200 protein-coding genes, 1 tRNA gene and 3 pseudogenes (2 of these 204 cut by a window edge) are annotated in these 230,686 nt (G+C 60.5%); 95 read left to right on the top strand and 109 right to left on the bottom strand.

The genetic code is table 11. From position 1 onward, the window contains the following. The 4 genes in view from glgC to glgX are tightly spaced (each overlapping or abutting the next) and all read left to right on the top strand, a layout consistent with a single transcriptional unit that may run on beyond the window. Positions 1-125 carry the 3' portion of a glucose-1-phosphate adenylyltransferase gene (gene glgC / locus ACZ1JW_RS14010; protein ID WP_465141016.1) on the top strand. The gene continues 1,135 nt to the left of window position 1, outside the view, so only the last 125 of its 1,260 coding nucleotides appear in the window; the start codon falls outside the window, past its left edge; its stop codon occupies positions 123-125. After that, positions 122-1,600 carry a glycogen synthase GlgA gene (gene glgA, locus ACZ1JW_RS14005; protein ID WP_465141015.1) on the top strand — a complete coding sequence of 493 codons (1,479 nt, stop codon included), beginning with the start codon at positions 122-124 and terminating at the stop codon, positions 1,598-1,600. The genes glgC and glgA overlap by 4 nt, the downstream gene beginning before the upstream one ends. After that, on the top strand, positions 1,597-3,225 hold the full coding sequence (locus ACZ1JW_RS14000) for an alpha-D-glucose phosphate-specific phosphoglucomutase (RefSeq protein WP_465141014.1): 1,629 nt from the start codon (positions 1,597-1,599) through the stop codon (positions 3,223-3,225). Before glgA ends, ACZ1JW_RS14000 begins: the two co-directional genes overlap by 4 nt. Beyond that, positions 3,222-5,039, top strand: a complete 1,818-nt coding sequence (gene glgX / locus ACZ1JW_RS13995) for a glycogen debranching protein GlgX (protein ID WP_465141013.1) — start codon at positions 3,222-3,224, stop codon at positions 5,037-5,039. Before ACZ1JW_RS14000 ends, glgX begins: the two co-directional genes overlap by 4 nt. Here the strand turns inward: glgX and ACZ1JW_RS13990 are convergent. Together ACZ1JW_RS13990 and ACZ1JW_RS13985 are read right to left on the bottom strand one after the other, a co-directional pair. Beyond that, a complete protein-coding gene (locus ACZ1JW_RS13990) occupies positions 4,992-5,642 on the bottom strand; it encodes an RBBP9/YdeN family alpha/beta hydrolase (RefSeq protein WP_465141012.1) in 651 nt (216 codons plus the stop codon). The two genes, glgX and ACZ1JW_RS13990, sit on opposite strands and share 48 nt — an antisense overlap. A gap of 115 nt (positions 5,643-5,757) precedes the next feature. Then, complete coding sequence (locus ACZ1JW_RS13985) at positions 5,758-6,654, bottom strand: helix-turn-helix domain-containing protein (protein WP_465141011.1); 897 nt, start codon at positions 6,652-6,654, stop codon at positions 5,758-5,760. 108 nt (positions 6,655-6,762) lie between these two features. Between ACZ1JW_RS13985 and ACZ1JW_RS13980 the strand changes: the two genes are divergently transcribed. Both ACZ1JW_RS13980 and ACZ1JW_RS13975 read left to right on the top strand, forming a co-directional pair. Then, positions 6,763-7,953, top strand: coding sequence for a cytochrome P450 (locus tag ACZ1JW_RS13980; RefSeq protein WP_465141010.1), 1,191 nt, complete (start codon positions 6,763-6,765; stop codon positions 7,951-7,953). 127 nt (positions 7,954-8,080) lie between these two features. Beyond that, positions 8,081-8,716 (top strand): murein L,D-transpeptidase catalytic domain family protein, encoded by a 636-nt coding sequence (locus tag ACZ1JW_RS13975; RefSeq protein WP_465141009.1) that lies wholly within the window; start codon positions 8,081-8,083, stop codon positions 8,714-8,716. Here the strand turns inward: ACZ1JW_RS13975 and ACZ1JW_RS13970 are convergent. After that, entirely contained in the window at positions 8,709-9,569 is an 861-nt protein-coding gene (locus ACZ1JW_RS13970) for a LysR family transcriptional regulator (RefSeq protein WP_465141008.1), read from the bottom strand. The two genes, ACZ1JW_RS13975 and ACZ1JW_RS13970, sit on opposite strands and share 8 nt — an antisense overlap. 97 nt (positions 9,570-9,666) lie before the next feature. On the opposite strand from ACZ1JW_RS13970, the gene ACZ1JW_RS13965 reads away from it, so the two are divergent. From ACZ1JW_RS13965 to ACZ1JW_RS13935, 7 genes are all read left to right on the top strand, one after another. Then, complete coding sequence (locus ACZ1JW_RS13965; RefSeq protein WP_465142782.1) at positions 9,667-10,830, top strand: isovaleryl-CoA dehydrogenase; 1,164 nt, start codon at positions 9,667-9,669, stop codon at positions 10,828-10,830. Between the two features lie 33 nt (positions 10,831-10,863). After that, positions 10,864-11,862, top strand: coding sequence for an alpha/beta hydrolase (locus ACZ1JW_RS13960; protein WP_465141007.1), 999 nt, complete (start codon positions 10,864-10,866; stop codon positions 11,860-11,862). Beyond that, a complete protein-coding gene (locus ACZ1JW_RS13955; RefSeq protein ID WP_465141006.1) occupies positions 11,859-13,460 on the top strand; it encodes a carboxyl transferase domain-containing protein in 1,602 nt (533 codons plus the stop codon). Before ACZ1JW_RS13960 ends, ACZ1JW_RS13955 begins: the two co-directional genes overlap by 4 nt. Continuing rightward, positions 13,460-13,936 carry a nuclear transport factor 2 family protein gene (locus ACZ1JW_RS13950; protein WP_465141005.1) on the top strand — a complete coding sequence of 159 codons (477 nt, stop codon included), beginning with the start codon at positions 13,460-13,462 and terminating at the stop codon, positions 13,934-13,936. Before ACZ1JW_RS13955 ends, ACZ1JW_RS13950 begins: the two co-directional genes overlap by 1 nt. Continuing rightward, positions 13,933-15,804, top strand: a complete 1,872-nt coding sequence (locus ACZ1JW_RS13945; RefSeq protein ID WP_465141004.1) for an acetyl/propionyl/methylcrotonyl-CoA carboxylase subunit alpha — start codon at positions 13,933-13,935, stop codon at positions 15,802-15,804. The genes ACZ1JW_RS13950 and ACZ1JW_RS13945 overlap by 4 nt, the downstream gene beginning before the upstream one ends. After that, positions 15,804-16,268 carry a MaoC family dehydratase gene (locus tag ACZ1JW_RS13940; RefSeq protein ID WP_465126198.1) on the top strand — a complete coding sequence of 155 codons (465 nt, stop codon included), beginning with the start codon at positions 15,804-15,806 and terminating at the stop codon, positions 16,266-16,268. Before ACZ1JW_RS13945 ends, ACZ1JW_RS13940 begins: the two co-directional genes overlap by 1 nt. 150 nt (positions 16,269-16,418) lie before the next feature. Next, positions 16,419-16,646, top strand: coding sequence for a hypothetical protein (locus ACZ1JW_RS13935; RefSeq protein ID WP_465141003.1), 228 nt, complete (start codon positions 16,419-16,421; stop codon positions 16,644-16,646). A gap of 31 nt (positions 16,647-16,677) precedes the next feature. Here ACZ1JW_RS13935 and ACZ1JW_RS13930 read toward each other — a convergent pair whose 3' ends face one another. Next, positions 16,678-17,607, bottom strand: a complete 930-nt coding sequence (locus tag ACZ1JW_RS13930; RefSeq protein WP_465126200.1) for a LysR family transcriptional regulator — start codon at positions 17,605-17,607, stop codon at positions 16,678-16,680. A 123-nt stretch (positions 17,608-17,730) separates the two neighbouring features. On the opposite strand from ACZ1JW_RS13930, the gene ACZ1JW_RS13925 reads away from it, so the two are divergent. From ACZ1JW_RS13925 to ACZ1JW_RS13905, 5 genes are all read left to right on the top strand, one after another. Further along, positions 17,731-18,453: a pirin family protein gene (locus tag ACZ1JW_RS13925; protein WP_465126201.1), complete on the top strand. Its 723-nt coding sequence runs from the start codon at positions 17,731-17,733 to the stop codon at positions 18,451-18,453. A gap of 59 nt (positions 18,454-18,512) precedes the next feature. Then, positions 18,513-18,929 carry a DoxX family protein gene (locus tag ACZ1JW_RS13920; protein ID WP_465126202.1) on the top strand — a complete coding sequence of 139 codons (417 nt, stop codon included), beginning with the start codon at positions 18,513-18,515 and terminating at the stop codon, positions 18,927-18,929. Between the two features lie 91 nt (positions 18,930-19,020). Then, a complete protein-coding gene (locus tag ACZ1JW_RS13915) occupies positions 19,021-19,599 on the top strand; it encodes a nitroreductase family protein (protein ID WP_465141002.1) in 579 nt (192 codons plus the stop codon). A gap of 43 nt (positions 19,600-19,642) precedes the next feature. Beyond that, a complete protein-coding gene (locus ACZ1JW_RS13910; protein WP_465141001.1) occupies positions 19,643-21,262 on the top strand; it encodes an NAD(P)/FAD-dependent oxidoreductase in 1,620 nt (539 codons plus the stop codon). Positions 21,263-21,309: 47 nt separating this feature from the next. Then, on the top strand, positions 21,310-22,434 hold the full coding sequence (locus tag ACZ1JW_RS13905; protein ID WP_465142781.1) for a BaiN/RdsA family NAD(P)/FAD-dependent oxidoreductase: 1,125 nt from the start codon (positions 21,310-21,312) through the stop codon (positions 22,432-22,434). Between the two features lie 9 nt (positions 22,435-22,443). On the opposite strand, the gene ACZ1JW_RS13900 is transcribed toward ACZ1JW_RS13905, so the two are convergent. Continuing rightward, positions 22,444-22,647 (bottom strand): hypothetical protein, encoded by a 204-nt coding sequence (locus ACZ1JW_RS13900; RefSeq protein ID WP_465126206.1) that lies wholly within the window; start codon positions 22,645-22,647, stop codon positions 22,444-22,446. Positions 22,648-22,971: 324 nt separating this feature from the next. Here ACZ1JW_RS13900 and ACZ1JW_RS13895 point away from each other — a divergent pair, with 324 nt between their 5' ends. Further along, positions 22,972-24,507: a sensor histidine kinase gene (locus ACZ1JW_RS13895; RefSeq protein WP_465141000.1), complete on the top strand. Its 1,536-nt coding sequence runs from the start codon at positions 22,972-22,974 to the stop codon at positions 24,505-24,507. 5 nt (positions 24,508-24,512) lie between these two features. Further along, positions 24,513-25,196 (top strand): response regulator transcription factor, encoded by a 684-nt coding sequence (locus tag ACZ1JW_RS13890; protein WP_465140999.1) that lies wholly within the window; start codon positions 24,513-24,515, stop codon positions 25,194-25,196. Between the two features lie 540 nt (positions 25,197-25,736). Here ACZ1JW_RS13890 and ACZ1JW_RS13885 read toward each other — a convergent pair. From ACZ1JW_RS13885 to ACZ1JW_RS13850, 8 genes and pseudogenes are all read right to left on the bottom strand, one after another. Next, positions 25,737-26,063 (bottom strand): annotated as a pseudogene (locus ACZ1JW_RS13885) (transposase); the annotation flags it as partial. A gap of 45 nt (positions 26,064-26,108) precedes the next feature. Further along, positions 26,109-26,866, bottom strand: a protein-coding gene (locus ACZ1JW_RS13880; RefSeq protein WP_465140710.1) for an IS5 family transposase whose coding sequence is annotated in 2 segments (ribosomal slippage) — positions 26,109-26,533 and positions 26,533-26,866 — 759 coding nt in all. Because the reading frame shifts where the segments join, the coding sequence is not laid out codon by codon here. 286 nt (positions 26,867-27,152) lie between these two features. Next, complete coding sequence (locus ACZ1JW_RS13875; RefSeq protein WP_465140998.1) at positions 27,153-27,764, bottom strand: hypothetical protein; 612 nt, start codon at positions 27,762-27,764, stop codon at positions 27,153-27,155. Positions 27,765-28,001: 237 nt separating this feature from the next. Continuing rightward, positions 28,002-28,319 (bottom strand): DUF3768 domain-containing protein, encoded by a 318-nt coding sequence (locus tag ACZ1JW_RS13870; RefSeq protein ID WP_465140997.1) that lies wholly within the window; start codon positions 28,317-28,319, stop codon positions 28,002-28,004. Next, positions 28,319-28,465: a hypothetical protein gene (locus ACZ1JW_RS13865; protein WP_465140996.1), complete on the bottom strand. Its 147-nt coding sequence runs from the start codon at positions 28,463-28,465 to the stop codon at positions 28,319-28,321. Before ACZ1JW_RS13865 ends, ACZ1JW_RS13870 begins: the two co-directional genes overlap by 1 nt. A gap of 5 nt (positions 28,466-28,470) precedes the next feature. Beyond that, positions 28,471-28,863 (bottom strand): hypothetical protein, encoded by a 393-nt coding sequence (locus tag ACZ1JW_RS13860; RefSeq protein WP_465140995.1) that lies wholly within the window; start codon positions 28,861-28,863, stop codon positions 28,471-28,473. 232 nt (positions 28,864-29,095) lie between these two features. Next, positions 29,096-29,317, bottom strand: coding sequence for a hypothetical protein (locus ACZ1JW_RS13855; protein WP_465140994.1), 222 nt, complete (start codon positions 29,315-29,317; stop codon positions 29,096-29,098). Continuing rightward, positions 29,317-30,372, bottom strand: a complete 1,056-nt coding sequence (locus ACZ1JW_RS13850; RefSeq protein WP_465140993.1) for a tyrosine-type recombinase/integrase — start codon at positions 30,370-30,372, stop codon at positions 29,317-29,319. The genes ACZ1JW_RS13855 and ACZ1JW_RS13850 overlap by 1 nt, the downstream gene beginning before the upstream one ends. Before the next feature lie 326 nt (positions 30,373-30,698). On the opposite strand from ACZ1JW_RS13850, the gene ACZ1JW_RS13845 reads away from it, so the two are divergent. From ACZ1JW_RS13845 to ACZ1JW_RS13835, 3 genes are all read left to right on the top strand, one after another. Next, the gene (locus tag ACZ1JW_RS13845) at positions 30,699-32,084 is read left to right on the top strand and encodes a hypothetical protein (RefSeq protein ID WP_465140992.1); all 1,386 of its coding nucleotides are present in this window, start codon (positions 30,699-30,701) and stop codon (positions 32,082-32,084) included. Beyond that, a complete protein-coding gene (locus tag ACZ1JW_RS13840) occupies positions 32,084-32,728 on the top strand; it encodes a hypothetical protein (RefSeq protein ID WP_465140991.1) in 645 nt (214 codons plus the stop codon). Before ACZ1JW_RS13845 ends, ACZ1JW_RS13840 begins: the two co-directional genes overlap by 1 nt. Positions 32,729-32,993: 265 nt before the next feature. Next, positions 32,994-33,302, top strand: a complete 309-nt coding sequence (locus tag ACZ1JW_RS13835) for a hypothetical protein (protein WP_465140990.1) — start codon at positions 32,994-32,996, stop codon at positions 33,300-33,302. Between the two features lie 828 nt (positions 33,303-34,130). On the opposite strand, the gene ACZ1JW_RS13830 is transcribed toward ACZ1JW_RS13835, so the two are convergent. Both ACZ1JW_RS13830 and ACZ1JW_RS13825 read right to left on the bottom strand, forming a co-directional pair. Continuing rightward, positions 34,131-34,790, bottom strand: coding sequence for a TetR/AcrR family transcriptional regulator (locus tag ACZ1JW_RS13830; RefSeq protein WP_465140989.1), 660 nt, complete (start codon positions 34,788-34,790; stop codon positions 34,131-34,133). Between the two features lie 83 nt (positions 34,791-34,873). Then, positions 34,874-36,205, bottom strand: a complete 1,332-nt coding sequence (locus tag ACZ1JW_RS13825; RefSeq protein WP_465140988.1) for a hypothetical protein — start codon at positions 36,203-36,205, stop codon at positions 34,874-34,876. Between the two features lie 584 nt (positions 36,206-36,789). Here ACZ1JW_RS13825 and ACZ1JW_RS13820 point away from each other — a divergent pair. From ACZ1JW_RS13820 to ACZ1JW_RS13800, 5 genes are all read left to right on the top strand, one after another. Next, on the top strand, positions 36,790-37,659 hold the full coding sequence (locus ACZ1JW_RS13820; RefSeq protein ID WP_465140987.1) for an alpha/beta fold hydrolase: 870 nt from the start codon (positions 36,790-36,792) through the stop codon (positions 37,657-37,659). 38 nt (positions 37,660-37,697) lie between these two features. Continuing rightward, on the top strand, positions 37,698-39,152 hold the full coding sequence (locus tag ACZ1JW_RS13815; RefSeq protein ID WP_465140986.1) for an aldehyde dehydrogenase: 1,455 nt from the start codon (positions 37,698-37,700) through the stop codon (positions 39,150-39,152). Between the two features lie 67 nt (positions 39,153-39,219). Then, complete coding sequence (locus tag ACZ1JW_RS13810; protein ID WP_465140985.1) at positions 39,220-39,522, top strand: EthD family reductase; 303 nt, start codon at positions 39,220-39,222, stop codon at positions 39,520-39,522. Between the two features lie 251 nt (positions 39,523-39,773). Beyond that, positions 39,774-41,186, top strand: a complete 1,413-nt coding sequence (locus ACZ1JW_RS13805; protein ID WP_465140984.1) for a malonyl-CoA decarboxylase — start codon at positions 39,774-39,776, stop codon at positions 41,184-41,186. Positions 41,187-41,191: 5 nt separating this feature from the next. Then, the gene (locus tag ACZ1JW_RS13800; protein WP_465140983.1) at positions 41,192-42,742 is read left to right on the top strand and encodes a malonate--CoA ligase; all 1,551 of its coding nucleotides are present in this window, start codon (positions 41,192-41,194) and stop codon (positions 42,740-42,742) included. A 131-nt stretch (positions 42,743-42,873) separates the two neighbouring features. Here the strand turns inward: ACZ1JW_RS13800 and ACZ1JW_RS13795 are convergent, their stop codons facing one another. Then, the gene (locus ACZ1JW_RS13795; protein WP_465140982.1) at positions 42,874-43,767 is read right to left on the bottom strand and encodes an alcohol dehydrogenase catalytic domain-containing protein; all 894 of its coding nucleotides are present in this window, start codon (positions 43,765-43,767) and stop codon (positions 42,874-42,876) included. Between the two features lie 408 nt (positions 43,768-44,175). On the opposite strand from ACZ1JW_RS13795, the gene ACZ1JW_RS13790 reads away from it, so the two are divergent. Continuing rightward, the gene (locus tag ACZ1JW_RS13790) at positions 44,176-45,309 is read left to right on the top strand and encodes an FAD-dependent oxidoreductase (protein ID WP_465140981.1); all 1,134 of its coding nucleotides are present in this window, start codon (positions 44,176-44,178) and stop codon (positions 45,307-45,309) included. A gap of 81 nt (positions 45,310-45,390) precedes the next feature. Here the strand turns inward: ACZ1JW_RS13790 and ACZ1JW_RS13785 are convergent, their stop codons facing one another. Together ACZ1JW_RS13785 and ACZ1JW_RS13780 are read right to left on the bottom strand one after the other, a co-directional pair. Further along, positions 45,391-46,623, bottom strand: coding sequence for an MFS transporter (locus ACZ1JW_RS13785; RefSeq protein ID WP_465140980.1), 1,233 nt, complete (start codon positions 46,621-46,623; stop codon positions 45,391-45,393). A 163-nt stretch (positions 46,624-46,786) separates the two neighbouring features. Further along, positions 46,787-47,701 carry a VOC family protein gene (locus ACZ1JW_RS13780; protein WP_465140979.1) on the bottom strand — a complete coding sequence of 305 codons (915 nt, stop codon included), beginning with the start codon at positions 47,699-47,701 and terminating at the stop codon, positions 46,787-46,789. Positions 47,702-48,052: 351 nt separating this feature from the next. Here ACZ1JW_RS13780 and hpaE point away from each other — a divergent pair, with 351 nt between their 5' ends. Beyond that, positions 48,053-49,567, top strand: coding sequence for a 5-carboxymethyl-2-hydroxymuconate semialdehyde dehydrogenase (hpaE, locus tag ACZ1JW_RS13775; RefSeq protein WP_465140978.1), 1,515 nt, complete (start codon positions 48,053-48,055; stop codon positions 49,565-49,567). A gap of 29 nt (positions 49,568-49,596) precedes the next feature. Here the strand turns inward: hpaE and ACZ1JW_RS13770 are convergent, their stop codons facing one another. Next, positions 49,597-50,055, bottom strand: a complete 459-nt coding sequence (locus ACZ1JW_RS13770; protein ID WP_465140977.1) for a MarR family transcriptional regulator — start codon at positions 50,053-50,055, stop codon at positions 49,597-49,599. A gap of 101 nt (positions 50,056-50,156) precedes the next feature. Here ACZ1JW_RS13770 and ACZ1JW_RS13765 point away from each other — a divergent pair, with 101 nt between their 5' ends. The 7 genes from ACZ1JW_RS13765 to ACZ1JW_RS13735 are packed head-to-tail and all read left to right on the top strand — an operon-like array spanning position 50,157 to position 54,608. Continuing rightward, complete coding sequence (locus ACZ1JW_RS13765) at positions 50,157-50,774, top strand: fumarylacetoacetate hydrolase family protein (protein WP_465140976.1); 618 nt, start codon at positions 50,157-50,159, stop codon at positions 50,772-50,774. Continuing rightward, complete coding sequence (locus ACZ1JW_RS13760; RefSeq protein WP_465140975.1) at positions 50,771-51,523, top strand: fumarylacetoacetate hydrolase family protein; 753 nt, start codon at positions 50,771-50,773, stop codon at positions 51,521-51,523. The genes ACZ1JW_RS13765 and ACZ1JW_RS13760 overlap by 4 nt, the downstream gene beginning before the upstream one ends. Beyond that, complete coding sequence (locus tag ACZ1JW_RS13755; protein ID WP_465140974.1) at positions 51,520-51,846, top strand: aromatic ring-opening dioxygenase subunit LigA; 327 nt, start codon at positions 51,520-51,522, stop codon at positions 51,844-51,846. The genes ACZ1JW_RS13760 and ACZ1JW_RS13755 overlap by 4 nt, the downstream gene beginning before the upstream one ends. Beyond that, positions 51,843-52,661, top strand: coding sequence for a DODA-type extradiol aromatic ring-opening family dioxygenase (locus tag ACZ1JW_RS13750; RefSeq protein ID WP_465140973.1), 819 nt, complete (start codon positions 51,843-51,845; stop codon positions 52,659-52,661). Before ACZ1JW_RS13755 ends, ACZ1JW_RS13750 begins: the two co-directional genes overlap by 4 nt. Next, positions 52,661-53,044: a 5-carboxymethyl-2-hydroxymuconate Delta-isomerase gene (locus tag ACZ1JW_RS13745; protein WP_465140972.1), complete on the top strand. Its 384-nt coding sequence runs from the start codon at positions 52,661-52,663 to the stop codon at positions 53,042-53,044. Before ACZ1JW_RS13750 ends, ACZ1JW_RS13745 begins: the two co-directional genes overlap by 1 nt. Positions 53,045-53,049: 5 nt before the next feature. Beyond that, a complete protein-coding gene (gene hpaH, locus ACZ1JW_RS13740; RefSeq protein ID WP_465142780.1) occupies positions 53,050-53,856 on the top strand; it encodes a 2-oxo-hept-4-ene-1,7-dioate hydratase in 807 nt (268 codons plus the stop codon). Continuing rightward, a complete protein-coding gene (locus ACZ1JW_RS13735) occupies positions 53,853-54,608 on the top strand; it encodes an HpcH/HpaI aldolase family protein (RefSeq protein ID WP_465140971.1) in 756 nt (251 codons plus the stop codon). Before hpaH ends, ACZ1JW_RS13735 begins: the two co-directional genes overlap by 4 nt. Here ACZ1JW_RS13735 and ACZ1JW_RS13730 read toward each other — a convergent pair. Continuing rightward, positions 54,591-55,526 carry an AraC family transcriptional regulator gene (locus ACZ1JW_RS13730; protein ID WP_465140970.1) on the bottom strand — a complete coding sequence of 312 codons (936 nt, stop codon included), beginning with the start codon at positions 55,524-55,526 and terminating at the stop codon, positions 54,591-54,593. The genes ACZ1JW_RS13735 and ACZ1JW_RS13730 overlap by 18 nt on opposite strands. 101 nt (positions 55,527-55,627) lie before the next feature. On the opposite strand from ACZ1JW_RS13730, the gene ACZ1JW_RS13725 reads away from it, so the two are divergent. After that, the gene (locus ACZ1JW_RS13725) at positions 55,628-56,662 is read left to right on the top strand and encodes a Rieske 2Fe-2S domain-containing protein (RefSeq protein WP_465140969.1); all 1,035 of its coding nucleotides are present in this window, start codon (positions 55,628-55,630) and stop codon (positions 56,660-56,662) included. A gap of 212 nt (positions 56,663-56,874) precedes the next feature. On the opposite strand, the gene ACZ1JW_RS13720 is transcribed toward ACZ1JW_RS13725, so the two are convergent. From ACZ1JW_RS13720 to ACZ1JW_RS13695, 6 genes are all read right to left on the bottom strand, one after another. Further along, a complete protein-coding gene (locus ACZ1JW_RS13720; RefSeq protein ID WP_465140968.1) occupies positions 56,875-57,141 on the bottom strand; it encodes a hypothetical protein in 267 nt (88 codons plus the stop codon). A gap of 202 nt (positions 57,142-57,343) precedes the next feature. Further along, the gene (locus ACZ1JW_RS13715) at positions 57,344-57,802 is read right to left on the bottom strand and encodes a hypothetical protein (RefSeq protein WP_465140967.1); all 459 of its coding nucleotides are present in this window, start codon (positions 57,800-57,802) and stop codon (positions 57,344-57,346) included. Between the two features lie 93 nt (positions 57,803-57,895). Beyond that, positions 57,896-59,371 (bottom strand): NAD-dependent succinate-semialdehyde dehydrogenase, encoded by a 1,476-nt coding sequence (locus ACZ1JW_RS13710; RefSeq protein ID WP_465140966.1) that lies wholly within the window; start codon positions 59,369-59,371, stop codon positions 57,896-57,898. A gap of 75 nt (positions 59,372-59,446) precedes the next feature. Next, positions 59,447-60,457 carry a dihydrodipicolinate synthase family protein gene (locus ACZ1JW_RS13705; RefSeq protein WP_465140965.1) on the bottom strand — a complete coding sequence of 337 codons (1,011 nt, stop codon included), beginning with the start codon at positions 60,455-60,457 and terminating at the stop codon, positions 59,447-59,449. A gap of 25 nt (positions 60,458-60,482) precedes the next feature. After that, entirely contained in the window at positions 60,483-61,478 is a 996-nt protein-coding gene (locus ACZ1JW_RS13700) for an ornithine cyclodeaminase family protein (RefSeq protein WP_465140964.1), read from the bottom strand. Positions 61,479-62,165: 687 nt separating this feature from the next. Continuing rightward, positions 62,166-62,996, bottom strand: coding sequence for an SDR family NAD(P)-dependent oxidoreductase (locus tag ACZ1JW_RS13695; RefSeq protein ID WP_465140963.1), 831 nt, complete (start codon positions 62,994-62,996; stop codon positions 62,166-62,168). Between the two features lie 605 nt (positions 62,997-63,601). Between ACZ1JW_RS13695 and ACZ1JW_RS13690 the strand changes: the two genes are divergently transcribed. The 3 genes from ACZ1JW_RS13690 to ACZ1JW_RS13680 all read left to right on the top strand — a co-directional run bounded on the left by ACZ1JW_RS13690 (position 63,602) and on the right by ACZ1JW_RS13680 (position 66,063). Beyond that, the gene (locus ACZ1JW_RS13690) at positions 63,602-64,117 is read left to right on the top strand and encodes a cupin domain-containing protein (protein ID WP_465142779.1); all 516 of its coding nucleotides are present in this window, start codon (positions 63,602-63,604) and stop codon (positions 64,115-64,117) included. A gap of 114 nt (positions 64,118-64,231) precedes the next feature. Then, a complete protein-coding gene (locus ACZ1JW_RS13685; protein ID WP_465140962.1) occupies positions 64,232-65,038 on the top strand; it encodes an ABC transporter substrate-binding protein in 807 nt (268 codons plus the stop codon). A 29-nt stretch (positions 65,039-65,067) separates the two neighbouring features. Next, positions 65,068-66,063 (top strand): fumarylacetoacetate hydrolase family protein, encoded by a 996-nt coding sequence (locus tag ACZ1JW_RS13680; protein WP_465140961.1) that lies wholly within the window; start codon positions 65,068-65,070, stop codon positions 66,061-66,063. A 106-nt stretch (positions 66,064-66,169) separates the two neighbouring features. Here the strand turns inward: ACZ1JW_RS13680 and ACZ1JW_RS13675 are convergent, their stop codons facing one another. Beyond that, the gene (locus tag ACZ1JW_RS13675; RefSeq protein WP_465140960.1) at positions 66,170-67,294 is read right to left on the bottom strand and encodes an FAD-dependent oxidoreductase; all 1,125 of its coding nucleotides are present in this window, start codon (positions 67,292-67,294) and stop codon (positions 66,170-66,172) included. A gap of 15 nt (positions 67,295-67,309) precedes the next feature. Beyond that, the gene (locus tag ACZ1JW_RS13670) at positions 67,310-68,353 is read right to left on the bottom strand and encodes a VOC family protein (RefSeq protein WP_465140959.1); all 1,044 of its coding nucleotides are present in this window, start codon (positions 68,351-68,353) and stop codon (positions 67,310-67,312) included. Positions 68,354-68,566: 213 nt separating this feature from the next. On the opposite strand from ACZ1JW_RS13670, the gene ACZ1JW_RS13665 reads away from it, so the two are divergent. Together ACZ1JW_RS13665 and ACZ1JW_RS13660 are read left to right on the top strand one after the other, a co-directional pair. Beyond that, positions 68,567-69,346 carry an SDR family NAD(P)-dependent oxidoreductase gene (locus tag ACZ1JW_RS13665; protein ID WP_465140958.1) on the top strand — a complete coding sequence of 260 codons (780 nt, stop codon included), beginning with the start codon at positions 68,567-68,569 and terminating at the stop codon, positions 69,344-69,346. Positions 69,347-69,607: 261 nt separating this feature from the next. Then, on the top strand, positions 69,608-70,258 hold the full coding sequence (locus tag ACZ1JW_RS13660) for a TetR/AcrR family transcriptional regulator (protein WP_465140957.1): 651 nt from the start codon (positions 69,608-69,610) through the stop codon (positions 70,256-70,258). Positions 70,259-70,591: 333 nt separating this feature from the next. On the opposite strand, the gene ACZ1JW_RS13655 is transcribed toward ACZ1JW_RS13660, so the two are convergent. Next, a complete protein-coding gene (locus ACZ1JW_RS13655) occupies positions 70,592-71,965 on the bottom strand; it encodes a hypothetical protein (protein ID WP_465140956.1) in 1,374 nt (457 codons plus the stop codon). A 117-nt stretch (positions 71,966-72,082) separates the two neighbouring features. Further along, positions 72,083-72,457: an NIPSNAP family protein gene (locus tag ACZ1JW_RS13650; protein WP_465140955.1), complete on the bottom strand. Its 375-nt coding sequence runs from the start codon at positions 72,455-72,457 to the stop codon at positions 72,083-72,085. Positions 72,458-72,807: 350 nt separating this feature from the next. On the opposite strand from ACZ1JW_RS13650, the gene ACZ1JW_RS13645 reads away from it, so the two are divergent. The 4 genes from ACZ1JW_RS13645 to hpaD all read left to right on the top strand — a co-directional run bounded on the left by ACZ1JW_RS13645 (position 72,808) and on the right by hpaD (position 76,833). After that, positions 72,808-73,377 carry an NADPH-dependent FMN reductase gene (locus ACZ1JW_RS13645; protein WP_465140954.1) on the top strand — a complete coding sequence of 190 codons (570 nt, stop codon included), beginning with the start codon at positions 72,808-72,810 and terminating at the stop codon, positions 73,375-73,377. 49 nt (positions 73,378-73,426) lie between these two features. Continuing rightward, positions 73,427-74,371: a helix-turn-helix domain-containing protein gene (locus ACZ1JW_RS13640; protein ID WP_465140953.1), complete on the top strand. Its 945-nt coding sequence runs from the start codon at positions 73,427-73,429 to the stop codon at positions 74,369-74,371. A 123-nt stretch (positions 74,372-74,494) separates the two neighbouring features. Further along, positions 74,495-75,946 (top strand): 4-hydroxyphenylacetate 3-hydroxylase N-terminal domain-containing protein, encoded by a 1,452-nt coding sequence (locus ACZ1JW_RS13635; protein WP_465140952.1) that lies wholly within the window; start codon positions 74,495-74,497, stop codon positions 75,944-75,946. Positions 75,947-75,987: 41 nt separating this feature from the next. Beyond that, positions 75,988-76,833 (top strand): 3,4-dihydroxyphenylacetate 2,3-dioxygenase, encoded by an 846-nt coding sequence (hpaD, locus tag ACZ1JW_RS13630; protein WP_465140951.1) that lies wholly within the window; start codon positions 75,988-75,990, stop codon positions 76,831-76,833. Between the two features lie 146 nt (positions 76,834-76,979). On the opposite strand, the gene ACZ1JW_RS13625 is transcribed toward hpaD, so the two are convergent. Further along, entirely contained in the window at positions 76,980-77,924 is a 945-nt protein-coding gene (locus ACZ1JW_RS13625; protein ID WP_465140950.1) for a cytochrome P450, read from the bottom strand. Positions 77,925-78,333: 409 nt separating this feature from the next. Between ACZ1JW_RS13625 and ACZ1JW_RS13620 the strand changes: the two genes are divergently transcribed. Beyond that, the gene (locus tag ACZ1JW_RS13620; RefSeq protein WP_465140949.1) at positions 78,334-78,846 is read left to right on the top strand and encodes a MarR family winged helix-turn-helix transcriptional regulator; all 513 of its coding nucleotides are present in this window, start codon (positions 78,334-78,336) and stop codon (positions 78,844-78,846) included. A gap of 45 nt (positions 78,847-78,891) precedes the next feature. On the opposite strand, the gene ACZ1JW_RS13615 is transcribed toward ACZ1JW_RS13620, so the two are convergent. The 4 genes from ACZ1JW_RS13615 to ACZ1JW_RS13600 all read right to left on the bottom strand — a co-directional run bounded on the left by ACZ1JW_RS13615 (position 78,892) and on the right by ACZ1JW_RS13600 (position 86,335). After that, positions 78,892-79,941: a Rieske 2Fe-2S domain-containing protein gene (locus tag ACZ1JW_RS13615; protein WP_465140948.1), complete on the bottom strand. Its 1,050-nt coding sequence runs from the start codon at positions 79,939-79,941 to the stop codon at positions 78,892-78,894. A 148-nt stretch (positions 79,942-80,089) separates the two neighbouring features. Next, positions 80,090-82,111 (bottom strand): MFS transporter, encoded by a 2,022-nt coding sequence (locus tag ACZ1JW_RS13610; protein WP_465140947.1) that lies wholly within the window; start codon positions 82,109-82,111, stop codon positions 80,090-80,092. 134 nt (positions 82,112-82,245) lie between these two features. Beyond that, positions 82,246-83,814, bottom strand: coding sequence for a bifunctional 3-(3-hydroxy-phenyl)propionate/3-hydroxycinnamic acid hydroxylase (locus ACZ1JW_RS13605; protein ID WP_465140946.1), 1,569 nt, complete (start codon positions 83,812-83,814; stop codon positions 82,246-82,248). Between the two features lie 148 nt (positions 83,815-83,962). Next, positions 83,963-86,335 (bottom strand): TonB-dependent receptor, encoded by a 2,373-nt coding sequence (locus ACZ1JW_RS13600; protein WP_465140945.1) that lies wholly within the window; start codon positions 86,333-86,335, stop codon positions 83,963-83,965. A 407-nt stretch (positions 86,336-86,742) separates the two neighbouring features. Here ACZ1JW_RS13600 and hmgA point away from each other — a divergent pair, with 407 nt between their 5' ends. The 7 genes from hmgA (at position 86,743) to ACZ1JW_RS13565 (ending at position 94,448) form a co-directional block, all read left to right on the top strand. After that, positions 86,743-88,047, top strand: coding sequence for a homogentisate 1,2-dioxygenase (gene hmgA / locus ACZ1JW_RS13595; protein WP_465140944.1), 1,305 nt, complete (start codon positions 86,743-86,745; stop codon positions 88,045-88,047). Beyond that, positions 88,044-89,360, top strand: a complete 1,317-nt coding sequence (fahA, locus tag ACZ1JW_RS13590) for a fumarylacetoacetase (protein WP_465140943.1) — start codon at positions 88,044-88,046, stop codon at positions 89,358-89,360. Before hmgA ends, fahA begins: the two co-directional genes overlap by 4 nt. Positions 89,361-89,471: 111 nt before the next feature. Beyond that, positions 89,472-90,272: an SDR family NAD(P)-dependent oxidoreductase gene (locus ACZ1JW_RS13585; RefSeq protein ID WP_465140942.1), complete on the top strand. Its 801-nt coding sequence runs from the start codon at positions 89,472-89,474 to the stop codon at positions 90,270-90,272. 78 nt (positions 90,273-90,350) lie between these two features. Further along, a complete protein-coding gene (locus tag ACZ1JW_RS13580; protein WP_465140941.1) occupies positions 90,351-90,947 on the top strand; it encodes a hypothetical protein in 597 nt (198 codons plus the stop codon). A gap of 4 nt (positions 90,948-90,951) precedes the next feature. Next, positions 90,952-92,625: an FAD-binding oxidoreductase gene (locus ACZ1JW_RS13575; RefSeq protein ID WP_465140940.1), complete on the top strand. Its 1,674-nt coding sequence runs from the start codon at positions 90,952-90,954 to the stop codon at positions 92,623-92,625. Beyond that, the gene (locus tag ACZ1JW_RS13570; protein WP_465140939.1) at positions 92,622-93,017 is read left to right on the top strand and encodes a c-type cytochrome; all 396 of its coding nucleotides are present in this window, start codon (positions 92,622-92,624) and stop codon (positions 93,015-93,017) included. The genes ACZ1JW_RS13575 and ACZ1JW_RS13570 overlap by 4 nt, the downstream gene beginning before the upstream one ends. A gap of 66 nt (positions 93,018-93,083) precedes the next feature. After that, positions 93,084-94,448, top strand: coding sequence for a sulfatase-like hydrolase/transferase (locus ACZ1JW_RS13565; RefSeq protein ID WP_465140938.1), 1,365 nt, complete (start codon positions 93,084-93,086; stop codon positions 94,446-94,448). 7 nt (positions 94,449-94,455) lie between these two features. Here the strand turns inward: ACZ1JW_RS13565 and ACZ1JW_RS13560 are convergent, their stop codons facing one another. Then, on the bottom strand, positions 94,456-95,565 hold the full coding sequence (locus ACZ1JW_RS13560) for a Rieske 2Fe-2S domain-containing protein (protein ID WP_465140937.1): 1,110 nt from the start codon (positions 95,563-95,565) through the stop codon (positions 94,456-94,458). Between the two features lie 278 nt (positions 95,566-95,843). Here ACZ1JW_RS13560 and ACZ1JW_RS13555 point away from each other — a divergent pair, with 278 nt between their 5' ends. Continuing rightward, positions 95,844-97,133 carry an NADH:flavin oxidoreductase gene (locus tag ACZ1JW_RS13555; protein WP_465140936.1) on the top strand — a complete coding sequence of 430 codons (1,290 nt, stop codon included), beginning with the start codon at positions 95,844-95,846 and terminating at the stop codon, positions 97,131-97,133. A gap of 100 nt (positions 97,134-97,233) precedes the next feature. Here ACZ1JW_RS13555 and ACZ1JW_RS13550 read toward each other — a convergent pair whose 3' ends face one another. The 5 genes from ACZ1JW_RS13550 to ACZ1JW_RS13530 all read right to left on the bottom strand — a co-directional run bounded on the left by ACZ1JW_RS13550 (position 97,234) and on the right by ACZ1JW_RS13530 (position 100,754). Then, positions 97,234-97,695, bottom strand: coding sequence for a hypothetical protein (locus tag ACZ1JW_RS13550; RefSeq protein ID WP_465140935.1), 462 nt, complete (start codon positions 97,693-97,695; stop codon positions 97,234-97,236). 134 nt (positions 97,696-97,829) lie between these two features. Next, a complete protein-coding gene (locus ACZ1JW_RS13545) occupies positions 97,830-98,708 on the bottom strand; it encodes an NAD(P)H-binding protein (protein WP_465140934.1) in 879 nt (292 codons plus the stop codon). Positions 98,709-98,907: 199 nt separating this feature from the next. Then, positions 98,908-99,603: an EthD domain-containing protein gene (locus ACZ1JW_RS13540; RefSeq protein WP_465140933.1), complete on the bottom strand. Its 696-nt coding sequence runs from the start codon at positions 99,601-99,603 to the stop codon at positions 98,908-98,910. 399 nt (positions 99,604-100,002) lie between these two features. Next, positions 100,003-100,260 carry an AlpA family transcriptional regulator gene (locus tag ACZ1JW_RS13535; RefSeq protein ID WP_465140932.1) on the bottom strand — a complete coding sequence of 86 codons (258 nt, stop codon included), beginning with the start codon at positions 100,258-100,260 and terminating at the stop codon, positions 100,003-100,005. Positions 100,261-100,295: 35 nt separating this feature from the next. After that, positions 100,296-100,754, bottom strand: a complete 459-nt coding sequence (locus ACZ1JW_RS13530; protein WP_465140931.1) for a helix-turn-helix domain-containing protein — start codon at positions 100,752-100,754, stop codon at positions 100,296-100,298. Positions 100,755-101,095: 341 nt separating this feature from the next. Here ACZ1JW_RS13530 and ACZ1JW_RS13525 point away from each other — a divergent pair, with 341 nt between their 5' ends. The 18 genes from ACZ1JW_RS13525 to ACZ1JW_RS13440 are packed head-to-tail and all read left to right on the top strand — an operon-like array spanning position 101,096 to position 119,175. Beyond that, the gene (locus ACZ1JW_RS13525) at positions 101,096-101,428 is read left to right on the top strand and encodes a TrbC/VirB2 family protein (RefSeq protein ID WP_465140930.1); all 333 of its coding nucleotides are present in this window, start codon (positions 101,096-101,098) and stop codon (positions 101,426-101,428) included. A 36-nt stretch (positions 101,429-101,464) separates the two neighbouring features. Then, positions 101,465-101,752 carry a type IV conjugative transfer system protein TraL gene (traL, locus tag ACZ1JW_RS13520; protein WP_465140929.1) on the top strand — a complete coding sequence of 96 codons (288 nt, stop codon included), beginning with the start codon at positions 101,465-101,467 and terminating at the stop codon, positions 101,750-101,752. A 12-nt stretch (positions 101,753-101,764) separates the two neighbouring features. Continuing rightward, complete coding sequence (locus tag ACZ1JW_RS13515) at positions 101,765-102,373, top strand: type IV conjugative transfer system protein TraE (RefSeq protein ID WP_465140928.1); 609 nt, start codon at positions 101,765-101,767, stop codon at positions 102,371-102,373. Next, on the top strand, positions 102,373-103,128 hold the full coding sequence (locus ACZ1JW_RS13510) for a type-F conjugative transfer system secretin TraK (RefSeq protein WP_465140927.1): 756 nt from the start codon (positions 102,373-102,375) through the stop codon (positions 103,126-103,128). The genes ACZ1JW_RS13515 and ACZ1JW_RS13510 overlap by 1 nt, the downstream gene beginning before the upstream one ends. Next, a complete protein-coding gene (locus ACZ1JW_RS13505) occupies positions 103,115-104,461 on the top strand; it encodes a TraB/TrbI/VirB10 family type IV secretion system protein (protein ID WP_465140926.1) in 1,347 nt (448 codons plus the stop codon). The genes ACZ1JW_RS13510 and ACZ1JW_RS13505 overlap by 14 nt, the downstream gene beginning before the upstream one ends. Next, a complete protein-coding gene (locus tag ACZ1JW_RS13500; RefSeq protein ID WP_465140925.1) occupies positions 104,458-105,345 on the top strand; it encodes a DsbC family protein in 888 nt (295 codons plus the stop codon). The genes ACZ1JW_RS13505 and ACZ1JW_RS13500 overlap by 4 nt, the downstream gene beginning before the upstream one ends. Positions 105,346-105,350: 5 nt before the next feature. After that, the gene (locus ACZ1JW_RS13495) at positions 105,351-106,103 is read left to right on the top strand and encodes a conjugal transfer protein TraV (protein WP_465140924.1); all 753 of its coding nucleotides are present in this window, start codon (positions 105,351-105,353) and stop codon (positions 106,101-106,103) included. Next, entirely contained in the window at positions 106,100-108,646 is a 2,547-nt protein-coding gene (gene traC, locus ACZ1JW_RS13490; protein ID WP_465140923.1) for a type IV secretion system protein TraC, read from the top strand. The genes ACZ1JW_RS13495 and traC overlap by 4 nt, the downstream gene beginning before the upstream one ends. 40 nt (positions 108,647-108,686) lie before the next feature. Beyond that, positions 108,687-109,112, top strand: coding sequence for a hypothetical protein (locus tag ACZ1JW_RS13485; protein ID WP_465140922.1), 426 nt, complete (start codon positions 108,687-108,689; stop codon positions 109,110-109,112). A 32-nt stretch (positions 109,113-109,144) separates the two neighbouring features. Continuing rightward, positions 109,145-109,516 carry a type-F conjugative transfer system protein TrbI gene (locus ACZ1JW_RS13480; RefSeq protein ID WP_465140921.1) on the top strand — a complete coding sequence of 124 codons (372 nt, stop codon included), beginning with the start codon at positions 109,145-109,147 and terminating at the stop codon, positions 109,514-109,516. Continuing rightward, positions 109,503-110,030: a S26 family signal peptidase gene (locus ACZ1JW_RS13475; RefSeq protein WP_465140920.1), complete on the top strand. Its 528-nt coding sequence runs from the start codon at positions 109,503-109,505 to the stop codon at positions 110,028-110,030. Before ACZ1JW_RS13480 ends, ACZ1JW_RS13475 begins: the two co-directional genes overlap by 14 nt. Further along, on the top strand, positions 110,027-110,683 hold the full coding sequence (gene traW / locus ACZ1JW_RS13470; protein WP_465140919.1) for a type-F conjugative transfer system protein TraW: 657 nt from the start codon (positions 110,027-110,029) through the stop codon (positions 110,681-110,683). Before ACZ1JW_RS13475 ends, traW begins: the two co-directional genes overlap by 4 nt. Continuing rightward, a complete protein-coding gene (traU, locus tag ACZ1JW_RS13465; RefSeq protein ID WP_465140918.1) occupies positions 110,680-111,711 on the top strand; it encodes a conjugal transfer pilus assembly protein TraU in 1,032 nt (343 codons plus the stop codon). Before traW ends, traU begins: the two co-directional genes overlap by 4 nt. Next, complete coding sequence (gene trbC / locus ACZ1JW_RS13460) at positions 111,708-112,481, top strand: type-F conjugative transfer system pilin assembly protein TrbC (RefSeq protein ID WP_465140917.1); 774 nt, start codon at positions 111,708-111,710, stop codon at positions 112,479-112,481. Before traU ends, trbC begins: the two co-directional genes overlap by 4 nt. Then, positions 112,478-114,169 (top strand): conjugal transfer protein TraN, encoded by a 1,692-nt coding sequence (locus ACZ1JW_RS13455; RefSeq protein ID WP_465140916.1) that lies wholly within the window; start codon positions 112,478-112,480, stop codon positions 114,167-114,169. The genes trbC and ACZ1JW_RS13455 overlap by 4 nt, the downstream gene beginning before the upstream one ends. Next, positions 114,156-114,977: a conjugal transfer protein TraF gene (locus tag ACZ1JW_RS13450; RefSeq protein ID WP_292927683.1), complete on the top strand. Its 822-nt coding sequence runs from the start codon at positions 114,156-114,158 to the stop codon at positions 114,975-114,977. The genes ACZ1JW_RS13455 and ACZ1JW_RS13450 overlap by 14 nt, the downstream gene beginning before the upstream one ends. Beyond that, a complete protein-coding gene (locus ACZ1JW_RS13445) occupies positions 114,967-116,415 on the top strand; it encodes a conjugal transfer protein TraH (protein ID WP_465140915.1) in 1,449 nt (482 codons plus the stop codon). The genes ACZ1JW_RS13450 and ACZ1JW_RS13445 overlap by 11 nt, the downstream gene beginning before the upstream one ends. Positions 116,416-116,472: 57 nt before the next feature. Continuing rightward, the gene (locus tag ACZ1JW_RS13440; RefSeq protein ID WP_465140914.1) at positions 116,473-119,175 is read left to right on the top strand and encodes a conjugal transfer protein TraG N-terminal domain-containing protein; all 2,703 of its coding nucleotides are present in this window, start codon (positions 116,473-116,475) and stop codon (positions 119,173-119,175) included. Here ACZ1JW_RS13440 and ACZ1JW_RS13435 read toward each other — a convergent pair. Next, positions 119,162-119,380 (bottom strand): hypothetical protein, encoded by a 219-nt coding sequence (locus ACZ1JW_RS13435; protein WP_465140913.1) that lies wholly within the window; start codon positions 119,378-119,380, stop codon positions 119,162-119,164. The genes ACZ1JW_RS13440 and ACZ1JW_RS13435 overlap by 14 nt on opposite strands. A gap of 203 nt (positions 119,381-119,583) precedes the next feature. Here ACZ1JW_RS13435 and ACZ1JW_RS13430 point away from each other — a divergent pair, with 203 nt between their 5' ends. The 4 genes and pseudogenes from ACZ1JW_RS13430 to ACZ1JW_RS13415 all read left to right on the top strand — a co-directional run bounded on the left by ACZ1JW_RS13430 (position 119,584) and on the right by ACZ1JW_RS13415 (position 130,409). Then, entirely contained in the window at positions 119,584-122,469 is a 2,886-nt protein-coding gene (locus ACZ1JW_RS13430) for a class I SAM-dependent DNA methyltransferase (protein ID WP_465140912.1), read from the top strand. After that, complete coding sequence (locus ACZ1JW_RS13425; RefSeq protein WP_465140911.1) at positions 122,466-128,234, top strand: DUF4011 domain-containing protein; 5,769 nt, start codon at positions 122,466-122,468, stop codon at positions 128,232-128,234. Before ACZ1JW_RS13430 ends, ACZ1JW_RS13425 begins: the two co-directional genes overlap by 4 nt. Positions 128,235-128,434: 200 nt before the next feature. Continuing rightward, positions 128,435-129,343, top strand: a pseudogene (locus ACZ1JW_RS13420) (tyrosine-type recombinase/integrase). A 4-nt stretch (positions 129,344-129,347) separates the two neighbouring features. Then, a complete protein-coding gene (locus ACZ1JW_RS13415) occupies positions 129,348-130,409 on the top strand; it encodes an IS91 family transposase (protein WP_465140910.1) in 1,062 nt (353 codons plus the stop codon). A 501-nt stretch (positions 130,410-130,910) separates the two neighbouring features. Here the strand turns inward: ACZ1JW_RS13415 and tnpC are convergent. From tnpC to ACZ1JW_RS13385, 6 genes are all read right to left on the bottom strand, one after another. Next, positions 130,911-132,461 carry an IS66 family transposase gene (gene tnpC / locus ACZ1JW_RS13410; RefSeq protein ID WP_465140909.1) on the bottom strand — a complete coding sequence of 517 codons (1,551 nt, stop codon included), beginning with the start codon at positions 132,459-132,461 and terminating at the stop codon, positions 130,911-130,913. 31 nt (positions 132,462-132,492) lie between these two features. After that, positions 132,493-132,849 (bottom strand): IS66 family insertion sequence element accessory protein TnpB, encoded by a 357-nt coding sequence (gene tnpB / locus ACZ1JW_RS13405; RefSeq protein ID WP_292934092.1) that lies wholly within the window; start codon positions 132,847-132,849, stop codon positions 132,493-132,495. Positions 132,850-132,862: 13 nt separating this feature from the next. Further along, positions 132,863-133,291: an IS66-like element accessory protein TnpA gene (gene tnpA, locus ACZ1JW_RS13400; RefSeq protein ID WP_465140908.1), complete on the bottom strand. Its 429-nt coding sequence runs from the start codon at positions 133,289-133,291 to the stop codon at positions 132,863-132,865. Positions 133,292-133,397: 106 nt separating this feature from the next. Continuing rightward, complete coding sequence (locus ACZ1JW_RS13395) at positions 133,398-133,571, bottom strand: transposase (protein WP_465140907.1); 174 nt, start codon at positions 133,569-133,571, stop codon at positions 133,398-133,400. 184 nt (positions 133,572-133,755) lie between these two features. Further along, the gene (locus tag ACZ1JW_RS13390; protein WP_465140906.1) at positions 133,756-134,811 is read right to left on the bottom strand and encodes a hypothetical protein; all 1,056 of its coding nucleotides are present in this window, start codon (positions 134,809-134,811) and stop codon (positions 133,756-133,758) included. 7 nt (positions 134,812-134,818) lie between these two features. Beyond that, on the bottom strand, positions 134,819-135,628 hold the full coding sequence (locus ACZ1JW_RS13385) for an AbiJ-NTD4 domain-containing protein (protein WP_465140905.1): 810 nt from the start codon (positions 135,626-135,628) through the stop codon (positions 134,819-134,821). 53 nt (positions 135,629-135,681) lie between these two features. Between ACZ1JW_RS13385 and ACZ1JW_RS13380 the strand changes: the two genes are divergently transcribed. The 4 genes from ACZ1JW_RS13380 (at position 135,682) to ACZ1JW_RS13365 (ending at position 138,103) form a co-directional block, all read left to right on the top strand. Beyond that, positions 135,682-136,425 carry a GNAT family N-acetyltransferase gene (locus ACZ1JW_RS13380; RefSeq protein WP_465140904.1) on the top strand — a complete coding sequence of 248 codons (744 nt, stop codon included), beginning with the start codon at positions 135,682-135,684 and terminating at the stop codon, positions 136,423-136,425. Between the two features lie 81 nt (positions 136,426-136,506). Further along, positions 136,507-137,094, top strand: coding sequence for a hypothetical protein (locus ACZ1JW_RS13375; protein WP_465140903.1), 588 nt, complete (start codon positions 136,507-136,509; stop codon positions 137,092-137,094). 59 nt (positions 137,095-137,153) lie between these two features. Further along, positions 137,154-137,714, top strand: a complete 561-nt coding sequence (locus ACZ1JW_RS13370) for a hypothetical protein (RefSeq protein ID WP_465140902.1) — start codon at positions 137,154-137,156, stop codon at positions 137,712-137,714. Further along, entirely contained in the window at positions 137,711-138,103 is a 393-nt protein-coding gene (locus tag ACZ1JW_RS13365; RefSeq protein WP_465140901.1) for a hypothetical protein, read from the top strand. Before ACZ1JW_RS13370 ends, ACZ1JW_RS13365 begins: the two co-directional genes overlap by 4 nt. Before the next feature lie 54 nt (positions 138,104-138,157). Here ACZ1JW_RS13365 and ACZ1JW_RS13360 read toward each other — a convergent pair whose 3' ends face one another. Together ACZ1JW_RS13360 and ACZ1JW_RS13355 are read right to left on the bottom strand one after the other, a co-directional pair. After that, the gene (locus tag ACZ1JW_RS13360) at positions 138,158-139,708 is read right to left on the bottom strand and encodes an argonaute/piwi family protein (RefSeq protein ID WP_465140900.1); all 1,551 of its coding nucleotides are present in this window, start codon (positions 139,706-139,708) and stop codon (positions 138,158-138,160) included. After that, positions 139,705-141,621, bottom strand: coding sequence for a TIR domain-containing protein (locus tag ACZ1JW_RS13355; protein WP_465140899.1), 1,917 nt, complete (start codon positions 141,619-141,621; stop codon positions 139,705-139,707). Before ACZ1JW_RS13355 ends, ACZ1JW_RS13360 begins: the two co-directional genes overlap by 4 nt. Positions 141,622-141,868: 247 nt before the next feature. Between ACZ1JW_RS13355 and ACZ1JW_RS13350 the strand changes: the two genes are divergently transcribed. Continuing rightward, complete coding sequence (locus ACZ1JW_RS13350) at positions 141,869-142,453, top strand: hypothetical protein (protein WP_465140898.1); 585 nt, start codon at positions 141,869-141,871, stop codon at positions 142,451-142,453. Further along, a complete protein-coding gene (locus tag ACZ1JW_RS13345; RefSeq protein ID WP_465140897.1) occupies positions 142,450-143,721 on the top strand; it encodes a hypothetical protein in 1,272 nt (423 codons plus the stop codon). Before ACZ1JW_RS13350 ends, ACZ1JW_RS13345 begins: the two co-directional genes overlap by 4 nt. Positions 143,722-143,757: 36 nt before the next feature. Here the strand turns inward: ACZ1JW_RS13345 and ACZ1JW_RS13340 are convergent, their stop codons facing one another. After that, positions 143,758-144,000 carry a hypothetical protein gene (locus tag ACZ1JW_RS13340; RefSeq protein ID WP_465140896.1) on the bottom strand — a complete coding sequence of 81 codons (243 nt, stop codon included), beginning with the start codon at positions 143,998-144,000 and terminating at the stop codon, positions 143,758-143,760. Between the two features lie 416 nt (positions 144,001-144,416). Between ACZ1JW_RS13340 and ACZ1JW_RS13335 the strand changes: the two genes are divergently transcribed. After that, on the top strand, positions 144,417-145,058 hold the full coding sequence (locus tag ACZ1JW_RS13335) for a S24 family peptidase (RefSeq protein ID WP_465140895.1): 642 nt from the start codon (positions 144,417-144,419) through the stop codon (positions 145,056-145,058). A gap of 9 nt (positions 145,059-145,067) precedes the next feature. Here ACZ1JW_RS13335 and mobF read toward each other — a convergent pair whose 3' ends face one another. From mobF to ACZ1JW_RS13315, 4 genes are all read right to left on the bottom strand, one after another. Continuing rightward, positions 145,068-148,013 (bottom strand): MobF family relaxase, encoded by a 2,946-nt coding sequence (gene mobF / locus ACZ1JW_RS13330; protein WP_465140894.1) that lies wholly within the window; start codon positions 148,011-148,013, stop codon positions 145,068-145,070. A 34-nt stretch (positions 148,014-148,047) separates the two neighbouring features. Beyond that, the gene (locus ACZ1JW_RS13325) at positions 148,048-150,417 is read right to left on the bottom strand and encodes a type IV secretion system DNA-binding domain-containing protein (protein WP_465140893.1); all 2,370 of its coding nucleotides are present in this window, start codon (positions 150,415-150,417) and stop codon (positions 148,048-148,050) included. Further along, entirely contained in the window at positions 150,407-150,739 is a 333-nt protein-coding gene (locus tag ACZ1JW_RS13320; protein ID WP_465140892.1) for a hypothetical protein, read from the bottom strand. The genes ACZ1JW_RS13325 and ACZ1JW_RS13320 overlap by 11 nt, the downstream gene beginning before the upstream one ends. A gap of 759 nt (positions 150,740-151,498) precedes the next feature. Beyond that, positions 151,499-151,744 carry a hypothetical protein gene (locus ACZ1JW_RS13315; RefSeq protein ID WP_465140891.1) on the bottom strand — a complete coding sequence of 82 codons (246 nt, stop codon included), beginning with the start codon at positions 151,742-151,744 and terminating at the stop codon, positions 151,499-151,501. Between the two features lie 328 nt (positions 151,745-152,072). Here ACZ1JW_RS13315 and ACZ1JW_RS13310 point away from each other — a divergent pair, with 328 nt between their 5' ends. Next, entirely contained in the window at positions 152,073-152,303 is a 231-nt protein-coding gene (locus tag ACZ1JW_RS13310; protein ID WP_465140890.1) for a DUF6437 family protein, read from the top strand. Between the two features lie 118 nt (positions 152,304-152,421). Here ACZ1JW_RS13310 and ACZ1JW_RS13305 read toward each other — a convergent pair whose 3' ends face one another. The 10 genes from ACZ1JW_RS13305 to ACZ1JW_RS13260 all read right to left on the bottom strand — a co-directional run bounded on the left by ACZ1JW_RS13305 (position 152,422) and on the right by ACZ1JW_RS13260 (position 161,273). Further along, the gene (locus ACZ1JW_RS13305) at positions 152,422-152,811 is read right to left on the bottom strand and encodes a single-stranded DNA-binding protein (RefSeq protein WP_465140889.1); all 390 of its coding nucleotides are present in this window, start codon (positions 152,809-152,811) and stop codon (positions 152,422-152,424) included. Between the two features lie 467 nt (positions 152,812-153,278). Continuing rightward, positions 153,279-153,668, bottom strand: coding sequence for a type II toxin-antitoxin system VapC family toxin (locus tag ACZ1JW_RS13300; RefSeq protein ID WP_465140888.1), 390 nt, complete (start codon positions 153,666-153,668; stop codon positions 153,279-153,281). Next, the gene (locus tag ACZ1JW_RS13295; protein ID WP_465140887.1) at positions 153,655-153,927 is read right to left on the bottom strand and encodes an AbrB/MazE/SpoVT family DNA-binding domain-containing protein; all 273 of its coding nucleotides are present in this window, start codon (positions 153,925-153,927) and stop codon (positions 153,655-153,657) included. The genes ACZ1JW_RS13300 and ACZ1JW_RS13295 overlap by 14 nt, the downstream gene beginning before the upstream one ends. A gap of 106 nt (positions 153,928-154,033) precedes the next feature. After that, complete coding sequence (locus tag ACZ1JW_RS13290) at positions 154,034-154,990, bottom strand: DUF2493 domain-containing protein (RefSeq protein ID WP_465140886.1); 957 nt, start codon at positions 154,988-154,990, stop codon at positions 154,034-154,036. A 304-nt stretch (positions 154,991-155,294) separates the two neighbouring features. Further along, complete coding sequence (locus ACZ1JW_RS13285) at positions 155,295-156,011, bottom strand: RES family NAD+ phosphorylase (RefSeq protein WP_465140885.1); 717 nt, start codon at positions 156,009-156,011, stop codon at positions 155,295-155,297. After that, a complete protein-coding gene (locus ACZ1JW_RS13280; RefSeq protein WP_465140884.1) occupies positions 155,989-156,363 on the bottom strand; it encodes an antitoxin Xre/MbcA/ParS toxin-binding domain-containing protein in 375 nt (124 codons plus the stop codon). Before ACZ1JW_RS13280 ends, ACZ1JW_RS13285 begins: the two co-directional genes overlap by 23 nt. A gap of 62 nt (positions 156,364-156,425) precedes the next feature. Then, positions 156,426-156,848: a hypothetical protein gene (locus ACZ1JW_RS13275; RefSeq protein ID WP_465140883.1), complete on the bottom strand. Its 423-nt coding sequence runs from the start codon at positions 156,846-156,848 to the stop codon at positions 156,426-156,428. 13 nt (positions 156,849-156,861) lie between these two features. After that, entirely contained in the window at positions 156,862-157,827 is a 966-nt protein-coding gene (locus ACZ1JW_RS13270) for an ArdC family protein (RefSeq protein WP_465140882.1), read from the bottom strand. Between the two features lie 156 nt (positions 157,828-157,983). Next, on the bottom strand, positions 157,984-160,002 hold the full coding sequence (locus tag ACZ1JW_RS13265) for a ParB/RepB/Spo0J family partition protein (protein WP_465140881.1): 2,019 nt from the start codon (positions 160,000-160,002) through the stop codon (positions 157,984-157,986). 155 nt (positions 160,003-160,157) lie between these two features. Then, positions 160,158-161,273: a Fic family protein gene (locus ACZ1JW_RS13260; RefSeq protein WP_465140880.1), complete on the bottom strand. Its 1,116-nt coding sequence runs from the start codon at positions 161,271-161,273 to the stop codon at positions 160,158-160,160. Between the two features lie 254 nt (positions 161,274-161,527). On the opposite strand from ACZ1JW_RS13260, the gene ACZ1JW_RS13255 reads away from it, so the two are divergent. Beyond that, entirely contained in the window at positions 161,528-161,776 is a 249-nt protein-coding gene (locus tag ACZ1JW_RS13255) for a helix-turn-helix transcriptional regulator (RefSeq protein ID WP_465140879.1), read from the top strand. Positions 161,777-161,794: 18 nt separating this feature from the next. On the opposite strand, the gene ACZ1JW_RS13250 is transcribed toward ACZ1JW_RS13255, so the two are convergent. Both ACZ1JW_RS13250 and ACZ1JW_RS13245 read right to left on the bottom strand, forming a co-directional pair. Next, positions 161,795-166,030, bottom strand: coding sequence for a strawberry notch-like NTP hydrolase domain-containing protein (locus ACZ1JW_RS13250; protein WP_465140878.1), 4,236 nt, complete (start codon positions 166,028-166,030; stop codon positions 161,795-161,797). A gap of 73 nt (positions 166,031-166,103) precedes the next feature. Next, positions 166,104-167,000, bottom strand: a complete 897-nt coding sequence (locus tag ACZ1JW_RS13245; protein WP_465140877.1) for a DUF7146 domain-containing protein — start codon at positions 166,998-167,000, stop codon at positions 166,104-166,106. A 126-nt stretch (positions 167,001-167,126) separates the two neighbouring features. Here ACZ1JW_RS13245 and ACZ1JW_RS13240 point away from each other — a divergent pair, with 126 nt between their 5' ends. Both ACZ1JW_RS13240 and ACZ1JW_RS13235 read left to right on the top strand, forming a co-directional pair. Further along, the gene (locus ACZ1JW_RS13240; protein WP_465140876.1) at positions 167,127-167,780 is read left to right on the top strand and encodes a lytic transglycosylase domain-containing protein; all 654 of its coding nucleotides are present in this window, start codon (positions 167,127-167,129) and stop codon (positions 167,778-167,780) included. A gap of 14 nt (positions 167,781-167,794) precedes the next feature. Continuing rightward, positions 167,795-167,992: a DUF5818 domain-containing protein gene (locus tag ACZ1JW_RS13235; protein WP_465140875.1), complete on the top strand. Its 198-nt coding sequence runs from the start codon at positions 167,795-167,797 to the stop codon at positions 167,990-167,992. A 9-nt stretch (positions 167,993-168,001) separates the two neighbouring features. Here the strand turns inward: ACZ1JW_RS13235 and ACZ1JW_RS13230 are convergent, their stop codons facing one another. From ACZ1JW_RS13230 to ACZ1JW_RS13165, 14 genes are all read right to left on the bottom strand, one after another. Beyond that, entirely contained in the window at positions 168,002-169,255 is a 1,254-nt protein-coding gene (locus ACZ1JW_RS13230; RefSeq protein WP_465140874.1) for a tyrosine-type recombinase/integrase, read from the bottom strand. A 178-nt stretch (positions 169,256-169,433) separates the two neighbouring features. Beyond that, positions 169,434-169,510: transfer RNA gene (locus tag ACZ1JW_RS13225), tRNA-Met, on the bottom strand. Between the two features lie 655 nt (positions 169,511-170,165). Continuing rightward, the gene (locus tag ACZ1JW_RS13220) at positions 170,166-171,116 is read right to left on the bottom strand and encodes an EpsG family protein (protein WP_465140873.1); all 951 of its coding nucleotides are present in this window, start codon (positions 171,114-171,116) and stop codon (positions 170,166-170,168) included. A 113-nt stretch (positions 171,117-171,229) separates the two neighbouring features. Continuing rightward, complete coding sequence (locus tag ACZ1JW_RS13215) at positions 171,230-172,192, bottom strand: polysaccharide deacetylase family protein (protein WP_465140872.1); 963 nt, start codon at positions 172,190-172,192, stop codon at positions 171,230-171,232. Continuing rightward, positions 172,189-173,421 (bottom strand): carboxylate--amine ligase, encoded by a 1,233-nt coding sequence (locus ACZ1JW_RS13210; RefSeq protein ID WP_465140871.1) that lies wholly within the window; start codon positions 173,419-173,421, stop codon positions 172,189-172,191. Before ACZ1JW_RS13210 ends, ACZ1JW_RS13215 begins: the two co-directional genes overlap by 4 nt. Continuing rightward, a complete protein-coding gene (locus ACZ1JW_RS13205) occupies positions 173,418-174,524 on the bottom strand; it encodes a glycosyltransferase (RefSeq protein ID WP_465140870.1) in 1,107 nt (368 codons plus the stop codon). The genes ACZ1JW_RS13210 and ACZ1JW_RS13205 overlap by 4 nt, the downstream gene beginning before the upstream one ends. After that, the gene (locus ACZ1JW_RS13200; protein ID WP_465140869.1) at positions 174,521-175,735 is read right to left on the bottom strand and encodes a glycosyltransferase; all 1,215 of its coding nucleotides are present in this window, start codon (positions 175,733-175,735) and stop codon (positions 174,521-174,523) included. Before ACZ1JW_RS13200 ends, ACZ1JW_RS13205 begins: the two co-directional genes overlap by 4 nt. 18 nt (positions 175,736-175,753) lie before the next feature. Beyond that, positions 175,754-176,860, bottom strand: a complete 1,107-nt coding sequence (locus tag ACZ1JW_RS13195) for a glycosyltransferase family 4 protein (protein ID WP_465140868.1) — start codon at positions 176,858-176,860, stop codon at positions 175,754-175,756. Further along, on the bottom strand, positions 176,857-177,432 hold the full coding sequence (locus tag ACZ1JW_RS13190; RefSeq protein WP_465140867.1) for an acyltransferase: 576 nt from the start codon (positions 177,430-177,432) through the stop codon (positions 176,857-176,859). Before ACZ1JW_RS13190 ends, ACZ1JW_RS13195 begins: the two co-directional genes overlap by 4 nt. A gap of 28 nt (positions 177,433-177,460) precedes the next feature. Beyond that, complete coding sequence (locus ACZ1JW_RS13185) at positions 177,461-178,804, bottom strand: lipopolysaccharide biosynthesis protein (RefSeq protein WP_465140866.1); 1,344 nt, start codon at positions 178,802-178,804, stop codon at positions 177,461-177,463. Positions 178,805-178,817: 13 nt separating this feature from the next. After that, on the bottom strand, positions 178,818-180,086 hold the full coding sequence (gene tviB, locus ACZ1JW_RS13180) for a Vi polysaccharide biosynthesis UDP-N-acetylglucosamine C-6 dehydrogenase TviB (protein WP_465140865.1): 1,269 nt from the start codon (positions 180,084-180,086) through the stop codon (positions 178,818-178,820). Next, the gene (locus ACZ1JW_RS13175) at positions 180,079-180,882 is read right to left on the bottom strand and encodes a glycosyltransferase family 25 protein (protein ID WP_465140864.1); all 804 of its coding nucleotides are present in this window, start codon (positions 180,880-180,882) and stop codon (positions 180,079-180,081) included. Before ACZ1JW_RS13175 ends, tviB begins: the two co-directional genes overlap by 8 nt. A gap of 66 nt (positions 180,883-180,948) precedes the next feature. After that, a complete protein-coding gene (locus ACZ1JW_RS13170; RefSeq protein WP_465140863.1) occupies positions 180,949-181,959 on the bottom strand; it encodes a GDP-mannose 4,6-dehydratase in 1,011 nt (336 codons plus the stop codon). Between the two features lie 55 nt (positions 181,960-182,014). Next, positions 182,015-183,151: a glycosyltransferase family 4 protein gene (locus ACZ1JW_RS13165; RefSeq protein WP_465140862.1), complete on the bottom strand. Its 1,137-nt coding sequence runs from the start codon at positions 183,149-183,151 to the stop codon at positions 182,015-182,017. Between the two features lie 669 nt (positions 183,152-183,820). On the opposite strand from ACZ1JW_RS13165, the gene ACZ1JW_RS13160 reads away from it, so the two are divergent. Then, a complete protein-coding gene (locus ACZ1JW_RS13160; RefSeq protein ID WP_465140861.1) occupies positions 183,821-186,340 on the top strand; it encodes a putative Ig domain-containing protein in 2,520 nt (839 codons plus the stop codon). 86 nt (positions 186,341-186,426) lie between these two features. Here ACZ1JW_RS13160 and xrtE read toward each other — a convergent pair whose 3' ends face one another. The 25 genes and pseudogenes from xrtE to ACZ1JW_RS13035 all read right to left on the bottom strand — a co-directional run. Continuing rightward, on the bottom strand, positions 186,427-188,139 hold the full coding sequence (xrtE, locus tag ACZ1JW_RS13155; RefSeq protein WP_465140860.1) for an exosortase E/protease, VPEID-CTERM system: 1,713 nt from the start codon (positions 188,137-188,139) through the stop codon (positions 186,427-186,429). Between the two features lie 72 nt (positions 188,140-188,211). Continuing rightward, entirely contained in the window at positions 188,212-189,336 is a 1,125-nt protein-coding gene (locus ACZ1JW_RS13150; RefSeq protein WP_465140859.1) for a tetratricopeptide repeat protein, read from the bottom strand. A 34-nt stretch (positions 189,337-189,370) separates the two neighbouring features. After that, positions 189,371-190,840 (bottom strand): hypothetical protein, encoded by a 1,470-nt coding sequence (locus tag ACZ1JW_RS13145; protein ID WP_465140858.1) that lies wholly within the window; start codon positions 190,838-190,840, stop codon positions 189,371-189,373. Positions 190,841-190,914: 74 nt separating this feature from the next. Continuing rightward, on the bottom strand, positions 190,915-191,553 hold the full coding sequence (locus tag ACZ1JW_RS13140) for a hypothetical protein (RefSeq protein WP_465140857.1): 639 nt from the start codon (positions 191,551-191,553) through the stop codon (positions 190,915-190,917). Positions 191,554-191,769: 216 nt separating this feature from the next. Next, the gene (locus ACZ1JW_RS13135) at positions 191,770-192,471 is read right to left on the bottom strand and encodes a M23 family metallopeptidase (protein ID WP_465140856.1); all 702 of its coding nucleotides are present in this window, start codon (positions 192,469-192,471) and stop codon (positions 191,770-191,772) included. Then, positions 192,468-193,787, bottom strand: a complete 1,320-nt coding sequence (locus tag ACZ1JW_RS13130) for an O-antigen ligase family protein (protein WP_465140855.1) — start codon at positions 193,785-193,787, stop codon at positions 192,468-192,470. The genes ACZ1JW_RS13135 and ACZ1JW_RS13130 overlap by 4 nt, the downstream gene beginning before the upstream one ends. 59 nt (positions 193,788-193,846) lie before the next feature. Continuing rightward, positions 193,847-194,476 carry a hypothetical protein gene (locus tag ACZ1JW_RS13125; protein WP_465140854.1) on the bottom strand — a complete coding sequence of 210 codons (630 nt, stop codon included), beginning with the start codon at positions 194,474-194,476 and terminating at the stop codon, positions 193,847-193,849. 43 nt (positions 194,477-194,519) lie between these two features. Beyond that, a complete protein-coding gene (locus ACZ1JW_RS13120; protein WP_465140853.1) occupies positions 194,520-196,736 on the bottom strand; it encodes a GumC family protein in 2,217 nt (738 codons plus the stop codon). Positions 196,737-196,755: 19 nt separating this feature from the next. Continuing rightward, complete coding sequence (locus tag ACZ1JW_RS13115) at positions 196,756-197,991, bottom strand: outer membrane beta-barrel protein (RefSeq protein WP_465140852.1); 1,236 nt, start codon at positions 197,989-197,991, stop codon at positions 196,756-196,758. 47 nt (positions 197,992-198,038) lie between these two features. Next, positions 198,039-198,674 (bottom strand): hypothetical protein, encoded by a 636-nt coding sequence (locus ACZ1JW_RS13110; RefSeq protein ID WP_465140851.1) that lies wholly within the window; start codon positions 198,672-198,674, stop codon positions 198,039-198,041. Between the two features lie 73 nt (positions 198,675-198,747). Beyond that, entirely contained in the window at positions 198,748-199,353 is a 606-nt protein-coding gene (locus ACZ1JW_RS13105) for a polysaccharide biosynthesis/export family protein (RefSeq protein ID WP_465126251.1), read from the bottom strand. 263 nt (positions 199,354-199,616) lie between these two features. Then, a complete protein-coding gene (locus tag ACZ1JW_RS13100) occupies positions 199,617-201,314 on the bottom strand; it encodes a TolC family protein (protein WP_465140850.1) in 1,698 nt (565 codons plus the stop codon). A 62-nt stretch (positions 201,315-201,376) separates the two neighbouring features. Continuing rightward, a complete protein-coding gene (locus tag ACZ1JW_RS13095) occupies positions 201,377-202,690 on the bottom strand; it encodes an HlyD family type I secretion periplasmic adaptor subunit (RefSeq protein WP_465140849.1) in 1,314 nt (437 codons plus the stop codon). Beyond that, a complete protein-coding gene (locus ACZ1JW_RS13090; RefSeq protein WP_465140848.1) occupies positions 202,680-204,416 on the bottom strand; it encodes a type I secretion system permease/ATPase in 1,737 nt (578 codons plus the stop codon). The genes ACZ1JW_RS13095 and ACZ1JW_RS13090 overlap by 11 nt, the downstream gene beginning before the upstream one ends. A gap of 294 nt (positions 204,417-204,710) precedes the next feature. After that, entirely contained in the window at positions 204,711-205,271 is a 561-nt protein-coding gene (locus ACZ1JW_RS13085; RefSeq protein WP_465140847.1) for a hypothetical protein, read from the bottom strand. A gap of 182 nt (positions 205,272-205,453) precedes the next feature. Next, entirely contained in the window at positions 205,454-212,206 is a 6,753-nt protein-coding gene (locus tag ACZ1JW_RS13080) for an Ig-like domain-containing protein (protein ID WP_465140846.1), read from the bottom strand. Positions 212,207-212,298: 92 nt separating this feature from the next. Beyond that, on the bottom strand, positions 212,299-212,511 hold the full coding sequence (locus ACZ1JW_RS13075; RefSeq protein WP_465140845.1) for a hypothetical protein: 213 nt from the start codon (positions 212,509-212,511) through the stop codon (positions 212,299-212,301). 550 nt (positions 212,512-213,061) lie between these two features. Further along, the gene (locus ACZ1JW_RS13070) at positions 213,062-213,550 is read right to left on the bottom strand and encodes a MucR family transcriptional regulator (RefSeq protein WP_465140844.1); all 489 of its coding nucleotides are present in this window, start codon (positions 213,548-213,550) and stop codon (positions 213,062-213,064) included. 697 nt (positions 213,551-214,247) lie between these two features. Then, entirely contained in the window at positions 214,248-216,665 is a 2,418-nt protein-coding gene (locus tag ACZ1JW_RS13065; protein ID WP_465140843.1) for a sensor histidine kinase, read from the bottom strand. After that, on the bottom strand, positions 216,665-217,066 hold the full coding sequence (locus ACZ1JW_RS13060; RefSeq protein ID WP_465126259.1) for a response regulator: 402 nt from the start codon (positions 217,064-217,066) through the stop codon (positions 216,665-216,667). Before ACZ1JW_RS13060 ends, ACZ1JW_RS13065 begins: the two co-directional genes overlap by 1 nt. Positions 217,067-217,118: 52 nt before the next feature. After that, a complete protein-coding gene (locus ACZ1JW_RS13055; protein ID WP_465140842.1) occupies positions 217,119-217,346 on the bottom strand; it encodes a hypothetical protein in 228 nt (75 codons plus the stop codon). Between the two features lie 126 nt (positions 217,347-217,472). After that, on the bottom strand, positions 217,473-218,234 hold the full coding sequence (locus tag ACZ1JW_RS13050) for a response regulator transcription factor (RefSeq protein ID WP_465140841.1): 762 nt from the start codon (positions 218,232-218,234) through the stop codon (positions 217,473-217,475). 275 nt (positions 218,235-218,509) lie between these two features. Beyond that, on the bottom strand, positions 218,510-218,953 hold the full coding sequence (locus ACZ1JW_RS13045) for a hypothetical protein (RefSeq protein WP_465126262.1): 444 nt from the start codon (positions 218,951-218,953) through the stop codon (positions 218,510-218,512). 76 nt (positions 218,954-219,029) lie between these two features. Beyond that, positions 219,030-219,911 carry a hypothetical protein gene (locus tag ACZ1JW_RS13040; protein WP_465142825.1) on the bottom strand — a complete coding sequence of 294 codons (882 nt, stop codon included), beginning with the start codon at positions 219,909-219,911 and terminating at the stop codon, positions 219,030-219,032. Positions 219,912-220,061: 150 nt separating this feature from the next. After that, positions 220,062-220,121: pseudogene (locus ACZ1JW_RS13035) on the bottom strand (hypothetical protein); the annotation flags it as partial. A gap of 516 nt (positions 220,122-220,637) precedes the next feature. Here ACZ1JW_RS13035 and ACZ1JW_RS13030 point away from each other — a divergent pair. From ACZ1JW_RS13030 to ACZ1JW_RS13020, 3 genes are all read left to right on the top strand, one after another. Beyond that, complete coding sequence (locus ACZ1JW_RS13030; protein WP_465140840.1) at positions 220,638-222,455, top strand: sensor histidine kinase; 1,818 nt, start codon at positions 220,638-220,640, stop codon at positions 222,453-222,455. 258 nt (positions 222,456-222,713) lie between these two features. Next, positions 222,714-224,864: an ATP-binding protein gene (locus ACZ1JW_RS13025; RefSeq protein ID WP_465140839.1), complete on the top strand. Its 2,151-nt coding sequence runs from the start codon at positions 222,714-222,716 to the stop codon at positions 224,862-224,864. Next, on the top strand, positions 224,854-225,240 hold the full coding sequence (locus ACZ1JW_RS13020; RefSeq protein WP_465140838.1) for a response regulator: 387 nt from the start codon (positions 224,854-224,856) through the stop codon (positions 225,238-225,240). Before ACZ1JW_RS13025 ends, ACZ1JW_RS13020 begins: the two co-directional genes overlap by 11 nt. Positions 225,241-225,253: 13 nt before the next feature. Here the strand turns inward: ACZ1JW_RS13020 and ACZ1JW_RS13015 are convergent, their stop codons facing one another. The 3 genes from ACZ1JW_RS13015 to ACZ1JW_RS13005 all read right to left on the bottom strand — a co-directional run bounded on the left by ACZ1JW_RS13015 (position 225,254) and on the right by ACZ1JW_RS13005 (position 228,781). Beyond that, complete coding sequence (locus ACZ1JW_RS13015) at positions 225,254-226,561, bottom strand: sugar transferase (RefSeq protein WP_465140837.1); 1,308 nt, start codon at positions 226,559-226,561, stop codon at positions 225,254-225,256. A 58-nt stretch (positions 226,562-226,619) separates the two neighbouring features. Then, positions 226,620-227,252 carry a transcription termination/antitermination protein NusG gene (gene nusG / locus ACZ1JW_RS13010; RefSeq protein WP_465140836.1) on the bottom strand — a complete coding sequence of 211 codons (633 nt, stop codon included), beginning with the start codon at positions 227,250-227,252 and terminating at the stop codon, positions 226,620-226,622. Between the two features lie 644 nt (positions 227,253-227,896). Further along, positions 227,897-228,781, bottom strand: coding sequence for a sterol desaturase family protein (locus tag ACZ1JW_RS13005; protein WP_465140835.1), 885 nt, complete (start codon positions 228,779-228,781; stop codon positions 227,897-227,899). Between the two features lie 216 nt (positions 228,782-228,997). Between ACZ1JW_RS13005 and ACZ1JW_RS13000 the strand changes: the two genes are divergently transcribed. Further along, positions 228,998-230,077, top strand: a complete 1,080-nt coding sequence (locus tag ACZ1JW_RS13000; protein ID WP_465142778.1) for a putative urea ABC transporter substrate-binding protein — start codon at positions 228,998-229,000, stop codon at positions 230,075-230,077. 28 nt (positions 230,078-230,105) lie between these two features. Then, positions 230,106-230,686, top strand: partial view of an ABC transporter permease gene (locus tag ACZ1JW_RS12995; protein WP_465140834.1) — the 5' portion only. The gene runs 235 nt beyond the window's last position; only the first 581 of its 816 coding nucleotides appear in the window; the start codon lies at positions 230,106-230,108; its stop codon lies beyond the right edge, outside the window.

The following is a 230,686-nucleotide window of genomic DNA, read 5'->3' as shown; positions in this document are numbered from 1 at the left end:
CCGGCGTGCGCATCCCCGAAGGCCTCGTCGTCGGCGAAGACCCGATCCTCGATGCCAAGCGCTTCCGCCGCACTGACAGCGGCGTTTGCCTGATTACCAAGCGGATGATCGACCAGCTGGCATGAGCGTGAAAGTCCTCTCCGTCGCCTCCGAGGCCGTGCCGCTGATCAAGACCGGCGGCTTGGCCGACGTGGCGGGTGCGCTGCCTTCGGCAGTGGCCCCGCACGGGGTGGAGATGACGACCATCCTCCCCGGCTATCCCGCTGTCATGAAAGCACTTTCCCGCCCCCGCGCCGTGCATGCGTGGGACAGCCTGCTGGGCGAGAAGGCACGCTTGGTGGGTGGCAAGATCGACGGGCATCCTTTGCTGGTCGTTGACGCTCCCGCCTATTTCCAGCGCGATGGCGGCCCCTATGTCGACAGCTCAGGACGCGACTGGGCGGACAACTGGCGCCGTTTCGCGGCCTTCGCCAGAGCGGCTGCCGATGTCGCTGGCGGCGCGGTAAAAGGCAAACGATTCAACGTTGTGCACGCGCATGACTGGCAAGCCGCGATGGCGCTTGCCTACCTGCGCTTCGCCCCGCCCACCGGAGGCAAGCGCATTCCTTCGGTCATGACCATCCACAACATGGCGTTCCAGGGCCACTACGGTGCCGATCTGTTCCCCGCGCTCGGCCTCCCGCCTCAGGCCTGGGCGATGGACGGGGTGGAGTATCATGGCGGCGTCGGCTTCCTGAAAGCGGGGCTCGAGGCCGCGAGCATGATCACCACGGTCAGCCCGACATATGCCCGCGAGATAAGAACGCCCGAATTTGGCATGGGACTTGAGGGACTTATCGTCAGTCGCGGAGACCGCGTGCGGGGTATCGTCAACGGGATTGACATCGCCCAGTGGAACCCTGCGACCGATCTCCAACTCTCCGAGGCATACGGGCAACTCTCGAAGGCAAACGGGCAACTCTCCCTGGGCAAACGGGTAACCAACAAGCGCGCGCTGGAGGCAGAGTTCGGACTCGACGAGGGCGACGGCCCCCTCTTCATCGCCATCACCCGCCTCACCTGGCAGAAGGGCATCGACGTCCTGCTGGAGTGCATCGATCACCTCGTCGGCCTCGGCGGACGCCTCGCCCTCCTCGGCTCGGGCGACAAGGCCATGGAGAACGCGTTCCACGCCGCCGCCCTGCGCCACCCCGGCAAAGTCGGCGTGCGCATCGGTTATGACGAGGGGCTTTCCCACCGCATGCAGGGTGGCGGAGACGCGATTCTGGTGCCTTCGCGCTTTGAGCCTTGCGGCCTCACCCAACTCTATGGCCTCGCCTATGGCTGCGTTCCGGTGGTTTCGCGCACCGGGGGCCTCGCCGACACCGTGATCGATGCCAATCTGGCGGCGGTGATGGGCGGCGTGGCGACTGGCGTGCAGTTTGATGGCGTCAATTACGCGAGCCTTGCCGACGCGATCAGTCGGACTGTAACGCTTTATGGGCAAAAGGATGTCTGGCGGGCGATACAGCGCGCCGGGATGAAGACCGATTTCTCGTGGAGCCGCTCGGGCAAGGCCTATGCGGATCTCTATGCCAGCCTGATCGCGGAGGACCAATGACCCGTACCGTTGCGTCGACACCTTATGCAGGGCAGAAGCCCGGCACTTCCGGCCTGCGCAAGAAAGTGAAAGTTTTCCAGCAGCCTAACTACGCGGAAAACTTCATCCAGGCGGTGTTTGACGTGGTGGAGCGGAGCCCCGGCAGCACGCTGGTCGTCGGCGGAGACGGACGCTACCACAACCGCACGGTGATCCAGCAGACCATCCGCATTGCCGCTGCCAATGGCTACGATAAAGTGCTGGTCGGCAAGGGTGGCATCCTTTCCACCCCCGCCGCCTCCAATGTCATCCGCAAATATGGCGCATCCGGCGGCCTGATTCTCTCGGCAAGCCACAATCCCGGCGGACCGGACGAGGACTTCGGGATCAAGTACAACATAGCCAACGGCGGCCCCGCACCCGAGGGCGTGACTGAGGCGATCTATGCCCGGACGCAGACGATCGACCGCTGGCTCACCGTCGATGCGCCCGATGTCGATCTGGACACGCTGGGGGCGACAAAGGTTGGCGACCTGACCGTCGAAGTCATCGATTCCGTTGCCGACTATGCGGATCTCATGGAATCGCTGTTCGATTTCAATGCTATTCGGGCCAATGTTCAGGCTGGTTTTACAATGGCGTTCGATGCGATGAGCGCCGTCACCGGCCCCTACGCCACCGAAATCCTCGAAAGCTGCCTCGGCTTCCCGAAGGGCACCGTGCGCAACGGGGTGCCGCTGGAGGACTTTGGCGGGCATCACCCCGATCCGAACATGGTCCACGCGCACGAACTGTTCGAGACGATGTTTGGCGAGAATGCCCCTGATTTCGGCGCGGCTTCCGATGGTGACGGCGACCGCAACCTGATCGTGGGCAAGCATCGCTTCGTCACCCCGTCCGACAGCCTCGCCATGCTGGCCGCCAACGCCCATCTTGCCCCCGGATATGCGAGCGGCCTCAAGGGCATTGCCCGCTCGATGCCAACCAGCGCCGCCGCCGACCGCGTGGCCGAGGCGCTCGACCTGCCGTGCTTCGAGACGCCCACGGGGTGGAAGTTCTTCGGCAACCTGCTCGATGCCGGGATGGCCACGATCTGCGGCGAGGAGAGCGCCGGGACCGGCAGCGACCACGTGCGCGAGAAGGATGGGCTGTGGGCCGTGCTGCTGTGGCTCAACATTCTGGCCGTGCGCAAGATCAGCGTGGACCAACTGGCGCGCGAGCATTGGGCGAAGTTCGGGCGCAACTACTATGCCCGTCATGACTATGAGGCCTTGCCCACCAACAAGGCCGATGCGCTGATGGACGAACTCAAGGGTTCGCTGGCAAGTCTGCCAGGCAAATCGTTCGGTACGTTGGAAATTGCCGAGGCAGACAACTTCTCCTACCTCGATCCGGTCGACGGTTCGACCAGCAGCAACCAGGGCGTGCGCGTGCTGTTCGTAGGCGGATCGCGCGTGGTGTTCCGCCTGTCCGGCACCGGCACCGAAGGGGCAACCTTGCGCGTCTACCTCGAACGCTATGAGCCCGTTGGCGGCGATCTTGACCGCGAGACGCCGGACATGCTGGCAGACTTAATTGCGGCGGCGGACGCGATTGCGGGGATCACCCGCCATACGGCACGCACCGCGCCCGATGTGGTGACGTGAAGCCGGGGGTTGAGATAAGGGACGGTCGAACCCGCTTCACCGTCCGCTCCCCCCGCGCCCAAGCCCTGACGCTCTGCCTGTTTGATGGCGACGCCGAGCAGCGCTTGGCGATGGCGCGGGACGGCGAGAACTGGACCATCGAAATTGCGCAAGACTTGCGCGGTGCCCGCTACGGCTATCGCGCTGAGGGTGAGTGGAATCCCGCGAACGGTCTGTGGTTCGATCCCGCAAAGTTGCTGGTCGATCCCTATGCGCTCGAACTTGACCAGCCCTTCGTGTTCGATGTGAGCTTGTCGGCCTATGGGGCTGATACGGCTGCAATTGTTCCGAAGGCTATAGTCACCACGCCTGAGCCCGTTGCGCCTGCTGCGCCGCTCTTTCGCCATGGCGGGCTGATCTACGAACTCAACGTGCGCGGCTTTACCAAGCTGCACCCCGAGGTGCCGCAAGCGATGCGGGGCACAGTTGCCGCGCTGGCCCATCCTGCGGTGGTGAAGCACCTCAAACGCCTGCATGTCTCGGCGGTGGAACTCATGCCCATCGTCGCGTGGATCGACGAGCGGCACCTGCACCCGCTCGGCCTGACGAATGCGTGGGGCTACAACCCCGTTGCCATGATGGCGCTCGATCCGCGCCTGTGCCCCGGCGGCGTGGCGGAACTGCGCGATACGGTGGCAGCGCTGCGTGCGCATGGCATCGGCGTGATTCTCGACGTGGTGCTGAACCACAGCGGGGAGTCCGACGTTCTCGGCCCGGTGATATCGCTGCGCGGGCTGGACGATGCGGCCTATACCAAGGCACCGGACGGGTCGCTGATCAATGATACCGGCTGCGGCAACACGCTGGATTTCGGAAATCCTGCGGTGCGTGAACTGGCGCTCGATACCTTGCGCCACTTCGTCAGGCACTGCGGCGTTGACGGATTCCGCTTCGATCTGGCGCCGATCCTTGCGCGAAGCCCCGGCTTTGCCGCCGATGCGCCGATCTTTGCCGAGATTGCCGGCGATCCCCTGCTGGCCGACCGGGCCATGATTGCCGAACCCTGGGACATCGGTCCTGGCGGATACCAGCTGGGAGCTTTCCCGCCCAACTGGCTGGAATGGAACGATAGATTTCGCGATGACGTTCGTCGGTTCTGGAAGGGCGAGGCTGGCGTGAATGTGCTGGCGACGCGGATCGCTGGCTCAGCCGACCTGTTCGGCAAGGCCTGTCGTTCGGTCAACTTCCTCGCCGCGCATGACGGCTTCACGCTGGCGGACATGCTCGCCTACGAGCAGCGCCACAACCACGCCAACGGCGAGGATAACCGCGACGGGCATGGCGAGAACTTCAGCTGGAACAACGGCGTGGAAGGACCGACCGATGATCCGCAAGTCCTCGCCCGCCGCACTGCCTATGCGCGCGCGATGCTGGGGACACTGTTCGTTTCGACCGGCACGATCATGCTGACAGCAGGCGACGAGTTCGGGCGCAGCCAGCGCGGTAACAACAACGCCTATGCGCAGAACAACGCGATTACCTGGATCGACTGGGAAAAGCGCGACCGAGCGCTTGAGGCCCATGCCTTTGCGCTTTCAGAATGGCGCAGCGCGCGGATCGAGCAGTTTGCCAGCTTCCCGGGCAATGGGACATGGCGCAGGCTGGACGGAGTCGGGATCCATCCCGGCGACTGGGAGTGGCCGGAAACTCCCGGATTCTCGTGGAAAGGTGAAGGCTATGGCTTCCGGGTCGACCGGACCGTGCCGCATGCAGGTCCGGTCGAAAGTTCAGGCACCGAGACGGCGCAAGGCGCGGTCGGGGTGGAAGGCGCCTAGCGGAGCGCGCTGGCTGCTTTCGAGCGCGATGGGCTTGGGCAGCAGCTGGTTGAGCAGCAGGCGGCCGAACGTCCATTCGCCAAGTCCGGATTCAGCATTGATGTGGCCGACCTCGCCCGCATCGGCAAAGCCGCTGCCCCATGCGCGCGCCAGATGGCGGGCCTGTCCGATGCCCATGTAGGGATCGTTGCGGCTGGCGACGAGGATCGACGAGAACGGGAGTTCGCCGTGCGGGAACGGCGCGAAACGGGTCAGGCGGCGGTCGATCGGGCGCACTTCTACGTCTGGGGGCGCGACCAGCAGCGCACCGAGAACCTTGCCATCAGCGGGCTTTTCGAACTCTGCCCACCACGCGACGGCGAGGCAGCCGAGGCTGTGCGCGACGAGGACGACGGGCCGTTCGGAGCGATGGACCGCAAGGTTGATCTTGTTGACCCAGGTGTTGCGGTGCGGATCGTCCCACAGGCCGAGGTCGACGCGGCGGCAGTCGGGCAGGTCCTGCTCCCACTGCGTCTGCCAGTGACCGGGGCCGCTGTTGCCGAGACCCGGGACGGTAAGGATCAGCGGGTCCTGCCCCGCTGCGAACGAGCGTTGTTGAGTCATGATGCTGTCTCCTGAAGCGGAAAGCCGGTCGACTCGGTCTACGTCCCGACAAGTCAGAAATAACTCAACTAATTTGATAGACAAGAGACCTGCGCCAGATTGCAGGCGGCTTGCGTCAAGCCGTTGACGGCATGCCCCATGCCCGCTCCTTGCGGAATGCGCCCGCCGTCTGGCCGGTGCGAGCCTTGAAGAAGCGGGCGAAGTAGGCGGGGTCAGAAAAGCCCAGCGCATAGGCGATCTGGGCGATGCTCGCGCCCGAAAACGCAAGGTTGCGGCGGGCTTCGAGGATCAGGCGGTCATGCAGGATCTCGGCCGGCGGCTTGCCGGTGAGCAGGCGGGTGGCGCGGGTCAGCGTGGAGGCCGTGGTGCCAAGCCTGGCGGCATATTCGCTGATCGGAAGGTGATCACGATAGTGCTGTTCGGCCAGCGTGCGGAAACGGGCGACCAGCGGCTCGTGCCCGCTTCCACTGCGGGTGCCGTGATCGTGCGACGCCGCCTGCGCCGCGATGGCCAGGATCAGCGCGACTTGCGCAAGCAGGGCCGGGCCGACCGCATTGCCCTGCCCGAGCTGATGCGACAGGTCTGCGAGAAGCCAGCCGAGACGTTCGATGGTCTGCGGCTGGGCACCAAGGGAAGCGGCCAATGCCGAACCGCCGATCTGCTGCAGGTCTTCCAGCAGGCCTGCCAGGCGCGGATCGTTGGCGAGGTCGGCGGCGAGCGAGAGGACCCACCCCTCGGCCCCTGCGTCGAAGCGGAAGGCGTGGACGCAGGAGGGCGGCACGATCACCTGCGCGGGGGCTGCGAGGCAATGCTCGGCCTGCTCGCCGTGGAGCGTGACGCCGCCGGATTGGAGCAAAAGGAGCTGGAGCATCTGCGGATGAGCGTGCGGTTCTATAGTCCATTCGTGAAGGGTGGCGCGATCGCGGATGCGTTCAAGGTGGACGAACTCCGGAGGCAGGGAAATGCCCTGTTCTCCGTAAAGCGTGTAGCGACTGAAGCTTTTCGCCTGCATGGACCGCACTGTCGCAGGTTGCGCGAAAAGTGCAAGAATTTGCGCGCAGGCTGCGTCGCCTCCTGCGCTTCTTCCGGGCATCCTCAGCGGCAAGAGAGGAGACTTGCCATGGCAACCGTGCTCGAGCGTGCAGCATTCCGGTTCGATCCCTATTCCCCGGCCATCGATGCCGATCCGTTTCCGGCCTACAAGACGTTGCGCGACGAATATCCGTGCTTCTGGTCCGAGGAGGCCGGGAAGTGGGTGCTTTCGCGCTATGCCGATGTGCTGGGTGCCTTGCAGGACTGGCGTACCTATTCCTCGGCCAAGGGCAATCTGGTCGACGAGTTTCCGGGCCGTGCGGGATCGACGCTCGGGTCAAGCGATCCGCCGCGGCATGACCGTCTGCGGGCGCTGATCCAGTCGGCAGTGACCAAGCGGGCGCTGGAGCACATCGTCGAACCGGCGCGCGCAGCGGCGCGGGCGCATCTGGCCGAGATTGCGGACAAGCCGGTGTTCGATCTGGTGGGGGACTACACCTCGAAGTTGACCGTCGATCTGCTGTTCTACCTGTTTGCTCTGCCGGAAGAGAATGCGGACCTGGTGCGCCACAACGCGGTGCTGATGGTCCAAACCGATCCGGTGACGCGGCAGAAGAGCCCTGAACACCTCGCCGCATTCCACTGGATGGCGGAATATGCCGAAAAGCTGGTGCAGGCGCGCAAGGCCAATCCGGGCGACGACTTGCTGTCGAACTTCATTACCGCCGAGATCGACGGCGAGAAGCTGCTCGACAAGGAAGTGCAGCTGACTGTGACCACGCTGATCATGGCGGGGATCGAGAGCCTTTCGGGCTTTATGGCGATGTTCGGACTGAACCTTGCCGACTATCCGCAAGCGCGGCAGGCGCTGGTTGCCGATCCTTCGCTGATCCCCGATGCCATCGAGGAATCGCTGCGGTTCAACACTTCGGCACAGCGCTTCAAGCGGACTCTGACGCGGGACGTGGAACTGCACGGGCAGGTGATGATGGCGGGCGATGCGGTGATCCTCGCCTATGGCTCGGCCAATCGTGACGAGCGGATGTTCGAGAACCCGGACGTCTATGACATCACCCGCAAGGCGAAGCGGCATCTGGGCTTTGGCGGGGGCGTGCACGCGTGCCTCGGATCGATGATCGGACGGCTGGCGACGCAGATTGCCTTTGAGGAACTGCTGAAGGTCGTGCCGGTGTTCAGCCGCGTCGACGAGACATTGGACTGGGTCTCGTCATCGAACTTCCGCAGCCCGAAAGTGCTGAGGCTCGTCAAAGGGGCTTGAAGGGGCGCAGGGCTCAGCAGGTGGCGGGTCATGCACGGCTCGTCGCAAGGGAGCCCTGCAGCACTTGCAGGTGTGATGCGGTGCATACAATTTGCGGACCAATGGATGATAACCGGGGTCTCGCATAATGGTTCCTGATCGGCGCCAGTTTTTGGGCGCCATGGTTGCAACGCTGGGCAGCATGGCCGTATCGGGCCAGCCTGCACTGGCAGTCACGCCTCCCAAAGAGTTGGAAGTCTCCCCTTTCGCGCAGCCGACGCCGCCGTTGCTGGTGCAGCGCGCGATTGCGGCGCTGGATGCGCACGGGGCGCATATCCGGCACCGTGACCTCGTCGGACTGGTCGATTTCGGCAAGGCTTCGCGCGAATCGCGGTTCCATCTGGTCGACATCGAGGCCGGCAAGGTCGTCTCCTCGCACCTCGTTTCGCATGGCAGCGGGTCTGACCCGGCCAACAGCGGTTGGGTGCAGCGGTTTTCGAACCGCTACGGCTCGAACGCATCGAGCCCCGGTGCTTTTCTCACTGGCGTGACCTACTACGGCAAGCATGGCCGTTCGCGTCGTCTGATCGGGCTGGAAGATGCCAACAGCGCCGCGCTCGAACGCGGCATCGTGATCCACGCGGCAAGCTATGTCAGCGAGGACATGGCGGCGACACAGGGGCGGATTGGGCGCAGCCAGGGCTGCTTCGCCTTTTCGAACAGTGACATCAACGGCGTGCTGGAGCGTCTTGGTGAGGGCCGCCTGCTCTACGCGGTCAAGTAAAAGCGGCACGCGCGGCTTCAGCCAGCGCACTTGAATCGACAACAAGATCCGGACGCTCCCGCGCAGCGATCAGCCCGATGGTGCGCCTGAAATCGTAATCAGCCAGCGGCACCGCGACGACCCCGTCCCGCGCCAGCGATTGCGGTGCGGTTGTCACACCCATCCCGGCTCTCACCATCTCGATGCAGCGATCATCGTTGGACGATCGCAGGAAGAACGGCGGGCGCACGCCGCGCTGGGTGAACCAGCGACTGGTCTCGCCCAGTATCTCGCAGGAGCGGCGGGCGATCATGGTCTCGGCGGCGACGTCGCTGGCGTCGAGCAAGGTTGCTCCGGCAAGAGCATGCCCCTCGGGCAGGAGCAGGCGGTAGCCTTCCTCCAGCAGCGGCAGCGACGGCCTGTCCGCGTCCTCGGGCCGCATGAGCGTCAGAATGGCGTCGACCTGCCCCTCCCCCAGTTTGCGGCGCAGTTCCGCATCGGTGCCTTCGGCCATGGTCAGCGGCTGCGGACCGGCATGGCTGCGTGCCAGACGGGATAGCGCAGGTGTGGCGATCGAGGGCAGGACGCCAAGCCGCAAGGGGCTGAGCGGTACAGGCGCGTCGGCAAAGGCCGCTTCGGCAGCACGAAACTCGCGCTCTATCGCCCGGGCATGGTTGACGAGGCGCGTGCCCGCCTCGGTCAGCCTCACCTGCCGCCGCTCGCGCAGGAACAGCCGCGTTCCGGCCAGCCGTTCGAGTTCGGCGATGGCGGCAGACAGGGTGGGCTGCGAAATTGCCAGCCGCTCGGCCGCGCGCGTGAAGTTGCCGGTTTCGACCACGGCCAGGAACTGCCGGAGCTGAGCGCGTTTCATCATAGGAAAAACCTATCGCAAATTGCGATGCAAATCAATTTTGAGCGATGGTTTGGCGATGATACGATCCAAGCCAGAAAACCAGTTGAGGATGCCCGAGATGCGCGCCACGCCCGATTTCGACTTCGGCCTGACCGAAAGCGCCCTGATGATCCGCGAGGCGGCGGGTCGCTTCGCCGACGAACAAATTGCTCCTCTCGCTGCCGAGATCGACCGCAACGACCGCTTCCCGCGCGAGTTGTGGGAGCCGATGGGTGCGCTTGGCCTGCACGGGATCACGGTGGAAGAAGAGTTCGGCGGTCTGGGCCTCGGTTATCTCGACCACGTCATTGCGGTGGAGGAAGTCAGCCGCGCCTCGGGTTCGGTGGGCCTGTCCTATGGCGCGCACTCCAACCTCTGCGTCAACCAGATCCGCCGCTGGGGCAATGACGAGCAGAAGGCGAAGTACCTGCCCAAGCTGATCTCGGGCGAGCACGTGGGCAGCCTTGCCATGTCTGAGGCCGGCGCTGGATCGGACGTAGTTTCGATGAAGCTGCGCGCCGAGCCTGTCGCGGGCGGATTCCGCCTTAATGGCACCAAGTTCTGGATCACCAACGGCACTTATGCCGACACGCTGGTGGTCTATGCCAAGTCCTCTCCTGATGCAGGCAGCCGGGGCATCACCGCATTCCTGATCGAGAAGGACATGGCCGGATTTTCCATCGGTCAGAAGATCGACAAGATGGGCCTGCGCGGGTCGCCCACCTGCGAACTGGTCTTCGACGATTGCTTTGTGCCGGAAGAAAACGTGATGGGGCCGCTCCACGGCGGCGTCGGCGTGCTGATGAGCGGGCTGGATTATGAGCGCGTGGTGCTGGCGGGCATGCAGATCGGTATCATGCAGGCCTGCCTCGACACGGTCATCCCCTATGTGCGCGAGCGCAAGCAGTTCGGGCAGCCGATCGGCACGTTCCAACTGATGCAGGCCAAGGTGGCCGACATGTACGTCGCGATCCAGTCGGCGCGAGCCTACGTCTATGCCGTCGCCAAGGCTTGCGATGCCGGGCAAACCACGCGCTTTGATGCGGCAGGGGCGATCCTGCTGGCCAGCGAGAACGCGTTCCGTGTCTCGGGCGAGGCGGTGCAGGCTCTGGGCGGCGCGGGCTATACCAAGGACTGGCCGGTGGAGCGCTACCTGCGCGATGCCAAGTTGCTGGACATCGGTGCCGGAACCAATGAAATCCGCAGGATGCTGATCGGCCGCGAACTTATCGGAGCGCGCTGATCGATAAACGATAATGACCTTGCGGAGAGATCGATGCGCCTGAAAGACCTTATTGCCAGTGCCGCCCTGCTCGGGCTTTCCCATCCGGCACTTGCGCGGATGGAGAAGACTACGGTCCACAGCGCATCTGTCGAAGGCAATCTGGAGGGCAACTCCGCCGAGCGCACGGTCTACGTGTTCCTGCCCGACAGCTACGACAAGGCCAAAGGCAAGCGCTATCCGGTGATCTATTTCCTGCACGGGTACAATTCGACCGCTGACCAGTATGTCGAGCGCAATGACTTCGATGCGGCGCTGAAGGCATCCGGCGTCGAGGCGATCATCGTCGTGCCCGACAGCATGACCAAGTGGGGCGGATCGATGTATTCGAACTCGCCCACCGTCGGGAATTTCGAGGATTTCGTGGCGGTCGATCTGGTGGCGTGGACGGACAAGCACTTCCGCACGATTGCGACGCGTGAGGCGCGCGGCCTCGCCGGTCATTCGATGGGCGGCTACGGCACGCTCAAGCTCGGCATGAAGCGGGCAGACGTGTTCGGTGCGCTCTATGCGATGAACCCGTGCTGCCAGATCCCGCGCCCCGCCTCTTCGGCCGATCCGAAGTACGAAGGCTGGTCAGTGGATCAGGCACTGGCGGCTGACTGGATGAGCCGGGGCAACTTTGCCGTGGCGGCAGCATGGTCGCCCAACCCCGCCAAGCCCCCGTTCTACGCCGATCTTGGTACGAGCGATGGCAAGGTCAACGAACTGGTCATCGCCAAGTGGGCGGCCAATTCGCCGGTGGCAATGGCCTCGCAATACCTGCCCTCGCTGAAAGGGATGAGCGGCATCGCCATCGATACCGGGGATAGCGATTTCGTGAGGGCGGACGACGAACTGATCCATGACACGCTGACCCGGTTCGGCATTGCGCACGACTGGGAAATCTATGTGGGCGACCACGGCAACCGGGTGAAGGAGCGGTTTCGCACGCATGTGCTGCCCTTTTTCTCCCGCCATCTTAAACCGCACCTGAAAGGCAGCACGCGTTGAGCGCTCCGGTCCTCTCGAGCAACATCGAACTCAACTCCGAACAGGCGCAGGCGCGCGCGGCGCACAACCGTGCGCTGGCTGCCGAACTGCGGGATCGGGTCGCCAAAGCCGCGCTGGGCGGTGACGAGCGCAGCCGGGAACGCCACGTCTCGCGGGGCAAACTGCTCCCGCGTGACCGGGTTGAACGGCTCCTCGATCCCGGCTCGCCGTTCCTCGAGATCGGGCAGCTCGCGGCGGGCGGCATGTATGGCGACGAGGTGCCCGGCGCTGGAATCATCACGGGCGTGGGCCGCGTTTCGGGCCGACAGTGCATGGTCTTTGCCAATGACGCGACGGTCAAGGGCGGCACCTACTTCCCGATTACGGTGAAGAAGCACCTGCGGGCGCAGGAGATTGCGCAGGAGAACCGCCTGCCCTGCGTCTATCTGGTGGACAGCGGCGGCGCGAACCTGCCCAACCAGGCCGAAGTCTTTCCCGACCGCGATCACTTCGGCCGCTTCTTCTACAACCAGGCCAACATGAGCGCGTTGGGCATCCCGCAGATCGCCAGCGTCATGGGCTCGTGCACCGCAGGCGGGGCCTATGTTCCGGCGATGAGCGATGAATCGGTGATCGTGCGCGAACAGGGCACGATCTTTCTGGCCGGGCCTCCGCTGGTTAAGGCAGCGACGGGCGAGGAGATCACCGCAGAAGCGCTTGGCGGTGGTGACCTTCATGCGCGCAAGTCTGGCGTGGTCGATCATCTGGCCGATAGTGACGAGCACGCGCTGACGATCGTGCGCGATATCGTTTCGCACATCGGCTCTGCAGGCGATGCGGGCATTGCACGGCGGGAGCCTGTCCCGCCGAAGTACGATCCCGAACAGCTCTATTCGATCATTCCCGAGGACGTGCGCGCACCCTATGACGTGCATGAGGTCATCGCGCGGATCGTCGATGGCAGTGAGTTCCACGAGTTCAAGGCGCACTACGGCACCACGTTGGTCTGCGGCTTTGCCCATATCCACGGGCTGCCGGTGGCGATCCTCGCCAACAACGGCGTCCTGTTTTCGGAAAGCGCGCAGAAGGGTGCGCACTTCATCGAACTGGCCTGCCAGCGCCGCATTCCACTGCTGTTCCTGCAGAACATCTCGGGCTTCATGGTTGGCGGCAAATATGAGGCAGAGGGCATCGCCAAGCACGGCGCCAAGCTGGTGACTGCGGTAGCGACGGCACAGGTCCCGAAGATCACCGTGCTGATCGGCGGGAGCTTCGGCGCAGGCAACTACGGCATGTGCGGCCGCGCCTATCAGCCGCGCTTCCTGTTCACATGGCCCAATGCTCGCATCTCGGTGATGGGCGGTGAGCAGGCCGCAAGCGTGCTGGCGACGGTGCATCGCGATGCAGACAAGTGGTCGCCGGAGGAAGCAGAAGCCTTCAAGGCGCCGATCCGCCAGAAGTACGAAGACGAAGGCAATCCCTATTACGCCACGGCGCGGCTGTGGGACGATGGGGTGATCGATCCGGTGCAGACAAGGGATGTGCTGGGGTTGGCCCTAGAGGTTTGCCTGCAGGAACCGATTGCGGAGGCGCCCCGCTTCGGGGTGTTCAGGATGTGATGGCAATGATCAGCATGATCCTCTCGTTCGCACTTTCAGCTGACACCGCGCTGCCGAAGGCGGCCCCGCTCGCGCAACCGGACTTTGGCGACAAAGCGATATTGCAGGTGATCGACGCCACGTTTGCCTCGCTTGAAAGCGGAGATGGCGAGGCGCTCTTGAAGCTGGTCTATCCCGAAGGCCGAGTAACCGCCCGGGGAGCAAAGCCCGACGGAGCGGCTTTCATGCGCACGCAGACTTTCGCAGAATATGCCGCAAAGATGAAATTGGGTTCGGGTTTCATAGAACGCATCAGCAACCCGGTGATCGAGCAGGATGCCGATGTCGCGATGGTATGGGCACCCTTCACGACTACCGTCGGCGGCAAGGTCGTCAGTTGCGGATATGATCATTTCGATCTGATCCGCGAGAATGGCGCGTGGAAGATTCTGAACATCACTTTTTCCACCCGCACCACGGAGTGTCCGGGGCAATGATCAAATCCCTACTCATCGCCAATCGCGGCGAGATCGCCTGCCGGGTCATTCGCACTGCGCGGCGCCTGGGCATTCGCACGGTCGCGGTTTACTCCGACGCTGACCGCAACGCGCTGCATGTGCGCTCGGCGGACGAGGCGGTACACATCGGACCTGCAGCGGCGCGCGAGAGCTATCTGGTGGGCGAGCGGATCATTGCCGCTGCACTCGCCACGGGAGCCGAGGCTATCCATCCGGGGTACGGGTTTCTTTCGGAAAACGCCGAGTTCGCGCAGGCGGTGCTGGATGCGGGACTTGTTTGGGTCGGGCCCAAGCCTGCCTCGATCACCGCCATGGGTCTGAAAGACGCGGCCAAGGCGCGGATGATTGCGGCAGGTGTACCGGTAACGCCGGGATATCTGGGCGAGGACCAAAGCCCTGAGCGATTGCAGGCCGAAGCGGATGCAATTGGCTATCCCGTGCTGATCAAGGCCGTGGCGGGTGGCGGCGGCAAGGGGATGCGGCGGGTCGAGCGCGCCGGGGACTTTGCCGAGGCCCTGGCTTCGTGCCGTCGCGAGGCTGCATCGTCGTTTGGCGATGATCGGGTGCTGATCGAGAAGTACATTCTCTCGCCCCGGCACATCGAAGTGCAGGTCTTCGGCGACAGCCATGGCAACGTCGTCCACCTGTTCGAACGTGATTGCTCGCTGCAACGGCGCCACCAGAAGGTGATCGAGGAGGCCCCTGCCCCCGGCATGGACGCGGCTACGCGCGAGGCGGTGTGCGGCGCGGCAGTGCGTGCGGCCAAGGCTGTCGATTACGAAGGCGCGGGCACCATCGAATTCATCGCCGACGGGTCGGAAGGTCTGCGCGCGGACCGCATCTGGTTCATGGAAATGAACACGCGCCTGCAGGTCGAGCACCCGGTAACCGAGGAGATCACCGGGGTCGATCTGGTGGAGTGGCAGTTGCGGGTGGCTTCGGGCGAAGCGTTGCCCAAGCGGCAGGACGAGCTGAGCATCAACGGCTGGGCGATGGAAGCGCGGCTCTATGCAGAGGACGCGACACGAGGCTTCCTGCCGAGCATCGGTCGCGTCGATGACTTCATCTTTCCGCACTATCGCGCGCGCATAGATACCGGCGTGGAAGCAGGCGCCGAGATCACGCCGTTCTACGATCCAATGATCGCCAAGGTCATCGTCCATCGCGACACCCGGTCAGAGGCCATCGCTGGCCTGCGCGAGACGCTCGAGGAAGGCGTCGTAGGACCGCTGATTACCAACAGCGGGTTCCTGTGGCGGCTGCTTGGCCACGCGGCGTTCGAAACGGGTGTGGTGGATACCGGGCTGATCGAGCGGAATCTGGAGACCCTTACAACGAGGCCCGAGCCTTCAGCCGAGGCTTTGGGGCTAGCGGCGATGCGTGTTGTTGGCACGCCCGGCCTGACGCCTTGGAGCAGCCAGAGCGGTTTCCGCATGAATGCTCCGGCGCGACGGGAGATAAGACTGTCGGACCAGTTCGGGCGAACCTTCGCCGTGGACCTCCCGCAGGAGCAGGCGGTCGACTATTGGCCCGGCGAAGACGTGACCGGCATCGACGAGGGCGGTGAGCGGTTCCTTGTCAGGATGGCCCGGGCCGAAGGTGGTGCGGGTGGATCGGCTTTGGATGGTGCGATCCTCGCGCCCATGCCCGGCAAGGTCATCTCTGTCGACGTCTCCGCAGGGCAGTCCGTCACCAAGGGACAGAAGCTCATGGTGCTTGAGGCAATGAAGATGGAGCATGCCCTCACCGCTCCGTTCGATGGAATGGTGGCTGAACTGAATGCAGTCGCTGGCGCACAGGTTCAGGTCGAGGCGGTGCTGGCGCAGATCGAGAAGGCAGAAGTCTGATGGCGGGCAAGTTCTTCGACGAATGGCAGGTGGGTGACACGATCGAGCACGAAATCCGCCGCACGGTCACCGAGACCGACAATCTGCTGTTCTCGGTCATGACCCACAACCCGCAGCCGCTCCACATCGATGCCGAATCGGCAAGGGCGAGCGAGTTCGGTCAGATCCTGGTGAACGGCACATTCACCTTCGCGCTGATGGTCGGATTGTCGGTCGGAGACACGACTTTGGGCACGCTGGTGGCAAATCTTGGCTACGACAAGCTCGTCATGCCCTTGCCGGTTTTCATCGGCGACACGATGCGTGCAAGCACCGAGGTGGTCGAAATTCGCGAGAGCCGCTCGCGCCCTGACGCCGGGATTGTCACTTTCAAACATGAACTTATCAATCAGCGAAACGAGGTCGTTTGTCGCTGTCTCCGGTCTGCGCTGCTCAAAAAACGGCAGAATTCTGCGGAAAAATAAAGTCATTTCGGACTAAATTCTTATAGTTAAATTTAACTTAATTACGAATGTTGCATTTCGGTAAACCCCGCCGGGCTGAAACTTGCTACGACGAGCGAGCACGCGGGATCAGTGCACTCGTAGTATGAGACAACCTTCGGGGGGCTAAAAATGAATGTGATGATCAAGCGGCTTGCCGCAACGCTTGCTGCTGCGAGTGTACTTTCCCCAGCCTTTGCCATGGCCGGCACGAGAGCGGCCACTGCAGTTCCAGCGTCGAAGGCGTCGAGCCCGGCGCAGGGGCCAAAGAACGGATTTCCGGCCAGCCCAGGACTCGAGATTGCCAAGATCAAGGCCAACGGCAACGCAGCCTTCAAGCGCAAGAGCGCCGGCACCTGATTGTCTTGGGCTTGAAACGTGACGCGCCCCGTCAGCCTCGCTGTCGGGGCGCTGTCGCATCAGGACACTGGGCAAGTCGCGAGCGTAGCGCATCGAGCACCCAGGCACGTGCAGGTCCGATAGGACAGTCCCGCCGCCATAACGCGTGGAAGCGATAAGGCATTCCCGGAGCCTCGGGCAGAGCCAGTTGTACGAGGCGACCGGAGGCCAGGTCCGTCTCGACAAGATGTCGGGGCATGTTACCCCAGCCGATCCCTTCCCTTAGCAAGGCATGGCGCGATCCCAGATCGCCCAGCCGCCACGTGCTTGCCGCGAACACGGAGAAATCCCGTCCTTCGGTCAGTCGGGAACGGTCTGTCAGGACAAGCTGGCGATGCTTGCGCGCTTCTCCGGGTGGAATGACGCTCATCCGCGCCAGCGCATGGTCCGGCGCTGCGACAGGGATGAGATCCACCTGGCCAATGACTTCGCGTTCAAGTTCCGGAATGGCAACAAGTTCCGGGCCGGATATGCCGAGTTCGGCCGACCCATCGAGCACGAGCGCGGCAATGGCTCCAAGCGCTTCGACATTCAGGCGCAACTGGACAGTCGGGAATATCTGCTGAAATTCGCGCAGGACTTGAGCCACAAGGTGGGTCGGGAACATCACATCGATGGCCAGGCCAAGTTCCGCTTCGAGACCCTGATTGAAGTTCCGGACGCCCGCGATCAGCGCGTCGATATCGTCAGCCACGGCCCGCGCCTGCGCCAGCATTGCCTTGCCTGCGGGGGTAAGTACCGGCTTTTTCGACCCCTCGCGATCGAACAGCGTCACCCCTAACTGCGTTTCCAGCGTCACGATGCCATAGCTGACGACCGAGATGGCGCGGCCCAACTTGCGCGCTGCGGCGTTGAAGCTGCCTTCGTCCACCACAGCGAGGAACAGGCGGAGCTGGTCGAGTGTTGGCTGTCCGACGTCCATCGACGGGCCTTTCAAGTAATTCGAATATCCTGATTGAATTTATCGGGATATTCCGAACGGATCGCAAGGCCTATCTCCGCCCCAACAGGACGGACCAGATACCGCCCATTTGGAGAAATCGCCATGACCCAGACACTTGCAAAAGCTCACATCGAACTGCGTCCCTTCGCCTCGCTCGGTGCAGCAAACCACGGTTGGCTCGATGCCCACCACCACTTCTCGTTCGGCGGCTACCATGATCCAGCGCGCGTTCACTGGGGTGCATTGCGCGTGTGGAACGACGATCGCATCGCTCCCAAGAGCGGCTTTCCCACCCACCCGCACAGCGACATGGAGATCATCACCTATGTCACCCAGGGCGCGATCACCCATCGCGACAACCTTGGCAACGAAGGCCGCACTGAAGCGGGTGACGTGCAGGTAATGTCCGCCGGCACCGGCATCGCGCATTCGGAATTCAATCTCGAAGGCGAGGAAACCCGCCTGTTCCAGATCTGGATCATCCCCGATCGCCGTGGCCACGCACCGAGCTGGGGCGCGCGTCCTTTCCCAAAAGACAGCCGTGAGGGCAGGTTCGTAGCGCTGGCCTCGGGCATCGCTGGTGACAGCGACGTGCTGACCATCAACGCCAACGCCCGCGTCCTTGGTGCAACGGTGAAGGCAGGCGAAACGGTTCGCTACGAGTTGACCGAAGACCGCCACGCCTACCTTGTTCCTGCCAAGGGCAAGATCCGCATCGGCGACGTCGAAGCCAATGCCCGCGATGGCGTGGCTATCACCGGCCTCACCGAAATCGTCATTACCGCACTTGAGGACGCCGAGCTGGTTCTCGTCGACGCGGCCTGACCGTGACCGAACTGTTCCCCCACATTCCCCAATCCAGACTTCTGCAAAGGACCGATCCCATGACCACCATTGCCCTTGATGTGCCCCGCGCATCGTCCACCACGTCAGACCTGCTGGCAGCGACCGGCCGGGTACTGCTTGCCGCAATCTTCGTGCTGAGCGGTGTTTCCAAGCTGGCCGATCCCACCGGCACCATCGCCTATATCAGCAGCGCAGGACTGCCCGCCCCGAGCGTGGCTTATGCCATCGCGGTGATCGTCGAGCTCGTAGGCGGCCTGCTGCTGATCGCAGGGTTCCGCACCCGGATCGTCGCATCGGCCATCGCATTGTTCAGCCTTGCCGCTGCCGTCGGCTTCCACGCGAACCTCGCCGACCAGAATCAGTTCATCCACTTCTTCAAGAACGTGGCGCTGGCTGGTGGCCTGCTGCAGGTCGCCGCTTTCGGCTCGGGCCGCTTCGGCTTCGACCGCCGCTGATACCCCCCGCGGGCCGGAGTGCATTGGCCTCGTGCGATTGCGCTCCGGCCCCACCCCCCTATCTTTCCCATACCTCTCCAAGGAGCATCCCATGACCCGTACCGCTTCTCCCCGCGTCCTGCCGATCATCGTCGACCGCTGGAGCCCGCGCGCGTTCGATGGATCGGCTGTGCCGCAGTCGGACCTCGACGTGATCTTCGAAGCAGCAGGCCTTGCTGCCAGCGCCTACAACTACCAGCCGTGGCGCTTTGCCTATGCGCACAAGGGCGATGCCAACTTCGACAAGTTCCTTTCGGCGCTGGTGGAGTTCAACCAGAGCTGGGCCAAGGATGCGGGCGTGCTGGTCTATGCGGTTTCGGACGAATTCATGCGCAGCGACCGTGGCAACAACCCGAACCACAGTCACAGCTTCGATACCGGTGCCGCCTGGGCCAACGCTGCCTTGCAGGCCCTGCACCTCGGTTACCACACTCATGGCATGACCGGCGTTGACTTCGCCAAGGCTGCTGAAGTGCTCAACCTGCCCGAAGGCTACCGCGTGGAAATGGCCTTCGTGATCGGCAAGCAGGGCGACAAGTCGCAGCTGCCGGACATGCTGCGCGAGCGCGAAGTGGTCAGCAGTCGCAAGCCCGTCGGCGAGATCGCGTTTGCAGGTCCGTTCACGGCATAACGCACAAGTGGCGCCGCCCGCGCGATTTCGCTAGGGCGGCGCCATGCTTCGTATCAATGAACTGAAACTGCCACTCGATCACGCCGCAGAGGACCTACCTGCGGCGATCTGCGCACGTCTGGATATCGCGCCGGCAGACCTCGAACGTTTCCAGATTTTCCGTCGCGGCAACGATGCCCGCAAGAAGCACGCAATCCTGCTGACTTATGTGGTCGATTGCGTCATTGCCAACGAGGCCGAGGTCCTGACCCGCTTCGCCGACGATCAGAACGTCAAGCCCACGCCCGATACATCCTACAAGTTCCCGGTCATGGCACCGCAAGGCTGGGATGGCGAGCGCCCGGTGGTGATCGGTGCAGGGCCATGTGGGCTTCTTGCCGCACTTATTCTCGCCCAGATGGGCCTCAAGCCGATCATCATCGAACGCGGCAAGGCGGTGCGCGAGCGGACCAAGGACACCTGGGGCCTGTGGCGGCGCTCTGTGCTGGAGCCGGAATCGAATGTGCAGTTCGGCGAAGGCGGTGCCGGTACCTTCTCCGACGGCAAGCTCTACAGTCGCATCAAGGACCCGCGCCACCTCGGGCGCAAGGTGCTCGTCGAGTTCGTGAAAGCGGGCGCGCCTGATGACATCCTGACCGAAGCCCACCCGCACATCGGCACGTTCCGCCTCGTCACCATGGTCATGTCCATGCGCGAGACGATCGAGAGCCTTGGCGGTGAGTACCGCTTCCAGACCCGTGTCGAGGACTTCGAGATCGAGACTGCTGTGGATGGCGAGCGCCGTATCGCTGGCCTGCACCTTTCGGACGGCTCGTTCCTGCCAGCACGCCACGTGATCATGGCGGTCGGCCACTCCGCGCGCGACACCTTCCAGGTACTGTTCGACCGGGGCGTGCATATCGAAGCCAAGCCCTTTGCCATAGGCGTCCGCATTGAGCATCCACAGAGCTGGATCGACATTGCCCGCTTTGGCCCAAGCGCTGGCAACAAGATCCTTGGTCCCGCTGCCTATTCGATCTCGCACAAGTGCAGCAACGGCCGCACCGTCTATTCATTCTGCATGTGCCCGGGCGGACGCGTGGTTGCCGCGACGAGCGAGGAAGGCCGCGTCGTCACCAACGGCATGAGCCAGTATTCGCGCGCGGAGTTCAACGCCAACTCCGGCCTCGTCGTTGATATCGACCCCAACCGCGATTTCCCCGGCGGACCGATGGCGGGCATGGCGTTCCAGCGTCATTGGGAAAGCCTCGCCTTCGAGGCGGGCGGGCGCAACTATATGGCGCCAGGGCAGAAGCTTGGCGATTTCCTCGCAGACCGGCCCTCGACAGAATTCGGCGACGTGATCCCCAGCTACAAGCCGGGCGTCCACCTCACTGAGCTGAAAACGTGCCTGCCGGACTACGTGATCGAATCCATCCGCGAGGCACTGCCGGTATTTGGTCGCATGGTGCCGGGATACGACCACCCCGATGTGGTCATGACAGGCGTTGAAACCCGCACCTCCTCGCCGGTGCGGATCACGCGTGGGCGTGACTGCCAGAGCCTGAATACACGCGGCCTCTACCCAGCGGGCGAAGGCGCTGGTTATGCGGGCGGCATCCTTTCGGCTGCGGTTGACGGCATCAAGGTGGCCGAAGCGCTGGCCGCCGCAGTGCTCAAGTGAGCGCAACCTACGACGCGATCATCCTCGGCGCGGGAGCGGCGGGGCTCATGGCTGCGCTCACCGCCGGGCAACGCGGGCGTCGGGTGCTGCTGGTCGACCACGCCGACGAGCCGGGGAAGAAGATCCTGATTTCAGGAGGCGGGCGCTGCAATTTCACCAACATTCACACCGCAGCCGATCGCTACATCTCGGAAAACCCGCACTTTGCGCGGTCTGCGCTGGCGCGATACACGCCTGCCGACTTCCTCGAACTGGTGAACTGCCACGGCATCGCCTGGCATGAAAAGACGCTGGGGCAGCTGTTCTGCGATAGCTCCGCGCGCCAGATCGTCGAGATGTTGATGGCCGAGTGCCGGGATGGCGGCGTGAGCTTTGCGTTTGGCCAGCCGGTCAGCGCGGTCGAGCATGTCGATGGCCAGTACCGCGTGACCATTGACGGGCGCGACCAGTCCGCCCCCGGACTCGTTCTTGCAACGGGCGGTCTTTCCATTCCCAAGATGGGGGCCACGGGCTTCGCGCTGGATATTGCGCGCAAGTTCGGCCTGCCCATCGTGCAGACCCGCCCTGCCCTCGTTCCGTTTACGCTCGGCGAGGACGAAGCGCTGTTCCGGTCGCTTTCGGGCGTTTCGGCTGACGTGATCGCACGCTGGGGCAAAACTGCCTTCCGCGAGGCTGCCCTGTTCACGCACAAGGGGCTTTCCGGCCCGGCCATGCTGCAGATTTCATCCTACTGGCAGCACCGAACGCCGATCGAAGTGGACTTCCTGCCAACGGCAGAAAGCGATTGGCTGATCGAAGAGAAGCGAGCGCGCCCGCGGTCGGCTTTCCGCACGGCCCTCGCCCGCCGCTTGCCCGAGCGGTTGGCGGAGACACTTGTCGAACGTTTAGGGCTTGAAGGCGAGTTGTCCGCAATGCGCGATGCGGCGCTGCGCAAGGCGCAGGACCAGCTTGCACGCTGGCCGTTCCACCCGAACGGCACCGAGGGCTATGCCAAGGCCGAGGTAACCGCAGGCGGCATTTCCACACGGGCCCTCTCCCAGAAGACGATGGAAGCGAGCAATGTCCCCGGCCTCCACGCCATCGGCGAGGCGGTGGACGTCACCGGATGGCTCGGCGGCTACAATTTCCAGTGGGCCTGGGCGAGTGGCCGCGCGGCGGGTGAAGCGGTTTGACTTGCGGCGTTACGGATCGATGAGGTCAAGGTAAGCCACGACATCGTTGTCGGTTGCGATGAACAGGCCATCCTGCACCGCTTCGGGCTGTTCGGCGGCTATCTGCAGGGCCCGGTACAACGGGCCATAGAAAAGCGTGTTCGCCGATCCACCGTCAGGACCATCGGCCAGATGATAGAGCCGGACGCTCACCTCGTCGTGTGTGGTACGCATTTCATGCCGTTGGCACGGTGCAATCGGCTTGTCATCCCTTTCGGTGATGGATCGAGCGTCGACACCATGGCATTAGCCGTGCTGTAGCAGTCCTGTCATTCATGGAAATTTAATCGCCCGCTTCGTTGATCGATCAGCTCTTGCAAGACAATGTAATGCGCAGGACAGGGCCTGTACGAGCGTTCTATAAGGGCGCGAGAGATGCAGGCAGGGGAACACCGTTTTTATGCGTGAGGAGAAAGTTGGCGGGCCATCGTCTGCAGCCAGTCTGGCCAACTGCCAATTGCAGCCGGTTGCGCCTACTCCGATCGGATCTGAGCGAGAATGAACGCGCTTCGCCTCAAATTCTGGGTTGCACTGGTTATGGTGATCTTCGCGATCGCCGTGCCGGGAGTCATCGCCAATCATGCCGTCAAGGTCGTGCGCGCAGAGCAAGAACGATCCGAGGCCTCGTCCCAGTCCCTGAGCTCGTTCCAGCGCCTCGCCGTGCTAGGCTACACTCTGCAGCAGGAACGCTACGTCAATCCTGAAGGCTTTGCCAAGGATCGCCAGCTCTACATCGATGGCGTGCGATCGCATGTCGTCAACGCGGAACGCTACATCAACGCCGAGATCAAGATCCTCAGCGAAACGCCGCTGCGTCGCAAGAAGCGCGCCGCGGCGGTCGAAGAGGAAGTGCATCAGCGTGAGATCCTCCACAAGATCGGCGCCAGCCTTGAACGGTCGCTCAGCGGAAGCAAGCCCGAAACCCTCTGGGAAGATCTCGTATTCGAGGCGATCAAGGTCGAGGAGCGCGAAGCGAAGGAATACCGGCGCAGTTCGGTTGAAGCCATTCAAGGCGTGATCGATACCCTGACCCTGACCCTGTCGGTTGTAGCGATCTTTGGCGTGCTCGCAGTAATCTGGGGGCAACGCCAGATCATCCGTCCGCTTGGCAATCTTTGGCGCGGTACGCAGGCCCTGGCAGCGGGGGACTACAATCAGCCGGTGCCGGTAGTCGGAACCACCGAGTTTCGCACGATCGCCGAAAGCTTCAACACCATGGCGGCACGCGTCGCCGAGGCAGCGGACAGCCTGCGGCAGACGAACGAGGAACTCGAACGCGCCGTCGCGCGCCGGACGGCAGAGCTCGCGGCGACCAACCGCTCGCTGGAACGCGCCAATCGCTTGCGCCAGCAGTTTCTGGCAGATGCAAGCCATGAGTTGCGTACGCCACTTTCGATCATGCGATCCGAGGCTGAGATCACCCTGCGTGACGGCAACGCTCAGCCTGAAGACCTTCGCGCCGGCCTGGACCGGATCGTGCGCCTGTCCGAACTCATGGGCGAAATGATCGACGACATGCTCCATCTTGCCCGCGCGGAAGAGCCGATGCTGAAGACCAGTATCGAACCGGTCGACGCAGTTGCCGCGGTGCGCCAGTCAATCGATGATTTCCACCGCGTGATCGAAGCAGACGGGGGAAGCATCGTGCTGAACGATGCACCACCTTCGCTGATTGTCGAAGGCGATGAGATGCGCCTGAAACAGGTCATTCGCATCGTTGTCGACAACGCTGTTTGCTATTCTACCGAGGCCCCGAAGGTGGACGTATCGGTTGAAGCCGAGGATGGGCATGCCTTGATCAAGATTACCGATCATGGCGATGGAATTCCAAGCGAAGACATCCCCTTCCTGTTCCAGCGCTTTCGCCGCGGAAGCAGGCAGACCGGAAGCGGTCAGGGCCTGGGACTTTCCATTGCACGATCCATCACCGAGGCCATGGGCGGCACCATCAGCCTCAAGAGCAAGCTCAACGTCGGGACAATCGTCACGATCCGACTCCCCCTCATGCCGGCCAATGCGATGGCTGACGGATAACACTCATGAAACTACTGCTCATCGAAGACGAAGTCGAACTGGCGGCTACGCTGCATCGCGGTCTCACACAGGAAGGCTGCAAGGTCACGCTGGCCACCGACGGTGCGACGGGGCTTGAGCTTGCCAGGGGCATGGCGTTCGACTTCATCCTGCTCGATGTCACCCTGCCTGACATGTCCGGGTTCGACGTCTGCGCCGAAATCCGGGAGTCAGGCGTGGTGACACCGGTCATCATGGTCACGGCGCGCGACGAGATCGCGGACCGCATTCGCGGACTGAAAGGCGGGGCCGACGATTACCTGCCCAAACCCTTTGCATTCGAAGAACTGCTCGCACGGATGGACGCCGTCAAACGCCGGATGAGCCGGCCGCAGGTGAATCCGGTACAGGCCGACGGGTCCCTCACTGTGGGCGACCTGCACTTCGATCCACGCACGATGACACTGACACGCGGCGGCGCCCCGGTACAATTGACCGTCAAGGAGATGGGCGTGTTGCGCCTGCTGATGGAATCGCCGGGCACGGTTATCTCTCGCAGTGAAATCCTGCGAACAGTGTGGGGCATCGAGGACGATCCTCTGACCAATATCGTCGAAGTGTACCTCAGCCGCCTGCGCCGCAAGCTACACGCGCTGGGACCGCCCGTCGTTGAGAACGTGCGTGGCTTCGGCTACCGCCTGAGCGCCTGAGAAGCCGCTTCAAAACCAGCCTGCACAGAACTACCGTTGCCAAGCTCGCGGGATACCTTCCCGCGCTCGGCAGCCGTGCTTGTGCCCATCGCAGCTTTGGGTAACCAGACGTGCGTAACGCCGAAGCCTCGGCAAATCGGCACGGCGACTGCTGCCAGACAGCACATCTAGGTCGTTGGGGTAATGGTAGCGGAGGAGGGATCTATAATTCCTCTACAAAATATTGATTTATTGCATTTTTATCGGCGATAAGTTTTCAATACCCCCACCAATACCCCCGACTATTTCGGCTTTGCGACTGCGTGTTTCGGCAATCGGATGAACTGAGCTTCTCCAGCTCAGCCAGCGCCCCTTCCTGATTGGATCCCTTCAGAAACAGTGGATGCTCGTGCTTTGACCGAGAAGCGGAGATCAGAGCACGCGGCCACCCTTCGGCGGCGAGGAACCAACCCCGACTTGTTTTGGTACAGGCCGTGTAAAAACGCGTTGGCAGACTAACGGCGCTGATTCCGGATTGGCGCGGAAGGTTGCCGTTCACCTTCAGGTCTGGATTGCGGTGATCATCGCCGGGACACCGAGGATGGCGACCACCCTTTTGAAGTTATAGGCCAGCATGTGGAGACTGGCTTCCGTTCTGACATTTTTTAGCGTCTTCATTTGGAAGTGGGTCGAGCCCATCCAGGATTTCAGCGTGCCGAACGGATGCTCGACCGTTTGTCGGCGGATTCGCATCGCCTCTGGCCTATGATCGAGGCGACGCTCCATTGCCTCTACGACAGCCTCATGCTCCCATCGTCTGACCCGCCGTTCCTTGCCGGTCGTGCATTGGTCATGGAGCGCGCATGTCTGGCAGTTCGAACTCCAATAACCTTCATCCCGAATTCTGGACCGCTTAGGCTCAGGACTCACTGATCACAGCCAGAAGAGCACGGTTGCGGCGAGTGCGAGGGCGGAGAAGAAGACGGTTGGACAGCGGTCGTATCGCGTTGCCACGCGTCGCCAGTCCTTGAGACGGCCGAACATGATCTCGATGCGGTTGCGCCGCTTGTATCGGCGCTTGTCGTACTTGACGGGGATGGAGCGGGATTTCCGGCCCGGAATGCAGGGCTTGATGCCCTTTTGCTCAAGCGCGTCCCTGAACCACTCGGCATCATAGCCCCGATCGGCAAGCATCCACTGTGCCTTGGGCAGGTCGTCGAGCAGGGCCGCTGCGCCGGTGTAATCGCTGATTTGGCCGGCCGTGATGAAGAAGCTCAGGGGGCGGCCGTTGGCATCGGTTATCGCGTGAAGCTTGGTGTTCATGCCACCCTTGGTCCGTCCGATCAGGCGCCCAAGATCCCCTTTTTTACCCCAAGGCTGGAAGCCGTGCGGTGAGCCTTGAGATAGGTCGCGTCGATCATGAGTGTCTGAGGTTCGGCCCTCTGGGCGGACAGGCCTTCCATCATCCGGCCAAACACGCCCATCGCGCCCCACCGTTTCCATCGGTTATACAATGTCTTGTGTGGCCCATACTCCCTTGGCGCATCCCGCCAGCGCAGGCCGTTCCGGTTGACGAAGATGATCCCACTCAGAACCCGCCGGTCGTCAACCCGCGGCTTGCCGTGGCTCTTGGGGAAATACGGCGAAAGGCGAGCCATCTGCTCGTCCGTCAGCCAGTACAGGTCGCTCATGCTCAGTCTCCTCGCGGAGCCTGAATCACATCCCCCTCAGCCAATCAATGGGTCCTGAGCCTAGGAACGCTTGGGGATGCGTTATAATGCGTGATGTTTGGTGAGTTTCAATATGGTTCAATATGGCCAATGTGTGAGTATATTATGGATCATATGAGTTCAATGTGATGTTTATGTTTTAATGATAACGAGGAGTAGCTGCGACCTCGACCGCAACTACGCCCCTCAATGTCCATGATGGTGCCAATCTCAACCCCACCGTGCGCCTCACGCATCGGCTATGTGATTAGAGCTTGTTCTTTTTTCCTATGCTTGCCTGAGTTTGTGCCAGTTGATGCTGATATGCCAAATGTGCCTGTTCCAGTGCCTTGATGGTGAGCCTGTTTTGAATTCTGAGAAGTTGCCCTGAGTTGCCTAGATTGCCGTATGCGAAGCCATCAGGATTGACATGTCCACAGGCCAAGCCCGCCGCGTCGTATCGCATATGGCGGGTGTCCTTGGTGACATATCCAGCTGTGCGCTGTCGGTCCTGTATGGGCGTAATCCAATTTTTATGCAGCGGCGCCGTATCAGCGTTGAACTGGGCCCAGATTGCATTCAGTATGCAGCAAAATAGCTCGGGCTCGCATGCCGACTTGGCCACAAAGTGCATGTGAAGGTTTTCACCGCACTCACCGAACTCGATAAAGCATAAGCGTTCAACGCCGATGCCGCGCTTAGCTGTATGGCTGCCAAAAAACAGCTTGTCGGCACGATGCCAAAAAGCCTTAAGCAATCGCTCGGCTTTGTCCCGGCTGACTTTGCGTCCGTTGATAAACTTGAGTGTGCCTGTAACGTCGTATTCGCCGTTTGCGATTGCCTCGGCCCATGCTTGCTGTGTGATTTTTGACCAGTCCATAGCTGCATCCCTTCGCAGCTATTTATCCTTTGCCTTCAAATCCGGCTTATTTTTGGCTCAGTCTGGTCTGGTAAAACCAAGGCAGATTTCGACTTTAACACATTATGGTCATTACCTTAACGAGCAACCGAAAGGACATATGCGCTGGCAAAAAACTGGCTGCGCAAAATTCACGCAGGCCGGAGAGCCGAGGCCATGGTGATCTAATCTAACCCGGTATTCGCAAACCTAAGAGGCTCAATATTCCTCGGCCAGCATCACGGTCAGCACCCTGCATGTGACGCTCGGGTCGGCTGGATCAGGCGAGTGCATGAGCAGGTCGAGGTCGTAGTAGTCGATCTTCCAGAAGACCGTCTGCCCCTCATGTTCGAAGCTGCCGAAGTCGTGCTCGCCGTGTGGGTCATTGCTGGGCGTGAAGCCGTCGTAGGACTGCACACGGCCAATGATGGCCTCCAGATCGTCCGAAGCTGCAATGCCCTGCGTGATCACAAACCGGCAATCGGTCAGCGTGGTTCTGGCGAGGTCGTTGAGCAGGGCGATGGCTGCCGCGGACATCAGCCGACCCTCGTCCAGTTCAGGACGTTGCCCTTGCCGAACATGACCTCACCAATCTGGCGAGCAGCGATGTCGTTGTCAGCGGTGACCATAGTGTGCGTGGTTTGGGTCTGCGATATGCGCACCCAGAGCCGGTATTGCCGCATCGCCGTCAGCCCTTCTTGCGATCACTGACGGCTGCAATGGCAGCATCAAGCTCACCGGCTTTGGCGGCAGCGGCGAATGCAGCGAGCACTGCTGCCACCTCTTCAAGCTTGTTGACGAACACGGCATTGCTCTTGGCATCTAGTAGCAACGGGCGAGCGCCGTACCGGCACTGCACATAATAGCCGTTGTCTTGCGCCATGAACCACAAACGCACCGCCTTGGCCGGTTTGCCTTCGACCTTGGCAGGCACGGTGAAAGTCTCGCCCTTCAATGTCGCTGCTAGCGCCAGCTTCTGCTGTTCGATGGCGGCAACGATCTTGTCGCGGCGCTTCTGGATAGGATCAGTTTGGACGGGCTTGGTGAATGTCTTGAGCGTGAATTTTGCGAGGTTTGACATTGCCTTGGTCTTTCATCGTCGTTGTCGATGCAAGGCAGCGTAATGTCGGCCGAATTGGCATTCCTACCGGAAATGGCAGAAAATCAGTCTCTCGCCTGAATTATCGTGAGTTACTCAAATTGGCGGCCCCGAAATTTGACCTGAATTCGGCGGTTTTGGCGTCAAATCGTCCACCTGCTCTGGCATATGCCGGCAACATTCTTCACCAAGCCGAGAGGCATAGCTGCAATGGTCAGCGCCGGTTCAAAGCCTTGCGCCTCTGCTCATTGTCTTTCTTGATGCGCTGATTGTCTCTCTCGCGTTTCAAAGCATCTTTAGCCTGATCGATCCGCTTTTTCCCATCTTCGATCCGGGCCTGCGCCAATGTCAGCGGCTTGCGTGGTTTGATTGTGACAAATTCAAAAGCTCTCATGCATATATTTACCAACAAAGCCGGAAATCCGGCGATTTCCATTACCGCTTTCCCGCCAGCACATCTTTCCTGAGCCGGGGCGTGAGGTGGCTGTAGTGGCGCTCGATCATCATAATTGAGGTGCCCATCTGCCGAGCCAGCGTGTGAACATCCATGCCATCGTTCAGCAGAGCCAGCGTGGCATAGGTGTGCCGCAGGCTGTACAAAGTGCGCTGCTGGCCAGTGCGCGGACATTCCAGCAATCCGATATCTTTCAGGAAAGCCTTGAAGGTCTGCCGCAGGTTCAGCGATACCGTGCCATCGTCCAAACGGAATAAGGGTACGTCCAGCTTGGCAGCAAGCAAGGCCTCGAATTTCATCCCACGAATGTCGTCACTGCGGGCTTGAATGCGACGTAGGACATCAAGGGTGCCTTCGCGGCAGATTAGATCACGCCTGCCAGTTTTGCCCGAGACTGACAGCTCGACATATTGCCTGCCAGCTTCCTCGAACACAGTGACATGCCGCCATGCGAGGTTCTGCGTCTCCGTGCCATGCCGCATTCCGGTGTTGGCCAGCATGACGACATAATCGAACAGCAGCTCGCGCATCTGCCGCGATTTACCCACCCTGCCCTGCTCGATCCAAGCGGGGAATCTGGCGAGCATGGTTTGGTATTCGGCTTGGGTGAAATCGGGCCTGCGCTGCCCGTTGCGGCCCTTGTTCATCAACACGGGCACGTCCTTGCGGGCCAGCAATCCACGCACGACAGCTTCGTCAAACACCCGGTTCAATGCGCTGTTGTGGGTATTCAACGTCGAGCTTTTTGGCTCCCTGCCCATCTTCTCACGCCGCCAAGCCCCGAACTTGAGCAGCTCCTCGTATCTGACCGACTGGATGGGCATGTTTTCGAAATAGGGGATCAGGTAGCGGTTGATGACGATTTCGTAGTCCCGAAACGACTTCTTGCCGACGCCGTTCTCAGTTTCCTCCCGCATCCTATCTATGGCCCACAGCGCCACAGTCTTGAAGCTCTTGGTCAACGTGGGCAGACCATGCTGCTCCATGTAGCGAAACTTGTAGAACAGGTCGCGGGCCGAGATGATTGCCTCGGCCATGTCGTGATGGCCCGTGCTGACACGCACCCAGCGCGATTTCAGCCTGAAGGTCGCTTGCCAGCGCCTCGTATCCGGTCGTTTGTAGAGCTTGAGGTCGCCGTCGAGTAGGAGGATCGTGCTAGTTTTTGGTCGTGCGCCCATCGCAAATCAGTCGTTTCACACGACTGTTTGCTGTCAGGCGGGCGGGCTGTCGACCGGAAATCAGGCTCACAGGTGCCGATCAATGAGCACGACTGAAATGGCTGACTTCCCAATATCACCACTTGCATCATTGCAAGCTCACCGCATAGCGTTATCCTAGGTGAAGGCGCACAATGGGGGGGGCAATGAGAGGTCTTGAAATCACACTAACTGTTATTTTCTTTGCGATTATATTAGGGCTTTTAGCTCAGGTCCCCTGGCCGGTTTGGGCTATATTAATAGCATTTTTGGTTATAAAGAGTATCGTATCTTATTCATCTGGCAGTTCGAATAAGGCTCCTAACAAAACTGACGCCAAAAAATCGATTGAAAGCTCGCATACAGCAAGCTCAGAGTCTGTCAAAAAACTATCTTATGCAGAAATTGATGAAATACGTAAATCTAATTTTAGATTGCTGGAATCATATTCCAAGGGCGATAAAAAGGGTGACGCCTTATTGAAACTAATCGTCGATTTTATAAATACGCCCATCGAAAAATCTGCCTCGGATAATGTAGGAAGATTCGAAAATCTGTACTTATCAATTAAGCGCAATAACGACAAAAACAGGTCTAAAAATCAATTGAGCCATGCAATATTTTCCTACGATAAGGTTGGATTTGATTACAGGGAACTGTATGACGATGTTGCGGATGGAATTTACAATAGAATTGTAGATGGATGTAGCGATAAGGCTGCGGATAAAATTCTCAAATCTCATATTGCACCGATAATTTTGAAAAAGCCCCCCCGTTTTCCTACGGATTTATCCTTGATCAACGTTTCAGCCGTTCCGGCCGGATCATTTCTTGAGGAAGGCCTGTTCGGTGCGCCAGAGACATGGTGGCTGGACAAACCGGTGGTAAATAGGGCGTTTTCGATTTCAGAATTACGCGAGGAATCAGGGTGCTTAGCGAAGGCAGTGGGCAAAGCTCGCTTTGAGAAATATCTCGATCTTTCAATTAAATCCCAGAGAGCCTTTTCAAGTCGTTCCTTAGATAAGGTCTTGCAGAAGCAAAGCGTCAATGCATCCGATCTCAAGAATGGTCTGAGATGGGCTGCAAGCCTCTGCTATGCAGCAGACAAGGACACCGTTGCTAAGGCGGAGGAAGCGGTTTCGACCCTTCTCGGCATGGTCGGCTCAGGCAAGAGAACGAAAGCAGTAGACACTGCTGTTTCTGACCTCGAAGCCTTTCTCGCCTATCCCAAGGGTTTCGGGACACAAGGTCAGACGGACCGACAGGAGCAACTGCTGGCTGAATTGCGGCAATCGGCCGAATTTGTTGGTTCGGGGGGTGACCTGACGGGGCGCGAGTTTTTCGACGAAGCTCTAGAATTGGCCAGAAGGGTCCTGTTGCTGCCAAGTTCAGTTTGCCAGCAAGAGCAGCTTGATGCGCTCGCTTCGGTATTGAAATTTGCTCGGCTAAATGTGGCTACGTTGGACGACGAGGCTTACGTTTCGGAAACCTCCGAGAAACTCGTCAATCAGCTCAAACTCGTAAACGAGCGACGTAAAAAGGTGAATGTATAATGGACGACAACCGGCTTGGGGATTTGGTCAAAATCATAGCGCCGATCCTGAAAAAGAACCGCGATGGCTACTTGCCTACCGTAAAAGAGGAAATCGACATCGTTGGGATGGAAGCGGCAGACAATGAAATTTATTTTCTCGCTGATATCATCCTAAGCAGTAAAGACATTGCCAGTGCTTTAGTGACACTAGCCGCACTGAATAATGCGAATATCGAGGAACGGGCCGAGAGAGAGCGGGCGCGGATCGTAGAGAACCACCAGAAAATGCAGGCAGAGGAAAAGGCCGCCGCAGATCGTCGAGTGGCAGAGGCTTCTGCTGCGAAAGAGGCGAAGCGGATCGCTGAAGAAAAGGCCGCCGAGCGTGAATTGTTGGCAAATTCCCTAGCCGACGCGATTGCAAAAAAACTTCCGTCCAAACCTTCGTACACAGAATATCAAGATTATACTGTCGTTCAACGTACCGGCATGGATGAATGGGTTCTTCGTATTCCAGTTGCGAAAGCTATGTCTCAGGGGTGGGTGCCTGTCGGTGGCGTCCACGTGCTATTTAACTCAAAGATGACTAAGGCGCTTTATAGCCAAGCGATGGCATTGCCTGCTGACAAGCCAAAATCGACCCTTGCGACTAGGGAGACCTTTTAAGCTTATGGCACTTTCTGGGGGTGAGATAGCCCATACAGCGTCGAGAACCCTCTTCAGCTTCGTGAGCTGCTCAAGACAGCATTTGGACGCTGTAGCAGGCCCAGCAGCGCAAACTTGAGCCCAACGGCAAACAGTCGTGTCGCGCGACTATTTCTCAACCGGATCAAACCGAGGCAGACCGATCAAGGGGTGATGAGTTCGGTGTTGCAAGCAGGCAGTCATCTTGCCATCAAATTGGCATGCCAGAATGATATTGGGGGATCATATGAAATTGCTGAGTTCCATCATGGCATCCACATTGCTGCTCAGCTCGTCGGCTTACGCAGCCGACAAACCCATCCCTATTGGAATTCGTGTGATTGACGCGGAAGCGGCAAAGCAGTGCCAATTCATCGATACCGTCTTTGGCAACGGACGAGAGATGGTTGCGAAAGACGCTGCGTTTGAAGCCCGCAAGGATGCAATGTTGATAGCGCAGGCAGCAGGAGCAAATGCGGTGATCCTCAAATCTGCCGCACTGACCGTCGGAATGAACGTGATCGTTGTCGCTGACGCATATCACTGCCCGACCTGACAGCGATCAGTCGTGCCACACGACCATTGGCGACCAATCCTAACCGAGCAACCCCGAAATCCAGCCCACACAGCGTCCAGAACGTCGGTCAGCTTCAAGCATAGCTCAACCCAGCACTCTCACGCTGCAACCACTGTCAAAACCCAAAATTCCAGCCAACGGCAAACAGTCGTGTGACACAACCATTCCACAACCAGCGAAACACCGCCAGGTCACCGTGTTCACACCGTCTCGCACAGCCCAAAACCGTGCGATAAACCGTGTGAATGGTTTTAGCCCCTGAAGCGAGGCATAAAACACTGACAATGCTTTTGAAAATGGTAGCGGAGGAGGGATCTTTTGATCCGGATTAACGTTCTGTATTCTATTGATAACTACAAACGCAAGCTCGCGATACCCCGAGCGGTACCCCATTGACCGAAGCCTTTGCGGTGACCTGCGCCTTCAGCAAGGTGAGCGGAGTTCTAGAAGCATCGGCGCAGCCGGCTCAACAAGCCTGCGCACTCCTTGCTTACTCGAAAACGTCTACCAGACGCATAGCTCGAAACGGCTGAGTGCAAATTGATAACAGAGTAGCCCCTAGATTTCTGCACGCCTTCCGCTCTCACAAGCAGCTGCCGTTCGAACTCTACGCGTGACCGTATCCCGTTCCCGAACTGCTTGCGCACCGTATTGTAGAACATCTCGACGTATTCGAACAAGTCCTTCCGGGCTTACTTGCTTGTTTTGTAGATACGGCGGCGGATGCGCTCACCCTTGCTTTTGCACTCTTCTATCGGCTAACTGATCGAACCATCGTTCATCGCAGTGGTGAAAAGCGCGCTTCCATCAATCGCGAAAGACTTTGGACGAATCTCCTGCTGCAGCATTTGACCAAAGGCGAAGCAACATATCGACAACGCGGGCGACATGATAGATAACCTCGTCATCATCAGGGACGGCGCGTGCGCCAGCGAGGACACGGAAGTGAGCCTCACCACGAAGGAGTGCGAAAAAGTCTTCAGCCGCTTCCTCAGCACTTCCTACATGAAGCAGGCCGGCGCGCGCATATTCGAGGAGCCGGTCAACAATAAGCGCCTTGGTGCGATCAGGACCCAACTCGAAGAAGACGCGGCCAATCTCTGGTGAACGCCCGCAGTCACCGACAACCACGCGGCTGAGCGAAATGGCATCAGCGTGGTAAATCCCTTCAAGCAAATGCAGACCGACGGAACTGAGAAACACGCGCGGCGTGGCGCCCGAAATCGCGGCACTGTGTATTTTCCCCAGGAAGGCCGCAGACCGTGCTTCAAGCACAGCTGCGAACAGCGCCGCCTTAGTCGGGAAGTATCTGTAGAGAGTTGCTTTGGATCCGCCAATGGCACGCGCGACCGTTGACATTGAGGTGGCCGCAAAGCCTTCTCCGAGAAAAAGATGGCTCGCCTTACGGACGATATCTGCACGGCGCTGGTCTGGCGTCGAACGACCGAGGCGAGCCGGTTGGGTCATGAAGCTGCCCCTCGAAGGCAATGTTGGCCTTGAAGGAGGCAAGTACAGGTTCCTTGTGTGCGGCCGGCGCAAAAATAGAGCGGTCAGCTAGGCAGTGAAGCTAGCGCAGCCTTCACATCAATGTCTTTGTTGCTGGGGAGATCCTGGTAGGGGAACCGACTTACAATCGCTCGCACTTCCTTGATTTTTCCGCCGAAGTCTCCCCAGTGGACGACGACCTCGTTCCCTTCTTCGGCCTGAGAGATGTCAATCACGCAGTGCGAGAGCAGTTCGCGGTAATAGTAGGAATAGACGCCCGCCGACGCGACGCCGACTTCTGCGCCATCCTTGGTCACGAGGTCGGCATGCCCGCCTGCCATCTTGGGCTGCACAACACAGGGAAACTCGATGAACTTGTACTCTTCGCCCTGCTCAAACTGCGACGCGAAAATTGCGGCGATGTCGTCCTTGTGCCATCGCAGCGTGACAGTCTTGCGGTGGGGTGCAGCCGCTTCTGCCTCAACGGCAGCGCGTCCGATGAAATCGTGATCAAACTTCGCCATCCATCCCCAGTTTGCTTCGAATGGCGTGCGAAATCGGGCCCTAAGATTTGCGGGATCGACGCTACCCGAAACAGGCCGCTTTGCTCGCGGTGCACCTTCGGCGAGCTCGCGGCCCTGATTGACCAGCGAGGCCCCGGTTGGCATAAAGTTTACAGCCATCTGCGGGTAGCCAGCTTCAGTATGGTTCACCGGATAGGTGCGCCAACCACAGCGCTTGATATTGAATGGTTTGCCAGCTTGGTAGACTGCATCGAACGCTGCCGGACCCAACTCCAAGGGACCGCGGAGTTCGTAAGCAAGCGTGCCTGCCATGCCGATGCGCGATACTTCAATTTCGACTTCGTGCGGCACTCCAGCGATCGCAGTGCTGGCAATGCCAAGGAATGGCAGGTCGCGCACAGATTGTCCCAGCAGGCTTTCCAGCACAGCGAGTGAAGAAGGTCCGGCGACCTGGAGAATGAAGATGGGGCTCACTTCGATCTTGACGTCTAGGCCGAGCGTGCGGTTCACGAATGCTGGCCACGGCATGCAGGCAAAGGTTCTGAACGTATCTTCGCCATCGCGCACCGCGAGCCCGTGGTTCGCAATCAGCCCATTCTCGTCAGGCATTACCAGATGTTTTGACGCACCGATCTTCCAGTTTTTGACGCTGTTGATACTCACGCGGGACAGCAATTCCAGTGCTTGGGAACCACTGTACCGGACCTGAGCAGGACCGCTCAAATTGGAAGCAACGTAAACACCGTCCTTCCATGCCATCGACTCCTCCTTCCAGCCGTCGCCATCATAGATATGCATGGCGCCGCCCTGCGTATTTATGAAGGTAACGAGATCATCGTAGAAGCCGACGTCGATGGAACAGGCAGTGGTCATATACTCTCCCGCATTCAATCTCGAGGCAACACACAGACACCGAACGGCGGCACAGGACAGCCGCCCCCCCCCGGGCGACGCCGTGAATTAATGCCCCGGTGCGGAACCGCCTTTCCCGCACTTCGCCCGGACCTGGGCTAGAGACTGCAGAGACCATTGGCCAAGACGACCGCTTAGGATCGAGATTCAATAAACCTATCCGTAGCGTATCGCAACATCGCAATCCTGAAGCTACTTTCAGAACCTCTACGAAGCCCAGTTCGATGGGGAATGCTCGTTTTAAGGGACCAAGAGTGCGATCCAAGCACAGCGATCTGCTTCCGGGCGGCGATCCGGAAGGGCCGGCGGCTATTCGGTGTTCTATGATGACGCCGCGATTCGGAGGCCGTGCAGCTGTCGATGCATCGTCCTGGATCAATATCGAAGACGAACTGGTCGCTTCCGCTTGGGGCCAAACCGGCACCTTCCACCGGTTTGAATCAGATTGACAGACTGCCGCCTGAAATATAGGCCGACATACGAAACGCATTGACTAGAAAATGACGTAGATCGCCTGGTTGGCAGCTGCCCTGAGGCACTGGCATTTGGATGACGAGGAAGTTCTGATGACGCGGGAAATGCACGAGAAGATCGTCGAGCTTCCGAACGGTCTGGTTACGCATTATTATGAGTGGCCGGGAAAAGGGCCGACGCTGCTCCTTCTGCATCCGACGACCGGCTATGGCAGGATTTGGGAATGGTTGGCCGAGGCACTGGGCGACAATTTCCATATCTTTGCCCCCGATCAACGCGGTCATGGACAATCTGGTCGCCCCGACGGCTCCTATTCGGCCGAGGAATACGCAGACGATGCCGCACTTTTTATGGAAGCTCTCGGCATCGACCGTGCTGTCGTTTTCGGACATTCACTAGGCTCCCGCGTCGGGCAGGCTTTGGCAGGGCTGTATCCGAGGCGTGTCGAGAAACTGCTGCTGACTGCAACACACCGCAGCAATTTCTACGGGACGAGGGAGGAGGCGCGGTCCGTATTGATCACCGCGGCGAGCAACCTTGAGCATCCGGAACGATTTGCATCGAAAGACGAGGCGCTTGCCTACATGCGCGCGCGGTGGCCGTGGAGCCCGGATCCGGAGCACGCTCTGGAACACCGGATCGCGCACAACTTTGAACACTACCCCGACGGCTCGCTGTCGGCACGCTACGATATCGTGCGGGTTTCGCAGGGTCTCATGCATCTTAGTGACAACATGCGCCCTCACGCTGCAGCTGTCGAATGCCCTGTGCTGATTATTCGCGCAGCGTCCGGCAAGCTCACGGCAGACGATGCGGCAGACCTTGCCCGTTTCTGGCGCGATGCGCGGGTAGTGGATGTCGAGGGAACTTACGCCGTGCAGCTCGAAAACCCCGAAGCAGTCGCAAATGCGATCCTGGCGTTTTCAGAAAATTCGAAGTGAGCGCCACGGACCTTCACGGAGCGAAGAGAGGTATACCGATGACTGTCAATTTGAAGCATCCAAACAAACTGTTCATCGGTGGCGCATGGGTTGAGCCTATTGATGGCAAGTCGATCGTCGTTGTTTCTCCCGACTCCGAGGAGGCCGTCTTCGAGGTGGCAGGCGCCGGCCCCCGCGACATGGACCGCGCGGTTGCCGCTGCACGTGAGGCGTTCGACAACGGCCCCTGGGCTGAAACCTCACCGGAGGAGCGCGTCGCGGCTGTCGAGCGGCTGGCGGATGCCTTGGATCGGCGTGCAAGCGAGATCGCGGAGGCCTGGTCGATTCAGGTAGGTGCGCTAGCGTTTCTGGCTCCGATTTTCGCCGGGATTGGTACACAAAACCTGCGCGATGCCATCTTGCACGGCCGGGCCTTCAAATTCGAACAGCAGGTCACCAGTCCGATGGCCCCCGATGCACGCATTGTCCACGAGGCTGTAGGCGTTGTTGCAGCCATCACTCCGTGGAACGTCCCTTACATGCTGATGACCAACAAGGTGGGTCCAGCTCTGGTGGCGGGATGTACGATTGTGATGAAGCCTTCGCCGGAGACGCCGATTGAGGCCTTCATCATTGCGGAATGCGCTGAAGAGGCTGGTCTCCCGGCCGGCGTCATCAACCTCGTGCCTGCCGATCGCGACGCAGCAGATCACCTGATGCGAAACCCGCTGATCGACAAGGTGGCCTTTACGGGATCGACTGCTGTGGGCAAGCAGATTGCCCAAGTATGCGCCGAGCAGGTGCGGCGCTGCAGCCTCGAACTTGGCGGCAAGTCGGCGGCCATCGTCCTCGATGACATGAGCGACACGGAAGCCGCGCAGATCCTGACGGGCGCGATCACGACCTTGAGTGGGCAGGTCTGCGCCATGTTGAGCCGCGCGCTGGTTCCGCGGCATCGTTACGATGGGATCGCAGATGCGATCGCCACGGCCATGAAGAACGTGAAGATTGGGCATTCAGACGATCCGACAACCCAGATGGGGCCGCTGGCGACCCGCCGTCAGCTTGAGCGGGTCCAGCGCTATGTCGAAATCGGCGTCGCAGAAGGCGCAACCTTAGTCACTGGCGGAAAGGCACCTTCGCAGCCCAACCGCGGTGTCTTCTTTGAGCCGACCTTGTTTACGGACGTCACAAACGACATGACCATCGCGAGGGAAGAGATCTTTGGCCCGGTGCTCTGCCTGATCCCCTATGACGATGTCGATCAGGCGATCCGGATCGCCAATGACTCGGTCTATGGCCTGAACGCCTCCGTGTTGACGAACGATGCAGGTGAAGCAGCACGGATCGGACGCAAGATGCGGGCCGGCACTTTCGCCCAGAACGGATTGCGCAGTGACTTTTCCATGCCGATGGGGGGCTTCAAGCAATCTGGTATCGGCCGTGAAGGCGGGGAACAGGGGCTGAGAGGCTACCTTGAAAGCAAGTCCATGCTGCTCGACGCAGCAAACTGAGACATTTGAACCGGTCGTTCGGTTGAATTCCAAACTGGCTGAACACCCAAGTAGACGGATACCCATTATGCAGAAGCTAGTAGTTCTCTATCCTCCGCAGCCCGACATGGAAGCCTTCAAGTCTTATTATGTCACCACCCATCTGCCGCTAGCTCGCAAGATTCCCGGCCTCAAGGCGATGCGCCACAGTTTCAGCATCGATACGCTTGCCGGTGACGGACATTACGCCTGCATCTTCGAGGCAGAATTCGAAGACGGAGCGGCATTGGGCGCAGGCATGGGATCTCCGGAGGGCCAGGCTGTGGCGGCGGACGTCCCCAATTTCGCCCAGGTGGCACCATCGCTGATTCACTACCACGTGGAAGACTGACTTGACCCGCTAAACTGGCCGCTCCGACGCCGAAAAATTCGGGTGCAGGCAATAGTCTCGTTGCCCTCTGCCGCTAGTGGAATTGGCAACTGCCTAAACTCTAGCGGCAGCAGCCAAATGCAACGGCTTCGCTGCGACGTCGAAGGTTCTTTTGGCTTGCCCTCGGGAGGGTCGTGAGGGGCATACGACCGTTCGCACCTTCGCGCACAAAGGGCGACTGGGCCGGCCTCAATCCAACGCTAGGAGCGCACATGAACGCCGCACAGCAGCAGGATGGCAAGGCAGAGCTCAGCTCCGACAACGCTGGCGTCCGCAAGACGCTCGGCGCACTTTCGAACTTGCGAAGCGGTTTTTCACTTTCCGGTCGGAAGCTCCTGCATCGAATTCTCCCATTTCTGGAGCGGGACCATCCCGCAGTTGAAGCCGTCGGCAAGTATACCGCGCTTGACCTAGCTACTGCACTGTTGTCGGTCCGTGGCGAAGCGTCAGGGGTTGCGATTGCGACCGACTTGCTCAACCTCTACGAACGATTTGACGCCGCCGACAAACGCCAGTTCTTCGTTATGCTGGCCGCCGAGTTCAATCCCGACAACGATGTCCTACGTGCATCATGGGAGCGCTACATGAGCGAGGGCTCCGCCGCCTTGTCAGCACTCTTTAATGCGGTGGAAGCGCCTCGCCAGGAGTTGTTCCGCCGCTTAAATCAAGCGCCCGGCGGAACGGCTGCGCTGGTGCGGATGCGCGCTGATCTGTTGGCTTTGACGAGAAAAATGCCCGACCTTGAACGGGTCGAGGCCGATCTGAAGCATCTCCTGCAGTCCTGGTTTAACCGCGGCTTCCTCACGATGCAGTCCATCGATTGGTCTTCGCCAGCGAGCCTTCTGGAATGCCTGATCCGTTACGAGGCAGTTCACGACATCAACAGTTGGTCGGAATTGCGCCTGCGGCTTGCCCCACCTGACCGGCGCTGTTTCGGGTTCTTTCATCCCGCGATGCCCGCAGAGCCACTGATATTCGTGGAGGTTGGACTGACAACCACGATCCCAGACAGCATTCAGGACATATTGTCTGAAAATCGAGCGCCAATCGAAGCTTCGGCGGCGACGACTGCGGTATTTTATTCCATCAACAACTGCCAGCCAGGCCTGGGCGGCATCTCATTTGGGCATTTTCTGATCAAGCAAGTGGCGGCGGACTTGAAGCGCGATCTGCCCGGGTTGAATTGCTTCGTTACGCTGTCCCCGATCCCAAGCCTCATGACATGGCTGCGCGAAGCTACGAGTTCTGCCGATGAGCGAATGATCCTTGACCGGCTGAGCAGCCCGGATGGCTTAGGCGCAACTGACCAATCGCAAGGCCGATCCTTCCTTCTCAAGCGCGCGGCCGAGTATTTCATGCAAGTCCGCGACAAGGCCGGCAGGCCTCGTGATCCCGTCGCCCGCTTTCATCTGGGCAACGGCGCGCGGCTTGAGCGCCTTAACTGGGCGGCGGATACGTCCGTCAACGGCCTACGCCAAAGCGGCGGTCTGATGGTCAACTACCTCTACGACCTTTCGAGCCTCGAGGAGAACCACGAAGCCTTCGTTGAACGGGGCAAGGTGGCGACTGGGAAACCGTTCGAGGACCTTCTGAGCACGACTGCGGGCCCTCCCGCAAAAGGATAAATTCAATGGCAAACCTCTACACCCGGCTGGCGAGCGGATTTCCCGCTGATGCAAACGCACCCTTTGCCCTGACGAGCGACGGGACCGTACTGACTTACGGCGGCCTACAAGCGCAGTCTGCGCGCTATGCTAACCTTCTTCTTTCGTTAGGCGTCGAAACGGGTGATCGCGTCGCAATCCAGGCGCCGAAAAGCCTCGACATGCTGATGCTCTATCTCGGCTGCCTCCGTGCCGGCGCGGTCTTTTTGCCGCTCAACACAGCCTACACCGCCGGCGAGCTGGACTATTTCCTGAAGGACGCAGCGCCGAAGCTGTTTGTCTGCGCTCCCGCCGACGAACCGGACCTGCGCTTGCTTGCAAGCAAAGCCGACGTTCCCCACGTTGCAACGCTCGGCAAAAATGGCGAGGGTACGCTCGCTGTCTCCGCGTCAGCGCTCCCGATTGACTTTGAGACTTGCGAAGTTAGTGACGACGATATTGCAGCCATTCTGTACACGTCAGGAACGACCGGGCGGTCCAAAGGTGCCATGCTCAGCCATGGAAACCTCGCGTCGAACTGCCTTACGCTTAGGGACTACTGGCAGTTCAGTTCTGAAGACACTCTGCTCCATGCCTTGCCCATATTCCACACCCATGGCTTGTTCGTGGCGACGAATGTGCTGTTGGCAGCTGGTGCGAAGATGATCTTTCTCGAGAGCTTCGACGCCGAACAGGTGATCGCTGCCCTCCCCCGCGCCACCGTAATGATGGGCGTGCCCACATTTTACATTCGCCTTTTGAAAGAACCGCGGTTCACACGTGAACTTGCGACTCATATGCGCCTCTTCATCTCCGGATCGGCACCGCTGTCGGCCGACATTCATCGCGCCTTTCGCGAACATACCGGGCAGGTAATCCTTGAACGGTACGGGATGACCGAAACGAACATGAACACATCCAATCCTTACGAGGGGGAACGTCGGCCCGGAACGGTGGGCTTGCCACTGCCCGGGGTTTCAGTTCGCATTGCCGACCCAGAGACTGGAAGCGCCATGTCTGAAGGTGAAGTGGGTGTCATCGAGATCCAAGGCCCCAACGTGTTCAAGGGCTATTGGAACATGCCGGAAAAGACGGCGTCCGAATTCCGGAATGGCTTTTTCATTTCCGGAGATCTCGGTGTCATCGATCAAGATGGCTACATCGCAATCGTTGGAAGAGCGAAGGATCTGATCATTGCGGGCGGTTACAACATCTACCCAGCAGAAGTCGAGGCTGCGCTCGACGAACTTCCCCAAGTTCGGGAATCAGCCGTGATTGGGGTGGCTCACCCAGATATGGGAGAAGGCGTTGTCGGCGTTGTTGTCCCCATCGCGGCCGGATATATCGACGAAGACGCAATCAAGGCTGAACTGCAGGGCCGCCTTGCCCGATTCAAGCAGCCACGACGCATTGTGTTTGTTGATGAGCTTCCAAAGAACGGCATGGGAAAAGTGCAAAAGACAGTGCTACGGGAGCAATACGCAGATGCTTTTCAAAAAAATCCTCCCTGGTCATGGTCACAACTACGGTGTCATTAGGCAAAAATCCGCTGTTGTTAATTTCGATTTGCTACGAGACCTGCGAGTAATGCTCTGTTCGCGCTGAACTGGCGTGTTTTTGCGCGCTTTTTTATCGCAGATGCTGCCTTTCATTTCCTTCAGTTTTGTCGTCAGAACACGACGACCGAACGGATCGACTTGCCCGCGTGCATCAGATCGAACGCGGTGTTGATTTCCTCAAGGCCCATGACGTGGGTGATCATCGGATCGATCTCGATCTTGCCCTGCATGTACATGTCGACGATCTTGGGCACATCGGTGCGGCCCTTGGCTCCGCCGAACGCGGTGCCGCGCCAGTTGCGGCCCGTGACGAGCTGGAACGGACGCGTGGCGATTTCCTTGCCCGCTTCGGCCACGCCGACGATCTTGTTCGCACCCGCAAGGCGCGCGCCTTGGATCACGTTGAGGCCGATGCCGCCGAGACCGAAGACCACGACGTTGTCACCCACTTGCACCTTGGCGGTGTTGATCACCGCGCCGACGCCGGTGGTCACGCCGCAGCCGATGTAGCAGCTCGACTGGAACGGCGCGTCTTCACGGATCTTGGCGAGTGCGATTTCGGGGAGCACGGTGAAGTTCGAGAAGGTGGAGCAGCCCATGTAGTGGAACACGGTCTGGCCCTTGTACGAAAAGCGGCTGGTGCCGTCCGGCATCAGGCCCTTGCCCTGCGTGGCGCGGATCGCGGTGCACAGGTTGGTCTTGCCCGAGAGGCAGCTTTTGCACTGGCGGCATTCGGGCGTGTAAAGCGGGATCACGTGATCGCCCGGCTTCACCGAGGTGACGCCCGTTCCCACTTCGCGCACGATGCCGGCGCCTTCGTGGCCGAGCACCGAGGGGAAGATGCCTTCGCTGTCGAACCCGTCGAGCGTGTAGGCATCGGTGTGGCAGACGCCGGTCGCCATGATCTCGACCAGAACTTCACCGGCCTTGGGGCCTTCCAGATCGAGCTCGACGATTTCGAGCGGCTTCTTGGCTTCAAACGCAACAGCGGCGCGGGTCTTCATGATTCACGAACTCCGGTACGGGATGGCTTTGGTCTAATTTTGATATGCCCGTACCAGAGCAGATATGGGTGAACCCATTTTATATTCGAAGCGTATCGTATTTATTTATATCCATTTAGAGCAGAGGCAGTGCACGGTGCGCAGGCAAAAATTTGCACAATCGTGCACATGGAAGGCGCGCACTTGCAAGGCCCCTTTCCATACGATACGTATCAAATTCTAGCGAGAAGCGGTAGCTGGTTTCATTGCTGGTGCCGTCTACGGCCTCGCTCCGAAATTGAGGGGTCACCAGCCCTCTGACTTACGATTGCAGTCTGGCCACTTCGTGGCTGGGTTAGGATTGACTAAAGCAACCGGATAGAAATCACGCTGTCCGGGTAAGCGACGTATTAGAGGGATCTACGGGAGATGGTTTGTTTGCAACGGGCAGTTGTAGTCGGCGGCGGCATCGGCGGCATGGTTACGGCCATTGCGATGCGGCAACGCGGGATTGAAGTCGACGTGATTGAGATATCCCGCCGTGAAGACCAACTGGGCACCGGAATCAATCTTCAGAACAATGCGCTTCGCGGCCTTCAAGAAGTGGGCCTCTTCGAAAAGTGTGCGGCGGTAGGCTTCCCGTGGAATTCGATCAGCAATCGCAGTGGTGAAACTGGGGAGATCGTCAATCAGGTCAATATGCCCTGGCCAGATTCCTACGGATTGCCTGGCGCACTTGGCATCATGCGCACCGACTTTGCAGAAATCCTTGCCGAAGAAGCGATCGCTGCCGGGGTGAATGTTTCCTACCGCACCAAAGTGACCGGGCTGACCCAGGATGATGATGGCGTAACGGTTGAACTTTCCGATGGTCGCACGCTCCGGCGCGATGTTCTGGTCGCAGCCGATGGCGTTTACTCGCAAATTCGTTCGATGGTTTTCGGACCTGAGCACACGCCGTCCTATGTCGGACAGGGGGTCTGGCGATTTACTGTGCCGCGCCCGAAATCTCTCGATGGATTCTCGCTGTTCCGGACGGAAGATGGAGCATCACTAGGCTTCCTGCCACTGTCGGACGAAATTGCGTATTATTTCTACCTCGAGACTACCCCCGAGCCCTTGCGAGTGCCGCCTGAAGATGCATCTCGAATGTTGGCAGAGCGCTTGGCGCCGTTCACCGCGCCGCAGGTCCAAGAGGTCTTGCACTGCCTCGAAGCAGGCTGGCACGTCAGCTTTCGGCCATTCGATGTTCTGTTTATGCCAGGCCCATGGCATTTGGGGCGTGTGGTCATGCTGGGTGATGTCGCCCACTCGCTGACCCCGCAGCTGACTTCCGGTGGGGGCATGGCGATTGAGGACGCCGTCGTTCTGGCTGACGAGCTTGGCCGCAAAAATTCAGTCGAAGAGGCACTGTCAGCCTATTCTGCGCGGCGCGTGGAGCGGGCACACATGGTTTTCCGGAACTCGCTGCGGATCTGCGAACTGGAGAAGGTAAGAGATCGCTCGTTTGAAGGAACGCAGGTGATGCTCGATTCTTTCAAAGTCCTGTCCGAGGCATACTGATCGCGTCAACCGGGAGCCACAAACGGGCTCCCAGTCACAGTCTTCAGGTAGAAATGAACAGCATAAGCACCGCCCGGTTGGTCAAACCCCAAGCGGCCCCGTGTTCAGTCCATCATCATAAGACTTGATGCCGCGCTCGGTCACAAGAGCGATCAGCCCGGCTGCCAGAAGCGCTATGGTCGAGCCAAACAGCCAGCTCCGATAATTACCCGTCCAATCGAAACTAGCGCCAGCGATCAAGCCACCAAGCCCGCCACCGAGCGCATGGACCCCAAATATCATACCGTAGACGCGCCCGAACTCCCGCGTCGAAAAGCGGCGCCCAAGAAGGAAGGCCAACAGGTCTCCCTCTGTCCCGACTCCGAAACCGATCAATATCGCCCCGACAACGTTCAGCGAAGGGTGACCGGTCCAAAGCGCCAAGGTGCCAAGCGAGGCTAGCGAGAACAAAGCGCAGGTCACAATGCCGGCATCGCAGCGATCGAGCAGGAAACCGGTTAGAAGCCGCCCACAAATCACCGAAAAGCCTAGCATTGAGGCAACGCCGGCGGCTTCTGGTATCGTCAGGCCCTGATCGGTCAGTAGCGGCACAATATGCGTGGTTGACCCCAGGACCGCAGTAGATGCCAAAAAGATCATCAGGCTGATCGGCAAGAAGGCAGGGTGACGGCTGATCTCTCTCCATCCCGTTACGGACGAAGCTTCGGCGCCTCTGGCAGCGGCACGCTCCGAGAATGGCCTCAACAGAGCGACGGCGAGCAGAAGCATTGTCAAGCTGATCAGGGAGAGTGCGAAATAGCCCTGCCGCCAGCCATGAGTCGCTATGTAAGGTGCCAGCGCCGGCCCGACGATAGCAGATCCGACCGCCGTTCCGGTTAGTGCCAATCCCAAGGCAGTCCCGCGTTGGGCGACGAAATGCCTTACGATAATTCGGTTGTACGCGATGGAAATCGAACCGGACGCGGCAACAGTGAGCAGCACGATCAACAGCACATAACTGATCAGACCTTGGATGAACCATCCAAGCACGGCGAACGACAACGCCAAGGCGATCCCCGAGATGAAGGCAACTCGCACCTCTCCGAAGCGGTCTATGAGACGCCCCGCCATCGGGAATGCTATGACCCCGACCAGAGTGGCCATCGAGCCGAGAGAAGCTTCGCCTCTAGTCCATCCAAATTCGGCCGCCAGCGGCTTTATGAAAACGCCCGCGGTGTAAAAATACAGCGAGGCGAAGCCACTGCCGATGCCGACGAATGCTCCCAGCACGATCCGCCAGCCGTCAATGAGCTCGCTTCTCCCAGCAGTCGGCATACTTATCCCCCCTAGCCAGATCGATCGTGCAAGGCTCGCAATATGCCTGCCTTCCCGCCACCCCTTCACAAGGCATCCGGGCATATACTTTCTTATCCGTCATGTAGCCGCACGCTTGCCCGATGCGAGTGCCGGGACGCATCGGGGCTGGACGCAGCGATCATTAGCGCTGGCGTGACCACTGATCGCTGAAGTTGAAGTGCCAACCGCCCGTTACGCCGGGGTGCTCGAACTCCCCGGCGACCCAATTGTCATCGATCCGGTCCATGTCGGCGCCGAGTTCGAATGCACCGCCCATCGGTGATTTCAAATACCAGAACCAATTCGATCCCAGCTCAAATCGACCTGGTCCAAATGCAGTCTCGTATCCCGCCTTGTGCAGCTTATAGCCGCCTGCCATGACATCTTGTGCATCACCAAATGTGAACTCGGCGTGCTGGAAACCGGGCGCGAGGGCTTCATTCTTCATCAGGAAAAGGCTGTGGTGGTCGAAGTGATCCTTCGACCGCGCAAAGACGCCTGCATTGTTGAGGAAAGAATCCGTGATGCGAAAGCCAAGGCGGTCGCGGTAGAACTTGATGGCCTCATGGGGATCCCGCGTCCAATAAACTACGTGCCCCATCTGCCGCGCGGGGCCGTGCTCATCGAAGTTGACTCGAGTGTTGAAGCGAGGCTGCGAGTGCCCTGCAACATTTCGCACGGCCGCCGGTGCTTCATATGCGCGGCGCTGACTGACCCTGAACAACAGGGCGTTGCCGTCATTGTCTGCAGATTGAACTAAGCCATTTTCACGCAAAACCTTGCGATCACGCCCGAGTTCCTCAGCAATCGCGTCAAGGCTCGCCTCGTCCTGCACACCCCAAATGGAAGCGCGCAAGGTTGGAGCATTGGTATTGGCTGGAGGAAGTGACGGATCACCCAGCAGGCGCAGTTCGACACCGCTCCCATCGAGCGCTTCGTAAGAAGCTCCCTTCGCGTTAAAATCCAATTCCTTCAGGCCATAGAGCGTCAGGAAGCGCCTGCACTCAGCAAGGTCATCGACGCCCATGAGAAGGCCCTCGGGTCCGGTGATGTTCATGCGGATAGCTCCAAGTTCGTGTTGGCAAAGCCTCAAGCCGGCTTCTTACGTGAAACGTAGCGTATCGTAAATAGCGCCAAACGCAACATGCAGCCCGGTGCAGAAACCCAGCTGCAGAACGGTGGGGCCATAATGGCCGACGCCAATCATGTGCTGAACTGTAGCCATGCAGGCATGGCACAAGCGCCGGCTCAGAAGGCGATCTCAAGCAGGACTGAAATATTTTATTTATCATCATAACAAACTTGAATCACTTATCATGTTAAGCTATATCAGCCCGGCGGAGCGATGATGCCCCTGCCCCATCACATCGATGCGGCCTCTATGAACAAACGCCCGGAGAGTCAGAGCATGAGCGAAATGCGGAAATTGGCGATAGACTCGGTTGCCACGCTGCTTGGATCGCATGCCAACCAGGACCTTGGGCATTTCATCGCGGGCCGCCCTGTTGAAGGGCTCGGAAAGTCTTTCGAAATTCTGGATCCTTCAACCGGCAACGCGATCGGGCAGGGCCGAGATGCAACGCAAGCCGAACTGGAGGACGCCGTTTCCGCTGCGCGCGATGCCTTTGCCGAGTGGAGCAGCACCGCGCCAGAAACGCGGCGGAAGATCCTGAACAAGGTCGCCGACCTCATCGTGGCGCGAGCGGATGAAATCGCGGCAGTGGAATGCCTCGACTCAGGTCAGTGCTGGCGCTTCATGTCGAAGGCTGCACTGCGCGGCGCCGAAAATTTCCGCTTCTTCGCAGATCGCGCGCCTGGGGCGGCCGATGGCATTGCTCTGCCCACGGCAGATCATCTCAACGTAACAACCCGCAAAGCAATTGGTCCCGTGGCTGTCATCACGCCTTGGAACACCCCATTCATGCTTTCGACCTGGAAGATTGCCCCCGCGCTGGCAGCTGGCTGCACTGTGGTACACAAGCCTGCGGAGTGGTCCCCCTACTCGGCCCGGCTGCTCGTCGAAATCGCCCATGAGGCGGGCCTTCCGGCTGGGGTGTTCAACTCGGTAAATGGTTTGGGCGAAACCACGGGCAAGCGCCTTACAGAACATCCGGACATCAAGGCCATTGCTTTTGTTGGCGAATCGTCGACCGGTTCGGCGATCATGCGCCAAGGTTCAGACACACTGAAGCGCGTGCATTTCGAGCTTGGCGGCAAGAACCCCGTCATCGTCTTCGATGATGCCGACCTCGACCTGGCGGTCGACGCGGCCGTGTTCATGATCTATTCGCTGAATGGACAGCGTTGCACGTCTTCGTCGCGGCTACTCGTGCAGCGGCCTATCTATGACAGCTTCGTGGAAAAGGTCGCGCAGCGCGCTGCGAACCTTAAAGTTGGCGATCCGTTTGATCCGGCAACCGAAGTCGGCCCCTTGATACATCCTCGCCACTTCGGCAAAGTTCAGAGCTTCATGGAGATTGCCCGCGAGGAAGGGGCAACAATCGCTGCCGGCGGGGCCCCCGTAGAAGGCACAACTGGCTTCTACTTCCAGCCAACTTTGTTCGCCAATGCCGAGCAGACGATGCGGATTGCCCGCGAAGAGATCTTTGGCCCAGTGCTGACCGCTATCCCGTTTGACGATGAAGCCGATGCAATCGCGAAGGCCAATGATGTCGAATACGGCCTCGCAGGATACCTCTGGACTCGGGATATGGGCCGTGCCCTCAGAGTTTCTGATGCCCTCGATGCTGGGATGATCTGGGTAAACAGTGAAAACGTCAGGCACCTGCCCACACCGTTTGGTGGGACAAAGGCCAGCGGAATCGGTCGTGATGGCGGCGATTGGAGCTTCGACTTCTACATGGAAACCAAAAATATCGCTCTGGCAAGGGGCACTCATAAGATCCAGCGCCTCGGAGCCTGAGGCGGGATCCCATGGACCTCATGGATCGATCAATCCCCCGGACGAAAGGGTTCCAGGGCAGCAATCAGCGCGGTCGCCTCGGCTGTAAAAGCCTTGAGGCGATCGGCTCCGAATGTTGCTGCATATTGATCCAACAGAACCCGCGTGTGCCGCGAGGTGTTCACGACCAATTCGCGGCCAAGGTGCGTTATGGAGATGACCGAACGCCTACCATCGTTCGGGTCGGCGGAGCGGGTGATCAAATTGCGCTCGGTGAGTTCCTTGACGATGCGGGTCACGCTTGGCGGATACAGAAGCGCACGCTCAGCAATGCCCTTGGAGTCCAGAAATTCCGCGTCTGCCAGAACCCGCAAAATGCGCCATTGCTGGTCGGTCAGTCCTGCACTGCGCAAATGCTCACGGAGCGGTGCCATCACAGCTTCACGAGCGGCCAGAAGCACACCGGCCAGCGAAGAAGGATAAGGCGGAAGCGGGGCACCTTTGGTCATGAGTGGATCATGGCACGATCCTCTCCCCAAGACAAACTTAACATGATAACTTATAGTCAGTCTACTGGCAGGTCGGTCCATTCACAGAGGCACTTTGAAGCATGATCGCAGGAAACATCTACGGGGTAGTGCTCAATGACAGCAATGAACTGGACTGGCTAGCGGCCACCCTCGCGCAAAAGCCGTACCTCGCGCCGCCGTCCGCGGCGGTCGTATACCAGAAACCGCTATCGAGTATTGCACGCGGACCAGTTGCAGTGCCGCCAGAAGGATTGGTAGCGGCAGCGACGGTGGCGTTGCTGTTCTCGCGGGATGCCGCCTTGCTGAAACGCGAAGAGGTTGCTGCCTGTATTGGTGCCAGTGCGCTGGCTGTCGATCTGTATACGCCCAATCCCAGCTACTACAGGCCTGCGATCGCCAACCGAAATGCAGATGGCAGGTTGATCCTCGGCGACTTCGTTCACCCCGAATTGCCTGAGAAGATCACGATCAGTAGCGATAGTATGAAAATCCACGAATGGCACCTTTCGCGCCTTGTGCGCGGCGCCCATCAGTTGGTTGCAGACCTGTCGCAATACCTAGGTTTCAAGGCTGGAGACGTACTCATGGTCGGACTTCCCGGCGACGCCCCGCTGATCCACGCTGGTCCAGAACTACGGATCGACGGCGCCCCTCTGCCCGCGATAACCGCACGCACTGTTCAAGGAGAGAGCACGTGAAGCGTGCAAGGATCTACCACCGCGGACGAGACGTGTGGGCAAAGGTTGTCGCTGGTGATACCCGGCTCAGTCTGCCGGATGGCACCCTTCTGGATGCAAACGAGGCGTGCTGGCTACCGCCTATCCAGCGAGGGGCTGCGGTCTATGCGCTCGGCCTGAACTATGCCGATCACAACAAGGAACTGGGCTTCGCGCCGAAGCTGGAAACGCCCTTGGTGTTCATGAAGGGGGACAATTGCTTTGTCGGCCACAACGGCGATTCGCCGCGACCGGGCGATGCGAACCAAATGCACCCGGAGTGTGAATTGGTGGCTGTGATCGGTTCGCCGGTGCGATGCCTCGCGGCGGACGAAGCACTCGCTTGTGTGGGCGGTTACACTGTCGCCAATGACTACGCCATTCGCGAGTACCTCGAGAACTACTACCGGCCCAACGCCCGTGTGAAAAACCGGGATGGCACAACGCCGCTTGGTCCCTGGATTGTCGATGCAGTCGATGTGGCCGATCCACAAGCCCTGCCCCTGCGCACCTGGGTCAACGACGAGCTGGTGCAAGATGGCAGTACGGCTGACATGATCATGTCCGTAGCAGAGCTGGTTTCCTATCTTTCGCACCAGACCACTCTCATGCCAGGCGACATGATCCTAACTGGCACACCGCAAGGCGTGCACTTCTGCGCTGCGGGCGACACGGTGACGTGCGAGATCGAAGGAGTTGGTCGCCTGACCAACCATCTGGTGACGTCATGAGTCTCTATCAGCTGTCCAAGTTGATCTACGTGCTCAACCGCGACGACGATGCCAAGCATCTTTGGCGCACAGCTCCAGATCAGTTTGTCGGCCAGTTCGCACTCGGCCCTGATGAACGAGAGGCTGTGCTCTCCCATGATATCGGACTGATTTATGTCATGGGGGTGAATGGCCAGCTGCTCATGCATTTCGCAGCACTCTGCGGAATTGCGTGGGCCGATTATCTGCGCCTGATGCGTGAAGGCGTTCAGACTTATGGTCCGGTTCGTGCCGGACTGTACGCAATGACAACTGAAATTGCCGAAAAGGTGGCCGGGATATGAGCCTCGTTTACACTGGCATCTGCAGTCACGCCCCGGGCATCACCGCCCGTGCCGAGCTGGCTGACCCGGACATGAAGGACGCGTTCTATGCGGCGCTGGAGCGGATGCGCCAGGACATCCTCGATACTCAGCCGGACGTCTTGATGATTGTGGCGGCGGAGCATTTCGCGAATTTCTTCATGAACAATATGCCCGCTTATGCAGTGGGCATGGGAGAAACCTACCGTGGCCCCATCGAGGATCCGGACTGGTTGAAGATTCCCCTGCGTTCGCAGCAAGGGGATCCCGATCTCGGTCGGCGCCTGGTAGCGGAAATGCTCAACACCGTTGATGTCGCGTATTGCGAGGAATGGCAGTTTGATCACGGCATCATCGTGCCGCTGCACTTCCTCGACCCCGGCAACGAGATGAAAGTCATCCCCGTCAACATCAATTGCCAAGGCCCCCCATTGACGCCTCTGCACCGGGCGTGGGCATTTGGCGAGGCCATACGCCGCGCGGCCGACAAGGTTCCGGAGCGGATCGCGCTGGTGGCGACGGGGGGCATCTCGCACTGGCCGGCGACACCGGACAGCGGCAAGATCAATGAGGCCTGGGACAGGGATTTTCTGGATCGGTGGGCCGCAAACGATCGCGACAGGCTCCTCGCCTACGACGATATCGAAACCTATCGCGACGCTGGACAAGGCGGATTTGAGATCCGTACCTTTATCGCCGCCGCAGCCGCGGCAGGCGGCAAAGGCAATGTACAGTTCTTCGCGCCGATCCCCATTTTCGCCGTCGGATGCACGGTAGCCAGCATGGAGATCGTCTGATGGCTCATGCAACAATCGAGTGGACTCGCAATCTCGAAAGTGAACTGGACCTCCGCGGCCTGCTGCAACTGGTTGCTGACGAAATGCGCCTTCATTCTGATGGGACCTTTCCCGTCGGCGGGATTCGCGTGCGTGCCTTTCGCGTAGAGGACTACATCATCGCCGATGGCACCTGCCCGGACGATGCCTTCATCAACATCGACATCAAGATGGGCGTCGGCCGCAGCGCAGAATTCCGCCAGGCCTTTTTCAGCGCAATGTTCGAGCGCGTGCGCACGTTTCTTGGCGACATGTTCGATCGTCGCCCACTGGCCCTGTCCCTCTATGTCGAGGAAGCCGAAGGCTGGAAACACAACTCGATCCATCACCGGCTGAAAGGTTGAACCGCATGTCGCTGTCCCCACAAACTGTCGAAATGCTCGCAGCCCGGTTGGATGAAGCAGAGCAGACCCGTACACAAATCAGCCAATTCTCCCTCGAGTTCCCCGAGATGAACCTCGAGGATGGCTATGCCGTCAGCCGCGCATGGGTAAACCGGAAGCTTGCCGGCGGGCGCAAGGTCATCGGCCACAAGATCGGCCTCACCAGCCGCGCCATGCAGCGTTCCTCGAATGTCACGGAACCCGATTTCGGCACCCTGCTCGACGACATGCTGTTTGTTGACGGAAGTGACATTCCGATCGAGCGCTTCATTGAGCCGCGCGTCGAGGTTGAGCTGGCCTTCATTCTCAAGGACCCGCTGAAGGGGCCGGGCTGCACGCTTTTTGATGTGTTGAATGCAACAGCTTACGTCACGCCTGCCATCGAGATCATAGATGCGCGGATCGAACGCATTGACAAGGCGACCGGCGTGACCCGCAAAGTCTTCGACACAATATCCGATAACGCAGCGAACGCGGGCATAGTGCTGGGAGGACGTCCGGTCAGGCCAGACGCCGTGGACCTCCGCTGGGTTTCGGCACTGCTTCATCGCAACGGCGTTATCGAAGAGTCCGGTGTGGCCGCAGCAGTCCTCAACCATCCCGCCAATGGCCCGGCATGGCTTGCCAACAAGCTTGCCCCCCATGACGAGTGGCTAGAACCCGGACAGATCGTGCTCGGGGGAAGCTTTACGGCCCCCGTCTTCGCCAAACCAGGAGACAGCTTCCACGTGGATTACGGAGCGATGGGTTCCATTTCGGTGCGCTTCGCATGAGCGCCTTTCGCGAAATGCTCGCAGCCGGGCGCCCGCTGCTGGGGCTATGGCAGGCTCTTGCCAATCCCTACACTGCCGAGATTTGCGCGCGTGCGGGCTTCGACTGGCTGCTCTTCGATGGTGAACATGCGCCGAACACGGCGCAAACCTTGCTGGCGCAATTGCAGGCGGTATCTGCGTTCCCGGTGGCGCCCATCGCCCGCGTACCATCGGGCGAACCAGTCACCATTAAGCAGTATCTCGACCTTGGCTTCGCGACCTTGCTGGTCCCGATGGTCGACAACGCCGAGCAAGCATGTTCGATCGTAGCAGCCAGCCGGTTTCCGCCGCGCGGCATTCGCGGTGTTGCCAGTGCTACCAGCAGGGCATCGGGTTTCGGTGCAATGTCCGACTATCTCGCCAAAGCGCACGAGCGGGTGATGATCATTGCCCAGATTGAAAGCGCTGCTGCGCTGGAGAATATCGACGCAATCGCAGCAACAGAAGGTATCGATGCGTTGTTCATTGGCCCAGCGGACCTCGCGGCGTCGCTCGGACACTTGGGCAATCCGCACCACGATGAAGTACAATCCGCTATAACACGCGCCAAGTCTGCGATTGATCGCGCTGGCAAGCCAGCGGGAATCTTTGCGCTTTCCGCCGATGATGCGAAGCAGCGGATTGTTGAGGGATTTTCCTTCGTTTCGATCGGAACCGACATCGGCCTTCTTGCGCGCGGTTCAGCCACCCTTCTGTCAGGCATTCGCGAATAGCTTTCGCGGCTGACCTGGACTTTGCATCCGCTCCGCCCGCCAGTCCCGTGGTGATTGACTGGTGGCTTGGCGGAAACTGCGGGCAAAGTGCGCAGGGTCATCGTAGCCAAGGAGCAAGCCGATTTCAGCGACACTTAGCGAACTGAACAATAACAGGCGCTTCGCCTCCTGAACATGACGTGCGCGAACCAGATGCGATGCGCGCATCCCGAGTGCCGCACGGCAGACCCGGTTCAGCAGATAAGGCGTTGACCCAAGTTCAGCCGCAATTGCTTCGATCCGCGGACGCGTCCCGAGCTTTGCTTCGACGGCCTCCATGAAGCGGATCAGCAATGTTGCGTCGACATTGCCTAAGCTCTGTTCGGCTGGTGAATTGGTGATGCGCAGCATTTCAACAAGAACCAGACGCGCTATTGCACCGATGCCATGGGGCATCCCGGTGAGCTGATTGCGGTATTCGTACTCCATGCGCGAGAAGAGCTGCCGTACCCACCCGTCCTGCAGTCCCGTCTCATCAAGCCCCGTGACCCGATGGTCATGCAGCAAATGCAAGCGGCTCTGCGACGAGATGCCCATAAGTTGCTCGCGCGCAAAGTCGTCAGACATGGAGAGTACGATCGCATCGGCCCCCTCCTCGGCCCTAAAGCCATGAATGACCCCAGACGGCATCCAACAGAGTGTGCCTGGCCGGATTGGCGAAGTCGCATCGTTCGCAAAGTATTGGCCGGTACCGTGGAGCCAAAGACTGAGCTGGTGGAGATGCGGATGGCTATGCCGCTCCACCCGTCCCCCGTGCAGACGCCAGCGGTCCGAAATGCGCTCCACATGGCAAAAACGAGGCTCAATAAGGCCTGCTGTCTGACCAAAGAGGGCATAGGCCGGAATGCCAACGGTCACATTGCTGCGCATGCCGAGCATTTATCAAGTTTTGAGGAAATGGCCAGTTATTTTGAACGCTACGTATCGTATTGCCGCTGCGACGCTGATATGCAGACCCGAACGAAATCGGGAGACGGAACATGTTCATTCAAAATGCCTGGTACGCTAGTGCCTGGGACCACGAACTCAGTGGCGATAACATGCTTGCCAGGAAAATTCTGGGCAAAGGTCTGGTATTCCTGCGCACGTCCGACAACAAGATCACCGTTCTGCGGGACCGCTGCAGCCATCGCTTCGCGCCTCTGTCCCTCGGACGCCGCGAGGGCGACTGTGTCCGCTGCATGTATCATGGCTTGGTGTTTGATGCAGACGGCAAGTGCGTCTGGGAACCCGGCCGCAAAGGTGTCAGCCCCAACACGGATGTGCAGACCTTCCCGGCAGAAGAGCGGCATCGGCTCATTTGGGTATGGATGGGAGACCCAGAAAAAGCAGATCCTGATCTGATCCCGGATTGCTTCCACCATACAAGCCCCGAATGGGCAAGCGTACCGCGCCTTGCGCATTTCAAGGCTAACTACAAGCTGGTGCTGGACAACCTTCTCGACTTCTCGCACCTATCCTATGTTCACGAAAAGACTCTTGGCGGATCAGCGACGATCGCCGACACGCGGCCGAAGGTCGAACAAACGCCTACTGGCGTACGACTGGTTCGCTGGTATCTCAACGAGCAGGAGTTCGCACCGTACCTGCGCGGCTATGAGCGTTTCAGCGGTCCCATTGACCGCTGGAACATCTATCACCTTTCGACGCTCGGCAACCACTTCTCGATGGCGTCGGGCTCTGCACCCGCAGGTACTGGAGCGCAGGAAGGACACATGGCACCCGATGCTATGATCTTCCATTCGCATCAGCTGATTACGCCTGAGGACGAGCACAACACCCACTACTTCTGGACATACGGGCACAATTTCGCGCTCGATGACAGGCAGTTGACCGAGGCTCTGGCGGAGCGCGTGGGGGCCGGCTTCGTTGAAGACAGGGCGATGATTGAAGCGCAACAGCAGATCGTCAACGAGAGCGAGGATGATACAATGGCGTTCATCCTGCTCGACAACGCACTGACACTCGGTCGCCGCCTGATCGACGAGAAGATAGCAGAAGAAGCGGCCGCGTAATCGCTGTTTGGGGTGGAAACGTCGGGATGCCGTTTCCACCATTCTCTAAAGATCTTGGCATCAAGCTGCTAAGAGCATTCGACAAATCTCAGCCAGCCTCGCCCAACGCAGCCCCAGTCGAATAATAACATCTATGTAATTTTCAGAACGCTATCAGAAAGGGCTGTGTCCAACACAGATTATTGGCGCAAAATTATCGTGGTTTCAGAATATCAATTCCACAGTACAAGGTAGCGGCTCTCGACGCTTGATCGAGGCAGAACATTGTCAGCTGGATTGTCGACTGCGCCATGTATATAGTTGTTACCATTCGGGTTGGCCGAGTCATACCCTTTGAAAACGAGGACCTCAGCCAGCTGAATATCCGAAAAATAGTACCAGCGGTGATCAGGGTTATAACGCGCGAGACGTGCTTCAAAATTGTCCCAAACCGTGCCGCTCGTACCAAAATAGCAGTCGTTAAACACAAAAATCGGCATCTTTAACCGTACGGCTATCAACGAAGGCGAGCATGCTGTCGTGTGGCGGAGGAGAAATGACCTGCCAGGTCTGATACACGGCCATGCGGCTGTACGCCGGAACAGGACGCCCCAAAGCCCTCATCGTCTCCGCTAGGAAAGCTTCAGCGGATGTCTTCGTGACGTCGGCATGCGCCAGCCCGACTTGCGGATCCCAGCCTGGTTAGCGCGACATGGCGCTGCGCCTGGTGGTCAGACCACCAGGCATAGGCAAAGCCTCGTCCGCGCCCGAGAGGGAAACGAGCATGGGAAGCAGCTCCTCCCAATACGCGGTGTTGATGGGGGGCACGTCGAACTGGCGTAAGCGGTTCGCTTCCATAAGCTCGGGATTGAAGGCCACGCGGCTTGGGCTTTTCCGCCGCTGGATCGTGAACCCCTCAACCTCAAGAGACAGCTTGTGCGCAATTGGCCGCGCATCATATATCCGAATCGCATGTTCTTCAGTTGGCGTTATGGTGTTTGAAAAATCGACAAGATCAGTGTTAGCGCGTTCTACAGTTGGCAACAGATAGTTCATTGCCGCATGAAAAGATGGCAGATCCGAAAGGGTCCTCGCAAAATCCGCAGAATTACATGTGTTGTTTGACGCAACATCAACCGCAGCCATATCCATGGCTTTCATTTGTGCCGATTTTCAACAAGCCAATCTTGTGGGCACTCAAGTAAACAGTCTTTTTCAACTCAAGTGCCCATTGAACCCAAGGAGTGCCTCCGCTCAGGATAGAAGCCCACCGAGTGCGACGTATTTGATCTCGAGGTAATCCTCGATGCCATACTTCGAGCCCTCTCGACCAAGGCCAGATGTCTTTACGCCTCCGAACGGCGCAACCTCGGTGGAAATCAGGCCTTCATTGACGCCGACCATCCCGAATTCGAGTCCTTCAACGACGCGGAAGATGCGTCCCACATCGCGTGCGTACAAATAGGACGCCAGACCAAAGGGCGTATCGTTCGCCATCTCGATGGCTTCTTCTTCGGTCTCGAAACGAAAAAGCGGGGCAACCGGACCGAAAATTTCCTCGGAGAATGCACTCGCTTCGCGCGGTACATCGATCAGCACAGTCGGCTCATAGAAGGTGCCGCCCAGGGCGTGGCGCTGCCCGCCAGCAACGACCTTGGCTCCGCGTCCGACTGCATCGGCGATAAGCTCTTCAACCTTGGCAATGGCGTTGGCATCTATGAGCGGACCAGCGGCGACGCCGCTCTCCATGCCATTGCCGACTTTGAGCTTGCGGCTTTCTTCGGCCAAGCGGGCAGCGAAAGCGTCGTAGATGCCAGACTGAACCAGCACCCGGTTGGCCGCGATGCACGCCTGCCCGCAATTGCGATACTTTGCCGCCATCACGCCAGCTACCGCTGCATCGAGATCCGCATCATCGAAGACGATAAACGGAGCATTGCCGCCCAGTTCCATACTGGTCTTCTTGACGGTGGGTGCACACTGTTGCAGCAGAAGCGATCCGACCTCGGTCGATCCGGTAAAGGAAAGCTTCCGGACCAACGAATTGGACGTCAGCTCGCCGCCAATCGCGCGTGCCGATCCCGTGACAATGTTGCAGAGACCAGCGGGCAGTCCGGCCCGTTCTGCAAGCACGCCAAGTGCCAGCGCCGAAAGCGGAGTCTGGCTTGCCGGCTTGATCACACCACCACAACCGACAGCCCAAGCGGGACCGGCTTTCCGCGTAATCATCGCCGAGGGGAAATTCCAGGGCGTGATAGCGGCGAATACACCCACAGGCGACTTTTGGACGAGGATGCGGCGGCCATCCGCGTTGTGCGGGATTATGTCGCCATAAACACGCTTGGCTTCTTCCGAAAACCATTCGATGAAACCTGCTGCGTACAGGATCTCGCCTTTGGCTTCGGCGTGCGGCTTGCCCTGCTCCGACGTGAGGATCGTCGCAAGATCATCGATGTGCTCGATCATCAGGTCAAACAGCTTCCGCAGCACTTTCGCCCGGTCTTTTGGCAGCGCCTTTCGCCAGCTCTTCATTGCCTTGTCGGCAGCGGAAATTGCCCGCGAGGTTTCGGCTGCTCCTCCATCCGGCACGCGCGCAATAAGTTCGCCCGTAGCCGGATTGCGGACATCAATGGTCTTGCCGCTGTCCGCCTGGACCCACTTTCCATCGATCAGCATTGCATTCCGAAGCAACTCCGCATCGCTCAGCGGGAGTGCAACCACCTTGTCCATAGTAACCTCGAAACTTGAGTAACGTTGGAAAGCGAGCCCCAAATTTCCGAGGGGCCCCTTTTCGGTTAAAGGCTGTTATTCCGGGTTGCGCCCGACGAAGAACGCCTCGTCCGGATCAGCCATGGGATTGAGCCCGGCTTTGATCATGCCCTGGCGCAGTGCCTTCATGCTATGGGAATGCACCCGCATCGTCGGATGCGGCATTGGGCCACCGTTGTAGCCTTGGAGCCAGCCCTCGTATTTCCACATCATGCGGTTGATCAAGCCGTGTGCGGCCACACCCTGTTTCAGGAATGCGTCACGCGCAGGTTCGATCTGATACCAGATGCGCGTCGCCTCGTCGTATTCCCCGGCCGCAAGCAGCTTGTGGATGTGCGGAATGGTCGGGCCGTAAAGCGAGGTATAATTCGTGCCCGAGAACTGGATCGGCATGACCTGGGCCAGCGGCACATACTCGAAGTCGAGCGGGCAGGAAACAACGACCTCCTTGTGGAAATGCCGATGAACCTCGATCATCGACATGAAGTGCGGGGTTCCACCCTCCGCCTTGATCCCAGCAACGTTCGGACAATCATCGACCAGCCGGCGCAGCACGGAGACCGGGATATCCGAAGGATGAAGGCGCTGGAAACCCCATGCCGGCAACTGGAACAGCATGACGGCCAGATCGGTCGCGTCGCACAGGGTCTTCGTATACTGATAGACCTCTTCGTAATCAGCCGGATAGAAGTAAGGCGGATAGCTCAGTAGAACCAATTCCGCACCGCCTTCTTCGGCCAACTTCAAAGCCTTGAGATTCTGCTCAAGGCTGTTGAACACCGCATGGTGAACGATAATACTGCGGCCCGCAGCCTGATCATTCATGACCGACAGGAAATGCCCGTACTGGTCCAGAGTGATCGCCACTTCCGAGCAGGCAAGTGATCCGATGAAGCCGTGCTCGATCGAGAGTTCGACGTCGTGGCGGATCGCCTTCTCGTTCAAAGTCTCGAAATCGGACTTCAAGGTGGGGATCGTGACGTTCGCGACGCCATTGAGCATTTCGCGGCCCCACTCGCGGGCCTCGCTGCGCTTGTACCTTGCCATTGCGAATTTCCTCTTTTGGTCTGAACTAGATGGCCTTGCCCACGAATTTGACTGGCAGGGGAACGGCCAGGCCGGCAGCGATCGCGCGGTCCAGAATTGCGCCGCCGACGACGACATCCTGAATTCCGCCACCCACTGATTTGAACATCGGGCGGCGCGCGCTTGCCACTTTCGCTGCGGCCGAGCCGTTCATAAGATCATTCAGGGAGATGGTCCGGGAATCCAGATCCACGCCGGCGGCCTTGGCAGCAAGCATGTCACCCGTCTCGTGGAGAACTTCCTCGATCATGTCGCACACGATGAGGTCCGCGCGTTCGACCACAGACACATCGATCTCGCGCTGCTCCGGGACGGTAGAGCCGATCGATACGACGGCCGCATGGTCCTGAAGCCAGTTCCCGAAGAGAATGGGCTTTTCGTCATGCGAGCGGGCGGCGGTCAGCACAATATCCGCCGCACCGACAGCTGCTTCCGGTGTTTCCGCCGCGACCACCGACATGCCAAGTTCATCGCTCATCGATTGGGCGAAAGCCTCGCGGCGAGCAGGATTGGTGCTGTAAACGGCAATCTCGGCAAAGTGGCGAATGGCCGCAAAAGCGCGGATATGCATGGACGCTTCAAGGCCGCTGCCAATGACGCCCAGACGGAAGGGGCCCTGCCCCACAAGCTTGTCCAGCGCTGCCGCAGACGTTGCTGCAGTTCTGTAGCCGGTGATCAGGTTCGCATCGAGGAAGCCTGCAATTCGGCCGGATTCCCGGTCGAAAAGCACAATGACATAATCGACCACGCGCCCGCTGGGCGCCATCGATGCGCCCATGAGCTTGGCACCGAAGTATCTGGAACCGGGTGGGTTCGAGGGCAACGCGCGCATCCAAGTTGGCCCTTCGGCCGCAACAACCCGCGGAGGACACGCCCCCGGCCCGAACGGATTCGCGTAGACATGCTGCAAAGCGTCAACCGCGTCTTGCCAATCAAACACCTCGCGAGCAACATCGCTCGAAATGAAGAGAGGACTATCCATTCTGCTTCACACTCAGGCCTTTCAAAAATCATCAAGCGAACCGCTGCCATTTTCGCAGCACGCCCGTTTCTGCGGGTACCTCGCCGACCGGAATCAACCGACGACCGAATACCTAGTCCATTAAGAGCCGTAGCGTTTTGTATAACTGATCGCAACAGGCTTCTCAAAACGACCGGAAGATCGATCTGCAGGATTGAACGGGTGGTTCACCTTGAGTTCGAAGACACCGCAATGCAGCCACCCCAATGCGCCTCCTCACCCAGCACTTTGCTCGAAAACTTCTATATATCCAGCCAAATAAGATGCTCGGGCCAATCGCATTGCGCCACTCAATCTGAGCCACGCCAAGTGGCTTGTGGCGTGCAGACCGCAAGATACGGAATTTGCAATACGGTTCGTTTTTATATAGGCGTCAGCCTACACTGAACCGGAATTGCAGAGCATGACTTTGCCTCAAATCGAACCGCCGTAGACCACGCGTCGATTCATAACGGGAGCGAACGAATCTGGCTGGCGGACCGCATGGGCGATTGCTGCAGCTCGAACCCGCAGTGAGGTTCTGCTGCAGCAATTATCAGATATTTTCCAGCACCGTGTAGTCTGCAGAGGCAGTCGACTGCGGCGACATGCCTTGACGAGCACCGTCAAACAGTTGTGATCCGTTTGCCATCGCGCACATTGCCAAAATCACGCTGTCCTGAGACGCGAAGCCAGCGCGCCGACCTTGTTCACCCCTCCTCCGTCGACCGGGATGTTCACGCCAGTGATGAATTGGGACTCGTCCGAGGCCAGAAAAATGCCGAGGAAGGCGATATCGGCCGGAAATCCATGGCGATTGAGCATTGGCGAGCTGTCAAACAGTTCACGAAAGCTTTCGCTTGCATCATAGAGGGTCTGAAGGTGGGGGCCAATGATCGGTCCGGGCGAAATGCAGTTCACACGGATCCAATGCGGCGCGCCCTCCAACGCCAATTGTCGCGTCACGGCAATCACTCCGCCCTTGCCTGCGCTGTGCGCAGTGGCTCCGATCCCTTCTGCGGCGAGCATGCCTGCACACGATGCAATATTGATGATTGAGCCGCCTTGCTGGGCCGTCATGATCGGCCAAACTGCCTTGGTCGGCATGAAAATCACGTCGAGTTCCAGGCGGATGGTCTCATGCCACTGATCGACTGTCATATCGGAGAACGGAGCCATATGGACATGGGCGCCGTTGTTGTAGAGCACATCGACCCTGCCATGCGCTGCCATTGCCTCATCAACCCAGGCCTGGGCCTGCTCAGGCGATGACGCATCCACGACGCTCGTCGTGATGGACAGACCACGCGCGGCAGCGGCTTGCGCAGTTATCGCCAGAGTCTCAGCATTGATATCACTGGCGAACACATGCGCTCCGGCCTCGGCAAACTTTAGCGCGACGACATGCCCCTGCCCTCCGCCAGCACCCGTGATGAGCGCAACCTTACCACCAAGCCTACCGTCGCAGACCCCGCGACTGATGCGGTGTTCATCGATCATTTCTGTTCCTCTCCCTTTTCGGACCGCAATCGGAATACAAAGCTCAAGCCTCGTGCTTGCGGGTTCCGACGCAATCGCCTCCCTTGCAACCAATTCGAGTCACCTTGCGGGCCGGCAATCGCATGCGGCCCCAAACTAATATCTTCCGAGCGAATTACTCTGGACCAGATGCAACTCATCACTGACCTGTGCACCGATTTCTCTGCCCCAGCTTCCATACGAGCTGATGCCTCGGACGACAAAGTTCGCACGAAAACTTAACCGCCACGTTTTGGCCCATATTAGCATCCGACGCGTTTTGTAATGGCTTGCCGATCGCATTGTCAAGGTTGTGACGGAGGACCGCGCCGTATCACCACGCTTAGCTTGGCATCCAGCGTTCGACTTGCAGCCGCCGAACCCAGCGGTCCACGGCAGGGGCCTTCTGCATGAAACAAGCGGTTGAAACAGGCAGCCTGAGGGTTTCAGCAGCTAGCGTTCCGGCAGGCCAGTCGGCCTCGAACCCAAAGCCGGACCTCCGAAAAGAAACTTTACAATACGGCTCGTATCTTTATGAAAGAGCCATTCGAGACACATCCACTTCAGGGAGACGAAGCTTGGCTGATATGAACGGACCTAAGCGGTCACGCCGGATCGTGACAGGAGAGCATGCGGACGGGCGCTCCTATTTTGTGTCCGACGGTCCTGCCCCCAACCACTTTCAGGCAGAATACGCTCCTTCGTTCGTGCAAGTCCTGTGGGCCACCGGCGAGGGTGCAGCGAAGGGCGACGAGCCGGCTCCGCAGGGACACGCGTTCGGCTTTCACTCAGAGGGCGGCTCTATCCTCCGGATCGTCGATTTTCCGCCTGACAGTGAATACGATCTGGCGTCCATGGCGGAGTTTCTCGATGAACATCAGGTGGCGGCCGAAGGTGACACCCGTCACTTTTGGTTCCACAAGACTGCGTCGCTGGACTACGCAATCTGCCTCGAAGGCGAGATTTACGCCATGATGGATGAGGGCGAAACGCTTATGCGACCAGGCGATATCTTGATCCAGCGAGCCACGAACCACGCATGGTCCAACCGCTCGGACAAGCCCTGCCGGATGATTTTCGTGCTTCTGGCACTGGAGCATTAATAGGCCGCCCGAGCGGTTTGCGCCTGACTATCTTGGCAAATCGCGCAAGGAATTTTGGTATTGTCACCCTCCCCGCGCCTTCGCATTCTGTGGTTCGGACCTCTTCCAGCAGCATTGCTTGCGGAGGCCCGAGGCGCGCACCCCGGGCTGGATGTTGAATACCTGCGCACGAAATCATCGGATCAACAGTTCGAGCAACTTGCCGATCACTCGGTGGATGCCGTGGTCACTGCCATCGACAATGTCGTGGAATGGAACCGCCGCGCGCCCGATGCAGATTTTCGGGTCTTCGCGCAAATGGAGAAGACGACCGAACTAACCCTGTTCGGTCGTCGCGGACTGGCTGATATCGAATCCCTTGGTGGCTGCAACCTGCTCGTCGATGCCCCGGCAAATGGCTTTGCCGTCGCCTTGCTGGCACTGCTCGACCTAGCGGAAATCAACCGAGCAGACTGCAATCTCATGCCGGCCGGGGGCGTGACTGAAAGGCTCGACGCACTGCTGGCTGGCAAAGGCGATGCCACGCTACTGGGACCGCCGTTCAACCAAGCCGCAGTAGCAGCAGGTTGCCCTGTTCTGGCCAGCGTAAACGAAACCTGGCCGCAATTCCCAGGCCAGGGCTTAGTACTCTCCCGCAAAAGATATCGCGAGCTGTTTCCAGCACTTGCTGCATGGATCAAGGGCTTGAGCGAAACGCGCGACTGGATGGCTGCTTCGCCACAAAGCGCGATTGCCGGGTTGGTGGAGGCGGGCCTGCCGCCCGCCTTTGCTGCCGCAGCTGTCACTGCAGCCCCAACCAGCTGGCGGCCGGATCCGGCAGGCATTGAACTGCTGATCGAGCATCGCCGCATTGCCGGGCTTGGTGGCAGCAATCTCAGCTATTCGGATCTGGTCGACCTGTCGCTTGTCGATCAGGTCTAACCTGTAAAATGCACGATAGAGGATTCCCCATGGCAGACACATTCGCGTTGTGCACCTCTCTCGGCCCGAACGGCTCCAAAACGGTCGGCATGTGCATCGATGACACAGTCTGGAGCATCGCCAACCTCGCACAAGCTGCCGGTGCTGACGGCGCGCCCCTTGCCGCCGCCTCGGTTATGAATATGCTCGAGGACTGGAGCCGCTCGCTGGACACACTCCATGGGTATGCGGCAATTGCGCGAAGCGGCAGCATTCGCGGCGTGGCAATGGCGGGCCTGAATCTGCGATCGCCGCTGGAATTTCCGCGCCAAGTCTTCTGTACTGGCGCCAATTACCGCAAGCACGTGGTCGATCTGACGGTCGACATGGGCGTCGGCCCCGAAGGTCTCGATAGCGATGGTTTGCGCGCTTGGGCCACCGAAATGATGGAAAAGCGGGCGGAAGAAGGCGAACCCTATTCGTTCACCAAGCCCGTTTCCGCGATCGCCGGCCCCAACGATCCGTTGGTCGTCCCCGCCACGACGACCAAGCTGGACTGGGAGATCGAGTTGGGCGTCGTGATCGGCCAAGGCGGCTACAACATCCCGCTGGCGGGCGCGATGGATCACGTTGCCGGCTATGTTATAGTCAATGACATCTCGGCCCGCGACCTGATTGCGCGGACGGACTACAAGATGCTGGGCACCGACTGGTTGAGGGCAAAGGGACAGCCGGGTTTCCTGCCTGTCGGGCCGCTATTCGTTCCGGCGTGCTTCGTATCAGACCCATATGATCTATCCCTGCGGCTAACCGTCAGCGGAAAGGTCATGCAGGACGAAACCACTGCCGACATGCTTTTCGATATTGCAAGGCAAATTGAATATACGTCGCGCTATGCCCAACTCCTCTCGGGTGACATCATCTGCACCGGATCTCCGGCTGGGAACGGCACTCACTATGACCGTTATCTTCAGCCAGGCGATATAATGACAGCAGAAATCACCGGACTTGGACGGCAGGTTGTGGAATGTATTGCGCCTCGCTGACGTCCAGGGGGGATATCCTGCCCAGCGACGCCACGAGAAATGCGGTGTGGCCGAAATGCAGCCCGGCCAACACACTTTCGTTCCAGACAGTCCAAACAGCCGTCCTTTAGATCGGCTCGCCGACAAACTTCCTGACACGGTGGTACAGGCCAACCGGATCGGCGTCGGGAGACGGGTTCATCTGCCACTCCCCCAACTGGATGGAGTTGGCGGCGACGTATTTGGCCCGGTCGAACCGGCGATGCATGAACTTCGTCAGGCGATCTTCAAGCGCGCCAGCGCTGGAATATTCCTGTGCCAAGACAATGGAATCCTCAATCGCCATGGCCGCGCCTTGCCCCAGGTGCGGAGTCGCCGAGTGCGCAGCATCTCCGATCAGAACAATTCTGCCCTTGTACCACGGCGCAGGTAACACGCAGGCTTCAAGCGGACGATAGACTACCAGTTTCGGGTCAGTGATGTACTGAGCGAATTGCTCCACCACCGCGCCCTTCCCGATGAGCCGCTTGCGCATTTCGACGTCGAGTGTCTCAGACGGAAAGTGTGGATTGCCCGGCTCTGCAACAGTTATGAAGATGTACATCGTTTCTTCGGTGAGCGGAACTGTGCCGATCGACATGTCGGGGTTGGAAATATAGGCTTCGGCCCATTCCAGATTCTTTGGCCGCGGCAAGTTATAGCGCCATACACCTTGTCCTGTGAACTTGGGCTGGTGCTGGGCTCCAAACAGAAGGTCGCGAACCTTCGAATAGGCACCGTCGGCGCCAACCACCAGATCATATGTTCCAGAACTGCCGTTAGTGAAATCGACTGTAACACTCTCGCCATTGTCAGTGATCGTCTGGAACGTAACGCCCTGCCTCAGCAGAATGCCCAACTCGGTGATGCGCTTGTACAGCACATCATGAAGCGCAGGACGCGCCAGACCGAGATCAGCGGGAAAGTCCTCGCCAGCTGTCGACACACCTTCATCGCGTGCAATCTCACTGCCGTCCTCGTTGTTGAGAAAGCGCCACCCACGGTAGGCATAGCCTGCTTCAACGGCTTCCTTGCCAATGCCTAGTTCAGCCAAGGCTCGCACGAAGTTGCTCTGAACAATGATTCCAACGTGATAGACACGCCACCTCTGGTGGATCTCGACGATTTCCACATCGATATTGCGCTGCTTCATCGCGATGGCAGTTGAGAAACCTGCGACGCCACCACCAATGATCAAGACCTTGCTGGTCATCCGAAGCTTCCCTTCCTAGTTTCTGGCTACGGCTGATCGCGCAGCCGGTGCGGCCGCGGACTGCGGGGTATTGGCTGAAGGATAATAGTCCATGGGGTCGCAAAACCCGACGCCCCATTGCAACTCCTGTTCACGAATGAAGTCTGGCATGTCGTGGAGATAGTTGATGAATCCGAACAACTGGTTCCACACGCGCGGCACCCAGCGGTCGTCAACAAAATCAATATCCGCGCCGTATTCCGCAACGCCCCCTGAAGGCGAGACCTGGTACAGGAATGCCCCCGAACTCAGCCGGTGCCGCCCCAACCCCCAACTGGACTTCGGCCAGCCACGGCGTTCCATGTAGTTTTTGCCGACCATGATCTCGTCGATATCCTCGACGCCGAAGTTGGCATGATGAAACTCGATCCGGCCAGAGAAACCCAACGCATTGTTCGCAGCATCGGCGAGAAAGACGTGGTGATGATTTCCTGCACCATCAGCCCTGATATAGACACCTGAGCCGATCTGGATTTCCGTCAGTCGAAAATTCAGACGGCCGCGGTAGAAGTCGAGAGCCTTATTGACATCCGGGAATGCCCAGACGACATGGTTGATCACCTTTGGCAGCGCGCGCTTGATCCATTTGCGCATTTCGTTGACACGATTGACCTTGCCATGGCTGTTTATCGGTGAGCTGGCACCGTGCACCTGTTTTGGTGTCCAGACCTTGAAGCCCAGGGCCTGCCCGAAGCTGGTGACCATTCGCACCGTTCCATCAGCATCCCGGACAAGGTCGTGGTCGCGCGCAAGGTCGGCGAGGAGGCAGTCGAGGCTCTCTTGGGAATCCACACCCCAAATGCATTCGCGAACTCCCAGTCCGATTTGTTCGGATTTCAGGAACCACGGATCATCGATCATTCGGATGCAGGTTTTCGCACCGGATTCCACCCGGAAGGTCGCGATCATCGCATCGTCATCTCGGGTGACCAATGGCAAGCCGAAGTCCTCGAAGAACCGAATGGACGCGCCGAAATCTTTGACGCCGTAGACGAGCGTTTCTATGCCGACGATTGCCACAGGAGCATCCCTTTGCTGAATATCGATACGATACGGACTGGATAATAAAAGTGGCGCGTGTTAGCTTTGACCGAAATCAAATTCGACGCAGAACGTAAGCACCGCGGGATAACAGGCGCCAAATCGACCGGCTCGCCGCTCTGGCATTAACTGGGCAAGGCGCTAGCGCGATATCCACTCACGAGGCTTGCGGCATTCACGAGGAGAAGACATGTGACCGAACTACGTCAGGGCGGTGGCGGCCCTTATCCACTCGAGGGCCGAGTAGCAGTAGTCGCAGGCGGTTCGGGTGGGATCGGAGCAGTGACGGCAAAACGGCTGGCTGCAGACGGTGCACAGGTCGTTGTCGGCTATAACAGCAGCGCCGAACGAGCCGAAGAGGTCATTGCCGAACTCGGCGGTCGAGAGGCCGGTCACATGGCTCTCCGCATGCCGATGAACGATACGGCCGCACTCAATGCAGCAGCGGCGCTTGTTGAAGCAACCTATGGGTGCGCGCACATCCTCATCAACAGCGCGGGCATTACCAAAGCAGTTCCGCACGCCAATCTTGACGATCTGGACGACGAGAGTTTCGATCACATCCTGATCACGAACGTTCGGGGTCCATTCGCAACCATTCGGGCTTTCGCTCCAATCCTGAAAAAGGGGTGGGACTCGGTTATCGTGAACGTGTCCTCTATTTCAGCCGAGACCGGGTTGGGCAGCTCCATCGCCTATTGCGCATCCAAGGCGGCGCTCGACACGATGAGCAAGTCGCTTGCCAGAGTTCTGGGCCCAGAGATTCGCATCATCACTGTTTCGCCGGCGGCGGTCGCAACCGATTTCGTGCCTGGGCGTGGTCGTGAAGGTGTTGAGAAGCAGGCATCGGTCACCCCGCTGTGCCGAGTTTGTGAACCTGATGACGTTGCAATGGCCATCCAGGCAGCGATCACCCATCTGCGGACTACGACCGGCAGCGTAATACAGGTGGATGGGGGACGGCATCTGTGAGAGGGCTGCAATCAGCGATTGAGTCCTCACTTGCCTCTCCAATACAGAAACGATACGTAGGCCAAGAAACAGTCGGAATGGCATGAGCATGATCATGGCGCGGTCGCGGTCTGCTACGCTTAGGGACGCCTTTGTAGGAGAAGGCCTTGAGCGGAGAACGCCATGTCGGAGCGGGTGGTTGTCAGGCGCCCAAGCACCTGGCGGGGCAAGGTTTTCGACCATTCGCCAGTAAACAGCATTTTGTTATCAAGGTAGAGTTTAATGGCCACCGCGAAAGCTACGAAGCAAGTGATGACAATTGGCAAGCCTGTAAGGAATGCTGGGCGCCCCCGGAGTGAGGCAACGAAGAAGGCAATCCTTGAGGCAACAATTTTGCTTCTGCAGGAACAGTCAATCCAAGCGATCACTATTGAAGCCATCGCCCGCGAAGCAGGGGTTAGCAAGGCAACCATTTACCGGTGGTGGCAATCGAAGGCGTCTGTCGTCATTGATGCTTTCATAGAGCATCATATCATGCATACCCCGATGCGCCATGACATCCATCCCGCTGAAGCCTTGCTCCAACATTGGCAGTTGTTTGCCCGGCAGTATGCAGGCTGGGCAGGACGTATCGTCGGCCAGATACTTGCCGAAGGGCAATCCGATGCAGATGTCCAACGACAATTCCGGGAGCGATTCTACTACGGCAGGCGCGCAGTGGTTTACGAGGCAGTTGAGAGACTGAAGAGGGAGTACCCTTCATTTCCAAACGTCGATACGGAAATTCTTACTGATATGCTCTATTCATCAGTGTATTTTCGCCTTTTTTGGGGGCACGGCCCAATCGATGAGAGATTCATTTCGGAATATCCTCGCCAATTTTTTCGGTTGCTTGATATCGAGTTCGATAGCGAAGGGCATGTAAGGGCCTGAACGCGGATCGCAGCACACGGTAAAGGAGCGTTGGCGCAGCGCCGACAGACAGTTGGCTTCCATGAAAGACATTAAACTTCTGCGCATGCGCCCAACGTCCATGTAGAAGTGCTCGTTTAACGTGCGGCCCCGCGTCCAGCTTCTCCCATCCTACGTCGTCCAGATGACGCAACGCCGCCTTCACCCCAAGTGGTTCCGACCAGCCCAAGGCTATGCCTGCACTGGGCAAGCAAATAGTGCTGTTGGATCATCGGTCACACAGTCGGTCACAGCGCCCGGTTTGATCTCGTTCCGATCTTTGCGGGTTCGGTGGTCGGTGGTCTGCCCGAGAAATCACGGCGCGGTGACGTCAGCGCGGCGATTGTCTGGCTTGAACGGCAACACGATTGTCTTCGCGCGAATGCTGCGCTGGTTAGACTGATCGACGCCCCAGGCCACTTCAACCTCGACCTCCGGCTCGGCAAGATCGCAGTCGATGTGAACGAAGGAGATCATGCGCCGTAAGTTCGGGCTATAAACCCGCGAAGTGGCGCAGCCGACTTCCTTACCGGCTTTGGTCACTGACAAATACTCGGCAGCGTATCGCCGCGGCATGTCCATCTGGGGGGCAATCTCACCACCCTCGAACAGCGAGGCAAACACATCGACAACATCACGCGTGTCCCAGACCAATCCGAGCAAACGGCGGCGTGGCCCCCCTTCGGCGAGTTCACGGCGAAGCGCCTCGGCACCGATGAAATCCTTTCGTTCGACCACCTTGCGTGAACACCAGTTAAGCTCGAAGGGTGACCGGAACATGTCCTCGATCGAATTGTGGTGGTAAGTGCCGAGCACTTTCTGACCGCCTCCGGAAACGGAAATGTTCGATCCGCCCGGTCCGCCGATCGAAGCCGGCATGTAATCGAACCCGGCGGTGGCGATCCCCGATTCAATGTGTGACAGGACCTGGCACCGCATCCCGAGCGGCTCCAGGCCGATCGGCAATCCGGCGAGATATATCGCTTCCCACACATTGGCACCTTCACTGGTTGAACCATGTATTTCGTAGCCAAGCTCGCCGCTTATTCCAGTGCGCAGGATTCGCACCGGCGCACCGGCAATGGTTGCGTGGCACCAGTGATTGAAGGCGAGGTGACGCAGATTGTCACGTGCCGCGGCTTCAAGAATGTCGATCGATTTCGGGCCTTGCAATTCGAAGATGAACAGGTCCGGTGTGACGAGCCTGGCACCGACATCCATATAGAACTGCTCGGCCTGATAGACAATCCATTCGCCTCCACCGGCGGTATAGTAATACTCGTTCTCGGATATTCTTCCGAGAACGCCCTCTGTTGTGACCTTGCCGTTGTGATCGGTCAGGACATAGTGACGGATACGCCCGATCTGGAATTTCGAGAGATCGGCAACCCCGATAGCTTCCAGAAACCGCGTCGCATCCCGGCCGGTGATCTCGACTTTGGAAATGGCGCTCCAGTCGCCGATGAAAGCCGTGCTGGTGTGGGCCGAAGCCTCCTGGAGCCATTCGCCATACTGCCATGCGATGAACGTATCGCCCCACCTGCGCCAGACGCGGCTTGCATTGACCTTGTCCATCGCTGGCGCCGCGGAGCTGAACACCGGCCTCCGATCGGTCGAAAATGGGAGATCGGGCTGATCATGTTGTACGAAGAAATCGCGCTTGAACTGATCAATGTCGAATTTGTACATGGCAGGGTCAGCTCCGGCTTAGGTTCAGTTGGTCTGAGAGTGACGGCATCAAATTTCGGGCAATGCCCTGTACCGTCCGGAAAGTAGTCGCGTACGGCTGCGGCGACGCGCCCTGCACTACAGCGTGCAGTGAACTGGCGCCTCTCGGGGCGGCTGACAAATTTCTAGCAAACAGCTTAGGCGGTCGCGGAAAAAGGGAGCCGGCTTCATGATGCGGGTGCGCTGGGCAACAACGATCCCGCGCACTTGACGCCAATAGGCCGCAAACTCAGGATCGGCCTTCATCGCCTCCCGGTTCAGATCACGCGCGTCGAGGCTCTCATGAATCCACATATGAATGACCTCGTTAAGATCGCCGATCTCACTGGCGTAGTATCCCAGCATGTGCTTGATGTAGCGCTGTTGTGGGACCAAGCCCTTGGTCTCGTAAAGCTCCAGATATTCTGCAATCCGACCCGGCATCACGGTGTAAACTCTTTCTTCGACGTACATGCCAATCTCCTTGCGGATCATCCCAGCTCAACGGCTTTTCGAGAGCTTGCGTTCACGGCGATCGAAACTAGCCGCAGCCTCATGCCACAGCGGGGCCTATTGCTCCTAACGGCCTTATATTGAACGGACCGTATTGTAAAAGCGATTTGCTTCGTCCTGCAAGCCCGCCTCACGCCGGTCGGCAACGCAGCCGTCTTTGGTCAGAAAGGGGCATGTTTTTAGCGGGAAAAGACAAGAGCGATCGCTGGATCCCGCGAAGCCAACCTGCGGATATTGCGTAACGCAGCGTATTGAATTAGACTCAGCCGACCGAGTCTTGACGACCTCGGCGAACTCTCAGGAGTGCAGCTTTGCAGACGAAAATCATGGTCCTGTCCGGGTCACTTCGACCAGGATCCTTTAACTCCACGCTATGCGAAGCCTTTGCCCGTGAAGCCGAGAATGCCGGGGCGCTCGTCACGCGTTGCTCCCTCGCGAATTTCGCGGTGCCGATTTACGATGCCGAAATCGAGGAGGCAGGAATTCCGCAAGCGATCCTTGACCTTCACGCACTTTTTTCCGCGCAAAACGGAATTTTCATCGCGACGCCGGAATACAACTCGTTCCCCTCCCCGCTCATCCTCAACGCACTCGATTGGATGTCCCGAGTTCGTCACTATGAAGGCGGCATGGAAGAGGCTTTCGAGACACCGCTTTTTGCCATCGGGGCGGCCTCGCCGAGCCCAGTTGGCGGTTACCGTGCGCTGACGGCATTCCGCCAGAAGTTGAGCCTTGGGCTCGGAGCGTTCGTCATACCTGCCATGGCCGCAGTCGCCGCTGCCTTCAAAGCCTTCGATGACGCCGGAAATCTTGTCGCGGAGCACGACCAAAAAGCGCTCCGGCTCGTCGTGCAACAGCTGCTGGCGAAGGCTGGTGGCTAACCGCCCGTGCGGAGATGAGGTGGCGGGACACAGTCTAGGTGCATAAGCCGTGGCCTTGAACGTCAATCCGTCCGCCCAGGCCATCCCGGAGGAAGCAAGCGCTATTCCCAGTATCGACCTGGCAGAGATCCAGGTCTGCAGCTTCCGCAACCACGAAATCCAGTATGGAACCATAGCTGCGCTTTCGGAAATCCTCGGCCGCAGTCCGATCCCGCACCGGCATGACAACTACCTGCAAATTCATCATATCATGAAGGGCTCGTTCGAGCTCTTGAACGATACGCGCCGCACTGAAGCGAACGGCCCGGCAATCTTTGTCACCCCTGCAGCGGTGCCGCATGCCTTTTCCTTCAGCCTCGATGCAGGTGGCCACGTACTGACCCTGAGCCAGCATTTGGTGCGCCGCATCCTGGAGCGGGACCGCTCACTGCCCGGGCCAGAGGAACTGGTCCCGTTTTGCATCGAGATCAAAAATTCCGATTGCCTTGCGGTGCATGCCACGCTCTCGACCCTCTATGGCTTGCTGAACAGCGAACTGGACGAATCGCGGCGCTGGGGAACAGCGATCTGTGAAGGGTTGGTCCAGTCAATCCTCGCGCTGACTTTGGACATGCAGCCTGGCCATGGCGGCGGCCCGATCAGCAGTTCGAGCCAGAAATTGGCGCTTTATCGGCGCTTTCTCGGCCTCGTGGAACAGCACTACCGTGATCACCGATCGGTATCTTTCTTCGCGCAGCACATGGGGATGACAGAATGGCACCTGTTCGAACTTGTCCAAGCGTGCGGCAACACAACTCCCAAGTCCCTGCTCAGAGAGAGATTGCTGCAGGAAGCGAAGCGGCAGCTCGCTTTTTCAACCGCCAGCATCAAGGAAGTGGCCGCCCATCTAGGCTTCTCAGACACAGCTTACTTCTGCCGCTTTTTCAAAATGAAACTTGGAAACACTCCCACCTCGTACCGCAGACAGATGCAACAGGCCGAAGCCCATTCCTAGGAAAGTACAACACAATCACAGGAGCCGCCATTGGCATGACCGAGCAGTCGGCTCAGTCAAACACCAGTAACTGTTAAGCGAACGAGCCTCGCATCGTTCGCGCAGTCAGAGGGGTTGGAAGCCATGGCAGCAAGGAACGCGCAGCAATTCGTCGACGGCCTCAACGACGGCCGCAATGTCTGGTTGGGAGCCGAACTGGTTGCCAATGTGGCAGCTCATCCAGCATTGGCCGGTTCGGCGCACGGCATTGCCGGCTATTTCGACTGGCAGCACAAATTTGCCGACGAGTGCCTCGTGCCCGATACCGTTACCGGTGATCTCATGAACGCCAGCCTCATAGTTCCGCGTTGCGCCGAGGACCTCGAGAAACGCCAGCGCGCGTTCGAGCGGTTCTCCCGCTATTCGGTGGGCATGCTTGGACGGACACCCGATTACGTCAACGTCACGCTTGCGGGTTTTGTCGCCCGAAAAGATATTTTCTCCGCCGGCGACATATCCTTCTACAACAGGCTCGAAGGGTTTCACCGCGAAGTCGTCGAAAAAGACCTCTCGATGACCCACGCCATCATTCAGCCGGCGATCGACAAGAGCATCGGCGAATTGCAGGGCGTGAACGCAGAAATCGCTGCGAAAGTCGTAGGACGGAACGAGAATGGCGTGATCGTGCGCGGTGCGAAGGTCCTCGCCACGCTAGGGCCGTTCGCGGATGAGATGTTCGTCTACCCCTCCGCTCCGCTGGCTCCGGGCAGCGCACCCGAACACGCGCTGATGTTCTCGATCCCCGTCAACACCAAGGGCGTGATCCAAGTTTGCCGCGATCATTACGGTACAAATCGCAGTGTCCAGGACAACCCGTTTTCTGCGCGGTTCGATGAACAGGACAGCTACGTCATCTTCGATGATGTTGAAGTACCCTACGAACGGCTGTTCATCGACTGCGATCTCGAGGTGTACAACAGCGTTCGTGGATCCGGCTGGGCCGCCAATGTTTTCCAGCAGACCTCAACGCGGGCAGCCGTAAAGCTTGAATTCGCCTATGACATTTGCACCGCCATGGCAAAAATCATGAATGTCGACAAGCGTGCGGATTTTGCGATGCGTCTCGGCGAAATCTGGGCATATTCGCAGATGACCCGCGCCGCGAACACAGCCGGACGCGCCAATGCGCATGAATTTGGCACATCGGGCGCATTCTTCTGTGATGATCGGCCACTGCGGGCGCTGCGTGATCTCATGCCAACCTGGATGGCCCGCATGGCCGAATTGATGCGTTCGATCGGCGGTCACAATTTGCTTGCGACACCTTCCCTCGACGCTTTTGAAAACGAGCTCATGCGGCCCCTGCTTGAAAAGTATCTGCCAACCGCCAGTGGCGACGACCCTCACGCCCGCGCAACGATCTTCCGAATGGCATGGGATTTTATCGGGTCTGGCCTTGGCGGCCGCGTCGATCTCTACGAGCACTTCTATCTCGCCAGCCAGCCGACCAACTTCACTCGGGATCACACACAGCAACAGGCCGAGGGTGCCTTTGGCATTCTAGAAGAGTTTCTGCGGGAAAGCATGCCCGCCTGAAGCGTCGCCGTGGAATTCGCTAGAGGAAAGGAGCAGGTCCCGTGGGCGAGATCATCATGGCGGCCAAAGTCACGCATGTCCCTTCGCTGCTGATTTCCGAGCGACCGGGCCCAATTTTCGGGTCCCGGGACGAAGCCATTGCTGGTCTGCGGGAGATTGGCCGGAGGTGTGAAGAACGAGGGGTCGATACCTATCTCGTTTTCGATACCCATTGGCTTTCGAATTTTGGCTGCCACATAAATGCAAAGGCTCGTCACAAAGGCATCTACACCAGCCATGAAGCCCCACACATGATCCAGGACCTTGAGTATGACTACCCTGGGGATCCGGAGCTTGGAGACATGATCGCGGCTGAATCTGAAAGCGCCAGCGTGGAAATTCTCGCCCACAAGATAGATTCTCTGCCGCTGGAATACGGAACGATCGTGCCCATGCGCTACATGAACGCCGAAGGTCGACGCAAGGTCGTCTCGGTCGCCTCATCGCTGTTCGCATCCGTGGAGGAAAACCGGCGTATCGGCGAAGCAGCGCGCCGCGCCATACTGGCGTCCGACCGCAAAGTGGCGGTGATTGCCAGCGGGTCTCTGTCCCACAAGCTCATCGCGAATAGCCAAGTTGGCGCCAGCCAGTGGGATTCGCCAGCTCCGGAATTCAACCGCCAGATGGACATCCGTGTCCTCGGGATGTGGGAGGAGCGGCTCTATGCGGAATTCTGCTGGATGCTTCCCGACTATTCGACCAAGTGCAACGGCGAAGCATTGATGGCCGATACCCATATGCTGTTCGGACTGCTCGGATGGGATCAGTACGCCGGCAGGACCGAAATCATCTCGCCCTACTTTGCTTCAAGCGGAGCTGGGCAAATCAACGCCGAATTTCATCTGTGAGTGTCGCTGTGGGCACGCGCAGGACCAGCGCGTGATGCTAAGCCACTGTCCAACGGTGGCGGAAACTTTGCTCGCAATGGCCGTCGGCCGCCCTCTGCTGGGAGCCGCTGCTGCTTCAGCGGGGCTCCCAGCAGCGTCAGCCCGCCTTAGGACCGCCCGCCCTGGCTCGGAGTGAAGACTGCGTCGACCGATTTGGGCCTGATGAAGGTCCCGTCGAGATACAGATACTCGATCTCGTTGCTGGCGAGCCGGATGTCCGGCAGGCGCGCCATCAGGGTGCGGAAGGCTATGGCAACCTCCATGCGAGCCAGCGGTGCTCCCGCGCAGACATGCCGGCCACCGCCAAATCCGAAGTGGGGCTTGGCCGGGCGTTCAGGGTCAAATTCGTTGGGCCGGTCAAATATTTCAGGGTCGCGGTTGGCCGCTGCATAACACAGGCGGACGGTAGAGCCGGCAGGAATGGCAATGCCGTCCACATCGGTTTCTTCAACCGCGGTTCGCTGGAATGCGTGGAACGGCGGGTTCAGGCGAACGGTTTCCTCTACGGCTGCAGCCAGCAGCGCATCGTCAACCAGAATCCGGTCAGCCAGCTCCGGCCGCTGCAGGACGTGGAACAGGAACGAGCCGAGCGTTGAAGTCGTGGTTTCATGGCCAGCGGTAAGGAACCCCGACATGAATCGCCCCAATTCGCCTTCATCCATCCGGCGACCACCAAGTTCAGCATGGGCAACAAGCGAAAGGTAGTCATCTGCCGGATTGGCTCGGCGATCCAGCACTTCATCCAGCACCATGTTGCCAAGATCCATGATAACCTTTCGGCGCGTTTCCGGATCCTTGCCGAACCCGCCGGCGACCTCGCGGATGCGATCAACCGACACATCCTTCACACCGACCGCCGCACACATGACGAGCACTGGCAGACTGTGGGCAAAATCCTTCATCAGATCGCAAGTGCCGCTGTCAGCGAATTTGTCGATCAATTCATTCGCAATGCGTGCGATCTCATTCTGCAGCACCTTGAGGCGAGCCGGAGAGAGCGCTTCCATATAAAGCCGCTTCGATCGCATGTGGTCAGGGGCTTCCTGCTCCAATGCAAAAAGCCGCGGAGCAGCTTCGTCAGCGGGGAGCAATACGCCTTTGGCGGCTGACGAATAGACCTTGCCGTTGCGAGTGGCCGCAGCGACATCCTCGTAGCGGGTCAGCCAATAGAAACCGCCGAGGGCCTCCGTACGGTGGACAGGACAGCCCCGCATTTCGCGGTAGGCTTCGTGCATCGCTTCGCTGCTGGCAAAGTCCTTTGGGCTCTTTGCGAAAACCGGCGCGCTTGCAGCTGCCGGACTGACTTGATCGACCATAACCTCTCCCTTGTTTGCCCGCCCGCTTGGATGGGTCGGAGCCCAAAAACGTAACGATGCGTATCGCTATACCTAAGGCCTATCGTTGTCATCACAACAAAAGGCGGGAATTGGAGTTTTTCGCAAACCTTGGTAGGCCAGTCTCATGAGCCGCGAACCATCCTTTGAACTGTCATCGCCACACGCCGCCAGTCCAAGAAGACGCCAAGAAAGGACGGCCTTTGACTCCGCCTTGACCGTACGCCTTGTCTCAGCTGCGGCCGCCGTTGAGGAATGTGCAAAATTAATTCTGAGTGACAGCCATTTCATTGGACTGACCGAGCTTCGAATTATTGCCTATTTGGCAGAATGCCCTAGGGTCTCGGTGAGCGAGATTAGCCGGGATCTGCAAGTAGACAAAGCCTGGATCAGCCGACTGCTGAAACAGCTCGAGAACCGAAACCTTGTGGACCGCGTAAATCACGCACTAGATCCGCGGCAGCTGATCATTTCTCTCACTCGTGAGGGCGAAGCTTTTCATGCCAGTGTAATGGCCCGCGTCGGGCCCTATCGACACCAGATTACCGAATCCATCGATGAGGATGTGCTGATTGGCTTGCTCGACCGGCTGGATCAAAACATCCGTCATCTGAATACCCGCTTGCGCACCGGCGCATAAATCGAACGGCAGCCGCAAAGGCCCGTCGGCAAGCAGTGAAGATTCTCACGCCTCCGTTTCGCGTTTCATCCAGATTTCAACGATACGCCTTGCAGCGACGGCGGCCGCATCTGCCTTCACGCTGCGTTCGCCCTGACCTCCGCGCCGCGGCGTTCGCGTTGTCATGACTTGGACCTGTTCAAGTATTACCCTGTCCTCATCAAACCCGTTTAGCAGAATTTCTGCAAATTGATCCATTTCTTCTGCACTAGCGGCATGATTTCTTCCGACAACATAGAAGTAAAGCATGTGTCCTCTGTCAACCGGCGTGGCCAGGTGAGCAAAGAAGGTCTTGCCGCTCGAAACGGTCGGATGATCGGGATCAAACATTTCAGTCGAGCTCTCGTGAGCGCTCGGCGAGAGGAATTTTCCCTGTCCGACCCGGTTCCAAGGGGTGCCCGGAGCCACGCCAATTGAATGCGCATAACCGGGGGCCAACGGACTGCGGATGAACTCCTGTCTATAGCCCACCGTTTCACCGTCCTGAATGACCTGCGGCGGATCCGCCCAGTCCATGATTTGGAAACTGTTGCCATGGACATAGGGTAGATGCGTCAGGTCGAGGACATTTTCCTTCAAAAGCAGATAGTTCGCCGCAATCTCCATCACGCCCTTTCGCGTCGCAAAGCTCGGGTCGGTCATCCAGCTGAACACTGGCGGAGGCGGCACCAAATCGATCTGCGCCTTGTCCCCCAAGTATATCCAAACTAGAGGACCTATTTCGCGTACCGGAAAGGTTTCCACCCGCAGCGGAGCCGGTCGCGCCATCGAGGGAACCTTGATGCAGCGCCCATCAGCTGCAAACTGAAATCCGTGATAGCCGCACTGGATGGCACTGCCGCAAACCGTGCCGGATGACAACGGAGCTTGGCGATGGGGGCAACGATCCTCAAGAGCTGCCATATGCCCGTTTTCCGTTCGGAACAAAACGACAGGCGTGTCCAGCAGCCATCTGCCCAAGGGCCTCGAAACCACTTCATCAGCGAATGCCGCGATCCACCAGCAGTTCAAGGGATAATTCCGCTCGGCCGTGTTTGACGCATTGAGGTCCACCATCTCAATCACTCCGTTGATTGACTGGATACGAAAATTACCATCCACCCATTTTCAAATGCCGATATATTCGAGAGTCTGATGAGTGCAGAATCCAAAGCTTGGCGTTACTCTGGGCAGCACAGCATGGCGGCCGAGTTGTTGGCAGCACTCAAGCTCCTGCTTCGGCGAGTGCGCGGCGGACTGCTTCCTGCACGGGAATGCGCTGCAGGATGAGTTCCTTGATGCGACCCTCAACAGCAATCGACTTGCGGGCCTTCTGGATTGCCTCATCAACCTGCGACGGCTTGATCGCGATGGCACCGTCATCATCGACGACCAGCCAGTCACCAGGCTCAATCTTGATGCCGTACATCACAACGGACGCCAAGGTCCGTCCCGGCTCCTGCCGGCGCAGGTTGACTGGCGTGAGCCCCCTTGCGCAAAAGGTTGCGGACATCGCCGCGAGCGCGGAGCGATCACGAGCAAGTCCATCCACAATCACGCCAGACAATCCGCGGTTCACCACATTGGTGGCGAGCAAGTCACCAAGGTAGGCCGTATTGCCTGGCCCGCGAATGCAGAGGAAGTCCGTGGGCTCCGCCGCTTCGACCGCGACAAACACCGGCTGCAGCGATCCTTCGCTGCATTCCGCCGTAACGACCTTGCCCGCTGCCGTCCCCGTCCCGCTGAGCCGGACAAGACCAGGCTCCAGCACACCCCTGCCGCCAAGCGCGTCAGAGAGATGGCAGGTGGAAAGATTGAGCAGTGCTGATCGAATTTCCGACATTCTTCTGGCCTTTGCAGTCGAATGCCCCACTGATGCAGGGTCGATTGACGAATATGAGGGGCGCCCGGCGTGATTGAATTGTTGCCTGCGGCTCTCGTAGCCACGCTGGAAGAAAGCACAGGTGGCAAGACCGATAAGTATGGCCGGTGTCAGGACGACCAGCAACGAGCTGCCCAGCGCGTTTCCGTTGCCGAACACATAGTCGTTCACAAGGGCAACCAGCGTCGCCCCGGTGCCGATCGCCAGCAATCCCGCCAGCACGAAATGAACAGAGGCAGCCCGCCCGCGAAGATTGGCGGGCGTAACGTCGTGAATCGTGGGCACTACGCTCGCTAGGCCAAACCCGCTGGCGGCCATGAACAGGCCGTCCCATGCCAGTGCCGTGCTAGCAGCCGATGCAAAGGCAATGCCGATGAGGCTCAAGAGAGCCACGGGCAACCAATAAAGCCCTGCCCGGAAGCGCCCCCCTCTGACGCCCCTTTTGACAAAGCGATCGCCCGCAAAGCCGCTGGCAATGCAGCCAACAACGCCTCCCACCGCATTGACAGGTCCCAGCATTACACCGGCATCGGCAGGACTTATGCCAAACTTGCGGACAAAGTAGGATGGTATCCATGATGCCAAAGTGACACCGGCGAAAACCGTCAGCGCAGACACAAGATGAACCGCAAAATGCACGCCTGGAGCTTGCCGAAAGTGAACAAGGAGCGACCCTTGCCCCGGCTTTCCAGAGGTTTGGGGAGACTGCTCCCGACGGGGCTCGCGAACAGCGAACAGCAGTCCAGCCAGCAAGATCCCTGGCAGCCCGATGATGATGAGTGTCGCCTGCCAGTTCGCCGTTGAGCCGAGCAAAGGTAATTGGGAAGTTCCCAGCCCTCCGAGAGAGCGCAAGACCAGCCCGCCCACCAGCATGGAGCCGCCGCCGCCAAGGTAATTGGCCATGTTGTACGTGCTCATCGCCCGCCCCCGCTCAGCTGGCGCAAAATAATCCGCGATCAGCGAGAACGCAGCGGGAGCCAGAAATGCCTCACCGATCCCGACACCGGCGCGGGCTGCAAACAATTCCCAGAAGGAGGTCGCCAAGCCACCTGCTGCGGTCATCACGCTCCACAGTGCTACGCCAAAAACAAGCAGGTTGCGGCGATTGGCGCGATCAACGAGGATTCCACTGGGATAGCCGAACGCCACGAAAAAGACGGCGAATGCCGTTCCCTGCAACAGGCTTGCACCGGTGTCCGTTATACCCAGGTCTTCTTTGATAGGCTCGATAAGCAGGGCAATGATATTGCGATCAAGATAGGATACAATCCCGACAATCAGAAGAACGACAACGACGAACCAAGGATAGGCCTTTGTTGCCCCCTCGGCGTGGCGGCCAGAAGCAGCGTTTGGAAAAGCATTCATTCACCGATCCTCGCCCTCGGCCGCGCACACTTTAGAACCATGCGGCCCATAATGTGGGAACAAGCTACAAAAACCAGCGCAGCCAGATTTCTGATGCGCCGGCCCAAACTGAAACTAAGCCAAACGAGAACTATTCATGCGCCCTCACACACGCCGTGCGCGGCCAGAATATCGCCAACCATCCGCTCTAGATTGCTTCGACCTGTTGCAGCACCGTATACATAGCGATCCGGACGCACGATGACGGCCTCGGCACCGTTTCGTTCGAGCCAATCTTGCAACAACCCGTGCTGATCGATCAATCCGTGTATAAAAGGCCCGGCAGATTCCGCGCCGACCAGAAGCCGGAGGCCGCCGATCCCGGACCATTGTTCGGCCAGGCCCCCGTCCAGTTCCAGCATGCTGCGATCACATGCCACAATCAGGAACTGCGGGCCGAGGATATCGTCCATCAGCGCTTCTTCGCCGCCGTCGCAGCGTACTCGTCCCTGAACAAACAGCGAGCCAGCTGTTGCCGACCGACAATCGATCAGACCATCGCGCAACGATGGCACGAAGGCCTGTCTCTCGGTTGATACGGCCTTCGTTTGCAACTGCTGGATCAGGGTCCTGTCACGCTCCTTTGCCCGCTCGGGGTCAAGCTCGCCGATAATCAGGCCGAATTCCTTGGCGTGGTGAATGATTTCGGAGACGTGGGGCCTGCGTTCATCCTCATAATTGTTGAGCAACGAATGCCCTGCACCATGGCGCAGAACCTGAACGAGCCGCCAGCCCAGGTTGCTGGCATCGCGTAGCCCTGCACACAGGCCCTGCGCGAGGAAGGGTGGCATCGTGTGCGCGGCATCGCCCGCAATGATCAGCCGGCCGTTCCGCCAGCGGCGCGCAACCGCCGCACGGAAGCTGTATACGGCGCTCCGCCAGATATCGAGGGCATCAACATCAACGAAGTTGGCGAGCAAGCCTCGCACTGCCTTCTCGTCGCGATATTCTTCGGGCAGTTCACCGGGCAACAACTTGATTTCCCAGCGTCGCAAATTGCGGGGTCCCACCACGAACGTCGCTGGGCGACTGGGATGGCAGTATTGCGTAGTCTTGTCGGGAAGGTCGGCACGCCCGATCAGCCATGCGTCAACCACCGCCCACCATTCGGAAAAATCGAGATCCTCGATTTCGAGACCTGCGGACGTCCTCACTTGGCTGTTCGCACCATCCGCCCCGATCACCCAATCGGCCGTAAACTCGACGGGCTTCCCCTCTGAGTCCTGTCCAGAGACTATAGCCGCAAGTTCGGTCTGACTGATTGCTGCGACAGTTACCCCTCGGTAGCAGCGGACGGACGGACAGGCAGCCATCGCCCGGGCGAGTGCCTCCTCCAGTTCAGGCTGGACAAACATCACGTTTGGCGGCCAGCCGAGCTCGAACGGTGGGGCCTTCGGATCGAAGAGCTTGATGATCGAGCCGTCCATCCCGACAAAGTCGGTTCCTGTATGCGGCGAAACCGATTCCAGAAATGCCTGTTCAATGCCGCAAAACTGAAGAATGCGCAGCGCCTCATGATCGAGCACGATGGCCCGCGGCTTGTCGAAAATCGCCATCTCGCGATCGACCACAGCAACCGAAATCCCGGCCCGGCCAAGCAGACAGGCCAGGGCCGCACCCACCGGACCCATGCCGACGATCACCACCTCAGCCGCTGCCTTCATGTGCGCTTATCTCCAGATTCTATCGGCAAAATGGTTGGCTGAACAGAAGGCAGAAGCGAGCTTTTGAGCGGCCCGATACAAATTGGGCAGCCGTATCCACTACGATACCAACTGCCCAACTCGCTACCTTACAAAGATGCGTAAGGAATCAGAACTTCACTCCGGCCCGCACGCCATATGTCCGGGGCGGCGTAACGCTGAAACGGTCGAGCCGCGGAAGGCTGCCCCGAGGATGCGTCGCCGTGTAGGATTTGGCAGCCGTATCCTCAACATTGTTGACAAATGCGGTGATGAAAAATGCCTTCTTCGGCGCTTCGTAGGTCAAGTACAGGTCAGAGGTGGTGTATCCGTCCTGCTTGCCAGAAGCGAAGAAGTCATACGACGTCTGGACGCTGCTTTGATAGCGGGTTTGCGCATTGAACTTGATTTCTGCGCCGCTTCCCAATGGGAATACCTGCTCGAAACCGGCATTGATAGTCCATTCAGGAGAATTGACCGAACGTTGGCCAGAGCAAGTCACCTGGTACTTGCCAGCGGTTGGTGTAGCCGGGAAAGAGCAGCCGGTTGACGGCGGACCAAGCAATGCCAGCGCCTCATATTCGAACGAAATTTCCTTCGCATCCAGATATTGGATATTGAGGCTCAAAGTCGTGTTCGAAGCAACCTTGCCCAGAGCTTCAATTTCGAAACCCCGGACTCGAGACTTGCCCACGTTCTGCGTAGCGAAGGTGGTCCCACCCGGCACCGGAATGATGAGCGAGAACTGCTTGTCATTATAGGTCCACCAGAAACCCTCCAGATTGAGCTGGAGCCGGTTGTCGAGAAAACGGTTCTTCGAGCCAACCGTGAAAGCGCCGACAGTCTCAGGACCGAATGATGCGTTGAAACCTACTGGCGCGTTGAAAAAGCCGCCAGCCTTGAAGCCGGTTTCATAGGTGGCAAACAGCAAGGAATTCGGCCCGAGATCATATTCGGCACCAGCCCGCCACGTGAATTTGTTGAACGTCTGCTGGCTGCTGAATACGCCCCCATACGTGATGACCGCTAAGCCGCCCGTGGTGCCCCAGGGGACTGCAGGGAAATAACCACCGGCTGGGTTTGCCCACGCAGACGGAGCCGTCGTCCCGTTCGGAAATGACGGGGTCCCGAAACAGAAAGACGCAGGATTAGCCGGATTTGCGGCGGGGCAGACCACGATACCATTCACGACATCCTGCACAGTCGACCGCTTGTCACTGGTATAACGGCCAGCGAGGCTCACTCGAAAAGCTGGTGTCAGGCTGTAAGTGAGACGTGCATAGCCAGCATACGCCTTTGATGACGGGTTAAAGAGCCCGTATGCACCAAAAAACTGCTGGTTGAAGCCGACGTTCGAAGCGTTGTCTTCCTGCATATAGAACGCACCGATCACGTACTGCAGCGGGTTGCCTTTGTGCGAAACAAGGCGAGCTTCCAACGTCTTCTGGACATCACTCTCATCAATCCGCGAGTAGAAACCACCCGCAGACGACAGAAAGTCCAGACGCGTCTTCCGGTAAGAAGGCTCGATTGTGAGAGTACCGACCGAGGTATCAACGTCGAGGTTCGCGTAGACCCCCCACTGCCAGTTGTCCTGGAAATCTGGCGCCGTCAAAGGCGAGAGGAACGAGAAAGTCGGGAAGGACAAGGTACTGCTGAGCACAGCCGCCGAACGCGGATCACGAACACCAATACGTTCGTCTAGTTGGTTAGAGAAGAAGGTCGCGCCGGGACCAACGCCGCCAGTCTTCGAGTAGTCACCGCCAATAGTCAGAGTAATCGTGTCTGACAACTGCGACCGAAAAGTTCCGCGAACGGCACGGGTGCGTTCATCGCCCGATCCATCCGAGAAATACCCATCTCGCTGGCTTAACGTTCCAGCAATGCGGAGGGCTGATTTCTCGCCGACTGGCAAATTGATGGCAGCGTTGACGTTCAAGGCGTCATAGTTGCCGTAGGATGCGTTGATGTACCCGGAAGTTTCGCCATATTTGGGCTTCTGCGTGATCACGTTGATAGCGCCGCCGGTGGCGTTACGGCCGTAAAGCGTTCCCTGCGGCCCCTTCAGGACCTCAATGCGCTCCAGATCGTAAAACATGCCGGAAACACCGGTCGGGCGGGCGATTGGCACGCCATCGATGTTGGTTGTCACGGCGGAGTCGCTGTTGACGTTCAGGACGACGTTACCGATCCCGCGCAGCGTGAACTGATTGGTCGGACCGTACGAACTGGCAACCTGAAGCGCTGGCGCCATGCTCTGCAACTGTGTCACGTCGCTGACACCCTTGCGAACCAGGTCTTCTGTCGAAATAGCCGTAACAGAGATGGCAGCCCGCTGAAGATTTTCCGAGCGTTTTTGCGCTGTAACAACAATCTCGGCCAGACCGACATCTTTTGAAGACGCCTCGGAAGATGCGCCAGCATCTTGCGCCAGAACCGGCTGCGCGCCGACCAAGCCAACAGCAATCGCAAAACTGCTGGCGAATCCAAAGCCCTTCCTCATCAGATATCCTCCCAAGTTGAACGTTTGGTGCATTTTTTGCACCCGATATGGCGTTGCAGTTATTTATGAAACGCAACGCACCGTTTGTCAAATCAGATTTGCCTTTGCTGCACGATCGACGCCGCCGCAGGCTAAGCGGGCCTTTATCGAGCCGGTTGCCAGAACTCTTTCCTTGAAGCGCTATAGGTTAGGCCGCGGTAAGCTAGATGGCCTCTCTTCAAAGAGATTCGGCCCAGCTCATGCACCGAACACTGCTGGTTTGCCGTCACTTGCGTGCAGCTGATCACTCAAGTCTTCCGCCACGCCATCCGAACGGTGTAGACATTACAATTCGCTGCGTTTAGTTTCTATTGCGCCGGTCTCGTGCCTGACTCGGGCTGACCAAAACCAAAAATGCGGGTAGAGCGATGAACGATATCCAGAGAAATGACGCTGGCACGCCAGCTGGCGCCTACATGACCGGATTTGGCAACCACTTCGCCACCGAGGCAATCCGGGGCGCCCTCCCAGCAGATCAGAATTCCCCGCAGCGGGCGCCATTAGGCCTCTATGCCGAGCAACTCTCGACGACAGCCTTCACTTTGCCCCGCGCTGAACTGCGCCGCACATGGCTGTACCGCATTCGGCCGTCCGCAGCACAAGGCGCATTCGAGCCCCTTCCTCATCCCGGATTCGATGCGGTTTTTGAACGGCCATCTCCCAACCGGCTCCGCTGGGATCCCCAGCCAGCAATACCGGGCAGTGATTTTCTCGACGGCTTGCAGCCACTGGCGGCAACAACTGATGTACCATCGAGTGGTATAACGGCGTGGCGCTATAGTGCCGACCGCGCCATGGAACGCACCTTCTACAATTCCGACGGTGAGATGCTCTTTGTGCCCTTTGAAGGCGCTTCGCGTTTCTTCACCGAATGCGGAATTCTCGAAGTCTCGCCCGGAGAGATCTGCGTCATTCCCCGCGGCGTGAAATTCAGGCTGGCCCCAGTAGGCCCCATCACGCGTGGGTACATTTGCGAAAACCACGGCGCAGAACTGCGGCTGCCCGATCTCGGGCCCATCGGCTCGAACGGCTTGGCCAATCCGCGCGATTTCCTTACGCCCGTGGCAGCTTTTGAGGACATTGACGGCGACCACGTCTTGGTTGCCAAATACAACGGAAGCCTATGGCAGACAGTCCTCGATCACTCCCCGCTGGATGTGGTGGCGTGGCATGGGAACAGTGCTCCTTACAAGTATGACCTGTTCCGCTTCAATGCGATCGGGACGATCAGCTACGATCACCCCGATCCATCGATTTACACCGTTCTCACCTCACCATCCGCCATTCGGGGGCAAGCCAACATCGACTTCGTGATCTTCCCCCCTCGCTGGTTGGTCGCGGAAGGCACTTTCCGTCCGCCCTGGTATCACCGCAACCTGATGAGCGAACTCATGGGACTGGTGACCGGCGTCTACGATGCCAAAGCAAAAGGCTTCTTTCCGGGCGGGGCCTCGTTGCATTCTCGGATGAGCGCACATGGCCCAGACGGGGAAACCACGCGAAACGCCGAGACCGCCGAACTAAAACCACACAAGCTCGAAGGTACGATGGCTTTCATGTTCGAGACCCACGCCATTTTCCGACCGAGTGCTGCGCCTGCCGTCGCAGCGACGCTCCAGCCGGACTACGACGATTGTTGGGCGGGCATCGAGGCTCGGTTTAAACGGACATGACTTTGCCAGATCAGACGCATTCTCCGTTAGCATCATCTTGGGTAGCCGGGGCGGATTCGCACAGCGATTTTCCGATCCAGAATCTGCCTTTCGGCGCATTCTCCAGTGGTGGTTCAAGCCCTCGTGTCGGGGTCGCAATTGGCGACTTCATCCTCGATCTCAGGGGATCCGCTGAACTGCTGGACCTTTCGGCGCAGTGGGCAGGCATGATCCGCGTTGCGTTGCAGTTGCCCTCTCTCAATGCCCTCTTCAGTCTTCCAGCCGGCGCCCGAAAAGAACTTCGCCTCGCGATATTCCGGCTGTTGAGCAATCGGAAGTTTGAACCATATGCCTCAGCTTATCTGATCGCTGCTGAGAGTTGCGAACTGCAAATCCCTCTCGCGGTGCGTGACTTCACCGACTTTTACGCCGGTATCCATCATGCAACAACCGTCGGCGCACTGTTGCGCCCGGAAAATCCGCTGTTACCCAACTACAAGTACGTTCCGGTCGGCTACCACGGCCGCTCATCGTCCGTGCGACTGTCAGGTACTCAGATTGTGCGGCCGCAGGGCCAGATCCGCCCTCCGGAATCTGATGAACCGTTTGTGGCTCCATGCCGGCGGCTCGACTACGAAGTGGAACTCGGTTTCTGGATCGCTGGCAGCAATGAACTTGGCACGCCGATCCCGATCGGCGAGGCGCGCGAGCACATCGCCGGGGTATGCCTTCTGAATGATTGGTCGGCACGCGATGTCCAGGCTTGGGAATACCAGCCGCTCGGTCCATTTCTGGCAAAGAACTTTGCGACCACGGTATCACCCTGGGTCGTAACCGCTGAAGCACTTGAACCTTTCCGCCTGGCCCAAACAGCCCGCCCGGCTGGTGACCCCCCCCCCCTTCCCTATCTCTCGAACGCCGAAGATCAGGCAAGTGGTGCGTTTGATATCCAGATCGAGGTTTCGCTCGCCACGGAGCGGATGCGGCGCGAAGGTCACGCGCCGGTGCGGCTTGGCTCCACCCATGCGTCCAACCTCTATTGGACCGTCGCGCAGATGATAGCGCATCATACGGTCAACGGGTGCAACATTGGAGCCGGCGACCTGCTTGGGAGCGGCACGATTTCGGGGCCAGACGACGCTGCACGTGGGAGCATGATGGAGCTTTCTTCAGGCGGCAAAACTCCATTCCTTCTACCTAATGGTGAAGAGCGGACATTCCTCGAGGATGGTGACGAAGTCATCATGACTGGATGGGCCGAGCGCGAAGGCCTCAGGCGTATCGGTCTGGGGCAATGCAGCGCGGCGATCCTGCCCGCCAGGGTCGCTTCCTAATACCACAGGCCAAGCGCTTCGCCCTGAGGTGCATGCGCATTCAATTCCCTTGCGCACGCCCATTAACAATACTATACGTATCGCAAAGTAAATTAGCCTTGGGAGCGGGATTTGTACGAAGCACTGAACCTCGAAGGCAAGGTCGCAATTATCACCGGCGGCGCAGGCGGAATTGGCGAAGTGACGGCCCGCCTGATGGCCTCGCGCGGCGCCGGGGTGGCCATCGCTGACATCTTCGTGTCGGGCGCTCAGCGGGTTGCTGCGGAAATTGGCTCGGCCGCTTTTGCAGTCGAACTTGATCTTGCCAGTGAACCATCGATCAAGGCCTGTGTCGCAGCCATCGTCGCCCACTTCGGCAGGATTGATGTCCTCCACAACAATGCGGCAGTCGCTGGTGAAACGGTCGCAATGGACGGCAGCCTGCACGACATGCAGACCGCTGTTTGGGACAAGATCTTTGCCGTCAACTGCCGCGGTACGATGTTGATGACCAGGGAATGCCTGCCCCATCTGATTGAAACGCAGGGTTCGATCATCAACACGGTTTCGGGTCTGGGGCTTCAAGGGCACGTGAGGCAGACCGCCTATGGCGCGACAAAGGCTGCGATCATCCAGATGACCCGGAGCGTTGCCACGACCTATGGCCCGAAGGGCGTTCGTTGTAATGCCGTGGCGCCGGGCCTCATCCTAACCCCGACAACGGCGAAGGACTTCCCGCCACACTGGCGCAAGAACATCGAAGATGAAACGCCGCGCGGTTCGGTTGGCGCTCCTGAAGACATCGCAGAGCCTGTCGCCTTCCTCGCATCCGACGCGGCTCGAAACATCACCGGCCAGACACTGACGTCCGATGGCGGTGTTTCAATCCATGTTCCCGGCTTCTCCTCCTATTCAAAGGCCGTCTGGGAATAGCGCCTAGGACAGATCTGGCTGCGGCATCAGAACGAGAATGAACTTCATGTACGACAACTGGGTAACGAGGAAACGGCGATGACGCACTCAAGTGGCCTCGAACTGGATCGGCGCGCACTGCTGCGTGGAGTTGCAATTGCCTCGGCTCTGGCTGGGATGCCCGGCGCTGCTCGGGCTGCAGTGTCAGGCCGCAGCATTCGATATGTAGTTGTCGATGGCCGGATCAGCGAAAGCCGGTCGCTTGCCGCAGCACTGCGCAGTGAAGGCGCTCATCGCCTCGAGGTGACTTCCGGTCTGACAACTGTCTGGCAAGACCATCTCCATCCTCATTGGCTGAGTTTCCAGAGCGGAGCTGTGGTTGGCTTGACGACCCGGAGTGTCTGGGACGGCCTGTCTCAGCAGGCCTATGGGCAGTTCCGCAAGGGTCGGATCATCGCGGTTCATCAGATCGGCGTCACCAGCGAGCAATGTCAGCACAGGATTAATGCGTCGATCTGCGGAAGCATCGCAACTTCGAGCCTCGCACCTGGCTCGGCGCAGTGGCCACAAGCGATGGCGCAAATGCTGGCCCGGTATTCGCGCGAAGGCGGCAATCTGGGCGAGCCCAAGCACTTTGGTGCCGCGATCCCGGCGGACGACGTTCGCCAGCAACTCGTATCATGGATAATCGAGTGACATCATGAGAACTCCACAAGGCATTTCACCTTCGATTTTTGCAGCAGCGCTTCAGGAGTTTGCCGGCGTGGTCGGCAAGGAATGGGTCTTCTCAAGCGAGGAGGATCTCGAGCTTTACCGGGATGCTTATTCCCCGCTGCGAGGAACGGACGACGACCGCACAGCATCAGCTGCTGTCGCACCATCATCGGTCGAAGAAGTCCAGGCTGTCGTCAAGATCGCCAATCAGCGCGGCATTCCGCTCTACACGATCTCGACTGGCCGCAATCTTGGCTACGGTGGCTCCGCGCCGTCCTACTCGGGAAGCGTGGTGCTCGACCTGAAGCGTATGAACCGCATCATCGAGGTCAGTGACAGCAATCACTATGCGATTGTCGAACCGGGTGTCAGCTATTTCGACCTCTATAATTACATACAGGAAAAGGGCCTGAAGGTCTGGCTCGATGTGCCCGATCCAGGCTGGGGAAGCCTCGTCGGCAATGCGCTGGACCATGGGGTAGGCCACACGGCATCCCGTTTCCGCAATCACTTCGACGCCCACTGCGGGATGGAAGTGGTTCTCGCAAACGGCGAAATCGTACGAACCGGCATGGGTGCCCTGCCCAACTCAAAGACCTGGGCACAGTACAAGAACGGCTTCGGTCCGATTATTGACGGGATGTTTTCCCAGTCCAATTTCGGCATCGTGACCAAAATGGGTTTCTGGCTGATGCCAGAACCGGAAGCGTTTATGACGGGCATTGTCCAAGTCCCGAAGTACGAAGACCTGCACGACCTCGTCGAAACGCTCAAATATGTAGAGAATCTAGCGATTGCTTCCGGGCCGCCAGAGCTAAGCAGCCCGATCTTGGGCGCTGGCGGAGACACGAAGACTATCGTTGATATGTTCTTCAACGGCCCGCCCAAGTTCGACAAGCAGCACCTTGATCTGATTGCCGGCGCAACCCTCGGTCACTCGGCGGCGCTTCAGCAATATGCTCTTGATCACGCGATCCCATACTGGACCCTCAACCTGACGTTCTATGGCCCCAAGAAGGTTGTCGCAGCGCAGTGGGAAGCCGTGCAGGACATCGCCTCTTCGCGGATCAAGGGGGCGACGTTCAAAGCCAGCGAAATCCTGACCGACCCGCGCGATGCGGCGGCCAAGCAGCAGATTTACCCACAGAATGTCGGTGTTCCCAACCTCGAATTCTTTGCGTTTGGAACACGCGCTGGGGGCAACCCTGTAACGGCGCGCGGACACATGTGGTTCTCGCCGGTCATCCCGCAGAGTGCGGAAGGCATCTTCGAGGCCAATCGGGTCTTTGAAGCAGCCATCAACAGCAAACCGTTGCTCAAAAATCTGCCGATGTTCAACCTGCGGCCCTTTTCTCTCCCTTCACCATTTTATGAACGCACTTTCCTGTTCATCCTTGGCTTTCCGATCATGGATGACCCAAAGATAAACGAAGTATCGGTCGCGGCATTTCGTGAATTGATTGGGGTTGGTGCTGAGCATGGCTGGGGCGAATACAGAACACCGACCATTTTTCAGGACCAGGTCATGGGGGCCTACTCCTACAACAACAATGCGCTGCTCCGCTTCCACGAAGTTGTAAAGGATGCCGTCGATCCAAAGGGTATCCTGTCCCCAGGCCGGTACGGCATCTGGCCACGTCATTTGAGAGGAAAAGCATGATGAAGGCCCGGATTGGATTGGCTGCTGCAGCCTTTGCGACGGTTGCTGTCAGTGCGAGTTCTACGCCGAACCAAAAGCCTTCGGATCAGGCTGTCGCAATGATTGCAAGGGACCCCGGCAAACAGGTTTTCAATAAATGGTGCGTGGAATGTCATGGCGACGGACCCAGGTATCCTGGTACGGCATCATTGGCCGTAAAGTATGGCAATGACTTGCCCGCGGCGCTTGAAAAGCGGGAAGACCTTACGCCGGAAGCGGTGGCTATGTTCGTGCGCCAAGGTGTTTCCATTATGCCTCCCTTCCGCAAGACCGAGATCACCGACTCCCAACTCGCTTCGCTTGGCGCCTACCTCAGCCATCAACCGGACCCGAAGGCAAAATCGGGAAGATAAGTTTGCGCGGAAGTTTGAGGGCGGCATATGGTCGTTAGAGTTGATCGGCGAGAAGCAATCTCCGGAATGGCAGCCGCCTGCCTTGGAGCAACGGCTCCCGCATTGGCGCGCGGACCGAAGAGGCCAAATTTCCTGTTCATCCTTGCGGATGACCTCGGCTATGCTGATATTTCCTGTTACGGGCGCCGCGACTATCAGACCCCCAACGTCGATGCGCTTGCGGCTCGCGGCATGCGATTTACGAGTGCCTACGCTAACAGCGCCGTATGCACAGCCACTCGCGTTGGACTTGCAACAGGACGATATCAATACCGCCTTCCGATCGGGCTGGAAGAGCCACTCACTGACCGTAAAGTCGGTTTGCCGCCCATTCATCCTACGATCGCGTCACTCTTGCGCCAGGCGGGCTACTCGACCAGTCTGATCGGCAAATGGCACATGGGTCAGTTGCCAGATTATGGCCCTCTGCAAAGCGGCTACGACTCCTTCTGGGGCATTCGCGGCGGCGGCGTGGATTATTTCACCCACAAGTTCGCCAACCAAGGCGATCTCTGGGACGGGAACACGCCGATCGAAAAGGCCGGTTATCTGACCGATCTGCTTGCCGATCAGGCAATCGCTACGATTAAGCAGGCGTCCAAATCAACAAAACCGTGGTTCATGAGCCTCCATTTCACGGCACCGCATTGGCCATGGGAAGGCATAAATGACCAAAAGGAGTCCCAACGGCTAGACGCCGTGAAAAACCCAGCGGCCATGATGAGCTGGGATTCTGGTACTCTGGAGACTTACGCAGCACTGGTCACGAGGCTGGATTACCAGGTCGGCCGAATCGTCAAAGCGGTCCGCACTCTCGGCATTGGCGACGACACCGTGATCGTTTTCACAAGTGACAACGGCGGAGAGCGCTTTTCGGACACCTGGCCATTCTCAGGCAAGAAGGGAGAACTGCTTGAAGGCGGACTGCGTGTTCCTGCGATTGTAGTGTGGCCCGGCCAGACCCGACCGGGCAGCGAATGTTCGGATCCGATCATATCGATGGACTGGCTACCAACCTTTGTTGGTGCAGCCGGTGCTTCGCCTGATCCTGCATATCCTAGCGACGGTATTGATATTCGTCCTGCCTTGGCTGGGCGCTCATTGCCGCAGCGCGACCTGTATTGGCGCTACAAGTTCCAAACCCAGCAAGCCATGCGGTGTGAAAACTGGAAATATCTCGAGATCGGCGCCAACGCGTTCCTGTTTGATGTTGTGAAGGATCCCCTCGAACGCGCCAATATCAAGGATCGCCACCCGGAGGTTTTCAAGGAACTGCACACAGCATGGCAGGCGTGGAATGCGCAGATGCTTCCGCTTGATCCCCTGTCGGCCACACATGCGTTTACCGGCGATGTGATGGCTGACCACCCTGGGGTCAAGCCGCCAAGATAGCAGACTTCTAGATGCCTTCTCGGCGAGTTAACCCAAACGAACAGGCCCGCTTCAACAGGTAGCGTCGCATTGCCACCGCTGGCCCATCGGTCGGAACCGAGATTTCATAGAAGTCTTCAGGTGCAGTTACTTCCAGCACCCTCTCCAACTTATCCATCGCTTCGACATCTTCAGCGAAGGCTGCAAACAGGCGCTCGTGCATGATGCCTGTCTGCTCTGGATCGTGCAGCGCGAAATCGCGGCCGTGGACGATGAAGTAGTGTGTGCTCGAATGCGTTTCGGGCGTGGGCAGATGGGAAGTCCTTATCGTGCTTACTGGTCGTTCGTGCTCGAGCAAGGCGGAATCGTAGAAGCTGACGGTGACCCGGTGAAAACCGGGCGACATGAATTCCGAAGTCGCAACCCGTGCTGCAGTTGAAATGCCGCTCAAGCCGGCAGGATCTGCCCAGACAGGCGGTAAGAGCGTCGGGATAACCTCTCTGTGCACCAGGTAGCGGCCGTCGCTTAGCTGCGTTCGGTATGGCGCCCGAGCATATTCCGGGGTCCCAAAGCTCTTGGCGTGAATATAGCTCAGGTGCGTGAGATCGAGCAGGTTTTCATGCAAACTCACATAGTTGCCCTGCAGGTGGAAATAGCCTTTGGAGCAAACCCAATCGGGGCTCCATTGATAGCTTGTGTCGGGGATAAGGGACCTATCAGCCTTTCCGGCGTCTCCCATCCATATCCAAACCAGTGGTCCGCATTCCGCAATGGCATAGATTTTCACGCCGATCGATCGCGGGCATTTGGCCATTGACGGAACATCAATGCAGTCTCCGGCGACGTTGTAGCGGAATCCGTGATAGCCGCACACGACGGTATCACCTACAAGTTCTCCTGACGACAATGGATAGGATCGATGGGCGCAGCGATCATCAAGAGCCACCACCTCGCCCGCTTCGGTCCGAAACAGTAGCACCTTCTTGCCCAGTAGGGTCCGCGCCAAGAATGAGCGGCCTACTTCTTCGGAAAACGCGGCAACATACCATTCATCGAGAATGAACTGCGTAGTGCCGTCCGCCATCTCTGCGGAAGCCCGCCGAGAGGCGGCGATAACTTCAGGCGAAGGCAAGGTCATCGATCGCATTCTCCAGTCCAAAGCCTGAAATTATTGCATACGTACCGTATCGCATATGGGCAAGCTGGCAGCAAGATATGGCAAGGCTCGAAGGTCTATCCGCAGATCATCAAGGCCACATTTCTTACACTTGACGTATCGAAACTGTTCGGCCACCTACGGTAGACCAACGTGTAACGTGGCTCAAAACCAGCGTCGGCACCCGGTTTGAAAGCGAAAGCCGAGGACGGGTCAGCGCTGGAAAAACAAACTTGGATCGCTTCGGAAAGGGCGCATCAATGACCGAACTTCAGGCAGCAAACATTCTGAGTACGCCGTTCAAGATCGGTCAACTCAATCTTGCGAACCGGATGGTCATGGGGCCCATGGCGGCCAATGCGCCCCGTCCAGATGGTGGCCCAAGCGAACAAACGATAGCATTCTTTGAGGCACGCGCACGCGGCGGCATCGGGATGATTATCGTCGGCGGAATGGTGGCAAGTGAGCGTGGAGCAGCCGAAGCCATGGTTAAGGCCTGCCTAAGGCCCGATCTGGAATCGCTTGTCCCCGACTTTCGCAAGATGACCGATGCGGTGCACGCATACGGCGTCCCGATCATCGCGGAGATCATGCCCGGCTTCGGCGTCATGGGCGTCCCAACGGTAGAACGGCCGAATATCTCGGCAAGCGAGCGGCAGCTCACGATCCCGAAAGACCAATTCCCGCAGGGCTTCATCGTACCAGCAGACAAGGTAACTCCTATCGCAAAGGAAGCAACGCTCGAACAGATCCGGGCGTACGAAGTCGAGATGATCGAATGTGCGATTACAACCGTGAAGTCTGGTTTTGATGGGGTCGAAGTAGCAGCCCACATGAGCTACTTCATGTCTTCGTTCCTTTCCGACCGGACAAACAAGCGCAAGGATCAATACGGTGGTTCGGCAGAGAACCGCGCTCGAATGCTCGTCAACATCATTTCCGGAATCCGCAAGAGAGTGCCAGCCGAATATGTTGTGGGTCTGCGCCTTCCGGCGAACGACTATATGCCAGATGGACAAGGCGTGCATGGGTTCGCCGAAATTGCCAAGCTTGTCGAAGCAGCTGGGCTGGATTACGTTGCGCTATCAGCCGGTTGTTACGAAAGAATGCAGGCAAGCGCTCCGGCGGTCGATGGTGAGCTCGTCGACAGCGGGGAAGCCAGAGTCTTCAAGGAGACCCTTTCGGTGCCGGTGCTGATCCAGGGCATTCATGACCCAGCTCGGGCCGCAAAGGCCATCTCCGAAGGCAATGGCGATCTAGTCATGTTGGCGCGTTCAACGCTTGCCGATCCGGACTACGCGCGCAAGGTTTGTGAAGGGCGGCCTGAAACAATCGTGAAGTGCGTTCGAGACAACACCTGCATGCGCCGAATGGTCTTCGGAATGCCGGTGCGGTGCGGCGTCAACCCTGCGATGGGGCGTGAATCGCGCAGATCAAGCCTCCCGCCGCTCGACCGCATCGTCCAGCGCCCGATCGAGGAACTCGTGCTGGGTGCAACGGGGTCGAAAGCCTTGATGGGCGTGGTTGCCAAGATCATTCCAAACAAATGAGGCCTGGGGCCACTGGAGTGAGCGAGCGCGGCGTGCAACGTCCGCGTTCACTTCATATCTGCTTGGAACCCAGCAAACCCGCAGCGCGCCTGCCTTGACGTTAGCGCGGAGAAGCCTCACGCAACACGGCATGAAGCCCCACGGGCGTCACAATCGCTGCCACAATCGCGCCATAGGCAAGTTTGAAGACAAACCCGCCCAACCAGTTGACCTCGTTCAGTCCGGACAGAAATAGCCCCGCCGAGACGGCACCAGCACCAAGCCCAAGTGCAATGCTACCGTACAGCAGACCCCGCAATCTCAGCGAGGCAGGACGTGGGCGCGGGCCGAGCAGCTTGACCACCGCGCCACTGGACAAGCGCTTGCGAGTGATAACGCCTGGCAACCAGATGCAGATCAAAGCTGTCATGAAGGATTGCGGGACAAAGTCGAAAGCGTACTTTCCGACGCCCCACACCTCGATCGGCCCCTTCATTCCGAACACTAACAAGAAGAACAGGACATTCACCACTGTCGAGCCAACTACGCTGAAGATTGTCTCTGTCCGAATGTAGCGTTCCATGGCGAGAACAACCCTTCTCTTCCGAACAGGCTCCCGTAGCCCGCTCTCATCATTTCAGCTGAAACCGGCACTAGCATTGATCGCCAACCTTGCGACGCGCATCTTACTTGGCAGGGTCTTGCAAATGGCGCGGCTCAGAGTTCATCATAGCGCTTGTCGCCGCATCGCGCGAAAACCTCGCTCAGCCGCTCCGGATTGCGTCCGGTGAGCAGCTTCACATGGTCGGTGAGAATGCCTTGGTAGCCCTGCGAGATCGCCATGTCTGCCGAGACCAGCTCATCGCTCGCCCACATATGGCCGTCCGCGCTCATTGGCATGTCCGGATCGTATGTGCGCGGGTATCCAATAGAATCGAAGAAAGCGAGGCGTTCTTCAGGGGTCACCGCATCATAGACCATCGGCGATCCATGATATTCCGAGGCAAACCTAGCGATTTCTGCCAAGCTCAGCATTTCGGGACCGGTGATTTCAAAAACAGAGCCGGAGTAGTGGTCTGCTCTTAGGACGCACTCCGTAACGCAGCGAACAACATCGAGCTTCGAGACGGGAGAGAGCCGTCCGTCACCGGCCGCCATGTTGAAGCGCCCGAACGGCAGGGCCGCGCGTATAACGAAATTCGTCATGATTTCAGCATAAAGAGCGTCGCGTAAGATCACCGATGGGATGCCAGACGCGCGCAAGTCCCCTTCAGTCTGATAGTGGTCCTTGGCAGACAGCGCCGGATTGTTCGGATTGATGCCGAGAACCGACGTATACACGATTTGAGCGATGCCAGCCTTCTTTGCAGCCGCAATCGCGTTGCGATGTTCGCCAACCCGTCGGCCAAGATTGAGGCCGCTGATCATCAGCAATGTCCCCCCGCCCTGGTAGGCAGCGTCGAGGGACGCCGGATCAGTATAGTCGCCTTGGCAAACGTTAACCGTCCCACTGATACGGTGAGCTAGCTTCTCAGGACTGCGCGTCACCAGCGTAAGCTCGGCATCGGGGCGCGCTTCGAGCAGTCGCTCGGTCACGCGACGTCCAAGATCCCCCGAAGCGCCGCTGATCACAATTCTGGACAAATCGCCCTCCCATTCCCGCCAAGTTTTGATCTTCTCCGGGCAAAGGGGTATTTACAATACGATGCGTATCGATGTCAAATAGATCTCCAATGATGGCGAGGTGCGGTGAGATCGATGGCCGCGGAGAGATCAACCTTGCGACATCAACTGCCTATACCAAGAACGGCTCGACCATAACCGCGCGCGAGAGCGCGGGATCAGTAAAACGAGGTTCGTCCGGAGCCAGCACCTGATGATAATGGTCACTGGCAAATTCCATCTGGAGGGCCTGCGCGTCCGCGAATTCGATCGTCCCGGCACCATCAAACGGAGCCGCCGGAAAACCAGTCGCGATACGGTTTTCCGAAGGACAGGGTTCCAAGCGGATCAGCCGATCCTTCGTACCTTGGCCATCAAGTGCAAGAGCGGAATGAATGTGAATCCAGTAGTGGGCAAACTCTTCCGGGCTCATCCCATCCTTGCGCGCAGGAAGAGTAATGATCTTGACCTGAACTGAAGCCTGAGACGCCGCACGCTGCCACAGGAGGTGCGGCGTTCCGGAAATCACGAGCGGGGGACAGGACAAAAGTTTGGCACAATTTGCACCCCAGAAATCTCGGAAATGCTGGGAACCAAAATAGGTCACTGCCGTTGCGGCATCGGCGAACCAGAACTCATCAATCGCATCAAACATGCCAGCAGGCGCGTTTTCAATAGGCATGACATCTGGAATAGTTCGATTGTGAACGTGCTTCACCACCATCTCGTGCCCGATCACTGACTTCCAAGGGTATTTTAACCAGAGCGCCGTGAGGTCACCTGGACTCATATCTACGCGCTGTGCGAGAAGAAAAATCACTTTAAACATTTATATATCTCCAAACATTTGGAAAAAAATCTCATTATATTTCATTCAGATAGTCAAAAAATCGAGCAAAACCAAAAATTGGATTTTGAATATTTCGAATTAAAATCCGTAATTTTAAAGGTATGTTCCTGATTCCGTTCAATTTGCACATAATATCAGCTTGAACGCGCCTTCAGATCAATTTTAGCACCCGCATTTTTCGATCCTGATGGCATCTACGCAACTGAACAATTCAGGAACAGACATGCGGGTCTCGCTCATATAGATTGTTCAAGAGGCCTGGCTCCCTTCAGATGAATGCGAGCGACCTAAGGTTGAATAGCCCATCGCCTATGGGATGGCTCGAGCTTCTGTTTGTTCGGCGCTCTCTCTGGACACTTCCTAGTAAACGCACCCGGGCTAGCCTTGCACGACTGCCACAATCCAAGCATCGATCTCAGATTCAACCCAAACCGTGGATTTCGGACCGAGCGAACGACCTTTCGGAAAACGGCCCTCAGCCATACGCTGGTAGATCGACGAACGCTTGAGCCCGACCCGCGCCATAACCTCGGGCAGGCGGATCAAGCGCGGGGGCGCGGTGAACACAATTGCAGGTTCTGCCGTTTCGGCGTCAGCCTCAGGAACACGCTGTGCAGCAACTCGTGACATGGTCATGGTCTCCTCGTTTGGTCACGCCGCCCCCGATCCCCTCACCTGCCGAGCACGAGAGAAATGTCGCGTTCGGCAAAATCATCGATGTGTTTGGCTAGCAGCCGCGCCACGAGGCGCGAGGTGCCGATGGCCCAGCGCGGGCGAAGATCGGCAATGCGGGGGCCCAGCGTTTCGTTCATCGTCACCGGCAGGGTGGTGAGGAACTGATCGAGGAATGCGCCCACATCTTCACCCAGCCATTCGACCGCGAGATCCTCGTGCCCTAGGATAGCGAGCAGCAGGGCGCCATTGAACGCAAGCCCGCTCGCATCGAGCACGCGCTCAGCATCATCGAGCGTGACAGCCTTCTCGCCGCGCAAAATCCGTAGGAAGGTGTCCTTGTTCATGCCTGCCGCTCGCGCGACCTCGCGGCGCGACTTGCCAGAACGGTCGACGGCAGCGGTCAGGAGCCGCGCCAGTCTTGCGTTGATCCCTAAGGTCTGTGCGCTGCAGGTCATGTCCAAAATCGGCCCCACTTGGTTCGACTCGGACATGTAGCGCGAGTCTGCTTCGCTAGGAACAAAAAAGAACATATTTAGAACATATCGGTTATCCTAGATTGAACCGATTCTGGGTAGTGTCTCGCAAATTGGCTCGCTTTGGCGCACATTTCCGTCGTCTTTAGCAAGATATCTGGCCGATCCAGGCCAGATCTGCCGAGCTGCCACCGCATCGATCGTCCAGATTTGTCCAAGAACACTTCCTCGATCAGCCTTCTCTTTTCCTAGACCAGTTTCTCCGGCCAAGACGGTGGGGCAGCGGCGATGACCGCTGCGACCACCCCCTCGGAGAACGCTCCATGACCTTGATTGCCCTCCCCTTGCCTGGCCGCTCCAAGGCCCACCTCGCCAAGTCTGCTGCCCTCATCCTGCCGGTCGCCGCGCTCGCGCTCGCCGCTGGCACGGCATACGCGGGCACCGACGCCACCTTCACCACCGCTCTGACGAAATTCACGGGCTTCCTGCAGGGCTCGGGCGGCAAGATCATCACCGTCCTCAGCCTCGCTGCCGGCCTCATTAGCCTTGCCTCGGGCCGTTTCACGCTCGGCCAGATCGCCGTGCCGGTCGGCGTCGGCGTGGGTGTCGGCACAGGCGTTCCGATCGTCACCTCGGTGATCACCGCCGTCATCTGATCACCGATCCGTGACGCCTTGGGAGGGCACGTTACCATGACCGACCGCAATGCGATCCCCCGCCGCCTCGACGATCCCGAGCTGATCGGCTTCTGGACCATCGACGAGTTCGCCGGGATGATTGTCCCCTTCACTTGGGGTATCCTCGCGCAGCATATCTTGATCGGCATCGGGCTCGCCGTCGGGGCCTGGTTTGCCCTGCGAAAGGCGAAGGCCGGGCGCTCTGCCTCCTGGGTCCGCCATGCCGCCTATTGGTATCTGCCGCCGGGATTGACCGGTCTCGTGGCAACGCCGCCCTCCCATTGCCGCGTGCTGGCAGGCTGAGGAGCGCGTCACATGCTGTCCGATGTCGCCCACGAGCGCACGCAGTCGCTGCTGCGCCAGCGCAATATCTTCGCGATGACGAGCGTTTGTCTCGGCTTGCTCTTTGCAGGCTCGGCCAGCCTCATCGCCACCCGCGAGCGCGAAGTTCTGCTCATTCCAACCACCCGCACGTCGCTCGTCATTTCGAGCGCAGGGGTTTCGGCCGAGTACCTCGAGTTCGTAACCCGCGATGTCGCGCTCACCTTGCTCAACCGCAGCCCCGAGGGTCTCGACTATTGGATGGGCCAGATCCTGGCGCTCGCTGATCCGGCGCAGCGCGGCCGGCTCAAGGCCGAACTCATGCGGATTGTCGAGGAACAGCGCGGCTCCGAGGTCACCCAGGCTTTCGTGATCAGCAAGCTCGAGGTCGATCCACGGGCCCTGACCTCCGAGGTCAGCGGCACGCTCAAGACCTTTGTGGGCGAGCAGGTCATCGCAAGTGAGGAGCGCCGCTTCCGCTTTAGCTGGACCTACCGCGGCCTGCGCCTCGCGCTGTCCGGATTTGCGGTGGTCCCATCCGCCCATTCCGACGACCGCCCTGCGGGCACGGTCCCCATTCCCACTTCCTCGGAGTCCAACTGATGCGTGGATCTATCCCCCGACTGACAGGATCGCTGCCGGTCCTTGCCGCACTGACTGCGCTATGCGCCAGCGGCCCCGCTTTCGCCGACCAGTTCAAGCAGACTGCCGATGGCGGCACGATCGACTGCGAGGTCTCGGCGCATGAACTGACCCGGTTTGCGCTGGTCGGTGACGCCTTCGCAAGCGTCTCCAAGATCGGCACCGGCACACCCTACAACGACTTTGCCGTAACCAACGAGCCCGTGCGCGGCGACATCTATGTCTCGGTGCCCGAGGTCTACGCCGCCGCGCGGATCAGCTTCTTTGCGACCACGAAGAAGGGCTACGTCTACAAGTTCGCCTGCCCGATCCGCCCCATCGAAGCGCAGCAGGTCTTCGTGACCAACCCTGCCATCGCCAAGGATGCGGCAAGCGAATGGGAGAAGGCCACGCCGATCGAGACGAGCGCGGTGCGCCTTGTCCAGGCCATGGCTGGAAACGCGCAAGTTCCAGGCTTCACAGTGCGGCAGCCCAGCAGCCTGCCCGCCCGCGCAGGCGGCATCGAGGTCCAGCTGATCGCCGAGTACCGCGGCGCCAGCCTTGCCGGCAAAGTCGTGCGCCTTGCCAACCGGGGCTCGGCCCCGACCACGATTGCCACCCGCGATCTCGCCCCCGTTGGCACCATCGCGATCGCGATCGCCAATCCGGTGCTCGCGCCGGGCGCTGCCACCACCGCCTGGATCGTCGGGCCGAATGGGGACAATGGCCATGACTGACGACAAGACCGATCAACACCGTTCACCGCGCCCTGCCGAGGACGGCGAAAAGTCCGGCCGCGATCTCCTTGCGACGCTGAACCAGCGTACGCAGCGGCGCCAGAATCTGCTGCTTGGCGGAATCGCGGCGGTTCTCCTGGCCGGGTCGGCGTGGTTCCTCTTCGGACCGGAGAGCAGCGACAAAGCCAGTGCGACCAAGACCACCGTGGACACGGGCGGGCTGGTCAATCGTGACCTGTCGGAGCGCGAGTTCGTTGCGGTCTTCGGCAACCGGCTCGAGGCCATGGCGCGCGCGCAGAAGGAGCTCAAGGACGCCGCCGTGCCGCGCGGCGAGATCGACGAGCAGATGGCAGCGCTCAAGGCCGAGAACGAGGCCATGCGCACCAACGGCCAGGCCGCGATCGATGCAGTGTCGGCCGAGAATGCGCAGCTGAAAAGCCAGCTGGCGGCCCCGGCCACGCCTGCCGCAGCGCCGCCGCTCCCAGCTTATGGTCCGCGCGGCGGCAGCTACGATGCGCGGGGACTTTCCGCGCCAGGCAGCAATGCCGACGGCCTGGGCGGCTCTTCCGGCGAGGGGCCCGCTGCGCCCATCGCCGAGGTCAAGCTGATGAGCTTCACCGGCGACAAAGGCGGTGCGGGCCTCAAGGTGTCCCGGGCCGAAGCACCGCCGCTTGTGGTCGAGGATTCGCCCGATTACCTGCCGCCCAACTCCTATGCGCCGGCCCGCGTGATTGTCGGGGTCGATGCCTCGGCAGGTGTTGCGAGCCAGACCGACCCGCTTCCGGTTGTCCTGCGTATCACTGGCCCCGCACGGTCGGTGCTGCAGAACGGCAAAGTGCTGACGACACGGATCGAAGGCTGCGTGGTCAACGGCGCGGCGCGCGGCGATCTCTCCTCGGAGAAGGTCTACGTCAAGCTCGCCCGGATGACCTGCGATCAGCCCGGCGGGCGCGTCGCGGTGAGCGAGGTCAAAGGCTTTATCAGCTTTGCCGGCAAGTCCGGCGTGCGTGGCCGCGTTGTCAGCCGTGAGGGCAACCTCGTCACCCAAGCGCTGCTGGCCGGGATCATCGGCGGCTTTGGGCGCGGGTTCTCCGCCAACGCGAACACGGTCTTTTCGAACCCGCAGACCACCCCAAACGGAACCGTTGCCAAGCTCTCGGCCGGCGACATTCTTGGCGGCGGGCTCGGCCAGGGTGCAGGTGAGGCCGCCGACACAGTCAGCAAATACCTGATCGAGCGAGCCGAGCAGTACCAGCCCGTCGTCGAGATGCCGACCGGCATCGATGTCGAGATCGTGTTTCTCGACGGTGTCTTTGTGAGGAATTCCCAATGAGCATGATCACCACACGAGTGCCGAGGTCGCGCACTCTCGCCAAGGCCCTCGGGTTAGTCAGTCTCTTCGCACTGACGGGTGCGCTGGGCGGTGCTGCAGCCTACTTCGCTGTCCCTGCTTATGCCGCGCCCGACACGGCCAAGGTCCGCGCTGCCCTCAAGCTGCGCCTGCCCAAGACGCCGATCGACGCGATTACCTGCAAGGGCCTTGGCGGCCTGTGCGAAGTGGCTTCCAAGACGACGCTGTTTTATGTCGATGCGCAGGCCAAGTACCTCGTGATCGGCCGCGTCTACGACATGGAGGCGCGCCAGGATCTGACCGCAGCACGGCTGCTCCAGCTCAATCCTGATTTGCTCGCCGCAGGCGGTGCACGCCGGGACACTGCAGAAAACGATGCGCCCGACAGGTCGCAGACAGCCGCCGCGCAGCAAAAGGTCTCGCTCGCGGGCCTCCCCGAGAACGGTGCGATCAGGTGGGGTCCCATCAATGGGCCCAAGGTTGTGGTCTTCTCGGATTTCCACTGCGGCTACTGCAAGAAGCTGACGGGCGAACTGCGCGCGATCGGCGCGCGGGTCGAGGAGCGGCCGATCTCGATCTTCGGGGCGGAAGCCCGCAAGGATGCCGAGCGCGTGCTGTGCTCGCCGGTCCAGGAGACCTCGCTCCACCTCGCCTATGCCAGGACTGCACTCGCCAATCCCAAACCCTGCGACACACGCGGGCTCGATGCTAACGAGGCCTTTGCCAAGGCGCATGGGTTTGCAGGAACGCCGGTCATCGTGCGGCCGTCCGATGGCGCCGTGCTCGAGGGCTTCCGTCCGGCTGCCGCCTTGCGCGATTTCCTCACCGCGCCAGCGCCCCAAAACCCCGAATCGAACAAAAGGTGAATCTCATGTCGCAACGCTTGCGTCTTCTCGCCATGCTTCCCTCGCTCTGCCTGTCGCTGACCGGCTGCGTCGGGCACGGCACCAACGTCAAAGGCCAGTTCACTTGCCGCTCGCCCGAAGGCACCTGCGCGCCGTCCCGCACGATCGACGAGCGCGCGACGCGCGAACTGGCGTCGCCAGATGCCGACAGCGGCTTTCGCGAAGCGCGCCAGCGCGCCGGGATCGCAGCGCCTGTCGGCGAAGCCGATCCTTCCCGCACGGCGGAACGCCGGCTGCGGGTGGTCTTTCCCGCCCATGTCGATGAGGCCGGAACGCTTCACGACGAAGCTGTTGCCTGGACGGTGATCGAGGCTCCGCATTGGGCTGCTGAGCTGCGCGGCGACAGCCAGCCATCAGCCGCCCCGATCGCGCGCCAGATTGGCCGCCAGCTAAAGGCCGCACAGGTCGCTGCCAGGTCTGCCCCCGATGCCGAAACCGTTCCCGCCGATGCGGACCGCGGCATCGCACCAACCCCGAACGATACACTTCCCTTCGAGCTTGCCTCGCCTCCGGCCCTCCCCTCCACGGTCGGCGAGGCAATACCCGGCGCCCCCCCGCCGGTGGCCGAGGGGGCCGACATGCCCGCCACCCCGCATGATCGGACCTCTCGGCCTTCTTTTGATCCGCCGCATTACCCGACGGCAGCCGCGATCGATGCCGCGCACGCTGCCGGTCCGGCTCCCACCAAGACCCCCGCCCACAAGGAACCGCGCCCGTGAGCCTGTCCTTCCGCACCCTGCGCGACGCGCTGCTTGGCGGCCTGGCTGGCGATGCCCAGCACATAGACGCCGCTCGTCCTCACCTCCTGCTCGACATGCTCTCGGACTGGCTGCCCTACCGTGTCTGGGATCCGCGGCACCGGCTCTATCTCAATGCCCGCTCGAAGGGGTTTGTCCTCGGCGTGACCCCGCTGATCGGGGCCGACGAGCGCACCGCCGAGATCCTTGGCGCGTTCTTTTCCGAAGGCCTCCCGGCAGGTGCCTGCCTGCAGATCCTGCATCTGGCTTCCCCGCGCGTCAGCCGGATCGTCGCGCCGTGGTTTGCGCCGCGCTACCTCCAGGGCGGGATCTACGAAGCCATCGCCCGGCACCGTGCCCGCCAGCTTTACAAGATGGTCTGGCGCTCGGGATCGGACGAAGCCCCCTTCCACGCCCGCCATCATCAGGTCTTCATTTCGGTCGGCGTGCCTGAACACAAGTCGGTCTCCGCGCAGGAACTGGTCCAGGTCCGCGAAGGCCTCGTCGCCATGCTGAAGTCGCTCGGCCTCGGCGTTGCCGAATTGGAGCCTGACGGTCTGATTGCGCTCATCGACGACCTGACCTCGCCGACGACCGCGCCGCAGGACGATGTGGTGGCCTACAATCCCGAGGATCCGATCGCGGGCCAAGCAATCCGCCGCGATATTGAGCTGGTGGTGAGCGAGGACCGGCTGCTGCTAGCAACCGAGCGCTTCCGCCCGACCGGCGAGATGGCTGACGGCTCCCCGGTCATCGGAGAAGTCTATCCCGACCGCTTCGACCTCAGGCATTTTGCCGTGCGCGCCTATCCGCCGCGCTGGGCCCCGCACGAATGCGCGCGGCTGATCGGTGATCTCTTCACCGACAAGCTGCGTTTTCCCTGTCCCGCCGCGACCATGCTCTGTCTGGTCTACCCCGACCAGGAAGCGGCAGCCGCGCGCGCTGGCTACAAGTTCATGCGCACGACCAGCCTTGCCGATACGCGCAGCGCGCGGTTTCTGCCGCGCATTGGCGAGCAGTCGGCAGAATGGGCGCGCGTCCAGGCCGAACTGCAGGAAGGCCGCCGTCTCGTGCGCGTCTTCTACGGGGTCACGACCTATTCGCCGCTCGGGCTTGGCGACACCCACGAGCGTGCGGTCAAGTCGATCTACAAGGCGGCAGGCTGGGACCTCGCCGACGAGCGCTATCTCCAGATCCAGGGTCTGCTCGCTGCCATGCCGCTCACCCTCGCCGATGGGCTTGGCACCGATATGGAGCGGCTGCGCCGCTTTCGGACGCTGCTCTCGACCACGGCCGCCAACATCGCGCCGGTCCAGGGCGAATACCTCGGCGGCCCGGTGCCGCACCTCTTGTTCGTCGGACGCCGCGGCCAACCCTTCTACTGGTCGCCCTTCGAGAACGGTGCGGGCAACCACAATGTCGCGATCTGCGGCAAGTCGGGCTCGGGCAAGTCGGTGCTGCTTCAGGAAATGTGCGCCGCGCTGCGCGGGGCCGGTGCGCAAGTCGTCGTGATCGACGATGGCCGCAGCTTCGAGCACTCTGCGCGGCTGCAAGGCGGCCGGTTCGTCGAGTTCACGCTCGCCTCTGGCTTCTGCCTCAACCCCTTCTCGATGATCGATGCGACCCGCGCAGCCGAGGACGAGGACTACCGCCTCGACTGCTTCGGCATGGTCAAGGCGATCATCGGGCAGATGGCGCGCCACAGCGCGGCGCTCTCCGATACCGAGCGCGGGCTCATCGACCGGGCGGTCAATGAGGTGTGGAACGCCCATGGCCCCTCCGCCAGCGTGACGCTGGTTGGCACCGCGCTCGAGAACCTCGACCACCCACTCGCGCGTGATCTTGCCACCGCGCTCGCGCCTTACACCGCTGGCGGCACATACGGCGCATTCTTCGAGGGCGCGGCGACGCTCGACCTCTCGAGCGATTTCACCGTGTTCGAGATGTCGGACCTCGCCGCACGAGAGGACCTGCGCAGCGTTGTCCTCAGCGCCATCATGTTCATGACCAGCCAGGCGATGACACGCAGCCCGCGCTCCGTGCGCAAGCTGCTGCTGATCGACGAGGCCTGGGCGCTGCTCAAGGGCGGCTCGATGGGCACCTTCGTCGAGACCTACGCCCGCACCTGCCGCAAGTATGGCGGCGCACTCGCCACCGCGACCCAGTCGCTCAACGACTACTACAAGTCGGACGGCGCCACCGCTGCGCTCGAAAACAGCGACTGGATGCTGATCCTTCAGCAAAAGCCCGAGACGATCGCGGATTTCCGCAATTCCAAGCGGCTCGACATGGACGACCGCACCGAGACGCTGATCCGCAGCCTCAAGCGCGAGGGCTCGGCCTATTCCGAGGTCTTCATCAAGGGCCCCGAAGTCGAGGCGATCGGCCGGCTCGTGCTCGATCCCTACTCGGCGACGCTGTTCTCGAGTTCGCCGCAGACAGTTGCTGCCATCGATGCCGAGATCGCGCGCGGTCACCAGCTCGCCGACGCCATCGCGCGCATCGCCTTTCCGGACCAGCCCTAGGCCGGTCCCATTCCGCCACTTCCACAACAAGGACACTCTGATGCCTCTCTATCTCGTCACGCCGTTCGACAATCTTGCATCCCCGCTTCCCGGTGACACATCGCCGCCAGGTCTGCCCGTCCCTGCCGCGCCCGCAGGCCGCACCCCGCCCCGTAAGCGGCGGCATCTGGCCAACCTTTGGTATATCCTCGTCAAGGCTGGTGCGTTTCTGGGCGCGATTTACCTCATGGTGCTCGGCCTGCCGCTGCTTGCCTTCCTGATGCTGGCGGGCGGCGATCCCGAGCGGCTGTTCCGCCATCTCGACAACCTCGCCGCGCACTATCTCGCCGCTGACCACAACGCGCGCGCCGCGTTCGACCAGGGCACTGCGCTTGGCCTGTTCGGTCTCGCCACGCTCCTCGCGATCTGGCGCCTGCCTGTGTTTCTCGACGCGGTGCAGGACGGTCTTTCGGGGGATGAACTGTGAGGAACATTCTGGCAACATTGCCGTTGCCAGCTATGTCCTGGCGCAAAACGCTCGGCACGGCAGCACTCGGGGTCAGCCTCACGCTGTCCACGCTCTGGGGCATCTGGGCCACACGCAGCCTCCTCAATCTGGAGAAGCGGCAGGTCGTGACGGTCCAGCTCTCGCGGATCATGGGCGATTTTGTGGAAGCCGAGGCCCGCTCGGGCCGGCCGCCCGAACAGACCCGCGGCGAGGTCGAGGCCTATCTGAAGGCTGTGCAAGCCTCGGTCGAGCGGCTCGGCCGCGACGGCCGCACGGTGCTCGTCGCCGAAGCCGTCGTCGCTGGCGGGGTGCCCGACATGACCGACACGGTCCGCGCCGATGTCGCGCGGCGTATGGGGGACCTGGCCCGTGCTGCGCGCTGACTTGCTCCACCTCAAGAACGGGCACTGGCGCAACCTGCTGCTGACCGGCGGTGCCACCCTCGCACTCCTCGGTGCTGCCGGGCTGAGCGACTTTGCGCGCACCCACGCCTTGCTCGTCAACGCCAGTCCCTCGCTTCCATGCTGGGCAATCTGGCTGACGCGCGGGGCCGAGCCCGGCAAAGGCGACCTCGTGCTCTTCGTGCCCCCGCGCTCGGACCTGCTCCAGCGGCATTTCGGCAAGAAACCGGGGCTCTTCGGCAAGCGGGTGCTGGGAATACCCGGGCAGCACGTCACACGCGAGGGGCGGCAGTTCTTCGTCGACGGCGTGCCCGTCGCGCTCGCCAAGCCGATGACGCGCACCGGCGAGCCGCTCGCACTCGGCCCCACCGGCATGATCCCAAAGGGCTGCTACTTTGTCGGCAGCCCGCACAAGGACGGTTTCGACAGCCGCTATGCCGCAATCGGGTGGATCTGCCGGCCGCGTATTCTCGGGACCGGGAGGGCTATCCTGTGAGCCTCCGTCTTATCTGCTCGCTCGCCCCGGTCCTGGCATTCGCACTGTGCGCGAGCACCAACCAAGCCGCTGCCCGCGACTACGGCCAGCATGGCGCGGTCTGGAGTATCGCCGAGCCTGATCTCCTCGAACAGATCCGCGCCCGTCTGGTGCATCTGGAAGCGAGCGGTGAGACCGCGCGCCTCAATGCCGCTCTCCAGCGCCGCACAGTCGCCAAAGTCGAGCGCCCCGATCCCCTGCCCGGTCTCGCGCCTGCCATGACCACACGAACCTGGACTTTTGATCCGACGATCACCGTCAGCGCCGATATTCGCGATGCGCGCGGCGTCGTCATCATTGCGCGCGGCACCAGGGTCAATCCGCTCGACACCGTTCCGCTGCGGAGTCCGCTCGTGTTCCTGGGCGGCGATGATACCGCCGCGCTCGACTGGGCTGCGACCACTTTTGCTAAGCGCCATCCGAAGGTGATCCTCGTGTCGGGGGCTCCGCTCACGCTAATGAAGGCGCGGCAGAAGCGCGTGTACTTCGACCAGGGCGGCACGCTGGTCCAGCATTTCGGCATCCGTGCGGTTCCTGCCGTGGTCGAGCAGAAGGGCCGCGTGCTTCAGATCACCGAACAGGCGCTGAAACCGGCGCCGCCGAGGGCGTCATGACGCGGCTCTGCGCACTTGCCCGCCACGCGCTCGCGGCTGCTGCCGCGCTGGCAATTGCCACGTCCGTCGCTCCATCGCCCGCAGTCGCGGCGTCAGGCCCGGGGCGCTGCACCGGTCATTTCGTGAACCCGATTACCGATATCTGCTGGTCGTGCCTGTTCCCGATCTCGATCGGCGGGCTCAAGATCTGGCCATCGGGCCGGCCTGATCCAAGCAATCCTGCGCTGCCGGTATGCTTGTGCGGCCTACGTCCCGGCATCGCCATGGGCTTCTGGGAGCCTGTTCGGCTCGCCGATGTCAGCATGAAGCCGTGGTGCTTCGTCAACTTGGGCGGGCTCAAGCTCGATCCGGGCTTCGACATCGGCTTCAAGACGATGGCAGGCCCCTCGGCCGTTGGCGGCGCGGCCCAGTACGCTTCGCAGTGGCATATCCACTGGTACGCCTACCCGCTGATCTACTGGATGGAACTGGTGGCCGATTTCCTGTGCCTTGAGCAGGGCTCTGTCGACATCCTCTACATCACCGAGCTCGATCCGCTGTGGCAGGACAGCGAGCTCACTTCGATCATCAATCCCGAAGCCGTGCTGTTCGCCAATCCGCTGGCGCTCGCCGCTTGCGCTGCCGACTGCGTCGCGGCGACCACGCATCTGCCCAGCGATGACTTGTTCTGGTGCGCGGGCTGCCAAGGCACGATGTATCCGATGAACGGTAATGTTGTCGCGACAATCGGCCACGTTCAGGCCTCGCGCCTCGCACTCGCGCGCTTTGCGTTCAAGCTCCACCGCGAGCTCGTCGCCTGGGGCACAATGGGCGGCAAGGGTCTCTGCGGCAAATACCTGATGCCGATGATGCGCAAGCAGCAGTACCGCTTTCAGGCGACCAACCCCAATCCCCAGACCAGCGGCCGCTACGCCTGCGCACCGATCGGCGCCTCGACCACCTTCATGTCGGCGGGACAAGTCTATCCGGCAATTGGCGAGGACATGGGCTACCTTGTCTGGCGCAAACGCAATTGCTGCGCTTTATGAGCAGGCGGCCCTCCCTCCCCCTGCGCGCCTGGCTTCTGGCAGGCCTCGCCCTCACCTCCGCGCTGGGCGGCGCGCTTGCCCAGAGCGTTCCGGCAGATATCGATGTCGAGGCTATACGCGCGCGCACTGCCCAGCAGGCGGGCGACGCTGAGGCTCTGGCTGCCACTGCGCGGGCTCGCGCTCAGGCTCTTGCTACTTCTGCGGCAAAGACAGCCCAAGATGGCCATGCCAACGGCGCACGACTTTCTGCCGCTGCGCGCACGCATGCCGGCAGGACAGGCGATGCATTCGATTTTGACGGCATGGTGGCCGACGCCGGAACTATGGCCAAGGCAGACCTTAGCGAAGCACCGCGATTCATAGCCTTTGCCAGCACTTCGATGCCGCCCGCAGCGCTCAAGGCCATGTTGGACGACGTGCCGCGCGCAGGCGGCGTGGTGGTGTTTCGCGGGCTGACCCGCGGCAGCGCGCAGGCCATGACTGCCGCGCTGTCGCGCGTCCTCGCACCGGGCGAGCGCCGCGACGGCGTCGGGATCGATCCGCGCCTGTTCCGCGCGTTCGGGATCGAGGCGGTCCCGGCCTACGTGGTCGCAAGCAGTGATTTTGACCTTTGCGACGGGTTCGATTGCACCACCAGCGTCCCGCCCTTCGACCGCATCAGTGGCAACGTAACGGCTGCCTATGCGCTGGACACCATCGCCGGTGGTGGCGGTCCTGGCGCGAAGCTCGCGGCCCAGTACCGCGCCCGCCTCGAGGAGCATGCACCATGATCCGCAGCGTCCCCGCTCTTGCTCTGCTCATGCTCGCCGCACCGGCACTGGCCCAAAGCACGCCCGAAGCTGCCCGCGCCGACGGCAAGGCCTTCGGCGTTGCCAAGGCAGCCAATGCGCAGGCCGCCGCGACCACCAAGCCGAATGCAACCCGCGTGCCCGGTTACGGCGGCACGCCGGCGCAGTCGGGCTACTTTGCCGATCCAGATCGAATGGTGCGCGAAGCCGCCAGCCAGACCAGTACCAACAGCGGCTATCGCACCATGCGCGATTCCATGCAGCGCCGCGCGAAGTTCAATGCCGTCGATCTCGATGCGGCCATTGCCCGCAGCCGCACGATCAGCGCTGATCCCATGACCTATGCCAGCGGCATGGGTGGCAAGGGTAGCGCAGGCAGCTGCGTGCCGCTGCCGCCTTCGACCGGCACGGCCGCGCGCTACTTCGCGACCTGCAACACAGGCTACACTGCGAGCCAGGAGAACCGCAGCTGTACTGTGAGATTGACGACCGCGCTGCGCGATACGTCCACATACCTCTACTTCTGCTCGACCGGCGGCGACTGCTCGGCGTTCATAGGGTCTGAGTGCCGCAAGACCGGCACGCACCCCGGCCTTTGTCTGCAACGGGACAAGACATTCGCCGGCGGCGGCTGCACCGAACCCGGTGATCCCGTCGATGAGTTCACCTGCACTGCGCCGATCGCCGGGTATACGCCGGTCTCCGTCATGCAGAGCCAAACGGTCGATACCGTCCGCGATGAAGGCGCCTGCAATTTGCTTGCTGCAGAAGCGGATTGCACCGCTGGCTCAGAAACCTGCACCGACAGTGACCCCGTCACCCGCATCATCGGCGGCGTCGCGGTCACGCAGCCATGCTGGGCCTGGGAGCGGACTTACACTTGCGCCGCCTACGAAGCGAAGCAGGACTGCTCGGCGCTCGAAGCCAATCCGGGCTGCCGCTTTGTTCGTTCCGATTGCCTGACCGATGAGCCCTGCCGGACTTGGGAGCGGGTCTACGATTGCCCTGTCCCTGACCAGACACCTGACTCGGACCAATTCATCTGCGACGGCGATGTCTACTGTATCGACGGGTCCTGCGAGACCATCGACCGCCAGCCCAATACCGAGTTCAAGGATGCGGCCGTTGCACTGAACGCCTTGGCCCAGGCTCGCCGCGAGTTCGATCCGGCAAACCTCTCGCTGTTCAAGGGCGAGCGCGCGAGCTGCGCCTCCAAAGTCTTCGGCATTCTCAATTGCTGCAAAGGCAAGGGCTTTCCGTTGATCCCGGGGATCCAGCTACTCGTTGCGCTCGGCTGCGGCCGCGAAGAAATGCTGCTCCATCAGCGCGATGCGCAGGGTCTTTGCAGCTACGTTGGAACTTACTGCGCCTCGAGTTTCCTCGGCGTCTGCTTCACCAAGCGCAAAGTCTACTGCTGCTTTGAATCGAAGCTCTCGCGGGTGCTGCAGGAACAGGGCCGCGTCCAACTGAACAAGCCCTGGGCCCCGCCCAAGCAGGAAACCTGCGCCGGGTTCACCGTCCAGGAATTCGCGAAGCTCGATCTATCCAAAATGGACTTCAGCGAAGTCTATGCCGAGTTCACCGATGCCGCGCGCCTGCCTGACGAGCTCCAGGCCGCCGGCGACCTTCAGCAAAAAATCGAGGCCTACTATGCCAATGCATCGCATTGATCGCGCCGCGCGTGCCGGCGCGCTCGCCATCGGCTTGCTTCTGAGCCCGACTATTCCAGCACATGCGTCAGAATCTTCAGAAGCTGCCGTAAGTTCAGGCGGCGATCCGTTCTACTGCGCCGAGCGCCGCCTCGGGTACTGGTTCTACTGCACCAAGCCCAAACCCGCAGAACCTGCCCCTTCCGTTTCGGCGCCCACGGCCCCCGCAACGCAGCGGCTCGATACGATCACGGCAGAGCTGCGCGAACTCAAAGCGCGCGCCATTCTTGACCCCACCCCTGCGAACGTCACCGCCTATATCCGCTTCCAGCGCGCGCAGCTCGACCGGGCTTCCCTCTTTAGCGACGTCTGGCAGCGCTCGATCTGGCAGGATCCGGACCTCGACTACACGCTGCAGCGGCCGGTCTCGACGCTCGGCAAGCGGCAGTGGCAGGACGCGCGCAAGGCCGAGCGCGATAGCGTCATGGCGCACTTGGCCGAACGCTACGGCTTGTTTTACTTCTTCGCGCAAAGCTGCGGTGCCTGCAGCGTGATGTCGCCGATCGTGCGCTCGGTGGCATCGACGTGGGCCATTACCGTCCGCGCGATCTCGACCGACGGCGGCCCCTCACCCGATTTTCCCCGGTACACCGCAGAGACAAACCAGCGTGCGCGCATGGGTCTTGAGCCCGGGATCACGCCCGCCGTGGTCCTGTGGGACGCCGCCGCGCACCGCGCGATCCCAATCGGCTACGGCGTGATGTCCGCCGACGAGCTCCAGGACCGCATCTACCTCCTCACTTCCAAGGAAGCCGGCCATGACTACTAGATCCAAGCGCCTGATCGCCGCGATCATGGCGCTCGCCCTGCCCCTCGCCTCAACCCCGGCACCGACCAGCGCTAACGTCGGCAGCTCGATGGACTCGTTCCTGAACGATGTTGGCGGCGCTGCCAACGTGAACGGCCCAACCGCTTTTCAGGGCCAGTCGGCGGGCTACTACAGCCTCGGCAATGTCTGGATGCGCTTTCCGCAGAAAACGACCTCGATCGCCAACCTGCAATTGCCCAAGGCCCGCGCCGGCTGCGGCGGGATCGACCTGTTCGCGGGCTCGTTCAGTTTCATCAATGCCAGCGAGATCGTTGCAATGCTCAAAGCCGTCGCCAACAATGCGGTCGGCTTTGCCTTCAGTCTCGCCATCGACACCGTCTGCCCGGAATGCTCGAAGATCATGCAGGAGTTTGCGCAGAAGGCGCAGCTCATGAACAATCTCAGCATCAACTCCTGCGAGATGGCGCAAGGCCTCGTCGGCGGCGTCTGGCCCAAGGGCGACCTAGCCGACAAGGCGGTCTGCGAGGCGATCGGCAACAGCCAGGGAATCTTCACCGACTACGCCGCCGCCAAGCATGGCTGCGGCACCCGCGGCGAGCGCGCCAGCACGACCGGCAAGGCCGATGCGAGCTTTGCCGACGTCAACCCGGGGGTCGCGCGTAACTACACCTGGACCGTGCTCAAGAAGTCCGCCTTCTTCTCGCCCGGAGGCAAGTTCGACCAGGAACTCGCTGAATATGCGATGACTTTGGTCGGCACAGTGATCTACCAGCCGCCCAAGGACGATACCGCCGGCAAGTTTGTGCCCGTTGCGGGCGATGCCTCTTCGACCTTGGTCTCGGCACTGCTCGACGGCAGCTCGGGCGGCGCGGTCAAGATCTTCCACTGCGACGAACCCGACCAGTGCCTGAACCCCGGTCTGGCTGCGCTGTCGGTTCCCGTCTCCAAGGCCCTGCGTCCCCGCATTGCCGCGCTGATCGACGGCATGGTCCAGGCGATCCGCGAAGACACGCCGATCACTGCGGCTCAAAAGGAGCTGCTCCAGGTCTCCTCGGTCCCGCTCTACAAGATCCTCACCGTCCAGGCAGCCTACGGGCGCGGCATGCCGACCGATGACCGTCAGACCCTGGCCGAGATCGCCAGCGTCGATCTGCTGTTCGCGGTGCTCGACCGCATTGTTAGCGAATCCAGCCGTTCGATGGCGAGCTTCATCGGTGCCGACGAGGCCAAGATCGCGCTGTGGCAGGGCCAGGTCAACGTGGTCCGGCAGGCGCTCGCCGACCGACAGGCCAATACCCAGGCCAAAGTCGGTGCGATCATGCAGATCATCGAGAAGACCGCCTTCATCGAAAACCTGCTCGCCAGCCAGATGTCGCCCGGCATGGCCGCCGCACTCGACTGGTCGCGCGCCGTCGAGACCCGCGCGCTCACCCACTGACGTTCTTCCCACCGGCGCCGCAACCGGCGTCCGGCAAACCTTGAGGGACCAATTCCAATGGTCGAAGTCTTCACGGTCGGCGGCGGCGACTACCTCGTCGCGGTGTTCCGGGCGGTCGCTGCCTGGACCGGCAACGGCGGCTACAAGGGCTTGTTGCAGGTCGTGATGGTCATGGGGCTCGGGCTGTCTGCGCTCACGCTGGCCTTCGGGCAGGACTGGCGCGCGTGGATCAACTGGTTCCTCGGCGCGACGCTCATGTACACCTGCCTGATGGTGCCCCGGCTCGACGTTCACGTCACCGACCGGATCAACCCGGGCCTCGCGCCCGCCAACGTGAGCAGCGTGCCGCTGGGCCTCGCGCTTATGGCGAGTTTCACGAGCCAGGTCGGCGACTACCTCACCGGATCGGCCGAAGTGGTTTTCGCACTGCCGCCGCAGCTCAATTATTCGAAGAACGGCATGGTCTACGGCGCGCGCCTGTTCGAGGCGACGCGGGGCCTGCGCATCTCCGATCCGGAGTTCGCTGCCAATCTCGACGAGCACTTCCGGCAATGCGTGTTCTACGATGTGCTGCTGGGCCGCGTATCGATGCAGACCCTCGCAAATAGCACCGACATCTGGACGACCATCGGCCCCGGTAGCCCGGCTCGCGCGCAGCGGTTCCTCACCCGCGACGCGGCCAGCGGCAAAGTCACTGCGACCATCCTGACCTGCCGCGAGGCCTATACGGCGCTGAACGGTCAATGGACCGGCCTCGTCACGGCCATGACCACAACGTTTGGCCGGCAGCTCTACCCGAACCAGACCGCAGCGCTCGCCAAGGCCAAGCTGCTGGCCGACCTGCCCGTCGCATTCCAGTACCTGTCCGGCGTCTCCGCCAATGCCTCGCAGATCTTCAAGCAGACGCTGACGATCAATGCCATGTCTCAGGCCATGCACGGCTTTGCGGGGAACAGCGGGGCCTCGAGCATCGATGTCTATGCCCAGACGCGTGCCGATATCCAGACCGAGCGAACCTACGGCTCGATCGCCAGCAACGCCATGAAATGGGTGCCGCTCCTCAACATCGTGCTGACCGTGCTGTTCTACGCGCTGTTTCCGGTGCTGTTTCCGCTGTTCCTGCTCCCTCGCACCGGACCGACGGCGCTCAAGGGGTATGTGACCGGCTTCTTCTACCTTGCCGCCTGGGGGCCGCTGTTCGTCATTCTCCACATGGTCCTCATGGTCAAAGGCGCGGCCGATATGGGTGCAGTCGCAAATGGCTCGGGGCTCAGCCTCGCAACCTTCACCGGTATGGCCGACGTCAACTCCGACATCGGTGTACTGGCGGGCTATCTGATCGCATCGGTGCCGTTCCTGGCAGGCGGTGTCGCCAAGGGCGCGATGGCGATCTCGTCGCAGGCGACCTCTTACCTCAATCCCAGCCAGAACGCTGCCGAGGAAGCCGCGCGCGAGGCCAGCACCGGCAATGTGTCGCTCGGCAATTCCAGCATAGACAATTCGAACGTGCTCACCCGCCAGTTCGCACAAGGCACCGTCGCGCCGAGCTTTGCCTATGGCGCCGCCCAGACCCGCACGATCAGCGGAAGCGGCGCGACCACCACATCGTTCCCTGACGCGGCCTACGATCAGGTTCCGAACTCGAGCTACCCTTTCACGCCGACACTTGGAGCGGAGTTTTCCTCGCGCCTTGCGACCATGGCTAGCGAAGCGAAGAGCCGCAGCGAGACCCTGGCCAATGTCGCAACCCAATCGACCAGCAATGCCGTCGCGCGGTTCCGCGAACTGCGCCAGCAATTCAGCAGCGCGCATGGCAGCGAGACCGCACAGGGCAACAGCATGTCGGACAGCATCCAGACCGCCTACAGCGAGGTCGATCAGGCCTCGGCCAGCCTGCAGCGGCAGTTCGGGCTCTCGCGGCGTGCGGCTGACGATATCTCTGTCGCGTGGTTCCTGAACGGCGAAGCGAGTGGTGGAGCGTCTGGCAAAGCTGGTATCTTTAGCGGCGCGATCGGCCTGAAAGGTGGCCGCAATCAGTCCTGGGCCACGACCGACACCGGGATTGCATCAGAAGACCGCTCAAGGATCATGGGCAACCTCAAGCAGATGTCGGACAGCCGGAACTGGTCGAACCTGCGGGATGGGTTCGTCCGCACTGTCAGCACTTCGAGCAATACGGCGGTATCAACCCGCGCAAGCGGCCTCAATGCGAGCATGACGGAAGCCCAAACCACCTCACGCGAAGCCCGGCGTGCTGAGGAGACGGCCAACAGGCTCGAAACTCAGGCCTCCTTCTTCGCAAGCCGCAATTCGTCGGGCAGCCTCAATCTCAGCCAGGCCTATCGCGACTGGGGTATGGCCGAGATCGACAGCAACCGAGACTTCTATGGCAATGCCCGCTTCGACGACACCGCTTTCCAGCTCAGCGCGGCCGGTCAGACATTGCAGCGTAAGTTCGTGGAGGTCTACGCAGACCGAGTTCGCGATGACGTAGAAGGCAAGCTGGTCCTTCCTGAAGCAGCGCCCCTTTCACAACCCCAGATCCGCCGGACCATCGTCAGAGGAGCGCCTGCTCAGAGCAGGAACCAGTCTCCGCAGCCAAAGTCACTTCATGATGAAGTGCTTCAGGCTCAGCAGGCCGGAAGGCAGCACATCGATGCGCAGCGGAATTCACTCGAAGGTCTGACAGGCGATGCAAAGGGCGCCACTCCGCGTGCAGCGCAGGAGGCAAGGAATTGGAAGCGGCCTACTGGCGAATGAGGTCCCAGTAGATCACGAAACAGAAGTAGGCCGCCAACACCACTCCGACGCCCAGACCAAACAGCCGCACCAAGGGATCAGCCCAAGCCTTCTTGATCCGGTACTCGGTGAGCCGGCCTTCCGAGAGGGCCTTGTCCAGTTCCTTCAAACCAGCCCAATCGTGGGCCACCGGAGAAGGTTCATGCGTATCATTTGGCTGGTTCATGGGCGCACCTATCGCTCGATGAAGGAAACATACCATAAACAAAAGTAGGAAGGAACCCGAAACCCACTTTTCGGGCAGCTATTGCTGCTTCAGCGAAAGCAATATCGTGCCCTGCCAACTAACCGAAACGAGGCTGCAACTTAGCTGTGGCTCGCTGATCCAGACGTTCGACAATGCGGACAAAATCTGGTCCATTGGATCGTATGACCCCTCAGCAATTCATCTCCAAGTGGCGTGGCACCGAGCTCAAGGAGCGCTCGGCCTCGCAGAGCCACTTCAACGACCTGTGTGCGCTGCTGGGCGTGCTCGATCCGATCAGCGCCGATCCCAAAGGCGAATGGTTCGCCTTCGAAAAGGGCGCGACAAAAACGACCGGCGGCGAAGGCTGGGCCGATGTTTGGCGCAAGGGCTGCTTCGCATGGGAATACAAAGGCCCGCGCAAGGACCTCGACAAGGCGTTCGCGCAGCTTCTGCAATACAGCGTCGCGCTGGAGAACCCGCCGCTGCTGATCGTGTCCGACATGGACCGCATCCGCATCCACACCAACTGGACCAACACGGTGCAGGAGGTTCACGAGTTCACCCTTGAAGACCTTCTCGACGGGCAAGTGCGCGAGCGGCTGAAACGCGCTTTCACCGATCCCGAAGACTTCAAGCCCAGCAAGACGCGCCAAGCCCTGACCGAAGAGACCGCGCGCGAGTTTGCCGGCATCGCGCAGCGCCTGCGCGACCGAGGGCACGAGGCGCACAAGGTGGCGCACTTCGTCAATCAGCTGGTGTTCTGCATGTTTGCCGAGGACGTGGGTCTGCTGCCCGACAACCTCTTCACGAAGATGCTGGACCTTTGCCGCAGCGATCCCGAAAGCTTTGCGGAGAATGCCAGCACGCTGTTTGGCGCGATGGCGCAGCCGGGCGGCAAGGTGGGCTTCACGCGGATCGACTGGTTCAACGGCGGCCTGTTTCAGGACGATGCTGTGCTCCCCGTTTCGCGGGACGATGTTGAGGAACTCTATCAGGCCGCGCTGCGCGACTGGTCGCAGATCGATCCCTCGATCCTCGGCACCTTGTTTGAGCGCGGACTGGACCCGGCCAAGCGCAGCCAGCTCGGCGCACATTACACCGACCGCGACAAGATCATGATGATCGTGAAGCCGGTGATCATCGACCCGCTGGAGGCCGAATGGGCCGAGGCGCTGGGACGGATGACGGTGCTGATCGAAAGCGCGCCCAAGCGCACGGCAGAACGGCTGCTGACCCCGGCGGAGAAGCGCCGCGCGGAGAAGCTGAAGGACGATGCGGGGGCAATCCACAGCGCGTTCATCGAGCGGCTGACGCAGTTCCGCGTGCTGGACCCGGCCTGCGGATCGGGCAATTTCCTCTATGTCGCGCTGCGGGCGCTGAAGGATATCGAGCACCGCGCCAATCTGGATGCTGAAGCGCTGGGGTTGCCGCGCGGCTTCCCGCGCGTGGGGCCGGAATGCGTGCTGGGGATCGAGCTCAATCCTTATGCGGCGGAGCTTGCGCGGGTGAGCGTGTGGATCGGCGAAATCCAGTGGATGCGGCGCAACGGCTTCGATGCGGCGAAGAACCCGATCCTGCGCAATCTGGACACGATCGAATGCCGCGATGCGGTGCTGGATGAGGGGACGGGCGAGCGCGCGCGGTGGCCGGATGCCGACGTTGTCGTTGGGAACCCGCCGTTCCTTGGCGATAAGAAGATGATCGCCGAATTGGGCGAGGACTATACCAACGCACTGCGAAAGGCGTGGTCTCAGGTTCCCGGCGGGGCCGATCTGGTGTGCTACTGGTTTGCCGCCGCTTGGGACCGGATGGTGGCTGGCAAGCTGACGCGCGCGGGGTTGGTTGCGACCAATTCGATCCGGGGCGGAGCCAACCGCGAGGTGCTGAAGCCGGTCGTCGAACATGGCCAGATTTTCGAAGCATGGAGCGATGAGGACTGGACCGTCGATGGTGCAGCCGTTCGGGTATCCTTGTTGGCGTTTGCGAGGCGACCAACTGAGAGCGTGCGGCTCAATGGTGTGGCCGCTACAAAACTCAACTCTGATCTGAGCGACGCGTTGTTTGACCTGACGGCTGCGTCGGTATTGTTGGAGAACACAGCGACCAGCTTCATTGGCGACCAGAAGACAGGCTCATTCGATTTGCCGGGCGAGATCGCACGAGAAATGCTGTTAGCGCCCAGCAATCCGAACGGCCGCAAAAACTCAGATGTTCTAGTGCCTTGGTCCAATGGGATGGATGTAACCCGTAGACCTTCGGGGCGATGGATCGTCGATTTCGGAACGAGCATGACGGAAGAGGCCGCTGCACTCTACGAGCGGCCATACGACTTCATCGTACAGAACGTGCAAAGGCAACGATCAGGAGTCAGAGAGGTTCGAACCGAAGCGACTTGGTGGATTCACCAGCGGCCCCGACCTGCGATGCGAAAGGCGATAGCCACGCTTCCGAGGTATCTGGCAACACCGCGCGTCGCCAAGTATCGCCTCTTTTGCTGGTTCGAGCCGATAGTCCTTCCAGACTGCCAGTTGGTAGTAATCGCCCGCGATGACGACACCACCTTCGGCATTCTTCACTCGCGCTTCCATGAAGTGTGGTCGCTGCGCATGGGCACGTTTCTCGGCGCGGGGAATGATCCGCGCTACACTCCGTCCACCACCTTCGAAACCTTCCCCTTCCCCGAAGGCCTGACGCCAAACCTCCCCGCCTCCGACTATGCCGATGATCCCCGCGCGCAGGGCATCGCTAAAGCCGCCGCGCGGCTCAACGAACTGCGCGAAAACTGGCTCAATCCGCCCGATCTGGTAGTGCGCGAGCCGGAGGTGGTGCCCGGCTATCCCGACCGCATCCTGCCCAAGAACGAGGCGGCGGCGAAGGAACTCACCAAGCGCACGCTGACCAATCTCTATAATGCGCGACCCGCGTGGCTCGATCATGCGCACCGCGCTCTGGATGAAGCAGTTGCGGATGCATATGATTGGGGCGATGACTTTCGAGCCGGATCGCTGACTGATGACGAGATCCTCAGTCGCCTCTTCCGGCTCAATCAGGAGCGATCATCAAAGTGACTGCATTCCAACGTCCCTTGGGCAACAAGTCCATCGACGAACTGATCGCAATCGCTGAGCGTAACTGGCAGAATGCAGCCGAGCTTCTCCTCGTTCGGTCCGAACTAAACTATCGGAATACGAACGCTGCCACCAAACTCCGTTCGAGCGTCGACACCTGGCTGGCTGATCTCGCCAAGCCGACCTATGTCAGTCCAGCCTTGAAGAGTGCGCGAGTGCAGCCAGACCCTGTTTCCCAGCAAGCCCGAGAATGGACAAATGCAGCCGTCGCGAAGCTCCGCGCCAAGCTCATCGACCTTTCACGTAAATCCCCGCTGATCTCGTTCAAACATACGTCGCGCAGCGCGTCGCAACTGCGCATCGTTGATGAGCGTCCAGACCTCCTGTGGGAGCGACTGAACGAAGGGACGATGGGCTTCGAACCTCTCCCCGGTGAGGATCAGACTCCACCTGACGAACTGACACCTGAGTTTCGGATTGCCTACGAGCGAGCGCGCCTGATCGATCTCGAGTTCCATAAGGCAACAGAGAACCTCGGCGACAGCGAAAGCGAAGTTCGGACCTTACAAGAGGCAGAGCGGCTGCTGCGCTCTCGGGTTCGCGAGCAGCTTGGCTTGCCAAAAGTCAGCTACGGCAAAACGCTCGATGTGGCGGCGATTGCCCGCGCGCACGGTTTCGATCCATCCTACGAACTCAAGTTCAGTGACGACGACGGACTTCAGGAACATCACGAAGACAACAGCATCCGCGTGCTCCTAACTCGGAAGGAGCTGGAAAAGCGGCTGAAGACGATCTGGGATCGTGCCGGAACCCATATGCGCGAGACGGGTCTGCACACGCTGCATTTGGCCCTCGGGTTCGTGCAGTGGTTCGAGGACGACACGTCGGACGTGGCCATGCACGCACCGCTCCTGCTCTTGCCCGTGACGCTTGATCGGGAAGTCAAGCGTGGCCGGTTCGAGTACACCTTGCGGGCAACCGGCGACGAACTCGAAGTGAACATCGCACTTGTCGAAAAAGCACGAGCGCACTGGGGCCTGCACATTCCCGAATTGCGCGATGAAGAAAGCCCAGAATCCTATTTCATCCGGACGAAAGCCGTTCTTGCGCAGGGCCATCGGCTCCAGTTCAATTGCTTCGCGACGCTGGCTGTGCTCCCGCCAATGATCCTCTGGAAGGATCTTGACCCGCAAGCCTGGCCCCAAGACGCGTTTGCCAACCACAGACTTCTTCCGGGGCTACTCGGCGCGGCCGAGTTCCGGCAGACCCCAAGCGGCGATTCCGACATCGATATCGATGACCCGGTGAACGCCGAGAAGGTGCCGGCGCTGATCACCGATGCCGACGCTTCGCAGCACAAGGCAATTATGGACATGGCCGCTGGCCACGATATGGCGATCGAGGGTCCGCCGGGCACTGGCAAATCACAGACGATCACCAACATGATCGCAACCGCCCTCGCCCAAGGTAAGCGCGTGCTCTTTGTCGCGGAGAAGCAGGCCGCGCTAAGAGTCGTGGCTGATCGCCTTCGCGTTGCAGGGTTCGGCCCCATGCTGCTCGAATTACATGGCGATCGGGCAGTCCGTTCCGATGTATATGCGAGCATCAACGAACGGCTGGACTATCAGTCGCGCCATGATCCCAAGTTTCTCGAGATCAATCGGAAAGACATCCGCCGCCACCGCGATCTGCTGCGGCGCTATCTCAGTTTGATCCGCTTGCCACTTGGCGCGCTGGAAGCAACGGCGCATGATCTGGCGTGGCGCGAGATCCGGCTCCGTTCCCGGTTCACCCGGGAAGAGATAGCTGATCTGGAAGCGCGTTGGTCACCCAACGATCCACGATCAATCGACCGGTCGACGCTGACTGAGCACCGCGAGGTGCTTGAGCAATATGGCGAGGCGCTATCCAAAGTTGGAGCAAAGGGCTCTGTTTGGACCAAAGCACGCCGATTGAACCCCTTTGATCAATCACAGGCGTTGAAAGCGGCAGCGTCCGCAGGCGCCGCAGCGCGGTCTTTAGCGGATGCGGCAGAGAAGCTTGCGGCGCTAGGCGTCGCATTTCCGACGGCCACGGAGGACTATCAAACCGCAAACAGGCAACTCTCGGCGGTAAAGCCTTTGAGCTGCACAAACGAAGCCATTGTCGCGGCAGCACTCCATGCACCGGAGGTAGCCGACGATTTGCTCGTTTTGCAGGCAAAGTGGACCAAGCTGAAGCATGCGCTGTCGTTGGAAGTCGAGCAGCCCGAAGCGCTGGATGATGCGGCCCTCGCCGAGTTAGCCACCGCGCTCTCAATGGAAGACTGCCCGGACGTTGCCGCCGACATCGTCCCCACGCTGCGGGCAGCAGAGGAACTCACTCGCCAGCTTGCTGCGGCAGGACGAGATCTCGATCGGCTCATCGAACGGCTAGCTGCGGGTGCCGAGACGCCTGTGCGGAACGCCAAAGAAGTATGTGCTTGCATTGCAAAGCTCGCTGAGCTGCCCCCGGCAAGCAGCACGATGCTTCGCCAGGAACTGGCAGACCCGCAGGCTGCTCCGATCATCGCTGGCGCAGAAAAAGAAGCGTTGGATCTTCGCGCCGAGAGGGCTGCACTTCGTGAAATAGCGAGGCAAGAAGCGTCTACTGCCGAGCCGGAAGTGCTCGATGCGACAGCGGACATCCTGGAAGGAACTGGCTTCTTCGGACGCTTTAGCGGTCGATATCGCACCGCATACCGGCAGGCGGTTCGCTACCTTGGGGAAGTCAGCAATCGCGAGGAGGCCGCTGCTTCGCTCCGACGTATCTCGACGCTGCTACGGACAACGGCCTCGTTCGAGACAAGGAATAAGGCGAAACACCTTTTTCCGCCATTGCTTTGGGACGGAATTGATAGCGATTTTACGTCTCTCCGGCTCGCGTGCACCACGATTGCCGACGCCGCCAACAAGCTCGCGGTGCTCGATGAGATAGGCCTTCTTGGTTGGTGGCTGCATTGCGAGATCACCGATAGACCACGTTTGGCAGCAAGCTGCGCTCGTGTTTCAGGAGTTCTGGGTCAGCTGGTGAGCTCGGGCTTTGGCGAGGTCTCGCTGGGTGAGGCAGCGGATCTGGCTGTTGCAGACAAGGATGCACTGGCGAGGTTGGACCAAGCCGCAAGAACCACAAGACTGCGCCCGGGGTGCCGTCTGTGGGATGGCTCCGCCACAATCGCGGAACGGATCGGTCTTTTCAATGCGATCCGATTGGAATTCGATGAGCGACGCTCCGGGTCTGGCGGGCTGTTCGCATGGGTTGGCGGTATTGAGGAGGATCTGACTTCACTTCAGACGTCCTCGGAAGAGCTGGATTCCGTCGAGGCTGCTGAAGGCCCTCTGGATGTCCTCGAACTTCTCGCAGCCAGCGCCACACCTGCCGCACTCTGTTCTGAGCTGGTTGGTGCGTCACAGGTTTTGGCGGCTGCTCTCGCTGGCTGGTCTGCCTGTGCTAGAGAATGCAACGAGGTCGTTGGCCTCGCTCCCGAGGAACTGGTCGGGAGTACCTCCTGGAATTCATTGTCAATCGAGCTGCTCTTGGCGAGTACCGACAGAGACGGAGCGAGCCTAGCCGCTGACCTTCTAAAGTACCGGGCGTCCTTGTTTGAGCGAAGCATATCAGCTCTCAGCACCGCCGCAGATGAGAATATCGTCGAACCTGCAAAGCTGGCCGACGCTTACGAGCTCCTGCTGATAGCAGCGCTGCTGCGGAGCTTTCTCGGCAGCGACGGAAACGAACTCTCCCGTCTGGGAAGCCTGTCGCTCGAAGCGGCCCGGAAAGCATTTCGGCAGATCGACAAGGACCTTCACAAGTTGGAGGCCGCATCGATTGTTGGACGGCGGCTCTCTGACTCGGTTCCCCAAGGCAAGTCCTATGGCAGGAAGTCGGAGTACACTGATCTAGGCCTTATCCTTAGCGAAGTGGCACTCAAGCGACCACGCACGCCTCTCCGCGACGTGGTCCACCGCGCTGGTGGTGCGCTACAAGCACTCAAGCCCGTGTGGATGATGTCCCCGACCTCGGTCGCGCAGTTCATAAAGCCGGGAACACACTCGTTCGACCTGCTGATTGTCGATGAAGCTTCCCAGATGCGGCCGGAGTTTTCCCTGAGCTGTATCCTTCGAGGAAAGCAATTTGTTGTGGTCGGCGACGCGAACCAGCTACCCCCAAGCGACCAATTCCAAATGGGCGGCACCGTCGACGAGGATGATGACGCCAACAGTGTTGGCGTCGACGAAGGGACGGAGTCCATTCTGGACCTGGCCAACCAGCGCTTCCGAAAGAAGCGCCGGCTGAAATGGCATTACCGGTCGCAGCATGAATCGCTGATCCAGTTCTCGAACCGGCAGTTCTATGATCGCGAGCTGGTGGTGTTTCCGAGCCCATCTGGAAACGAAGATGATCTGATGGGGGTCAAGTGCATCTTCGTACCAACAATCCACTCAGACACCGAGTACGAAGCTTCGATCAATCAGCGCGAAGCAGAGGTGACGATCGAACAGGCCTTTGGCCTGATGCAAAGGTACCCTGAACGCTCCATCGGCATCGTCGCGATGAATGCCAAGCAAACCGAGCTCATCAAGAATGAGTTTGATCGGCTGATCGTTGAAGAAGATCAGGTGCGCCGATACGTGGAGGCCTTCGCCGGAACGGTCGATGAGTTCTTCATCAAGAACTTGGAAAACGTACAGGGCGACGAGCGAGATATCATATTGATATCGACGGTTTACGGCCCCGATAAGAATGGCAAGGTCCGTCAGAACTTTGGTCTCATCAACCGTGAAGTTGGCTGGCGTCGCCTGAACGTCTTGGTGACGCGCGCCAAATTGTCCTGCCGCCTCATTACGTCGCTGCGACCCGACGATATCAAGGTCGTCGAAACATCATCCCGCGGTCTCATCGCCTTCAAAGCGTACCTGACCTATGCCCATAACGGCGCACAATATGAGGACGCATCTGGCGGCGAGACCGATAGTGATTTCGAGATCTTCGTCGCCGATGCAATCCGCGATGCGGGCTACGACGTGGTCTACCAGGTCGGTGTCGAGAAGTTCCGCATCGATCTAGGCGTGCGACACCCTTCATGCCCCATAGGTTTCATCGCCGGGATTGAATGCGATGGCGCGCCTTACCACTCGGGGTTGAGCGTCCGCGATCGTGACCATATCCGGCAGTCTGTCCTCGAAGGGTTAGGCTGGAGGATATATCGCGTATGGTCGACAGATTGGTTCGCGGATCCAGCTAGAGAGACCGCGAAACTGATCAGCTGGCTCGATGGGATCCGCGATAAGCTTATAAGCCAACTAGGTCCGCTCGACGACACACAAAATCAGATCGCGAACGGTGGTGAGTTGTTGCCGTCTATACCTCATAGTCAAGAATTGGCGTCCGACGGCGTTCACGCTCAAAGCGATGAACTTCCGCTCGAAAACAGCGGGAGCGAGGACGTTGTTGAAACGCGTCAGCCGATGGGACGAAAGCTGCGCATGGTCGACGACATTCAGCCCTACGAGGCACTTCAAGGACTGAGGTATGAGCTTTGGAAGTTGGACGACTTCCTTGGGGAAGTGGAAGTCATAAAGCGAGCGACCGCGTCTCCGCGACTATATGGCGGGCAGGTTCAAATCCCTAAGTCGGAGTATGAGGGTCGCGTAGCGAGAACGGGCGACCGCTTCATCTCATACGACCTCTATGCGGCGATCCGCGAGGTCGCGCGACGCTCAATTGACGAACATCAAGAGGGTTGAAAACAGTTCTGGCACCAAAGCAATCACCACAGTGCGGTATTGGTGCTGGCGATCGGCGACAAGTGGGACTTGTACGAACCCGCTGGCGCGGGAGTGGTGTTTGCCTTGAGGTCTTCCCGCTGATCGGCGGTCTGGTCGAAGTTGAGGTCTGCGCGGAGTAGGCAGACGATTGTGGCTCCTTTCAACCAAGGAGTCGTACGATGACCAACGTTCTGCCTGATGCCCCCGCCAACTCGCTGCGGCAGCGCATGATCGAAGACATGAACATGCGCCGGTTCACCCGCAAGACCCAGTTCGACTACGTGCGCCACGTCGCTCGGTTTGCCACTTTTCTGGGCCGTCCTCCTGATACCGCGACTGTCGAGGATCTGCGGCAATTCCAGGTCGAACAGCGCGAGGCAGGCCTGGGCATCCCGACCTTCAACAGCATCGTTTCTGCCTTACGCTTCTTCTTCACGCACACGATTGACCGCCCTGACCTGTCCCGCAGGCTGCATACGGTCAAGAATCCTCGCGCCTTGCCCGTTGTCCTCAGCCGCGACGAGGTGGTGCAACTGCTGGGAGCAACCAACTGCCTCAAGCACAAGGCGGCGCTGTCGGTCGCATATGGGGCTGGCCTGCGCGCCGCCGAGGTGACCATGCTCAAGGTCCGCGATGTCGACAGCAAGCGCATGCTCCTGCGGGTCGAGCGCGGCAAAGGCGGGCGTTATCGCAATGCCCTGCTGCCCGCTGATCTGCTCACCCTGCTGCGCGAATAGTGGACGGTCGGCCGACAGCAGGGTGTCATGCATGCCGATGGCTGGCTGTTTCCGGGAATGCATTACCTCAAGCCGCTCAGCACCAGGCAGCTTCACCGCATCGTGGTCGATGCCGCAGAGTCCGCAGGCCTAAAAAAGCGGGTAGGCCCCCACACCCTGCGGCACAGCTTCGCCACGCATCTGCTGGAGGACGGCGTCGATATCCGGATCATCCAGGCACTGCTTGGGCATGCGAACCTCGAGACAACCGCCTTCTACACCACGGTGGCCACCCGGACGGTGCGAGCGGTCATCAGCCCGCTGGACAGGTTGGCGACGGCCCCGAAGGACGAGGTCGCACCGGACGGCTGAGCCGTTGCGCCCCTCACTCGAGGTGGCAGACATCTTCCGCGCCGCTGGCCCCGCATACCGGAACGCCCACGCCGGGCACCTGAGCCTCGCCCAGCTGAAGGCAATGACGGCGATCGAGAACTGCCGCACCGCTGCTCTGGGCGGTCACGTTGAAGCCTGCGAGGACTGCGGGCAGTGGCGGATCGCCTACAACAGTTGTCGCAACCGGAACTGTCCCAAGTGCCAAGGGGCAGCGGCGCAGACGATGATGACGATCGCGGCCGATCCCAAGCATCTCGGTGCCAGGATCGGGATCACGGCCGTGCTCCATACATGGGGGTCAGCCCTGACGCATCACCCCCACGTCCACATGGTCGTACCTGGCGGCGGCATAGCGCTGGACGGCTCGCGATGGATCTCGTCGCGCCCTGCCTTTCTCTTGCCCGTACGGGTATTGGGAGCGCTGTTCCGCCGCCTCTTCCTCACGCAATTGATCCAGTTGCACCAGGCCGGCAAGCTTGCCTTCTTCGGATCGCTTGCCGCGCTCACGGACCGGCGCGCCTTTGGGCGGCACATCGGTCCTGTCCGCAAGAAGCGTTGGGTGGTCTATGCCAAGGCGCCGTTTGCCGGCCCCGAAGCCGTGCTGGCCTACTTGTCGCGCTACACCCACCGGGTTGCCATCTCGAACCGCAGATTGATCAGCTTCGGCGAGGCCGGCGTCACGTTGCGGTTCAAGGATTATCGCCGTGATGGTCCTGAACGCCAGAGCGTCATGACACTCGCGACCGATGAGTTCATCCGCCGCTTCCTGATCCACGTCCTGCCCCGCGGCTTCCACCGTATCCGGCATTACGGTCTGCTCGCCAGTTCAACCCACAAGGACGCCATGGCGCTGGCTCGCAGACTGCTGGGCGTCGCTGCGCCGGCCGAGGAACCCGAACCCGACGAGCCTACCGATCACCGCCCGCAATGCCCGTGCTGCGGTGGGCACATGGTCATTATCGAGACCTTCGAACGCTGGCGCCAACCGCGCGCACCGCCGAGCCGGTCGCTGCCGGCCGGAGCACTGTGTCATGACCCGGCGTGACCTGCCTCACATCCATCCTGCCGAACCACCGTGGCAGGAAACCATGGCGCATGCGTTGGCGGGGAACAGATCCCATCCGAGCCGCCCCGGACCACGCCAGCACGGGCCGTTTAGCTTGGCCAATCGGGCAGACATGCCAACCATCTGGTGCCCAAGTAGTGTGCCCCATCAGCTCTGACGCCATATCTCCCAGGGCGCCGAACTGAAATCCCCATAGCGCAACGCCTGCCTCCCGCGGGTCGTACATGTCAGACTTTCGTACGCCTCCCGGCGCCCGAAACCCTTCGACATTGCAGCCGTTCGCCGTTGCTCGTGGCGGCGTCCAGTAACGCCGAAAGCGGTCATTCTTGGAGCTGAGCAAGTCTTCTGTCTTAAGACCGCCTTTGCGGACGATCCGGAATGGCCGCTTTTAGCAGCGGTCATCGGCATAGCCGACGCTCACGGTAGCGAACCATCTCGTTAGCTTCGCGCCTCATAAGTGGTCGTACGTAAGCGCTGTTCTCAGGCCACGGCGGTCCATGGCATGAGTTCGCCGACGCTGTTTGCTGGATGACCGTTGGCCAGTTTTCCGAGCGCCTGCGTCAGCCAGGTATGCGGATTGATGCCGCTCAGCTTGCAGTTTTCGATCAGCGTGGCGATCACCGCCCAGTTGTCGCCGCCTTCGTCTGATCCTGCGAACAAGGCGTTTTTGCGGTTCAGAGCGAGCGGCCTGATGCTGCGTTCGACGGCGTTGCTGTCGAGATCAACACGGCCGTCATCGAGGAACCGTGAGAGGCCGGCCCAGCGCGTCAGCGCATAGCGTATGGCTTCGCCAAGCTTGGCCTTCGCGCTGACCTGGCGGCTTTTGGTCTCGAGATAGATCCGCAAGTCGCCGATAATGACGCGGCTGCGCTCTTGCCGGATTTGCTGGCGCTGTTCGGCAGAGGCCCCGCGCGCATCGTCCTCGATCTTGTAGAGTGCCGCAATCCGCTGCAGCACTTCGATGGCGACCGGAGAATTGTCGGCCAGCTCGTAAAACTTGCGCCTGACGTGTGCCCAGCAGAACGCGAGCACGATCTGCTGCCGGCGCTTGGCCAGTGCGGTGTAGCCGCCATAGCCATCGACCTGCAGGATACCGGCAAAATCTCCGAGATGGGCCTCGGCCCGTTCTCCCTTGCGATCGGCAGCATAGACATAAGCGACCATTGGCGGGGTATCGCCGCCCCATGGGCGATCGTCGCGCGCATAGGCCCACAGCTGCCCGGTCTTGGTCCGGCCGCGCCCGGGATCGAGCACCGGTGCGGTGGTCTCGTCGGCGAACAATCGCTCGGATCGTCGCAATCGTTCCAGGATGTGGTCGCGCAAGGGGCGCAGATACCATGCTGCTCTGCCAACCCAATCCGCCAACGTTGAGCGATCCAGTTGAATACCTTGCCGCGCGTAGATCTGGGCTTGCCGGTATAGCGGCAGGTGATCGGCGTATTTTGCGACCAGGACCTGTGCGATCAGCGCTTCGGTGGGAATGCCGCCCTCAACGATCCTTGCCGGTGTCGGGGCCTGCACGATCGCGCTCTCGCACGAACGGCAGCCGTACCGAGGACGGCGCGTGACGAGGACGCGGAAGGTGATTGGCACGACGTCGAGACGCTCGGCAACGTCCTCGCCGATCTGATGGAGCGCCCCGCCGCAGCAAGGGCAAGCCCGGATGCCATCCACTTCCTCGACATCGACAACCTGCTCGATCCGCTCGAGATGCGCAGGCAGTGAACCGCGGTTGGCCTTGCGTGGTCGGTCGGAGCTGGGCTTGCCGATCGCCGCGTCGCGTGCCGCACGGGCCTGGCCCAGCGCCGTCTCGACATCTTCAAGGCCTAGCTGCAGTTGGTCAGGGTCAAGTTGCTCCGAACGCGCACCGAACCGGTGCCGCATGAAGGCATCGACAATCGACTGCAGCCGTTCGATCTCGGCGTCTGCCTCGCCCTTGGCGGCCATTACATCGGCGAGCTTGCGGGACTGCTCAAGGGCGAACGCACGCAGCGCTTCAAGGTCTTCGGGAAGGTCCGCTTCCATGAGCATGGACGCAGTGAATCAGCAGGAGAAAGCCCCGTCAACCGGCAATTTGCGGGGCTATGGGCTTGCGTCCGCCATGCACCCTGCGCCAGTCCAGCCCCTCGAGAAGCGCACCCAGTTGCGCTGCCGTCAGCCGCATCACACCGTCCTGAATACCCGGCCACCTGAAGCCGCCCTGCTCAAGTTTTTTGGCCATCAGACACAGGCCGGTGCCATCCCACCAGACCAGTTTAATCCGGTCGGCGCGCTTGGCCCGGAACACGTAGATCACGCCGGAAAAGGGATCGCTGCCGTACTCGGCGCTGACCAGCGCGGCCAACGCGTCAGGCCCTTTACGAAAATCAACCGGACGCGTTGCAACCATCACGCGCGTGCCGGCACCGAGTCCGATCATCGCCTCGTCCCAATCATCTCTGGGCCTTGAGCGCTTCGATTACGGCGGCGATAACGCTGGCATCAGCGCCGCGCGCGATTTTCACTGCCACGCCATCGATCTCCAGTTCGACAGCAGCAACTGTGGAATGTCGCCTGCGCCGAGTTCGGCGCGTAGGTGCCGGATCTGGTCGCGTTGCCGGTTCGACCACTGCAGGTACGAACGTCGCGGTGGCTGGTTCGGCCAATGGGAAGGCCTGAGCCTGATCCTCCAGTTGTTTGCGCAAATCCTTCCGCCACGCATAGACCTGCGAAGGATCAAGCCCATGCCGCCGCGCGACAGCGCCGATACGTTCGGCACCGGCATAACACTCCGCGACAATCGAGGCCTTGACCTCCGGTGGCCAGTCCCGCCGCTTGCCTTTGCCCGTGAAGATCTCGAACCGCTGCGCGCCCTTGCTCACAGGATCATCACACGGGATTATCATAGGAGTAGCGCCCTCAGCCCCAATCAGGTCGCGCAAACTCCACGCTGGGCATCACCCACGCAAGGTGGAGGCAGAACAGCGCTTACCGCCACGCATAGACCTGCGAAGGATCAAGCCCATGCCGCCGCGCGACAGCGCCGATACGTTCGGCACCGGCATAACACTCCGCGACAATCGAGGCCTTGACCTCCGGTGGCCAGTCCCGCCGCTTGCCTTTGCCCGTGAAGATCTCGAACCGCTGCGCGCCCTTGCTCACAGGATCATCACACGGGATTATCATAGGAGTAGCGCCCTCAGCCCCAATCAGGTCGCGCAAACTCCACGCTGGGCATCACCCACGCAAGGTGGAGGCAGAACAGCGCTTACGGTCGTACAGCGGAAACGGCATCGATCCAAAAGGCGCCGTAGGACGTAGACAAAACACCGCGATATGCGCCTCACTAATTCTTCGACGCAAAATTTGCTGCGAAATAATCGATTACCTCCGCCGCTTGCGTACCGCGCCGAAATTCCTTCTGGGCCTCGAAATCGACGCTCGGGATGAGGTGGATGAACTGGTCCTCAGCATAGAGGGACATCAGCTTCTCCGGGTCGAGGCCGCCATCCCGCAATCCGGTCATGATATTGGCGGCCTCCAGCGCGGCACCGATCATGATATCGGCCAATTGCACTGCAGGGCTGGCTTTGGAGTCCACCTGACGCACTTCTGTGAGCTTCAATGGGAATTTGAAACTGGCGATCTCGGACTGGCGAAGCTCGACTTCACCTTCATGGTCGATGAACCGGCACAAGAGATCGTGATAGCTCGCAAGGTTCTTCGATTGGTCGTGTTCTACGCGGTAGGGACCGACACTCATCACCTCCATGCGGGAGATCAGCGACTGAAGCACGACGAGCGCCGCGTCGGTGGTCACGCCCTCAGTCGCGATCGCCTCAAGGCATTCCGGGGCGGCATATTGGGCCAACGGCCCCAGCGCTTCTGGAAGTTTTTGCCACGCGGTCTTTCGAGCGGCTTCAACCAACGCGTCGAGAGCTCCCGGCGTCTTTTCCTTTACCGCATGCTGAAATGCGGCCAGAAGCGCCCCAAACTCAGGCTTTCCCAGAAGTGTCGGACCTGCCGTCGCCAGGAGGGAGGCCATCCCGTAATTCTGCCCGTCCTGATAGAAGTTGCAGCCGCGCTCGTAGTACCAGGGCTCGACCGCATAATCGCAGAACATGAGGATCAGCAGGAACCGCTTGTCGCAGACATAGGTCACGGATTTGTACCCGCGGAGGAGCTCGGCGAGCAGTCCGAGCAAGCGCGGTTGATTGCCTGGGCGGCGCGAAACCGCGCGATACTTGAGCTCATCCGCCTGCACGCGCGGGAGAAACTCCTTGATGAGCCGAGCGGCATCGTCGTCGTCGATGGCGATTGCCGTCGCTCCCTGAAAACGCTGGTCGCGATTCAGGAGATCGAAGCCGGTGTAACCGCTTTCATCGATACGATAGCAGTCCATCGTCTGATCAGGGCAGCGGCGCGCGGCCGGCGTGCCGCAACAGATAGACGCTAACGGCCGACGCAACGGTCACCACGAGCTCCGCTTCTTCGAAGCTGGGCGGGCGCCCTTCCTGAATGTGGCGACCCTGCTCAGAAGCGAAGCCCCAAAGGCGATGGAGCGCGCCATCAAGCGGTGGCGGGATCGTGAGACGCTTGATGATCTGACCGAGCGTTTCGGTGCTTCCGTCAATTTCGCGCGCAACGCATTCCAGCGCAGCCATCGCGTGCTGCACGGCGCCTGTGACGTCGGCCGATGGCCGTCGGGAAATGTCTTTGAGCGCTTCGTGCACCTCATTCGCGGCGGTCGGCGTACTGGCCAGCTGCATGGAGGCGACAGCATCACGGGTCGCCAGACCGAAGGCTTCAGAGCCGCGAAAGACGATGCGACCGTCTTCCATCTGCCAACCGACACCATTTTCCCGGAAATATTGGGTGAGCCGGCGAGCATATTCGGCCTGCTTGCCGCCCGAGTAATCTGCTTTGAGCAGATCCCCATGGATCCGCTCGGCAATGTCGTAGACCTTGAACCAGGGCGCCTCTTCGAGCAGGCGATGGACTTCATGCTCGATGTTGCCCGGGGACCAGTTATTACGGTCGGGTCGCCTAAGCAGTACCTCGCAGACTGTGTCCCGCATGCCGCCAGGCCCCATGCCAGCCGCGTAACCGAGCATCACGACCGCGGCGCGAACCCCCTCGGGAGCATCCTCCCGGGTGGTGATTTCGACATCCGCGCCGCGAAAGCCATGTCGTTCGGAAAATGAAGCCGAGTCTGTCATCCTAGAGTGATATGATTGCATGTACGCTGTCGGTCTATGGGAGATGTGGAGAGATGGAGGTCGTCAAGGCCACGACTGCGGACCTTGCCAGTGTCCTCTGCTGGCTGGAGCAGGAATATGCCGAGGATGGTGAAGGCTTCTGGTGCAACCGGGGAATTATAGAAAGCGCGCTCGACCATGGCGATCTCTGGGTCATTCGTCGCGGCGATGAGCTTATCGCGGTGCAAGTGGGCGACTATGCGCCGGACATTGTGAGCGTCCGCAAAGACTGTCGCCGACAGGGGCTGGGCGACGCGCTGTTTGCAGCGTCCCTGCAGCGGGCGATCGACGACAATGTGAACGTGCTTTCGATTGAATGTACGCCGCGAAGTTCCTGGACCTTCTGGCAACGCCACGGCTTCGAGCGGTTCGGCGATTTGGGCGAATGGGGCAGGATAACCGCACGCCGCATTCTGCCGCGGTCATTCGACATACCCACCGACCTTCCCTCCGCCGATGTCAAAATCGGCTTTTATCCGGAGGCGGCGACCTACGGGCGCGGCGAAGTTCCCGCGATCGTGTCGCATCGCTTGCGCGGTGGGCGCCTCGGTGACGGCTCGATCGTACTCGAACGACGGGTCATCGGCCTTACCGACGATGAACCCGAAGGGAAGGATCTTGTAGTCAAGATCGATGTGGACGGAGAGGTCCGCTGCTTCTGCAAGGCGAAATATGAGGAGGCCGAGGAAGCTGGCGTTAAGCGCGATCGGAAGGGCGGCGCCTATTATATCGACGCCGTCGAGCGTGCCGATGGTTGAGCGCGCGTCAATGCCGATGTACGGTTCGCCCGTAGAAATGTCGAGACAGGCCGTCACGACACATGTTGCGGTGGCTTCCTGATGGTCGACCTCTCCCACATCGCGCTTCGGGATCGAGACGAACCGGTCATCCTGCCATGGCCCGCCTCAGGCAATGCCGGGGCGTTCTTGTCATTTGCCCACCCTGCCGAGTGGCGGACCTTCATTGAAAGCTTCGGCATCGACCCGCGGATTCCGCAGATCATCCAGGCAAAGTTCGCGCGCGCACAGACGCTTTATCTCCTGGGCTGGATCGATTTTACCCTGATCAAAGCAGGTGAACTTGCGGCACTGGTCGCGCTCGAGCTCGCCGTCATGGATCGCTACGGTTGCAAGGTTTCCAAGAGCAAACGCAACTTTGCAAACCTGCTCAAGTACATGGTCGAGGTTGATGGCCTCACCGATGCCGACATTCCGATGGTCACGCGCTGCGACGGCACGGCGATCGGTCAATTGACCGGCTCGACCCATCCCACGCTGGCGGAGCGGCGCAATATGCTGGCGCATGGCGACCCGTTTGATGGCTTGCCGACGGCCGGTCTGCTCGAACTGGTAAGTAATCTGATTAATTATGCCTATCGCGATTTCATCGCGGAGGCCGTCGCCAGCCGCCTCCAGGTGCACCGGTAGGTAGAATAGCAGCCGCGCCACCTATGGAGCCAAGCGCTCGTCCGCAGTAGGGTACCACCATGGCTAAATTGAAGTTCTCTTCCGAAGTCGAAATTCCTGACGCCTTGCTGCCGCTTCTTTGCGATGCCTTGCGCTGTAAGCCTGCCGACCTCGAAAAGCAGATCGCCAGGTTTGCGCCCGCGGCTATCCTTGAGTTTCTCGACATGGTCGCCGGTGTTGCGACTCTCGCCAGCGCCGCAGACGTCCGCGAACGACGCCTCGTCCGGCTCATGTTGACTGCTTATCCGACCGAACCGCCAGTTGCGGACGAGGTCGCGCGACTGTTCAACATCACGCCGAGCGCGGCGCGAAGTCTCATGAGGGCGACCGCGGCCAAGCATCGGCTGGCCCTGCGCGAAAAGATCGAGCCAGCGCTAAAAAAGATTCTCGCGGACTGCAAAGGTGACGGCAAGGAGCCATACATCGTTGTGATCCTCAATCCGATTCTGATGGAATTGCTCAACGCCCGGCTCGAGACGTCGACCGATCCGAAGACCCCGGTGCGGCGGACCGGCGACGGCCTGACGCAATATACAATCGATGTTGGGTCGTTTGATTATCTGAAGAATAGCCTCAAGTGAGCGAGGCAGCGGATGCCCTTGCAGCGTCCGCGCTGGTGCTGGCAATTTTGGCAGCCTTGTTTTCCGTATGGATGCCCGATGTCGCAGCCGCACTGGCCGAAAAGGGTAGCACCGACAAAAAGAACAATGAGCCACTCAAGACTCGGCTGAGGGTGATCGCGCGCACGCGGCTTTATCCGCTGCTCGCCGCCGGGCTAACGACCGTAATCATCCTCTTGCCGCGATGCTGGGGAATTGTTCGGTCGCCCTGGACGTGTGCGCCATGGGATCAATGTCACTATGACGATGTGCGGGCCCTGATGTTGCTGACGGTCGTGCTGCTGATCTTGCTGTGCGTCGCCCTGATCGTGCAGATCCTGTCGGTGCGAAAGAAATTGGCGCAGCTTTGAAAAAGCGGACGATGTGGCAGCTGCGGGCCGGAGATCGTCGGCCCTGCAGCAGCGTCAAACGTAGAATTTAAAGGGCTGCTTTTCCTCGCCCTTCGCCGACCCCATGGTTAGCACATCGCCGACCATGCGCGCGAACCGCACTGTGACCGGCAGCCCGTCATTGAAGTTGCAGCTGTTATAATTGATCTTGGTGAGGCCCATGATGTCCGCGAGCACGGTGCGGATCGCGGGCTGCTGATATTTGCTGCGCATGACCGTGATGTGCAACGGGTTGGGCGTTTCCGGACCGATATATGTATCGAGCTGCGGTACGTAACCGGTCGTCCACAGATAGGCGACCCGGTCGTCCAGCAACAGCGCGGTGCCGCGCAGCACCGGATAGTCGCCATCCCGAAACAGCTTGGTCTCTCCGCCGGTCGTCCGAATACGGACACCGATGACATTCGTCCCTTTCGGCGCCGCCTCGCAGAAGGCCTGCCACTCCTCGTCGTTGAAGTAGGTCTGACCGTGGATGAAAAGCTCTTTGGGCGCTTCGCCGTGCATGTCCCTATAGGTGGCGAGCACCAGCTTCAGAAGTTTCTTGGCTGCGTCTTTTTTCAAATGAAAGTCGTGATCGCCTGTCTTCCATGGCCCGTTCGCGCCGCGAAAAACCACACCATCGCCCTCGTTGAGAAACATCTGTGCCGCGCAGCAGGCATGGCCGTTGGGATCGTCAGGCAAGCTCTTATATACCATGCCGATATAGCAGACGCCGGGGCGTACCGACCCTAGCCGCCAAGGCGGTTTGGGCTGGGTCTTGTAGTAAAGCCCGGTCGCCAAATTCCAGACGAGGGTTGCAGCATCCTGTGTCTTGCGAAGCGGGTAGCCGGCTTTGTTCAAAAAGGCGTTCGGCGCGAGCGTCGTCTCGCGCACCAGCTGAGTCGGCGCGATTGTAAGAAATTCGGCCTTGATGCGCCGGTGGAAGTCCGGGACATCGTTGAAAATGTCTTCGTTGGTCTGATCAATGACGCCGGCAAGTAGCGGCAGGCTGGCTTTAGCTTTTTGGCGGCGGGCGAAGTCGCCCGCCGTCATGGCAAGGCCGGTCCGTTTGGAGCCAGGGCGACAGCGTTCGTAGACGATCTCGGGCAACACCAGGACCCATATATCGACCGACTGCTCCTCGTTCCTGAGATGCTTGCGGACGCGGTCGATGTAGAGCCGCGCGACCTTGTCGACCGCTTCGTTGAGATTTTCGATGCGGGTCGCGCGATCGATGTCGGCGAGTTGCAGCGACAGGGTGCTGACCTCGTCCGGATCGAAGGTGATGCCGAAGGTCTCTTCCAGACCCGGAAAGTTCGCGAGGTGAAGCCGGTCCTTCTTTTCGCCCTTTCCGGGCGGCGGAACAGCGACAACCTGCATGATGCCGCGCGCCCAGGTTCTGAAATGGCCGATGCCGTCGGCCGTGCCGACGACACCGACGCGAATTTCGCGCGCTTTCTTGCCCTTCGAATGCGGGCCGTAAAGGAACAGGCCATCCTTCGGATGCGGACTGCGCTCGCCATGGGCAAACTCGAGCGCGGGCTCGTCGAGGTGGTCGACGATGAGCGATGGTTCGGGAAATTTCACGCCTCGCCCTCCTCGTCGTCGTTCTCGGGACGTCCGAGCGTGCTCGCATCCGTCTCCTCTTCATCCGCATCCGCTTCGTTTGGCAGCATCGTGCTGACCGGTGACGAGAAAAGGACCGGCGCTGCGTCGATCACGAGGTCGTGCTCCGCGCAAAGCCGCAGCCTGATATAGGCACTGTCACCCGAAAGCATTTCGAGGAAGGCCAGCATTCGGCCGTGCCACTGTTTGTTGCGCCATCCCTTGCAGATCGACCGCCTGAGCTTGTGCATCTTTTTCGGGTCGTCGATGGCAAGGCCCTCAGGGGTGCCATTGTCGGCGGCAAAGAGAACCCGCGCCTTGAGTTTGAGATGCCAGAACGGCCAGGTTGCCGGAAGCGCGGTTACCCCGAATTGCCAGATGTGGCCCTTGGCAATGTTGCGCAGCATGGACGAGCGCCGGTCCCCCTGCTTGCCCCATGGGATGCGCGTGCCGACCGGAGCAAGCGCCGGAGACGCGTGAAACCCCACGCTGTTTGAGTAGGAATATTCAATCAGCCCCTTGATCTCGCAGAACTGGAACCACGCCTCTTTGATCATGACTATGAGGAGGTTCGATGCGACCTGACGCTCGATACCGAGCTTGGGTAGGCCTTCGTCGAGGAATTTGAGGAGCGGGACGGACCGCTTCACCCGGAATCGGCCGATTTCCTCGAAGGCCTCGTCGATTTCGGCCTGCCCGGCAAAGCTAAGAAATCCGCGCCCCTGGATGGCGGTCGGATAAGGATAGCAAGCGAGTGCGCGTTTCAGCTGATCAGGATCGGAGGCACCGCTTGGCTCGTAATAGTGGATTGTGTCGGGGGCCTCGGTGACGCGAAGCCAATTGGACGTGAGCCGTTCGGGCTGGCCGATAAGTGGTATTGCGCCGCGCCGCCGGAACAGTTCCCAATTGGGATTGATGCGCACGACGTCAGCGTGACGGGGGACCTTTTGCCGCCGGAGTGCATCGAGCAGTGACATCAATCCCTCGCCCCATCCGCGGACGAAATCGACGGCGACCGTATCGCCGATGCCCTTGACCTTGCGCCCGGGTCCAAGTCGTAGAGGAAGGATGAATCGCTTGTCGCCGCGCCGCTCGGCGACGTCGAGCGCAATATCGATATCGTCCTGTACCAGAGGATCGTCGAGAGTTGCGTTCTTGCTGAGGAGCAGGACCTTGGCGGCGCGATGCTCGAGCGCCTGGTTGATTTCCCTGCGCCATCGATCGCCCGGTTCGAGGGTGAGGATGTCGGCGAAGACTTGATAGCCCTCGGCTTCCAATTTCGGCGCCAGCCACAGCGCGAACTCATCGTCGATCGGCGAGGATTTGAGGATGAAGAGGGTGTCCCGCTCAGGCAACACCGCCGCGGCGCTCGATATCGGCAGCAACCTCGCGAGCATAGGAGGGATCGCGGCTTGTTTGGGGAGCGCGTCGGCGACGGCTCCGGTGATCAGATTTTTCAGGACCGCGCTGCTCTGCTGCCAAAGCTTCGGATGCGCCGTTTCGATATCAGGAAATTTGCGCAGCAACGCTACGAGATCTTGCGGGCCGAATAGGTCGCCGGGGCTGATGAGCGCTGGGCCGATGACCTCACCCAATTGCGTCTTGTTGGCCGGGGTGAGTGCGGCCGAGGTGGCGAGGATATACCGCTTGGGCTGAAGCGCATCGATCGAGGCACGCTCCGTCTTCATTTTTGCCTTCAGCTTCGCAAAGCCGGACCGATAGTAATGCTTGGCCTGCAGGATCACATTGCCATTTGCAGCAGCGTGTCGGCCGTCCATCCCATCGTCGGGTCCGTCCGGAAACGCCTCGAAGCGGATGCCGTATTCCCGACCGAGTAAATCCCGGGTCAGATCCTCGAAATCGGCAGGGGAGAGCGACGAGAAGTCATAGGTCATGTTCTCTAATTGTCCGCGACCGCGTCCTCTCGGTCAAGTAGAACAGCACGAGGGAAAATCCGGCATACGATCGTCGCGATCAGTCCAATTTGGATGGAATTTCCTTAGAGCTCTATCGCAGCCCCTCAGGCCTCCGCGGTTGAGAGCGACAGCAGCCTGTGCGAACCATCGCGGCGGGAGGAATCGGCATGACGTGGAAAGAAATACTCGGACTAACGATTCGGTTTCGCGATGATGGCCCGCTCTGATGGTCAGTTTCAGCCACTATCAGACGCTCGACCCCTCGGCATACCAGGTTTCCCGGGAGCTTTTCGATCGCGCCGATCGCGAACCCCCCTCAATGATGGCGTTCATATTCCGGTGGATGGGATTCAACGGATGGATGGCGGCCGTTACGGGATGTGAGCGGGACTATGAAATGATCAACGCGCTCGCTGCCGAACTGCGCATGATCGCGACATATGATCAGCTTTTAGCGGATCGTCCGGACTTCAAAGTAGAAGTCGATGCATTCTCTGCGAAATGGCCGGTTCTCAACGTCGCGCACGTCCGTGCCAAGCTCGGCTTCGATGCCTTTCGACGATACGACCGCGCAGCCTTATTGGTTGAATGCGATGCTCAACAGGTGAAGCGACAGCCCGTGGGATGGGTGGCGGGCGCAACGCCAAGCTGGGAACAGCTGTTGCGCACGATCTATCAAGTCCGGTGCAACCTGTTCCACGGCGAAAAATCGGAGCAAGCTGCGCGCGACCGCGATCTCGTTTTCGCGTCCGACCGGATTCTGAAGCAACTCCTGGCCGAAATGGGCTGCCTCGAATGGTATGACGTGTGAGTAGCCTCGCGCTCTGGACGGTCGACAAGACCGTAGCGCTGACCGGCGAGCGCCGCCACCTGCACAAGGGCACGCCCGTCGCGCCGGCATTTATTCCGCCTGCGCTGGAGCCACATATCCAATTCAGTCCAACTGCATTGGCAGCAGCGATCGCGCGCACAGCGACGCTTCGGGCCGCACCGCCGGCCGCGCTCGTCAGGCTTGCAACCAGTGTGCTGAGCGATGTCGAGATGCTGATCGCGGACGGCGCCGGATTTGCCCTCTCGCCGCTCCTGGCGACGTTTGTGGACGTGGAGCAAACCCACTTCGCTGGCCGAGTCGGCGCGGGCATCACCGACCTCTACATGAATGCTCTGGGCTACAGCTGGCGCGACAACGCGATGAGCCTTGCTTCAACCCTCAAGCCGCATGGCGATTTCCTTTATGGTGACGGCAATGCGAGTGGTCACGGTGTCGTGCTCGCGGAGGCGCATGGGTCGTTCGCAGCCAAGGTCAGCGACGCGTCGATGGCGCGCGTGGCGGAGCAAAAATACCTTCGCCAGGTGAGGCCTTATATCGGCAAGACGTCCGCCCATGGCAAAGTGGTGCATGGGTATGCGCTGGCCTTCGGATCGCGACCGAGCACCAGCAGCAGTTTTATCCGAGTGTCACAAACGCGTCGGCCAAAGCCGGAGCCGAGTTTCGCAACCCCACCCGGTGCGAGGACGTCGATGGTCCCTGCATCGTTGGCGATGGCGACCCACCGCTCCAATTTCATTATGATGCAGGCGCTGCCAGTCGTCGAATGGATCGACTGGCTTGCCGGTGCACGTGAGGTTCCAGCGGATATGGAGCCGGTACACTTTGTTCGCTTTCGCTATGCCGGGCGGAGCTTTCTCGCCAGCACGCTCCCTCTGCTACCGCGGGACCTTCTCTACTGGCATCATTATGACTGGACCGATCTCCCGTTACGCTTGCGCTGGCGTGATTGGCCGCCGCCCGGCAGCGGCCTCAACTGGTTCGTCATGGAGGAGACGGCGGCGCTTGAATTTCTCAACGCACTGTCTGGGCGAATTCGAGCCGGCGGACGGGGTGAGTTCGGCGCCTTTGAGCTTCCGGTCGGTGAAATCGTTGGGTTCGGAACGCGCGAAGGCGAAGATTTACGCGGTGGCAGGCGCGAAGATTACGATTTCGCCCTTTTCCGCGACGGTTTGGCGCTGATCTCCGGACCTCCGCCCAAAAAGATCGGAGGCATCCTGACCTGGGATCCGAAATCCGGGATAAGCTGAAGGCAATCAATTTACTGGCGGCCGTGAAAACGGGTCTCACCAACCGAGCGAAACATCAACGCTAGCTGCGCCACCGCCACCCGCGTTTATACAGGCTTCGGAGGCGCGCTCGCGCGAGCGCTCTATGGCCCAGCTTTCCTTGGAACAAGAACGCCGAACCAAGACCGTGGCGGTGCTGATACCGCCCTCGGGATGCTCAGCTCGGAACAGCAGTTCCACTACCTCTTCGTCGACATCTCGTCGCCCGGGGTCACCGATAAAAAGCACAGCTTCTGTCATGAAGTGATTTCCCCCATCACTGACAAGACGATTTCTATGCCACGTTCTACCGCGGCAACAATGCCGAGCAAGACAATCCAAACCTCTGCTGATCGGATGAATAAATGGCCGGTTCCAGGGAGCAGATCATGACAGGTGAACGTCGGCTCTGTCAGCGCCTGATGCCTTGGCGCTCAGACACATGCCAATGGCAGGTTTTGGCAATTGCTGACGGTCAAGATGGCCGATGGGAGCGGCCGGGTTTGGTCGCTTGCCGCCTGCTGTTTCCCGGCAGCCACGCCCCGATCTCTGCAGGCCGGAGCATCTCAGGCCATACCACTTCAAATGCACCCGCGTAGTCTAAGTTCACTTTTTGTTCTTGTTAAGGATGTTTCCTAGCGCTAGGATCATATCCTAGAATCGTAGGAACAGAGACCATGGATGATCCACGCGCAACGCTTGACGAGCTGATCCGCCAGCGCGGTGTCAACTACTCGTCGATCTCGCGGCTTCTCGGCCGCAATGTATCTTACATCCAACAGTTTATCCGGAAGGGTAGCCCGCGCTATCTCGACGAGCGGGACCGGCAGATCCTCGCCCAGTTCTTCGGGGTTGATGAGGCCATGCTTGGCGGACCCACTGCCCTGGCCACACCAATCGTACAGCTGGTGCAGATCCCCGTGCTCGACGTCGAGGCCTCGGCGGGTCACGGCGCCCTTGCCGGCACCGAGGCCAAGGCTGGCCAGTTCGGTTTCGACGACAAATGGCTGCGCAAGCTGACTCTGGCCAAGCCGACCAACCTCTCGATCATCAAGGTGACCGGCGACTCGATGGAGCCGACGCTGCACGATGGCGACGAGGTCCTGGTCGACGTATCGGACGAGCAGAGCAAGCTGCGCGACGGGATCTATGTCCTGCGGATGGACGGCGCACTTAACGTCAAACGGGTGGCGATCGAGCCGCAAGGGCGCAAGATCTCCGTGGTCAGCGACAATTCCGCTTACCCCAGCTGGCAAGGACTCGACAGGCGCTCGGTGAACATCGTCGGCCGGGTGCTCTGGTTCGGCCGCAAGGTCTGAAACGCCGCCTCAGATCCCCATCTCGAACGGCTTGACCATTGCCTTCTCGCGCTCGGGCGGCTCTTTCAGTACAGGTGGCTCGCTCTGCATTGCTACCTCCGGCTTGCCTTTGGCGAGCCCTGAAGCAGCCGCATTGCGCAGCAGGGCTACCGTTTCGAGTGCCGAGCGCTTCATGCCGGTGTTGCGAGCGATGGCCGCGCCGAGCCGCGAGGCGTCGTTGACGAAAAGTGTCAGGCCATCGCGCAAACGGGTCACAGTCACGAGGAAGGTCTGCTGGTTCGACAGATTGCGCTCGCGGCTGTCCATGACCGCGATGCCGCGATCCGATGTCAGCCCCTGTGCCATATGGGCGTTGAGCGCATAGGCAAGATCGAGCCGCTTCAGCATCGGATCGCTGGCCGGCAGATCATGCGCAATGCCGGTCGATGTCACCAGCGAGACCGTATCTTGGCCGATTCCGGTAATGCGCACCTGGTCGGCGTTGATCAGCCCGCGCTTGTGGTCGGTTTCGGTCCAGCGGATCCGGTCGCCCGCATGGATGTCGAGACGCTTGACCTCGAAGAGCCGCAGCGGGTCATAGTCGCCGTTGGGACGGAGGCGATCAAGACGCAGAACTGTGCGCTTGCCGCCCGCTCCCTCCAGCGTGACCACGCCGCGCTGGCGGTCGCTGTCGATGACTGTGTAGGAACCCTTGGTCAGCTTTTGCGCCCGGTTTTCGCGGTCGAACACGGCCACCATCCCAGGACGATAGCTCGCAGCATAGCGCAGCTCCTCTCGCGTGGTGTTGACCCGTGAGAGCACATCGAGCCCCAGCGCCACCTGGCCCAATTCACCATTGGCTTTGAGCCCCGTTTGGACAGCGGCATTGACCTCGCTGCGCAGCGCCCGCCCCGAGGCATAGATCGCGGTGCGCTCGCGATCTGCAGGTGCCAGCGCCAACCACGCTGCCGCTGCTTGGATGGCAGCGCCCTCACCTACCTCTACGACATTCTTGCCGAGGTGCCGCAGCGCATCATCGATCCGCCCGCCCTGCGCCGCCTGCTGCGCAGCGCGCAAGCTCTTGGTGCGAGCACGGATGTTGGTGTTCATCGTGGCGGTTTCGACGCCGGAGCGCTGCATCACCTCGAAGGGCTTGCCCGCGTCGACCGCCCCCAGCTGCTTGCGGTCGCCGATGCTGGCGAAGCGGTCGACGCCGAGAAGGTTGGCGAGGAGGACCAGCTTTTCCTTGTCGGCATTGCCGACCATCGAAGCCTCGTCGAGCAGGATCACTGCGCCCTTCATCTCCGCCCGCGCCTCGGCAAGCCGGACCGGATTGCCGCCCTCGAGCAGGTCCTGATGGCGGCGCAGAAAGCGCGCCACCGTCAGTGACGGGATGCCGGTATCGCGCTCGAGCATCTGCACCAATGTGTTCTGCACAGCGAGACCCAGCACGGTCCTGCCCTGCTCGCGCAGGATATCGGCCACGGGCTTGAGGACGGTACTCTTGCCGGCGCCCGCGACGCCCTGGATAGCGACTATGCGGTTGGTTGAGCCGAGCAGCAGACGTCCCGCCCCCTCCTGCCCCGCGTTCAAGGTGATGCCGTATTTGAGCTGCGAGAGGCTCTGCAGCCGCACGCCGGCTTCATCTGCGCCGATGATCGGCGTGACCTTCCCCCGGCCCGCTTCCACGGCCGCAACGATACGCTGTTCGGAGGCGACCGCGTCCTTCGTGGTGAGCACGCCCTGATTGGCGCCAGCGCCGCGCTGGAGCGCGCCTTGCCGGAGGAGCTGCTGCACCCGCTGGTCGATCGCGGGCAGGGCTGCCGGGAGGCCAAAGCCAAGGGCTGCCCGGTAGAGATCAACCCTCGAGAACGCCGCCTCGCGCTCGGACAAATGCCGAACTGCCGATGCGACGGCGTGGGCTGCAGCGACCTGTTCGGGTGACCGCCTGGCTAAGTCACGCGGCATCAACGGATCGCCCTCCGTCAGCCCGAAGCGCTCGGCCAGCGCAGCGGCCAGGTCCTGTGCTTTGGCAACAGTCCCGCGCACGACCGAGGAAAGTCTGCCAACCTCGCCGAGACCCTGAGCCGCACGCGCGTTGGCCCGGGCCATGACGACGGAGGGGTCAAAGCCGATCGACCTAGCCTTCTCTTTCCATGCGCTGACAAGCGCTGACCGGTCCTCGACGACACTCTTTTTAGAGCGGGTCATCAGGTTGGCGGCGCTGCGCGCGGCAAGGCCGCGCGAGGCCATGCCTTCCAGCTGCCCAAGAATTTCTGCGCGGCGCGAACTGAAAGCTTCGCGGACGGATGTCGGCACGCCGACCGCCTCGAAGCTGCCGTGCTTGCCGATTTCGCCAACCTCATAGCCGAGGCGTTCGACCGAGATCCGGAACCGGGCCATTGTCATCGCGTTGAGCAGGGTATTGTGCTCCCACAGCTTGTCATTGCGCAGAGCACGCCATTTGCCGTCCGGCCCCTGTGTCGCATTGGCGACCACCGCGTGGATGTGGGCACCCGGTTCCTGATTGCGGTTGGTGTCGTGCATGAAGAGCGCGCCGGTCAGGTTGCCGGTTGCGACAGCCTTGTCCTTGCCGCGCACCTCGATCCGGGTCTCGGCGAGATTGCGTTCGGCCCAGGCGAGCGTCTCTTTGACCGCTTCGGTATAGGCCTCAAGGATGCGCCGGTCGCCGCCCACCAGGGCAAGCAGCGACCAGCTCTTCGGCATCGAGAACGTGAGGTCGGTCCCTGCCCGGTGTTCGCGCTTGTCGGTGCCAAGGCGGGTTCCATCGGGTAAAAACCCCTTCAGGATTGCCTCGAACGCCTTGGCATCGACTTCGCCCGATAGACCCAGCTTGTCTGCTCCTTTGCCGAACCATTCGCCCGAGCGATCGGCATCGGCACGGGTGTAGTAATTGTCGGCGGCGAAGTAGCGGGCAGCACCGCCCGCAGTGCGGACATTGGCAACGGACAGCATGGACTGGGGCCTTTCACCAGGCAGGGATCACGCGTCAGATATCGATATCGAAATCGCCGAGATCGCGCGGTTCGGGAGGACCCTGATCCGGTGCGAGTGCATCATCCTCGAGGGCCAGACGGCGCGGATCGGTGGGTGCCAGCGGCCCCTCCTGCTTGCCCTGATCCGGGAGCGCTGGACTGCGTCCGGCTCCCGATAGCCTGCCACCGGCATCCACCGTCTCCCCTGGTTCCTGACCTCCGCCGGAGTTCTTCGCAGGCACCGGGTCGCCCCTGTGAGCCGGCGCTGTACCTGCCCCTGGCAACATCGCGTTCTCGTCCGCCGATCCCCCATCCCGCGAAGCTATTGGGTGCGCGCCAGCTCCATCTCCAGTGCCCGCTGGAACAGTCGGATCGAACAGGTCGAGCTCTGCCCAACTGCGCTCAAAGCCCTCGGGCGGAACGGGCTCGGGCTGCACGAGCGGCAGTAGTCCCTGACGCGGATCGAGCCTCCTGCCGGCACCATCGTCATTCGACGACGGGTGCTCAGTGCTTGTTGCGGTTGGTCCCTCGCCCCGGTTGCTGCTCTCATCCGATTGTGGTGCAGCCGGTCTGCTCGGGAGGGGGTCTGCTGCCCTGCGGATGAACCCCTTGGAACGCATCGGGCGATCAACAGGCGTGAGCTCGACCTCTGCCGCAGGGAACCCATCCGGAAACTTGAGATAGCCGTTGAGGCGAGGAAGGTCCTTGAGCTGGTCGGGCAAAAGCAAAGGTTCAACGAGCTTGCGCGAGGTCAAGCTGACCGCATCACGGGCATTGTTGAAGCCGTAGGTGTACCCCTCCTCCATGTCGCGGACCTGTGTGTGCCCGATGAAGTCCGAGCACCAGGTGGCGGTCTCGCGGTCGCCCGTCCCGAGGATCAGCTTGGTCCTGGCAAGCGAGGACAATGTCATCGCCATGTTTTCGCCGTAGACCTCCTTAAGCTTGGCATAGGCGTGGATCCCGGTGACGATCGCGCCGCCAAAGTTGCGCGCGGTCTGCAGGCCCTTCTCGAGCGCAGGCAGACGGTGGAGCGCGCCCAGTTCGTCGATGAAGAACCAGATGCGCAGGTCGCGGGTGCGATCGAGAGTCATCAGCGTGTTCATCGCCAGATCGAGCCAGACGGTGAGGAGCTGCGTGCAGACGCTGAGGTCCACGTAGCGGGCGGAGATGAAGACGAAGCCTCCTGGTTCCCCCTCACCCTCGATCCACTTGCGCATCGAGAAACGCGGTCCTTCGCGCGGAAGCATCTTGAGCGCTTTCGCGTTCGCATTGAAGACCGCGCGGATCGATTCCGCCATGCGTGCGGCCTCGGGAGCGGTGAGCGGATCTGCGATCGTGCCGCGCATCAGCTTGTGCACCTCTGCAAGGTCCGCCGTCATCAGCTCCCGTGCCAGAGCCTCGTTGCTGTCCGCGCCGCGTACGCGGAGCTTAAGGCACATCTCGACGAACAGCAGGCGCGCAGCGAGCACCCAGAACTGTTCCGAGCCGCCCCCATCGTGGGGCACCAGAGCCTCCGCGGCTGCCGTGAACTCGGCCTCGTCGCGGCACTCGTCGAACACGCTCCAGCGCGGGCATCGCGCATCGAGCGGATTGAGGATCACGTCACGCGCGGGATCGTAGAAGTGCTCGATGAAGTGCCCGGTCAGATCGAAGATCACAGCGCGTTGCCCGCGGCGGCGCGCCTCCTCGATCATGTCCGAGAGCGCGACAGTCTTGCCCATACCGGTGGTGCCAATGAGCATCGCGTGGCTCTGTTCGAGGCGCCATGGATAGGTCACCCCGGCGATAGCCGACGGGCGATAGGGAAAGGCGCGGGCGAGTTCCTCCTTCGAGCAAAAGCGCCACTGGTGGCCGAGCTTTGCGGTCCACTCCTTGCGCTGCTCGGCGGTGTTGTGCTCGCGGATCTGAGCCTTGAGATCGGCGAGATCGGTAAGCATCGCGCCGCGCTCGTGCTTGCGTTCCTTGGCCTTTCCGCCGAACCGGGCGGCGAACCAGATCCAGGCGACGAAAAGTGGGACAAGGAACAGGGCAGACCAGGCCAGAGCGACACCGACAAGCGTCATCATATGTCGCCAGGCGCGTACCACCGGCGGATAGACATCGAGCAGGGATATCGGGAAGGTCACGGTCCTGCCCCACGCGGTTTGGACCGACACATCGTGTGTGGGATCGAACTCCATGAAATGGTAGCCGGCCGCGTAGGCGCGCATCCACGCAAGGTAGACTTCGTGGTCCGTCATACCTGCTGACACGGTCCACCAGGTCATCCAGCAGGTGACGATCAGGGCAATGATCAATGGGCCTTTGAGGCCCGCTGCGAACATGAAGCCGAAATGCTCGATGAGCTGGCTGCCGCGGGTGAAGTTGCCGAGATCACGCTTCATGGCTGCCTCCCTCGTCGGTGGTTTCAGAGAGAGCGGCGGCGCGGCAACGATCGGCGAACACGGTGTGAACGCGCTCGCGCAAAGCATGGTCGCTATGACCCGCCAGGAGGCCATCAACCCCGACCATGGTGAAGAGCGACTGGCGGTAGAGCTTGATCAGAACGCTGCGATCGCTGGCAGCCGAGAGGTCGTTATCGCAGGCGCGCACGATGAGCGTGCGCAGCCATTCGCTGACTGCAAGGCCGCTGGCGGTTGCTGCTGCGCGCGCACGCGCAGCGAGTTCGTCCGAGACGTAAGCCTGGATACACTTGGGTCGTGACATTGGCAGATTCCTTCAAATGAAGGAGCCTGGTCACCCTGCGAAAGTGAGGAGCAAACTACATCGACGCATGGAACATGTCAAGAACATCGAAAGCGAGGATTTGTGCGGTCTTCGCCTCTTCGTTCGAAAGGCGGACTTGCCGCTATACCCTGCAAGTCAGAGTGACGGGAAAGCGCCGAAGGGGCCAAAACACCATTTTAGGCAATTATTGCAGCAACTTCCCACCTGCGACAGGTCGCGTACGGTGTGCCCCCTTCCCCCCTTTTGCAGCGTAGTTCCAAACGCTTGGCATGATGGACAATCGGCATCTGGAAACCAGGACTGGAGGAACCCAGGTTGCCCTCAGGCGCAGGCCTGGTCTGTCCCCTTCGGCCCGGAAAATTGGCTCGCGGTCAGCGACGATGCGAACTTCCAGACGTTAACCGTGGACAGCGATCCAGCCGCAGAAATGACTGCCGAACTTGGTATTGCCCCGACTGTTATTGGTGCCCGGATTCGCGGCTCATTCCCGAGCGAGTGACCTTCGTCACTTTGTTGTCTCCCGAACGGTGCTAAACAAATTGTGCGACCCGAAGGGCACCATTCCGGTACCCTTGACCTTAGCCCCGCCGAGCCCAAGTGGTTCGGCGGGGATTTTTCTTCAGGATACCTGACTGGCCCGAAAATGCGCCACATGCAGGCAGGACGAGAAGGTGAGTGAGCAAAGAAAAAGGGAGAGCGCCCTGGCGGACGCCCTCCCTGCGTGATGCTGATCAGCATCTAGAACTCGTCACTCAGCTTGCCCCGAACCGCGTCGATGACCCGCCCTTCGAGATCAGCCGGAAGTGCGCCATAGTCCCCCTCATCAATCACCAGATAGCCGGTCTGCCCATCGGTCAGGACGTACTGGGTGAAGTAGCTGTGCTGGGCCCGGGCATGGGCCTGATCAAGGGCCGCAATCCAGGCGCTGCTGTGATCAACCTCTGACTGAACTTCAGCATGCGCTGCGTGTGCTGAAACGAACATGGCTTTCTCCTCCTGATGACGATGCGTCGCATCAGGGACCCTGCGATGGTGTCGACGGGCCGGGTCAGGGACCGCGCGAAAGCGCGGCCGCGCAGCGGCGATGGGGGCAACGATTTTGTCGGGCTCGTCCCGGCAAAATGGTGGGGCCCCGTCGTCCTTGACGCGGCCCCAAAGGCGCCATCATGCTTGGCCACCTCTGCGAGAGAACCTCCCCACCTCCCAGGGGACCGCGACGATCGGGATTGCGGTTTGCCCTCTTGAAACGCGGCGCAGGCATGGCAAGATTGTGAGTGGAGGGGTCCAACGGCCAGATCGAAAGGACCCTGATATGGCCCGGTCAAAAACCAGTGCGCGCGATGCCCTTCTGAAGCTTCGGGCAGAACGCGACGAACTTGTCAGCCGCGAGGCGCGCCTGCGCGAGGAGGCTGCCGCCGATCTCGGCAAAGTGCTGCTCGATTGCGGTGCTGAAGTGCTCGAACCGGCACAGCTCAAGCAGTTGCTGCGCGTATCGATGACGCTTGGCATCGACACCGCGATCAAGCGGCTTTCTGCTGCTTAGACGACAATCCCGGCGGCGCGTGGGGCTCGATGCCCCCGCGCCGCCGATTGCTGCCCAAACACAAAGAAGGCCCCGGCAGATCGCTCTGCCGGGGCCTTTTTCGAGAGGGGTGAGGGGTTCAATCCTCGTCGATGCCGGGAGCGCTGTCGCCGGAGGTCCCGCGGCCCTTGGTGAGGAAATCGACTTTGTCGGCGATGATCTCGCAGCCGTAGCGCTTGGTGCCGTCCTGGTCTTCCCACTGGGTGTAGTGGATACGTCCCTCGACCGTGACCAGTTGCCCCTTGCTGCAGAACTTGGCGACGTTCTGACCCAGGCCATTGAAGCAGGTGATCCGGTGGAACTCGCTGTCTTTGGCGGTGTAGCCGTTTTCGTCCTTGTAGGTCTTGCCGTCCCTGCGGGCGGGACGGTCGGTCACGACCGAGAGGCTCGTGATGCTGGTGCCGCCGGTGGTGGTGCGGGTTTCGGGATCGCGGGCGATGCGGCCGACGAGGATAACGAGATTGGTCATGGGTTTTCTCCTGATCGCGCAGGTCCGGGGCCATCCCGGCTGCGAACTGACCGTCAGAAGGGGGCGGCAGACGCTCGCACCGGACGGCGCCAAAGGCGACGGGAGGGGAACCTCGATCAGGACGGGTGGTGCGGGCAGCCCGCGCAAAGCCGGGCAACACGGCCGGGCCGGATCGGGGTTGCGAGGGGCTGTCGGCGCCTTCAGGGAGGGGTTCGCGAAGAGCCGGATGGCCCCGGGCCTGAGCCGATCTGGCGTCCCCGCCATTTCGGAGCATTTCGCGGCTGTGCTTGCTCTCGAACTTGCCCTGATACGGGGCCATGCGTCTCATCTCGGTTGTGCGTTTTCGCCCGCCTCGACGTAAGATCTTCATCAGAGAGTCTATCGCCGAGGACCGCGAGTTCTCAGCTCATTCCAATGGCCCTGCCCAAGCGATGCTTGTCAGCACAGGCCACGGGCGCTGGCCCGGTTCAGGGCACCATGACTGGAACCGAAGACCGGCCTTTGGCGGCTTTGGCGAGCCTGAGATCGAAGCTCAAAAAGGCGATGCAGCCCTCGGCCTTGGCTAGATGCAGCGCGTCCGCGAAGTCCATGCCGCTCGCCATACCATCAAGAGCAGAGGCCAGAGCCATCGGATCTTCAACGGCAACGCCAGGCAGACCTGCCAGACCTGCAAGCGCGGCCCCGATGGCCTCACTCGAGAAGCCGTATCCGCTGCGCAGCACCCACTCGGTTTCGAGGAGGACGGTCGTCGGGATGAAGATATCGCCAGCCTCGATGGCACGGCGCGCCACAGTAGCCTGAGCGGCATCGTCCGCCGTCAGGAAGCGGACGATCACATTGGTATCAATCGCGCGCACGTCGCTCGGCCTCCTGCGCAATGGCTGCATTCATGTCGTCGATCGACAGCGCTGGTCCCTCGTGCCGCATCGATCCGAAGAGCGCATCGATGCTGGAAGCGGCGAACACCGGTGTGGATTTGAGGAGGACGCCCTCTGGCGTGTTCTCGACCGTGAGCCGCGTTCCTGCTCCCCACTGGAGCTGGTCGCGGATTGCCTTGGGCAGAATGACCTGGCCCTTGGTCGAGATGACAGTCGTCAACCGGTCATGAACGCCCACAACACACTCTCCAGATGTAAGACGAAGGTAAGATAGACTTTCAAGTGCCCATCAGCAAGGGCCGATTGCCAGCGCCCGATAGGACGCTGGCAAGAGCGGGGGGCCTTCAGCCCGGCGCTCCAATGGCGGGCGCTTTGGGGCACGTACCCAGCGGGCCGCGACGGTCGACCACGGTAACCCGGCGCGCCTTGGCGTCGATCACGAGGCGCTCGAGAACGCCATTGCCCGGGAACGCGACAACGTAGCGCGGATCAAGGCTGAGCATGCGCTCGTTGCGATGGAACCCCGCGCGGCTCCCGAGCCGCAAGTCGAGCGCGAAGACCACCTGTGGGACCTTGTGCCGTTCGGCCCATGAGGACGCGAGGCGGTCGACGCCCTTGGTGTCGCCGCCATGGACAAGCACCATGTCGGGAACCCGGTCCCGAACCTTGTCGAGCGTGGCCCAGATGTTGTTCGCGAACGTGAGCCCCTCGGCTTCAGTACCAGGCTTCATGCGCCCACCGGCGAACACCACCGGCGTGCCCTCGGGCATCGCCGCGCGGCGCTTGGCTTCGGCCCGGGCGCGCAGAAAATCGCGGCCCTGAACCAGCGCCGATGTGAAGCTCGCACCGTGGTTGAAGCGCGAGCTTGAAACCGGTTTCCAGGACGAGCCAAATTCGTTGAGATAGAGGGCTGCTGCAATCTCGCGCATGCCTTCGAAGGCCAGCATGGCCTGCTCGGCGCACTGTGCGCGCTCAACCTGGTTTTCGAGATCATGGGTGTGGACCTCGGAGCCGTCGCCGGTTGCAACGAGCGCGCGGACTTCGTCGGTCGCCCGGTCGAGAGCGCCTGACTTGCGCTCGGCGGCGCGGTGAAAGATGTTGACGAAGGCCCAAGCCAGATCCTCGGCATCGGCCTCGAGTGCGGTGCCGGTCACCATCGCAAAGAGATCGGACCAGACCGCCTCAAGCGTTTGCGAAGCCGCTTCGTTCGATGGAAAGTCGGTCATGGAAAGCGGCGCAGGGCCGATCGAGAAGCCGGATAGATCGAGCCCGGAAAGCTGGTCGGCGAAAGACGTGTGCATGGGAACCTCCTGACGGTTGCGAGACCGGCGAGGAGGATCATGGCCCTGCTGCCGGCGAGAGCCCGTCAGGGCCGGGCAAGGCTCGCACTGCACGCCCCAAAGGGGCGGAAACCCCCTTCGGCAGGCTAGCGCGGGCAGGCGCGCAGAAGGCGCGCCAACACGGGCCTGACGAAGGCGGGTTGCAGGGCGCAGGCGACCGGCCCAGGGCCTCTCTCGCCGCGGCGGCAGGGCATGATCTGGCCAAGTCAAAACTGCTCAGGAAGGCCAAAGCATTCCCTGCCGGCTGAGTGCTTCCGGCGTCGCGTCAGGCTAGCCCGAAATCCCCCGGCCGGAACACGAACCGCTCCTGCGACGGGAGTGCGGCGCGCGCCGACAGGCGGCCGTTCTCGAAGCGCAGATGCCATGTCCGGCGGATCGTGGGCTTGGGCGAGGCGAAGGCGGCAGGGTCGAGCAGGCCCATATTGCAACGGCGCAGCGGGTCTCTCGCTGAAAGCGTCCGGATCAGGGCGATGCCCGCAGCGCGGCCGGCAGAGGCAAGGTCCTGGCAGGCCGAGTAGTCGGCCGGGTCGGTCCACCGTGCTTCGTGGCTCGCAAATGGTTCGCGCGTCAGATCGAGCACTTGAGCGGTCGCGAGTTTTGCCGTGAAACTGGTGTGCTCGGTGGTCGTCGCAGGCGGGATGAAGCCCGGGGACCGCAGATAGAAGCGCAGCCGCCAGAACGCCGTTTCCGCAATGGCCGTCGCCTCCACTTCGCTCGCGTAAAAGATGCCGGGCCGCTCATTCGCCCGTCGGAAGCGGCTCGCGCTGCCGTGGCCATAGCGGAATGGCGAGGCGAGGAGATAGTCGAGCCCGGCAGCGCTCTCAGGCAGCGGAGGCTTCACCGCCTCGGCCAGATGCTCGAGCCGCTCCTGCGCCTCGCGGGTGTCCGCCAGGCGATCGGTCGAGATACGGTGCTGCGCTTCGACCACTCGCCACACCTCGCCGCGCCAGGACGAGACCTCAGACGCGAGCGCGGTGGGCATCCACATAGTCGCAAACGGTGATGAGGCCGCGGATGCTGTCGATCAGATCGATCGGACGCGCGGCGAGATCAAGGTTGGGTGTTGCCAGCCAGGACTTTGCGGCCTCGTCGTCACTGCCAAGCAGCGCATCGAGCCCCCGGAACAGTCGCAGCAGAAACTGCCCAGCCTCGAACGACTTGGACGCGGGATCGAGCAGGGTCGTCCCTGCCTTCAGACGCGAGGCCGTGGCTTGCGACAAGCCCAGCACCGCGCCGAGCTTGGCATTGGACAGGTTCCAGAACTTGGCGATCCTGATGATCGCCGAGGTCAGGACTTCGGCATCGCTGGCAGCAAGGGCGGCTTTCGTAGCCATGGCGTACATCCTTTCGATTGAATGGATATAGCGCCATTCCGCTCAAATGAACACTCCTGAATTCAGGCTGCCCGTTTGCGATAGACGCCCTCCCCGTTCGACATATGGCCGAGGCAGTCGTACTCACCGAACAACGCATCAAAGCGCGGCGAGATCTGCGCCAACCAGCGGCGAGCCCGCCCGGTTCGAGGATGGCGCCAGTCGCCCTCCCAGTAGGGCCCATCCTCACGCTCGGCCATCCACACAGCGACCAGACTGCCGTAGATCGACATCCCGAAATCCGCATAGGCGTTGCGCAGAAGGATGCGGTCCTCGCGGCCGCGCCAGCCTTGCTGAGGCTCCAGCGAAGGAAACGCCGCCCGCGCGCGCTCGACAAGATCCTCGCGCAGCCATTCAAGTTCGAACTCCCAGTCGCCATCATCGTCGATGTCGAGCACCTGGAATGCGACAACGGCCCCTGCAGGGTAGCTGACAGAACGTCCCATCGATCCTCTCCCCTCAGGCGGCGAGCGCGCCGGCGGTGTCGTCGCCGGGTGCATCGCTGTTGTCGTCACCGTCGCCAGCGAGGGTTGTGCGGCCGCCAAGCTTCAGCAGCAGACAGGCCGCCTCCTCGGCGCGTGCCGCTGCGGTCAGGATCGCGCGGTCGTCGTCTTTCAGCAATTTGAGCCAGTGCTCAATGTAGCTGGCGTGACTGTCGAGATGCGCCACCGGAAGACCGAGTTCGGCTCCGAGCATCGCGCTCGCCAGCTCGGCAATCAGTTCCTCGGCGGCATAGGCCGCACTGCCGAACCGGTTCTTGAGATCGCGGCCGAGACGGCTGTGGTGCCCGGTCCAGTGCGACATCTCGTGCGCCAGCGTCGCGTAGTAGTGATCGAAGCCCGTGAACAGGCTTGCCGGCGGCATTGTGATCCGATCGATGCCGGGCTCGTAGTAGGCCTCGGAGCCTGCGTTCCGGAGGTTGGCGGGGATGGCCGCAAAGAACCTGTCGAGCTCGTCCTCGCGGCCCTCTGGCTCGACGAGCTCGAGTGAGGCAGCAGGACGGAAGTACGCCGGCAGGCCTTCCACCTGATCGGCATTGAACACCGGGTAGGATTTGAGCACGCGGCGCGCTTCCTCGCTGCGCTCGCCGGTATCCGGTGCCTCGACCTCCTTGGTGTAGCTCTTGTAGAAGATCGCAATGGTGGACTTTCCGCCCTTGCGGACTTGTCCTCCTAGTTCCTGCGCCTGGCGATAGGTCATCCAGAACGGCGAGGCATAACCGCACATATCGGCGACCATCCACAGCCAGAACACATTCATGCCGCGATAGGGAATCCCGCAGGCTCGCAAGGGCCGCGAGACCGGCACACCGCGCCAGGGCTGGACCCAGGGTTTGGTTCCAGCTTCGAGCCGGGTGATGATTTCCTGGGTGATACGAGCTGCGGGCGAGATGGCACTGCGCTCGCGAGAACGGAACTTGGACATTGGGCTTCTCCTGATCGGTATCCCCGTGGGCGCTCCTGCCCACGGCTTCCGCCCCAAGGGCGCCTCCTCTCCTCTGACTGAAGAGAAGAAGCCGCCCCTCGGGGTGACCCGAGGGACGGCTTCGAGGTTCGCGATCGTCAGCCTGTCAGGAGGAGGTCAGGCTGCCAGATCGCGGGGGGACTCTTCGGCTTGTTGGAGTTCGGGCTCGGCATCGGAACCATCGCTGTGCGGGTCACCGGATAGCAGTTCAGACGCAGCGGCCTGCTCGTCACCAGCAGCGAGGCTCGGGAACCGCATGACATCCGGCACCCAGGCCAGTGCGCGCTCACGCTCCGCGACTTCGGCAATCGTAGCTCCGGCAAAGATGCGCTCGGCGCTGGCTGCCAGATCCGCCTTCTTGACCGAGACGTAGCGCGCCGCCAGTTCCGCACCGCCCACTTCGCCGAGCGCCTCGAGGATGACCTGCTTGGGCACGCGGTCGAAGAAGTTCGCTGCCGTCGGCCGCCACCACTGCGCGATATCGATGCCGATCAGCCCGCCGAGGTGATCATGGAACGGGATCCGGCGCTCGCCGCTCATATTGAGGCTGGCCTCGAGCGAGCGCGCAACGACATGTCCCAGCCACGCCGCACGGGCTTCATCGCCCAGCGCCCGGAACCGGTCGAAGCGTTCGCGCTGATCGGTGCCGGCGCGCCAGGTCTCATCGAGCGCGGATCGGAGCTCAGCGAGCGCACCAGTTGCCGCCGCATCGGCAGGCTCGAAGCCGACGATAGGACCGTTCGGCACGCCGCCGCGGAGGGTCGATGCGCTGCGCGCCTGCCAGTCGTGGGTGTCGGCATCGGCGAGGGTAAAGACCATGACGTCGAGGGCGAGCGCCGGGTCAGACGCCAGGTGCAGCGCGAGCACGTCGCGGCGCTGCATCGCGAGTTCGTCGACAAGCCGGCGCGAGAGGGTCGCGCGGCGCGGCCCTCCCTCACCTTCGGAGCTGACCACTTCGATGCCATCGCTATCGCCCGGCGCCGTCTCTTCCCGCTCGCCATAGAAGACCGGCTGCAGCACGGGCGTGCCCTCGCGCGAGAGCGTGAGGATCATGCCTGCCGAACCCTTCTGCTCGTCGGGCAAGACCGGCTTGCGGCTGCGGATGTCCTGCGTCTCGCGTTCGATCGCAGCGATGGCTGCTTCAGCGGCTTCGACTGCTTCGGGCGCGCTGTCTTCGTCTTCAAGGATCGCGGCGTGTTCGTCCCACGAAGCATCGAGCTCTTCCAACCGGGTCACTTCGGCTTCGCTGAGCGGCGCAGGCTCTGCCGGCAGGCGCACAAGACCCTCGACCAGATCGTGGCTGGCGTAAGGATCGAGCGTGGGCTTGACCCACGCCACGCCGTGCTCCGCAGCGAGCGCGCGGGCTTCCTCCTCCATCTTTGCCGCAGCCAGGGTTTCCAGCAGCGTGACATCGACCCAGGTCTCGGTATCGGCATCGTCGAAGAGTTCGCGCTCGATCCGGCCGCCCGCTGCGAGGTAGGCCTCGCGCCCGACAAGCCTGGCCCGGGGATCACTGCCGCGCACCGTTCCGGTGAGCACCATGCGCCGGATGCTGTCCGCATTCGGCGCGTAGTAGGCGCCGGACACCTCCGAGAACACCCGAGCCTGGATCTGCTGGTCCGACGTCGCGCCATAGGCCTTGGCCATATCGAGCGTGATCTCGCCAGCAGCGAGCGCCTCGAAGACGACCGGAGCCAGCGTTGCGAGCCGCAGGCGGCCCTCGACGAAGCGCACCGTGAGACCGAAGCGGCGAGCGACTTGTTCGGTAGTCGCTCCGCCCTCGATGAGCGCGGCGAAGGCCTGCGCTTCATCGGCGGGGTTCATGGCGAGGCGGTGGAAGTTCTCCGCGAGGCTCGCCTCGGGCGCGGCATCGCTCTCGGCGCTGAGCACGAGGCACGTGACCTGATGGTCGCGCGGCAGCACCTTGTCCTCCACCAGCGCAAGCATCGCGCGGCGGCGGCGTTCACCGGCTTCGACTTCGAACCGGCCCTTGGGCGCGGCCCGCACCACGAGGTTCTGCAGCAGGCCGTGGGCGGCAATGCTGGCCTTGAGTTCGGCATCTGCGGCTGGATCGCCATGGCGGCGGACATTGCGGGGGGAGGCAACAAGCTTGCCGAGAGGAATAGTCTGGAACATCGGTTTCACTCCTGAAGCGAGCCGTTCGCGCGCGCCGACCATCGACGCCTGACAGGCTCAATCAGGGCAAAGCCCCCTCCCCTCTCATGGTTTGCCAGCCTTGCTGGCGTATCCGCTGCAACTCGAGCGAAATGCCGGAGCGCTGCTGCCTTCAGTCAGAAGGCCTCCCGCCCTTCGGCAATGTTGAGCAGTTCGGAGAATACCAGCGTCGCTGGTGCACGCCCGGCAGCTGGCACCAGTTCGCGCAGCAGGCCATTGTCGCGCAAATCCCGGACGATCTTCCGCGCCGTTGCTGGCGGAATCTGCGCCGAAGCGATGAAGTCCGGCGTCTTGAAAATGGGACGCTGGAAAATCCAATCGAGTGCCCGCACCGCATATTGCGAGTGGGTGATTTCCACGACCCGATCACGTTTGTCCTGATGAAGCGCAAGTATGGCCTGTGCTTTGCGCGTATTGGCATCGGCCTGGGCAATGATGCCCCGCAAGAAAAACACCACCCACCCGCTCCAGTCATCGTCGCGGGATATTGCCAGCATGCGGTCGTAGTACTCGTCCCGATTGGCCTCAAGATACTCGGAGAGATAGAAGTTTGGCCGGGAGAGTTGCCCGTGCGCGTAGAGGAAAAGCGGAATGATCAGCCGTCCGATGCGCCCGTTTCCATCAAGGAATGGGTGGATCGATTCAAATTCGGCATGCACGATAGCGAGCTGCACCAAACGGTCGGGTGATGCTGCGTGAATGTAGGCTTCCCAGCGTGCCATCGCATCGTCGATGCGATCAGCTCCGGGCGGCACGAAACGGGCTTGCTCGATCGTGCATCCCTCAGGCCCGATCCAGTTGGGGATACGGCGGTACTCGCCGGGGTCCTTGTTGCGGCCACGGACGCCATCCATAAGAACGCAGTGCGTCGCCTTGATCAGCCGCTGAGATAGCGGCAGCTGCGCCATGAGGCTTTCCGCTTCGCGCAAAGCAGCGCGGTAGTTCAGCACTTCGCGGGCGTCCGCCTTTTTTGGCGTACTTTCGTCGAAAAGATGTCCCTGTGCCTCGAACTCCAGGACCTCGCCCAGGGTCACCTGCGTTCCTTCGATCTTGCTGGACAGGACAGCTTCACGGGCGGTTAGGGGTGAGAGAAGAATATCGGGATTGGGGATGCCTGCGAGGACACCCTCGTAGCGCGCAATCGCAGCGTTGGCCGGCCCAACCAAGGGAAACAGGGCTTCGAGATCAAGTCTGGCTGGAGGAAAACGTCCCTCATGGTAGGCAACAGGCAACGGCTTCTCCCCTGGACCATCATCTGAGGTAAGTGCACCGCTGGGATTCCCTTTGATGATCGTCTGTAGATGGTTACACTGCTTGATGATCGCGAAACCGGGTTTTGTCTACATCAAGCTGTATTGATGATCACAGACGATCGTCAAATCCGATGCCCGCATCTGAGCTCGACGGTAGCTAGCTCTCTCATACCCTCTAAGGTATACGGTCGATCCATCCCCTATAGGGTATAACTCGATTGGTGGAGTATCCCTTGGATCAGATCATCCGACTGCCCAACCAACTTGGCGCGTTCGTGAAGAGCACCCGCCTAGAGCGCAATATGACCCAGAAGCAGCTAGCCAGCCTGATCGGCAAGCAGCAGAAAACGATCTCGGCCATAGAAACCGGAAGCCCGGGGACAAAGCTCGACACGCTCCTCAGCGTGATCGCAATGCTTGACCTCGATCTGCAAGTCATGCCGCGCCGCAAGGACGGCCAGGACATCGCGGATGTCTTCTAGCTTGGCGGGTATCCGGACCTACGAGTCCAAGGTAATCCTTGTCAGCACTGCGGCAGCTCCCTCGAGCGGCACGAACAACCTGGTCTGGAAGCGGAGGATCTCGGTGAAGCAGCCTTGGGCCTTGTACCAGTCAAGCCGGCTCGCCGACCAACCCGCAAGCTCCAGACGCTGCGAACCATTGACGAGGCTCCGCTTGAGCATGAGCGCTTCGCGAGCCTTGACTGCCATCGGCCTCCCGCTGGAGAGTACTGCCCGCACGAGGTCTTCCGGTGCGATTTGCGGAGCGGCATCAAGTCCCAGCGCGCCGCAGATGTCTGCGACGGCATGGAGCGGGACTTCCCTCCCCAGCAAGGACCGGCCGTCGCTGGCCGATATCCGACTGACCCGGACATGGTCGGCCGGGAGCTTGTCCCAAACGGGTAGCAGCAGGCCAGTCGCGAGATGCAGGCGCTCGCGCTTCAGCGAAGACAGCGCTTCGTCGACCTCGGCCTGCCAAGCGGTGCGGAAGGTCGCTTCATCAACGGGCTCCCAGCTGCTTTCTGCAAGCTGCTCGGCGGTCAGATGGCCGCGCTTCAGCGGACGGACCAGTTCGTGACGCGTGATGCGGGTGCCGTCATCGGAGAGCAGACTGCGCGCCGGCACCAGCAGAGCTGCCCGGCCCGAACGCCTGTTACACATCAGCCGCCGTCGGCCGCCGGACGTGCCTTCGAGTTGACCGAGCCGATCGAGCGTGAGGGGCTTCAGCGCCCGTGCGACTTCCAGCTCGAGCAGGTGGGTTGTGGCACCCGACACGCTGTCGGTCCGCAGCAACGTGTCGGACAGTATCTCGAAGCTTTCGACAGCAATGGTCTCGAGTCCGAGGTCGAGGGTTCCTGCTGCTCGTGCCGCATCGATCCGCGCTTCGACGAGCCCAAGGAATTCATCAAAGATCGCATTTTGGAGGCCGATCGGCAGAGCGAGGATACGGTTGAGCCAGCGCTGGATTGTGGGGAGGTCATCGACCATCCCGCCATCGGCGCTCTCAATCCTGAGGCAGGTCAGATCCTGAAACCGGGCCAGCCCGACCGCTTCGAGCTTGCCTATGAAGAGCAGGCCAAACCAGCGGTTCAGCGCTTCCTTGGCATAGATGCTCTCCAGATTGTCGGCAGGATTGAACAGGTTCTGCCCGCCGGTCTGGCGCTGGCCGCGCGTCAGCGCGCCAAGGCTGTCGAGACGCCGGGCAATCGTCGAGATGAAGCGGCGCTCGCCGCGCACATCGGACGTGACGGGCCGGAACAACGGAGCTGATGCCTGATTGGTGCGGTTGGTGCGGCCAAGCCCCTGGATCGCTGCATCGGCCCGCCAGCCCGGCTCCAGCAGGAAATGGACACGCCGTGACTGGTTCCGCGCGGCAAGGTCAGCGTGATAGCTGCGGCCGGTGCCGCCAGCGTCCGAGAACACGAGGATGCGCTTGTCGCCATTCATGAAAGCCTGGGTCTCGGCGATGTTGGCTCGCGGGGTGCGGGATTGCAGTTTCTGTCGGCCGTCCGACCCCACGATGAGGCGGCGCGTCCGCCCTGTGACTTCGGCCACGTTGTCGGTGCCGAAGCGCTCGATGATCGCGTCGAGTGCTGTGGCGATCGGCGGGAGGGCGCAGAGCTGCTCGACCATCCGGTCGCGCGCAGCGAGCGCGGCTTGGCAGAGAACCGGAGCACCATCGGCATCGCTCGTCGGCTCGGAACGGGGATTGCCGTTCTCGTCAGTGAACACCGCCATGAGCCGCACGGGAAAGCTCTTCATCAGATACTGAACAACGGTCTCGCGGGGAGACAAGTCGATCTCGAGGGCTTCGCGTTCCTCATCCGACAAGTCGGCGAGCCGCCGGTCGAGCATCGCTTCGGCGGTAGAGACCAGCTGAACCACCACAGCATTGCCCTCGGCGATGGCGCTATCGATGGCCGGCAGCAGGCTCGGAAGCTTCATCGAGAGCAGCAGCTGCGCGAAGAAGCGCTGCTTGGTGCCTTCAAAAACCGAGAGCGCAGCCGACTTTGCTCCGCTGTTGAGCGTGCCGCCTGTTTCGCAATCGACGATACGCGTGGCCTCGAGCGCCTCGCGCAGATTGGCGTGGATGATCGCCCAGGCGTCGGCATAGGCATCGTAGACTGCGATCTGATCTGCGCCGAGGTGATGCTCGAGGATCTCGTATTCGACACCGGCGAATGAGAGAGCCCGGGCCGTGTAGAGCCCGAGCGCCTTCAGATCACGTGCGACGAGTTCCATCGCCGCGATACCGCCTGCCCGGATGTCGGTCACGAACTCCTCGCGGTTGGCAAAGGCGGTCTTCGGTCCCCAAAGGCCGAGCCGTGTAGCGTAGGCGAGATTGTTGACGTCCGATGCTCCAGTCGCCGACGCATAGAGCACACGTGCTCGTGGCAGCAGGTTCTGGAGGCGTACGCCGGTGACGCCTTGTTCCGAGCCCTTGGTCTTGCCACGCGAGCCTTCGCCGCCAGCAGCATTGGCCATGGCGTGCGCTTCATCGAAGACAATCACGCCCTCGAAGTCCTCGCCTGCCCAGGCGAGGATCTGATCGAGCCGGGTCGCATCGGCGCGGCCCGAGCGGAGCGTCGGATAGGTCACGAAGAGGATGCCTTCCGGCATCATGATGGGGGAGCCGAGCTTCCATGTCGCCAGCGGCTGAATGTCGATGGGCAAACCGCCGAGCGCGGCCCAGTCGCGGCGTGCGTCTTCGAGCAGGGCTTCGTTCTTGGAAATCCAGATGTGACGGCGCTCGCCCTGCACCCAGCGGTCAAGGATGACGCTGGCGACCTGACGTCCTTTGCCGGCACCAGTGCCGTCGCCGAGGAAGTAGCCCATGCGGTAGGCCTTGCCCTCGGCGCTGGGCACAAGAATGCAGCCCTTGTCTTCGGGCATGAAGCGGCCCGGCAGATCGCGCGCATGGGCGCTTGCCGCGTAGATGAGGGTCTCGATCTGCGCGGCCGACAAGAGACCCTTGGCGATCACATGCCCGGGCAGCTTGGGTACCACGGACGGGACTGGCGCGGTGATCGATCCCATGGCGACCGATTCCACGAGCGGTGTCGGATGATCGGCTGCACTTGGAATCGCGATGCGGCTCGGGCGGTAGGGCAGATAGTGCCCGACCTGCTCTGGCGTCGCCGCAGGCACTTCGAGCGCGGAGAATGCGACATCAGCCGCTTCGCTGGTGTTCGGACCTCGGCTCCTCGCGACCGGCATCGGCCGGGCCGAAGGTCGAAGCGATGGCAGTACCTTGAGCGGTCTGGGCGGTATTGCCGCAAGGCTTGGTGGTGACAAGCGCGCCGGGATCGCATCAACGAGCGCGCAGAGTTCAAGGAAGCTAGCCCCGCGGCCAGTGACGGGCTCGCTCGCGACATCCAGTTTGTCGATCACCAGCAGCCGCGTAGTGATCGACGTGCCATGGGCGATGAACCCGCGTTCGATGGCAAGATCGAGGCGCATGGCGGCAGGCTCCGCCAACCGGCTGAAGAAACCCGGCAGGTCGAACCACTCGGGAAGGATCGCGACCATTCGTCCGCCTGCGGCAAGCCGGTTCCATGCCGAGCGAAGATGCCGCATGGCCGTCCGACCGTCGCGGCCGCGCTCAGCGCTCCACGAATAGGGCGGGTTCATCAGGACCGTCTGCGGGCGGACCACATGCGGCAGGAGATCGTCGATCAGCTCGCCATCGTGGCCAGTGATCCCGGCTGCCGGGAACAGTTGAGCGAGGCAGTCGCGACGAAGGCCCGAAATCTCGTTGAGCGCGAGGCGCGCGCCAGCTTTCTCCGCCCAGACGGCGAGCATCCCTGTCCCGGCTGATGGCTCGAGAACCAGCTCCCCGCGAGCGGGAGGGCAGGCCCGGGCTGCCAGCCAGGCGATGCGCGGCGGCGTTGCGAACTGCTGGAGCTCGATCTGCTCGTCGCTGCGGACAGATTGGCGCGGAACCAGAGCCTCAAGGCAATCGAAGTGGTTCGCGGCCTCGCTCGGACTCGATCGGACATCGAGATCGGATTGAACCTGCAGCCAGAGGACCTGCGCGAGCTCGAGCGCCGTGTGAGCGTCGCGGATGGACCAACGCCCGGCAGCGTCACTGCCGCCGAACTGATCGGTGAGGGTGGCATTTAGAATGGACCGCGAGAGCGCCTCGCCGCAGCCAAGCTTCGCGGCAAGGACCTGGGCGGTCGCAAAGACGGATGGCTCGCCCGAAAACGGCAAGGCAAGAACGGGGAGAGTGGACATGGGAACCTCCTGACGACACCCGCGCCAAGCGGGTCTCGAGAGGCTCCAAGCCCCCTCCCCTCTCTTGTCCGGATCAGGCCTCGATCTGCTGCCTGGCCCTGAGGACGTCGTTGAAGTCGGCGCCCGGTTGCTCGGGGCGATGGGTCACGATCACGCGCCCTTCCCGCTCGTAAGCCGCACGCGCCCGGCGTTCAGCCAGGTCTCCGGCGGAATCGTGGTCGATAAAAATATGGAGCTCGCTCACGCTCTCCGGGATCGCAACCAGCCCGAAGCGTTCTGTGCCCAGCGTTGCCCAGCAGGGGATGCCGAACAGCTCCTTCGCGGACAGGGCTGTCTCGATGCCTTCCGCCAGACCGAGCCTGCCGCCGCGCGGTCCGTGAAGCCGAACCGCGCCGCGTCCCAGAGCTCCAAGCGCGCGCTTGGGGCCATCAAAGCGGGCAACGCGGAAGGTCTCGAACTCGAGGAAGGTGCGATGGAGCGCGATAACGCCGAGATCGGTACGCACCGCCGCGAGAAGAGATGGGTGAAAACGCACCGATCCCTTGGGCCCGAGCGGAGTACGCGGATGATAGCGCAGATCGGAAGAGCCGGTACGGATGGCGCGACCTGTAAGATAGCGCTCGGCCGGGCTGTCAACGAGACACGTCGCCTCGCGCCAAAGCCGCTGGATATGCTCGCTCGGGACCGCTTGCTGCATAGCGGTTCGGACAGGCTCGGATCGCCCGTCGAACAGCGTCGACGACCTTACACCGCGCTGCGCGAGCGCCGCCAGAACAGCGGCATTGGTACAGCCGGCAAAGCAGTGGAACAGGATCGCCCGCAAACCGAGCGTAACGCTGAGCGAGGGTGTGCGATCATCATGCGCCGGGCATCGGCACATGCCGCGCGAGCGTGACCAGAAGCCATCAAGGTCGGCAACAATCTGGCGAGCACGGGCTTCAAGGCGATCTTCAACAAGGGCATTCGACATCGGGCATCTCCATCACGGATGCCACCGCCCGCGCAGCCTCCACTCTGCGCCCTTCACGACGCGCTTTGATGCGCGACATGTTCTTTGTATGTTCTCATTTCTGATTCGGCAAATCGAGAACGTGTCATGGGAAAAAGCTGGTATATGTTCGCAGCCCTCTCGCTGTTCGCCCTCAGCAGTGGTCCTGCTGAAGCGCAAACAACGCAGGCGAATGCTCGGCCTGATAGACCACAATCGCAAGGATCTGCCACTGTTCTGCGGCCGGATGGCTTCGTGCTCTACGAACATGGCAATTGGTCACAGTCTGTCGGCGAAGGGACAAGTCGGCTTAGGGCCACCAGCCCGCGCGAGCGAGAATCACCAGAACAGACAAGCCGATTGAACCGCGAGAACCAGAGCAGTTGGCGCCGGACGATCTACCTGCCTCAGGTTTTGGCCGCTGAAGCCCGCTATTCCTTGCCCACCGGGCTACTCGATGCGTTGGTGTGGACTGAATCGCGATACAACCCCCTTGCGGTCAGCGCAGCGGGAGCAGCCGGATTGGGGCAACTGATGCCCGGTACCGCAAGAGCACTCGGCATCACAAATCGCTACGATCCCGGCATGAACATCCTTGGCGCGGCGCGCTATCTGCGTCAGATGCTCGATCGGTTCGGCTTGGTCCACCTTGCCGTTGCTGCCTACAACGCCGGCCCTGGCGCCGTCGAACGGGCTGGCGGGATACCGATCAACGGGGAAACCCCCGGTTATGTGCGCGATGTCCTGCGCAGTTGGCACTGAAAATGAGGGATTAGGTGAGCACAGAGCGCCAGCGCATTGCCGGGATTTTGGACCGTGCCAAGCGCGGCTTGATCCTTACGACCGACCAGCACGAAGTCTGGGTGATTGAGGTGGAAGAGGATGTCGACCAGCTGATCGGCTCGAAAGTCACCGTTGATGGTGTCATCCTTGGAATTGATCGCCTGCGTGCAGACTGGATCGGCAAGTTGTGACGAAGAGCATCACGCAGCTCGCTTCCGGCCTCGCTTGATTTCGACGACCGATCCGACGTTCAGGAAGTCAGCCCAATCCTGCATCATGCGCCGACGAGGTGTGAGGTACTCAGCCGCGTTGTAAGCGCCCCGAACCTCATTCTTTTCGGAGTGAGCGAGCTGCAGCTCGACCCAATCTTCGTGGTAACGGCGGATCCAGACCGGCGGATCGCCGAACTCGATCAATTGCTCGTTCGCCCATGTGCTGGCCAGTCCCCGAAAGCCATGCACCGTCTGCCGGGAATGATATCCGAGCCGGTATAGTGCATAGATCATGGTATTCTCTGACAGAGGCTTCTCCGGATGATTGCCGGGAAAGAGGAACTCGCCCGTCGCCGAACCCATGAGCGTTCTGACGATGGCCACCGCCTGGGCGGACAAGGGGACGAGATGGTCCCGGCCCATCTTCATCCTGTCTGCCGGAATGCGCCATAGTGGTTCCGGACCGTCCAGACCTTCGAACTCTGACTTGACCGCAAATCGAAGCTCCTTGGTTCTGACCCAGGTAAGCAAGGCGAACATGACGGCGTCGCGTGTGATCAGGGAGCGCCGCTCACCCTCTTCCCTATACCCGCGCAGCTTGTCGATGAACGTAGGCAACTCGCTGAGCGGTAGGCGGCTCATGTGCTGAACCCGTGGACGCGGCTTCAAGGCCCCGCGAAGGTTTGCAGTCGGATCATGGCTGGCAAGCCCACAGGCAATCGCGAACTGAAAGACCTGTCCGACACCCTGCTTTGCACGTCGACTTATGTCGAGCGCACCGCGCTTCTCGATCTTGCGGATCATGGCGAGGACGTTGGGCGGCGTGATCTCGTGAATGGCCTTTTGACCGAGAGCTGGAATAACGTCCCGCTCCATGCGGGACCAAACGCGTTCGGCATGCGCAGGGTTCAGAGCGGTCTTGCGGTTCTCATGCCAGCGCTTTGCCACCGCCTCAAAGGTCGTTTCGGCGTCACCTTCGCCCTCCCCCTTCGCCTTCATGGGATCTGATCCCTGGGCGAGTTGGGCCTTCGCTGCGAAACGCTTCTCTCTGGCAGCGGAGATACCCACGGCCGGGTAGGCGCCGAAGGACAGCAGCTTTTCCTTGCCCGCAAAGCGGTACTTCATCCGCCACAGCTTCGTGCCGTTTGGCTGGACGAGCAGGAATAGCCCTTCGCTATCGAAAAGCTTGTACGCTCGGTCATTTGCCTTTGCGTTTCGGGCCTGAGTCTCTGTGAGAGGCATTGGGGGTATCGCTCCTTTCCGACACTCCGCGAAAATACCCCCAAAATACCCCCACGCCAAATCTGGCTGCATGTGGACGGCATCGGGTGCATACGGACGCGAATCACCCGCAACCCTCTGCTCTTCTTCGTTTTTTTGGAAAAATCCGGAAGCATCTGGAAGCTTCCGGAAAGGGGATTGGTAGCGGAGGAGGGACTCGAACCCCCGACACGCGGATTATGATTCCGCTGCTCTAACCAGCTGAGCTACTCCGCCCCATGGCGTGCCCTTCGCTGCGGTGTGGTTAGTTCCGCTGGGCAGGCCGCGCTCCTAACCTTGCCCGACGGGTCGGTCAACCGGGTTTGCGGGATTTTTTGCGCGAGGATCCGGATTGGTCCCAACCCTCAAGCTCGCGGCACGTTCCTTCTGCCTACATGCACCCTTTCCCCGCAGATGCAGGCGCCAGCGATGCCTGCATCATGACCCAGCGCGGGCGTGGACAAGCAAGCATCATCACCGATAATCGGCGGTGAATCGACGCCCAGATGCTCGACCATCGCCACCCCGCAGCACCAATCAGACCATCGGCGTGCATCCACCCGCCAGGGACGCGATCCGCTGCGGCGAAATAGTCAACACCAGAGGGGCGCAAGGCTGTCCTGGATGCCCGGCAATCAGCCGATACTGCGCGTTGGCACGTGTGAATTGCGAGCGAGCGGCCAAGCCGTTCAAGCTTCACAAACCCCTGCGGCCAGGCCTTGGCACCAGGCTGCATGGAACAGGGAGATAGACGCCGCGCTATCCTCCAGTTCTCGCTGCAAGGCCTGCGGCCCGTCAGCGCGGCATCACCGTCAGGACTTTGCCGACGCGCTCAACCGACAGCATCGCAGCGCACCGCGCAGATGATTGCGCGGGATGAAAAGGCCCTGCCCTAAAGTAGAAAATTCTGGTAGGGTCGATAACAAAGAATTGCATGCTCAGAGAAGAAATACCAAACAACAAAATACACACCGAAAGCCGAAAGCGCGAGAATCTTTGAGCTTTTACCAATCGATTTTTGGTATACGCTTTGCATCTCGGTCAATATCAGAATTGATACAGGCATCACATAAAAGTTAAATCGATGCAAGGAAAGCGTCGAAATAAACATTAAAGGAGATAAAGCAATCGTTATTGTCGACATTATTTTAAATAATTGGAACTTTTCAGGATCAAATTTTTTGAAATTTTCTCGCAATAAGAAGAAAATCAATGCTGGAATGAGGCATATAATGTAACGAATGACAGCACCATCCGAGTTCACCTCACCGTAGATCTGATCGATATATCGATCTTGATACACTTCAAGGCGATCTCCAATAAGCAGAGTTACTGCGGGTACAAACACTACCGCGCCGGCAAGCAACTTGAAGAACGAAACAGATCTGCCTGCAAGGGCTGCTAGCGGCAAGAAAACCAACGCTGATGTGTGGAACTGACCAGCAAGCAAGATCCACGCGGCGGTTTCGCCACCTCGCCTTCTGGAAAATGCAACGAGAGCGCAAAGAAAGAACGCCAGAGCAATACCTTGGCGCAAGCCAGACATTCCCAACTGGACAATCAGGACCGGGAAAAACAGGGTCAGGGCCATCCACGGCTGCGAGCTGAATCGAAAGAACTTGAAATAACCCCATAATATAATTGCAGAGGAAATCACGTTGAGCCACATGTAATCAAGATCGAATCTTCTGACAGAATCATTCAGAATTTCGAAGCCAGGCTCTGCTCCCTGCAGGTAATCCATCAGGGTTAGATCTAAAGATGCATTATTAAATCGCGAAAGATATCCAAGATAATCACAACCTACGTTGTTTCGGCCACCCATAAACCACAACAGGAACATTGCGGTTAGAAATATGGCAATAAGGCTCATTCTCTTTTTTGAAGAGATCGAAATTGCTGAAAATAGAGAATAGATTATCAAGTACATGATGTTTCCATTTTACATTATTTTAATCAGGAAAAGTCGTCCATACATTTACTTCTGAAACCAAATTCGTTGCGCAGTCGGAGAAATTGTTGAATTATCTCATCTAGCTGCCCAATATTCTCGGCGATATTTCTTCCCATATTGTGAGGATGCCACCAGAGATGATAGTTAAGGCCCAATCGTGCTGCCCGCTCCATTTCGGCTTTCACTCGTGCAATGTGCAGACTTGAAAATGCCGGCAGTCGCTTGTCCCACGGCCGCAAGAAGCGGGATGCCTCCAAGTTGGTGATGCCTGACACTTGCTCAGGGCGCTCAAACCCCTGCCACCCGAACAGCGGTATCATGCTGTCTGCATACCTCATCGCCCGGATTGCGAGAGAGTTGTCTCCCTTTGACCGGGGCCGGTACACACCAACGGCCGGATTTCCCCGGAAGCGGGTTATCCCTCTGCTTGCGGCCACCTGAAGGTGCTCTAGGCTCATCTGGTTGCGCGGAAAGACGATGCTCTGGAGTTTGTGCCCGCTATCCGATGCGATCGCGAGCGCCGCGTCGAGGTCTGCACCGAAGGCCTCGCAGGTACCGCCATTCTCCAGGCAATAGAAATGTGAAAAGGTGTGCGTTGCAAGCTCCTGTCCTTCAGTGTCCGCAATTCGATCAATCACGGATCGTCCGAAGTGCACTGGATCTTCGGCCTCGTTTTTGCCCAGGCCGTTCTCGATGAAGGCATATGGTGAGAGTGCTGGCTCGCGATACTTCGGACGAAGGGCGGGCGGTGGAGAGTAAGTCAGAGCTTCATCCCGGCTGCGCGCAAACAGAAGTCCAACCGTTGCCCATGTTGCTCGAATGCCATTCTGTGCGAAACGAGACAGGATCAACGGCACGGCCTGCCTGACCCCGAGTACAGCATCGCCATAGTCCTCCGTCGTACGGTGATCGCGAACGCCCCACATCATTTCGAAATCAAGCGAGATTATCAGCGATCCGGTCATGAACGCATTGGCCTCACGAGGAGATGACACTTTTTAAGCATTCTTCGCACTGCTTTTCCGGCAAAGTTCAACAGATCAACCACCGCGGGGACAGGATCTCCAAATTCGAACACCGCGCCAATCGTCCGAACTGCTGGCCCGGTAACGCGAGTGTCGGGCTTTGGTAGAAGAAATGACCGCGCCGTCCGGTAAAACATGGCCGACCAGGCATCCTTCACCGCGTAACGCCAACGAATGCCCTGGGTCTGATCGTTCTCTTCAAGTGCGCACGGAAGTCCCGCCAGTTCGAGGTAGGCCGAGAGTACAACAGGCCTCGCCGAAGCTTCGGAAAGGGAAAACCACAGCGAAGGGCGGACGTTGATTTCTATGATATGCAATTCGTTTGTAAGCAGATGCCGTTTGAACTCTGCTGCAGCTATGCCGCGATAGCCCATAGCGCGCAGGAACTCGCTTGTGACAGCCGCGCTTTCGATTTCGCTGGAGCTCTGCACGAGCGATGCCGAACCGAAGCCGGGCGGGAATTGCCGAAGCTTCCTCGCGGTGAACATCTGGCGCATGCCTCCGCCCCGATCAGCATGAACGCAAGCAAGCGAAATCGCGCTTTCCGGTCCTGGAACAATTTCCTGGACAAGCAGTAAGCCAGCACCGCCTGGAATGTCGTCAATGCATGCTAGCAACTCGGATGCATCGGCGGCGGTCCATCCCTTTTTCCCGTTCATGCCCTCCTTGACGGCGTCAATCCTGGCCGGTTTGATCATCACAGGATAAGTAACCTCCTGCGACAAGTCTCCAAGTTGGTCCTTCATCCTGCGCCAGATGCGCGGGCAGCGAACGTTGTGTTCGAGGCAAAGGTCGTGAAAACGATCCTTGGACATGATGCTCTCGGCAACACCGTCCGAGTAGCTGTCCTGGAAGCTGAAGTAGTTCGCCAGGACTTCTGCATGGACAATTATGAAGTCGACGTCCTGATCAGAGGTCGGAAGCAGGACTGGCTTGACGTCGGAAGTTACCTCCACGGCCAATCGGCACATTTCAGCGAGGCGCCGATCAGTGTCCGGCTCTATGAGAACTCTGTCTAGGTAGCGGGAAGCGCAGCCGGCCTGCAGGCTTCTGGCGACGCCGGTCACCTTGACCCCGGCGCGACCAAGCGTACGCACCACGTGCAACCCGGTTGGCGATAGGCCAAGCACGAAAGCCGCAGGCTTGGCCGTGGGAGCAATCAGTTTCATGCCCTGGAGATCTCGTTGCCGAGAACCTGCCCGAACAGGTCGGCCAGCTTTCGGGCCTGTCCTGCCGGAGAGAAATGCGTCTCTACCTCTCTGCGGGCCGCCGACGCCACACGTCTGCGCAAAGCCGGATCATCAAGGAGACGCTCGATCACATCTTCCCATTCATCGAGCGTACTGCACAAGAATCCCGTCTCGCCATGCCGGATAAGGTGAAGATTGTATCCCACCGCTGCGACGACGGGGACGACCCCGGCCGCCATGTAAGTTCGGGCCTTGCCTCCGGACTTGCCTTTCGCCCAGTCTTCCGGTGGAAGCGGCATAAGGCCAATGTCATAGCGCCCAAGCGCAGAAAGTTCTCCGTCGAGCGACCAGTCGTGGAGCTGCCAGTCCACGCCTTCCATTGCGAAGTCGTTCCCACCCATGATTTCCCATCTTAGGCCGGGATGGCGCCGAGCAAGGCGTTGGAGCGGTCCTTGAATGAGATTCAGATACTTCACTGTGGAGGGCGACCCCAGCCAGCCAATAGTCAGTGAGCAAGTATCGGAGCTGTGCGCGCGCATCGGGATTCGCGATGTGTCTTCTGCGGCTTCCAGGGTAACGGCGGTACCGCCCTCGTCGCGAGCGGCATCGCGCAGCCAGTCATTGCCGGCAATGGTGCAGTCGACCAGACGCAAGAGCTCCCTGGTCTTTCCTGCGGAGCGGAAGAAGGTCGCGATCGGATTGTATCTGCTGGACTTCTTGATGAACAACGCATCGTCGTAGTCGAAGAAAAGTTTTGCTCCGCGAGACTTCAGCATACGTTCGATCCATGGCGGACCAAACGGGAAAAGCTCTCGTTGAAGATAGATTATGTCGTAGGAGCGCCATTTTCTGAGCGCCCAAAGCCGTTTCACGACCGCTTGAAGCGTTACAAGGACTTTGAGAATGGTCTTTCCAGGCGTCAGGCTCAGCCGGTACATTCTCTGATCCATGAAGCTCTGGACGTCGCACCGGACGTTCAGGGCCTCAAGGTGCGGCAGGTACTGGAAGACCCGGTAACGGGAAGAGGCTCCTTCGAGCGGATAGCGGGTCAGGAACAGGACCCGGATGGGCGTGGCATTCACAGAATGGCCCCCGTGCCCGAGAGGCGGGCATAGATCCGATCATATTCGGCAGCTCCGCGTTCAAGTGAAAACTCTTCCACTGCAACCGCTCGGGACATTTGCGCGATGTTCTCATTTCCTGCCAGATCGATGAGATCCGCTATCGCGACATCGACCCCCTCAAGGTCGACTTCGTCTTCTGACTTGACCGGCAATGCTATGCCGACGCCGCGTCCTTGAAGGATCTCGGCAACATCTCCCACGCCTTCGTTCACAAGAACCGGTTTGCCGCAGGCGAGGAATTCTCCCAACCTGGTTGGGCAAGAGGCAGACTTCGACAATGCGGGTTTGACGAAGAAGATCGCTGCATCCATTTCAGCAATCTCGCAGGGAACCTGCGCGTAGCCGACCTCGCGGATATCGACGCGCGACATATCTATTCCCGCATCGGCCAGTTCCTGTCGGATCAGGTCATGCCCACCCTTGTTGATCACGAGAAATCTGGCGTCTGGCCTGAGTTCAAAAAGCCGTCGCACGACGCGCGCGACATCGCCGAAGAGATACCAGCTGCCCACCGACCCGACGTATCCCAGGCAGAAACCTTGGCGTGTACCTTCAAGCGGCCGAAAGACATCAAGGTTCGTACAAGTGGGGATGACCGAGACTTGCAGTTCGCGGCCAACCAGATAGTCGAAACCACGAAAGATCCGCACGCCGGCTCTGGTAAGCGAGACGATGTGGTCAGCATTGAGGAACAGCACTCGCTCCAGCTTCTTGACCAGTCGAAATACAAGGGAATTGCGTGACCAGATCCCGCCATCCACCCGTTCGTCCGGCCAGAATCCTCGCATGTCGAAGATGAGGCGCGCGCCCGTCAACTTCTTCACGGCCAGCCCTATCAGGCTGCCGATATAGCTACGACAATGGAGCACGCTGACCCCATGCCTTTTCGCCAGGCGATTGGCCATCCGGATTCCAGCAACGACGTCATACGCGGTCGCAATCATCCCGGGGCGGTTGTGCCACTCCAGGTAATGCCAGTCGATGCCGACACTTGAACACTTCTCATGCAACGCTGCCACTCGCGCTGTGTCCTTGAGGTTCGGCGATTTCTCGAAACTCAGAACCGTAAGCTTGTGCTTTTTGGCAAGTAAGAGGACATATTGCAGCACTTGACTTTGCCCCAAGGGGTCAAGCAGTCCAGTGTAGGAAATGTATAGGACGTTGGCCATGCGGCTCCAGATAGTCAGCTAATTCAACAGAGAACGGTAAAAGTCGACGTGGCGCTGTGCGATTGCAGGGAGGTCAAACAGGCCTGCCCTGTCCTTGGCGATCTTGCCCAGATGGCCGCGCATCACGGGATCCGCACAAAGCGTCCGGATTGCTGTTGCCAAGGCTCTGCTGTCGCCCGCTCTTACGATCAGACCGGCATCACCTATCGTCTCGGGTAAGCCCCCGGCGTCACTGGCCACAATGGACCTGGCGAGCGCCATCGCCTCCAGAGCCACCAGACCAAAGCCCTCAAAACGCGAAGGAATTACAACCACATCCGAAGAAGCGATGATTGCCATCAATTCGGCATGGGCCAACGCGCCCGTGAATTTGATCCGGTCACGCAGGCCGAACCGCTCTGCCTGCTCTGAGACAGCCAAGCGCAAGGGCCCGTCCCCGGCAATGACGATGCTCGGTAACGCGTCTTCCTTGGCCAGCAAGACCAGAGCATCGAGCAAGTCCGCGTGCCCCTTTTCGCGCACGATCCTGCCTGGCAATACCACTGTGCAGGCGGCACCGGTTGCGGAACGTGCACGAACATCGAGCGCGATAGAGCGGAGCTGTGCCAAATCCACGGGATTGGGGATGACCTTTATGTCGGCCAATCCCAATGCCCGGCGTACAGTCTCCGCGACAGCAGTCGACACTGCCAGGCAGCCCGTCATGCCGCGGGTATGGAGGCTCGATGCGATAAGTCGGCGGAAAGAAAGGCCCCAACTCGCGCGCGTCGCTCCGGCGTAGGCAAGGTTATGAAAAGTCACGCAAGTCTTGGCTTTTGTGAAGCCCAATATCTTCGCTAGCGATGTATAGATCGATGGGAAATAGAGATGTGAGTGCACAACATCGGCATCCGGCATGGTACTTGCCAAAGCACGTGCCCCGCCAATCAGGTTCCATCGATTGCCGCCCGGCAGACGAACGACCCGTACGCCCCCGGCCAATAGCTGGTCCTCGAGATCGTACGGGCCGCAACGCACCGCGACGGTAACCTGATGGCCCATGCGCACCATTTGCGGGAGCAGCATGACCAGGAGACGCTCGGCCCCCCCGCACTGCAAAGTATCAATCGCGTGAAGGATCTTCACGAATCGTACTTCAAAGTCCTGACAACCCGAGCGGGATTCCCGACAGCGACGCAGTTTGGGGGTATGTCGCGCGTCACTACGGCATTTGCACCGATGACCGAGTTGCTGCCTATCGTCACCCCTTTCGTGACAGTCGCTTTGGCGCCGATCCAGACATTGTCGCCGATTGCGACCTCATCGACGTTGAAACCCGAATGTGCAGTCAACAAGTACGGGCCAAACACATGGTCATGGTCGCGGATTGTGACATGCTCTGCGATCAGGCAACCACGGCCAATCACGATTGCCCCTCTTGCACAGACGACACTGAATTGACCGATGTAGGTTCCTGGTCCGATTTCAAGCCGGCCGTGTTTGACCGTAACCTCGCAATACCGGTCCAAAGAAGTTTCGTCGCCGATGGAGAGGGTTCCCCCATCAGTGCACCTCAGGCGGACATGAGGCCCAATCGCAATCCGGCCTGTAGAAAGGCATCCGGATCGAAATAGTATGATCCGGCCTTGCAATTGCGCGCGCATCCGCGCCGCGAAGTTAAGCGCCTTCCGGATCACACCGAAAACTGAGCATTTCACAGCGATGTTCCTGAAAACAGGTTACAGATCAAAGTATCTGCTTGAAGGGCAGAGCCAACACCGAGGTGTCGACGCGCAATCTCTTGCGCACAGTCCACCATTGCAACAAACGCAGGACTACCAACACAAGGGATGCCGCAGTTGCAGCGCCCACAGCGCCAAACTCACTGGAAAGAGGGACCGCAAGGGCCCCACTCAGCACAATGGCAGCAATCCAGATCACCAGCCCCTGGCGCTCCTGCCCGGTAAGCATCAGGATCGATTCACTTGACCCGAAATAGGCTCTCAAAGCCTGCCCGATCGTGAGGACCAGCAACGCATCGTATCCGCCTGCAAAGCCTTCGCCGTAAAGCGCACCCAATAGCCACTCCCCGAAGGCGACGAACAGCACCGCTATGGGGACGGTTGCAATGAAACCGGCAAGTGCGCTGCGCGATGCAACTTGCTGCAACGACACCAGATCGCCGGCCCGATGAGCGCGCACGAAATAAGGCTCAAATGGCGGCGTAACAACTTGCAGGCCAAGCAGCAGAAGGGTTGATGCGGACATCGCAACACGGAATTGTGCGACCTGCTCTTCGGTCGAAACAATGCCCAGTATGACGGTGCCGATATTCTGATTCACTACCTGCAGCCCGCCTACCATCGCGATGGGCGCCAGATCTGATAGCCATCTCGCCTTCTTCGAGAAGTCGGCAGCAGCTTGGACCATTCCCGCGGGACGGCTCCTGACAAGGAGTAATGCCCCGACCAGAAATGCGATGATCGAAGCGAAAATGTTGCAGAAGATGGCAGCCAGCGCGTTGAATTCCGTGCTCGGCCAAAACATGAAAGGCAATGCAAAAACTGCAAGAAGCAGGGGCCGGATTATGCCGCCCGGCAGCATGCTCCAGGCGACACGCCTCAATCCCTTCAAGGCCGCAGCTCTCAACAATCCCAAAGCTATGAAAGGAATTAGAAGCAGTGAGGCGGCCAGTTCGGTAGAAACGAGTCCAGGGACCGTCCACCAAAGCAGATACGTCACCATCATGACGATCAACGAGGAGCCGACAACGAAGCGGCCCGACCAGATCCAGACTCCCTTCATGCGGGGCAGGTCGTGATCGACGTCTGCTTTCGCCGTCTCGCGGAGCAAGAGAGTTGGCAGGCCGACGTGCACCGGAATTGCAATCATCGCCATGATGGAGGTCGCAAGGGTGTATGACCCGAATTCGCTCGGCCCCAGCGATCGGGCAAGTACGACGGAACTGGCCATCATTGCTAGTATCCCGCCAGCCCGCAAGGCAAGCGACGCAATGCCGCCTCGGAGGAGACTGGCCCGTGTCCCGGACCCGGCGAGAATCTCGCGCAGGAGCAGCTTGATCGGCTCCATTACGTGAATGTCCTCAAAGCCGCAGATCCGTCGTATCTGGTTCGAACATGCACTTCAGATCGAAAAGAACGTTTACGGGGCGGCCAAGCGAGCGAATTTCCGTCGTACCCATGCTCCGGAATTCGTCATGGGCCACCGCCAGTACGATAGCGTCATAACTGCCCGGGCTGGGGGCATGGCAAACATCAAGTCCATATTCTGCCTTGGCATGGTGTGCATCGACCCAAGGGTCGAATACGTCCACCGTGGCGCCGTACTCGACCAACTCATCGATGACATCGACCACACGCGTGTTGCGCAAGTCCGGGCAGTTTTCCTTGAAGGTCAGGCCCAGTACGAGGACGCGGGCGCCCTTGATGGCAATCCCTTTCCCGATCATGGCCTTGACCATACGCCCCGCGACATAGGCCCCCATGCCATCGTTTATGCGGCGACCGGCCAGGATCACTTGCGGATGGTAGCCCAGAGACTCTGCCTTGTGCGTCAGGTAATAGGGGTCGACGCCGATGCAATGCCCGCCGACCAAACCGGGGCGGAATGGCAGGAAGTTCCACTTGGTCCCTGCCGCGCGCAAGACAGCGTCAGTGTCGATATTCATGCGGTTGAAGATGATCGCGAGTTCATTGACCAAGGCGATGTTGAGATCGCGCTGGGTGTTTTCGATCACCTTTGCAGCTTCGGCCACGCGGATCGAGTCCGCCTTGTATGTGCCTGCTGTAATGATCGAGGCGTAGAGCGCATCGACCTTGTCTGCGACTTCTGGCGTGGAACCCGACGTGACCTTGCGGATCGTCGTGAGGCGGTGATCCTTGTCGCCCGGATTTATCCGTTCCGGGCTGTAACCACAGAAGAAGTCCTCGTTGAAGCGCAAGCCGGAGACCCTCTCCAGCACCGGGACACAGTCTTCTTCCGTTGCACCGGGATAGACGGTGCTTTCGTAGATGACGATATCGCCTGTCTTGAGAGCGCGCCCTACGGTTTCCGAGGCCTTTAGCAGCGGGGTCAGGTCCGGGCGTTTGTGCGCATCAATCGGCGTCGGAACCGTGACGATGAAGACTTTCGCCTCTGTGAGATCTGCAGGATCGGATGTGAGTTTGAGGTGCCGTGCATGTGCTAGCTCTTCGGATGTCACCTCAAGCGTTTGATCTCGCCCGGCGCGCAGTTCGGCAATTCTACGTTCGTTGACATCGTAACCAATAACGGGACGATGAAACGCAAACTCAACCGCGAGCGGAAGACCAACATATCCTAAACCGATTATTGCTATTTTATCATCAGACATAATTTATGTTCTTCGTATGAAGAGGAGAAATCGCACTCGTGACCACATGATTTCCTTCTCGTTTTGCCCTGATACGCCTTCGTCTAATTTTAAGAATCTCTTTTATTATCGGTATTTTATTTAATAATATAGACGATCTTGCCGCAATTGATCCTTTCTTCAAATAACCAATAGTAGACGTAAATGGATATGCCATAACTATGCTAGGAGAAATGACCCTTATAAAAGATATCGCACCCTTATTGTAAAACGATTGAAAATCGTCTGCACAATGAATTACAGGATGGTTAATACACAATATTTTTTCCGCCGCTTTCTTTTCGATAATATAGCATAAAGCGGTTCTAACAGCATTAGCTGACATAGGTGTCAAAAGCCTTGCACCATTAACAGTAATTGATCCATACGAAGACATTTCCTGTCGCTGTATAGTTGGACTATAAAATGATATTACCTCACCCTCCCTAATGACCTCACTTAATGCATCCACAATTTGATCAAAGTTTTTTGGTAATACCGCATCATCCTCAACGATAACGGCGCATTTACCCTGAATTTCAATAATTTTTTTATAGGCGTTTAGATGAGAAAGTGCGCAACCTATTTGACCAGCCGAAAGATTTTCCAAATCTGCACATTTTGGATCAATAGCAATTTGATCTTCACCCACCACCCCAACAAACTCGTACTTCATACGAGTTTTTTCATTTAGCTCTTTATTTATATGATCGAAGCGTTTTTTAAACTTATTATTTGCAATAACAAATATTTGTGTTTTATTTGCCATGGTGTTCATCCTACAATCCTTTAGGTGCGCCTTATCTTAATTTTTCAATTTAGGTACGAGATTATCAACCATAACTCACTTCCCGTAGTATTCGCGGAACCAGCTCACGAAGCGGGCGATCCCATCGCGAAAATCGGTTTGCGGACGATAGCCAGTGAGTGTCTGGAGCAGCGATGCATCGGCCCAGGTGGCTGGGACGTCTCCCATCTGCATCGGCATGTAGTTGCGGACGGCCTTCTTCCCGAGGCAGTCCTCGATCGCATCGACAAAGTCGAGAAGGCGCACCTTGTCCGAATTGCCGATGTTGACGACGCGGAACGGTCCGACGGGCGAAAGGCTGTCTCCAGACGGCACCACACCATCTGCGGGGCGCTCGGGCACGGCATCGATCAGCAGCCGTATCCCGTGGACAAGATCGTCGATGTAAGTGAAGTCACGATACATGTCGCCGTTGTTGTAGATGTCGATCGGGCGGTCCTCGAGGATCGCATCGACGAACTTGTACAAGGCAAGGTCCGGTCGGCCCCACGGACCGTAGACCGTGAAGAAGCGGAACATCGTCGTCGGCAGGTTCCACAAGTGGGCATAGGCGTGGCCCATGCTCTCGGTGGCCTTCTTGGTCGCAGCGTAGATGGTCAGCTGCGTGTCGGCCTTGTCAGTCTCGCTGAACGGCATGTCCTCGTTCGCGCCATAGACGGACGATGTCGAAGCCATCAGCAAGTGGCCCGTTCCCACGCGCCTCGCCGCTTCCATCACGTTCATCGTGCCCACGACGTTCGAGCTCACGTAGGCGTAGGGATTTTCCAGCGAGTACCGGACACCCGCCTGCGCGGCGAGATGCACGATCGCTTCCGGCTGAAACCGGTCGATTGCCGCATCCAGCGCCTCGCGATCTTCAAGCATCGCCTCATCGGCCGAGAAGTTCGGGTCCGAACGAAGGGTCGCATGGCGCCGCTTCTTCAGTTCCACGTCGTAATAGTCGGTCATCCCGTCATAGCCATGCACGCGGAAACCTTCCGCGAGCAGGGCACGAGCGAGATGGAAGCCAATGAAGCCGGCCGTGCCGGTGATGAAGACGCGACGCACGAAGTGATAACCCCTGTCTTTTTTGCTTTAAGCGAGAGCCCAATGGCCCATTTGGTCAGTCGGGCCGCCTGCCCGTGACGCATGCGATGGCGTCGCGATAAGCGCTCGCCACAACAGACTGGTCGAATTTGCGCTCCATGAGCGCCCTGCCCGCCAGGCCCATCGCCGCCCTGTGGTGATCAGGCATGACGACGAACTTGTGCATCGCATCCACCAGCGTGGCCACGTCGCGAGGGCTGCACATCAGCCCGGTGACACCCCGTTCCACCACCGAGCGGCAACCGGGAACATCGGTGGCGATTACCGGTCGTGCCATGGCAGCGGCTTCGATCAGTGTACGCGGCGCGCCTTCCCGATAGGATGGAAGGACAACGCAATCGGCAGCGGCAATCCTTGTGCGCACGTCTGGCGTGGTGCCGAGGTATTCGACGCCATGTGTCGCCTCCCAACTACGCACGGTGCTTTCATCGAAGGCCGAGCGATTTGCTGAATCGGCAGGGCCGAGCAACTGGAACCGCGCGGCAGGCACGGCCTGACGCAAAATTCTTGCTGCCTCCACGAACTCAAGCACGCCCTTGTCTCGCAACATCCGGGCGATGAGCAGGAAGACAGGCGCATCCCCTCCCGGCAACGGCACGGGCGCAAAGTGTTCGAGATCGATCCCGGAACCGGGAAGCACCTGCGCCTGACTTTCGCGAACCAGCCGACGGTCAAGAAACAGCCCGCGATCCTCGCTGTTCTGGAAGAAGACGACAGGCAACCCGTCGAATGCGGTGCGGTAGAGATTCTCGACAAGGTAGCGCAGCAAAGGCCCGGACAGGAACGCGGTGCCCAGACCCGACACGTTGGGCACGAACGGAATGCCAAGCGGCTTTGCGGCTAGAGCTCCGAAGATGTTGTTCTTGATGGTGTAACTCAGCACCACATCCGGCTTTGCGGCAGCAAAGGCTGCGCGCAATTGGCGCATCAGGGCAAAATCCGTCAAAGGATTGAGGCCCTTGACGTTCATATCGAGTGCCACGGTTTCGCAGCCGATGGAGCGAAGCCTGTCGACCGCATGATCCAGGGGCGCAACAACGGTGACCCGCCCGCCTCTGGCCAGAACGTCCTCGACTACCGGCCTGCGGAAGTTCCAGACGTTCCAGGCCGCATTCGCGGTCAGAAGGACGTGGATGGGACGGCTATCTGTCATTTCAGGAAGTGCAGCGACCCCGGAAAGGGCGCCGCCCGTGACGGGAGACCCGACGGAACGAGGACCGGACAGCCCGGACCATGCTTCATTGATTGCAATGCTTTGCAGTCAAGCTCGGGGGATGAGATTTGCCTGTCCGACGCAGAACCACGGCTACCGCACGGCAGGTGAAATTCACCGACCGTTGCGCGTCTCGTCGCGACGGATAGAGCAATCAGAACGCCTCGGAAAGCGCTAAGTTTGCTACGAAAACATTATTTTTTTGACGAGAGATTACTGGGCAATGACGCCCGGACGAAGCCTTGGAACACGGCCCCGAACGAGAGTTCCTCCAACCTAAGGTTGTTGCCATTATATCGTTAGTTATCAGAAAAACACGGGCGATGAATTCTCCGTTCGGCAGTCAAGGGATCATAAAGAAACTCGGGCAGCAGCGCCGCAACCGTAAGGGATATAGCTCACGGCATTCCGCTCAAGGGTTCTGACCACTCGAACTGTAGGTCGATAGCAATATGCCGTAGCCCATCGTGATGATTTCGGTGTTCCCAACGCCAGCCTACCGCACTGTTACCTTCAACTGCGTCCTGTGTCTTTTGAACGCGGGGCCAAAAACACGGGGTAACCATGCAACTCGATCGAACGCGTTTTGCGGCGCGCACGATACGGCAGATGCTTCTGCTGTTATTCGCCGCGTTCGTCGCCATGACAACCACCGCATCCCCTGCCCTGGCGGGCAGTGCAACCAGCGGTGGCATGACGATCAATGACCTTTCCCTTCCCGCAGCACAGCGCGGAGTCGCCTACAGCTTTGACATCAAGGATCGTCTGAGCGGCGGTACGCCCAGCTACACATTCGCGCTGACCAGTGGGTCTCTGCCCACGAGCCTGTCGCTTTCCACCGCAGGCGTGCTCAGCGGCGTGAGCTGCGACAACACCAACGGGTCATTCCCGTTCACGGTCACGATCACGGATGGCAATGCCAACGTCGGCACCTTCAACTTGTCAGTCAATATGACGGCGGGTCCGGGTGGCGCATGCAGCCTCTCGGTCAATCCCGCCACGATCAACGATACCACCACGGTCGGCACAAGCTATTCCTCGACCGCGATCACCCCGTCGGGCACCGGTCCGTACACTTACACTCTGACGAGTGGCGCCCTGCCTGCAGGCCTGACACTCGACAACGGTGGCGCAACTGCGCAGATCACGGGCACCTCGACCGCAACCGGTACCTTCAATTTCACTTACGACATTACCGACACATCAACCGGCTTCGTCACGACGCTGACCGGCACCATTCAGGTCAATGCCGCAACGCTCGCCATCGGACCGGCTTCGCTGCCCAATGGCACGAATGGCACGCCATACTCCCAGACGCTGGTACCGACCGGCGGTAGCGGTCCCTACACCTGCACCGTGACCGCAGGTGCTTTGCCTGCTGGCCTCACGCTTGATGGCGTAACCGTCAGCGGAACGCCGACCTCGGCAGGCAGCTATGACTTCACCGTCACCTGCACCGACCGCTATGGCAGTTCGGCGACCAAGCGCTACACGCTTGTCATCGATCCAGGCCAGGTACTGACCCTCGGACCGGCATCGCTGCCCAACGGCACGAACGGCACGACCTATAGCCAGACCCTCGCGGGATCGGGCGGAACCGGCACGGGATACGTGTATTCCCTGACGTCCGGAGTTCTCCCGGCGGGCCTGACGCTTGACGCGAACACCGGTGCCATCACTGGCACCCCGACAACGCCGGGCACCTACAACTTCACGGCTCGCGTCGTGGATTCCGCTGGCAACTACCAGACCCACGATTACTCCATCGTCATCGCGCCTGGCGCGCTCCTCAACCTCGGCCCCCAGTCGCTTGAATCGCCGACGCAGGGCATCAACTACTCCTCGCCCGTCGTCGCCACAGGCGGGTCGGGCACGGGTTACGTTTACTCGCTGGACTCTGGTTCGCTGCCCTCCGGCCTGACGCTGAACCCGTCGACCGGCGTGATCAGCGGCAAGACCCTGGCCAGTGGCACCTATACGTTCACCGTCCGCGCGGTGGACTCGCAAGGCAACTACGGCACTCGTACCTACGTCTTCACCATTCGCGAGCGGCCTGATCCGACTCTCGATCCGGAAGTCCGCGGTATCGTGGCCAGCCAGTTCAGCACCTCCTCGCGCTTTGCGCAGGGTCAGCTGAACAACGCCATGCGCCACATGGAAAGCCTGCACGGCGGCCTTCGCTGCGGTGCCAACAACGAACTGCGCGTCACCGACACCACCGGCGCAAACGCCAGCAGCCAGCCCTCCGCCGCTTCTGCGGACGATAAGGCATCGGCCAAGGCCAAGCCCACCGCTTTGGTCTGCGACGACGAGGCCCCCAAGATCGCCGCCTGGTCAGCAGGCTCGATCGACCGTGCAACCGACGACATCCATCACTTCAACGCTGATGCAGTGACATTCGGCTTCGACGTTCAGGTCGGTCCCAAGGTCATTGCCGGTGCGGCGTTCGGCTATGGCTGGAACAAGAGCACGATCGGCACGCACGGTTCGCGCACGTCGGACAATGCCAAGTCGGCCATGGGCTATGCCAGCATCAACCCCGTCAAGTCCGTGTTTGTCGACCTTGCGGTCGGTGGCACCTGGATCGATCTTGGCGGAAGGCGCTACGTCACCTCCGATGCCAGCTTCGCCGGCTTCTCCCGCAAGGGCAACGTGACGTTTGGATCTGCAGCCGTCTCGGTCGAAAAGCCGGTGGGTGCAATCCTCGTCGCCGGAAAAGTCCGCTATGACTACATGAGGGCCAGCCTCGACGGGTTCAGCGAAACATCGTCCAGCCCGTATGCGCTGACCTACAATGACGCCAAGCAGACCACGCAGAACCTCACCGCAAGCCTGCGGATGGAGACCAACCTGTCCTATGACTGGGGCCGTCTCAAGCCGATGCTGCGCGCTGACCTGCGTCATCACGTCAGCGGGAACTACGATCAGGTCATGGCTTACAGCGACCTGCTCTCCCGCACCTACACGCTTCGCCATGCCACTTCGAAGCAGAACAACCTGTCGCTGGCAGGCGGTGTCACCGCCAACATCGATGGGACGGAACTGACTGCGGAGTACGGCACATCCTCGACGGCTGAAGACGGCCTGACGGGCGGTGAAGTCCGGATCATGGTGCGCCTGCCGTTCTGACGGCAGCCTTCAACTGATCAAAAAAATGCCGGGGGCGATTATCCGCCTCCGGCATTTTTTGTGCGCACAATGAAGAAGCAGGACGGTTACCAGTAGGACCACTGACCCAAGGCTATCGCCTGCACCGAAAGCAGGAAGTTCGTAATGGCGTGGGCGTAGAAGGCAGGAGCGATTGAGCCTCGGCGTAGCGCAAGACCGCCATAGATCAGGCCGGCGAGCACGGCCGCCAAGAAGTCGCCATGCATGGCTGCGAACGCCAAGGTCGAGACGGTGAGCGATACGGCTGTCGACGCGATACGAACATTCGGCAGCACGATGACCCTGCCGACCATACGCTGCAAGCCGCCCCGGAATGCCAACTCCTCGAACAAGGGTGTGACCAAAGTGGCGCCAAGAAGGCGGAACGCTATCCAGATCGCGGCAAGGATCGGCGGCGCACTGTCGAGCGCTTCCTGCATCAAGTCGCTGCGCTCCATGTCCAGAGGCACAAGCGCCAGCCAGATCAGATAGACCGCCACCCCGCCAAGGATATCGATGGGCTGGATGCGCCTCGCGATCTCTGAACCAACGACCGCCCGGAACTTCCATGCGATGAAAAGACCGACCACCGCCTGCAGCGGATAGAGCCAGTTGAACTCGGTGGAAGCAAGTCCAACCACCATGCCTGCAAGAAGAAAGCCCGCAAGCGGAAGCAGGAGGATCACGTCATTGGGATTCAGGGTCAAATCAAGGTGAGATATCAGCTTGGGGCCCGAAGTCGGCTTGTCGCTGAAAGGCCTCCTGCTGCCGTCATCGAGCGGAGCATGCCAGAACCATGGCAGTTGCATAACCCACAGGAAGAAGAACGTCACCGCCAGTGATGCAAGCAGGCCAAAATGCGAATGAAAGCCACCAACCGCAATTTCTGGAGAGTAACTCTTGCCAATCAGAATGAGCAGGGCGATCCGCAGCGCGTTCGACAGGAATACGGTAACACAAGCCAGCACCAGCAAGACGATTGCCCTAGCCATCTTAAGCCGAGCCCGTTCCGCAAACATGTAGAGCGCCAGCAGCCCGCAGCACAGCGCAATGCCCTGTGCTCCAGCGCATGACGGCGCAATCCGGACCGAGAAATCTGCCATGTTCATTATCGGGTAGGAATCTGGCGAAGGCTGGGAAATCCAGGGTTTATCGCCTGACAGCGCCTCGATGATGAAACTGCTGATCGCAATCGTCAGCGACTGAACCTTCAGATACGTCTGGTCGCTCAAAAGACCATAGATGTTCTGCTTCGCGGCGATGATGAGCCAGAACAGACCCGCATAGGCATAGGCCATCCGGGGCGCCCGGAAGTACGTCGATGGTCGTGCCAGTGAAAATGCCGCTGTCCACGCAATGAACAGGACAAGCATCAGCGGCAGGGCCAGATAGGTTTCGGTACCGTCGATCGAGTCCCTGCACGTTCCCGATCCGCATAGCAGGCTCGGCGAAACGCAGAACGCAGCGATGCCGGAGACGAGCAGCGCCATCCACTGCCATCGCCTCACAGCGCCGTAGGTGCTCTCACCTGCGATCGCCGTAAACCGGGTAAGCAGATAAAGTGCTGCCAGGAAAACGACATTCGCCTTCACCACGTACTTGAGCAGAAGGACAGGATGGAGGCCATTGGCAGGCGTTATCCGGTTCTCGAAGTTGGCATGCCAAACGAGATACGCAGGGACGATGCATAGCAGGACCAGAAGAGGTGGCACGATTGCCCCCCATCCCGAACCTGAATGCCGCAATGCGCCACCTGCTCCAGTTTCGCCAGCTTTTGCCATCACACCTGTTCTCCGACAAACGGATGGACCAGATGCCCGAAATCCGTTGATGCAACTTCTTCCTGCCTCACGTCAGCACTCGCCGTACTCGGCAGCGCGACACGCAGCCGAGGCATTGCGCCCCTTGGCAATCTGCTTTTCCGACATGGCAGGAATGACCCTGTCGAGATTGCTGCGGCCATCGGCCGATCCCAATCCAGCAGCCAGGTCGAACCACATGAACGCGCTCGAAAGATCCTTCCGGACCCCCAGCCCCTGCTCATACATGAGCCCAAGGTTTGTCATTGCTTCGCGACTCTTCTGCTGGGCCGCAAGCCGGCTCCAACGCAGTGCCTCGACGAAATCGAGCGGAACCACTTTCCCCTCGAGATGCAGGAAACCGAGCGCGGCGGCAGCCTCGGGCACGCCCCTGTCTGCCGCGGCATGCAGGAGTTGAAGCACCTCTCCAAGCTGCTTTTCCGGAACTTCCGCAGTTCTCAGGAGAACGGCAAGATTGTACGTCGCCATGGCATCACCGGCCAGAGACGCAGCCTTATACCAGCGCAGCGCCGCCTCAAGGTCCGGCTGCCCTGAAGCCGGATCAGCGAGCAGATCCCCAAGGTAGACCTGCGCCGTAATGTTGCCGCGTTCGGCATAGAACGCCAGCAGGCAACGGGCGCCGACGATATCCTGCGGAACGCCCAGCCCGAACCTCAGGCTGATCGCAAGATTGATCCCTGCCCTTTCCACACCTGCCTGCGCCGCCCGCGCCCACAGCTTCACAGCCTCCGAGCGATATGGGGGAACACCCAGACCCTCGGCAAAGAGGTCCGCCAAGGCAGCTTCGGCAAAGGGCATCCCCTGAGACGCCGCCTCGCGATACCATCTTGCAGCTTCGACATAGTCCTGCTCGACGCCCAGCCCCCGCTCGTAGAGCAAACCCAGAGCGGCCTGTGCTCGAGGATCACCGCGCCGGGCTGCCTCGGAGAGCTTGACCACTCGCGGCGCATCCACACCAGCCCCGATGTCGTTCATCAGCCCAAGCACATCGGGGGCGTGAACTGAGGCAGGATCAATGGGCAGACGGTCGAACCGCTCGACTTTCAACATGTCCAGCGGACAAGCCGGAACCGAGCGATTGTCCTGCGCACATGCGGCGTTCGAACAGGCTGCCGAAGCAGCAACCAGATATAACGAGAGCCTTCGCAGCGAGATCATGCGGCGCCGGCGCTATCCGGTGCGGGGCATCTGCTTAAAGATACCATGCGGCCGCGAACATGATCGGCAGCAGGAGTGGTATCGGCCAGAGCGCACGAACCCGATCTTCATGCGTAAGGAACGAAACCGTGCTCCAGGCATATGCCAACGCCCCGCCGACCAGCAACGCCCCGACGCTTATTGTGACGAAGGTTCGCACGCTAAGAACATGGAAAATCTCGGGAATGGCATAACCGAGGATCCACAACGTCGCGGCCCAGCCACCAGCAGACGACAGCGCGACGAGGTAGCGGTTCAACGACCAGCCATCCAGCTTGGAACCGCGCCCTCTTCGCCTTAGCCTGCGCCGAACGAAGAAATACCAGCGCGCGCAAACCCACAGCAGGAACGGCGCGGCTACCAGCAGGATGCCCAGATGCGCCGAGGCACGCTGGATTCGCACGTTCGTGGTCAGGCCCTTGCCCGTGATGATACTAGCCTGTGTGCCATAACTGCGGAACAGGTTCAGGACCGAACCATCACTCCCCGCCTTCGCCGCACGCGCTGCGACGTTCTTGTCGACATCGCCGATCACGTTCACGAACTGGCCATCATCCTTGCCCTTGGTCCGAAGGTCCCTCAGCGCGGCTACCGCCAGTTCGTCGATCAGGCGCTGCCGATCCAACTGCAACTGCGCATTTGCAAGGCCCTGGGCCACCTGCATGCGCATTTCCTCGGGATCGACAGGATCGGGAAAGCGGTCAAGCAGGACAATCATCCGGAAGGCACCCTTGCCTTGCTGGATGCGGATGTAGTCACGCGTCCGTGCCATCTCCTCGAGCGTAACGAGCATTTCTCTCGGAATTGCCTCGCTGCTGCGGAACACCTGCTGTCCGGCCATCGGAATGGAAAGCTGACGGAGCCTTGCCTTGAACGCATTGACGCGCTCGATCGACGGAACGCCGGAAGCGCGGAAGGCATCTATCTCGCGCTTTGCGGCAATCACCTGGAAAGGCTGCCGCGTGACGACGATGAACTGGAAGAACCGGAACGTTGCGCGACCAGAGAACAACTGCGGCTGACTGCTGATGGCCTGATCGATGGCTTCTGCCGGAGGCTGCGGCTTTTGAAGCTGCATGCCAAGGTAATAGTCGAGCAGAATCTGGCGCCGCGCCTCGCTGATCTGACGCTCGATCATCGATGGCGGACGACGCCCTCCGCTCGTCACCCGATCTTCAACCGCATAGGCCGCGATGAGCGAATTCGCTACCTGCTCCCGCAGTTTTGCAGGTGATTGGCCACTGGGATTGCCAATCCGGACCAGAGCCGTGTCCACATCCGCAGTGGTAATCTCACCGTTCGGAAAGGTCGCGATGACTGCAGACTTCTGGTCCTCGTCCGCAGCGATCGCCGCGGTCCCCGGCAGAACCAGAAACATCGATGCCAAAAGTACCTTCAGCAATAAGCGCAAAACTGATCTCACAAAAACCTTGCCGGACGATTTAGCACCGACGGGAAAGAGCAAAGGCCGCGTAAAAAGCAAAATCGCCCGACCGTACGCGATGTCCGGTGGGCGATGTCACATGACTTGCGGCGTTATCAGGCCGTGAGCGCGGCACCCTTGCCGAACACGCCACGCAGCGAGCCGAAACGGCGACGAAGCTGGAAGGCTGCCATCATCACGAAAGCAATGTAGGCGAGCAGACCAAGCTTGCTGCCATCGATTTCGGGAATGGCCGCCGGGGCCGGAGGTGTGCCGCCGTTCTGATCTGTCGGAGCACCCTGAGTGTTGAAATACTGGGTCGGCGAATAGAGGCTGTTGACCTTGTAGTTGTTCGCGATGTTCGAACTTTCCGCATTCGAGAAATTCGAATCGGGCGAGAATCCGAAGTCGAAGCCACCAGCATTCAGCGAGTTCTTCGAACCAGAAAGCTGGTAGTAGCTTCCGAACGTTCCGCTCAAGGCATTGAGATAGTAAACGCCGCTGCTCGCAGATGTTTCACCGTAACCTGCGTTACCACCAGCAATCTGCTGAGCCGAGCCAAGCGCCACCCAAGTGCCAGCGCTGTTGCGATAGCCGGTCACGAAAAGGTTATCAAAGCTACCGGAACCGCCGGTGAGCGAGGTACCCTTGGTCGCATAACCGGAGAATACGGTCGTGTTGCCATTCGGCGACACGATGCTGAAGTCATACTGTGCCTGCGCCCAGGCAGACGCCGGAACGGTTGCCGCAGCCATCGCGGTAGCGAAAGCGATCTTGCTAAGGATTTTCATTTGGCGCCTTCTTGCATGAATTTCGAAACGCTCGTCGAAATCCTGAACCTTCGGATGCGGTTCCTTGACTCGGCGAGTTTTACATTGCTGTCAGCTAGCAATAGGCACTTCGGAAACGCCGGGACATAATCGTCTTGACTATACCTTTTGTTAAGTGCCCCTTGAAACACCGGAAAGTAATCAGAAAATCGACGCCTTGCGGCTCAGGTACGGCAATGGATTGACCGGGCGACCGGATATCCGGACCTCGTAGTGAAGATGCGGCCCGGTCGATCGTCCAGTCGATCCGACAAGCCCGATGATATCCCCCGCCCGCACGCTCTGCCCCGGGGTAACCAGTAGCCGCGACATGTGCCCGTACCGCGTCTCCATGGCCGGACCGGTGCGCAGCGCCACGAACAGGCCGTACCCCCCGAACCAGGATGCCTTCTCGACAACCCCGTCCGAAGTCGCCCTGACTGGAGTTCCGAACGCCGCGGCAAGATCAATGCCATCATGATTGCGCAACTCGCCGCTAAGCGGGTGGACGCGCAGGCCGAAGCCGCTCGTGAGGGTTACCTTGGGCACCGGCAACGGGCCCACAAAAGCCATTGCAGGACGCGACGTCGGGCCGGCGACGGTGCGGGATGAGGATTCCGCAAGCGCCTTCGCTGCGGCCTGTTGCCATACCCTCCCGCTTGCAGCCAGTTGCATGACCTGCTCGTCGCTGTTGGTGGCCATCGCCGTGAGAACCGACGGACCACGCATTGCAAGGACGGGCATGACAAACTTTGGTGCCGACGGCGCCGGCGTCATCGTTCCATCCTGAGCTCCGGCACTACCGGGTAGCAGAGAAACAGCCACCGACAGAACGATTGTCGCAATCCCGTGGCGCTGCATCATTCGACAACGCCTGCCCGCTGGCTCCACGATTGCGCACAGCCAATGCCGAGCAGCGCTGCATAGATCAATGCGACACCCGGAAGTTGCAAGCTGAAGTCGGCCAAGCTGTGTATCGCAACAAGAACGCTGGCAGACACTGCGAGGACCGGGAATATCCTCTCGCGCCTGCGCCGGAATGCTCCGACATTGCAAAAGCAGACGAGCCATAGGACCGCCCCAACAGCAAGAATCGTGGCAGGTATGCCGAGTTCGAAGGCCAGTTCGAGATAGACGTTGTGTGCTTCGGTTACATTCGTACCTATGGCAAAATCGGCAGCGCGATAGGCTTCGAACGCGTGTGCGAAGCTTCCGTAGCCATGACCGGTCCAGGGAAATCGCGCTATCGCATCGAGGCAGGTCTGGAAGAGAGGCCATCTCTGCGAGTCTTCCGAACCGCTGAACCGATCCAGCGTCGTCAACCCGCTGACGTAGAGATAGAAGAACAGAAGACCTATGACCACGGCTGCAAGCCGCCTATCCGCCCGGAAATACCCGAGCGCTGCAAGCAGGCTGACTGCCACGAGCAGCGCAATGATGAAGGACACCATTCCCATGCGCGAATGGCTCTGAAACAGCCCCATCACGCAGATGCTGGCGGCCAGAAAATACGCCGCCGGGTTCCCGGCAAACGCCGAAAGCGCGCGAACGAGAGAGGAAGGCAGATATGCAACGTCGACCCAGCGCTTGCGAAAGCCGATGAAGGCAAGGGCCGCATTGGCAAGAGCGCAAAGCCCGGCATAAGTGGCAAAGTGATTGCGGTTGACGAACGTCCCCGTCACGTCTCCGACTCCGGCATATCTGGCCTGAAACAGAAGGTCGCGATTGCCCAACGAGAAGTTGATTATTCCGTACAGTGATAGCGCCGCGCCGGACAATCCGATCCAGCGCAGCAGCACAACGGCGCGATCGGACTGTCGAGAAAACTGCAAGGCCAGCCAGAACGCGCCGAGATAGCTGCTTAACCGCACCAGCGCTTCAAGCGTTCCTGCGGGATAGATGCTGATCGTTCCACTGCGGTGAATCCCCAGTGCCGCGTTCGCCTTGTCCCATAGCGGATTGCCGCCCGGCATTCCCGGCACGATCGTAGCGACGATCCATACGACAATAATGATCGCAATGATGAGCGCAGGCAGGAGTTGCCACGCATACTCAATGCTGCGGACTTCGCCGCGCGCAATCTTCCGCAACATCGACAGACACAAGAGAGCCGTAGTCAGCGCAATCGCATGCCAGAAGAATGGCCTGTTGCCCCCGAAGAACATCGGCGCAAGCAACATCAGCCAGCCAAAGGCCCTGAACTCCGTCAGATCGGCAATCTGGCGCTGAGCTGTCCTGCTCATACGGACTTTCTCCGCGCCGTATGCAGGGCATTGATAAAGTCGAGGTGCTCTCGCTGCCGACCGACAAGTGAACGGTGACAGAAGGTAACAAAGCCGGCATCGCGATTGAACCTGGCCAGATCGCGCGCACGATGTCTCGCTGCAAAGATAACCTGATCGCGGGCCAGGTCTTGAAGGCCGGCTTGTCCCTTCGCCGCCAGGCCGTAGGCAAGTCTGGCTCGCCAGGCTGCAATGTTCACCACATGCGGTCCTGTCTGCATCGACAGTTCCAAAGCCGCCACGGCCCCTTTGTTATCGCCACGCTGATTGCGAGCCCACGCTACCCGCATCCAGTTGTAGGTATTGGACGGATCCGCTTCGAGCGCGCGAGCGGCCACGGCAAGCAGTTCGTCGCCTTGTCCCTCGAGGCTGCCATGACCGTTCTGGGGCAAAGCCGTGATCGCAACCGCCGCGTTCGTCAGATTCTTCGCAGGATCGGTCAGACGCGCCGCTGCGACGCTGGTGTCGTAAGCGACACGCAGGCGGTCCTGGTCAACGACCTTTCCGCTGCGCAGCTCATCAACCACATCATTGGCCTCGAACGCCCATGCGTTTCCCAGTAGTCCGGCCAGTGACATGATCGCCACGGCAACTGCCGCTACCGTGGGAAACATCAGCGCGACCGACCGCTCAGTTACCATAAGTGTATGCTTTATAACGGTAGTAATAGTAATTGTAGCCAAGCCGGTCGTAGGACGCGTACTTGCGCAGGTCGACAAGGCTCATGATGGTCCCGCCCAGCGGAACTTCGAGCCGCTTCATGATGCCGACCACGTTCTTGACCACAGAGACCGGGGCCTTCGCCCATGCCACCGAGAGCAGAACCATGTCGACATGCTTGGAGATCACCTGGCTGTCACTGATGGGTGCGAAGGGCGCCGTGTCGATGATGATCGTATCGTAATGGTTGCGCAGTTCTGCCAGCAGCGCCGGAAACGCCGGCCTCAGGAGAAGCTCGTTCGGCGACCGCTGCCGAGCTCCTGCAAGCAACACGTCCAGATCCGAAAGCGTGTCCTTGACCAGGACGTTGCCCACGCTCTCCTGCCCGAGGATGACTTCCGCAAAGCCCGGACCGGACTCGAGGCCGATTGCAGAGCCCACGCGCGGCCGGCGCAGGTCGAGTTCCATCAGCAGCACGCGCTGCCCCCGCATCGCCAGCGAGCGCGCGTATGTGACCGAGGTGAAGGTCTTGCCCTCACCCGCGATCGATGAGGTGATCATGACGATCTGGCGAGGCCAGTCGGACAACTGTGTCTCGATAGCCGCGCGCAGCGTTGTCAGCGATTCCGAAGCGGCAGAATGCGGGTTGGACAGAACAGTATCTTCAGGACTGTCGTCCCCCGCATCCGTCAACGAAACCATCGCCAGCATCGGCCGGCCGGTTATCTGCTCTACTTCTTCCGCCAAGCGGACGAAGGGATCGAGGTATTCAAGCGCGAATGCAACCGCTCCACCAAGCACCAACCCTGCAATCAGCGCCGCCACCAGCGTTGGCACCTTCTGGGGATAGCTGGGATAGAACGCCGGCCGGGCAAGGGTGATGATGCGCGCATCGGGCGACTGGATGCCCTGCTGCTCGCTCGTCTCCTTGTAGCGGTTCAGGAAGTTCTCGTAGAGCGACTTGGCCGACTGCGCATTGGTCTCAAGCTCGCGCAGCTTCACCGCTGCCATCTTCTCGCTGCCGGTCCGCCCAGTCGCCGCCGCAAGGCTGGCGGACAGCGACTTCTCTCGCGCCTGAGCAAGCGAAAGGTCATTCGCCGTCGCTGCAGCAATCTTGCGGATCTCGATCTTGATCTTCTCGCGGAGATCGCGAAGCTCGGCATTGGCGTTGATGACGCGCGGGTGCCTCTCGCCCAGGTTCGTCCTGAGTTCCGAAAGCTTGCGCTGAATGTCGATCTCCTGCTGCCTCAGCCCGGAGATGAAGCCCGATTGCAGGATCGCGCTCGAGCTTTCCAGTCCGGCTCCGCCATTGGCAAGAAGCTGGTTGACCTGGTTCAGCTGGGTCTGCTTCTCCGCGCGAGCCGCACGCGCCATCATCAGCTGCGAATTGACATCGGTGAGCTGCTGACCGACGATCGTGTCGTTCTCTCCCCCGCCCACGATGCCGTTCGCCACGCGATATGTCTCGACCGCCTTGTCGGCGGCAACCGACTGCTGACGAAGCTCCTCGACGCGCTTCTCCAGCCAGTTGGTAGCACGCCGTGTTGCCTCGAACTTGGTGCCGATCTGCTGCGAGATGTACTCGCTCGCCAGAGCATTCGCGAGACGCGCCGCCTTGTCGGAATCGCGCGAAGTGATCTTGATCAGCAGGACATAGGAATTCTTGATCTGATCGACCCTGAGGCGCGCGCCGAGGTTCGACGTCGCGATCTCCTTGCGATGCGCAAGATCGTCAGGGCCACTGGCGTCACCCGCCTTCTCGTCATCCTTCGACTTGGACGGTCCAAACCACGTGCTCGGCGACCACCACTTGAAGCCGCCCTTCGCCTGCTGCCCCAGAAACTCGGGATCATCGTAAAGCCGCTGTAGGTCGACAATCCGCATGAGAATGTCGGGCGACCTGATGGTTTCCGCTTCGGTCGCAAGCGTCGCCATGTCAGGCTGCGCCGAAGACACAACCTGCTCCACGTCAACGACCTGCGTCTTGCGCGTCTCGATCGCTACCGACGCCGCGCTTTCGTAGAGCGGCGTGATCTGCATGACGACGATAGTGGCGAGCACGCCGACGATCGCGGCGGTCCCAACAACGATCGCCCAGCGCCGCTTGGCAACTTCCAGCAGCCGCTTGAGATCGAAATCGCCCCCATTCTCCTGAACGGGACCGTCATTTACCTGCAAAGTGTTCAAGACAAATTCTTTCCGAAGCTCACATCCGCCAGCTGAGCGACAGGTTCAACTTGTTGCGGCTGAAATCGAGAATTGATTGCGCCGAGTTCCTGTGCATCAGTGCATAGGAGAGACCGACTGCAAGGTTGCGCGGAAGCTTGTACCGCACGGTCGCATCGACCGAGTAAAGCATGTCGTGGCGCACTACGTTCGACAGCGTCCCCGTATCGAGCGTGAGAAAGTCGTTGCGCCCGATGCGCCCGCCAAGGCTGGCGGACAGGCGCGGACCAAACTCGCGGTCCGCCGAAACTTCGAGTGTCGTGATGACGTAGTTCTTTGAACCGTTCAGCGCCGTTTCCTCGATGCGACGGTCTGCCGCGACGCGCACCTTGGTATTGGGCGCAGCCGACCAGATCAGCGCAGCGCCGAACACAGGAGAACTGAATCGCCGAAGGTCCCCCGAACGATACGTACGTGATTGGTACCCGACGAAGACTTCCCCGGTCACGAGATTGGTTAGCGCAAGATAGAGACCCGCCGTTCCGCGCCACGTCGTTGAATCGCGCTGGATCCCGAAATCGTCCCGTTCGATTAGGTAGTTGATCTTTACCCATTCACCGCGCAGGACGACCGAATAGCCGGGCGAAAACTGGTATTGCGCACGGGAACGGATCTGCGTCGTCGTGCGGTTCCGGTCGCGGTTGTTTATCGTCCCACCGTCGTTGCGGGGGGTGTTCCGATAACTGTACTCCTGGACCGCGCCATCAAGGTTCATCTTGAGACGGCCGAGTTCGCGGCTAAGGCTTAGCTCGGAGTTCCAGAGTCCGAAGGGCGTAGGTGAGATCGAACTTGCATCGTTGTTCGGATCACCGCGATCCTCATGCGAAAACGAGTAGCTCGTCCGGGCTCTCAAAAAGGTGTCGCGGATCGGCTCGAGTTCGAGACCTGCATTGATATTCCTGTCCCAGCGGTTCTCACGCGTCCTTTGCGCATATTCATAGCGCGTGACCGCCCCGCCAAGGTTAAGCTTGTAGCGGGTCGTGTCCTTCTTGACGTTGAGTTTGGGCGAGGACTTCACGTATAAGTCACTCACTCCGCCATCGCGCGAGGCATAGATGTTGTCATCCAGATAGGCATCGACATCCATCGCCAGGGTGACGCGAAAGCCACCCACGTCCGCTCCTGCGGAATCCTGCCCGAACGCTATTCCGGGTGCGGAAAGTGCCAACGGCCCGAGAACCATCGCAATGCTGTACTTGGCGCACGGAGGGGCCATCTTGCTAACCTTTGTCTTGATTCAGGAAAGACGAGGACAACTGAAATTCACGAAGGACTGATGTTGTCCCGCGTCGGATTCTCGACAAAGTCGGGCGGCCCCTGATTACCGGGTCCCGGGTCGTCGAATGGAGAGTTTCCATTATTCCCGTTGTTGCCATTATTCCCGTTGTTGCCGTTGTTGCCGTTGTTGCCGTTATTGCCATTCCCGGACTGGTTCTCGGTCACTGCAGCAATCGCCTCTGCTGCGGCAGGCATCGCTTCGGCGATCTGCGGTGCAATGTCGGGAAGCTGCTGCGCCAGCGCGGCTGCGGCGGCAGGGTCGGTCAGCACGATCTGCAGGATGCCATCGACTACGCGATAGATGATGCGACCATTGCCGCGAACACCTTGATTGGCAATTTCCTCCTGCGACACGACAAGGATCTGGACCTTGAGCTTCGGATTTGCCTTGCGCAGCTGCTCGATCGATGGCGGCTCAACCGCATTCCAAGCCTGCGTCTTGCCATCGCCCGGCTGATTTTGCGCAGGATTTCCATCGTCCGGCTTTTCCGTAGCCGCTGGTGCCGGTGGGTTACCATCGGTTGACTGCCCGACTGCGACACTCCCGCATGCCAGTAACATCAATGACAGGCATGCCATGCCGACGACACGCGACCCCCGCCGTTCCTGCTTGGCCGCCAATGCACCCATCATTACGCTGTCCACTGTCCAACCCCTTCATCATGCAGCCGGATCTGAAATTGCGATCCGGACATCAGAAGAACCTCTCATTGACTTTGATAATGTCGCCGGGAAGCACGGTTGCATTCACATCAACCGAGACCTTCTTGTTATCGGGTCCACGAATGAGCTCGAACTTCGATTGCTTCGCCCGGTACGTGTAGCCACCCGCAAGTGCGATCGCGTTGAGCACGGTCATGCCGGCCACGTAGGGATAGCTTCCGGGCTTGCCCACTTCACCAAGCACGTAGAACGGGCGGTAGTTCAACACGTCGATCGCCACTTTCGGCGAGATCATGTATCCCTCTTCGCGAAGCCGCCGCTCGATGAGAGCTGTCAACTGCGTGAGCGTAAGACCCACGGCCTTGACCTGCCCCAGCAGCTGAAGAGACAGATTGCCGGTGCTGTCCACCTCGTAGTCACCCGAGATGGTATCCTCGTTGTAGACCCGGATACGAAGCTTGTCGCCCGATCCGAAACGATACGCGACCTCATCTGCAGACTCCGCCGCGTCCTGCGCCACTTTGGCGCCCACGCCGACCAGCAGCGCATCCGCAGACGCAGCTTCCTGCGCCGCGGCCTGCTGGGCCGTCAGGCTAAGGCAAGTCACAAAAGACATGATTACGACGTCGATTCTCATTCAATACTCTTTGACCAACACCACAATACAGCGGATGCGTTCATGAAGTTCTGTACCAAGATCTATTAAAAGACCCAATTTGCGTTGGCTTTGCAAAGTCATGTGCTACGACGTTAATCGAAACGCTTGATCTTTTTCTGTCCCTATCCGCTGATTATTATGAGGAATTGGCCCTTCACTATATCTAAATGCAACTTTCGATACCTACCAGACGCACAAGAAAATCCCATGCTGCCATTGGCTTACAAAAATAAACCATCGGACTATCTGGGCACGGGTTTGTCGCCGTCGTCCTCTGCTGTCGCCGAACCCACGACTGTACGATCGAGGTAGTCGTCGATGTCACCGAGGGCGTCGCCGCTGTTCTCGACCGCCCTATCCCCGGGAAGTGGCGCGGCCATGGTTGGAGCGCTATCGCGTCCGGAACTGTCGCGTGAAGGACGATCCGCCTTGGACCGCAGAGGCAACCGGTCAATTGCCTGCACCAGTGGCGTAAGCAGCGGCACGTCGCCGTCATTACGCGCTCGCGCCACTCGCTTGTCGATATCAGCTCTCATGAGGCCGGGGGCAAAGACGCCCCAATCGAGCAAACCTGCTGCCGCCAGGACCCGCGTTCTTGCATTCCTGGCAGTGGCTAGCGTCGCATTGTAGTTGATCTGTGCCGAAAGCAGGTCCCTCGCAAGATCGAGAACGTCCAGCGTCGTCCTCATTCCCAATTGCTCTTGCTTCACCGCACCTTCATGGGCCCTGCGCGCAAGCTCCACCGCATCGCCAAGGTTGACCAGCGAAGCTTCGGCACTGACCCATTCGTTCCAGGCATCGGAAAGTTCCGCGCGGGATTCCCGCAATGCCTGATCGATGAGACGCCAGTCCGCATCGTTGATCGCTTCGGCTTCATGCACCCGTGCCGTAAGAAGGCCACTCTGGAAGATTGAGCCGGAAAGCACGACCTGCCCGCTCATTTGCGAACGCTGGCGCCACTGAAGTCCGACAAGGTTGGTATCTACCCCGGCACGGCCTCTGAGATCCACCCGGACGCGGCCTTCCGCCTTTGCACCCTCGACCCCAGCCCGCGAAACCTGCTCGCGGGCGTAGGCAGCCTTCATCACAGGCAATTGGTGCTGTGCCACCGCAAATCCGTCTTCGATCGAACGGAAGGGGACTGGTGCTGAGGGTGGTGGAGCCAGATCACCTGGGCGCGCGCCAACCAGGCGCTGAAACAGCGCTTCCGACGCGGCGACAGACCGCTGCGCCTGCAGCAACTGCGCTCGGCCAAGTTCGACGCGCGTCGCTACCTGCTGCACATCCGTGCGCGTGGTGTCACGCGCCCTGTAGCGCGAGGCATTGTTGCGCAATTCGCGTTCAAGGAGTTGGAGGTTCTCACGCGCTATGTTCTCAGCCGCACGATCCCTGATCACACTGACGTAGGCTGCGAAGGTCTGCGCCACCAGTTGCTGCTCGGTCGCCTGAACTGCTGCGCGCTGATATGCGATCTGTGCCTTGGCCTCGCGTTCGCCCGCAGCATTGCGCCCAAATGTGAAAAGCGGTTGCGTCAGGATGGCCGATGCAGCGGTCGACCAGTCTGACCGTTTGACAAAGTTGCCAAGCAACTGCTCGACATTGTCGCGCTGATATCCGTAGCTCGCTTCGAACGACAGCTGCGGTCCCGACCGCGCCCTCGCCTGCGGTAGTCGATAGCCCACGCTTTCGAGCTTCGCGTATTGCGCAAGCAATTCCGGGTTGCTCTCATAGGCTCGCTCGAGCGCCTCTTCCAGACTGCGAACCGGTTGGTCGGCCCGATCCGAAGAGGCTGCCTTGGATATGGCCGTGGCATCGTCTGCAGGCAATGAGGTCTCTTGCGCGTTCAACGCGGACGGCACAGACATCATCAGTCCCAAGGGCAATGCCTTGAGGCAAATCGAGGCCACCCTCGCCTTGCAGCCGCTACGCTCAACGAACATTCACTGGATCTCCAGGTGATCTTGCGCCGAACCGGCGCTGCCGGACCTCGACTGCACCGATTTCAGTCGCGGAACGCGCGCTCGAGTTGGTCGAAGAATGGCTTGGTCAGATAGGACAACAGCGAACGATCACCCGTGGATATGAAGACGTCCGCAGGCATCCCGACAGTCAGCTTGAGTCCGGTCTGCTTCTCGAACTGGCTCCGGTCAAAACTCAGTTTGACGCGGTAGAAAGTCGCGCCAGTCTTCTCGTCCGCAGCACGCTCTGGTGCGATGAAGGTCAGCACGGCGTCAGCCTCCGGAGTGGTCTGGGCATTGAACGCGGAGAAGCGCAGGCGGGCCTTCTGATTCAACTGCAACTGGTCGATGTCGGCCGGGCTGACCCTGGCGTCGACGATGAACCTGTCGCCATCCGGCACGATCTGAAGGATCTGTTGTCCGGGCGGGATAGCGCTGCCCGGCGTCGAATAGGCAAGACCGAAGACGATACCGTCCTGCGGCGCACGAATGACGCTGCGGTCGTACATGTCGCGAGCGTCAGCGCTTCGTACCTCGCCCTGGTTCAGCGCCTCGATGACCTGCGCAAGCTCCGTCCCTGCATCTGCCCGGCTTCCCTGCTTGACGCTCAGCATCTGCTCGCGGATTTCGGAAATCCTGGCCGTGATCTGTGCGACGCGCGCCTCAAGCGAGGCCGCTTCTCCCGACAGACTGACGGCAGTTCGCTCGATCTCGTTCAGGCGATTGATGGTTACGAGCTTCTCGCCATAGAGCTGGCGAAGGCTGCCCAGTTCGGGGGAAATGAGCTTTTCCTGCTCGCGGATCGCCCATATCTGCTTTCGCGTACTATCGATTTCGGAACGGGCCTGCGCCACGCGCTCGTCCAGAAGCGCAATCTGGCTCGCACGTTCGGACTGGCGAATGGCGAAGAGACGTCGCTCGCGTTCAAGCGCCGTCACGATGGATGGGTCGCGCGAGGACAGCATGTCTTGTGGAAACGCGATCGCGTCGCGCTCCGAGATTTCCGCCTCGAGCCTTGCCCGCCGCGCCCGCAATTCCGCCACGCTGGCGCCTGTCAGGTCGGCATTGACCGAGGTCACCGCATTGTCGAGCCGGAGCAGGATATCACCCTCCTTGACCCGAGAGCCGTCATGCACGAGCACTTCCGACAGCACGCCACCGCGCAGGTGCGACACCGATTTGACCTGCGACTCGACCGTCAGCGCGCCGCCTGCGACGACGGCGCCCGTCACCTGCACCACTTGCGCCATCAACCCCAGGACGACCACAAACGCACCAATGGCGCGGTAGGCCGTGCGGGTGCGTGACTGCAGTCGCTCACCGGGCGTGAACTGCGAGGTTTCGACCTTATCCGACATTCGCGGACGCCATGCTCGTAACTCCGGTGTTGTTCGCAAGGGACATGCGCATGATCACCTCGTCCCGCCCCCCGAACTCCCGCACCCGCCCGCCCTCGAGCACGAGCAGGTGGCTGACGCTGTCGAGGATCTGCTTGCGGTGCGCCACGACGATCACGATCGCGCCGCGGGTGCGGGCGAGGGTTATGGCGTTGACCAGCGCGGCTTCGCCTGCGGCGTCGAGATTGGAGTTTGGTTCATCTAGTACAATCAGGAACGGGTTTCCGAAGAGGGCGCGGGCCAGGGCGATGCGTTGGCGTTGGCCGGCGGAGAGGTTGGTTCCGCCATCTCCGACTTCGAACTGGTAGCCGCCTGGCAGCGCGAGGATCATCTCGTGGACGCCGGCGGCCTGGGCGGCGGCGATGATGCTTTCCGGGGTGGCCGAGACATCGCAGCGGGCGATGTTGTAGGCGATCGACCCGTCGAACAGCTCGACAGACTGCGGCAGGTAGCCGAGCGCACGGCCGATGTCGTCGGCGTCCCACTGGTCCATCGCGGCCTGATCGAGCCGGACGCGGCCGCTGACCGGTGTCCACACCCCGACAATCGTGCGCACGAGCGACGACTTGCCCGCAGCACTGGGCCCGATCACGGCAAGGACATCCCCTGCAGACAGGGTGAAGGCGATCTGCGCTATGGACGGGCGCTGGGTTCCCGGCGGACAGACGGTCACGTTCTCGACGCTGAGCTGACGGCTTGGCAGGGGCAACAGGAGCCGCTCCTGCTGCTCGGGCGTGACGGACAGCAAGCGATCGAGCCTGTGCCAGGCCGAGCGTGCAGCGATCAGATTGCGCCACTGGGCAATCGCCTGATCGACCGGCGCAAGAGCCCGCCCTGCAAGGACCGAACTGGCAAAGATCACCCCACCCGTCGCCTCACCGGAAAGCACAAGCAAGGCGCCCACGGTCAGGATCAGCGATTGCAGCACCATACGCGTGCTTCGCCCGGTGACCGAGAGCAGGACATTCTTCTCGTTAAGTTCGCGCTGCGTCGAGACGAATTCGACCCCGGCCTCCTGCGCAATCGCAATCGTCCTGTCGCGCATGCCAAGAGCCCGGATAAGCTCGGCGTGGGTGCGCTGGCTTTCCTGCATGCGGAACCGGCGCAGGCCGAGCGAGGACAACTGCTGCACCGCATCCCGGTTGATCCGGTCGGTCAGGCGGGTGAGCCCGACGAGCAGCAGCGCACCGACAAGCGCGGTGACACCCAGCCAGATGTGCAGCAGGGAAAGAACGATCAGGAAAAAGACAATCCACGGCAGGTCGAGCAAGGCCGCAGGCCCCGTTCCGGCAATGAAGTTCTGCAACTGGTCGAGATCCCGCAGGGGGCTCTGCGTCGAGGACTCCACAGGGTGATCGATTGCGTGCTGATGCGCGGCCCGTGCGACCCGCGGGCGCAATCTGTTGCCAATCTCGGCTGCAACCTCACCCAGCATGTTCGACCGCAGGACTTCAAAGCCCGCCTGCGAAGAATAGGCAATGAGGACCAGAACCAACAGACCGACGAGCGTGGGATAGCTGTGCGACGGCAGGACGCGGTCATAGACCAGCATCATGTAGATCGAACCGCCCAGAACCAGGATGTTGATCACGGCACTGAGCGCGGCAATCCCGAGCAGAGGCTTTCGTGCACCGGCCAACATCGCCTTCAAGGGACTGCCGGAGGCATCAGCCAACATCATGCTCATCCTTCGCATTTCCAAAAAATGCGGCCTTGGCGAAAAAACGAAGGCCTTCAGCAGCGCAACAGCAAGCACCGGACCTTCCGGAACATGCACGGACGACCCAAGTGCTTGAAACGGAGCACCTACTACTTTGCCCAAGCAGACGAACTAGCCGGATCGGCTATTCGACACCCCGGCTGGGAGGATATCCGGCCACGAACATGCCCGTCCAAGACACGGAAAAGCCGGGACGAGGCAAATACCGTCCCGGCTCTTTAAAAAACACCCGCCAACAGTCAGCGCCCCGAGGCAAAGAAATCAGGCGGCAGCTTCGACCAGCTCAAGTTCCCGCGCATCACGCATCGCGGCGCGGCGACGCTGCATCCACAGGGCAAATGCGAGCATGACGAACAGGGCCACTGGCAACTTCGCCCCGTCGATCTCCGGGATCACCACGGACGATGCGGTCGCAAAGTTCAGGACCGTGACCGAGGGATCGACACCAACCAGGAAATAAGAGCTCTGATAGGCGCTGCCATCTGCAAAGAAGGCACCGTCGATATCGACCAGTCCGCCACCGTTTTCATTGAGCGACTGGAGCGCATAGAACACGGGGCCAGAGCTGATCCCGCCGGGATGCGAGAAGAACCCGAGGTCACCGCCCAACGCCGCAGCGAACTGCGCAGCAATGCTGCTATCCTCGCTCCATGGCTGACCGACGAGAGCGGTCTGCACGGAGGAATCGTTGAGCGCGCCGGTCACCACGCTGAAATCGTAGGTCGCGGTCTGCGACGCTCCGTTCGCGTCGGTCCAGGTGACCGTCTTCACCACAGCATGCGCAGGAGACATGGCCAGCAGCAGTCCCCCGACGAGGGTCACGGCGCTTTTCGCTGCAATGCTTAGCTTCTTGTTCACAGGATTCCCCATGTCTGCCTGTCTATCTCTATGCCCGGTCGGTACGGCGAGAACCATAACCGAAAGGACTACATATCATGCCAACCAGGAACCAACCTGGATGGTTGCCCCAGGCCGACCCCCATGTCGACCCGGAGCAGTTCGCATCACGCCACGATCAGGAAATCCGATGCAGCGAGGGTCGGACGCGACCCACCGAGTGTTGCCGCTGAAAGCACGGCGATCTGAACCGCAGCCCCTGCCCCCGTACCATCGGCGTCATAGAAGAGTGCGCCGGTGCTCGAGTTGTAGATCAAGCGGTCATCCGCATCGTGCGCAGCCGCGCCGATATGGAAGGCCGACGAAGCCAGCACCGTTTCAGCAGCGCCAGGAAGGCCGGTGAAGACCGCCTTGCTGAGCCAGATCTGATCGGAGCCCGAAACGAAATCGACGATCGTATCGAGGTTGTTCGAAGCATTCGGCGTCGTGTTGAACACGAAGTCGTCTGCGCCCGCACCACCGCGAAGGGTGTCATTGCCGGTACCACCGATCAGGATATCGTTGCCGGCGTTGCCGATCAGCGTATCGTTACCTCCGTTACCGATCAACTTGTCGGCGCCGGCACCACCCGTGAGTGAGTTGGTCCCGTTGTTGCCGACCAGTTCGAGTCCGATCGTTGCCGCCGAAGCGTTGAGATTGATCGTCGTCGTACCGTTTGTATTGGCATTGGCGCCCATTCCGGTACCGGCAACCACGCGCTCGATCCCCAAGTCACCGCCATAGATGTTCAGCGTACCGGTCGTGGTTGCCGTGAAGCGCACTTCATCGGTGCCGATCGTGCCGGAGTCGTTGATCTCGGCCTTGCCGTGCTCGCTTGCGGCATTGATGAGATAGATGTCCGATCCCTCGCCACCATCCATGATGTCATCACCAGCGCCGCCGTTGATCACGTCGTTGCCAGCAGTGCCCTTGATGGTGTTATTTCCGGCCGAACCGCTATTCTGGACCAGCGCCTCGACATTGAACGTCTTGGTGTCAGTAACCGTGGTTGCATTGCCCGCAGTATCCACCGAGCGAATGGCCACCGAAAGCGATCCCGCAGCCTGCAAGTCAGCGCCGCTGACCGACACGCTGTAGGCTCCGTTCGAAACGGTTCCCGAGTAATCGGTTCCATTCACCCGGACAGTTACAGCGTCACCGTTCTGCACGTCATCACCAACGGTGCCGGTGATGTTGACGTTGCTGCCAGCCTCGACCAGCGACAGAAGGTTGTCGGACGTGACATTTGCAATCGCGAAGCTGACTGTCGGAGCAACCGTGTCAACAACCAGGGTGCCGTCGGGATTGACGTTGTTGAAGCCCGAAGCGGTAATCGCATTTCCGGCGGCATCAGCGATGGTGCCGGTCAGCGCGCTGGACAGAGCGGTTGCGAGGTCGGCAGTATTCTGGCCTGCAGCAGCGGTGTAGGTGAATACCAGCGACGTCGAACCCGAGCCGCTGACGTAAGTCGCCGTGCCGCCGCCGGTGAGTGCGATGGTCGGGGTCCCGGTGACCGTGACAGCCTCGCTGGTGGTGACCGTAAGCGTTACGGTATCACCGGCCTTGAGCGTGCCATCGTTGGTGCCATAGGCGATCGACGAGACAGTCGGCGCGGTGGTATCGACCACGAGGGTGCCGGTCGGATTGACACCGTTGAAGCCGGCGGAAACCACCGAATTGCCCGGGATGTCCTTGATCGTGCCGGTCAGAGCTGACGAAGCGGCGGTTGCAAGGTCCGACGTGTCCTGGCCCGCCGAGGCCGTGTAGCTGAACACCAGCGTGCTGGTGCCCGAGCCGCTGACGTAGGTCGCCGTGCCACCGTTGGCGAGCGCAATGGTCGGCGTGCCGGTGACGGCGACCGCCTCGCTGAACGTGACGTTCAGGTTGACCGAGTCGCCTGCCTTGAGCGTGCCGTCATTGGTGCCATAGGCGATCGAGCTGACCGTCGGAGCGACGCCGTCTACCGGGAGAAGCCCGGTCGGGTTCACGCCGTTGAAGCCGCTTGCGGTAACCAAGTTGCCGGCAGCGTCCTTGATCGTGCCGGTCAGCGCATTGCTTGCTGCCGTAACGATGTCAGCCGTGGTTTCACCCGCGCCAGCTTCGTAGCTGAACACCAGGGTGCTGGTGCCCGAACCGCTGACGTAGGTGGCGGTTCCGCCATTGGCCAGAGCGATGGTCGGCGTGCCGGTAACGAAGACTGCTTCGCTGAAGGCGACCGAAAGGTCGACCGTTTCCCCGATGATCAGATGACCATCGTTGGTCCCATAGGTGATCGACGAGACGGTCGGTGCGGTTGCGTCAACCGCCAGCGTGCCCGAAGGGTCAACCGCATTGAACGACGTGGTGTCGACCGCATTGCCCTGAACATCGGTGATCGTACCGGTGAGAGCATTCGACGAGGCCGTTACCAGGTCAGCCGTGTCCTGTCCGGCTCCAACCGTGTAGCTGAAGGTCAGGGTGCTGGTACCCGAACCGCTGACGTATGTGGCGGTACCACCATTGGCCAGAGCAATCGTCGGCGTGCCGGTGACAGTCACCGCCTCGCTCATGCTCACAGTGAGAGTTACGGTGCTGCCAAGCTTCACGCCACCTTCGCTCGGTACGTAGGACAGCGAGATCAGCGACGGAATAGTGCTGTCGACTGCGAGCGTGCCGGTGGGATTGACGTTGTTGAAGCCGCTGGTGCTTACCGCGTTGCCGGCAGCATCCTTGATCGTGCCGGTCAGAGCGCCGGTCAGCGCGGTCGAGACATCGGCAGTGTCCTGACCGGCTGCGGCCGTATAGCTGAACACCAAGGTGCTGGTGCCAGAGCCACTAACGTAGGTTGCCGTGCCGCCGTTGGCGAGCGCGATGGTCGGCGTGCCGGTGACATAGACCGCTTCGCTGAAGGCAACCGAGAGATCGACCGATTCACCGATGATCAGATGACCGTCGTTCGTGCCGTAGGTGATCGACGAGACTGTCGGCGCGGTAGCATCGACAGAGAGTGAGGTCGTGGTGGTGACGCCGTTGAAGCTGCTTGCGACAACCGCGTTGCCCGGGACATCCTTGATCGTGCCCGTCAATGCGTTGGAAGCCGCGGTCCAAATCGACGCTGCATCCTGCCCTTCGGCAACCGTGTAGGTGAACGTCAGGACGCTCGTGCCCGAGCCGCCGGTATAGGTGGCAGTACCGCCGTTGGCGAGCGCGATGGTCGGGGTTCCGGTGACGGTCACGGCCTCGCTCATGTTGACCGTGAAGGTGACGAGATCGCCAACCTTCACCGTCGAACCCGGCGCGTCGTAGCTGATCGTCAGGACCGTCGGCGCGGTGCCATCGACCGGCAATGCACCTGTGGGGTTAACGCCGTTGAAGCCGCTGGTGCTGACGGTGTTGCCCGCCAGATCCCTGATCGTGCCGGTCAGCGCATCGGTGGCAGCAGTGGCGATGTCGGACGTGTCCTGACCGGCGCCCGCCGTATAGCTGAACACGAGCGTGCTCGTGCCCGAACCGCTGACGTAGGTGGCGGTGCCGCCGTTGGCGAGCGCGATGGTCGGCGTGCCGGTGACATAGACCGCCTCGCTGAAGGCAACCGAAAGGTCGACCGATTCACCGATGATCAGGTGGCCGTCGTTCGTGCCGTAGCTGATCGAGGAGACGGTCGGTGCCGTCTGGTCGATGGTGTAGGTCTTGCCGGTGGATGCAGTGCCGGTGTTGCCGGCGGCGTCCTGGACACGCAGCAGGATCGTGCCCGATCCGGACAGAGTAGTGTTCCAGGTGACGCTGGTGCCGGAAACGGAACCGGTAATGTCGGTCCAGTTCGAGCCATTGTCGGTCGAGGCCCACAGCGATTCAGCCGAGTCCGCACCCGAGGCGGTGGTGACCAGTGCGGTCGAGAGCGTGGCCGTGACGGTCTGGCTTCCGGCGTTGGTGACGCCATCGGTCGAGCTGTTGCCATTGTCGGCGCTGATCGCAACGCTGCTGACTGTCTTGGTCGGCGCGACCGTGTCGACGATAAGGGTGCCGGTCGGGTTGACGCCGTTGAAGCCCGCTGCGGTAACCGCATTGCCTGCGGCGTCGGCGATCGTCCCGGTCAGCGCGCTGGAGGCCGCGGTGGCGAGGTCTGCGGCGTCTTCGCCGGCAGCGACCGTGTAGCTGAACACCAGGGTGCTGGTGCCCGAGCCGCTGACGTACGTCGCCGTACCGCCATTGGCGAGCGCAATGGTCGGCGTGCCGGTGACAGTCACGGCCTCGCTCAGGGCGACCGAGAGCTGGACGGTATCGCCGACCTTCAGCGTGCCGTCGTTGGTGCCGTAGCTGATCGAGGAGACGGTCGGGACGGCTGCGTCGACGGCGACGGTGCCGGTCGGATTGACGTTGTTGAAGCCCGAGGCGGTGACGGCGTTGCCGGCCGCGTCCGCGATCGTGCCGGTCAGCGCGTTGCTGGCGGCAGTGGCGAGGTCGGCCGTGGTCTGGCCTGCTGCAGGGGTGTAGCTGAACACCAGCGTGCTGGTGCCCGAACCGCTGACGTAGGACGCGGTGCCGCCATTGGCGAGCGCGATCGTCGGCGTGCCGCTAACCGTGACGGCCTCGCTGAACGCGACCGAGAGGTTGATCTGCTCTCCGACGGCGAGGTTGCCGTCGTTGGTGCCGTAGGTGATCGACGAAACGGTCGGGGCGGTAACGTCGACGGCGACGGTGCCGGCCGGGTTGACGCCGTTGAAGCCCGAGGCGGTGACGGCGTTGCCCGCCACGTCCGTGATCGTGCCGGTCAGCGCGTTGCTGGCGGCGGTGGCGAGGTCAGCCGTGGTCTGGCCTGCGGCGGGGGTGTAGCTGAACACCAGCGTGCTGGTGCCCGAACCACTGACGTAGGACGCCGTGCCGCCGTTGGCGAGAGTGATGGTGGGCGTGCCGCTAACCGTGACGGCCTCGCTGAACGCGACCAAGAGGTTGATCGACTCTCCGACGGCGAGGTTGCCGTCGTTGGTGCCGTAGGTGATCGACGAGACGGTCGGGGCGGTAACGTCGACGGCGACGGTGCCGGCCGGGTTGACGCCGTTGAAGCCCGAGGCGGTGACGGCGTTGCCGGCGGCATCGGTGATCGTGCCGGTCAGCGCGTTGCTGGCGGCGGTGGCGAGGTCAGCCGTGGTCTGGCCTGCGGCGGGGGTGTAGCTGAACACCAGCGTGCTGGTGCCCGAACCGCTGACGTAAGACGCCGTGCCGCCGTTGGCGAGAGTGATGGTGGGCGTGCCGCTAACCGTGACGGCCTCGCTGAACGCGACCGAGAGGTTGATCGACTCTCCGACGGCGAGGTTGCCGTCGTTGGTGCCATAGGTGATCGACGAGACGGTCGGAGCGGTAACGTCGACGGCGACGGTGCCGGTCGGGTTGACGCCGTTGAAGCCCGTAGCGGTGACGGCGTTGCCGGCCGCGTCGGTGATCGTGCCGGTGAGCGCGTTGGCGGCTGCCGTCGCAAGGTCGGCAGTCGTCTGGCCTGCGGCAGGGGTGTAGCTGAAGACCAGCGTGTTGGTGCCCGAACCGCTGACGTAGCTTGCCGTGCCGCCATTGGCGAGCGCGATGGTCGGCGTGCCGGTCACGGTGACCGCTTCGCTCAAGACGACCGAGAGGTTGATCGCTTCGCCAGTGGCGAGGTTGCCGTCGTTGGTGCCGTAGCTGATCGAGGAAACGGTCGGAGCGGTCGTGTCGACGACGAGCGTGCCGGTGGGGTTGACGTTGTTGAAGCTGGCTGCGGTTACCGCGACGGCGCCGGTGGTGGAGTTGATCGTGCCGGTCAGCGCGGCGGTGGCGGCGGTGGCGAGGTCAGCCGTGTTCTGACCGGCAGCGACGGTATAGGTGAACACCAGGGTGTTGGTGCCGGTACCGCTCGTGTAGCTGGCCGAACCGCCACCCGTGAGAGCGATCGTGGGCGTGCCGGTGACCGACATGGCTTCGGTGAAGACCACCGAAAGCGTGACGCTTTCACCGGCGCGCAGCGTGCCGTCGTTGGTGCCATAGGTGATCGAGGTCACCGTCGGCGCGGTGATCGTCAGCGTCTGGGAAACGAGCGGGTTCGATTGGTTACCCGAGTTGCGATTGATCACCAGAGCATGCGCACCAACCGCCAGCGCCGCACCATTGTAGGTGAACGTCCAACTCGTCGCGTTGGCAGCGACGTTCACCTGACCAAGCAGCGTCGTACCATCCCAGATGTAGATGATATCTGCCTGGTTATTGTTCGAAAGAGCGCCACTGATGGTGATGCCGGTGCGGATCGAAGTGGACCAGTCACCCAGCGTGCCGGTATCGCTCGCAGCAGCCAGCGTGACAGTGAAGCCGGTGCCGGAGACAAGGTTCTCGACCGCAACCTGCTGACCGTTGACCGTAATGGTCCCGGTCCCTTCGGTGCTGTAGAAGCTGGTCAGCGAGTCCGTGAGCGAGATTTCGCCGAATGCCAGAGCGGCGAAGATGCCGCCTTCTTCGCCAAGGGCATCGCGGCCGCCATTGAGCAGCGCGTCGAAGGCGTGGCCGACTTCGTGCACGAGCAGTTCGACGATTGCGCCGGTCGATGTGGCCTGTGCAAGGTAATCGGCGTTGATGTAGATTACAGGAGCGCCATCGGGGCCTGCGGCGGCATAGGCCGCCAGCGCGCCGTTCATGTCGGCGCTGGACAGCACGTCGACAGTGATGCCGAAATTGCCGCCGAGGATAAGGTCACGCAGCGTCAGGATGTTCTGTTCGAACGTGGCAGCGTCGGTGCCGGCGGTCGCATAGGCGGCGCGCAGCATATCGTCGAAGTTTTCGGACGAAGCGAGGCTGACCAGAAGGTCTGTTACCTGCGAGGCCGCACCATCAAGAATGGTCTGCTGCCCGGTCGCAAATACATCGGAGTCAAACGAAAACATGCCCACCACCTACCTCAAGAACTAGAACACCGACGGGATACCCGCCCCTGATTGGACCAATCATCATCAGGCAAGGAGCGACCTTGCCCTCTTCACTTCACTTTCTGCCCCGGCATTTGCAGCGTGCGCCACCGGTCCAGATCATCGGGAAAATGATAAACTCCCGAAAGCACTTCAGCATCGTCATTCCAGAGCATCGAAAAATCACATGCAGACGGAATCACCCGAAACCAACTTTGGTTAAGAGGGGCACCCGCAAATCTGCCCCACACAGACTTATGAGTGTACGCTCCAGGCTTTGCCATTTCAGGCAAATCACTGGAATGTATCAATCTACTGCAAAGTGCGCGCTCTGGCTCTCCTCAATTATCTTTAGTTAATCACGTTTTTTCAGTGATCAGCTTGCAAACGTTTTTACAATTTTGGACTGTAACGAGACATAACCCGATGGTTTACACAGCCCTCGATGATGAAAAAATGATGTCGTCTGGACCGCGATTTCGGAAGTCACGCAAGTCCATCGGGATTGCCGAATGTTCGCGGCAGAAGGCGATATCTTCGGCGAATCGCCGATCCATATGACTTTCGCACGAGTGACCTGATTTTCCCGGCATGGCTCTGCAATGCCCGGCAGGCACTTTCGCGTTCATCTGTTTTTAATGATAATTGGAGCGACGAAGCAGCGAGTCAGAAAGAAAGGCGGCAAAACTGGGCCATTCCAGCGCAATTCAGGGCACTTCTGTCACAATACGGTCAGAAAGGCGCGACTGTGACAGGCCAGAGCACAGGCCCGGTCTGATTCAGCAACTGTTGATTCTGGCGCAAATCATCTGCGCAGCGCGCATACGGCGTAACTCACGCGCCGATACGCTTGTCCCTGGCTGATCCGGCCCGCGCCCTGGCAGGCGCTTTGGCTGTTCCCTTGGCAACCTGAGCTCCAGCGGATTTCGTCCGCTTTGCCGGATCGCGTCGTTCAGACCACGTCCGGTTGGCCAGTTCACGACGTTCCTTCGAGTACCGGGCAGCCACCATCGGATAGTCATCTGGCAGACCGAACTTCTGCCGATAGTCCGCAGGGCTCAATCCATGGCGCGACAGATGGCGACGCAGCGCCTTGTAGGGCTTGCCATCGATCAGGGAGATGATGAAATCGTCAGACGCGAGCGATTCCTCGATCGAGACGGGCAACTGCTGGTCAGGGGTTGCGGCTGTGCCTGCAACCAAGGCACCGGACTGTGAAGCGTGCCCGTTATCGAGCTGGCTGCTGGGCGGGCTCGCGGGCTGATCGCCGACCTGACTCGCAAGCTTTTCCACGACACCGAACATCGAAGTCAGGAAGGACACGGCATCGTCCTGTCCAGCCCTGGTATTGGGATTGGACAGCCATGCAACCGTCAATTCGTTCGCAAATTGCAGCGACCGCGCCGCATTTACACTGTCCACCTGATCACCTGCGGGAAGCTACCTGTCCGTTAACCGTCGCATAACCCGGCAGATTAGCGATGTAAACGAAACTGCCGCGTGATTCCGCGTGTTCGGGGATAACAGAAGCGCATGCGCGCTAATCTTTGCCGAGATCATAGCCAATCAAGGATGTCACGTGAACGAACCGGCTATTTAACGTCCGGCACCGGTCATGCACTATCACGGCACAGGCTTCCGATGCCCTAGTGGCTCTGTCCACCCCGCAGCACGGAAGCTGCGCCCCTCGCAGCTCTGCCACGATCACCGCGAGGGGCGCACTTTTTCCAGAAACTGCAGAGAACCCTGTCCACGCGTTGGCGTGATCTTTGGGGCATATGTCTTTTGCAATGACCAACCCCCTTACGTCGTGATTGCGAGCGGAGCGAAGCGATCAGGCTCGCCTTCGGTGGTGGGCGTGGGATGCTTGTTTCTCGCAGAGACGCAGAGGGAAAAGAGATCGCAGAGGAAGAAGATCGGTTTCGCGCGGAGGCGCGGAGGCGCGAAGGTGTTGCGCCTTGGCGTGAAGGGGCGTGTGGTTAGCAGGTGGTTGAGGAGTGGGAGGAGCGAGTCTTTCGCCTCAGGCTGGCTGGACTGCCGGTTCACTGACCGCATGCCTGGGAAGCCGGACTTCGAAAAGCGCTCCCTGGGCCGTGTTGTGCAGTTCGAGCTGTCCGCCAAAACCGCTCACCAATCCGAACACGATGGACAGCCCCAACCCGGTCCCTTCCAGTGGCGGCTTGGTCGTGAAGAACGGTTCGAAGACGCGGTCGCGTATCCGGTCCGGCACGCCGCCGCCATCGTCGTGCACCGCGACCGTGACCCAAGTCTCGTCAGAATGGCAGACCACCTCAACCTGCCCGGCCGAGGCTCCCTTGCGCCTGGCTTCGATCACTGCGTCATGCGCGTTGACCAGCAGGTTCATCAAGACCTGCTCGAGCGCCAGGGCAGTGGCCTTGACGGCGTATTCGAGTTCCAGCCCAGTGGCCTTCAATGCAATGCCGGAAGCCTCGAACTGGGGCGTGACCATCGCGATGACAGACCTGACGGCCGCAGCGACATCGACTTCGACGATCTCGTCGACCGGCATTCTGCCGTAGAGCTTCATCTGCCGGATGATCGCCGCTGCGCGCTCGATCTGTCCGGCGACCACGTCAAGCTTGGCATGCAGGGCTTCTTCCGGAAGCTGGCCGATGCGGATCCGCTGGCGGATGTTGGTCACGGCCGCATTCATGATCTGCAGCGGCTGATTGAGTTCGTGCGCCACGCCAACGGCCATGCGGCCAAGGCTTGCCATCTTGTCTGCATGAAGCAGTTCGGCTTCGGCAGCCTTGCGGTCGGACACATCGATCAGCAGGCCCACGACTTCGAGATGCGCATGTTCGCCACGCTCGACCGACAGACTGTCGAGAATCCAGACATAGTGCCCGTCACGGTGCCGCAGGCGATACTCTACGGATGCCTGAAGGCCTTCCTGAAAGACTCTTCGCTGCCTGGCGATCTTGTCCAGATCATCGGGGTGATAGAGCCCTTCGAGCCGTTCCATCCGGGTGATCTCAGCGGGAGTGTAGCCAAGCAGGCGTTCAACCCCGCCGCTGACAAACACGATCTCGAAGCCGCCGCGCGCATCAAGATCGACAGCGTAGATCGCCACGGGGGCATTGCGCGCGATGCTGCGCAGACGCCTTTGCGCTGAACGCAGGCGGTCTTGTTCATCGGCGACGACTTCTCCTGCGCGTGCGATTTCGCGAGCGAGATCATCAAGCTCGACAAAGTATTCGTCATCCTTGCCAGTCGACAGATCATCGTCCCGCGCCATCGACATGCCAACTGCCGTCTGGAGCAGACGACGGACCGAGACCTTTATCTCGCGCGCGAAGACAGCGGTGAGCGCAATGATCGCGGCGATCATGACCGCGAGCAGGCCGAACAGTTCGAGCTGATAGACGCGGATCTGATCGATTTCGCGCGCGACGGGAACCAATACCGCAAGATGTCCATACCTGCCGGGCGCAGGTGCGGACTTGATGTAAACCGACGCGGACAGGCTGGTCATGATCGGCGTGCCGAATGCCGTTGGCGCAAGGAAGCCCTCCCCTGCCGGGTTCAGCATGGCATCGCGCACCTTGCCGCTGGTCGGGACATCACCGCCGTTGAGAGGCTCGATCCTGCGACCGGGCATCACGAGATAGATCTTGCCGAAGTCGCGGTTCGGCATGGGGTTTGCGACGAAATGGGCGCGCACTTCCATCGGGGCAGGGTCTGCCGCGAGAGATGGCGCCTGGCCCCTGCCCTGTCGGCGGGCATTGTCGGCAAGGTCGGTGAGGATCTGCGCGGCGATCCCCAGCCCTGCATCGGCCTTGGCAGTGGCCAGCTGGCGCATGTCGGCCTCCTTTTCGGGAGCCGCGAGCCGGGTGAACCCGAGGACGGGAAGGATGCTCGCAATTGCGAAACTGGTGAGCACGAAGGTTTCGAGCGACAGCTTGGGCAGTTCGCTGGCCTGTCGCCGACGGGTGGCGTAAAACAGGTGATAGAGCAGTTCGCCGATGGCGACGTTGAAAACGCCGTTGACCGCCTGCTTCACCACAACAAGCTGGAGCGCGACGCCGCTCATGCCCATCAGCCAGCCATAGCTGGCCAGCGCCATCGGCGTGCCAAGCACCAGCCAGAACAGCGCATCGGCCGCAATGGGCACGAGGCGGCGCTGGAGACATGCCACCATCGCCACTTCTGCGGTCCAGATGGTGACCGCCCAGGGGTGATGCCAGATGAACAGCGTCGGCAGGCTGGCCAGTGCTCCGGCAAGGATCAGGAGGCGGCGGTCGAGCACTCTGGTCGCCGCCATGACGACCGCAAGTCCGAAAACGAGATCGAGGCCCCATCCCAGCGAGAGCGGGAGGAAATTCAGGCCCGCGCCGAGAGCCGCCACGATCGCGAACATCACCAGCTGTGACGCCAACGATGCCCTGCCGGGTTCTGGCGGACGCGGTCTGGCCATCAGGTGTTCAGTCGCTCACGGATCATCCGCAGGAGGAGATCGAAGTCGACCGGCTTGGCCAGTGCGGGGACGTCTTCGAGCTTCTGGTCGGGCGCGAGGTCGATCATGCCGGTGAGCATGATGAAATGGACCTTGCGCTCAGGCGGAAGCGACTGGCGCAGGGTCTGGATGAGGGTCACGCCATCGAGGCGCGCCATCCGCAGATCGGTGACTACGACCCGTATCGCGGCATCGGCAAGAACGCGCTCGCAGGCGGCAATCGGAGAGGTCTCGGTCGCCACTTGCAGGCCGAGCAGTTCGAAGAGTTCGGCATATTCCTCGAGCGCGGCAAGCTCGTCATCGATGATGAGAACTTCGCGGGCGGGCTCGGTGCCGACGGATGCGTGGGACTGGGGGGTCACTCGCCCCTCCGTCCCAGCGATGACGGACCACGTGACGGGATGGCGGGCATGCTCAGGTGTTGTCCGAGCCTGGGGCGGGATCCTTGCCGTAGCGATCCACCACGCCCTGCGCACGCTCGATCTGTTCGTCGATGCGGGCGAGCTTGCGCAGGAGGTAGTCCTGCATGTCGTCAGGCAGCTTGCCGCTCAGCGCATTGCGCAGGTTGGCGGTGGCCACGCTGATAACGTTGAGCGGCTGGCTCAATTCGTGGACAAACTTCCTGTCGATACCGCCGCTCATAGCCGGACCTTCCCCTTGTCGCGGATAGCAGTCCGCGCACCGTGTTTCGGAAGGGCCGGGACATAGGACTGTCCGCAGGTCCGCGCAACACGGGCGCCAGCGGCTTGCGCAAGCGCCATCACGCGATCAGTCCGCTGGCGCCCTGGCGGACTTTGCCATCTCCACGATCTTGACCAGCTGCGCGGACGAGGTGACGCCGAGCTTGTTGAAGATCCGGAATCGGTGGATCTTGGTGGTGTTCTCGCTGCGGTCGAGGAGGTTCGCGATCTGCTTGGTGACGTAGCCCTGTGCGATCAGCTCAGCCACGCGCCACTCTGCAGGGGTGAGTGCCTGGACCATACGGCCGACTTCCTCGACCGATTCCCGACGGCACGTCTTCATGCGGCCGGCACCGATCGCCGCGGTAAGCGCGCGGCGCAGATCGCCCTGCTTGATCGGCTTGACCAGAAACTCGACCGCGCCTGCGCGCATGCAGCTGACGGCGGTCTCGATGCTCGATACGCCGGAAAGGAAGATCACGGGCAGGTTCGGCGCAACGGACCGGAGCCAGGTGTGCATCTCGATGCCGTCGACGCCGGGGAGTTCGACGTCGAGCATGACGCAGCCCTGCAGGCTGGCGACGGACTCGCGCTGGAACTCGAGCGGGCTGCTGAAGCACTTGACGGTATAGCCGCACCACTCGACCAGTTCGCGCAGCTCTTCGAGGATTACCGGATCATCATCGAGGATGTAGACGGTCTCTCCCTGCACGCGGCAGATCTCGTTCTGCGGGCATGGCAGGCCGACGAGCGGAGCCTCACCGATGGCCTGGCACGGACGATTGAACGCCTCGATCCCACAACGGGTTTCGAGCGTATAGCCCCAACGCAGATTTTCCCTCGGCCGCAACAACGAAATTCCCCCAATCCCCAGTCATTTGATGACGACAACCATCATCGAAACAACGTGCCACGCCCCTAAATCCAGCGCCCCATGCCACACAGCTCTGCTACTCGCAAACGATTGAGGATTATGGCGATAGTCTAATTGGTTAGGTGGCCGACGAAAACAAGTGTTACGATCCCGAAAGGGGACAGCAGGTATCCCCGGGGCACGACGCAAGTTTCGGGGTGACGGCGAAGGCTGGCGGTTATCCGGCAGGGCCGGAGCCGTCACCGTGGCTATCACTGGGCCGCTGGAAGTTCGCTCTGCTGGCCGGTTTCGATGCGGCGGAACAGATACTGGTACATCTGTGGATCGGCCACGATCACTTCGGTCTTGGACCCCGTCACTCCCGGAATGCCGCGCGAGATGATCTGGACGACCTTGATGCTGAGAATGCTGTTTCCGCGCTGGCCGGGAAGGACCATGGCGTAGAACTTCAGGCCCTTCTCGCTGTGGGTTTCGTCGCCGGTACGTCCGCGCGTCCCGCTCATCTGGCCGGTCGCCCGGTCCACGACGTCGAGCTTGTAACCGCCTTCGCGGAACACGGCGGCCGCGCGGTCGAAGGTATCCTCGATGGAGAACGCGTACTCGTAGCGCTGGTAATTGCCGTCGAGCGAGAACAGGGCCCGGTCAGGCTGCAGCGTACCGTTAGAGACGCACCCTCCAAGGGTGCACGCAGCCAAGACTGCGCAGATCTTGCCAAGATGCAAAGCCACGTGATGCCTCATCGAATGCAGGACGAATGCGTCCGGTTCCGGCTCAACCCGCCATGGCCGCAAGCGCACGGGGCGCACTTGCAGACTCTACTGGCGTGCGCTCGGCAGACAGCTTCTCGACAGCCGCTTCCAGGGCTTCGCTATCGATCTGGTAACCTTCTTCACGAACGTTCCTGATCTTGAGCAGGCCGGAAAGCTTTGCGTTCAGCCTGCAGATCATGACCTGGATCGACTTGCGCGGGTCGCCAGTCTTGGCCCGGCGCGTCATCTGACCAAGGGTGGTGTAGCTTACAGGCCGACCGGCGCTCTGCTCGAGCAGATGGATGAACTCGGCTTCGGCCCGCGTGAAGCTGTGCGCCCCCAGCAGCGCCACAAGCCGTGAATGGCTCACCGCCTTGGCGGGCACTGCGGCGAAGCTGTCCTGCCGCTTCATCGCGCTGGCAAGCCAGGCATCGGCAACGCCACCTTCGCTGAACAGATCATAGACCGCATCGGCGCCAGCACGATAAAGCAGCGCGCGCTCGGCCGCCCGTGCATGGGACAGCACCGCGATCATCAGCTTCGAGGGATAGACCTCGCGGAATTCGCGCAGCAAGTGGGCAACCCTGCGATCTTCGTCCCCATGAACGAGAATGACATCGAACCGCGTGCCTGCCTGCGCGAGCAACCCGGTATTCCAGGGGCTGTAGGTCATTTCACGCTCGACATTGGCCCATGCCGCAACCCAGTGAACACGTTCATCATAGGTCCGGCCCGGCAACCCGATCACACGGACAAGGGGAGAGCCGTCAAGCCCAGGGGAATGAGAAGCTTCTTCGCGCCGAACAGGTTCTGCCGCCATGGCCTTGCCAACGAGTGGCCCTGCGCCATCATCGTAATCAAAGTGGCGTTCAAGGTCTGCCTGAAGCAGCACCGCTTCGCGCATATCAAGTTCTTGCGCTCCGGTTGCAGGATGGCCACCTTGACCCAGCAGTTCGGTACGGGGATCCGGCTGGAAATCGAAACCTTGCGTGATTGCAATCCGGACTGCATCCGCAACGTTTCTTGCACCGATACGGGCCAGCGCCTGAGCGCGGTGAAGTTCGACCGTGCGCGGGCTGATCTTGAGCCATTGCGCAATGTCATCAGCGCTCATCCCCCAGACGACAGCACGCAGTATTTCGGACTGACGCCCGGTAAGGCCGCCGAAACGGCCCAGCCTCCAGGAGCTGGGTGCTGCCGTATGATTTTGATTCAACGCGATTTCCACTGCGACCACCTTTCCCGCTGATGGGGACTTGAAGCGATACGCAATTCCTTCGGGATCAATCTGCCTCGGCAAGATGAGCACCTTGCGGCACCTTGCAGGACAGCTTCTTTCCAGACCCGGAAAAGCTAAGACTTTTTAAGCTTAGCCTCGCTTTTTCCGATATATTACAATTTGGCTATAGAGGTCGACCATTTGCCTATGTAGCTGTATCATCGATATGTACGCCGGTTTTCGCCAAACCAATGTCTTGCGAGTTTTCGGTTTTTCCCGCGTTCCCCTAGTCGGGCGCGGGTTGCCCGATCGGGCGATGGCCAAGCGACGTCGCGTCAGGCAAGGGAAGCCGAACATGAACGCTGGAGTTATAATCTGTTCATGAACAAGCCGGCATCTGGAGTCCATGGAATGTCACCGCGGCATGCCTTTCAAAAGCTCGAAGACAGCGCACTGGAAGTTCTTGGTCGGCTTGCCGCGCCGGTTCACATCTACAGCTTCGGGCAGCAGAGCATCTGTTGGGCAAATCGGCCAGCCGAAGCGCTTTGGAGTGCAAGCGGCCCTGACGAGCTGAGTTCTCGCGAAGTCTCTCCCCAGAGCACTGCCGTACGCCTCCGGCTCGAAGAGTATCGCGAGGCTTTTGCCAGAGGTGAGGAACGCACGGAAAGCTGGACACTCTATCCCAAGGGCAAGGCGACGACTGTCCTGTGCCATTGCCGGGGCGTCAGCATTGAAGGCCATCCCGAGGCGATGCTGGTCGAAGTGGTTCCCTTTGCGGACGCCACGCTTCCGGACGCCGAAGTGCGCGCCATAGAGGCCTTGCGGCATACGCCGCTGATGATTTCGCTGTTTGACGGCAAGGGCAATGTCCTGATGCGCAACCCTGCCGCAACCGCCGCATTCGGCTCCATCGACACAGCGACGCCCGGTGCGGACCACTTTGCCGAGATGTTCCTGGAAAAGGACGCTCCGGCACGCCTTCTCAACGCGGTAAGGGCTGGCGGCCATGCTATGGAAATCTGCCGGACCACTGCACCAGGCCATCCTTCACACAGCCTGCAGATCAACCGGCTGGCAGATCCGGCAACGGGCGAGGAGGTCATTCTCGTTTCACAGCAGGACGTGACCGAAACGCTTGAAGCGCGCCAGCATCAGGCTGAAAGCGAGGATGCGCTCGACCTTGTGCTTTCACTGAATGTTGCCCCACTACTGATCCTGTCGGAGACGACGGAAACCCTGCTGCGTTGCAACCGCTCCGCGCAGGACATGCTGGGGATCAGCGATGTCGGCAGTCTTGCCAGCGACAGGCGTTACTGGGACCGGGAGGCGCTGGCGGCACTCCACAAAAGGCTGGAACAGGAAGAATTTGCCAGCGGTGAAGTGGAACTGCGCAGGGCAGATGGCGAAACGCTGTGGGTCTTCCTTGCAGGCGTGCGCATTCATTACCGCGGCCAACCCGCGCTGATATTCACCGCGACGGATATCGACAAGCTCCACCGCGCCAATAGAGAGCTGGAAGCCGCCCTTGGCGTCGAACGGCGGGTCGGCGACCTCAACCGACAGATCCTCGCCATAGCATCGCACGAACTGCGCACCCCGCTGGCGATCATCGACAGCGCGGCGCAGAGAATCGAAAGCAATGCAGAGCGCAGCGCAAATGCCTTTGTCGTCAACGCGGCACAACGCATCCGGAAATCTGTGCAGGTCCTGGTCAGGGTCATGGACAGTACCCTTTCGCGGGTCGAACAGGCCCTGCCGCTGCAACAGGCGCCTCTGGTCGAGACCGACCTTGCCGCACTGATCGAATACTGCGCTCAATCCGTTCGCGACATCAATCCGGAAGCCAGGATCAGGGTGTCTCTCCCCTCCCTGCCGAAGGTGCGCCTTGATGGTTCGCTGGTCGAGGGGTTGTTCTTCAACCTGCTCGCCAACTCGATCAAGTACAGCAACGGACCTGCAAACATCGAAATCACCGGCGCCATCGAGGATGACAAGATATCTGTGGTCGTGCGTGACGAGGGCATAGGCATACCCGAAGCGGATCGGCCGGCCGTGTTCGAGAAGTTTGCACGGGCTAGCAATGTCGGCAGCAGGCCGGGCAGCGGCCTTGGTCTGGCGCTGGTGCGTGAAGCGATGGAGCGCCATGCCGGGACGATCAATCTGCTGCCGGATGACGGAACGGGCCTTGCGCTCAACCTGCAGTTTCCGCTTGTCCGGGAACTGTCGTAAACGATTTCCGACTCGTGTCTGATTAGATTCTAAATATTAAAATCAGATCAAAAGTAGGGTATGCGCGCGCCATTCACGCTACATACCGTTGTCACCAGTAGCCAAGGCGGTTAGAGGAGCGACGCTAGGCATAGTATCGAAAGCAACTTTTTCGCCTTGAGTGTGCGCTCGCGCACAGAATGCGTAGAGAGATGCCGTAAAGAATGCGCAGAGCAACGCTGTAAAGTCAGTTTACACAAAAAGGCGGGCGACGAAGAGATGGAGGCCGACAGCGAAGCGGAAAAGTCATCCCGCACGCCGATCCGGCGCTGGCTCTGGCTGTCTTATCTCAGGGCCGCAATCGTCCCGCTCCTGTTCATCGAAGTGACCTTCCTTGCGATCTTCGTACTGTCCAACTCAATCGTTCACGATGCCAATATCGAAGCACTCGAAGACGTATCGGGATCCTATCTCGACAGCGTCGCGCGGCTTGAGGCGCAAGGCATTGCGACCACGCTCGAAGGCGTATCCAGCAGCACCGGAATCCTTGCCGCCCAGACCAAGGTGGCACTCGATGGCGATTATCGGCCCTCGGCAGCGGAAATGGCGCGCTATGCCCGCACGTCCGACGGCGGCTTCTATACGCGCTACAGCATCGGGACGACAGCGAGCTACTATACCGGCGCGACACCGGTAGGCCCGGATGAGATCCGCAAGGTCTGGAAACTGGCCGCGCTCGATCCGCTGATGGCGGACCTTGAGAGCGCCAGCCCGCTCGTCGCTTCGGTCTACGTCAACACCTACGACAGCTACAACCGGATCTACCCCTACTTCGACGTGCTGGAGCAATATCCGCACAAGATGCGGATTCCGGACTTCAACTTCTATTACCTTGCCGACGCCAGGCACAATCCGGCTCGCAAGCCGGTCTGGACCGAAGCCTATCTTGATCCGGCCGGCCATGGCTGGATGATCTCTTCGATTGCGCCGGTTTACAGAAACGGCAAGCTGGAAGCGGTCGTCGGGCAGGACCTGACGCTCGGCAACATCATTTCCCACCTGCTCAATCTCAAGATGCCGTGGAATGCCTATGCGATGCTGGTCGATCGCGAAGGGCGCATCATCGCCATGCCGCAGCAGGGCGAAGTGGACCTAGGCCTGCGCGAGCTGACATCGTTCAAGTACTCGGACGCGGTCCGCGCCGACATGCGCAAGCCCGAGGCGTTCGATCTCAACAAGCTTGCGGCGACCAAGGCCCTGGCCGAAGCGATGAGAAAGTCGGACCACGGGCGCATGCGCTTGTCGATAAACGGCCTCAGCGTTGCCAGCTATGCCCAGATCGCGGGACCGGAATGGCGGCTGGTGGTGGTGGCACCACAGGCGAACATCATCGCCGAAGCCGACAGCCTGCGCGACCAACTACAAACCATCGGCTGGAGCATGGCGGCCGCGCTGGTCGTGTTCTATCTCGGCTTCTTCCTGTTCCTGTTTCGTCGCGCAAAGGTGATGAGCACCGGGCTCTCCGGGCCTATCGGCAAGCTCATCGGCGTGCTCGACCGGATTGCCGCCGGCCATTACCGTCACGAAGTTCCCTCGACGGATATTGCCGAACTCGACGATCTCGGGCAGCGGCTGGTGATCACCGGAGAGAAGCTTGGCGAAGCGCATCGCCGTCTTGCCGACCAGCAGCGACTGACCGAGCAGGCGCTGCGGCGGCAGCAGCAGGCCAGCGTGGAGCAGATGCGCTTCATCCGCGTCCTTTCGCACGAGATACGCACGCCCCTGTCAGTGATCGACAGCGGTGCGCAGATCCTCGAGAAGAAGGCCGGCGACATCGGCGAGGCCGATCTGCGCAAGCGGGCGACGCGCTTCCGCGGGGCGGTGGAGCGGATCACCGGGCTCCTTTCGAAACTGGGCCGCAGCCTTGATGCAGGGAACGAGGGGGCCGAGCCTAACCTCGCCAATGCTGCGCCACTGGACGACATCGTCAGCGCGCTTGCCCTCGAGATCGTGCCCGAAGAGCGGCTCGTGCTCGAGACCGATGTGCGCAATGCGATCGTCAAGGACAGCGGCGCCATCTCGCTCGCGCTCCGCACCGTTCTCGACAACGCGGTCCGCTATTGCCCCGAGGGCAGCATTGCGGTCTCGGCGGTTGCGACGCAGGACCTTGGCACGATTACCGTTCGCGATCATGGCTCGGGCGTGACGGCGGTGGAACTCGGTTTGATCGGCACGAAGTTCTTCCGCGGCAACAATGCGGCGAACCAGCCCGGCGCGGGAGTCGGCCTCTTTCTTGCGCGCCGCGTGCTGGAATCGGGCGGCGGGTCGCTCACGCTGGAATCGAACAGCAGCGGGACAACCGTTACCCTGACCTTCCCCATCACGACACAGGCCGATGAAAGCCCCGAGGTCATCGCGCATGCAGGATAGTGCGATCCGCATCCTGTGCGTCGAGGACGAACCCGATCTGCGCGAAGACCTGGTCGATGTGCTGCAGGAATGCGGGTATGGCGTGGATGCCGCGCACGATGGACCTACCGGCTTCGCCATGGCGCAGGAACGGTGCTATGACCTCATCCTGTGCGATGTGCTGCTGCCTGGCATGAACGGTCACCAGCTTGTGTCGGAACTGCGGCAGAGCGTCGGCGCCAGCAGCAACTCGCCGGTGATCTTCCTGACCGCCTATGCCGACCGGAAGCTCCACGATGACTGCACCAGCCTGGGCAATGCGCAAGTGATCATGAAGCCGGTCGACTATCGCAACCTTGAAAGCCTGATCGCGCGGAGCGTTGTCGGCGCGCGGTGACCTCGGCCCAGCCCTAGCGCGAACCAAATCCGGTCAGGACCGTCCTGACGGTGAGCAGGATGACAAGAATGTCGAGCCACACCGAGCAGTGCTTGATGTAGTAGAAGTCATACTCGAGCTTGCGCCTTGCCTCGTCGGCCAGAGCGACGTTGCCCTGGTTGACTGCGGCCCACCCCGTGATGCCCGGCCGAACCGAATGGCGATAGGCGTAGTAGGGAATCTCGGCCTGGTACATCGTGGCGAGTGACACGGCCTCCGGGCGCGGTCCGATAAAACTCATGTCACCGCGCAGGACGTTGAACAGCTGGGGAAGCTCGTCGATGCGCCATTTGCGGATGAAACGGCCGACACGTGTGATGCGCGGATCCTCGGCTTCGGTGAAGGCAGGCCCCGGGACGTCCGAACGCATGGAACGCAGCTTGTAGCAGACGAAGACCTCGCCCTTGTAGCCCATGCGCGGTTGACGAAACAGCGCAGCACCCGGGCTTTCCAGCCGGATCAGCAAAGAAGCCAGCGCGATGACCGGCAATGCCAGCACGATGCCAGGAATGACCACAACCAGATCGGCAAGCCGCTTGACCCTGAGCAGCGGACGCGAAGGCATCAGCAGGCCGAAATACTCGATAGGATGCGTGGCAAGGCTCACCCGTCCGGAAAGCATTTCGGAGAAATCGCTGGCTTCATAGACCGGCAAGCCATTGAGAACGGCCTTGCCCAGCAGCTTCTCCGCATGCGGAGACATCGGCTGGCTCTTGTCGAAAACGACGCCCGATATCTCACCGGCCAGATCACTGGTCGAGAGGACAGTCCAGTCGATCTGGGCTCCGGCCAGCAAGGGATCGCGCGGCATACCTCCGACGAATGCGAGACGAGGCATGCCCGATCGGCTGCGCAGCATGACGACGGCGAAGTACCAGACGATCGCACAAACGAAGCTCGCGACAGCGACATAGCGAAGGAAGGGCAGTCGCAGCAGCGAGGCTGCCGAGAAGAACACGAAGTAGTTGCCGAGGAATGCCGGGAGAACGAGAGCCTTGTCCGCTGCAAAGGCGAGCATGCTGACCTGGCGCAACGCGACATGCGCGCCGGTCAGGGCCAGCCCGCAGACGACCAGCGTCAGTATCTCGACCAGCGTCATCGGCGGGCGTTCGATGTGACCGTACTGGTTCACGACGTGGCCCAGCCAGGGCAACCCCAGACCTGCAAGATAAAGACCGCCGAGCGTGAACCTGTTCGAACGGATCAACGCGTCCCAGCGACCATCGGCGTAACCCGATTTCCCGGTAAAGCCGAGCATCCGGTCAGGGAAGTGCATCTTCATTGCAGTGGTCCGATGGAAATCGAGGAAGGCAGAAGTAAACAGGCGGCGGAGGACGGCATCAGATCGCCGGTTCCGGCGAGATATTTCGGGCACTAACCCGGAGCCTTGTTGCCCGGCCAAGTATGTCGAGAAGCACGCTGACGCGGCCCCTGTCATCGAGATGCTCGATGGTCGCCAGATGATCGGCGAAGGCGTGCGAGATCAGGCGGACCGGCATTCCGGGGCGCAAGGACGCCTCCGACGCGCCGACGACACCGTCGACGCACCTGTCCAGAAGGGCCTGCATTGCAGCGCGCGGCACGGCCTGCGGCCTTGTGCTGTCGGGTCCGACAATGCGGCGGACGCCGCGGGTCCCGTTGATCGAGCGCCAGGCGTGAAGTTCGGGATTGAACTGGACGAAGGCATAGCCTGGAAAGAGCGGCACCAGCGCTTCATCGACGCGCCGCGCATGCCTGCGGACCTTGCGCATCCTCGGGAGGAAGCAGGAGAAACCCTGGCGCACGAGATTTTCCTGCGCACAAAGTTCGAGACGGGGAAGGGTCTCGACTACGTACCACGATGCGGGAGAGGCAACTGAGGGTACCTTCTCACCTGTCGGACGCACCTTATCGGCGCACGCCACCGGATCGACGGCAAAAGCGTTCCAGGCACAGCCTTCGAGCTGTGCGGAATTGCTTGCAGAAACAAGCATTTTATATCGAAATCCCCTTGCAGCGACCAAGTAGTTCGCTCTCGGACTTCGTTATAATTCACCGCACCAACCATAAGTTATCGCCGGTTCGGTTACTTGGCTCATGATTTCGCCAATCCTGTCGCCGCACGGGCTATGCCAAGCCACTCACCCGGCATGAGCCCTATGGTCCAAATTCGACGCCAAGCAATCCCGTCACTGCGGCGAAGGCCGGGGGCCGGTACTTAGCGGCTTGAGGCGGTGAACATTGGGCAAACTGCTGGTGCGGTTGGCGCCCTCGGAACTGCGTTTGAAGGAAAGGCCTTGGGCCCCGGCCTTCGCCGGGGTGACGGATGGAGTCGCCAGAGTCATATGCCCCACCCCCCGTCGTCCCGGCGTAGGCCGGGGCCATTACGGCGAAGCATTGCGCGGCGCTTCCGGTTTCCACGGCGCCTGAGGCTTGCAACTCCAGTCCTGCCCTTGCACGACAGGGCATGGCCCCCGGCCCGCACCGGGGCGACCTGGCTTGAGGGGCGGCAGGCGATGCTCATCGTTTTCCCCCGTTTGCCTGAGCGGCAGGAGGGGGATCAGACAAGCGTGTCCGACACGCGCGTGACGGGTGTCACGGGGTCATTCTTCCGGGATTCTTTCCGAGAAAGGGTGGATCAGTTACCGGCGGCGACCGCGCCGCGCCGCGCCCGCCATGCCTTGACCAACGGCATGAACGGGAAAACCCACTGTTCGTAGATCGACAGCCGCCGACGGTCATCCTGCCCCACTACGGCGGCTTCACCTTCCTTGTAGGTCCCGAAGATGCGGTCGCACAGGATCAGCGAGTTGCCATAGTTGCAGCGCGTGTCTTCGTAGGGAACCGAGTGATGCAGGCTGTGGTGGCGGATCGTGGTGAAGAAGTACGAATAGAACTTGGGCGGATCAGACCGCACGTTGGCATGGGCAAAAGTCGAGATCACGCCCGTCGCCCCGAATGCCCCCATGATCGCGGCCTGCGACACGTCGAACATCACCACGATGCTCAGGCTGATCAGGACCAGCTCGATCGGATTGCCCACCGCGCCCTTCATCGCATTCAACTGCGTGATGTGGTGGTGCGGCGCGTGGGTCAGCCAGAACGGCGTGGAGTTGTGCATCAGGCGGTGCATCCAGTACTGCCCGAACTCATAGACGAACAGCACCAGCGCCACTTGCGCAAGGAACGGCATCTCGCCCGCCCATGGCGTCGTGATCCCCGCCGCCTTCTTGAAGGCCATCAGCGGAGCCTCGCCGACCATCTGCGAAACCTTCGAGATGAGCGTGGCGTTCAGCACCATGTAGAACAGGTCGGTAAAGAACTCGCGCCGGTTCATCCGCCAGCCTTCGTGGCGTTCGAACACCAGTTCGAGTCCCAGAACCCATGTCGTGACCAAAGCGGTCATGATGATCGCGGTCCAGGTGCTTTCGACCCACGCCTTTGGCGCAAGTCCCCAGAAGGAAACGACAATCGCCAGCGTGACCGGCGGCAGCATGTCGACTGCAAGCTTCCTGATGTTCATGACGATGCTCGCTGAAGCCCTATAGCCTGAGTGTTCTACCGCAATTGGCACGAAGCGGCCACGACAGCCGCTACGTCAATCGACGTATCCGCACTTTCAGGCAGGCAGGTATTACCAACGCAGCTGTTCGTAATACCAAGGACCGCCGGTCCCCGACAGCGATGACGCTCACTCCACGAAGGGGAATGGCTGGTGCTTCATGCTTTCAGGGCGCGCTTGGGCGCCCATCTCGGCAAGGTCGGGAAAACCGCACTGATCGCGGCAACACTGGCACTTGCCGCGTGCTCGGGTGGCGAGAAGGTTGCCGAAAAGCGCTCCGAATTCAGCATCGGCTGGTCGATCTACGCAGGCTGGATGCCCTGGCCCTACGCCCAGCAGGCCGGCATCGTGAAGAAGTGGGCCGACAAGTACCACATCAAGATCAACGTCGTGCAGGTGAACGACTACGTCGAATCGGTGAACCAGTACACGGCGGGCAAGTTCGATGGCGTGACCGTGGCCAACATGGATGCCCTCACCATCCCTGCCGCCGGTGGCAAGGACACCAGCGCGATCATCGTTGGCGATTATTCCAACGGCAACGACGGCATCCTGCTCAAGGGAGCGAACAGCCTCGCCGCGATCAAGGGCCGCCAGGTCTATCTCGCGGAGCTTTCGGTCTCGCACTACCTGCTGGCCCGCGCGCTTGGCAGCAACGGCATGGCGCTGACCGACGTAAAGACGATCAACACCTCCGACGCCGACATCGTCGCCGCCTTCGCTTCGCCCGACGCCACTGCGGCGGTCGCATGGAACCCGCAGCTTTCGGTCATGGCCGCGCAACCCGGCGTCTCAAAGGTCTTCACTTCGGCCGACATCCCCGGCGAAATCCTCGACCTGCTGGTGGTCGACACCGCCACGCTCAAAGCCAACCCCGACCTCGGCAAGGCGCTGGCCGGCATCTGGTACGACACGATGAAGGTGATGATCGCTCAGGACGAGCAGGGCAAGCAGGCCCGCGCGGCCATGGCCAAACTCGCCGGGACGACGCCGGAAGTGTTCGAAGCCCAGCTCAAGACGACCTTCCTCTATGCCCAGGCCAAGGATGCCGTCGCCGCGACGCAGGCCCCCAAGCTGATCGAGACGATGACCCGGGTGCGCGATTTCAGCTTTTCCAAGGGGCTGTTCCCCGGAGCATCCTCGGCCGATGCAGTCGGCATGGCCTTCCCCGGCGGCAAGACGCTTGGCGATCCGGCCCACGTAACCCTGCGCTTCGACGAAAGCTTCATGAAGCTCGCCGCCGACGGAAAGCTCTGATTTCCTTTATACTTCGGGATAGTTCCTCATGCGCTGGGTAAACCGCGAACCGGACCGCAAGCAGCGCATCGCGCTGGGCGCCGTGCCGATCCTGCTGCTGGTGATCGTCTACCTCTTTGCCGCCTATGCCAGGCACGCGGTGAACCCGGTCGACAAGATCCTGCCGCTCCCTTCGGGCATGGCGACGGCGCTCTGGGCGCAGATGACCAAGACGGACGTGCTTTCCGGCACGGTGGTGTTCTGGGCCGATACTTTGGCCAGCTTGCAGCGGCTAGGCCTCGGGCTTGCCATTGCCACTTTGATGGCGCTGCTGGTCGGCCTCGTGCTCGGCGCGCTGCCCCCGGTCCGCGCCACCTTCGGCCCGCTCGTCACCGGCATCGCGGTCATCCCGCCGATCGCACTGCTGCCCATCCTGTTCGTAGCTTTGGGTCTGGGCGAGACCGCCAAGGTCGCGCTGATCGTCATCGGCATCGCTCCGGTGATGATCCGCGATGTCGCAGGCCACGTCGGCACGCTGCCGCGCGAGATGCTGGCCAAGGCGCAGACCCTGGGCGCGGGCAGCTGGCAGATCCTCATCCGCGTTGCCCTGCCGCAGGCCATGCCGCGCCT

The organism is Novosphingobium sp. BL-A-28-Hi1-0D (assembly GCF_055521755.1).
The sequence above is the reverse complement of the archived record's forward strand: the minus strand, read 5'-3'. Positions and strand labels throughout refer to the sequence as shown.

Bases quoted from the DNA above. Each gene is read 5' to 3' on its own strand.
- ACZ1JW_RS13700 (WP_465140964.1), bottom strand. From the start codon at position 61,478: ATGGATAGTCCTCTCTTCATTTCGAGCGATGTTGCTCGCGAGGTGTTT.
- ACZ1JW_RS13565 (WP_465140938.1), top strand. From the start codon at position 93,084: ATGGCAGCCGCCTGCCTTGGAGCAACGGCTCCCGCATTGGCGCGCGGA.
- ACZ1JW_RS13065 (WP_465140843.1), bottom strand. From the start codon at position 216,665: ATGGCCAGACCGCGTCCGCCAGAACCCGGCAGGGCATCGTTGGCGTCA.
- ACZ1JW_RS13770 (WP_465140977.1), bottom strand. From the start codon at position 50,055: ATGACCAAAGGTGCCCCGCTTCCGCCTTATCCTTCTTCGCTGGCCGGT.
- ACZ1JW_RS13680 (WP_465140961.1), top strand. From the start codon at position 65,068: ATGGCAGACACATTCGCGTTGTGCACCTCTCTCGGCCCGAACGGCTCC.
- ACZ1JW_RS13130 (WP_465140855.1), bottom strand. From the start codon at position 193,787: ATGTTGCTTGCGCCGATGTTCTTCGGGGGCAACAGGCCATTCTTCTGG.
- ACZ1JW_RS13695 (WP_465140963.1), bottom strand. From the start codon at position 62,996: ATGATCGATGAACACCGCATCAGTCGCGGGGTCTGCGACGGTAGGCTT.
- ACZ1JW_RS13930 (WP_465126200.1), bottom strand. From the start codon at position 17,607: ATGGACGTCGGACAGCCAACACTCGACCAGCTCCGCCTGTTCCTCGCT.
- ACZ1JW_RS13005 (WP_465140835.1), bottom strand. From the start codon at position 228,781: ATGAACATCAGGAAGCTTGCAGTCGACATGCTGCCGCCGGTCACGCTG.
- ACZ1JW_RS13175 (WP_465140864.1), bottom strand. From the start codon at position 180,882: ATGAACACCATGGCAAATAAAACACAAATATTTGTTATTGCAAATAAT.
- ACZ1JW_RS13530 (WP_465140931.1), bottom strand. From the start codon at position 100,754: ATGACCTGCAGCGCACAGACCTTAGGGATCAACGCAAGACTGGCGCGG.
- ACZ1JW_RS13710 (WP_465140966.1), bottom strand. From the start codon at position 59,371: ATGGACAAGGTGGTTGCACTCCCGCTGAGCGATGCGGAGTTGCTTCGG.
- ACZ1JW_RS13140 (WP_465140857.1), bottom strand. From the start codon at position 191,553: ATGGCTGCGGCAACCGTTCCGGCGTCTGCCTGGGCGCAGGCACAGTAT.
- ACZ1JW_RS13445 (WP_465140915.1), top strand. From the start codon at position 114,967: ATGACTACTAGATCCAAGCGCCTGATCGCCGCGATCATGGCGCTCGCC.
- ACZ1JW_RS13970 (WP_465141008.1), bottom strand. From the start codon at position 9,569: ATGATGAAACGCGCTCAGCTCCGGCAGTTCCTGGCCGTGGTCGAAACC.
- ACZ1JW_RS13335 (WP_465140895.1), top strand. From the start codon at position 144,417: ATGGATGATCCACGCGCAACGCTTGACGAGCTGATCCGCCAGCGCGGT.
- ACZ1JW_RS13310 (WP_465140890.1), top strand. From the start codon at position 152,073: ATGGCCCGGTCAAAAACCAGTGCGCGCGATGCCCTTCTGAAGCTTCGG.
- ACZ1JW_RS13505 (WP_465140926.1), top strand. From the start codon at position 103,115: ATGGCCATGACTGACGACAAGACCGATCAACACCGTTCACCGCGCCCT.
- ACZ1JW_RS13580 (WP_465140941.1), top strand. From the start codon at position 90,351: ATGACGCACTCAAGTGGCCTCGAACTGGATCGGCGCGCACTGCTGCGT.
- ACZ1JW_RS13265 (WP_465140881.1), bottom strand. From the start codon at position 160,002: ATGTTCCAGACTATTCCTCTCGGCAAGCTTGTTGCCTCCCCCCGCAAT.
- ACZ1JW_RS13280 (WP_465140884.1), bottom strand. From the start codon at position 156,363: ATGGCTACGAAAGCCGCCCTTGCTGCCAGCGATGCCGAAGTCCTGACC.
- traU (WP_465140918.1), top strand. From the start codon at position 110,680: ATGACGCGGCTCTGCGCACTTGCCCGCCACGCGCTCGCGGCTGCTGCC.
- ACZ1JW_RS13720 (WP_465140968.1), bottom strand. From the start codon at position 57,141: ATGCCGATTTTTGTGTTTAACGACTGCTATTTTGGTACGAGCGGCACG.
- hpaE (WP_465140978.1), top strand. From the start codon at position 48,053: ATGAGCGAAATGCGGAAATTGGCGATAGACTCGGTTGCCACGCTGCTT.
- ACZ1JW_RS13535 (WP_465140932.1), bottom strand. From the start codon at position 100,260: ATGACCATGTCACGAGTTGCTGCACAGCGTGTTCCTGAGGCTGACGCC.
- ACZ1JW_RS13480 (WP_465140921.1), top strand. From the start codon at position 109,145: ATGTCCTGGCGCAAAACGCTCGGCACGGCAGCACTCGGGGTCAGCCTC.
- ACZ1JW_RS13245 (WP_465140877.1), bottom strand. From the start codon at position 167,000: ATGTCGAATGCCCTTGTTGAAGATCGCCTTGAAGCCCGTGCTCGCCAG.
- ACZ1JW_RS13990 (WP_465141012.1), bottom strand. From the start codon at position 5,642: ATGACTCAACAACGCTCGTTCGCAGCGGGGCAGGACCCGCTGATCCTT.
- ACZ1JW_RS13675 (WP_465140960.1), bottom strand. From the start codon at position 67,294: ATGACCAGCAAGGTCTTGATCATTGGTGGTGGCGTCGCAGGTTTCTCA.
- ACZ1JW_RS13985 (WP_465141011.1), bottom strand. From the start codon at position 6,654: ATGCAGGCGAAAAGCTTCAGTCGCTACACGCTTTACGGAGAACAGGGC.
- tnpB (WP_292934092.1), bottom strand. From the start codon at position 132,849: ATGATCGGACTCGGTGCCGGCACGCGCGTGATGGTTGCAACGCGTCCG.
- ACZ1JW_RS13390 (WP_465140906.1), bottom strand. From the start codon at position 134,811: ATGGACTGCTATCGTATCGATGAAAGCGGTTACACCGGCTTCGATCTC.
- ACZ1JW_RS13080 (WP_465140846.1), bottom strand. From the start codon at position 212,206: ATGTTTTCGTTTGACTCCGATGTATTTGCGACCGGGCAGCAGACCATT.
- ACZ1JW_RS13570 (WP_465140939.1), top strand. From the start codon at position 92,622: ATGATGAAGGCCCGGATTGGATTGGCTGCTGCAGCCTTTGCGACGGTT.
- ACZ1JW_RS13960 (WP_465141007.1), top strand. From the start codon at position 10,864: ATGCGCCTGAAAGACCTTATTGCCAGTGCCGCCCTGCTCGGGCTTTCC.
- ACZ1JW_RS13800 (WP_465140983.1), top strand. From the start codon at position 41,192: ATGGCAAACCTCTACACCCGGCTGGCGAGCGGATTTCCCGCTGATGCA.
- ACZ1JW_RS13805 (WP_465140984.1), top strand. From the start codon at position 39,774: ATGAACGCCGCACAGCAGCAGGATGGCAAGGCAGAGCTCAGCTCCGAC.
- ACZ1JW_RS13350 (WP_465140898.1), top strand. From the start codon at position 141,869: ATGGTCAGTTTCAGCCACTATCAGACGCTCGACCCCTCGGCATACCAG.
- ACZ1JW_RS13785 (WP_465140980.1), bottom strand. From the start codon at position 46,623: ATGCCGACTGCTGGGAGAAGCGAGCTCATTGACGGCTGGCGGATCGTG.
- ACZ1JW_RS13615 (WP_465140948.1), bottom strand. From the start codon at position 79,941: ATGGTGGACCTCAATGCGTCAAACACGGCCGAGCGGAATTATCCCTTG.
- ACZ1JW_RS13025 (WP_465140839.1), top strand. From the start codon at position 222,714: ATGGAGGCCGACAGCGAAGCGGAAAAGTCATCCCGCACGCCGATCCGG.
- ACZ1JW_RS13755 (WP_465140974.1), top strand. From the start codon at position 51,520: ATGAGTCTCTATCAGCTGTCCAAGTTGATCTACGTGCTCAACCGCGAC.
- ACZ1JW_RS13830 (WP_465140989.1), bottom strand. From the start codon at position 34,790: ATGACCCAACCGGCTCGCCTCGGTCGTTCGACGCCAGACCAGCGCCGT.
- ACZ1JW_RS13980 (WP_465141010.1), top strand. From the start codon at position 6,763: ATGGCAACCGTGCTCGAGCGTGCAGCATTCCGGTTCGATCCCTATTCC.
- ACZ1JW_RS13780 (WP_465140979.1), bottom strand. From the start codon at position 47,701: ATGAACATCACCGGACCCGAGGGCCTTCTCATGGGCGTCGATGACCTT.
- ACZ1JW_RS13920 (WP_465126202.1), top strand. From the start codon at position 18,513: ATGACCACCATTGCCCTTGATGTGCCCCGCGCATCGTCCACCACGTCA.
- ACZ1JW_RS13905 (WP_465142781.1), top strand. From the start codon at position 21,310: ATGGCTGCGCTCACCGCCGGGCAACGCGGGCGTCGGGTGCTGCTGGTC.
- ACZ1JW_RS13600 (WP_465140945.1), bottom strand. From the start codon at position 86,335: ATGAGGAAGGGCTTTGGATTCGCCAGCAGTTTTGCGATTGCTGTTGGC.
- ACZ1JW_RS13285 (WP_465140885.1), bottom strand. From the start codon at position 156,011: ATGCCCACCGCGCTCGCGTCTGAGGTCTCGTCCTGGCGCGGCGAGGTG.
- ACZ1JW_RS13745 (WP_465140972.1), top strand. From the start codon at position 52,661: ATGGCTCATGCAACAATCGAGTGGACTCGCAATCTCGAAAGTGAACTG.
- hmgA (WP_465140944.1), top strand. From the start codon at position 86,743: ATGAACGATATCCAGAGAAATGACGCTGGCACGCCAGCTGGCGCCTAC.
- ACZ1JW_RS13560 (WP_465140937.1), bottom strand. From the start codon at position 95,565: ATGACCTTGCCTTCGCCTGAAGTTATCGCCGCCTCTCGGCGGGCTTCC.
- ACZ1JW_RS13810 (WP_465140985.1), top strand. From the start codon at position 39,220: ATGCAGAAGCTAGTAGTTCTCTATCCTCCGCAGCCCGACATGGAAGCC.
- ACZ1JW_RS13015 (WP_465140837.1), bottom strand. From the start codon at position 226,561: ATGAAGATGCACTTCCCTGACCGGATGCTCGGCTTTACCGGGAAATCG.
- ACZ1JW_RS13725 (WP_465140969.1), top strand. From the start codon at position 55,628: ATGTTCATTCAAAATGCCTGGTACGCTAGTGCCTGGGACCACGAACTC.
- ACZ1JW_RS13160 (WP_465140861.1), top strand. From the start codon at position 183,821: ATGCTTCTGCTGTTATTCGCCGCGTTCGTCGCCATGACAACCACCGCA.
- ACZ1JW_RS13485 (WP_465140922.1), top strand. From the start codon at position 108,687: ATGCCTCTCTATCTCGTCACGCCGTTCGACAATCTTGCATCCCCGCTT.
- ACZ1JW_RS13450 (WP_292927683.1), top strand. From the start codon at position 114,156: ATGCATCGCATTGATCGCGCCGCGCGTGCCGGCGCGCTCGCCATCGGC.
- tnpC (WP_465140909.1), bottom strand. From the start codon at position 132,461: ATGCTCATGGAAGCGGACCTTCCCGAAGACCTTGAAGCGCTGCGTGCG.
- ACZ1JW_RS13870 (WP_465140997.1), bottom strand. From the start codon at position 28,319: ATGTCCGCGGCAGCCATCGCCCTGCTCAACGACCTCGCCAGAACCACG.
- ACZ1JW_RS13040 (WP_465142825.1), bottom strand. From the start codon at position 219,911: ATGCGCGAAGCGGTGCTGCTTCAGGCAGACCTTGAACGCCACTTTGAT.
- ACZ1JW_RS13935 (WP_465141003.1), top strand. From the start codon at position 16,419: ATGAATGTGATGATCAAGCGGCTTGCCGCAACGCTTGCTGCTGCGAGT.
- ACZ1JW_RS13790 (WP_465140981.1), top strand. From the start codon at position 44,176: ATGGTTTGTTTGCAACGGGCAGTTGTAGTCGGCGGCGGCATCGGCGGC.
- ACZ1JW_RS13525 (WP_465140930.1), top strand. From the start codon at position 101,096: ATGACCTTGATTGCCCTCCCCTTGCCTGGCCGCTCCAAGGCCCACCTC.
- ACZ1JW_RS13495 (WP_465140924.1), top strand. From the start codon at position 105,351: ATGTCGCAACGCTTGCGTCTTCTCGCCATGCTTCCCTCGCTCTGCCTG.
- ACZ1JW_RS13030 (WP_465140840.1), top strand. From the start codon at position 220,638: ATGTCACCGCGGCATGCCTTTCAAAAGCTCGAAGACAGCGCACTGGAA.
- ACZ1JW_RS13975 (WP_465141009.1), top strand. From the start codon at position 8,081: ATGGTTCCTGATCGGCGCCAGTTTTTGGGCGCCATGGTTGCAACGCTG.
- ACZ1JW_RS13355 (WP_465140899.1), bottom strand. From the start codon at position 141,621: ATGACCTATGACTTCTCGTCGCTCTCCCCTGCCGATTTCGAGGATCTG.
- ACZ1JW_RS13575 (WP_465140940.1), top strand. From the start codon at position 90,952: ATGAGAACTCCACAAGGCATTTCACCTTCGATTTTTGCAGCAGCGCTT.
- ACZ1JW_RS13430 (WP_465140912.1), top strand. From the start codon at position 119,584: ATGACCCCTCAGCAATTCATCTCCAAGTGGCGTGGCACCGAGCTCAAG.
- ACZ1JW_RS13315 (WP_465140891.1), bottom strand. From the start codon at position 151,744: ATGTTCGTTTCAGCACACGCAGCGCATGCTGAAGTTCAGTCAGAGGTT.
- ACZ1JW_RS14000 (WP_465141014.1), top strand. From the start codon at position 1,597: ATGACCCGTACCGTTGCGTCGACACCTTATGCAGGGCAGAAGCCCGGC.
- ACZ1JW_RS13555 (WP_465140936.1), top strand. From the start codon at position 95,844: ATGACCGAACTTCAGGCAGCAAACATTCTGAGTACGCCGTTCAAGATC.
- ACZ1JW_RS13325 (WP_465140893.1), bottom strand. From the start codon at position 150,417: ATGAAGCGTGATCTCGGCAACTTCACCCGCGGCAGCCAGCTCATCGAG.
- ACZ1JW_RS13950 (WP_465141005.1), top strand. From the start codon at position 13,460: ATGGCAATGATCAGCATGATCCTCTCGTTCGCACTTTCAGCTGACACC.
- ACZ1JW_RS13540 (WP_465140933.1), bottom strand. From the start codon at position 99,603: ATGTTTAAAGTGATTTTTCTTCTCGCACAGCGCGTAGATATGAGTCCA.
- ACZ1JW_RS13115 (WP_465140852.1), bottom strand. From the start codon at position 197,991: ATGGCCCCTCCGTGCGCCAAGTACAGCATTGCGATGGTTCTCGGGCCG.
- ACZ1JW_RS13765 (WP_465140976.1), top strand. From the start codon at position 50,157: ATGATCGCAGGAAACATCTACGGGGTAGTGCTCAATGACAGCAATGAA.
- ACZ1JW_RS13895 (WP_465141000.1), top strand. From the start codon at position 22,972: ATGAACGCGCTTCGCCTCAAATTCTGGGTTGCACTGGTTATGGTGATC.
- ACZ1JW_RS13715 (WP_465140967.1), bottom strand. From the start codon at position 57,802: ATGAAAGCCATGGATATGGCTGCGGTTGATGTTGCGTCAAACAACACA.
- ACZ1JW_RS13690 (WP_465142779.1), top strand. From the start codon at position 63,602: ATGAACGGACCTAAGCGGTCACGCCGGATCGTGACAGGAGAGCATGCG.
- ACZ1JW_RS13660 (WP_465140957.1), top strand. From the start codon at position 69,608: ATGGCCACCGCGAAAGCTACGAAGCAAGTGATGACAATTGGCAAGCCT.
- fahA (WP_465140943.1), top strand. From the start codon at position 88,044: ATGACTTTGCCAGATCAGACGCATTCTCCGTTAGCATCATCTTGGGTA.
- ACZ1JW_RS13055 (WP_465140842.1), bottom strand. From the start codon at position 217,346: ATGAGCGGCGGTATCGACAGGAAGTTTGTCCACGAATTGAGCCAGCCG.
- ACZ1JW_RS13290 (WP_465140886.1), bottom strand. From the start codon at position 154,990: ATGCACACGTCTTTCGCCGACCAGCTTTCCGGGCTCGATCTATCCGGC.
- ACZ1JW_RS13135 (WP_465140856.1), bottom strand. From the start codon at position 192,471: ATGATGCAGCGCCACGGGATTGCGACAATCGTTCTGTCGGTGGCTGTT.
- ACZ1JW_RS13210 (WP_465140871.1), bottom strand. From the start codon at position 173,421: ATGAAACTGATTGCTCCCACGGCCAAGCCTGCGGCTTTCGTGCTTGGC.
- ACZ1JW_RS13865 (WP_465140996.1), bottom strand. From the start codon at position 28,465: ATGCGGCAATACCGGCTCTGGGTGCGCATATCGCAGACCCAAACCACG.
- ACZ1JW_RS13380 (WP_465140904.1), top strand. From the start codon at position 135,682: ATGGAGGTCGTCAAGGCCACGACTGCGGACCTTGCCAGTGTCCTCTGC.
- ACZ1JW_RS13105 (WP_465126251.1), bottom strand. From the start codon at position 199,353: ATGAGAATCGACGTCGTAATCATGTCTTTTGTGACTTGCCTTAGCCTG.
- ACZ1JW_RS13845 (WP_465140992.1), top strand. From the start codon at position 30,699: ATGAGAGGTCTTGAAATCACACTAACTGTTATTTTCTTTGCGATTATA.
- ACZ1JW_RS13840 (WP_465140991.1), top strand. From the start codon at position 32,084: ATGGACGACAACCGGCTTGGGGATTTGGTCAAAATCATAGCGCCGATC.
- ACZ1JW_RS13650 (WP_465140955.1), bottom strand. From the start codon at position 72,457: ATGTACGTCGAAGAAAGAGTTTACACCGTGATGCCGGGTCGGATTGCA.
- ACZ1JW_RS13610 (WP_465140947.1), bottom strand. From the start codon at position 82,111: ATGAATGCTTTTCCAAACGCTGCTTCTGGCCGCCACGCCGAGGGGGCA.
- ACZ1JW_RS13220 (WP_465140873.1), bottom strand. From the start codon at position 171,116: ATGTTCCTGTTGTGGTTTATGGGTGGCCGAAACAACGTAGGTTGTGAT.
- ACZ1JW_RS13735 (WP_465140971.1), top strand. From the start codon at position 53,853: ATGAGCGCCTTTCGCGAAATGCTCGCAGCCGGGCGCCCGCTGCTGGGG.
- ACZ1JW_RS13835 (WP_465140990.1), top strand. From the start codon at position 32,994: ATGAAATTGCTGAGTTCCATCATGGCATCCACATTGCTGCTCAGCTCG.
- ACZ1JW_RS13795 (WP_465140982.1), bottom strand. From the start codon at position 43,767: ATGAAGACCCGCGCCGCTGTTGCGTTTGAAGCCAAGAAGCCGCTCGAA.
- ACZ1JW_RS13240 (WP_465140876.1), top strand. From the start codon at position 167,127: ATGGGAAAAAGCTGGTATATGTTCGCAGCCCTCTCGCTGTTCGCCCTC.
- ACZ1JW_RS13075 (WP_465140845.1), bottom strand. From the start codon at position 212,511: ATGGCAAAGCCTGGAGCGTACACTCATAAGTCTGTGTGGGGCAGATTT.
- ACZ1JW_RS13815 (WP_465140986.1), top strand. From the start codon at position 37,698: ATGACTGTCAATTTGAAGCATCCAAACAAACTGTTCATCGGTGGCGCA.
- ACZ1JW_RS13915 (WP_465141002.1), top strand. From the start codon at position 19,021: ATGACCCGTACCGCTTCTCCCCGCGTCCTGCCGATCATCGTCGACCGC.
- ACZ1JW_RS13165 (WP_465140862.1), bottom strand. From the start codon at position 183,151: ATGACAGATAGCCGTCCCATCCACGTCCTTCTGACCGCGAATGCGGCC.
- ACZ1JW_RS13320 (WP_465140892.1), bottom strand. From the start codon at position 150,739: ATGTCACGACCCAAGTGTATCCAGGCTTACGTCTCGGACGAACTCGCT.
- ACZ1JW_RS13275 (WP_465140883.1), bottom strand. From the start codon at position 156,848: ATGGGACGTTCTGTCAGCTACCCTGCAGGGGCCGTTGTCGCATTCCAG.
- ACZ1JW_RS13655 (WP_465140956.1), bottom strand. From the start codon at position 71,965: ATGTACAAATTCGACATTGATCAGTTCAAGCGCGATTTCTTCGTACAA.
- ACZ1JW_RS13875 (WP_465140998.1), bottom strand. From the start codon at position 27,764: ATGGACTGGTCAAAAATCACACAGCAAGCATGGGCCGAGGCAATCGCA.
- nusG (WP_465140836.1), bottom strand. From the start codon at position 227,252: ATGCTTGTTTCTGCAAGCAATTCCGCACAGCTCGAAGGCTGTGCCTGG.
- ACZ1JW_RS13750 (WP_465140973.1), top strand. From the start codon at position 51,843: ATGAGCCTCGTTTACACTGGCATCTGCAGTCACGCCCCGGGCATCACC.
- ACZ1JW_RS13435 (WP_465140913.1), bottom strand. From the start codon at position 119,380: ATGAACCAGCCAAATGATACGCATGAACCTTCTCCGGTGGCCCACGAT.
- ACZ1JW_RS13440 (WP_465140914.1), top strand. From the start codon at position 116,473: ATGGTCGAAGTCTTCACGGTCGGCGGCGGCGACTACCTCGTCGCGGTG.
- hpaH (WP_465142780.1), top strand. From the start codon at position 53,050: ATGTCGCTGTCCCCACAAACTGTCGAAATGCTCGCAGCCCGGTTGGAT.
- ACZ1JW_RS13635 (WP_465140952.1), top strand. From the start codon at position 74,495: ATGGCAGCAAGGAACGCGCAGCAATTCGTCGACGGCCTCAACGACGGC.
- ACZ1JW_RS13860 (WP_465140995.1), bottom strand. From the start codon at position 28,863: ATGTCAAACCTCGCAAAATTCACGCTCAAGACATTCACCAAGCCCGTC.
- ACZ1JW_RS13250 (WP_465140878.1), bottom strand. From the start codon at position 166,030: ATGTCCACTCTCCCCGTTCTTGCCTTGCCGTTTTCGGGCGAGCCATCC.
- ACZ1JW_RS13550 (WP_465140935.1), bottom strand. From the start codon at position 97,695: ATGGAACGCTACATTCGGACAGAGACAATCTTCAGCGTAGTTGGCTCG.
- ACZ1JW_RS13965 (WP_465142782.1), top strand. From the start codon at position 9,667: ATGCGCGCCACGCCCGATTTCGACTTCGGCCTGACCGAAAGCGCCCTG.
- ACZ1JW_RS13455 (WP_465140916.1), top strand. From the start codon at position 112,478: ATGATCCGCAGCGTCCCCGCTCTTGCTCTGCTCATGCTCGCCGCACCG.
- ACZ1JW_RS13200 (WP_465140869.1), bottom strand. From the start codon at position 175,735: ATGGCCAACGTCCTATACATTTCCTACACTGGACTGCTTGACCCCTTG.
- ACZ1JW_RS13825 (WP_465140988.1), bottom strand. From the start codon at position 36,205: ATGACCACTGCCTGTTCCATCGACGTCGGCTTCTACGATGATCTCGTT.
- traL (WP_465140929.1), top strand. From the start codon at position 101,465: ATGACCGACCGCAATGCGATCCCCCGCCGCCTCGACGATCCCGAGCTG.
- mobF (WP_465140894.1), bottom strand. From the start codon at position 148,013: ATGCTGTCCGTTGCCAATGTCCGCACTGCGGGCGGTGCTGCCCGCTAC.
- ACZ1JW_RS13705 (WP_465140965.1), bottom strand. From the start codon at position 60,457: ATGGCAAGGTACAAGCGCAGCGAGGCCCGCGAGTGGGGCCGCGAAATG.
- ACZ1JW_RS13385 (WP_465140905.1), bottom strand. From the start codon at position 135,628: ATGACAGACTCGGCTTCATTTTCCGAACGACATGGCTTTCGCGGCGCG.
- ACZ1JW_RS13340 (WP_465140896.1), bottom strand. From the start codon at position 144,000: ATGACAGAAGCTGTGCTTTTTATCGGTGACCCCGGGCGACGAGATGTC.
- ACZ1JW_RS13855 (WP_465140994.1), bottom strand. From the start codon at position 29,317: ATGGAAATCGCCGGATTTCCGGCTTTGTTGGTAAATATATGCATGAGA.
- ACZ1JW_RS13910 (WP_465141001.1), top strand. From the start codon at position 19,643: ATGCTTCGTATCAATGAACTGAAACTGCCACTCGATCACGCCGCAGAG.
- ACZ1JW_RS13940 (WP_465126198.1), top strand. From the start codon at position 15,804: ATGGCGGGCAAGTTCTTCGACGAATGGCAGGTGGGTGACACGATCGAG.
- ACZ1JW_RS13620 (WP_465140949.1), top strand. From the start codon at position 78,334: ATGAGCCGCGAACCATCCTTTGAACTGTCATCGCCACACGCCGCCAGT.
- ACZ1JW_RS13370 (WP_465140902.1), top strand. From the start codon at position 137,154: ATGGCTAAATTGAAGTTCTCTTCCGAAGTCGAAATTCCTGACGCCTTG.
- ACZ1JW_RS13150 (WP_465140859.1), bottom strand. From the start codon at position 189,336: ATGATCTCGCTGCGAAGGCTCTCGTTATATCTGGTTGCTGCTTCGGCA.
- glgA (WP_465141015.1), top strand. From the start codon at position 122: ATGAGCGTGAAAGTCCTCTCCGTCGCCTCCGAGGCCGTGCCGCTGATC.
- ACZ1JW_RS13515 (WP_465140928.1), top strand. From the start codon at position 101,765: ATGCTGTCCGATGTCGCCCACGAGCGCACGCAGTCGCTGCTGCGCCAG.
- ACZ1JW_RS13900 (WP_465126206.1), bottom strand. From the start codon at position 22,647: ATGCGTACCACACACGACGAGGTGAGCGTCCGGCTCTATCATCTGGCC.
- ACZ1JW_RS13925 (WP_465126201.1), top strand. From the start codon at position 17,731: ATGACCCAGACACTTGCAAAAGCTCACATCGAACTGCGTCCCTTCGCC.
- ACZ1JW_RS13270 (WP_465140882.1), bottom strand. From the start codon at position 157,827: ATGTCCAAGTTCCGTTCTCGCGAGCGCAGTGCCATCTCGCCCGCAGCT.
- ACZ1JW_RS13305 (WP_465140889.1), bottom strand. From the start codon at position 152,811: ATGACCAATCTCGTTATCCTCGTCGGCCGCATCGCCCGCGATCCCGAA.
- ACZ1JW_RS13100 (WP_465140850.1), bottom strand. From the start codon at position 201,314: ATGTTCGTTGAGCGTAGCGGCTGCAAGGCGAGGGTGGCCTCGATTTGC.
- ACZ1JW_RS13890 (WP_465140999.1), top strand. From the start codon at position 24,513: ATGAAACTACTGCTCATCGAAGACGAAGTCGAACTGGCGGCTACGCTG.
- ACZ1JW_RS13850 (WP_465140993.1), bottom strand. From the start codon at position 30,372: ATGGCCGAGGCAATCATCTCGGCCCGCGACCTGTTCTACAAGTTTCGC.
- ACZ1JW_RS13605 (WP_465140946.1), bottom strand. From the start codon at position 83,814: ATGAAGGCAGCGGCTGAGGTGGTGATCGTCGGCATGGGTCCGGTGGGT.
- tviB (WP_465140865.1), bottom strand. From the start codon at position 180,086: ATGTCTGATGATAAAATAGCAATAATCGGTTTAGGATATGTTGGTCTT.
- ACZ1JW_RS13945 (WP_465141004.1), top strand. From the start codon at position 13,933: ATGATCAAATCCCTACTCATCGCCAATCGCGGCGAGATCGCCTGCCGG.
- xrtE (WP_465140860.1), bottom strand. From the start codon at position 188,139: ATGGCAAAAGCTGGCGAAACTGGAGCAGGTGGCGCATTGCGGCATTCA.
- ACZ1JW_RS13090 (WP_465140848.1), bottom strand. From the start codon at position 204,416: ATGAGCATGATGTTGGCTGATGCCTCCGGCAGTCCCTTGAAGGCGATG.
- ACZ1JW_RS13020 (WP_465140838.1), top strand. From the start codon at position 224,854: ATGCAGGATAGTGCGATCCGCATCCTGTGCGTCGAGGACGAACCCGAT.
- ACZ1JW_RS13500 (WP_465140925.1), top strand. From the start codon at position 104,458: ATGAGCATGATCACCACACGAGTGCCGAGGTCGCGCACTCTCGCCAAG.
- trbC (WP_465140917.1), top strand. From the start codon at position 111,708: ATGAGCAGGCGGCCCTCCCTCCCCCTGCGCGCCTGGCTTCTGGCAGGC.
- ACZ1JW_RS13730 (WP_465140970.1), bottom strand. From the start codon at position 55,526: ATGCTCGGCATGCGCAGCAATGTGACCGTTGGCATTCCGGCCTATGCC.
- ACZ1JW_RS13185 (WP_465140866.1), bottom strand. From the start codon at position 178,804: ATGGAGCCGATCAAGCTGCTCCTGCGCGAGATTCTCGCCGGGTCCGGG.
- ACZ1JW_RS13215 (WP_465140872.1), bottom strand. From the start codon at position 172,192: ATGACCGGATCGCTGATAATCTCGCTTGATTTCGAAATGATGTGGGGC.
- ACZ1JW_RS13230 (WP_465140874.1), bottom strand. From the start codon at position 169,255: ATGCCTCTCACAGAGACTCAGGCCCGAAACGCAAAGGCAAATGACCGA.
- ACZ1JW_RS13375 (WP_465140903.1), top strand. From the start codon at position 136,507: ATGGTCGACCTCTCCCACATCGCGCTTCGGGATCGAGACGAACCGGTC.
- ACZ1JW_RS13095 (WP_465140849.1), bottom strand. From the start codon at position 202,690: ATGTCGGATAAGGTCGAAACCTCGCAGTTCACGCCCGGTGAGCGACTG.
- ACZ1JW_RS13510 (WP_465140927.1), top strand. From the start codon at position 102,373: ATGCGTGGATCTATCCCCCGACTGACAGGATCGCTGCCGGTCCTTGCC.